Source organism: Nonomuraea montanisoli, assembly GCF_013363975.1.
GTDB classification, from domain to species: domain Bacteria; phylum Actinomycetota; class Actinomycetes; order Streptosporangiales; family Streptosporangiaceae; genus Nonomuraea; species Nonomuraea montanisoli.
In genome coordinates, this window is record NZ_JABWGN010000017.1 from 1 (window position 1) to 226,943 (window position 226,943).

General features: G+C 72.6%; 209 protein-coding genes and 5 pseudogenes (1 of these 214 running past the window's edge). 115 read left to right on the forward strand and 99 right to left on the reverse strand.

The window, feature by feature from the left end; genetic code table 11:
* The 3 genes from HTZ77_RS35825 to HTZ77_RS35835 form a co-directional block, all read right to left on the reverse strand.
* The coding region (locus tag HTZ77_RS35825) for a helix-turn-helix domain-containing protein (RefSeq protein WP_175588630.1) at positions 1-211 on the reverse strand (211 nt) is incomplete at its 3' end.
* Between the two features lie 98 nt (positions 212-309).
* A complete protein-coding gene (locus HTZ77_RS35830; protein ID WP_175594198.1) occupies positions 310-1,836 on the reverse strand; it encodes an MFS transporter in 1,527 nt (508 codons plus the stop codon).
* A complete protein-coding gene (locus tag HTZ77_RS35835) occupies positions 1,833-2,861 on the reverse strand; it encodes a fatty acid desaturase family protein (RefSeq protein ID WP_175594199.1) in 1,029 nt (342 codons plus the stop codon). Before HTZ77_RS35835 ends, HTZ77_RS35830 begins: the two co-directional genes overlap by 4 nt.
* A gap of 59 nt (positions 2,862-2,920) precedes the next feature.
* Between HTZ77_RS35835 and HTZ77_RS35840 the strand changes: the two genes are divergently transcribed.
* Positions 2,921-3,106 carry a hypothetical protein gene (locus HTZ77_RS35840; RefSeq protein WP_175594200.1) on the forward strand — a complete coding sequence of 62 codons (186 nt, stop codon included), beginning with the start codon at positions 2,921-2,923 and terminating at the stop codon, positions 3,104-3,106.
* A 241-nt stretch (positions 3,107-3,347) separates the two neighbouring features.
* Here HTZ77_RS35840 and HTZ77_RS35845 read toward each other — a convergent pair whose 3' ends face one another.
* From HTZ77_RS35845 to HTZ77_RS35855, 3 genes are read right to left on the reverse strand one after another with little or no spacing between them, the layout of a single operon-like run.
* Positions 3,348-3,743 carry a DUF3037 domain-containing protein gene (locus HTZ77_RS35845; protein WP_175594201.1) on the reverse strand — a complete coding sequence of 132 codons (396 nt, stop codon included), beginning with the start codon at positions 3,741-3,743 and terminating at the stop codon, positions 3,348-3,350.
* The gene (locus tag HTZ77_RS35850; RefSeq protein ID WP_175594202.1) at positions 3,740-4,555 is read right to left on the reverse strand and encodes a HipA family kinase; all 816 of its coding nucleotides are present in this window, start codon (positions 4,553-4,555) and stop codon (positions 3,740-3,742) included. Before HTZ77_RS35850 ends, HTZ77_RS35845 begins: the two co-directional genes overlap by 4 nt.
* Positions 4,556-4,602: 47 nt before the next feature.
* Positions 4,603-5,223 carry a CGNR zinc finger domain-containing protein gene (locus HTZ77_RS35855; protein ID WP_175594203.1) on the reverse strand — a complete coding sequence of 207 codons (621 nt, stop codon included), beginning with the start codon at positions 5,221-5,223 and terminating at the stop codon, positions 4,603-4,605.
* A gap of 86 nt (positions 5,224-5,309) precedes the next feature.
* Between HTZ77_RS35855 and HTZ77_RS35860 the strand changes: the two genes are divergently transcribed.
* Both HTZ77_RS35860 and HTZ77_RS35865 read left to right on the forward strand, forming a co-directional pair.
* A complete protein-coding gene (locus tag HTZ77_RS35860; RefSeq protein ID WP_175594204.1) occupies positions 5,310-5,732 on the forward strand; it encodes a carboxymuconolactone decarboxylase family protein in 423 nt (140 codons plus the stop codon).
* On the forward strand, positions 5,729-6,637 hold the full coding sequence (locus tag HTZ77_RS35865) for a phosphotriesterase family protein (RefSeq protein WP_175594205.1): 909 nt from the start codon (positions 5,729-5,731) through the stop codon (positions 6,635-6,637). Before HTZ77_RS35860 ends, HTZ77_RS35865 begins: the two co-directional genes overlap by 4 nt.
* Positions 6,638-6,643: 6 nt before the next feature.
* Here the strand turns inward: HTZ77_RS35865 and HTZ77_RS35870 are convergent, their stop codons facing one another.
* Together HTZ77_RS35870 and HTZ77_RS35875 are read right to left on the reverse strand one after the other, a co-directional pair.
* Entirely contained in the window at positions 6,644-7,516 is an 873-nt protein-coding gene (locus HTZ77_RS35870) for a TIGR03619 family F420-dependent LLM class oxidoreductase (RefSeq protein ID WP_175594206.1), read from the reverse strand.
* On the reverse strand, positions 7,513-8,760 hold the full coding sequence (locus HTZ77_RS35875; RefSeq protein ID WP_175594207.1) for an LLM class flavin-dependent oxidoreductase: 1,248 nt from the start codon (positions 8,758-8,760) through the stop codon (positions 7,513-7,515). The genes HTZ77_RS35870 and HTZ77_RS35875 overlap by 4 nt, the downstream gene beginning before the upstream one ends.
* Positions 8,761-8,872: 112 nt before the next feature.
* On the opposite strand from HTZ77_RS35875, the gene HTZ77_RS35880 reads away from it, so the two are divergent.
* Together HTZ77_RS35880 and HTZ77_RS35885 are read left to right on the forward strand one after the other, a co-directional pair.
* Positions 8,873-9,706, forward strand: a complete 834-nt coding sequence (locus HTZ77_RS35880; RefSeq protein WP_175594208.1) for an LLM class F420-dependent oxidoreductase — start codon at positions 8,873-8,875, stop codon at positions 9,704-9,706.
* Between the two features lie 195 nt (positions 9,707-9,901).
* Positions 9,902-12,091 carry a serine/threonine-protein kinase gene (locus HTZ77_RS35885; RefSeq protein ID WP_328808962.1) on the forward strand — a complete coding sequence of 730 codons (2,190 nt, stop codon included), beginning with the start codon at positions 9,902-9,904 and terminating at the stop codon, positions 12,089-12,091.
* Positions 12,092-12,106: 15 nt separating this feature from the next.
* On the opposite strand, the gene HTZ77_RS35890 is transcribed toward HTZ77_RS35885, so the two are convergent.
* Positions 12,107-13,228, reverse strand: coding sequence for an MFS transporter (locus tag HTZ77_RS35890; RefSeq protein ID WP_328808963.1), 1,122 nt, complete (start codon positions 13,226-13,228; stop codon positions 12,107-12,109).
* Between the two features lie 162 nt (positions 13,229-13,390).
* On the opposite strand from HTZ77_RS35890, the gene HTZ77_RS35895 reads away from it, so the two are divergent.
* The 3 genes from HTZ77_RS35895 (at position 13,391) to HTZ77_RS35905 (ending at position 16,323) form a co-directional block, all read left to right on the forward strand.
* Positions 13,391-13,969 (forward strand): TetR/AcrR family transcriptional regulator, encoded by a 579-nt coding sequence (locus HTZ77_RS35895; protein ID WP_175594211.1) that lies wholly within the window; start codon positions 13,391-13,393, stop codon positions 13,967-13,969.
* 487 nt (positions 13,970-14,456) lie between these two features.
* Positions 14,457-15,308 carry an aminoglycoside 3-N-acetyltransferase gene (aac(3), locus tag HTZ77_RS35900; protein ID WP_175594212.1) on the forward strand — a complete coding sequence of 284 codons (852 nt, stop codon included), beginning with the start codon at positions 14,457-14,459 and terminating at the stop codon, positions 15,306-15,308.
* A 103-nt stretch (positions 15,309-15,411) separates the two neighbouring features.
* The gene (locus HTZ77_RS35905) at positions 15,412-16,323 is read left to right on the forward strand and encodes an aminoglycoside phosphotransferase family protein (RefSeq protein ID WP_175594382.1); all 912 of its coding nucleotides are present in this window, start codon (positions 15,412-15,414) and stop codon (positions 16,321-16,323) included.
* Positions 16,324-16,332: 9 nt separating this feature from the next.
* Here HTZ77_RS35905 and HTZ77_RS35910 read toward each other — a convergent pair whose 3' ends face one another.
* Positions 16,333-16,689 carry a hypothetical protein gene (locus HTZ77_RS35910; protein WP_175594213.1) on the reverse strand — a complete coding sequence of 119 codons (357 nt, stop codon included), beginning with the start codon at positions 16,687-16,689 and terminating at the stop codon, positions 16,333-16,335.
* Positions 16,690-16,735: 46 nt separating this feature from the next.
* On the opposite strand from HTZ77_RS35910, the gene HTZ77_RS35915 reads away from it, so the two are divergent.
* Together HTZ77_RS35915 and HTZ77_RS48490 are read left to right on the forward strand one after the other, a co-directional pair.
* Positions 16,736-17,101: a hypothetical protein gene (locus tag HTZ77_RS35915; RefSeq protein ID WP_175594214.1), complete on the forward strand. Its 366-nt coding sequence runs from the start codon at positions 16,736-16,738 to the stop codon at positions 17,099-17,101.
* Positions 17,102-17,138: 37 nt separating this feature from the next.
* Positions 17,139-17,225 (forward strand): annotated as a pseudogene (locus tag HTZ77_RS48490) (type II toxin-antitoxin system death-on-curing family toxin); the annotation flags it as partial.
* 59 nt (positions 17,226-17,284) lie between these two features.
* Here HTZ77_RS48490 and HTZ77_RS48495 read toward each other — a convergent pair.
* Positions 17,285-17,452 (reverse strand): hypothetical protein, encoded by a 168-nt coding sequence (locus HTZ77_RS48495; RefSeq protein WP_328808989.1) that lies wholly within the window; start codon positions 17,450-17,452, stop codon positions 17,285-17,287.
* A 113-nt stretch (positions 17,453-17,565) separates the two neighbouring features.
* Between HTZ77_RS48495 and HTZ77_RS35925 the strand changes: the two genes are divergently transcribed.
* Entirely contained in the window at positions 17,566-17,973 is a 408-nt protein-coding gene (locus HTZ77_RS35925) for a hypothetical protein (RefSeq protein ID WP_175594216.1), read from the forward strand.
* A gap of 318 nt (positions 17,974-18,291) precedes the next feature.
* Here HTZ77_RS35925 and HTZ77_RS35930 read toward each other — a convergent pair whose 3' ends face one another.
* Positions 18,292-19,509 (reverse strand): Gfo/Idh/MocA family protein, encoded by a 1,218-nt coding sequence (locus tag HTZ77_RS35930; RefSeq protein WP_175594217.1) that lies wholly within the window; start codon positions 19,507-19,509, stop codon positions 18,292-18,294.
* Positions 19,510-19,608: 99 nt separating this feature from the next.
* Here HTZ77_RS35930 and HTZ77_RS35935 point away from each other — a divergent pair, with 99 nt between their 5' ends.
* The gene (locus tag HTZ77_RS35935; RefSeq protein WP_328808964.1) at positions 19,609-20,706 is read left to right on the forward strand and encodes an ROK family protein; all 1,098 of its coding nucleotides are present in this window, start codon (positions 19,609-19,611) and stop codon (positions 20,704-20,706) included.
* Between the two features lie 24 nt (positions 20,707-20,730).
* Here HTZ77_RS35935 and HTZ77_RS35940 read toward each other — a convergent pair whose 3' ends face one another.
* Positions 20,731-21,252, reverse strand: coding sequence for a TetR/AcrR family transcriptional regulator (locus tag HTZ77_RS35940; RefSeq protein WP_175594219.1), 522 nt, complete (start codon positions 21,250-21,252; stop codon positions 20,731-20,733).
* Positions 21,253-21,350: 98 nt separating this feature from the next.
* On the opposite strand from HTZ77_RS35940, the gene HTZ77_RS35945 reads away from it, so the two are divergent.
* Entirely contained in the window at positions 21,351-23,603 is a 2,253-nt protein-coding gene (locus tag HTZ77_RS35945) for an MMPL family transporter (protein ID WP_175594220.1), read from the forward strand.
* Positions 23,604-23,693: 90 nt separating this feature from the next.
* Here the strand turns inward: HTZ77_RS35945 and HTZ77_RS35950 are convergent, their stop codons facing one another.
* From HTZ77_RS35950 to HTZ77_RS35970, 5 genes are all read right to left on the reverse strand, one after another.
* A complete protein-coding gene (locus tag HTZ77_RS35950; RefSeq protein ID WP_175594221.1) occupies positions 23,694-24,029 on the reverse strand; it encodes a hypothetical protein in 336 nt (111 codons plus the stop codon).
* Between the two features lie 131 nt (positions 24,030-24,160).
* Entirely contained in the window at positions 24,161-24,877 is a 717-nt protein-coding gene (locus HTZ77_RS35955) for an AfsR/SARP family transcriptional regulator (protein WP_175594222.1), read from the reverse strand.
* A 108-nt stretch (positions 24,878-24,985) separates the two neighbouring features.
* On the reverse strand, positions 24,986-25,636 hold the full coding sequence (locus HTZ77_RS35960; protein WP_175594223.1) for an ArsR/SmtB family transcription factor: 651 nt from the start codon (positions 25,634-25,636) through the stop codon (positions 24,986-24,988).
* Positions 25,636-26,151, reverse strand: a complete 516-nt coding sequence (locus tag HTZ77_RS35965) for a cupin domain-containing protein (RefSeq protein ID WP_175594224.1) — start codon at positions 26,149-26,151, stop codon at positions 25,636-25,638. Before HTZ77_RS35965 ends, HTZ77_RS35960 begins: the two co-directional genes overlap by 1 nt.
* Positions 26,152-26,205: 54 nt before the next feature.
* Positions 26,206-27,294: an alcohol dehydrogenase catalytic domain-containing protein gene (locus HTZ77_RS35970; RefSeq protein WP_175594225.1), complete on the reverse strand. Its 1,089-nt coding sequence runs from the start codon at positions 27,292-27,294 to the stop codon at positions 26,206-26,208.
* A 171-nt stretch (positions 27,295-27,465) separates the two neighbouring features.
* Here HTZ77_RS35970 and HTZ77_RS35975 point away from each other — a divergent pair, with 171 nt between their 5' ends.
* The 3 genes from HTZ77_RS35975 to HTZ77_RS35985 are packed head-to-tail and all read left to right on the forward strand — an operon-like array spanning position 27,466 to position 32,182.
* Positions 27,466-28,737: an ABC transporter substrate-binding protein gene (locus HTZ77_RS35975; protein ID WP_175594226.1), complete on the forward strand. Its 1,272-nt coding sequence runs from the start codon at positions 27,466-27,468 to the stop codon at positions 28,735-28,737.
* The gene (locus tag HTZ77_RS35980) at positions 28,734-31,442 is read left to right on the forward strand and encodes an ABC transporter permease subunit (RefSeq protein WP_175594227.1); all 2,709 of its coding nucleotides are present in this window, start codon (positions 28,734-28,736) and stop codon (positions 31,440-31,442) included. The genes HTZ77_RS35975 and HTZ77_RS35980 overlap by 4 nt, the downstream gene beginning before the upstream one ends.
* Complete coding sequence (locus HTZ77_RS35985; protein WP_175594228.1) at positions 31,442-32,182, forward strand: ABC transporter ATP-binding protein; 741 nt, start codon at positions 31,442-31,444, stop codon at positions 32,180-32,182. The genes HTZ77_RS35980 and HTZ77_RS35985 overlap by 1 nt, the downstream gene beginning before the upstream one ends.
* 30 nt (positions 32,183-32,212) lie before the next feature.
* Here the strand turns inward: HTZ77_RS35985 and HTZ77_RS35990 are convergent, their stop codons facing one another.
* Complete coding sequence (locus HTZ77_RS35990) at positions 32,213-33,076, reverse strand: LysR family transcriptional regulator (RefSeq protein ID WP_175594229.1); 864 nt, start codon at positions 33,074-33,076, stop codon at positions 32,213-32,215.
* A 71-nt stretch (positions 33,077-33,147) separates the two neighbouring features.
* Here HTZ77_RS35990 and HTZ77_RS35995 point away from each other — a divergent pair, with 71 nt between their 5' ends.
* The 5 genes from HTZ77_RS35995 to HTZ77_RS36015 all read left to right on the forward strand — a co-directional run bounded on the left by HTZ77_RS35995 (position 33,148) and on the right by HTZ77_RS36015 (position 37,973).
* Positions 33,148-33,804: a type 1 glutamine amidotransferase domain-containing protein gene (locus HTZ77_RS35995; protein WP_175594230.1), complete on the forward strand. Its 657-nt coding sequence runs from the start codon at positions 33,148-33,150 to the stop codon at positions 33,802-33,804.
* Positions 33,805-33,860: 56 nt separating this feature from the next.
* Positions 33,861-34,874 carry an alpha/beta hydrolase gene (locus tag HTZ77_RS36000; protein ID WP_175594231.1) on the forward strand — a complete coding sequence of 338 codons (1,014 nt, stop codon included), beginning with the start codon at positions 33,861-33,863 and terminating at the stop codon, positions 34,872-34,874.
* Positions 34,875-34,899: 25 nt separating this feature from the next.
* Entirely contained in the window at positions 34,900-36,000 is a 1,101-nt protein-coding gene (locus HTZ77_RS36005) for an acyl-CoA dehydrogenase family protein (RefSeq protein WP_175594232.1), read from the forward strand.
* 96 nt (positions 36,001-36,096) lie between these two features.
* On the forward strand, positions 36,097-37,137 hold the full coding sequence (locus HTZ77_RS36010; protein WP_328808965.1) for an acyl-CoA dehydrogenase family protein: 1,041 nt from the start codon (positions 36,097-36,099) through the stop codon (positions 37,135-37,137).
* Positions 37,138-37,145: 8 nt separating this feature from the next.
* Positions 37,146-37,973: a TIGR03619 family F420-dependent LLM class oxidoreductase gene (locus HTZ77_RS36015; protein ID WP_328808966.1), complete on the forward strand. Its 828-nt coding sequence runs from the start codon at positions 37,146-37,148 to the stop codon at positions 37,971-37,973.
* A 59-nt stretch (positions 37,974-38,032) separates the two neighbouring features.
* Here HTZ77_RS36015 and HTZ77_RS36020 read toward each other — a convergent pair whose 3' ends face one another.
* Positions 38,033-41,068, reverse strand: a complete 3,036-nt coding sequence (locus tag HTZ77_RS36020; protein ID WP_175594234.1) for a CHAP domain-containing protein — start codon at positions 41,066-41,068, stop codon at positions 38,033-38,035.
* A 363-nt stretch (positions 41,069-41,431) separates the two neighbouring features.
* Positions 41,432-45,433 (reverse strand): DNRLRE domain-containing protein, encoded by a 4,002-nt coding sequence (locus HTZ77_RS36025; RefSeq protein ID WP_175594235.1) that lies wholly within the window; start codon positions 45,431-45,433, stop codon positions 41,432-41,434.
* A 339-nt stretch (positions 45,434-45,772) separates the two neighbouring features.
* Between HTZ77_RS36025 and HTZ77_RS36030 the strand changes: the two genes are divergently transcribed.
* Positions 45,773-46,396: a PaaI family thioesterase gene (locus HTZ77_RS36030; protein WP_175594236.1), complete on the forward strand. Its 624-nt coding sequence runs from the start codon at positions 45,773-45,775 to the stop codon at positions 46,394-46,396.
* Between the two features lie 15 nt (positions 46,397-46,411).
* Here HTZ77_RS36030 and HTZ77_RS36035 read toward each other — a convergent pair whose 3' ends face one another.
* From HTZ77_RS36035 to HTZ77_RS36055, 5 genes are all read right to left on the reverse strand, one after another.
* Entirely contained in the window at positions 46,412-47,161 is a 750-nt protein-coding gene (locus tag HTZ77_RS36035) for a glucose 1-dehydrogenase (RefSeq protein ID WP_175594237.1), read from the reverse strand.
* 51 nt (positions 47,162-47,212) lie between these two features.
* Complete coding sequence (locus HTZ77_RS36040; RefSeq protein WP_205304403.1) at positions 47,213-49,426, reverse strand: acetate--CoA ligase family protein; 2,214 nt, start codon at positions 49,424-49,426, stop codon at positions 47,213-47,215.
* Between the two features lie 3 nt (positions 49,427-49,429).
* Entirely contained in the window at positions 49,430-50,989 is a 1,560-nt protein-coding gene (locus HTZ77_RS36045) for a class I adenylate-forming enzyme family protein (RefSeq protein ID WP_175594238.1), read from the reverse strand.
* A gap of 108 nt (positions 50,990-51,097) precedes the next feature.
* A complete protein-coding gene (locus HTZ77_RS36050) occupies positions 51,098-51,433 on the reverse strand; it encodes a VOC family protein (RefSeq protein ID WP_328808967.1) in 336 nt (111 codons plus the stop codon).
* The gene (locus HTZ77_RS36055) at positions 51,430-51,792 is read right to left on the reverse strand and encodes a Zn-ribbon domain-containing OB-fold protein (RefSeq protein ID WP_175594239.1); all 363 of its coding nucleotides are present in this window, start codon (positions 51,790-51,792) and stop codon (positions 51,430-51,432) included. The genes HTZ77_RS36050 and HTZ77_RS36055 overlap by 4 nt, the downstream gene beginning before the upstream one ends.
* A gap of 353 nt (positions 51,793-52,145) precedes the next feature.
* On the opposite strand from HTZ77_RS36055, the gene HTZ77_RS36060 reads away from it, so the two are divergent.
* Genes HTZ77_RS36060 through HTZ77_RS36130 form a run of 15 tightly spaced genes read left to right on the forward strand, consistent with a single transcriptional unit; the run spans position 52,146 to position 69,134 of the window.
* On the forward strand, positions 52,146-54,044 hold the full coding sequence (locus HTZ77_RS36060) for a glycoside hydrolase family 127 protein (RefSeq protein ID WP_175594240.1): 1,899 nt from the start codon (positions 52,146-52,148) through the stop codon (positions 54,042-54,044).
* A 52-nt stretch (positions 54,045-54,096) separates the two neighbouring features.
* Positions 54,097-55,782: an ABC transporter substrate-binding protein gene (locus tag HTZ77_RS36065; RefSeq protein WP_175594241.1), complete on the forward strand. Its 1,686-nt coding sequence runs from the start codon at positions 54,097-54,099 to the stop codon at positions 55,780-55,782.
* Positions 55,783-55,819: 37 nt separating this feature from the next.
* The gene (locus HTZ77_RS36070; RefSeq protein ID WP_205304405.1) at positions 55,820-56,746 is read left to right on the forward strand and encodes an ABC transporter permease; all 927 of its coding nucleotides are present in this window, start codon (positions 55,820-55,822) and stop codon (positions 56,744-56,746) included.
* A complete protein-coding gene (locus tag HTZ77_RS36075; RefSeq protein ID WP_175594243.1) occupies positions 56,746-57,735 on the forward strand; it encodes an ABC transporter permease in 990 nt (329 codons plus the stop codon). The genes HTZ77_RS36070 and HTZ77_RS36075 overlap by 1 nt, the downstream gene beginning before the upstream one ends.
* Positions 57,732-58,532 (forward strand): ABC transporter ATP-binding protein, encoded by an 801-nt coding sequence (locus tag HTZ77_RS36080; RefSeq protein ID WP_175594244.1) that lies wholly within the window; start codon positions 57,732-57,734, stop codon positions 58,530-58,532. The genes HTZ77_RS36075 and HTZ77_RS36080 overlap by 4 nt, the downstream gene beginning before the upstream one ends.
* Positions 58,529-59,347, forward strand: a complete 819-nt coding sequence (locus HTZ77_RS36085; protein WP_175594245.1) for an ABC transporter ATP-binding protein — start codon at positions 58,529-58,531, stop codon at positions 59,345-59,347. Before HTZ77_RS36080 ends, HTZ77_RS36085 begins: the two co-directional genes overlap by 4 nt.
* Positions 59,344-60,636, forward strand: coding sequence for an alpha/beta fold hydrolase (locus tag HTZ77_RS36090; RefSeq protein ID WP_328808968.1), 1,293 nt, complete (start codon positions 59,344-59,346; stop codon positions 60,634-60,636). Before HTZ77_RS36085 ends, HTZ77_RS36090 begins: the two co-directional genes overlap by 4 nt.
* Positions 60,629-61,960 carry an aminopeptidase P family protein gene (locus HTZ77_RS36095; protein WP_328808969.1) on the forward strand — a complete coding sequence of 444 codons (1,332 nt, stop codon included), beginning with the start codon at positions 60,629-60,631 and terminating at the stop codon, positions 61,958-61,960. Before HTZ77_RS36090 ends, HTZ77_RS36095 begins: the two co-directional genes overlap by 8 nt.
* A gap of 56 nt (positions 61,961-62,016) precedes the next feature.
* The gene (locus HTZ77_RS36100) at positions 62,017-62,922 is read left to right on the forward strand and encodes a dihydrodipicolinate synthase family protein (protein ID WP_175594247.1); all 906 of its coding nucleotides are present in this window, start codon (positions 62,017-62,019) and stop codon (positions 62,920-62,922) included.
* Between the two features lie 44 nt (positions 62,923-62,966).
* Positions 62,967-63,920, forward strand: coding sequence for a proline racemase family protein (locus HTZ77_RS36105; RefSeq protein WP_205304427.1), 954 nt, complete (start codon positions 62,967-62,969; stop codon positions 63,918-63,920).
* Positions 63,917-64,600 carry a GntR family transcriptional regulator gene (locus tag HTZ77_RS36110; protein ID WP_328808970.1) on the forward strand — a complete coding sequence of 228 codons (684 nt, stop codon included), beginning with the start codon at positions 63,917-63,919 and terminating at the stop codon, positions 64,598-64,600. Before HTZ77_RS36105 ends, HTZ77_RS36110 begins: the two co-directional genes overlap by 4 nt.
* Entirely contained in the window at positions 64,597-65,808 is a 1,212-nt protein-coding gene (locus HTZ77_RS36115) for an NAD(P)/FAD-dependent oxidoreductase (RefSeq protein WP_175594249.1), read from the forward strand. The genes HTZ77_RS36110 and HTZ77_RS36115 overlap by 4 nt, the downstream gene beginning before the upstream one ends.
* Positions 65,805-66,128, forward strand: a complete 324-nt coding sequence (locus tag HTZ77_RS36120) for a (2Fe-2S)-binding protein (RefSeq protein ID WP_328808971.1) — start codon at positions 65,805-65,807, stop codon at positions 66,126-66,128. Before HTZ77_RS36115 ends, HTZ77_RS36120 begins: the two co-directional genes overlap by 4 nt.
* Positions 66,112-67,572, forward strand: coding sequence for an FAD/NAD(P)-dependent oxidoreductase (locus tag HTZ77_RS48500; protein WP_175594250.1), 1,461 nt, complete (start codon positions 66,112-66,114; stop codon positions 67,570-67,572). Before HTZ77_RS36120 ends, HTZ77_RS48500 begins: the two co-directional genes overlap by 17 nt.
* Before the next feature lie 23 nt (positions 67,573-67,595).
* Positions 67,596-69,134, forward strand: coding sequence for an aldehyde dehydrogenase family protein (locus HTZ77_RS36130; protein ID WP_175594251.1), 1,539 nt, complete (start codon positions 67,596-67,598; stop codon positions 69,132-69,134).
* Positions 69,135-69,204: 70 nt separating this feature from the next.
* Here HTZ77_RS36130 and HTZ77_RS36135 read toward each other — a convergent pair whose 3' ends face one another.
* Positions 69,205-71,097 carry a protein kinase domain-containing protein gene (locus HTZ77_RS36135; protein ID WP_175594252.1) on the reverse strand — a complete coding sequence of 631 codons (1,893 nt, stop codon included), beginning with the start codon at positions 71,095-71,097 and terminating at the stop codon, positions 69,205-69,207.
* A 252-nt stretch (positions 71,098-71,349) separates the two neighbouring features.
* Here HTZ77_RS36135 and HTZ77_RS36140 point away from each other — a divergent pair, with 252 nt between their 5' ends.
* Positions 71,350-71,964, forward strand: coding sequence for a cysteine hydrolase family protein (locus tag HTZ77_RS36140; protein ID WP_328808972.1), 615 nt, complete (start codon positions 71,350-71,352; stop codon positions 71,962-71,964).
* Positions 71,965-72,105: 141 nt separating this feature from the next.
* Positions 72,106-72,855: an SDR family NAD(P)-dependent oxidoreductase gene (locus tag HTZ77_RS36145; RefSeq protein ID WP_175594389.1), complete on the forward strand. Its 750-nt coding sequence runs from the start codon at positions 72,106-72,108 to the stop codon at positions 72,853-72,855.
* Between the two features lie 8 nt (positions 72,856-72,863).
* Here the strand turns inward: HTZ77_RS36145 and HTZ77_RS36150 are convergent, their stop codons facing one another.
* Positions 72,864-74,084, reverse strand: a complete 1,221-nt coding sequence (locus tag HTZ77_RS36150; RefSeq protein WP_175594253.1) for a serine hydrolase domain-containing protein — start codon at positions 74,082-74,084, stop codon at positions 72,864-72,866.
* 49 nt (positions 74,085-74,133) lie between these two features.
* Between HTZ77_RS36150 and HTZ77_RS36155 the strand changes: the two genes are divergently transcribed.
* Entirely contained in the window at positions 74,134-75,045 is a 912-nt protein-coding gene (locus tag HTZ77_RS36155; RefSeq protein WP_175594254.1) for a cyclase family protein, read from the forward strand.
* A gap of 101 nt (positions 75,046-75,146) precedes the next feature.
* Here HTZ77_RS36155 and HTZ77_RS36160 read toward each other — a convergent pair whose 3' ends face one another.
* Entirely contained in the window at positions 75,147-75,500 is a 354-nt protein-coding gene (locus HTZ77_RS36160; RefSeq protein ID WP_175594255.1) for a cupin domain-containing protein, read from the reverse strand.
* Positions 75,501-75,550: 50 nt separating this feature from the next.
* Between HTZ77_RS36160 and HTZ77_RS36165 the strand changes: the two genes are divergently transcribed.
* Entirely contained in the window at positions 75,551-76,168 is a 618-nt protein-coding gene (locus HTZ77_RS36165) for a TetR/AcrR family transcriptional regulator (RefSeq protein WP_175594256.1), read from the forward strand.
* Between the two features lie 30 nt (positions 76,169-76,198).
* Here HTZ77_RS36165 and HTZ77_RS36170 read toward each other — a convergent pair whose 3' ends face one another.
* The 3 genes from HTZ77_RS36170 to HTZ77_RS36180 all read right to left on the reverse strand — a co-directional run bounded on the left by HTZ77_RS36170 (position 76,199) and on the right by HTZ77_RS36180 (position 80,080).
* Positions 76,199-77,701 carry an AMP-binding protein gene (locus HTZ77_RS36170; RefSeq protein WP_175594257.1) on the reverse strand — a complete coding sequence of 501 codons (1,503 nt, stop codon included), beginning with the start codon at positions 77,699-77,701 and terminating at the stop codon, positions 76,199-76,201.
* Between the two features lie 58 nt (positions 77,702-77,759).
* Positions 77,760-78,815, reverse strand: a complete 1,056-nt coding sequence (locus tag HTZ77_RS36175; protein ID WP_175594258.1) for an LLM class flavin-dependent oxidoreductase — start codon at positions 78,813-78,815, stop codon at positions 77,760-77,762.
* Positions 78,816-78,985: 170 nt separating this feature from the next.
* A complete protein-coding gene (locus HTZ77_RS36180) occupies positions 78,986-80,080 on the reverse strand; it encodes a M20 family metallopeptidase (protein ID WP_175594390.1) in 1,095 nt (364 codons plus the stop codon).
* A 432-nt stretch (positions 80,081-80,512) separates the two neighbouring features.
* On the opposite strand from HTZ77_RS36180, the gene HTZ77_RS36185 reads away from it, so the two are divergent.
* Positions 80,513-80,746, forward strand: a complete 234-nt coding sequence (locus HTZ77_RS36185) for a transposase (protein WP_268960213.1) — start codon at positions 80,513-80,515, stop codon at positions 80,744-80,746.
* 285 nt (positions 80,747-81,031) lie between these two features.
* Here HTZ77_RS36185 and HTZ77_RS36190 read toward each other — a convergent pair whose 3' ends face one another.
* The 3 genes from HTZ77_RS36190 to HTZ77_RS36200 all read right to left on the reverse strand — a co-directional run bounded on the left by HTZ77_RS36190 (position 81,032) and on the right by HTZ77_RS36200 (position 84,972).
* Positions 81,032-82,471 carry an ATP-binding protein gene (locus HTZ77_RS36190; RefSeq protein WP_175594259.1) on the reverse strand — a complete coding sequence of 480 codons (1,440 nt, stop codon included), beginning with the start codon at positions 82,469-82,471 and terminating at the stop codon, positions 81,032-81,034.
* Positions 82,468-84,132 carry an FAD-dependent oxidoreductase gene (locus HTZ77_RS36195; protein ID WP_235995659.1) on the reverse strand — a complete coding sequence of 555 codons (1,665 nt, stop codon included), beginning with the start codon at positions 84,130-84,132 and terminating at the stop codon, positions 82,468-82,470. The genes HTZ77_RS36190 and HTZ77_RS36195 overlap by 4 nt, the downstream gene beginning before the upstream one ends.
* Before the next feature lie 78 nt (positions 84,133-84,210).
* A complete protein-coding gene (locus tag HTZ77_RS36200; protein WP_175594260.1) occupies positions 84,211-84,972 on the reverse strand; it encodes an SDR family NAD(P)-dependent oxidoreductase in 762 nt (253 codons plus the stop codon).
* 109 nt (positions 84,973-85,081) lie between these two features.
* Here HTZ77_RS36200 and HTZ77_RS36205 point away from each other — a divergent pair, with 109 nt between their 5' ends.
* The gene (locus tag HTZ77_RS36205; protein ID WP_175594261.1) at positions 85,082-85,756 is read left to right on the forward strand and encodes a ThuA domain-containing protein; all 675 of its coding nucleotides are present in this window, start codon (positions 85,082-85,084) and stop codon (positions 85,754-85,756) included.
* On the opposite strand, the gene HTZ77_RS36210 is transcribed toward HTZ77_RS36205, so the two are convergent.
* The 3 genes from HTZ77_RS36210 to HTZ77_RS36220 are packed head-to-tail and all read right to left on the reverse strand — an operon-like array spanning position 85,724 to position 88,166.
* Positions 85,724-86,611 carry an alpha/beta fold hydrolase gene (locus tag HTZ77_RS36210; RefSeq protein WP_175594262.1) on the reverse strand — a complete coding sequence of 296 codons (888 nt, stop codon included), beginning with the start codon at positions 86,609-86,611 and terminating at the stop codon, positions 85,724-85,726. The genes HTZ77_RS36205 and HTZ77_RS36210 overlap by 33 nt on opposite strands.
* A 10-nt stretch (positions 86,612-86,621) precedes the next feature.
* Positions 86,622-87,302 (reverse strand): MerR family transcriptional regulator, encoded by a 681-nt coding sequence (locus HTZ77_RS36215; protein WP_175594263.1) that lies wholly within the window; start codon positions 87,300-87,302, stop codon positions 86,622-86,624.
* A gap of 15 nt (positions 87,303-87,317) precedes the next feature.
* The gene (locus HTZ77_RS36220; protein WP_175594264.1) at positions 87,318-88,166 is read right to left on the reverse strand and encodes a LysR family transcriptional regulator; all 849 of its coding nucleotides are present in this window, start codon (positions 88,164-88,166) and stop codon (positions 87,318-87,320) included.
* Between the two features lie 229 nt (positions 88,167-88,395).
* Here HTZ77_RS36220 and HTZ77_RS36225 point away from each other — a divergent pair, with 229 nt between their 5' ends.
* The 3 genes from HTZ77_RS36225 (at position 88,396) to HTZ77_RS36235 (ending at position 91,010) form a co-directional block, all read left to right on the forward strand.
* Positions 88,396-89,466 carry a thiolase C-terminal domain-containing protein gene (locus HTZ77_RS36225; RefSeq protein ID WP_175594265.1) on the forward strand — a complete coding sequence of 357 codons (1,071 nt, stop codon included), beginning with the start codon at positions 88,396-88,398 and terminating at the stop codon, positions 89,464-89,466.
* An 87-nt stretch (positions 89,467-89,553) separates the two neighbouring features.
* Positions 89,554-90,081 (forward strand): RNA polymerase sigma factor, encoded by a 528-nt coding sequence (locus HTZ77_RS36230; RefSeq protein ID WP_175594266.1) that lies wholly within the window; start codon positions 89,554-89,556, stop codon positions 90,079-90,081.
* On the forward strand, positions 90,078-91,010 hold the full coding sequence (locus HTZ77_RS36235; RefSeq protein WP_175594267.1) for a hypothetical protein: 933 nt from the start codon (positions 90,078-90,080) through the stop codon (positions 91,008-91,010). The genes HTZ77_RS36230 and HTZ77_RS36235 overlap by 4 nt, the downstream gene beginning before the upstream one ends.
* On the opposite strand, the gene HTZ77_RS36240 is transcribed toward HTZ77_RS36235, so the two are convergent.
* Entirely contained in the window at positions 91,011-91,955 is a 945-nt protein-coding gene (locus HTZ77_RS36240) for an N-acetylglucosamine kinase (RefSeq protein ID WP_175594268.1), read from the reverse strand.
* Between the two features lie 79 nt (positions 91,956-92,034).
* Between HTZ77_RS36240 and HTZ77_RS36245 the strand changes: the two genes are divergently transcribed.
* From HTZ77_RS36245 to HTZ77_RS36270, 6 genes are all read left to right on the forward strand, one after another.
* A complete protein-coding gene (locus HTZ77_RS36245; protein WP_175594269.1) occupies positions 92,035-92,904 on the forward strand; it encodes a MurR/RpiR family transcriptional regulator in 870 nt (289 codons plus the stop codon).
* Entirely contained in the window at positions 92,905-93,639 is a 735-nt protein-coding gene (locus HTZ77_RS36250; RefSeq protein WP_175594270.1) for a sugar isomerase domain-containing protein, read from the forward strand. It begins immediately after the preceding gene.
* A 19-nt stretch (positions 93,640-93,658) separates the two neighbouring features.
* Positions 93,659-95,074, forward strand: a complete 1,416-nt coding sequence (gene ngcE, locus HTZ77_RS36255) for an N-acetylglucosamine/diacetylchitobiose ABC transporter substrate-binding protein (protein ID WP_175594271.1) — start codon at positions 93,659-93,661, stop codon at positions 95,072-95,074.
* Positions 95,074-95,988 carry a carbohydrate ABC transporter permease gene (locus HTZ77_RS36260; protein WP_175594272.1) on the forward strand — a complete coding sequence of 305 codons (915 nt, stop codon included), beginning with the start codon at positions 95,074-95,076 and terminating at the stop codon, positions 95,986-95,988. The genes ngcE and HTZ77_RS36260 overlap by 1 nt, the downstream gene beginning before the upstream one ends.
* Positions 95,988-96,908 carry a carbohydrate ABC transporter permease gene (locus HTZ77_RS36265; protein WP_235995662.1) on the forward strand — a complete coding sequence of 307 codons (921 nt, stop codon included), beginning with the start codon at positions 95,988-95,990 and terminating at the stop codon, positions 96,906-96,908. Before HTZ77_RS36260 ends, HTZ77_RS36265 begins: the two co-directional genes overlap by 1 nt.
* 64 nt (positions 96,909-96,972) lie before the next feature.
* Positions 96,973-97,818, forward strand: a complete 846-nt coding sequence (locus tag HTZ77_RS36270; protein WP_175594273.1) for a phosphotransferase family protein — start codon at positions 96,973-96,975, stop codon at positions 97,816-97,818.
* Here HTZ77_RS36270 and metE read toward each other — a convergent pair.
* The gene (gene metE / locus HTZ77_RS36275; RefSeq protein WP_175594274.1) at positions 97,811-99,991 is read right to left on the reverse strand and encodes a 5-methyltetrahydropteroyltriglutamate--homocysteine S-methyltransferase; all 2,181 of its coding nucleotides are present in this window, start codon (positions 99,989-99,991) and stop codon (positions 97,811-97,813) included. The genes HTZ77_RS36270 and metE overlap by 8 nt on opposite strands.
* Before the next feature lie 123 nt (positions 99,992-100,114).
* On the opposite strand from metE, the gene HTZ77_RS36280 reads away from it, so the two are divergent.
* Complete coding sequence (locus HTZ77_RS36280) at positions 100,115-100,954, forward strand: LysR family transcriptional regulator (RefSeq protein ID WP_235995679.1); 840 nt, start codon at positions 100,115-100,117, stop codon at positions 100,952-100,954.
* Between the two features lie 40 nt (positions 100,955-100,994).
* Here HTZ77_RS36280 and HTZ77_RS36285 read toward each other — a convergent pair whose 3' ends face one another.
* Entirely contained in the window at positions 100,995-101,699 is a 705-nt protein-coding gene (locus HTZ77_RS36285) for a DNA alkylation repair protein (RefSeq protein ID WP_175594276.1), read from the reverse strand.
* Positions 101,696-102,376 (reverse strand): TetR/AcrR family transcriptional regulator, encoded by a 681-nt coding sequence (locus HTZ77_RS36290; protein ID WP_205304408.1) that lies wholly within the window; start codon positions 102,374-102,376, stop codon positions 101,696-101,698. The genes HTZ77_RS36285 and HTZ77_RS36290 overlap by 4 nt, the downstream gene beginning before the upstream one ends.
* A gap of 89 nt (positions 102,377-102,465) precedes the next feature.
* Between HTZ77_RS36290 and HTZ77_RS36295 the strand changes: the two genes are divergently transcribed.
* The 3 genes from HTZ77_RS36295 (at position 102,466) to HTZ77_RS36305 (ending at position 105,983) form a co-directional block, all read left to right on the forward strand.
* Positions 102,466-103,617 (forward strand): acetyl-CoA C-acetyltransferase, encoded by a 1,152-nt coding sequence (locus HTZ77_RS36295; protein WP_175594278.1) that lies wholly within the window; start codon positions 102,466-102,468, stop codon positions 103,615-103,617.
* 61 nt (positions 103,618-103,678) lie between these two features.
* A complete protein-coding gene (locus tag HTZ77_RS36300; RefSeq protein WP_175594279.1) occupies positions 103,679-105,247 on the forward strand; it encodes a glycoside hydrolase family 3 protein in 1,569 nt (522 codons plus the stop codon).
* A 64-nt stretch (positions 105,248-105,311) separates the two neighbouring features.
* Positions 105,312-105,983 (forward strand): pentapeptide repeat-containing protein, encoded by a 672-nt coding sequence (locus HTZ77_RS36305; protein ID WP_175594280.1) that lies wholly within the window; start codon positions 105,312-105,314, stop codon positions 105,981-105,983.
* Positions 105,984-105,995: 12 nt separating this feature from the next.
* Here the strand turns inward: HTZ77_RS36305 and HTZ77_RS36310 are convergent, their stop codons facing one another.
* The 6 genes from HTZ77_RS36310 to HTZ77_RS36335 form a co-directional block, all read right to left on the reverse strand.
* Positions 105,996-107,195, reverse strand: a complete 1,200-nt coding sequence (locus HTZ77_RS36310) for a TolB-like translocation protein (RefSeq protein ID WP_175594281.1) — start codon at positions 107,193-107,195, stop codon at positions 105,996-105,998.
* Positions 107,192-107,719 (reverse strand): RNA polymerase sigma factor, encoded by a 528-nt coding sequence (locus tag HTZ77_RS36315; protein ID WP_175594282.1) that lies wholly within the window; start codon positions 107,717-107,719, stop codon positions 107,192-107,194. Before HTZ77_RS36315 ends, HTZ77_RS36310 begins: the two co-directional genes overlap by 4 nt.
* Before the next feature lie 89 nt (positions 107,720-107,808).
* Positions 107,809-108,837, reverse strand: a complete 1,029-nt coding sequence (locus tag HTZ77_RS36320) for an NAD(P)H-dependent flavin oxidoreductase (protein WP_175594283.1) — start codon at positions 108,835-108,837, stop codon at positions 107,809-107,811.
* Positions 108,834-109,658 (reverse strand): CoA-transferase subunit beta, encoded by an 825-nt coding sequence (locus tag HTZ77_RS36325; protein WP_175594284.1) that lies wholly within the window; start codon positions 109,656-109,658, stop codon positions 108,834-108,836. The genes HTZ77_RS36320 and HTZ77_RS36325 overlap by 4 nt, the downstream gene beginning before the upstream one ends.
* On the reverse strand, positions 109,645-110,436 hold the full coding sequence (locus HTZ77_RS36330; RefSeq protein ID WP_235995663.1) for a CoA transferase subunit A: 792 nt from the start codon (positions 110,434-110,436) through the stop codon (positions 109,645-109,647). Before HTZ77_RS36330 ends, HTZ77_RS36325 begins: the two co-directional genes overlap by 14 nt.
* Positions 110,437-110,480: 44 nt before the next feature.
* Complete coding sequence (locus tag HTZ77_RS36335) at positions 110,481-111,218, reverse strand: enoyl-CoA hydratase family protein (RefSeq protein ID WP_175594285.1); 738 nt, start codon at positions 111,216-111,218, stop codon at positions 110,481-110,483.
* A 79-nt stretch (positions 111,219-111,297) separates the two neighbouring features.
* Between HTZ77_RS36335 and HTZ77_RS36340 the strand changes: the two genes are divergently transcribed.
* Positions 111,298-112,032: an SDR family oxidoreductase gene (locus HTZ77_RS36340; RefSeq protein ID WP_175594286.1), complete on the forward strand. Its 735-nt coding sequence runs from the start codon at positions 111,298-111,300 to the stop codon at positions 112,030-112,032.
* A 41-nt stretch (positions 112,033-112,073) separates the two neighbouring features.
* On the opposite strand, the gene HTZ77_RS36345 is transcribed toward HTZ77_RS36340, so the two are convergent.
* Positions 112,074-112,859 (reverse strand): NIPSNAP family protein, encoded by a 786-nt coding sequence (locus HTZ77_RS36345; protein WP_175594287.1) that lies wholly within the window; start codon positions 112,857-112,859, stop codon positions 112,074-112,076.
* 159 nt (positions 112,860-113,018) lie between these two features.
* Here HTZ77_RS36345 and HTZ77_RS36350 point away from each other — a divergent pair, with 159 nt between their 5' ends.
* The 3 genes from HTZ77_RS36350 to HTZ77_RS36360 all read left to right on the forward strand — a co-directional run bounded on the left by HTZ77_RS36350 (position 113,019) and on the right by HTZ77_RS36360 (position 115,149).
* Positions 113,019-113,273, forward strand: a complete 255-nt coding sequence (locus HTZ77_RS36350; RefSeq protein WP_175594288.1) for a hypothetical protein — start codon at positions 113,019-113,021, stop codon at positions 113,271-113,273.
* A gap of 595 nt (positions 113,274-113,868) precedes the next feature.
* Positions 113,869-114,141: a hypothetical protein gene (locus HTZ77_RS36355; protein WP_175594289.1), complete on the forward strand. Its 273-nt coding sequence runs from the start codon at positions 113,869-113,871 to the stop codon at positions 114,139-114,141.
* 210 nt (positions 114,142-114,351) lie between these two features.
* Positions 114,352-115,149, forward strand: a complete 798-nt coding sequence (locus HTZ77_RS36360) for an ATP-grasp domain-containing protein (RefSeq protein WP_205304410.1) — start codon at positions 114,352-114,354, stop codon at positions 115,147-115,149.
* A 13-nt stretch (positions 115,150-115,162) separates the two neighbouring features.
* On the opposite strand, the gene HTZ77_RS36365 is transcribed toward HTZ77_RS36360, so the two are convergent.
* The gene (locus HTZ77_RS36365; RefSeq protein ID WP_175594291.1) at positions 115,163-116,458 is read right to left on the reverse strand and encodes a DUF2252 domain-containing protein; all 1,296 of its coding nucleotides are present in this window, start codon (positions 116,456-116,458) and stop codon (positions 115,163-115,165) included.
* Positions 116,459-116,634: 176 nt separating this feature from the next.
* Between HTZ77_RS36365 and HTZ77_RS46915 the strand changes: the two genes are divergently transcribed.
* The gene (locus HTZ77_RS46915; protein WP_328808974.1) at positions 116,635-116,862 is read left to right on the forward strand and encodes a helix-turn-helix domain-containing protein; all 228 of its coding nucleotides are present in this window, start codon (positions 116,635-116,637) and stop codon (positions 116,860-116,862) included.
* A 9-nt stretch (positions 116,863-116,871) separates the two neighbouring features.
* Complete coding sequence (locus HTZ77_RS36370; protein WP_268960216.1) at positions 116,872-117,816, forward strand: RNA-guided endonuclease InsQ/TnpB family protein; 945 nt, start codon at positions 116,872-116,874, stop codon at positions 117,814-117,816.
* 136 nt (positions 117,817-117,952) lie between these two features.
* Here the strand turns inward: HTZ77_RS36370 and HTZ77_RS36375 are convergent, their stop codons facing one another.
* From HTZ77_RS36375 to HTZ77_RS36395, 5 genes are read right to left on the reverse strand one after another with little or no spacing between them, the layout of a single operon-like run.
* Entirely contained in the window at positions 117,953-118,990 is a 1,038-nt protein-coding gene (locus HTZ77_RS36375; RefSeq protein WP_175594292.1) for a hypothetical protein, read from the reverse strand.
* The gene (locus HTZ77_RS36380; protein ID WP_328808975.1) at positions 118,987-119,331 is read right to left on the reverse strand and encodes a PadR family transcriptional regulator; all 345 of its coding nucleotides are present in this window, start codon (positions 119,329-119,331) and stop codon (positions 118,987-118,989) included. Before HTZ77_RS36380 ends, HTZ77_RS36375 begins: the two co-directional genes overlap by 4 nt.
* Before the next feature lie 38 nt (positions 119,332-119,369).
* Complete coding sequence (locus HTZ77_RS36385) at positions 119,370-120,143, reverse strand: SDR family oxidoreductase (protein WP_175594293.1); 774 nt, start codon at positions 120,141-120,143, stop codon at positions 119,370-119,372.
* 24 nt (positions 120,144-120,167) lie between these two features.
* Complete coding sequence (locus HTZ77_RS36390) at positions 120,168-121,298, reverse strand: acyl-CoA dehydrogenase family protein (protein WP_175594294.1); 1,131 nt, start codon at positions 121,296-121,298, stop codon at positions 120,168-120,170.
* Complete coding sequence (locus tag HTZ77_RS36395) at positions 121,285-121,896, reverse strand: flavin reductase family protein (protein ID WP_407940629.1); 612 nt, start codon at positions 121,894-121,896, stop codon at positions 121,285-121,287. The genes HTZ77_RS36390 and HTZ77_RS36395 overlap by 14 nt, the downstream gene beginning before the upstream one ends.
* Positions 121,897-122,040: 144 nt before the next feature.
* Here HTZ77_RS36395 and HTZ77_RS36400 point away from each other — a divergent pair, with 144 nt between their 5' ends.
* The 5 genes from HTZ77_RS36400 to HTZ77_RS36420 all read left to right on the forward strand — a co-directional run bounded on the left by HTZ77_RS36400 (position 122,041) and on the right by HTZ77_RS36420 (position 126,542).
* A complete protein-coding gene (locus HTZ77_RS36400) occupies positions 122,041-123,210 on the forward strand; it encodes a thiolase C-terminal domain-containing protein (protein WP_175594295.1) in 1,170 nt (389 codons plus the stop codon).
* Between the two features lie 4 nt (positions 123,211-123,214).
* Positions 123,215-123,616, forward strand: coding sequence for a Zn-ribbon domain-containing OB-fold protein (locus HTZ77_RS36405; RefSeq protein WP_175594296.1), 402 nt, complete (start codon positions 123,215-123,217; stop codon positions 123,614-123,616).
* Positions 123,617-124,147: 531 nt separating this feature from the next.
* Complete coding sequence (locus HTZ77_RS36410) at positions 124,148-124,885, forward strand: GntR family transcriptional regulator (RefSeq protein WP_328808976.1); 738 nt, start codon at positions 124,148-124,150, stop codon at positions 124,883-124,885.
* A 208-nt stretch (positions 124,886-125,093) separates the two neighbouring features.
* Complete coding sequence (locus HTZ77_RS36415; RefSeq protein ID WP_205304411.1) at positions 125,094-125,741, forward strand: GNAT family N-acetyltransferase; 648 nt, start codon at positions 125,094-125,096, stop codon at positions 125,739-125,741.
* A gap of 120 nt (positions 125,742-125,861) precedes the next feature.
* The gene (locus tag HTZ77_RS36420; protein ID WP_175594298.1) at positions 125,862-126,542 is read left to right on the forward strand and encodes a copper homeostasis protein CutC; all 681 of its coding nucleotides are present in this window, start codon (positions 125,862-125,864) and stop codon (positions 126,540-126,542) included.
* Between the two features lie 60 nt (positions 126,543-126,602).
* Here HTZ77_RS36420 and HTZ77_RS36425 read toward each other — a convergent pair whose 3' ends face one another.
* The 5 genes from HTZ77_RS36425 to HTZ77_RS36445 all read right to left on the reverse strand — a co-directional run bounded on the left by HTZ77_RS36425 (position 126,603) and on the right by HTZ77_RS36445 (position 133,180).
* Positions 126,603-127,796 carry a DUF6986 family protein gene (locus HTZ77_RS36425; protein ID WP_175594299.1) on the reverse strand — a complete coding sequence of 398 codons (1,194 nt, stop codon included), beginning with the start codon at positions 127,794-127,796 and terminating at the stop codon, positions 126,603-126,605.
* Between the two features lie 34 nt (positions 127,797-127,830).
* Positions 127,831-129,186: an FAD-dependent oxidoreductase gene (locus tag HTZ77_RS36430; RefSeq protein ID WP_175594300.1), complete on the reverse strand. Its 1,356-nt coding sequence runs from the start codon at positions 129,184-129,186 to the stop codon at positions 127,831-127,833.
* 35 nt (positions 129,187-129,221) lie between these two features.
* A complete protein-coding gene (locus tag HTZ77_RS36435) occupies positions 129,222-130,820 on the reverse strand; it encodes an AMP-binding protein (protein WP_328808978.1) in 1,599 nt (532 codons plus the stop codon).
* A gap of 66 nt (positions 130,821-130,886) precedes the next feature.
* Positions 130,887-132,116, reverse strand: a complete 1,230-nt coding sequence (locus HTZ77_RS36440) for a hypothetical protein (RefSeq protein ID WP_235995664.1) — start codon at positions 132,114-132,116, stop codon at positions 130,887-130,889.
* Entirely contained in the window at positions 132,113-133,180 is a 1,068-nt protein-coding gene (locus tag HTZ77_RS36445; RefSeq protein ID WP_175594301.1) for an LLM class flavin-dependent oxidoreductase, read from the reverse strand. The genes HTZ77_RS36440 and HTZ77_RS36445 overlap by 4 nt, the downstream gene beginning before the upstream one ends.
* Positions 133,181-133,275: 95 nt before the next feature.
* Between HTZ77_RS36445 and HTZ77_RS36450 the strand changes: the two genes are divergently transcribed.
* Positions 133,276-133,728, forward strand: a complete 453-nt coding sequence (locus HTZ77_RS36450; protein WP_175594302.1) for a hypothetical protein — start codon at positions 133,276-133,278, stop codon at positions 133,726-133,728.
* Between the two features lie 50 nt (positions 133,729-133,778).
* On the opposite strand, the gene HTZ77_RS36455 is transcribed toward HTZ77_RS36450, so the two are convergent.
* Complete coding sequence (locus tag HTZ77_RS36455; RefSeq protein ID WP_328808979.1) at positions 133,779-134,741, reverse strand: acyl-CoA dehydrogenase family protein; 963 nt, start codon at positions 134,739-134,741, stop codon at positions 133,779-133,781.
* Positions 134,742-134,865: 124 nt separating this feature from the next.
* Here HTZ77_RS36455 and HTZ77_RS36460 point away from each other — a divergent pair, with 124 nt between their 5' ends.
* Together HTZ77_RS36460 and HTZ77_RS36465 are read left to right on the forward strand one after the other, a co-directional pair.
* Positions 134,866-135,546 (forward strand): hypothetical protein, encoded by a 681-nt coding sequence (locus HTZ77_RS36460; protein ID WP_175594303.1) that lies wholly within the window; start codon positions 134,866-134,868, stop codon positions 135,544-135,546.
* Positions 135,547-135,681: 135 nt separating this feature from the next.
* On the forward strand, positions 135,682-137,427 hold the full coding sequence (locus HTZ77_RS36465; RefSeq protein ID WP_175594304.1) for a proline--tRNA ligase: 1,746 nt from the start codon (positions 135,682-135,684) through the stop codon (positions 137,425-137,427).
* A gap of 627 nt (positions 137,428-138,054) precedes the next feature.
* Here HTZ77_RS36465 and HTZ77_RS36470 read toward each other — a convergent pair.
* Both HTZ77_RS36470 and HTZ77_RS36475 read right to left on the reverse strand, forming a co-directional pair.
* Positions 138,055-138,522, reverse strand: a complete 468-nt coding sequence (locus HTZ77_RS36470; RefSeq protein WP_175594305.1) for a ferritin-like domain-containing protein — start codon at positions 138,520-138,522, stop codon at positions 138,055-138,057.
* Positions 138,523-139,054: 532 nt separating this feature from the next.
* A complete protein-coding gene (locus tag HTZ77_RS36475; protein ID WP_175594306.1) occupies positions 139,055-139,573 on the reverse strand; it encodes a hypothetical protein in 519 nt (172 codons plus the stop codon).
* A gap of 570 nt (positions 139,574-140,143) precedes the next feature.
* Here HTZ77_RS36475 and rimP point away from each other — a divergent pair.
* The 7 genes from rimP to HTZ77_RS36510 all read left to right on the forward strand — a co-directional run bounded on the left by rimP (position 140,144) and on the right by HTZ77_RS36510 (position 147,638).
* Complete coding sequence (rimP, locus tag HTZ77_RS36480) at positions 140,144-140,662, forward strand: ribosome maturation factor RimP (protein WP_175594307.1); 519 nt, start codon at positions 140,144-140,146, stop codon at positions 140,660-140,662.
* A 12-nt stretch (positions 140,663-140,674) separates the two neighbouring features.
* Positions 140,675-141,679, forward strand: coding sequence for a transcription termination factor NusA (gene nusA, locus HTZ77_RS36485; protein ID WP_328808980.1), 1,005 nt, complete (start codon positions 140,675-140,677; stop codon positions 141,677-141,679).
* Positions 141,663-141,977, forward strand: a complete 315-nt coding sequence (locus HTZ77_RS36490; RefSeq protein ID WP_175594308.1) for a YlxR family protein — start codon at positions 141,663-141,665, stop codon at positions 141,975-141,977. Before nusA ends, HTZ77_RS36490 begins: the two co-directional genes overlap by 17 nt.
* 113 nt (positions 141,978-142,090) lie before the next feature.
* Positions 142,091-145,168, forward strand: a complete 3,078-nt coding sequence (gene infB, locus HTZ77_RS36495; RefSeq protein ID WP_175594309.1) for a translation initiation factor IF-2 — start codon at positions 142,091-142,093, stop codon at positions 145,166-145,168.
* Positions 145,169-145,289: 121 nt separating this feature from the next.
* On the forward strand, positions 145,290-145,586 hold the full coding sequence (locus HTZ77_RS36500) for a DUF503 domain-containing protein (protein WP_175594401.1): 297 nt from the start codon (positions 145,290-145,292) through the stop codon (positions 145,584-145,586).
* Positions 145,587-145,626: 40 nt separating this feature from the next.
* A complete protein-coding gene (gene rbfA, locus HTZ77_RS36505; RefSeq protein ID WP_175594310.1) occupies positions 145,627-146,082 on the forward strand; it encodes a 30S ribosome-binding factor RbfA in 456 nt (151 codons plus the stop codon).
* A 578-nt stretch (positions 146,083-146,660) separates the two neighbouring features.
* Positions 146,661-147,638: a DHH family phosphoesterase gene (locus HTZ77_RS36510; RefSeq protein ID WP_328808981.1), complete on the forward strand. Its 978-nt coding sequence runs from the start codon at positions 146,661-146,663 to the stop codon at positions 147,636-147,638.
* Between the two features lie 36 nt (positions 147,639-147,674).
* On the opposite strand, the gene HTZ77_RS36515 is transcribed toward HTZ77_RS36510, so the two are convergent.
* On the reverse strand, positions 147,675-148,892 hold the full coding sequence (locus HTZ77_RS36515; protein ID WP_328808982.1) for an RNA-guided endonuclease InsQ/TnpB family protein: 1,218 nt from the start codon (positions 148,890-148,892) through the stop codon (positions 147,675-147,677).
* A 179-nt stretch (positions 148,893-149,071) separates the two neighbouring features.
* Between HTZ77_RS36515 and truB the strand changes: the two genes are divergently transcribed.
* Positions 149,072-149,944 carry a tRNA pseudouridine(55) synthase TruB gene (truB, locus tag HTZ77_RS36520; RefSeq protein ID WP_175594311.1) on the forward strand — a complete coding sequence of 291 codons (873 nt, stop codon included), beginning with the start codon at positions 149,072-149,074 and terminating at the stop codon, positions 149,942-149,944.
* 39 nt (positions 149,945-149,983) lie between these two features.
* Here truB and HTZ77_RS36525 read toward each other — a convergent pair whose 3' ends face one another.
* The gene (locus tag HTZ77_RS36525) at positions 149,984-151,009 is read right to left on the reverse strand and encodes a TRM11 family SAM-dependent methyltransferase (protein ID WP_175594312.1); all 1,026 of its coding nucleotides are present in this window, start codon (positions 151,007-151,009) and stop codon (positions 149,984-149,986) included.
* Positions 151,010-151,160: 151 nt separating this feature from the next.
* On the opposite strand from HTZ77_RS36525, the gene HTZ77_RS36530 reads away from it, so the two are divergent.
* From HTZ77_RS36530 to HTZ77_RS36555, 6 genes are all read left to right on the forward strand, one after another.
* A complete protein-coding gene (locus tag HTZ77_RS36530) occupies positions 151,161-152,054 on the forward strand; it encodes a bifunctional riboflavin kinase/FAD synthetase (protein ID WP_328808983.1) in 894 nt (297 codons plus the stop codon).
* Positions 152,055-152,245: 191 nt separating this feature from the next.
* The gene (gene rpsO, locus HTZ77_RS36535; RefSeq protein WP_175594314.1) at positions 152,246-152,515 is read left to right on the forward strand and encodes a 30S ribosomal protein S15; all 270 of its coding nucleotides are present in this window, start codon (positions 152,246-152,248) and stop codon (positions 152,513-152,515) included.
* A gap of 283 nt (positions 152,516-152,798) precedes the next feature.
* On the forward strand, positions 152,799-155,126 hold the full coding sequence (locus HTZ77_RS36540) for a polyribonucleotide nucleotidyltransferase (protein ID WP_175594315.1): 2,328 nt from the start codon (positions 152,799-152,801) through the stop codon (positions 155,124-155,126).
* Complete coding sequence (locus HTZ77_RS36545; RefSeq protein WP_175594316.1) at positions 155,123-156,436, forward strand: M16 family metallopeptidase; 1,314 nt, start codon at positions 155,123-155,125, stop codon at positions 156,434-156,436. Before HTZ77_RS36540 ends, HTZ77_RS36545 begins: the two co-directional genes overlap by 4 nt.
* 114 nt (positions 156,437-156,550) lie before the next feature.
* Positions 156,551-157,288 carry a 4-hydroxy-tetrahydrodipicolinate reductase gene (gene dapB, locus HTZ77_RS36550; RefSeq protein WP_175594317.1) on the forward strand — a complete coding sequence of 246 codons (738 nt, stop codon included), beginning with the start codon at positions 156,551-156,553 and terminating at the stop codon, positions 157,286-157,288.
* Between the two features lie 154 nt (positions 157,289-157,442).
* Positions 157,443-157,925 (forward strand): GNAT family N-acetyltransferase, encoded by a 483-nt coding sequence (locus HTZ77_RS36555; RefSeq protein WP_175594318.1) that lies wholly within the window; start codon positions 157,443-157,445, stop codon positions 157,923-157,925.
* A 46-nt stretch (positions 157,926-157,971) separates the two neighbouring features.
* Here HTZ77_RS36555 and HTZ77_RS36560 read toward each other — a convergent pair whose 3' ends face one another.
* Positions 157,972-159,366 carry a serine hydrolase domain-containing protein gene (locus tag HTZ77_RS36560; RefSeq protein ID WP_175594319.1) on the reverse strand — a complete coding sequence of 465 codons (1,395 nt, stop codon included), beginning with the start codon at positions 159,364-159,366 and terminating at the stop codon, positions 157,972-157,974.
* 146 nt (positions 159,367-159,512) lie between these two features.
* Here HTZ77_RS36560 and HTZ77_RS36565 point away from each other — a divergent pair, with 146 nt between their 5' ends.
* Together HTZ77_RS36565 and HTZ77_RS45570 are read left to right on the forward strand one after the other, a co-directional pair.
* Entirely contained in the window at positions 159,513-160,445 is a 933-nt protein-coding gene (locus HTZ77_RS36565) for a quinone oxidoreductase family protein (protein ID WP_175594320.1), read from the forward strand.
* Positions 160,446-160,528: 83 nt separating this feature from the next.
* Positions 160,529-160,861, forward strand: coding sequence for a hypothetical protein (locus HTZ77_RS45570; RefSeq protein WP_205304412.1), 333 nt, complete (start codon positions 160,529-160,531; stop codon positions 160,859-160,861).
* Positions 160,862-161,261: 400 nt separating this feature from the next.
* On the opposite strand, the gene HTZ77_RS36575 is transcribed toward HTZ77_RS45570, so the two are convergent.
* From HTZ77_RS36575 to HTZ77_RS36590, 4 genes are all read right to left on the reverse strand, one after another.
* A complete protein-coding gene (locus HTZ77_RS36575) occupies positions 161,262-162,137 on the reverse strand; it encodes a 1,4-dihydroxy-2-naphthoate polyprenyltransferase (RefSeq protein WP_175594321.1) in 876 nt (291 codons plus the stop codon).
* 15 nt (positions 162,138-162,152) lie between these two features.
* A complete protein-coding gene (locus tag HTZ77_RS36580; RefSeq protein WP_175594322.1) occupies positions 162,153-162,761 on the reverse strand; it encodes a GNAT family N-acetyltransferase in 609 nt (202 codons plus the stop codon).
* A 44-nt stretch (positions 162,762-162,805) separates the two neighbouring features.
* Complete coding sequence (locus HTZ77_RS36585) at positions 162,806-163,324, reverse strand: CGNR zinc finger domain-containing protein (RefSeq protein WP_175594323.1); 519 nt, start codon at positions 163,322-163,324, stop codon at positions 162,806-162,808.
* A gap of 65 nt (positions 163,325-163,389) precedes the next feature.
* Entirely contained in the window at positions 163,390-164,787 is a 1,398-nt protein-coding gene (locus tag HTZ77_RS36590; protein WP_175594324.1) for an aminotransferase-like domain-containing protein, read from the reverse strand.
* Between HTZ77_RS36590 and HTZ77_RS36595 the strand changes: the two genes are divergently transcribed.
* The 4 genes from HTZ77_RS36595 (at position 164,786) to HTZ77_RS36610 (ending at position 168,058) form a co-directional block, all read left to right on the forward strand.
* Entirely contained in the window at positions 164,786-165,712 is a 927-nt protein-coding gene (locus tag HTZ77_RS36595) for a DMT family transporter (RefSeq protein WP_175594325.1), read from the forward strand. The two genes, HTZ77_RS36590 and HTZ77_RS36595, sit on opposite strands and share 2 nt — an antisense overlap.
* Before the next feature lie 50 nt (positions 165,713-165,762).
* The gene (locus HTZ77_RS36600; RefSeq protein ID WP_175594326.1) at positions 165,763-166,785 is read left to right on the forward strand and encodes a hypothetical protein; all 1,023 of its coding nucleotides are present in this window, start codon (positions 165,763-165,765) and stop codon (positions 166,783-166,785) included.
* Positions 166,786-166,930: 145 nt separating this feature from the next.
* A complete protein-coding gene (locus HTZ77_RS36605) occupies positions 166,931-167,104 on the forward strand; it encodes a hypothetical protein (protein WP_175594327.1) in 174 nt (57 codons plus the stop codon).
* A gap of 153 nt (positions 167,105-167,257) precedes the next feature.
* Positions 167,258-168,058 carry a hypothetical protein gene (locus HTZ77_RS36610; protein ID WP_175594328.1) on the forward strand — a complete coding sequence of 267 codons (801 nt, stop codon included), beginning with the start codon at positions 167,258-167,260 and terminating at the stop codon, positions 168,056-168,058.
* Positions 168,059-168,501: 443 nt separating this feature from the next.
* On the opposite strand, the gene HTZ77_RS46920 is transcribed toward HTZ77_RS36610, so the two are convergent.
* Entirely contained in the window at positions 168,502-168,762 is a 261-nt protein-coding gene (locus tag HTZ77_RS46920; RefSeq protein ID WP_235995665.1) for a hypothetical protein, read from the reverse strand.
* A gap of 319 nt (positions 168,763-169,081) precedes the next feature.
* On the opposite strand from HTZ77_RS46920, the gene HTZ77_RS48505 reads away from it, so the two are divergent.
* From HTZ77_RS48505 to HTZ77_RS36630, 3 genes are all read left to right on the forward strand, one after another.
* On the forward strand, positions 169,082-170,986 hold the full coding sequence (locus tag HTZ77_RS48505; protein WP_175594329.1) for an ATP-binding cassette domain-containing protein: 1,905 nt from the start codon (positions 169,082-169,084) through the stop codon (positions 170,984-170,986).
* 127 nt (positions 170,987-171,113) lie between these two features.
* Complete coding sequence (locus tag HTZ77_RS36625) at positions 171,114-171,434, forward strand: hypothetical protein (protein ID WP_175594330.1); 321 nt, start codon at positions 171,114-171,116, stop codon at positions 171,432-171,434.
* A gap of 65 nt (positions 171,435-171,499) precedes the next feature.
* Positions 171,500-171,841, forward strand: coding sequence for an ASCH domain-containing protein (locus tag HTZ77_RS36630; RefSeq protein ID WP_205304413.1), 342 nt, complete (start codon positions 171,500-171,502; stop codon positions 171,839-171,841).
* A 13-nt stretch (positions 171,842-171,854) separates the two neighbouring features.
* Here HTZ77_RS36630 and HTZ77_RS36635 read toward each other — a convergent pair whose 3' ends face one another.
* The 7 genes and pseudogenes from HTZ77_RS36635 to HTZ77_RS36660 all read right to left on the reverse strand — a co-directional run bounded on the left by HTZ77_RS36635 (position 171,855) and on the right by HTZ77_RS36660 (position 177,336).
* The gene (locus tag HTZ77_RS36635; protein WP_175594332.1) at positions 171,855-172,298 is read right to left on the reverse strand and encodes a GNAT family N-acetyltransferase; all 444 of its coding nucleotides are present in this window, start codon (positions 172,296-172,298) and stop codon (positions 171,855-171,857) included.
* Positions 172,299-172,370: 72 nt separating this feature from the next.
* Positions 172,371-172,643, reverse strand: a complete 273-nt coding sequence (locus tag HTZ77_RS36640; protein ID WP_328808987.1) for a GntR family transcriptional regulator — start codon at positions 172,641-172,643, stop codon at positions 172,371-172,373.
* 9 nt (positions 172,644-172,652) lie between these two features.
* Positions 172,653-172,832 (reverse strand): annotated as a pseudogene (locus tag HTZ77_RS48875) (winged helix-turn-helix domain-containing protein); the annotation flags it as partial.
* Between the two features lie 136 nt (positions 172,833-172,968).
* Entirely contained in the window at positions 172,969-173,445 is a 477-nt protein-coding gene (locus HTZ77_RS36645) for a GntR family transcriptional regulator (protein ID WP_175594333.1), read from the reverse strand.
* A 637-nt stretch (positions 173,446-174,082) separates the two neighbouring features.
* Positions 174,083-175,258: pseudogene (locus HTZ77_RS36650) on the reverse strand (IS256 family transposase); the annotation flags it as partial.
* A gap of 497 nt (positions 175,259-175,755) precedes the next feature.
* Positions 175,756-176,490: a JAB domain-containing protein gene (locus tag HTZ77_RS36655; RefSeq protein WP_175594334.1), complete on the reverse strand. Its 735-nt coding sequence runs from the start codon at positions 176,488-176,490 to the stop codon at positions 175,756-175,758.
* Between the two features lie 126 nt (positions 176,491-176,616).
* On the reverse strand, positions 176,617-177,336 hold the full coding sequence (locus HTZ77_RS36660) for a GntR family transcriptional regulator (protein WP_175594335.1): 720 nt from the start codon (positions 177,334-177,336) through the stop codon (positions 176,617-176,619).
* 329 nt (positions 177,337-177,665) lie between these two features.
* Here HTZ77_RS36660 and dapA point away from each other — a divergent pair, with 329 nt between their 5' ends.
* From dapA to HTZ77_RS36685, 5 genes are all read left to right on the forward strand, one after another.
* Positions 177,666-178,583 carry a 4-hydroxy-tetrahydrodipicolinate synthase gene (gene dapA, locus HTZ77_RS36665; RefSeq protein WP_175594336.1) on the forward strand — a complete coding sequence of 306 codons (918 nt, stop codon included), beginning with the start codon at positions 177,666-177,668 and terminating at the stop codon, positions 178,581-178,583.
* Between the two features lie 54 nt (positions 178,584-178,637).
* Entirely contained in the window at positions 178,638-180,323 is a 1,686-nt protein-coding gene (locus HTZ77_RS36670; RefSeq protein ID WP_175594337.1) for a ribonuclease J, read from the forward strand.
* A 116-nt stretch (positions 180,324-180,439) separates the two neighbouring features.
* Positions 180,440-180,934 carry a GNAT family N-acetyltransferase gene (locus tag HTZ77_RS36675; RefSeq protein WP_175594338.1) on the forward strand — a complete coding sequence of 165 codons (495 nt, stop codon included), beginning with the start codon at positions 180,440-180,442 and terminating at the stop codon, positions 180,932-180,934.
* Positions 180,935-181,027: 93 nt separating this feature from the next.
* Positions 181,028-181,639, forward strand: a complete 612-nt coding sequence (locus HTZ77_RS36680; RefSeq protein WP_175594339.1) for a DUF1989 domain-containing protein — start codon at positions 181,028-181,030, stop codon at positions 181,637-181,639.
* Positions 181,640-181,751: 112 nt separating this feature from the next.
* The gene (locus tag HTZ77_RS36685) at positions 181,752-182,879 is read left to right on the forward strand and encodes an oxidoreductase (protein WP_175594340.1); all 1,128 of its coding nucleotides are present in this window, start codon (positions 181,752-181,754) and stop codon (positions 182,877-182,879) included.
* Positions 182,880-182,900: 21 nt separating this feature from the next.
* On the opposite strand, the gene HTZ77_RS36690 is transcribed toward HTZ77_RS36685, so the two are convergent.
* The 5 genes and pseudogenes from HTZ77_RS36690 to HTZ77_RS36710 form a co-directional block, all read right to left on the reverse strand.
* Positions 182,901-184,568: a PucR family transcriptional regulator gene (locus HTZ77_RS36690; RefSeq protein WP_175594341.1), complete on the reverse strand. Its 1,668-nt coding sequence runs from the start codon at positions 184,566-184,568 to the stop codon at positions 182,901-182,903.
* A 537-nt stretch (positions 184,569-185,105) separates the two neighbouring features.
* Positions 185,106-186,959 carry a serine hydrolase domain-containing protein gene (locus HTZ77_RS36695; RefSeq protein ID WP_175594342.1) on the reverse strand — a complete coding sequence of 618 codons (1,854 nt, stop codon included), beginning with the start codon at positions 186,957-186,959 and terminating at the stop codon, positions 185,106-185,108.
* 959 nt (positions 186,960-187,918) lie between these two features.
* Positions 187,919-188,695 carry an ABC transporter permease subunit gene (locus HTZ77_RS36700; protein ID WP_175594343.1) on the reverse strand — a complete coding sequence of 259 codons (777 nt, stop codon included), beginning with the start codon at positions 188,693-188,695 and terminating at the stop codon, positions 187,919-187,921.
* A 411-nt stretch (positions 188,696-189,106) separates the two neighbouring features.
* A complete protein-coding gene (locus tag HTZ77_RS36705) occupies positions 189,107-189,871 on the reverse strand; it encodes an ABC transporter permease (RefSeq protein ID WP_175594344.1) in 765 nt (254 codons plus the stop codon).
* 26 nt (positions 189,872-189,897) lie between these two features.
* Positions 189,898-190,587 (reverse strand): annotated as a pseudogene (locus tag HTZ77_RS36710) (ABC transporter ATP-binding protein); the annotation flags it as partial.
* A 166-nt stretch (positions 190,588-190,753) separates the two neighbouring features.
* Here HTZ77_RS36710 and HTZ77_RS48880 point away from each other — a divergent pair.
* Together HTZ77_RS48880 and HTZ77_RS36720 are read left to right on the forward strand one after the other, a co-directional pair.
* Positions 190,754-192,736 (forward strand): sensor histidine kinase, encoded by a 1,983-nt coding sequence (locus tag HTZ77_RS48880; RefSeq protein WP_175594346.1) that lies wholly within the window; start codon positions 190,754-190,756, stop codon positions 192,734-192,736.
* Positions 192,733-193,374, forward strand: a complete 642-nt coding sequence (locus HTZ77_RS36720) for a response regulator (protein ID WP_175594347.1) — start codon at positions 192,733-192,735, stop codon at positions 193,372-193,374. Before HTZ77_RS48880 ends, HTZ77_RS36720 begins: the two co-directional genes overlap by 4 nt.
* A 91-nt stretch (positions 193,375-193,465) precedes the next feature.
* Here the strand turns inward: HTZ77_RS36720 and HTZ77_RS36725 are convergent, their stop codons facing one another.
* Both HTZ77_RS36725 and HTZ77_RS36730 read right to left on the reverse strand, forming a co-directional pair.
* Entirely contained in the window at positions 193,466-194,776 is a 1,311-nt protein-coding gene (locus tag HTZ77_RS36725) for an alpha-amylase family protein (RefSeq protein ID WP_175594348.1), read from the reverse strand.
* A gap of 657 nt (positions 194,777-195,433) precedes the next feature.
* Positions 195,434-196,696, reverse strand: a complete 1,263-nt coding sequence (locus HTZ77_RS36730) for a glucarate dehydratase family protein (protein ID WP_175594349.1) — start codon at positions 196,694-196,696, stop codon at positions 195,434-195,436.
* A 102-nt stretch (positions 196,697-196,798) separates the two neighbouring features.
* Here HTZ77_RS36730 and HTZ77_RS36735 point away from each other — a divergent pair, with 102 nt between their 5' ends.
* Entirely contained in the window at positions 196,799-198,271 is a 1,473-nt protein-coding gene (locus HTZ77_RS36735; protein ID WP_175594350.1) for an aldehyde dehydrogenase (NADP(+)), read from the forward strand.
* 171 nt (positions 198,272-198,442) lie between these two features.
* Here HTZ77_RS36735 and HTZ77_RS36740 read toward each other — a convergent pair whose 3' ends face one another.
* The 10 genes and pseudogenes from HTZ77_RS36740 to HTZ77_RS36770 form a co-directional block, all read right to left on the reverse strand.
* Positions 198,443-199,855 (reverse strand): GH1 family beta-glucosidase, encoded by a 1,413-nt coding sequence (locus tag HTZ77_RS36740; protein WP_175594351.1) that lies wholly within the window; start codon positions 199,853-199,855, stop codon positions 198,443-198,445.
* A gap of 242 nt (positions 199,856-200,097) precedes the next feature.
* Positions 200,098-200,496: a beta-galactosidase trimerization domain-containing protein gene (locus HTZ77_RS46935; RefSeq protein WP_328808988.1), complete on the reverse strand. Its 399-nt coding sequence runs from the start codon at positions 200,494-200,496 to the stop codon at positions 200,098-200,100.
* Positions 200,466-201,290: a beta-galactosidase gene (locus tag HTZ77_RS46940; protein ID WP_328808984.1), complete on the reverse strand. Its 825-nt coding sequence runs from the start codon at positions 201,288-201,290 to the stop codon at positions 200,466-200,468. Before HTZ77_RS46940 ends, HTZ77_RS46935 begins: the two co-directional genes overlap by 31 nt.
* A gap of 85 nt (positions 201,291-201,375) precedes the next feature.
* Positions 201,376-201,630 (reverse strand): annotated as a pseudogene (locus HTZ77_RS48515) (hypothetical protein); the annotation flags it as partial.
* Positions 201,631-201,809: 179 nt separating this feature from the next.
* Positions 201,810-202,715 carry a 5-dehydro-4-deoxyglucarate dehydratase gene (locus tag HTZ77_RS36750; RefSeq protein WP_175594352.1) on the reverse strand — a complete coding sequence of 302 codons (906 nt, stop codon included), beginning with the start codon at positions 202,713-202,715 and terminating at the stop codon, positions 201,810-201,812.
* A gap of 12 nt (positions 202,716-202,727) precedes the next feature.
* Positions 202,728-203,516, reverse strand: a complete 789-nt coding sequence (locus tag HTZ77_RS36755; RefSeq protein WP_328808985.1) for an IclR family transcriptional regulator — start codon at positions 203,514-203,516, stop codon at positions 202,728-202,730.
* Between the two features lie 39 nt (positions 203,517-203,555).
* On the reverse strand, positions 203,556-204,419 hold the full coding sequence (locus HTZ77_RS36760; protein WP_235995668.1) for a carbohydrate ABC transporter permease: 864 nt from the start codon (positions 204,417-204,419) through the stop codon (positions 203,556-203,558).
* Positions 204,416-205,348: a carbohydrate ABC transporter permease gene (locus HTZ77_RS36765; protein WP_175594353.1), complete on the reverse strand. Its 933-nt coding sequence runs from the start codon at positions 205,346-205,348 to the stop codon at positions 204,416-204,418. Before HTZ77_RS36765 ends, HTZ77_RS36760 begins: the two co-directional genes overlap by 4 nt.
* A 2-nt stretch (positions 205,349-205,350) precedes the next feature.
* Positions 205,351-205,587 (reverse strand): hypothetical protein, encoded by a 237-nt coding sequence (locus HTZ77_RS45585; RefSeq protein WP_205304416.1) that lies wholly within the window; start codon positions 205,585-205,587, stop codon positions 205,351-205,353.
* A complete protein-coding gene (locus HTZ77_RS36770; RefSeq protein WP_205304417.1) occupies positions 205,584-206,660 on the reverse strand; it encodes an ABC transporter substrate-binding protein in 1,077 nt (358 codons plus the stop codon). Before HTZ77_RS36770 ends, HTZ77_RS45585 begins: the two co-directional genes overlap by 4 nt.
* A 135-nt stretch (positions 206,661-206,795) precedes the next feature.
* Here HTZ77_RS36770 and HTZ77_RS36775 point away from each other — a divergent pair, with 135 nt between their 5' ends.
* The 6 genes from HTZ77_RS36775 (at position 206,796) to HTZ77_RS36800 (ending at position 213,466) form a co-directional block, all read left to right on the forward strand.
* On the forward strand, positions 206,796-207,596 hold the full coding sequence (locus HTZ77_RS36775) for an NAD-dependent epimerase/dehydratase family protein (RefSeq protein ID WP_235995669.1): 801 nt from the start codon (positions 206,796-206,798) through the stop codon (positions 207,594-207,596).
* A gap of 298 nt (positions 207,597-207,894) precedes the next feature.
* Entirely contained in the window at positions 207,895-208,824 is a 930-nt protein-coding gene (locus tag HTZ77_RS36780; RefSeq protein WP_175594354.1) for a carbohydrate ABC transporter permease, read from the forward strand.
* Positions 208,808-209,674: a carbohydrate ABC transporter permease gene (locus HTZ77_RS36785; protein WP_175594355.1), complete on the forward strand. Its 867-nt coding sequence runs from the start codon at positions 208,808-208,810 to the stop codon at positions 209,672-209,674. The genes HTZ77_RS36780 and HTZ77_RS36785 overlap by 17 nt, the downstream gene beginning before the upstream one ends.
* A 39-nt stretch (positions 209,675-209,713) precedes the next feature.
* On the forward strand, positions 209,714-211,003 hold the full coding sequence (locus HTZ77_RS36790; RefSeq protein ID WP_175594356.1) for an ABC transporter substrate-binding protein: 1,290 nt from the start codon (positions 209,714-209,716) through the stop codon (positions 211,001-211,003).
* A 74-nt stretch (positions 211,004-211,077) separates the two neighbouring features.
* Positions 211,078-212,358, forward strand: a complete 1,281-nt coding sequence (locus HTZ77_RS36795; protein ID WP_175594357.1) for a Gfo/Idh/MocA family protein — start codon at positions 211,078-211,080, stop codon at positions 212,356-212,358.
* Positions 212,359-212,362: 4 nt separating this feature from the next.
* Entirely contained in the window at positions 212,363-213,466 is a 1,104-nt protein-coding gene (locus HTZ77_RS36800) for a dienelactone hydrolase family protein (protein ID WP_175594358.1), read from the forward strand.
* Between the two features lie 25 nt (positions 213,467-213,491).
* Here HTZ77_RS36800 and HTZ77_RS36805 read toward each other — a convergent pair whose 3' ends face one another.
* Genes HTZ77_RS36805 through HTZ77_RS36820 form a run of 4 tightly spaced genes read right to left on the reverse strand, consistent with a single transcriptional unit; the run spans position 213,492 to position 218,222 of the window.
* Positions 213,492-215,381: a DUF6807 family protein gene (locus tag HTZ77_RS36805; RefSeq protein ID WP_175594359.1), complete on the reverse strand. Its 1,890-nt coding sequence runs from the start codon at positions 215,379-215,381 to the stop codon at positions 213,492-213,494.
* A gap of 2 nt (positions 215,382-215,383) precedes the next feature.
* Positions 215,384-216,430 (reverse strand): mandelate racemase/muconate lactonizing enzyme family protein, encoded by a 1,047-nt coding sequence (locus HTZ77_RS36810; protein ID WP_407940631.1) that lies wholly within the window; start codon positions 216,428-216,430, stop codon positions 215,384-215,386.
* Positions 216,430-217,338, reverse strand: a complete 909-nt coding sequence (locus tag HTZ77_RS36815; protein WP_175594361.1) for a 5-dehydro-4-deoxyglucarate dehydratase — start codon at positions 217,336-217,338, stop codon at positions 216,430-216,432. Before HTZ77_RS36815 ends, HTZ77_RS36810 begins: the two co-directional genes overlap by 1 nt.
* Positions 217,335-218,222 (reverse strand): NAD-dependent epimerase/dehydratase family protein, encoded by an 888-nt coding sequence (locus tag HTZ77_RS36820; RefSeq protein ID WP_175594362.1) that lies wholly within the window; start codon positions 218,220-218,222, stop codon positions 217,335-217,337. Before HTZ77_RS36820 ends, HTZ77_RS36815 begins: the two co-directional genes overlap by 4 nt.
* Positions 218,223-218,446: 224 nt before the next feature.
* On the opposite strand from HTZ77_RS36820, the gene HTZ77_RS36825 reads away from it, so the two are divergent.
* The 8 genes from HTZ77_RS36825 to HTZ77_RS36860 all read left to right on the forward strand — a co-directional run.
* Positions 218,447-219,418 carry a LacI family DNA-binding transcriptional regulator gene (locus tag HTZ77_RS36825; RefSeq protein ID WP_175594363.1) on the forward strand — a complete coding sequence of 324 codons (972 nt, stop codon included), beginning with the start codon at positions 218,447-218,449 and terminating at the stop codon, positions 219,416-219,418.
* Positions 219,415-220,362, forward strand: coding sequence for an aldose epimerase family protein (locus HTZ77_RS36830; RefSeq protein ID WP_175594364.1), 948 nt, complete (start codon positions 219,415-219,417; stop codon positions 220,360-220,362). The genes HTZ77_RS36825 and HTZ77_RS36830 overlap by 4 nt, the downstream gene beginning before the upstream one ends.
* Positions 220,363-220,458: 96 nt before the next feature.
* Positions 220,459-222,993: a DNA translocase FtsK gene (locus HTZ77_RS36835; protein ID WP_175594365.1), complete on the forward strand. Its 2,535-nt coding sequence runs from the start codon at positions 220,459-220,461 to the stop codon at positions 222,991-222,993.
* Positions 222,994-223,072: 79 nt separating this feature from the next.
* Positions 223,073-223,894: a helix-turn-helix domain-containing protein gene (locus HTZ77_RS36840; RefSeq protein ID WP_175594366.1), complete on the forward strand. Its 822-nt coding sequence runs from the start codon at positions 223,073-223,075 to the stop codon at positions 223,892-223,894.
* Between the two features lie 46 nt (positions 223,895-223,940).
* Positions 223,941-225,350 (forward strand): 30S ribosomal protein S12 methylthiotransferase RimO, encoded by a 1,410-nt coding sequence (gene rimO, locus HTZ77_RS36845; RefSeq protein ID WP_175594367.1) that lies wholly within the window; start codon positions 223,941-223,943, stop codon positions 225,348-225,350.
* Complete coding sequence (gene pgsA / locus HTZ77_RS36850; RefSeq protein ID WP_175594368.1) at positions 225,347-225,919, forward strand: CDP-diacylglycerol--glycerol-3-phosphate 3-phosphatidyltransferase; 573 nt, start codon at positions 225,347-225,349, stop codon at positions 225,917-225,919. The genes rimO and pgsA overlap by 4 nt, the downstream gene beginning before the upstream one ends.
* 2 nt (positions 225,920-225,921) lie before the next feature.
* Positions 225,922-226,413, forward strand: coding sequence for a CinA family protein (locus HTZ77_RS36855; protein WP_235995670.1), 492 nt, complete (start codon positions 225,922-225,924; stop codon positions 226,411-226,413).
* 286 nt (positions 226,414-226,699) lie between these two features.
* A protein-coding gene (locus tag HTZ77_RS36860; RefSeq protein ID WP_175594370.1) for a helix-turn-helix domain-containing protein crosses the window boundary here: on the forward strand, positions 226,700-226,943 show its 5' portion. 113 nt of this gene lie beyond the right edge of the window; only the first 244 of its 357 coding nucleotides appear in the window; it begins with the start codon at positions 226,700-226,702; its stop codon lies beyond the right edge, outside the window.

Sequence of the window (226,943 nt, forward strand, 5' to 3'; positions counted from 1 at the left end):
CCGCGGTGCGGTGCGGGGTCGTATGGGGCCGGCTGGAGCGGTCGTGCAAGCCCGCTTCGCCATGGTCGCGCCATCGACGTACCCACTTGTAGGCCGTGGGCCGGGAGATGCCCATCTCGGCGGCCACATGCGCGACCGGGCGGCCGGACAGGACGCGGTGAACGAGCAGACGGCGACCATGAACGGTCAGCCGGGCGTTACGGTGGGACACGAGGCCTCCGCGTGTGCTGCAGATTCGACACCTACACCACACCGGAGGCCTCTCCTATGATCAACCCCCACTGTTAACAACGTCCGTGATCAATACAGCTAGCGCATCACGTGCCGTCCGGAGTGATCCGGGCTGGGTCGCGGACGGTTCGCTCGCCGTACGGAACGCAGCAGGACGGGCACGAGCAGTGCCATCAGGCACAGGCCGGCAGCGGCGGCGATCATGGCGTAGTGCTGGCCTTGCGTGAAGGCCTCGCGGGCGGCGGCGGCGAGCGTGGCCGCAGCCGGTTCCGGCAGGTGCCGTGCGGACTCCAGAGCGCCGCCGAGGGTGTCCAGCGCCGCTGACGGAGCGTCCATCCCGCCGAGTCGCCCCCTGTAGACGGCGGTGCCGATGCTGCCCAGCAGCGAGATGCCGAGCGCGCCGCCGAACTCGGTGGCCACCTGCGACAGCCCGGCGACCGAGCCCGCGCGCTCCGGTGGTGCGGTGGCGATGATCAGGTCGGAGGAGACGGTCAGGACGAGGGTGACGCCGCCGGCCATCAGCATGATCCCGGCGATCAGCAGGCCGCCCTGGCCGGTCACGTCCAACTGGGACAGCAGCGCGAAGCCGCTCGCGCCGATGAGCAGCCCGGCGCAGACCACCAGCCCGGGACGGATCTTGCGCACCAGCACCGGGGCCAGCCCGGCGGCGAGCATCGCCGTCCCCGCCGAGGGCAGCGCGTACAGGCCGGCGATCAGCGGCCGAGCACCCATGACCATCTGCAGGTACTGAGTGGTGAAGAGGCTGGAACCGACCATGGCGAAGACGCCGAGGGTGTTGGCGCCGATGGCGGTGGTGAAGGCGCGGCTGCCGAACAGGTGCACGTCCAGCATCGGAGGGGTCATCGAGCGCTGGCGGCGGACGAAGGCGACGCCCAGGCAGAGGCCGGCGACGATGCCCAGGACGGGCGGCCCGCCGAGGCCGTCCTGGGCGATGTGCTGGATGCCGTAGATCGTGGGGAGGATCGCGCCCAGCGACAGGATGACGCTGAGCAGGTCGAACCGGCTCGGGTGCGGATCACGCGATTCAGGCAGCAGCAGCGGCGCCAGAATCAGCAGCAGCGCCATCACCGGCAGGTTGGCCAGGAACACGGAGCCCCACCAGAAGTGTTCCAGCAGCGCGCCGCCCATCAGCGGGCCCAACATGGCGCCGCCGGCGAACGCGCCGGTCCAGATGGAGATGGCGATCCGGCGCTGGCCGTCGTCGTGGAACATGTTGCGGATCAGCGACAACGTCGAGGGCATCAAGGTGGCGCCGCCCACCCCGAGCAAGGCCCGGGTGGCGATCAGCAGGTCGGCGCTGGGCGAGAACGCGGCGACCGCGGAGGCCGCGCCGAACGCGGCGGCGCCGGCCATCAGCAGCCGTCGCCGTCCGACCCGGTCGCCCAGCGCGCCCATCGGCAACAGGAGCCCGGCCAGCATGAACGGGTAGATGTCGATGATCCACAGCAGTTGGGAGCCGCTCGGCGCCAGGCCGGCGCTGATGAACGGCAGTGCGTACGACAACACGTGCAGGTCGACGGAGATCAGAAGTACGGGCAGGACCAGGACGGCCAGCCCGATCCATGGCTTGCGTCCGGCTCTCAAGAGCGGCCTTTCTCGCGAAGGGGGGCACCCGCGTGGTGCAGGTGACGGAGGGCCTCGCCGTGCGAGGCCAGGAAACCGACTTCGTGGTACGGCAGGCCGAGCCGGCGGCAGTAGGCCCGCACGATGGGTTGCGCCTTACGCAGGTTGGGCGTGGGCATATGGGGAAACAGATGGTGTTCGATCTGGTAGTTGAGTCCACCCATGGCGATGTCGACGAAGTGGCCACCGCGCACGTTTCGGGTGGTGAGCACCTGCTTGCGCAGGAAGTCCAGGCCGGCCTTCCCGGTCAGCGTCGGCATGCCCTTGTGGCCGGGGGCGAAGACGCAGCCCATGTAGAGGCCGAAGAGTCCCTGATGTACGGCGAAGAAGACCAGTGCCTTGCCCGGTGACAGGACCCAGGCCAGCGCGCCCAGGTAGAGAGCGACATGGGCGAGCAGCAACGCGCCCTCCACGGCGCGGTGCATCATCCAGGGCCGACACAGCGCGCGGATGCCGCCCACGTGCAGGTTGAGTCCCTCCAGCAGGAGCAGCGGATAGAACAGGAACGCCTGCCTGCCGCCGATGAGCCGGGCCAGGCCGCGGCTGTCGCGTGCCTGCTCCTGTGACCACACCAGGACGTCGGGCACCACGTCCGGATCGAGGTCCTCGTGGTTGGGGTTGGCGTGGTGGCGGGTGTGCTTGTCCATCCACCAGCCGTAGCTGAGCCCGATGGCGAGGTTGCCGCCCAGGAGTCCGAGGATCTTGCTCGGCTTTCGGCTGAGGAAGATCTGCCGGTGCGCCAGGTCGTGGAGGACGAGGGCGACTTGGGCGAAGACGATCGCGAAGAGGGCGGCCAGCGGTATCTGGAGCCAGGAGTCGCCGAGCAGGAAGAACGCCGCCAAGCCTGCCAGATGGAGACCTGCCACCGCGCTGAGCCGTATCAGGTAGTAGCGGGGGCGGCGGTCGAGGAGCCCGGCTTGTCTTATGCGTCCGGACAGACGGCTGAAGTCGCTCGCAGCCGTGGCTGTTGCGGTTGCTTGTGCCATGCCGCCGACCATACACACGTTTGGCACAACTGTACAAAACATATGTATGTGACGCTTGTTTGGATCCGTCGGTCACCGGCGCGCCGGCCCGGGGCAACGGCCTGTCAGGCCGCCGGGTGGACACGGTGCTGTGGGACGGGGGGCTGGAGAGCGCGGCGCGCCGCCGGGGGTGCGCTGGGTGCGCGGCCTGGCCGCCGGCCGCCGCCGTCCTGGCCTTCGCCGTCGTGCATCGCCGCGACGTCTGACCGCACCGCGAAAGGAACCCGATGATCTCGCCTCTGCCGGCCGTTCCCCTGACGGCATGCCTGGCCGGGAACGTTCGGCTCGTCAGGCGCGAGCGCGTCACGGGGGTGCGGGGGTGGGAGGAATGCGCGGCGGAGACCCCGCAGGATGCTCAGGCCCTTGCTGGTCAGGGACGGCGGATCTCGCCGAAGGCGCGCTCGATGGCCGACGGCGCGCTCGATGAAGGGGGAAAACCGCGCGCGCTTAGAGGCGCACCAGCTTGTCGAACAGGCGGGCCAGCTCGGTGCCGGGGTCGGCGGTGAGCCCCGCGTGGACCGGGCCCGTCTGCACGATCGTGCTGCGCGGCGCCGTGAGCCAGCGGAACCTGCCGCCCAGCGGTTCGCGGGCCAGCGGCCCCGCCTCCTCGCCGCAGGCCAGCTCGTACGCGCCGAGGGCCCGCCGGACGCCGTCGATGTCGGCGTCCGGGTCGAGGGCGCGCAGCCGTACGGTGTCGAGGTGGACCCGCGCGCACAGGTAGCCGCGCGGCTGGCAGTACAGGACCACGCCCGCGTTGATCAGCTCACCGCGCTCGACCCGGGGCACGACTCGGATCACCGCGTACTCGTAGACGTCCCTCACCGGGGCCTCCGTGGCGCTCATCGGCCGTCTCCCCGCCAGAACTCGCCGACCGATCCCGGAGCGCCGGGCCCCCGCGCGGGCGCCGGCGGCTCATGGGTGAGCCACGCGCGCGGGCCGTGCGCGCGGCTCAGCAGGTGCTCGACGTAGGCGTCGCGGACGTCCTGCGCCGAGGCGAAGCCCGGCTCGTCGTCGAGCCACTCGTCGGGCACCAGCGCCGTGACCGCGCGCAGCAGCTCGGGCGTGATCCGCGCGGCCAGCTCGGCCCCGGCCGCCTCGACGCCCGTGGCGAACGGGGCCAGCACGTGGTCTCCCGCGTCGAAGGGACGCTGCGGGTCGGCGGTGCGCCAGTTGTGGTGGAACCACAGCGCCGCGCCGTGGTCGATCAGCCAGATGTCGCCGTGCCAGAGCAGCAGGTTGGGGTTGCGCCAGCTCCGGTCGACGTTGTGGATCAACGCGTCGAACCAGACGACCTTCGACGCGAACCCGGGGTCGGGCGTCCAGGCGAGCGGGTCGAAGCCGAGCGCCCCGGGCAGGAAGTCGACCGCCAGGTTGCGGCCGGAGCTGGCCTTGAGCAGGTCCTGGACCTCCTCGTCCGGCTCCCGGACGCCGATCTGCGGGTCGAGGTCGATGATCTTGAGGTCGGGCGTGCGCAGGCCGAGCCGCCGGGCCAGCTCCGCGCAGATGATCTCGGCTACGAGGACCCGCCGGCCCTGGCCGGCCTCGCGGAACTTCACCACGTACGTGCCCAGGTCGTCGGCCTCCACGACCCCCGGCAGCGATCCGCCCTCCCGCAGCGGCGTCACGTAACGCGTGGCCGCGATGGATTCCAGCACGGCACGAGGGTATCGGACCAGGGGCGCCGCCCCGATCTCAGCGTCCCCTACCGATCTTCACCGTGTTCCGGCCGGTCCAGCGCGGATGGAGCTCCCCCGCCCCCGCCGTCGGCGGCGCTGCGGCGCGCGCGGAGCGCGCGGACCCTGCCCCGGCTCGCGCACGCCGGGGACGGGCACCAGCGCCGGCGCCCGGGCGGGTCGACGAAGACGCCCCGGCAGTCCTGTTCCGGGCAGCTCCTCAGGGCGAACCGGTCGGCGCCGGTCATCTGGTCCACCGCCTGGCGGGCGATCCGGGCGAGGGCGTCGGCGGTCCGCTGCGGTGGTTCCCGGCGCAGGTGCCCGTCCGCGGTCAGCCGGATCGGATCGTCGTGTTCGGCCAGGAACGCGACCAGATCCGCCACGGCGGCCGCGGGCGGTGGCCGCCGGTCGACCGTGGCCAGCGCGAGGAGGCGCAGGGTCTCCCGCAGAGCCCGCGCCCGGTGCAGGTCGTCATCGTCGGGCGGGCGAGCCGGGGTGAGCTCGCAGCGTTCGAGCCACTCGGCGAGCCTGCCCGGCGTGGCGAGCCGTTCGACCGGGCTCGCGCTGAAGGTGCGCCCCTGGGTCGCGAGCAGGTTCAGCCAGATGGCGCCGCAGTCGAAGCGGAAGGCGAGCGGGTCCTCCTTGACCATGACCCGAGTGTAACGCCTTGAGCGTTACCAAGCGTGCTACGGTGACGTAACGCCTAGAGCGTTACATCCCCTGAGGAGGATCGACCATGACGACGAGCCGAGCGCTGCAGGAGCGGCTGACGCCCGCGCGACTGGACCGCGACGAGGGATACCGGCTGCTGGACCTGCTCCAGGACGAGCAGACCCGGGAGGCGGCGCTGCCCGGCCTCGAACACCTCGCCCCCGGCTTCGCGGACTGGATCGTCACCGCCCTGTTCGGCGGCACCTACCTGCGCGAGGGGTTGTCCCCGCGGGACCGGCAACTGGTCAACCTGGCGGCGCTGACCGCGCTGGGCGCCGTGGAACCGCAACTGGCCGGCCACGTCACGACCTCCCTGCGGGTCGGCATGACGCGCCAGGAGATCGTGGAGGTCTTCGTCCACCTGGCGCCCTACATCGGCGTGCCCAGGGCGCTGGCCGGGCTGCGCGTCGCTGCGGCGGCGCTCGACGCCGAGCGGGAGGAGGCGTGACGGGGGCGGCGGTCCGGACCGTCCTCGGGGACATCGCTCCCGAGGAGCTCGGTGTCTGCGACGCGCACGACCACCTGTTCATCGGCTCTCCGGCGTTGCCGGGGCAGGAGCTCGACGACACCGGGGCCGCGCTGTCCGAACTGCAGGCTTTCGCCGCGCTCGGCGGTCGTGCGGTCGTGCAATGGACACCGTGGGGGATGCGGCGGCGCACCGAGGAGCTGCCCGGCCTGTCCCGGCGAACGGGCGTGCACCTCGTCTCCGCCACCGGGATGCACCAGGCGAAGCACTACGACGAGCGCGTGCTGGAGCGGGTGTACGGCGGGCTGCCCGGGCTGTTCGTGCGCGAGCTGACCGGCGGCCCGGTGAGAGCCGGGATGATCAAAGTGGCCGGGGCGTACCACCGCCTCGACGACCACGCCCGCCACGTCCTGGCCGCCGCGGCCGAGGCGCACCACGCCACCGACGCCCCCATCGGCGTCCACCTGGAGGCCGGCACCGCCGCGCTCGACGTGCTCCACCTGCTGTGCGACACGCACGGCGTTCCCGCGCGACGGGTGATCCTCGGGCACCTGCACCGCTTCCCCGACGCGAGAATCCACCGGCAGGCCGCCGAGACCGGCTGCTTCCTGGCGTTCGACGGCCCTTCCCGCCCGCACCACGGCACTGACTGGCGCCTTCTGGACAGCCTCGCCGTCCTGGCCGAAGCCGGCCACGCCCGGCAGATCCTGCTCGGTGGTGACACGGTCACGCCGGCGGCCAGGGCCGGCGCGGACGGGCCGGGCATGCCGTTCCTGCTCGGCGGCCTGCGCCCGCGGATCGAACGCGAACTGGGTCCCGACGTCGCGTCCGCGATCTTCACCGGCAACCCGGCCCGTGCCTTCGCGGCGCGCTGGCGGCAGCCATGACCCGCCTCACATCTTGGCGATGACCTCCTCGGCGAAGCGCTCCATCGTGGCGATCTTGAGTTCCAGGGTGTCCTCGCCGTACCGGGCCTTCTCCTCGGGCGTGGCGAGCCACCACGGCGCCGCCATCGTCCCCGTGACGCCCTTGGCGGCGAAGCGGCGGTAGGTCGCGGCGTCCGGCATGACGGCCAGCGGCGCGACGATCTCGAAGCCGTCGTCGTCGCGGCCGTGCTCGCGCAGCGACGCCCGCAGGTCGGCCAGGACGCCCTCGAACTGCTCCTCGGTGTAGACCCGGTTGCCGATCCAGCCGTCGCCGAGCCGGGCGGCGCGGCGCAGCGCGGCCTCGCTGTCCCCGCCGACGATCACGGGGACGGGCCGGTCCGGCACGGGCGCGATCGACAGCTCGGGCAGGCCGTCCACCGTCATGGCACGGCCGGTCCACAGCTCGCGCAGCGCCGGGATCATCGCGTCGAGTCGGCGGCCCCGCGTGTGGAAGTCCTGCCCGGTGGCCAGGAACTCCTCCTTGCACCAGCCGACGCCCACCCCGAAGCTCACCCGGCCGCCGGACAGCACCGCCGCCGTCGAGACCTGCTTGGCCACGGTGAACAGGTCGCGGGCCGGGGCGATGTAGACGTTCGGCGCGAAGCGCAGCGTGCTCGTCACGGCGGCCATCGCGCCGATCGTCACCCACACGTCCGGCCAGTGCGTACGCGCGTCCCAGCGCGGCCGGCCCGAGCGCGAGTAGGGGTACGGCGAGGCGAAGTCGGCGTAGAACAGGTGGTCCGACAGCGTCAGCGTGTCGAACCCGCACCGCTCGGCCGCTCGGGCCAGCTCCAGGTACTGGCCGGTGTCCGTGAACGAGGCCCCCAGCCAGAATCTCACTGGAACTCCGGGATGACCTTGGTGGCGAACAGCTCCAGGTTGCGCTTGACCGTGTCGAGCGGCAGCACGCCCTGCTGTCCCTGCATGTACAGGCCGAACCACTCCAGGTCCGGCATCCGGTCGAGCATCCGCTGGATGCCGCGCTTGACGTCGTCCGGGGTGCCGAACAGCGCCATCTCGACGTCGTTCATCCGCTTGGCGTCGCCCTTCTCCGGCGAGATGGGCTTGTGCTTCTCGTCCTCCTTCTTGCGCAGCACCTCCAGGTAGCCGAACGGGCCGAAGAAGGCGGCGAAGTCCTTGGGGATGCTCCGGCCGAAGGTGTTGATGGCCTCCTCGGTCGTGTCGGCGATGCCCACGATCTTGAGGATGCCGGTGTGCTCGCCCAGCTTGTACTCGCGGCCCTGCCGGGCCGACTCCTCCTGGTAGAGCTTGGCCTTGGCGGCGTGGTCGTCGGGGTTGGGGGTGAACATCCACGGCAGGATGTCCTCCTGCGCCGCCCTGATGACCGAGCGGTCGGAGATGGTGAACGGCTGCCACAGCTCCGGGTAGGGGTTCTGGTACGGCCGCGGGCAGACCGAGACGGCCTGCACCCTGCCCTCGTCGTCGAGCTCGCCCGGGGCGCCGAAGGTCCGGGTCCAGTCCTGGGCGGGCCAGCCCTCGATCCCGTCGAACGGGTAGGGCACCTCGTACTCCAGCACGTCCGACTTGTAGCGGAGGGTCTCCTGCGTCCACGCCATCTTCATGATCTTCAGGACCTCGCCGAAGACGTCGAAGTTGCGCGTGTCGGAGGCCGAGCCGTCGGAACGGGCGGCCGCCGCGTGCCAGCGCTGCCCGAGCACGTTCATCCACCGGTTCTGGTAGCCGCGCGCCACGCCCAGCCGCAGCCGGCCCTTGCAGAACTGGTCGAGCAGGGCCACGTCCTCGGCCGCCCTGATCGGGTCCCAGGCGGGCAGCACCATGCCGAGCGGCGCGAGCAGGATCCGTTCGGTCCTGGCCGCCAGGTCGGTCAGGAACATGAGCGGGTTGACCGAGAACTCCATGCCCTCCGAGTGGAAGTGGTGCTCGGTCATCATCAGCGCGTCGAAGCCGATCCGGTCGGCGTGGACGGCGATCTCCCGCACCTCGTGCAGCAGCCGCTGATACGACTCCGTGTCGCGCCCGATGGGGCGCTTGGCCTTGGCGTTCTCCTCAGCCGCGTATCCGGAGCCTGGGATCTGCGGATTCAGGAAGATGGAAAACTTCACCGGGAGACCTCTTTCCACGGGGCGTTTCTCTGTGCGGCAAGCTACTCTAGAAATCTTAGCCGAGCAATCGCTTGGTTGACTTGCTTGGTCGCTTCCTGAGGAGGGCGGGCGCATGCGGCTCGGGGTCACGATGTTCACCACCGACCGGGCCATGCCGGTCCACGAGCTCGCCAGGGCGGCGGAGGAGCGCGGCTTCGCCTCCCTCTACGTGCCCGAGCACACCCACATCCCGGTCTCGCGCCGCACGCCGCCGCCCAACGGCGAGGCCGAACTGCCGGAGCCGTACCGGCGCACCCTCGACCCGCTGGTCGCGCTGTCCTACGCCGCCGCCGTCACCGAGCGGCTGCATGTCGGCACCGGCATCCTGCTCGCCGCCCAGCGCGACCCGGTCGTCACCGCCAAGGCCGTCGCCACCCTCGACCACCTGTCGGGCGGGCGCGTGGTGCTCGGCGTCGGCTTCGGCTGGAACGTCGAGGAGATGGCCGACCACGGCGTCCCGTACGGGGCGCGGCGCGAGATGGCGCGCGAGAACGTGCTGGCCATGCGGGCGCTGTGGCGCGACGAGGTGGCCTCCTACGACGGCCGTTTCGCGCGTTTCGCGCCCTCCTGGTCCTGGCCCAAGCCGGTCTCCGGCCCGCCCGTCTACATCGGCGGCGCGGCGGGACCGAAGATGTTCGCCCACGTCGCCGAGTACGCCGACGGGTGGATGCCCATCGGCGGCAAGGGGATCAAGGCCGCCCTGCCGGCGCTGCGCGAGGCGTGCGAGAAGGCCGGGCGGCCGATGGCCCGGGTGATCCCGTTCGGCACCATTCCGACCCGCGAGAAGCTCGCCTACTACGCGGAGCTCGGGATCGAGGAGACGGTGGCGAACCTGCCGAGCGGACCGGCCGACGTGGTGCTGCCCGTCCTGGACGAGTACGCCCGGCTCGTCCAGCGGCCCGTCTGACAGCCGGGCTTACCTGGGTGGGGAGCATCGTGCCGCCCTGGGGTTCCAAGGATGTCACCACTTCGCGAAATGTCCGGCGGTTTTCTGACCTTGAGTGTCACGGTCCGGTGGCGATGCGGGCAGGACCGTTGACTCTCCGGCGCCGGTTGCCTTCAGTGGAAGGTGATGTGGGGTGGCGGCGAGGGGAGGCGCCCCGTGCCAACGGCGCAGCCGCTCAGGACGGGGGACCCGCGGCGGCTCGGCTCGTACGAGCTGACCGGACGCCTGGGCGAGGGCGGACAGGGCGTGGTGTTCCTCGGTTCGAGGGGCGAGGAGACCTACGCGGTCAAGCTGCTGCACGGACCCGTCGGGGACGAGCGGGCGGCGTTCCTGCGGGAGGTGGAGCTGGCCAAGCACGTGGCCAGGTTCTGCACCGCGCAGGTGATCGAGGCCGGCTTCGACGAGGGCCGGCCGTACATCGTGAGCGAGTACGTCGACGGGCCGTCGCTGCAACGGCACGTCGTGCTCACCGGGCCGCGCGGCGGCGCCGCGCTGGAACGCCTCGCGGTCAGCACCGCGACGGCGCTCGCGGCGATCCACCGGGCCGGCATCGTGCACCGCGACTTCAAGCCGCAGAACGTGCTGCTCGGCGTCGACGGGCCGCGCGTCATCGACTTCGGCCTGGCCCGGGCGCTCGACGCGGCCGCCACGGTCAGCGGCAGGGGAGTGGGCACCCCGGCGTACATGGCGCCCGAGCAGATCACCGCCTCGGCGGTCACCGGGGCCGCGGACGTGTTCTCCTGGGGCGCCACGATGTGCTTCGCGGCCAACGCGGTGGCGCCGTTCGGCCAGGACTCCGTGGCGCCGGTGCTGCACCGCATCCTCACCGCGCCGCCCGAGCTGGGACGGCTGGACGGGCGGCTGCGGGACATCGTGGCGGCGTGCCTCGACAAGGACGCCCGCAACCGGCCGAGCAGCAGGGAGCTGCTGCTGGAGCTGCTGGGGGACGCGGAGGGCGTGCCGGCGGAGGTGCTGCGCTCGCCTCCGCCCCACATTCTGCGCACCCCGCCGCCGGCACCGGATCCGGCCGTCCCGGCCGGCGAGGGCTTCCCGTCCGGGGAGGGCGAGGACTTCCCGTCGTCCCCTGTGGCGTACGCGCTGGCGGGATCCTCCCCGCTCGGCCCCGCGCCCCTCACCCCCGGATCCGTCTCCCCCGGGTTGTCCGCCGGCGCGCCGCTCGCCCAGCCCGAGGCGACCGGCGCCCCGTACGGCTACGTCCTCCCCGAGGCGACCGGCGCTCCGCACGGCTACGCCCTCCCCGAGGACGGGTCCTTCCGCGCCGGGCGTCCCCCCGAGGGAGGGCCGTGGGCGAGCGGCGCCGTCCATCCCGCGACGTACGGCTCCCCGCTCGGCACCGGCCCCGTACCGGGTGAGACCGAGCAGACCCGGCACGTCGGGCAGGCGTTCAACCGGGCCGGCCTGGCCGTCTCCGCCGCTCTCCTGGTGAGCGCGGCGGTGCTGGTGACGGTCGTGGTGCCGGCGTTCCGGCACGGGGGCTCGGACCCGGCCGCGGCCCGTCCCACCGTCATCACCAGCGCCCCGGCCGGCACGATGCCCGACGCGGCACACGCCACCCCCCACCGTGAACGCCACAGCACCGGGGCGCAGCAGCCCGCCGGCGACCCGGCCACGGCTCCGGCCGCCGACCCGCCGGCGCGGGTCCCCGCGGGCATCCAGGTCCCGTCGCTGACCGGTCTCGACCGCGGGGTGGCGGTCAAGGCGCTCGAACGCGCCGGTCTCGTGCCCGGCACGGTCACCCAGGTGGACTCCCCCCGCAAGGTCGGGCAGGTGCTCGGCACGCAGCCCCAGGCCGGGGCGGCCGTGCCCAAGGGGACGGCGGTCGCGCTGCGGGTCTCGGCCGGGCTGGTCGTGCCCGCCGTCACCGGCATGCGCCGCGGCGCCGCCGAGACCGCCGTGACCAGCGCCGGGCTCGCGCTGGGGGCGGTGACCACGTCCTGCTCCGCCCGCCCGGACGGGCAGGTCCTGTCCTCCAGCCCGCAGGCGGGCACGCGGGTGGCCGGCGGCGGCAGGGTGGCGCTCGTGGTGTCCAGGCACGGGACGAAGATGCCGGGCGTGCTCGGCCGTACGGGCGAGGGCGCGAGCGGCACGCTGCGTACCGCCGGGTTCACGGTGACGCAGGAAACGCGGCTGGTGACGGACGAGGCGCGGGCCGGCACGGTCCTCGCGCAGAGCGTCGCGGCCGGCGCCTGCGCGAAGCCGGGCACGGGCGTGGTGCTCACGGTCGGCGTCCTGGCCCAGAGCGACCCCGACCCCACGGAACCCTCCGAACCCCCGGCCACGGAGAGCCCGACCCCGACCTCCACCACCACCGAAAGGCCCGCCTGAGATCCGGAGGCCGGGTCACCTGAGGCTCGCGTTCCGGCGTGCGCCCCACACCGCCAGCCCGGCCACCAGGAAGAGGGCGCCGGCGAGCCACAGGATGCCCTGGAGCGGCAGGGTCTCGACGACCGCCCCGCCCGCCAGCGCGCCCAGACCGATCGAGAGGTTGAACACCGCCACCCACAAGGCGGACGCCTCCTCGACGGCGTGGGGCGCCGCCTTGATCATCCACGTCTGGAGGCTCGTGGAGACCCCGCCGTACACCAGACCCCAGACGACGAGCAGCGTCACCCCGCCCGCGCGGGTGAGCCCCACCACGGGGTAGGCGAGCATGGTCAGCGCCAGGGCGGCGGCGATGGCGAGGACCGTCCGATGCAGCCGCTTCGCCACCGCGGCCCCCGCGACGAAGTTCCCCGCGACGCCGGCCACGCCGAACCCGAACAGCAGCGGCCCCACGAGCCGCTCGTCGAGGCCCGACAGGTCCCGCAGCACGGGACCGATGAACGTGTAGGCCGTGAAGTGGCCGGTCACGATCAGGAACGTCGCCACGATGCCGACCCGCACCCCCCGGTCGCGAAGCCGCCCGCCCAGCCGCCCCAGGCTGACGGGCCGGGCGGCGGTCAACGGCGGCAGCACCGCCAGCAGGGTGAACAGCACGGCGAGCGCCAGCGCGCCCAGCGCGCCGAACGCGATCCGCCAGCTCGCCAGCCCGCCGATCAACGTGCCGACGGGGACGCCGAAGACGTTCGCGGCCCCGACGCCGCCGAAGATGATCGCAGTGGCCCGCGGCACGTGCGCGGCCGGGACGAGCCGGACCGCCAGGCCGCCGGCGACGGCCCAGAATCCGCCGATCGCCACCCCGACCAGCACGCGGGCGGCGATCAGCAGCGGGTAGCTCGGCGCCAGGGCGGAGGCCGCGTTGGCGAGCGTCATGAGCGCCATCAGGGCGACGAGCAGCAGCCTGCGATCCAGCCTGCCGACGAGCACCGGCACGACCGGCGCGGCGACGGCGGCGACGACGCTGGGGACCGTGACCATCAGCCCCGCCGCGCCCTCGGAGACCGACAGCGCCGAGCCGACCGGAGCGAGCAGCCCGATGGGCAGCTGCTCGGCCGTCACCAGGAGGAACGTGCCGAAAGCCACCGCGGACACCGCGAGCCAATGGCTCCGCGCCGGCGCGGCCGATAGGGGATGGGTCGCCGTCATGTGGGAGGTCCCTTCTCTCATTCGGGAGCGATCGCTCCCATATGGCGGCACACCCTAATACGGGAGCGAACGCTCCACAACACGGGTAGAGTGGCGGCCATGGCACGACCCCGGGAGTTCGACGAGCAGGACGTGGTCGCCAGGGCGACCCGGCTGTTCTGGCGTCGCGGCTACAACGCCACGTCCGTCCGCGACCTGGGCGCCGAGCTCGGTCTCAAGCAGAGCAGCCTGTACCGCACCTTCACCGACAAGCACACCCTGTTCCTGCGCGCGCTCGACCACTACCGGGCGACCGACTCCACGCAGGCAGAGGAGCAGCTCAACGCCCCGGGCGCCAGCCTCGACATCCTGCGGGCGTGGCTGATCTGGATGGTCGGCCACGACGCCGGCCTCGGCTGCTTCGTGGTCAACACGGCCGCCGAACTCGGCACCACCGACCCCGAGGTCCAGGAGAGGACCGAGGCCGCGTTCGAGGTCACCCGGACGACCCTGGCGTCGCTGCTGCGCCGCGGCATCCGCGACGGCGACCTGCCCGCCGCGCTGGACGTCGACGCCGCGGTGGAATCGCTGTTCACGACGGTGCTCGGACTGCGCGTGCGCGAACGCGCCGGGCACGACCCCCGGCGGCTCGCCACGGCGATCGACTTCGCGGTCAGGGCGCTCGCGACATCGGCCTGAACGCGCCGGGACTCCCGGAACGACAAAAGGACCTCCCCGCGCCGCAAAGCCAGGCTGGAGGTAGCCGGCCTGGATCCCACCAAGGGCTCAGGTCATCAAAAACCAGGTCACAACCCCCGCTGCGGGGAAGGTCCGGGGCAGTCCCGGGACAGTCGCGGTGTTGTCGCGGTGGAGGGCGGGGGGAGGTACCAGGCCCCGCCAGGAATCCCACTACGGAGAAGACCATGTCTATCTTGAACTACCTGGGCCTGAGCTACCTGCCGCTGCTCGACCCTCGGCGCTCGCCGAGTGACGACAGCTCCGGTGCGTCACTCGCGCGTCGTCGTCTCCGCAACCGTCACTGAGCACGACGCCGGACCCGGAGAGACGCTCGGCGGGGAACTCCCTCGCCGGGCGTTTCGATGCCGCCGGACCTCAGGCCGTCTCGCGCGGGGCGGGCGCGGAAATCCGCTGTCCACGGCGTCCGCGCCGCCGATATCTTCCGATCATGGACGAGATGGCGCTGCTCAAGCATTCCGACGGCCCGGTGACCCGCGACCGGATCGCCCGCGACCTCGCCGCTCTCGGCCTCGCCGAGGGGGACGTCGTCATGTTCCACACCCGCATGTCGGCCATCGGCTACGTGGCCGGCGGCACGCGAACCGTCATCGACGCCCTGTCCGACGTCGTGGGGGAGCGCGGCACCCTCATGGTCACCTGCGGCTGGAACGACGCCCCGCCGTACGACTTCACCGACTGGCCCCGGCCGTGGCAGGACGCCCTGCGCGAGGGGCATCCCGCGTACGACCCGGAGCTGAGCGAGGCCGACCACAACAACGGCCGCCTGCCGGAGGCGCTGCGGCGCCGGCCCGGCGCGGTCCGCAGCCGGCATCCGGACGCGAGCTTCGCCGCCCTCGGCGCGTCGGCGGCCGAGCTGATGGCCGACCACCCCTGGGACGACCCGCACGGCCCGGGCAGCCCGCTGGCCAAGCTGGTCGCCGCCGGGGGCCGGGTGCTGCTGCTGGGCGCCCCGCTGGACACCCTCACGCTGCTGCACCACGCCGAGGCGCTGGCGGACGCGCCCGGCAAGCGGTTCGTGGAGTACGAGCAGCCGATCCTGGTGGACGGGGAACGGGTCTGGCGCCGCTTCCGCGACATCGACTCGGAGGACGGAGCCTTCGACTACGCGTCCGTGGTGCCCGAGGGCCGGTGGCCGTTCGCCGTCATCGCCGAGGAGATGATCGCCGCCGGGACGGGGCGGCGCGGCATGGTGGGCGCGGCCGAGAGTCACCTGTTCGAGGCCGGGGACGTGGTGCGCTTCGGCGTCGCCTGGATGGAGGAGAAGCTGGGGAAGGCGTGACCCCAGAATGCCTCCTGGGGCGTCCTGATCGGGCTGACCCATCAGGCGGACGAAAACGGGTTGCGGTGGCGGATCGGGCCGCGGGACGCTCACCGGCGTGAAGATGCACGCCGACCAGCTGACGGTGACGCCCGAGACGGTGCGGGCGCTGGTGGAGGAGCAGTTCCCGCAGTGGCGCGGACTGCCCGTCAGGAGCGTGGCCTCCCAGGGGACGGTCAACGCCATCTTCCGCGTCGGCGACGACCTGGCGGCCCGCTTCCCGCTGCAGCCCGCGAACACCGAGTCGATCCGGCGCCGGCTGGAGACCGAGGCGGAGGCGGCCCGGGAACTGGCCGGCCGCACGCGGTATCCCACGCCCGAGCCGGTGGCGCTCGGCGAACCCGGGGCGGGCTACCCGCTTCCGTGGTCGGTGCAGACGTGGCTGCCCGGTGTCGTGGCGTTCGACGAGGACCCGGGGGAGTCGGTCGCGTTCGCCCACGATCTCGCCGACCTCATCGGCGACCTGCGCGCGATCGGCACGCGTGGCCGCACCTTCTCCGGCGACGGCCGAGGGGGCGAGCTGCGCACTCACGACGCGTGGGTGGAGACCTGCCTCGGGCACACCGAGGACCTGCTGCGGGCCGGCCGGCTGCACCTGGACGTGGGCCGGCTTCGCGACCTGTGGGCGAAGCTGCGAAGCCTGCCCCGCGACGCGGCGGGGGACGTGATGACCCACGGTGACCTGATTCCCGGCAACGTGCTCGTGTCCGCGGGCCGGCTGAGCGGGATCCTCGACGTCGGCGGCTTCGGCCCGGCCGACCCCGCCCTCGATCTCGTGAGCGCGTGGCACCTGCTGGAGACCGGGCCTCGGCAGGCGCTCCGGGAACGGCTCGGCTGCGACGACGTCGAATGGGAACGGGGCAAGGCGTGGGCGTTGCAGCAGGCGATGGGGGCGGTCTGGTACTACCTCGACAGCAACCCGGCGATGAGCCGCATGGGCCGGCGCACCCTGGAACGCATCCTGGCCGACGGGTAGCGGCTCGCTTCAGAGGAGGCGGTCGTAGGTGCCCTTGCCGGACGTGTCGAACGCCGCGTCACCCCGCCAGCGGGCCGGCACGTCCGCCATCTCCTCCGGCGTCGAGGAGAAGAACTCGTGCCATCGCCGCTCGTATCCGTGGGGATGGCCGAGGAGATTGTTCAGCGCGTTGTTGACCGCGAGGTGTCGCTTGTCGGGGTCGTCCGCGTGCGGCCATGACCTGGCGACCACGGCGAGCTCGTCCCGTGTGAGGCCCATGAGGGTGTGGAACTCCCAGTCCTCGAAGAACGGGCCGTGAACGGCGGCGTCCAGGCACTCCTGGATGATCTGCAGATCCCGCGCGGACATCGCTCGCATCGCGTCCATGGATGATCACGCCAGAGGTCCGTCGGACGCATGTGAAGATGAGCGCATGATCGGGACGATTCGCGGGAGCAGGCCCACGTCACGCAGAGCCGCGTACTGGGTCGCCGGGCTCTCGGCCGCCATCCTCCTCGTGGCCCTGATCTGGGGCGAGGAGCTGCGCTTCCTCCACTCGTCGGCGAACATGGCGGCGGTCGCCCGCACGCTGCGGGACGGCGTCGAGCTCAGGGACCAGAGCATCGGGAGCCTCTCGTTCGCGTTCGTCCGCCGGGAGAGCGACCAGGTCTACTTCTACCGGGGCAAGACCGGCGGAGGGGACGGCTACGGCTACATCTGGAGCCCCGCGCGCCGGCCGAGCGACGTCCGGCACCTGATGGGGCCCTGGTACGGGTTCCGGGACGACGCGCACCAGTGAGGTGGGACGCGGCTCCGGCGGCCAGTTGCACGGGGCGGTGCTGCCTCCGCAGATGACCGTGTTCGGTGACGACGCCTGTCCGGGGCCGTGGAGGAAGGCGGCGGCTGTGATGCAGAGCATCCTGATCGGGCACCCACTGGTGGACGGCAACAAGCGGCTCGCCTGGACGGTCGCCGTCGCCTTCTACGGAGCTTCGTCGCCGAGCAAGTCGTCAAGGAACTCTGCGAGGATGATGTTCGCGCGGTCCTTCGCTTCATCTGCGCCAGGGGCGTCTTCTTCTCGATAGAGGAGGCCTTTTTCGTCGGGCAGGTGGGGGCGCAGCGCGAAGATTCTGTGCGCTTTCTCGACCACCGAGAAAGCCTTGGTCTGTGCAACAAACCCGTATCCGTTCCTTGGACGCATGTCAAAATCGAGCAGGGGCGACGGGGCCGAACAGTGCGACGAAGGGGCGAGCGACGTTGAGCGTGAGCGGCCAGGATCAACGGCAGAGCATCCAAGAGCGCATCACCGATCGACTGGGCGCGCAGGGCTGGTTTCGCGAGGCCGCCGCGGAGAAGTTCGATTGGCCTGACTTTGCGTTCGACAACGGACGGGCGCGCATGGAGTTCTTCTACTCCGCGGCCGACGACTGGGTGCGCCTAGGGATTCTCACTGACAGCCAGGAAGGCTACCTGCAGGTCCGCTTCGGAGAGCATCTCGAAGCGCTCCTCGACGCGGTGATCGCAGTGCAGCAAGAGCTGGCCCCTGACTGCTGGGATGCGTTCATTGAAATCTTGCTCGCCGTCCCGCTCGAGGTGTACGCGATCACCGGCGAGGACGAGAGCGATCTGGTTAAGCTGCACAGCAGTGGGTCATTTCGTGCAATGGGTTGATTACTGGTGGAGACGGTGGTCCGGTTGGTCGCGGCTGCGTGGCCTACGGATGAGATCTTGGCAGTATCCTCCGGGTGACGAGTTCTCCTGTGGCATCAGGGTGATCTCTCCTGCCCTGGAACAGGTCGCCGAGGACCGGGGGTGTGGGGGCCGGTAGGCCCCCACACAGGGGCGCAGCCCCCGGCAGGGCGTCCGAGCGGAGCGAGGGCCATGCCCTTGGCGGGGGTCGAAGGGGGCGGGAGCCCCCTGGGAGGCGCTGCCCGAGCGCCGCTCCGCGCGAAGCGCGCCCCCCGTGAGGACCTTGCTTTTCCGTAAGCGTCAGCCGAGGCTGACGATCTCGCCGTTCAGGCGTGATCTCTCCGCCGCCCAGGCGATCAGATGGCTGTGCAGGCTCTCGCTCGGGGAGGAGAGGATGGAGGCGCGGTCGCGGGTGCGGACCGCGGTGACGAACGCGTCGACCAGGCCCGCGTCGCCGCCGCCGTGGCCGCCGCCGGCCGTGGCGTCTCCCGGGGGACGCGTGTCGACGGTCTCCGAGCGGCCCGTGAGGAAGTCGTGGACGGTCAGGCGCTCGCCGTCGCCGTCGATCGAGCCGCGGGTGCCGAAGATCCGCGTCTGGCGGTGGACGGCGGGGGTGAAGCCGGTCATCGTGAACACGGCGGTGGCGCCGCCCTCGAACTCCATGTTCACCACCTGGTGGTCGACCACGTCGTTGTCGCAGTCGTACACGCACCTGCCGTACGGGCCGGTGCGCAGCGCGTCGAGGACGCCGGCCTCGGAGACGTCGTCGGTGAGCACCGACAGCGGCCACTCGTCGCGGCCGGCCAGCGGCAGGTAGATGCGTCTGGCGGAGTACGGGCAGCTCTCCTCGACCGCGCAGTCGAGGCAGCGGGCGGCCGCGCCGGCGGGCCGGTTCTCCGGCCGGAAGTGGTGCAGCCCGCCGAACGACGACACCCGCGTGACGTTCCTGCCGGTGAGGTGGAGCAGCCAGTCGAGGTCGTGGCACGACTTGGCGAGCAGCATGAACGACGACTCGTCGGCGCGCCGCCAGTTGCCGCGCACGTAGGAGTGGGCCTGGTGCCACCAGCCGACCGGCTCCAGGTGCTGCACGCTGACGATCTCGCCGATCCGCCCGGCGTCGAGCATCGCCTTGAGCGCCCGGGTGTAGGGGGTGTAGCGCATGACGTGGCAGACCGCGAAGATCGCGCCGGAGCCGTCGGCGGCGGCCACGATGCGCCGGCAGTCCTCCTCGGAGACCGCCATGGGCTTCTCCAGCAGGACGTCGTAGCCGAGCTCGGCGAAGCGCACGGCCGGCTCGACGTGGTCCCGGTCCTGCGTCGCGATGATCACCGCGTCCGCCTGCCGGGGGAGCGCCGCCAGCTCGCGCCAGTCGCCGTACGGCACCGCGCCGGGGAACCGGTCGCGGCGGCCGGGGACCGGGTCGGCCACCGCCACCACCCGTGCCTGGCCGGTCCCCACGGCGTGCCTCGCGTACGAGGTGCCGCGCGAACCCGCTCCGACGACGGCCAGCGTCACCATCGCGCCTCCACTTATGTAACCAACTGCCGTATGTCGGCCGATGTTAGGATCCTGGCTGGTGGACGTCAACAGCGGAGTTATGAGGAGAGGTCTCGTAAGGTGACCGAGCTGCGGCCGGGAGACGCTTCGCTGCTGCGCAAGGTCAACACCCAGGTCACCCTGCGCGCGTTGCGTCGCGAGGGTGTCGCCACCCTGACCCGGCTGGGCCGGATCACCGGCCTGTCCCGGCAGACGGTCGAGGCGGTGCTCGACGAGCTGGGCGGCCGGGGTTGGGTGCGCGAGGTGCCGCCCGACGAGGGCGTCATGGGCCGGCCGGCCCGCCGGTTCGGCTTCCGCGCCGACGCCGGGCACGTGGTGGGCGTGGACGTCGGCGGCGACCGGATCCTGGCCTGCCTGGCCGACCTCAACGGCGACGTGGTCGCCTGGGAACGGGCCGGGGTTCCCGACGACGCCCCGGCCCCGGAGCGGCTGGAGGCGGCCCGCCGTACGAGCCTGGCCTGCGTCGACGCCGCGGGCGTGCCGCGGACCCGGGTGCTGACCGTGGCGGCCGGCACCTCCGGCATCGTGGACCGCACGGGGCGGGTCTCGCTGTCGACGGTGCTGCCCGGGTGGACCGGCGTGGACCTCGCGGGACTGGCGGGGCGGTGGTTCGGCTGCACGGGGCTGGCGGCCAACGACGCCAACCTGGCCGCCCTGGCCGAGCACTGGCGGGGCAGCGCCCAGCACGCCTCCGACGTGGTGTACGTGCTGGCCGGGCACCGGCTCGGCGCCGGCATCCTCATCGGCGGGAGGCTGCACGCGGGCCGTTCGGGCGCCGCCGGGGAGATCGGCGCGCTGCGCCAGGTCGGCTGGGACGACGCGGCGCGCGAGCTGGTCAAGGAGGCGGGCGCCGAGGAGGTGTTCGCCGCGGCGGGCGCCGGCGACCCGGAGGCGCTGCGCCGCGTCGACCACTACGCCGAGGGGCTGGCGATCGGCGCCTCGGCGCTCGTGCTGACCGTCGACCCCGACCTGCTGGTGATCGGCGGCGGCAAGGCGCGGGCGGGCGAGGTGCTGCTCGCGCCGCTCCGCCGCCACCTGGCCGAGCTGTGCCTGCGGGCGCCGGAGGTGGTCACCTCCACCTTCGGCGAGGAGAGCGTGGCGCTCGGCGCCGTACGCCTGGCCCTCGACCACGTCGAACGCGAGGTCCTGAACCTCTAAGGGCCTGGCCCCCTGGTCCGGGCGTCAGATGGCTCGGGCGGCGCGCAGCAGCTCGGCCCTCACCAGCTCCTCCGGCAGGTCGGTCGTGTGCACCACGGCCCACTGCAACGCCCCCAGCACCGCCCAGCCGCGCACCTGCGCCACGGCGTCCGGCTCCGGCCCCACCAGCCGGGCCAGCAGCTCGTCGCGGAACGTCCTGATGGCCTCGCCCGTCGATCCCGGCGGGGCGTCGTCGGCCCCGCCGACGTCCTCCATGATCAGGCGCAGCACGGTGCGGTGCCGGACGACGAAGGCGACCAGCGCCTCCAGGAGCGCGTCGCGGTCGGCGAACTCGGCGCCGAGCAGCGTGATCATGTCGTCGGCGCAGGGTGCGAGCAGCTCGGCCGCCAGCCGGTCCTTGGGGTGGAAGTGGTAGGCGACGGCGGTCTTGGTCAGGCCGACGGCCGTCGCGATGTCGGCCAGGGACGTCCCCGCGTAGCCGCGCTCGGCGAACAGCCGGCGGGCGGCGGCGAGGATCCTGCTGCGGGTGTCGTCGGCTGTGGTCATCGTCTCATTTCCGTGCTCGCCTCAGCCTTCGGGGATATCTCGATCTATCGTAGGCCCTGTACGACCGTACAGGACGGCCGTCGAGGAGGGGGCCTGCGATGACGCGGTTCTTGGGACGGCTGGGCGCCTGGTGCGCCCGGCACGGGTTGGTGGTACTGACCTTATGGGTGGTCGCGGCGGCCGGCCTGATGGGCGCCAGCCTCGTGCTCGGCAGTCCCGTCAGCAACGACGCGACGATCCCCGGCACGGACGCGCAACGCGCCCACGACCTGATGCGCTCGGGCTTCGGCCCCGGCTACGAGACGGGCGGCACCGTGCAGCTCGTCCTCTACGCGCCTCAGGGGCAGCTCATCGACAAGGCCCGCAAGGAGGCCGTCGAACGGGCGATCACCGACATCCGCGCGGTCCCGCACGTGAAGCAGGTCGACACGCCGTTCCGCCGCGGCGGCATCGCCTCCAACCTGCAGATCGGCCTCATCACCGTCCGGATGGAGGGCCACGACCCCGCCAAGCCCGCCGAGGCCGCCCAGGCCGTCTCGCGCGCCGCGCAGCCGGCCCGGGCCGCCGGTCTGGAGGTCGTCGCCGCCGACAGCTCCACCCCGGCCGACAAGGAGATCAAGACCGGGCCGAGCGAGATCATCGGCGTGGCGTGCGCGCTGCTGGTGCTCGTCCTCGCGTTCGGCACGCTGACGGCGGCGCTGGTGCCGATCTTCACCGCGCTGGTCAGCGTGGCCGCCGGGCTGGGCGTCATCGGCCTGCTCGGCCACGTCGCGGACGTGCCGAAGCAGGCGGGCATCATGGCCACGATGATCGGGCTCGGCGTGGGCATCGACTACGCGCTGTTCCTGCTGTCGCGGCACCGCAAGCTGCTGGCCGACGGCGTGCCCGTCCAGGAGTCGGTGCGCCGCACGGTGGCGAGCTCGGGCGGGGCCGTGGTGTTCGCGGGCGGCACGGTCATCGTCGCGCTGAGCGCGCTCGTGCTCGGCGGCTTCCCGCTGCTGCGGACGCTGGGCCTGGTCACCGGCGTCTCGGTGGTCACCGCCGTGCTCACCTCCGTCACGCTGGTCCCGGCCCTGCTCGGGTTGCTCGGCCATCGCGTGAACGCGCTCAGGCTGCCCTTCCTCGGCCGGCGCCGAGGCGGCGACTCCTCCGGCTGGGCCGGGCTCGGCGCGTGGGTGGCCCGCCGTCCGTGGCGGGTGCTGATCGGCAGCGTCGTCGTGCTGGCCGCGATCACCGCGCCCGCGCTGGCGCTCAAGCTCGGGCCGCTCGACGACGGGTACGCCGCGCAGGGCTCCGAGCCGCGCCGCGCGTACGAGCTGATGGCCTCCGGCTTCGGCCCCGGCGTCAACGGGCCGCTGCTGGTCGTCGCCGAGCTCGACGAGAAGGCGGCCGGCGCCCAGGCGCCCGTGGTGAAGCGGCTCAGCGACGCGATCGAGCACGTGGACGGCGTCGCGCACGTCGCGCCCGCCAAGGTCGGCGACACGGGCCGGACGGTGATGATCCAGGCGATCCCCGACTACGCGCCCAGCGACAGCCGCTCCGCCGACGTCGTGCACGACGTCCGCGCCCTGTCGGTCCCCGGGGCGAAGCTGCACGTCGGCGGCAAGGTCGCCGCGCTGACGGACGCCGGTGACCGCATGGCCGAGCGGACCCCGCTGGTCATCGGCGTGGTCGTGCTGCTCAGCGCGCTCCTGCTGCTGCTGGCCTTCCGCGCCCCGGTCGTCGCGCTGAAGGCCGCGGTCATGAACCTCATCTCGCTCGGCGCCGCGTTCGGCACGCTCGCGATGGTCTTCTCCGTCGGGCTCGGCAGCCGGCTCGTCGGCATGGACCCGCCGCTGGAGGCGTCCTCGCTCCAGACGTTCTTCTTCACGGTGCCGATCGAGAGCTACGTGCCGCTCATGCTGTTCGCGGTGCTGTTCGGGCTGTCGATGGACTACGAGGTGTTCCTGCTGACGGCCGTGCGGCAGGCGTACCTGCGGCACCGGGACAACACCCGCGCGGTCGCCGAGGGGCTGGGCTCGACCGGCCGGGTGATCACCTCGGCGGCGCTCATCATGGTGTCGGTGTTCGTGGCGTTCATCGCCTATCCGGATCCCATGGTCAAGACGTTCGGCGTGGGCCTGGCGGCGGCCATCGCCGTGGACGCCACGATCATCCGGGGCTTCCTCGTGCCGGCCACGATGGTGCTGCTGGGCCGGGCGAACTGGTGGTGCCCGCGCTGGCTGGACCGGCTGCTGCCCAACCTGTCGGTCGAAGGGCACGAGGAGGACGACCACGAGGTCCGTCCCGGCGGCGACGCCGGTCACGGGCAGCGCGAGGACCTGCCCGAGCCCGTGGGCGCCCGGGGCTGAGCCCGGCTTCGCCTCCGCAGGGGAAGGACCCCGTACCGCCCAGGCGGTGCGGGGTCCTTCGTCCATCGGGGAAGGTGTCCAGGTCGCCGGTTACGGCTTCTTCGGCGGCGTGCAGCTGTGGAAGCCGTTGATGTAACCGTTGCGGTAGCCCATGCTGAACGGGTCCGAGCCGGTGAAGTTGAGGTCGAACGGCGTGCCGGCCTTGCAGTCGAACCGGCCGTCGGAGAAGCCCTTGCTGTAGCCCTTGTTGTAGCGCTTCTTGCCGGGCGGCTTGACGGCGACGGTGGTCACGGTGGTGGCCGTCCGGACGACCGGGGCCTTGGCGGTGCCCGCGGAGGCGGACGCGGGAGAGGCCGCGGCCGGGCCGAACGCGAGCGCGCCGAGGAGTGCCGGAGCGGCCAGCATCATCACTCGCCTGGTACGCATTCCTGTCTCCTTGATCCCGCCGGCCCGCGGTGACGACCACCTGCGGGTGTTCCGGCGCTCACCAGAAAGCATGGCCGGGTTCCAGTCACCGCTCCGTGATGCCGGCGTGACGGCGGCATCACCGGCGTCGTTCAGCGCTCCTGCGACGGGCGCAGACCGGCGACCAGGCCGCGCAGCCGGGGCGTGGGCGACAGGCTGAGCTCGTCGCGCAGGCCGCGCACGTAGAGCTGGTACTGGCGCAGCGCCTCGGCCTGGTTGCCCTCGGCCAGGTGCGCCTCGACCAGGGCGGCGCAGGCGCTCTCCCGCAGCGGCTCGGCGTGCAGGGCCACGCTCGCCGCGGTCACCGCGTCGGCGTACCTGCCCGCCCGGACGAACCGGGCCGACAGCGCCTCCAGGGCGTGCAGCCGCTGCTGGTGCCACTGCTCGGCCTCGCCGAGGACCCAGTCGTCGTACCAGCCGGGCAGCAGGCCGTGCGACAGCACCTCGATGGCGCGGCGGTCGAGGTCGGGGCAGGCCGCGGCCGGGTCGAGGATCCGTTCGGCCAGGGCCCGGGCCTCGTGGAGGTCGACGCGCGTGTCCGGGGCCAGGCCCACCTCGGTGGAGCCGATGTGCAGCATCCGGCGTCCGGTGGCGTCCAGGCGGGCCAGTGCCGAGCGCAGGCTCGCGTACGCGCGGTGCTCCGGCGCGTCGGGCCACAGCGTGACCGCCGCCAGGTTGCGGGAGACGGCCCGGCAGCCCAGCCCGATGAAGGCGAGCAGGCGTTCGGAGCCGTTGGAGACGTTGATCTGGTCGTCGCCGGCGAGAAGCCGGAAACCGCCGAGGAGCGCGAGACGGAGACTGCTGCCCATGGCCTTCGGTCCCTTCACTGTCCCGGATCGGAAACCCTTGGTCAACGCTCGGTGCCCGTGTGCTTCACGCCCGTACCGTCCCGATATATACCCCTTTATGGCGGTTTGTCAGCCTGGCGTGGTGGATCGCCCCGAACGGCGCCAGCCGGTGATGCCTCCCTCCAGCGACAGCGCCCGGAAGCCGTTGCGCCGCAGCAGCCGCACCGCCTCGGGCGACACGACGCAGTACGGCCCGCCGCAGTAGGCGACGATCTCCGCGTCGCGCGGCAGCTCCTCCAGGCGGTCGCGCAGCTCGGCCAGCGGCAGCGACACCGCGCCCGGCAGGTGGGCCGTGGCGAAGGCCGCCGGCGAGCGCACGTCCACGACGATCGTGCCCGGATCCGCCAGCCGGGCGGCCAGCTCGGCGGCCGTCACGCCCTCGGGCGAGCCCAGGTGGCGGGCCACCGCCTCGCGCAGGTCGGCCAGCCGCCCGTGCGCGAACATCTGCATCTCCCCGAGGAAGCGCGACACCCCCTCGTCGGCCAGCCGGTAGAAGACCTTGGTGCCCTCCTTCCGGCTGGTGACCAGGTGGGCGGCGCGGAGCTGCTGGAGCTGCGCCGAGGTGTTCTTCAGCGCGATGCCCGCCTCCTCGGCGAGCTCCTCCACCGTGCGCTCCTGCTGGTCGAGCACGTCGAGCAGCCGCAGCCGCACCGGGCTGGACAGCACCTTGCCGACGCGGGCGAGCTGCTCGTAGATCGGCTCTTCCGGGAAACCGGCCATCAGACCATGTACTGGTCGTGCCGGAGGTAGAGGTCGGTCCACTCCTCCTCGGTGAGCTCCCGGCCGGTCGTGGCGATCTCGGCCAGCTCCTCGAAGTAGCCCTCCCTGGGGGCGCCGGGGGTGAACAGGATGAGCATGGTCGCCGGGGCGCCCGACTCGTTGCGGAAGCCGTGGATGCCGCCTTCGGGGACGAACAGGAAGTCGCCCGGGTTGCCGTCGATCCACTTGTCGCCGTTGAACAGGCGCACCGAGCCGTCGAGGACGTAGAAGGACTCGGTGATGGTGCGGTGGAAGTGCGCGCCGGCGCCGCCCGGGCGGGGGCCCATCTCCCACCGGTAGAGCCCGAACGCGCCGTTGGTGGTGGCGCCGGTGCCCAGGTGGTGGACGTGGGTGCGCCGCTGGGCCGGGTCGTCGGTGTGGGGGCCCATCACCAGGTCGGCGGGCTGCCCGGCGGTGCGGAGGCGGGCGCTGACCTCGCCCTTCTCGGCGAGGTAACGGGGCTCGGGGTACGACATGGTTAGCTCCTCTGCTGTTCTAAGGATCGTTAGAATAGCAGAGGAGTCGGGGGATCAGAAGACGATGACCGTGCGGGCGACCGTGCCCTGCCGTACGTGGGCGACCGCGTCGTTGATCTGGTCCAGCGGCAGCCGCTCCGTGATCAGCCCGCCCAGGTCCAGGCGGCCGCGCTGGTACTGGGCGGCCAGCATGGGCAGGTCGCGGTGCGGCGCCGCGTCCCCGCCCTGGGTGCCCATGAGGCGGCGCGAGGAGAACAGCAGCGAGGGGTCCACCTCCACCGGCCGGCCCGCCGGCGGGCTGCCGACCATGACCGTGGCGCCGCCCGGGGCCGTGGCGGCGAACGCCTGGGCGAGCACGCCCGGCACCCCCGTCACGTCGAAGGCGTAGTCCACGCCGCCCCGCACCACCTCGCCGACCTGCGCGGGCAGGTCACCGGGGATGAGCGTGTGCGTGGCGCCGAAGCGCTCGGCGAGCTTGAGCTTCGCCTCCGCCACGTCGGCGGCGATGATCGTGGCCGCGCCGGCGAGCACCGCGCCCTGGATGACGTTGAGGCCGACGCCGCCGCAGCCCACGACGAGGACGCTGGAGCCCGGGGCCACCCGCGCCACGTTGAGCACGGCGCCGACCCCCGTGACGACGCCGCAGGCCAGCAGGGACATCGCGTCGAACGGCGCCTCCGGGGCGACCCGCACGCACATGGGCTCGTTGACCACCGTGTACTCGGCGAACGAGCCGATGCCGATGAAGCGGCGGGTCTCCGCGCCGTCCAGCGTGACGCGTGGCTCGCCGCCCATGATGGCCCGCATCCGGGCCGGGCCGGAGCACAGGTGGAAGCGGCCGGCGCCGCAGTGACGGCACTTGCCGCAGGGGCCGCTCATCGAGACGATGACGTGGTCGCCGGGCCGGACCGTGGTCACGCCCGGCCCGACGCTCTCGACGACGCCCGCGCTCTCGTGGCCGAGGATGTACGGCAGCCGCGCGACGACCGGGCTCTTGCCGTCGATGGCCTTGAGGTCGGAGCCGCACACCCCCGACGCCTTGATCTGGACCCGTACCTCGCCGGGGCCCGGATCGGCGATCTCGACCTCGCGGATCTCCATCGGCCGGTCGAAGGCGGTCAGCACGGCGGCGCGCATGAGCATGCGCCCACGCTAGCCCGGCCTCACGACATGAGCAAGCGATTGCTCGGCAAGATCCTTCTTGCCCCCCGGTCCGTTGACACCCCCTGGGGGCGAATTTACGCTGGCCGAAACCAAGCGAGCGCTAGGCCAAGACGGGGGTGTGGCGCACGCCGTACCCAGAAGGTGAAGGCGATGGTGCGACGACATCACGAGGTGCGGCGGGGCGCGGCGGGCCTGGCGGGCGCGCTGGCCGTGGCGCTGCTGCTGGCCGGCTGCGCCGCCGAGCGCAGGACGCCGGCCGCGACCGGCGGCGGCGCGCCCGGCGTCACCGCGACCACCGTCAAGGTCGGCGGCGTGCTGACCAAGACCAGCGCCAGCGGGTACTCCACCAAGGACGCCGAGATCGGCGCCAAGGCCCGGTTCGAACGGGCCAACGCCGAGGGCGGCGTCCACGGACGGAAGATCGAGTTCGTCGGCGCCGAGGACGACGGCCAGGACGCGGCCAAGGGCGACGCGGCGGCCAGGAAGCTCGTGCAGAAGGACCAGGTGTTCGCCCTGGTGCCCGTGCACGCGCCCAACTTCGGCGGCGCGGCGTTCCTGGAGCAGCAGGGCGTGCCGTGGTTCGGCTGGGCCACCGGGCCGCAGTGGTGCGGGACGCGGACCGGCTTCGGCTACAACGGCTGCCTGGCGCCGAAGAAGGGGGCCGGCTCGCAGACCTGGTGGGGCAGGCAGATGGCCGACCTGCTCGGCGGCGCGCGGGGCAGGAGCGTCTACGTCCAGACCACCGACTCCAGCGGTAGCAAGTACGGCGGGACGACGATCTCCCAGTCGTTCGCCGCGGCCGGGTTCGAGCTGGTCGGCGTCAACTCCGGCCTGCCCGCCGCCGCGCCGCCCCCCGACTGGCTCCCGTACGTCAACAAGATCATGACCTCGGACGGCGGCAAGGCCCCCGACGTCGTCGTGTCGGTCATCGCCGGCACCAAGTTCAACGTCGGCCTCTACTCCGCGCTCAAGCGGGCCGGCTACCGGGGCGTGCTCACCGACGCCACCAGCTACGACGCCGCCATCCTCAAGGACCCGGCCAGCGCGCAGGCGCTGGAGGGCGTCGTCGCCGCGCCGATGTTCGAGCCGTTCGAGTCGACCGCCCCCGAGATCGCCACGTTCAAGGCGGACGTCGAGAAGGTCGCCCCCGGCGCCACGCTCACCCAGCACATGGCGATCGGCTACTGGGCCGCCGACATCTTCCTCGACATGCTCACCAAGACCGGCAAGGACCTCACCCGCGCGAGGTTCCTGGCCACCGCCGACGGCGACTACTCCTATGAGAACGCCGGATTCGGCCGGATCCGCTTCCCCCAGGACCACACCGAGCCGAACGGCTGCGGCGCCCTGGTCAGGCTGGAGGGCGGCGCGTTCAAGGTGGCCAAGAGCCTCAAGTGCTTCGACAACGTGCCGCTGAAATGATCATCGGCTACGTCCTCAGCGGGCTCGTCACCGGCGCCGTCTTCGCCGTCATGGGGGCGGGGCTCACCCTGTCGTACGCGGCGACCGGCGTGTTCAACTTCGCCCACGGCGCCGTCGGCTTCACGGCGGCCCTGCTGTTCTACCAGTGCGACCGGGCCGGGCTGCCCCCGTGGCTGTCGGCGCTGCTCGCGGTCGGCCTCTTCGCGCCCGCGCTCGGCTACCTGCTGCACCGCGCCATGTTCCGCGGCCTGGCCCGCGCCGGGGAGACCGCGCAGATCGTCGCCACCATCGGGCTGACGATCGCGCTGCCCGCCCTCGGCCTGCTCGCCGTGGACCTGCTCGGCCTGCCGCCCGCCGACGCCACCGCCCTGCCGCGCGGCGTCGGCCCGCACCCGGCCGTCGCCCTCGACGTGCTCGGCGTCCGCCTCGACACCGACCAGCTCATCACCTTCGCCCTCTCCGCGCTCACCGCCGCGGGCCTGTGGGCGTTCCTCCGGCACACCCCGTACGGGCTGCGCATGCGCGCCTCCGTGGACCGGCGGCGCCTGGCCACGCTGCGCGGCGTGGACGTGGACGCCACCTCCGCCCTGGCCTGGATGCTCGGCTCCGGCCTGGCCGGGCTCGCCGGGGTGCTGGCCGTGCCGGTGATCGGGCTCGACGCCACCGCGTACACGGTGCTGCTGTTCGCCTCGGCCACGGCGGCGGTGTTCGGGCGGCTGCGGTCGGTGCCGTGGACGTTCGCCGCCGGGCTCGGGCTGGGCGTCGTGCAGAACCTGGTCGCCGGGTACACCGACTTCCTGGAGGAGGTCACCGGGCTGCGCACCGCCGTGCCGGTGATCCTGCTGTTCGCGGGGCTCGTGCTGCTGAACCGCTCGCGCGAGCGGGTGGCGGGCAGCGCGGCCGAGGACGCGCCGCCGCCCGACCACCTGGCCGGGATCCCGCCCTGGCGGCGGCGCCTGCCGTGGGCGCTGGCCGCGGCCGGGCTGCTCGCCTTCACCGCCGCGGGCCCGGAGTACTACGTGGGCGTCGCGGCCAACGGGCTGGTGCTGGCGCTGATCTTCTGTTCGTTCGTGGTGGTCACCGGGATCGGCGGCATGGTCAACCTGGCCCAGGCGTCGTTCGCCGCGATGGCGGCGCTGACCTGCGGGTGGGCGTACGCGTCGGGGCTGCCGTTCTTCGCCGCGATCCTGCTCGGGGTGCTCGCCGCGTGCGCGGTGGGCCTGCTGGTGGCGCTGCCCGCGCTGCGACTCGGCGGACGGGTGCTGGCGCTGGCCACGCTGGCCCTCGCGCTGCTCGCCGACCAGGTGCTGTTCCAGGTGGACGCCTTCAGCAACGGCACGATCGGCTGGCCGCTGCCCGCGCTCTCCCTCGGGTTCGCCGACACCTCCGACCCCCGGGTGCGGGTGGTGCTGCTGCTCGCGCTCGTCGGGCTGGCCGGCCTGCTGGTGCGCAACCTCGAACGCTCGGCCTCCGGGCGGGCCGTCCTCGCGGTCCGCTCCGCGCCGGCCGCCGCCGTCACGTCGGGGCTGTCCGCGCCCCGCGCCAAGATCACGCTGTTCGTGCTGGCGTCGGGGATCGCCGGGCTGGGCGGGGTGCTGTTCGCCGTCTCCAAGGAGTCGATCACCGCGACCGACCTGCCGGCCTTCTCCGGGTTCGTGTGGCTGGCCGTGGTGGTGCTCCAGGGGGTGCGCCGGGTCGGCGGCGCGGTGCTCGGCGGGCTGGTCGCCGCCGCCATGCCCGAGCTGCTGTCCGCGTGGGGGCTGTCGGCGCACGTGGGGGCCATCCTGTTCGGCGCGGGCGGCGTGGTGCTGGCCCGGCATCCGGACGGGGTGCTGGCGCAGTTCGCCGAGTCGCGCCACCGGCGCCGGCTGCGCCGCCAGGAGCGGGAGCGCGCCGCCGGGCTGCGGCGCGAGCCCGCCGGCGTCCCGTCCGGCGGCGTCTCTCCCGCCGCTGCCGCCACCTCCGCCGCCGTCACCTCCGCCGTCGCCCCTTCCGCCGCGGCCGCCGCCGTCGAGTGGGAGGAGCCCGCGCTGTTCCGGCTGGAGCACGTGGTGGCGGGCTACGCCGACTGCACGGTGCTACGCGGCGTCGAGCTGTCCGTACGGCCCGGCGAGGTCGTCGCGCTGCTCGGCGCGAACGGCGCCGGCAAGTCCACCGCGTGCGCCGTCGCCGCCGGGGACCTGCCCGTGGCCGCCGGCCGGGTGCTGCTCGACGGCCAGGACGTCACGGCGTGGCCCGCCCACCGCAGGGCCAGGGCCGGGGTGCTGCTGGCGCCCGAGGGCCGGGGCGTCTTCCCCGGCCTCACGGTGGACGAGAACCTGCGCACCTGGCTCGACGATCCTGCCGCCGCGTACGAGCGGATGCCGCAGCTCGCCGCCCGCCGCACCGTGCTCGCCGGGGCGCTGTCCGGCGGTGAGCAGCAGCTCCTCACCCTGGCTCCCGCGCTCGTCAGGCCGCCCCGGGTGCTCATCGCCGACGAGCCGTCGCTGGGGCTGGCCCCGCTCGTGGTCCGGCAGGTGTTCGAGGTGTTCGCCGAGCTGCGCGAGCGCGGCGTGGCCCTGCTGCTGGTCGAGGAGAAGGCCACCGAGGCGCTGGCCGTGGCCGACCGCGTGGCGTTCATGCGGCTCGGCCGGATCACCTGGGCCGGGCCGAGCTCCGAGGTGGACGCCGACCGCCTGACCGCCGCCTACCTGGGAGTGTCCTGATGCTGCGGGTGAGCGACGTGTCCGTGTCCTTCGGCGGCGTCAGGGCCCTGGACGGAGTGTCGTTCGAGGTGCCGGAGGGACAGGTGTGCGGGGTCATCGGGCCGAACGGCGCGGGCAAGACGACGCTGTTCGACGTGGTGTCGGGGCTGCGCCGGCCGAACGCGGGACGGGTGAGCGTGGCCGGGGAGGACCTGACCCGGGCGTCCGCGCTCCGGCGCGCCCGGCGCGGGCTGCGCCGCACGTTCCAGCGCACCCAGGTGTTCGGGCGGCTCACGGTGGCCGGCAACGTGCTGGCGGCCCTCGACTGGCACGGCGGCGGGGGCGGCCTGGTCGCCGACCTGGTGGGCCGGCCCGCGCGCCGGCGGCTGGAGCGCGAGCGGCGGGCGCGCGTGGACGAGGTGCTGGAGCTGTGCGGGCTGACCGCGCTGCGCGACGCGTACGCCGCGGCGCTGCCGGTGGGACAGCGGCGGCTGGTGGAGCTGGCCCGCGCCCTGGCCGACCGGCCGAGGCTGCTGCTGCTCGACGAGCCCACCTCCGGGCTCGACGCCGAGCAGACCGCCCGGCTGCGCGCGGTCGTCGCGGCGCAGGAGACCACGGTGCTGCTCGTCGAGCACGACATGGGCTTCGTCATGGACGCCTGCGACCGGCTGGTGGTGCTCGACCTCGGCCGGGTCATCGCCACGGGCCCGCCGGACGAGGTCCGGGAGGACCCGGTGGTACGGGCGGCGTACCTGGGCTGACCGCGCTTCCGGCCGGCCACACATGGCCGCTCAGAAGGACGGGACGGCGCGGATCGCCGCGAGCAGGTGGGCGTGGACGCGGGCGACCGGCTCGGCCGACAGGCCGCCCGAGCGGACCGCGAGGTAGCCGGTGTTGATGGGCGGCACCTCCGGCTCGGCCAGCGCCACCAGCGCACCGGACGCCAGGTGCGCGCGGCACAGGTACGAGGGCAGCACCGAGCACCCCATCCCGGCCAGCACCGCGTTCAGGACGCCCCGCAGGTCGGGGATCACGAGCTGGGCGGCCGTGGAGGGGCGGCGGCCGAAGACCGTGCGCCAGTAGCGCCGCACGATCGGCAGGTCCTCCGCGTACGCGATCAGCGGCAGCTCGCCCGGCCACCGTCCGGCCGCGTCCGGGGCGGCGACCAGCACGAACTCCTCGTCGTACACCGGCTCGGCCTGGATGCCGCGATGGCGCGGCCGGATGGTGGAGACGACCAGGTCGAGCCGCCCGGCGGCGAGGCCGGAGAGCAGGTCGTCGGACAGGCCGAACGTGAGGCGCACCCGCAGCCCGTCGCGCACCAGCGGCGCCAGCATCGGCACCACCTGCTCCGACAGGAACTCCGCCGGCCCGCCCAGGTGCACCGCGCGTTCGACCGGCAGCCGCGTACCCACGACGGCGTCCAGCGTGTCGAGGGACGCGGCCACCCGGCGGGCCAGCTCGTCCGCGGCGGCCGTGGGCGTCACCCCTCGCGGCATGCGGTCGAACAGCGGCCGTTCCAGGGCCGCCTCCAGGGACTTGACCTGGGCGGTGACGGCGGGCTGCGACAGCCGCAGCGTCTGCGCCGCCGCCGTGATCGACCCCGTGCGGTAGACCGCGAGGAAGGTCCTGAGCAGATCCAGCGATACCGGCATATCAGTATTCTGATGGCTGGACGGGCCTTGCGCTATTTGTGGCTGATGGCGGCCGGAGCCATCCTGGAGGCATGACCAAGCGCATTCTCATCGCACTGACCAGCCACGACGACCTCGGCGGCGTACGCCGGACCGGCTACTACGTGTCCGAGGCGGCCCACCCGTGGGAGGTGTTCCGCGCGGCCGGGTTCGAGGTGGACGTGGCCAGCGTGCGCGGCGGCGAGCCGCCCCAGGACGGCCACGACCCGTCCGACGAGGTGCAGAACGCCTTCCTCGCGACGGAGGCGGCCCATGACACCGCCAGGCTGGCCGACGTGGACGGCTCCGCCTACGACGCCGTCTTCTACGCGGGCGGCCACGGCACCATGTGGGACTTCCCGGCCGACCCCGACGTCGCCCGCGTCGGCAGGGAGGTCCACGAGCGCGGCGGCGTGGTGGCCGCCGTCTGCCACGGGCCGTCCGCGCTGGTGAACCTCACGCTGTCCGACGGCACCCACCTGGTGGACGGCAAGCGGGTCGCCGCGTTCACCAACAGCGAGGAGAAGGCCGCGGGCGTGGACGCCGTCGTGCCGTTCCTGCTGGCGGACGCGCTGACGGAGCGGGGCGCGCGGCACGAGGGGGCGCCGGACTGGCAGGCCCAGGTGGTCGTCGACGGCCGCCTGGCCACCGGCCAGAACCCGGCCAGCGCCGCCCCGCTGGCCGAGCGCGTCGTCGAACTCCTCGCGTAGGCGCAGGCCCGGGTCTTCGGGAGTACGGGGCCCCGTACCGAGGAAGGACATGGGGCATGACGCTGCACCCCAACCTGGACCCGGAGCTGCGCGAGGCCCTGGAGCGGACGCCGCCGCACACGCTGGAGGCGGCGACGCTCACGCCCGAGGTCGTCGCGCGGCAGCGGGCCGAGCTGGACGCCCTGCTGGCGCTCATGCCGCCGCCGGGGCCGGGGGTGGTGGTCGAGGACAGGCGCGTGCCCGGCCCCGGCGGCGACGTGCGCCTGCGCGTCCACGCCCCGGCGGCCCCGCCCGACCCCTCCCGGCCGGCCGGGAGGCCGTGCCTGTACTGGATCCACGGCGGCGGCATGGTCTTCGGCCGGCCCGAGATGGACGACGGCCTGCTCGCCGGGTACGTGGAGCGGCTCGGCTGCGTCGCCGTCTCCGTCGACTACCGGCTCGCCCCCGAGCACCCGCACCCCGCGCCCGTCGAGGACTGCTACGCCGGCCTGGTCTGGACCGCCGCGAACGCCGCCGGGCTCGGCGCCGACCCGTCCCGGCTGGCCGTCGCCGGGATGAGCGCGGGCGGCGGCCTGGCCGCGGCCACGGCGCTGCTGGCCCGCGACCGGGGCGGCCCGGCCGTGGCCTTCCAGCTCCTGGCCTGCCCGATGCTCGACGACCGCGGCCTCACCCCGTCCAGCCGCCGCCTCGCCGATGCCCCGCTGTGGGACGGCGCGGCCAACGCCTTCGGCTGGCGGGCCCTGCTCGGCGACCGGGCGGGCGGCGAGGACGTGTCCCCGTACGCGGCGCCGGCCCGGGCGGCGGACCTGAGCGGGCTGCCTCCGGCGTTCGTGGACGTGACGGAGCTGGAGATCTTCCGGGACGAGGCGCTCGACTACGCCCGGCGGCTCGCCGAGGCGGGGGTCTCGACGGAGTTCCACCTCTATCCGGGCGGCTTCCACGGGTTCGACGTGCTGCTGCCGGACACCGAGCTGGGCCGGGCCGTCTCCGCGACCCGGCTCGCCGCCCTGAGGCGCGCCTTCCGCACCGGGACGCCCGCACCGGAACGCTCGCCCGCACCTGGCCAGTGAACCAAGCGTGCGCTAGGTTGGTCTCGTGGATCTCGACTTCACCAGGGCCGAACGCGACTTCCGCGCCGAGGTCCGCGACTGGCTGGCCGGGCACGTCCCCGAGCGGCTGCCGTCGATGGACACCCCCGAGGGCTTCGAGGCGCACCGCGCCTGGGAGGCGCTGCTGGCCTCCGCCCGCCTGTCCGCCGTCTCCTGGCCCGAGGAGTACGGCGGGCGCGGCGCGTCGCTCGTCGAATGGCTGATCTTCGAGGAGGAGTACTGGGCCGCCGGCGCTCCCGGCAGGGTCAGCCAGAACGGCGTCTTCCTGCTCGCCCCGACCCTGATGGCGTTCGGCACCGAGGAGCAGCGGCACGCCTGGCTGCCCGGCATGGCCCGCGCCGACCAGGTCTGGGCGCAGGCGTGGTCCGAGCCCGAGGCGGGCAGCGACCTGGCCGCGCTCACCTCCCGCGCCGAGCGGGCCGACGGCGGCTGGCGGCTGTACGGGCAGAAGACGTGGAGCTCCCGGGCCGCGTACGCCTCGCACGGGTTCGGCCTGTTCCGCACCTCCGGGACGCGGCACAAGGGGCTGACCTACGTCATGTTCCCGCTGGAGGACGTCGGCGTGCGGCCCGTCGCCCAGCTCGACGGGCTGCCCGGGTTCGCGGAGCTGTTCTTCGACGGCGTGTACGTGCCCGACGCGATGGTGATCGGCGAACCCGGCGACGGGTGGCGCATCGCCATGGCCGCCACCTCCTCCGAACGCGGCCTCACCCTGCGCAGCCCCGGCCGCTTCCTGGCCACCGCCGACCGGCTCGTCGCCCTGGCCCGCGACGCCGACCCGGCGCTCGCCGACCGGGCCGCCCGCTGCTGGAGCGACGCCGAGGCGTACCGGCTGCACACCTTCCACACCGCGCGCCGCATCGCGGCCGGGGAGGAGATCGGGTCCGCGTCGAGCATGGGCAAGGTCTTCTGGTCCGAGCTGGACCTGCGGATGCACGGCCTGGCCATGGAACTGCTGGGGGAGCGGGCGGGGGCGACGCCGTGGCTCGACGGGTTCCTGTTCGCCCTGGCCGGGCCCATCTACGCGGGCACCAACGAGATCCAGCGCACGATCATCGCCGAGCGCGTCCTGGGGCTGCCCCGGTGACGCCGCGTCCCCGCGTGTGCCTTGTTCTCTCCGCGGTCCTCTCCGCGGTCCTCTCCGCGGTCTTCTCCGCGGTTCTCTCCGTGCCGAGTCCTGTCCGTGCCGAGCCGGGAGGCCCCCTCGATGGACTTCGCCTTCACCCCGGACCAGCTCGCGCTGGCCGAGACCGTACGAGACGTCCTGACGGAGCACTGCCCGCCCTCGGCGTTGCGCGCCGGGCGGCTGCCCGGGTGGGACCGGCTCGCCGCCGTGGGGTTCTTCGGGCTGCTCGTGCCCCCCGAGGCCGACGGGCTGGGACTCCGCCTGGTGGACGCCCTGCCCGCCCTTGAGGAGACCGGCCGGGCCTGCCTGCCGGGGCCGGTCGTGGAGACGGCCGTCGTCGCGCCGTACCTGCTGCCGGGGGTGCCCAAGCTGGCCTCCGGGTCCGTACGGGTGAGCGTGGTGCCGCCGGGCGGCGCCGGCGCGCCGGACGCGGACCTGGCCGACCTCATCGTGGTCGCCGCGCCGGGCGCGGGCACGAGCGGAAGCGGCGGCGGTGCGGTGGTGGTGGGACGCGAGGCGGCGCGGCTGCGGCCCCTGCCGGGACCGGACCCGTGCCGCCGCCTCTCCGAGGTGTCGTACGCGGACTCCGCGCCACTGGACCGGCCGCTCGCCCCGGCGCTGCGCGCGGCCACCGTGGCGACCGCCGCCCAGCTCATCGGGGTGGCCCGGAGGCTGCTGGACGTCTCCGTGGCCTACGCGCGGACCAGGAGGCAGTTCGGGGCGCCGATCGGGTCGTTCCAGGCGGTCAAGCACCGGCTGGCCGACGTGGCGGTCGGCATCGCCTTCGCCGCGCCGCTGGTCCACCGGGCCGCGCTGGCGGTGGAGGCGGCCGTACCGGATGCGGCGCGGGACGCGGGAGGTGTGCCGGATGTGGAGCGGGACGTGAGCGCCGCCAAGGCGGCGGCGAGTGAGGCCGCCGACCTCGCCGCCCGCGCCGCGCTCCAGACGCACGGCGCGATCGGCTACACCGAGGAGCTCGACCTGAGGTTCTGGCTGGCCCGCGCGTGGTCGCTGTCGGCCGCGTACGGCGGCGCGGCCGAGCACCGGGCCAGGATCCGCGAGGCCCTCGCGGGCGGCGACCTTCGGCGGTACCCGTGAAGTACGGCGTGCCCCTGGGCCTCATCCACCCGGCCGCGTGGAAGGACGTCGCGGTGGCGGCCGACCGGCTCGGGTTCGAGTCGGTGTGGCTGCCCGAGCATCTGGTGTTCACCACCGACCTGTCGGCGGCCGCCTACCCGGGCACCTCGAACCCGGGCATCAAGCCGTCCACGCCCCTCTTCGACGCCCCGGCGTACCTGTGCTGGCTGGCCGCGCTCACCACCCGCGTCCGGCTGGGCACGGCCGTGCACCTGCTCGCGCTGCGGCACCCGTTCGTGTCGGCGCGCGCCTTCGCCACGCTCGACGTGGTGTCGACCGGCCGGGCGATCTGCGGGGTGGGCGCCGGGTGGTACCGGGGCGAGTGGGACGCGGCCGGGGTGCCGTTCGCGGACCGGGGCGCCCGGCTGGACGAGGTCATCGAGGTGACCCGGCGGCTCTGGACCGAGCCCGTGGTGGCGCACTCCGGGACGTTCTACTCGTTTCCGGAGGTGGCCTTCGAGCCGAAGCCCGTACAGCACCGGCTGCCGATCCTGTGCGGCGGCGAGTCGCCGGCCGCGCTGCGCCGGGCCGCGCGGCTGTGCGACGGCTGGATCAGCATGCCGCACACGCTGGAGTCGATCCGGCCCCAGCTCGACCGCCTCGCGGCGCTCGGGGGGACGGGGTCGGTGACGGTTCACGCGTACGAGCTGGGGTCGCCGGACGAGGTGCCGTCCTGGGCGGCGCTGGGGGTGAACCGGCTCATCGTCCGTCCGTGGAGGCGGAGCAGGGACGCGGTGTCGAGCCTGGAGTCCTTCGCGGCCCGGTACGGCATCACGCCCGCGCCGGTCTTGGGGTGAGCGTGGCGGCCGGGGCGCGGCCGTCTGACTGGACTCCGCCTGGTTGGCCGGGCGGTGTGTCAGGCGCGGTGGCGGCCCCTTCTGCGGCGGCTCTGGCGTGCGGGGGAGTCCGTGACCGGCGTGCCCGGGGAACGGTCGCCGGCTTCCGGAGCGGTCGTCGAGGAGGCGGCCGGGCCCGTCGGCGACGCGCCTGAGAGGGACGGCTCCGAGGAAGACGCACCTGAGAAGGACCGCACTGAGGAAGACGCTCCCGAGAGGGACGCACCTGAGAAGGACGGCCCCAGGAGAGACGCGCCTGAGGGGGACGCGCCTGAGAAGGACGGCCCCGGAAGAGACGTGCCCGAGAGAGACGCTTCCGAGAGGGCTGGGGCCGAGAGGGGCGGGGCCGAGAGGGGCGGCGTGGCGGTGGACGCGACGCGGTGGGGAGCGGACTCGGCGGCGGCGTGGGCGGGGGAGCGGTGGCGGCGGCCCCGGAGCGGTCCGTCCTGGGCGAACTGGTCGGACCAGCGCGGCTCCAGTTGGCGCACGTCCCAGCGGCCACCGGCCCGGTGGGCGTCGCCGCGATGGGCGTCCGACCCGTGGGTGCCGCCTCGGTGGGAGCCGGGCAGGCCGTCGCCGGGCTGGGCCTCGCCCGAGTGCGCGTCCGGGCGGTGCGACGGCGCGGGCTGCGGGTGGACCCAGTAGGGGTCGATCCGGCGGGCGTCCATGTGGTGCGGCTGCTCGGTGCGGTGCTGCGCCATCCCGCGGTGACGGCGGCCGCGCGGGGCGGCGTCGGGCGAGAACGTGGCGGGCTCCTCGACGGGGTGCCCGCTGAGGCGCCGCCGCCCCCGGTAGCCGCCGGTGGAGGCGTCCTGCCGCCCGGACCGCCCGGCGAACTCCTGACGTCCGGACCGGCTCGGGAGGTCCTGCCGTCCGGAGCGGCCCGCGACGTCCTGTCGCCCGGGACGGCCCTGGGGGCCGGTCATGCGGGCGGACCCCGACCGGGCGCCTTCCGCGCGCGCCGAGCGGTCCCCGAGACCGTCGTCCGCCCGGGCGTAGCCCCCCTGAACGCCCTCCAGGGCGCGAGAACCGCCCTGGAGGCCGCCCAGACGGGCGTACGAGCCGTACGACGGCTCGACCGAGCTCATGGGGCGAGGACGGCGGCCGAAGGCGTCCCACGGCTCCTCCTCGCGCGGCAGGCCCTGGGCGTCGCGCAGGAGGGTCTGGGCGTCACGCACCAGGAGCGCGACGTCCGGCGGCAGGGACTCGGCGGCCGGCCACGGCTCCGAGGGCGCGTACCGCGTGGCGCGGGCGGCGACTGGCGCGTGAGGCGTCTCCGGCGTCCGGGCGCCCGGCCGGTCGGCGGCGGCGGCCGTGCGGGGGCCGAACGCGTCGAACCGGCTCGTCGCCTCCGGGATCGCGAACGTGCCCGGCGGCAGCGCCAGGCGCGCGGCGATCGTCTCCAGGGACATCCCCCACTGCGCGGCTGCCGTCTCCAGCGGTACGAACCTGCCGCGGGCGGCCGCCGGGTCCGGCGAGGTGTCGACCGGGACGATGCGGCGGGCGCCGAGCGCCTCCAGCGGCGTCCCCTGGTGGATGGCGGTGGGCTCCAGCGGAGCGGCGGAGGCGTCCTCCGAGAGGGAGGCGAGGATGTCCGGGTGCAGGGGCATGGGGCCCGTGGCGGCCGGGTCCACCGGGAAGAAGTCCGCGGAGGACGCGGCCCCGGCGCCGTACCCGGAACCGGAGCGGGACGCGGCGGCGGAACCGCCGAGGGCCGCCGGGCGCGACGCGCTGACCGGCTCCACCGTCTCCAGCAGGGCGTCCGCGGCCGGGTGAGCGGAACGCCCACCCCCGGTGCCGCCCGCGAACGCCGCCTCACGGCCGTTCGCCGTGGTGCCGCTCGCGAGGGCCGCAGCGCCGCGGGCCGTGGTGCTCGCGACGAGGGTCGCGGCCGCCGTGGCCGTGGCGCCCGCCGCCAGAGCCGCTCCCGCCGTGGCGCGGGCCGCGGCGGTGGTGCGGGTCGTCAGCGTGGCGTCCGCCGTCGTACGGCGCACCATCGTGGCCTTGACCGGGACGCTCTCGGCGGCCGAGGCGAAGGCCGGGCGGCGGGGACGGCGGTGGCGGCGGCGGCCGGGAGCGGCCGGGGCGGCGGCGGCCAGAGCGGGCCGGGCGCGCATGTGCCGGGTCTTGGCCACCGCGAGCAGCGCGAGCGCGGCCACCAGCGCGGAGCCGACCAGCGTCGGCGACTCCAGCGCCGGGGACGGGTGCGCGGCCGAGGCGTCCCCGAGCGGCGCCAGCGGCTCGCTGGTGACGGCCTTGGTGTCGGCCGTGGCGGGCTTGGCGTGCTTGCCCTTCTTGGCGGCCTTGTCGGTGTTCGTGGCGGCCGAGCTGGTGGCCTGAGGCTGAGCCTGGGCCTGGATCTGGGTCTGCGGCTGGGCCGGCTGCGTCTGCGGGGTGGGCGTGGGCCCGGCCGCCTGCTGGGCGCCGTCGGCGGGCTTCGCGGTGGGCTGGGCGCGGGCGGCCAGCGGCGGCTGGACGATGGTGACCTCGGAGGACGGGATCAGCGCCCCGAGCGTGCTGTCGGTCTGCTGGAGGAGCCCGGTGTCGGTGTTGGCCGGCGGCAGGACGGGATCGACCTGGTTCTCGCGGGCCTCGCGGTCGAGCCGTTCCTTGATCCGCCACGGGTAGCCGTAGCCGACGACCTTGCTCGTGTCACGTTCCTTGCGCTTGAGGACGCCGCCGTCGATGTTGCCCTCGATCGTGTGGATCGTGTTGCCCTCGACCCGGGTCACGATGCCCACGTGGTCGATCCGGTCGAGGTCGTGGGAGCCGCTCCAGTCGAAGAAGACGAAGGCTCCGGGCTCGGGCTTGCGCCCCCAGGCGTCGTGCTTGCGGAACCACTTGGCGTGACTGACGGTCCAGGCGAACTGGCCCATCCACTCCCCATAGCCGAGCTTGTGCGCGGCCCAGGAGAGCATCATGTCGCACCACGGCGCGGAGGTGTAGTCGGCGTCGAACTCGACGTTCTTGCCGTACCAGTCGCCGAACTTGGTGTACGCACCGCCCCTCTCCGAGTAGCCGAGCTGGCTCTCGAGAAGGTCGATGAACTTCCGCATCTCTGGCGTCATGTAGTGCAGAGAAACCTTCCGGGCAAGACCGGATTCATCCGCACAGCCTGGGGTACACGGGGTACCCGGGACACGTGTGACAGATCCGGAGGCCTGTAGTTTTCGTGACGATCGGAGGCTACCGTGACAAAAAGGCAGGTAAAGCACCCGTCAAGCGCGTGTCGCGCTGGTGGCGGACGTGAAGGTGCAGGTCAAGAGCTTGCCAGATTTGTCCAAAGAACGTGTCGTTTATAGGTAAAAGATCTAGCTCGTTGCGCCGGACGGCTCGTTGCGCATGGCCCCGGGAGGCGGGCACGCGCCAGGGCGAGGGCCCGGTCCTCGGCCGGGCGCCCCGCCCCGTTGTCTCACCTGCTAGTCGGCGACGGGGATGAACCCGGCGACGATGTTCCGGTTCTGCGCCAGAGCGTTGTAGACCGAGTAGTTCTTCCGGTCGCTGGTGTGCCCGGTGTAGCGGATGTCCATCTTCGAGCCCTGACCGACGATCTGGGTGACGATCGTGATGTGGTAGTAGCCGGTCTGGTTCTTGTAGCGCCAGAAGATGAGGTCACCGACGCGGACGTCCCAGTCGTGCCTGCGCCAGGCGCCCAGGCGCTTGCGGTGCGTCTTCAGGTTCCAGTACAGGGCGTCGACCAGCCGCCACGAGAGCGTCGATCCGTTGTTCATGTAGCAGCAGGTCTGCAGGCGGTACCAGTTCCGCTTGTCGTACCAGCTCCCGTGGGAGAAGCCCCTGATGTAGGTCAGCCCTCCTCCGTGGTACATGACCTTGGACAGGAAGTTCTCGCAGTCGTGGCCCTCGTAGTCGTGCGGGATCGTGAAGTGGCTGACCGCCCAGCGCGCCGCGGCGGTCTCGTTGTACGCCTTGCGCCGCTGGGCGCTCACGTCGCTCGCCGCCACACGAGGAGCGGCGGCCGCCGGTGTCGCCGGATCCGGGGTCTCCGTGGGAAGGCCGTTGTCGTCGCGCGGGATGACGGGCATGTCGTCGGCTTCGGGCTCCTCGCCCGTCGGGACCGCGTTCGCGGCCACCGGCGCCCCGGCGGCCAGGTCGACGTCGGCCGCCTCCGCGACGCGGGCCAGTCCGTCGTCCTCCGACGGCTCCGTGCGGCTGGTGGCGTCGACGGCCAGGCTGTTCACGCGGAAGGAGTAGTCGGTGGTCTCCTGCTCCTCCGAGGGCTCCGGAGCCTGGTCGCCCGGCTGGGGATCGGTCGCCTCGCTCGTGGCGACGGTGTCGACGGTCGCCCGGACGGTCAGGGTGTTGCCGTCCGGGGAGTAGGTCGCCAGGGTGTCCGAGAGCGTGACGGTCGACGACTTCTGCGGGTATCCGCGGGCCCGCATCGCCTGTCCGTACTCGTACAGGCCCTCCCCGGAGACGCGGAGCGCGGAGGCGTACAGATCGCTCCGGGACGTCGCCGCGAGGGCCGCGTCGACGTCGCCGTAGCGGCCCTCGACGAGCGCCTGCCGGTTCTGGTGGTACTGCCGGATGGCGTCGAGGTACTTCTGGGCCCCTCCGGGCACGGCCACCGGAGTGGCCGCCGAGGACGACCGCCACGGCCCGGTCCCGAACGCGGTCTTCGCGCGGACCCGCACGTGGTACGCCGTCCCGTCGGTGAGCCCCTTGACGACGGCGCTGGTGCCCTGGGCGGTCACGGTCGACACGACCCGCTCGGACCCGTCGAGGACCTGGACGTCGTACTGGTCGATCGGGGCGTCGGCGCCGACCGTGGCCGGCGGGGCCCAGACGGCCAGGACGCCGCCGTCTCCGGGGCGGATCGTCACGGAGCCGACCTCCGAGGGGGCGGCGGCGGGCACGTAGCCGACCTCCACCTTGATCGAGGCGCCCGAGTCGGCGCTCCCGTACCGGGCCTCCGCCGAGGCGTCGCCGGTCAGGCGGAGCAGGAAACCCTGGTCGTCGGAGCTGCCGCGCCCCTGGACCAGGCCGGTGACGTCGATGGCCGGCGAGGCCGCGGCCACCTCCGCGAAGGGTTCCGCGAGCAGGTTCCCGGCGACGTCCGCGCCGGTCGGCCGGTCGGGCAGCCCGCTCTCGAACTCGTACGCGGCCACCTTGGCGCCCGCCGGGCAGGTCGCCGGGCAGGTCGGCGCCCCGAGGGACAGCACCGCCGAGGTGATCACCGCTCCGGCCGGCACCGCGCCGAGGTCGAGCTTGACCCGGGCCACCTTCTCCTGGTCGCCGGAGCCGCCGAGGGCGAGGTCGGTCGTGCCGGGGGTCAGCGCGCACTCGCCGCCGTCACACGCCGTCGTCCCCACCATGGCGCCGGTGGTGACGATCTTGTCGCGGCCGATCGTCGCGGCGGACGTCGCCGGCGGGGCCGACGGCCGCGGGGCGGTGAAGGTGATCAGCGGGCTTCGCGCCGAGCACACGCCGTCGGCGCAGCCGTCCATCTGCCACTTGTACGTCTTCCCCGGCTCGACCAGGCCGTCGGGGACACGCAGGGCGATGCGCTGCCCGGCCGGTTCCGTGCCGGCGCCGAGGGGGCTCTTGCCGACGGGCTGCCCGGCGGCGTCGAAGAGGTAGAAGCGCCCGGTCGCCATGCCGGCGCCGGCCCTCGTCACCAGACCGGAGAGGACGGGGTTCGCCGGCTCCTGGAGGCTCGTCACCAGGCCGGTGGGCGTGTTGGCGGCGTCGGTGGTGAAGCGGTACCACGACGACCAGGCGCTCGCCCCCGCCGTCCCGGCGGCCTTGACCCGGAAGGCGTACGTGCGCGCGTTGAGCAGCTTCCCGGCCGGGACCTGCCAGGTGGCTGCGGCGCCCGGGGCGACGTCGCCGACCGTGCCGCCGGCCACGACGTCGCCGCCGTCGCGCGCCACCTCGAAGGCGTAGTTCAGCGGCGAGCCGGCGTCGGCCACCTTCGCACTCAGCGAAGGGGTCGTGCTGACGACGGTCCGGGACGAGCTGTTGTCGCTCGCGGCCGGCGCGGCCGACAGCGCGCCCGGGGTGCCGACCTTGTAGGTGAAGGTGACGCTGAGCGCCGGTTCCTTGTCGCCCTGGGAGCCGGAGACGTAGTTGGAGGAGTAGTAGCGCCGCCAGGTCGAGGCGTCCTTCTCGTCCGCGCCGCGTAACTGGATGCCGTAGTCGGGCTGGCCGTCGGCCCACGCCTTGACGATGGCGTCGGTGTCCCAGTGCATGAAGTCCTGCGGGCAGTTGGCGGCGCCGTGGGCGGTCTTCGTGGTGACGGCGCCCGCGGTGGTGGTGGCCGGCTCGGAGCCGTACCTGACGGTGTCCGGGTCCCAGTCCGAGGTGATGCGGCGTGCCTGCACACCGGCGCTGGGGTCGACGCAGACCGACGACCAGAACGTCCACAGCCGGAGGTCGCTGTCCACGATCCGGGTGCCGCGCAGGTCCTCGATGTGGCGGAACTTCAGGTAGGAGCGGGCGACGTGGCTGCCGTCGTAGGTTCCGGCCTTCAGCTCGGTGGAGCCGCGCTGCGAGTCGGGGATGTCGCTCTGCACCCAGGTGTCCGTCTCGACCGTGAGGGTGCTGGTCGGGTCCACCGTGACGGGGTACCTGACCGCCGGGTCCGCCAGGAATTCCGCGTCGGGCTTCAGGACCAGGACGGCGCCGCGGCCGGTCCGCTTGATCGTCGTGTCGATCGCGGCCTGGTGGACGGGCTCGCCCGAACGCGGGTCCGTGGTCGAGTCCCACATGCGCGGGGCCGGAGCGGACGCCAGCAGGGCGCCGGAGGAGTCGTGCAGGTCCAGCCCGTCGCCGGCGGCCCCCGACAGCCTCAGACCCTTGGTGGCCACCGGCAGGGTGATCTCCAGGGGCCGGGTCGGGGGTTCGCGGAGGACGATCGCGTGGCTGAAGCCGTTCGGCAGCGCCTTCACCGTGAGGTCGCCCCCGGGCACGACGTCCTGGTAGGTCGCCGTGTCCCCCTTGATCCGCGGCGCGGGCAGGGCCCTGTCCCAGGAGACGGCGAAGGAGCGATCCGCCCGCCCGACCTCGGCGAACGGCTCACCACCTCCGTCGGACATCCGCAGGCGCGAGGTGGTGAGCTTCGGCCGCAGGCCCGTCCGGCCGTCGCGGACCAGTGAGGTGTCGATCGGACGCCACGTGCCGCCGTCCTTGACCCGCACCGGCCCGGGGAAGGTCTCCAGGGTGAACGTGCCGTCGGGGTTGGCCCAGAGCGAGGAGCTGTCGGTCTTCTCGCTGTCCACCTCCACCCGCGTCCCCCGCGCCTTGGCCGTCCGGGCGGCGGCCACACGGTCGGGTTCGGGCGCCTTCGCGGTCCCGGTCGCCATGGCGGCCCGCGGAACCGCGGCAGGCCCGGCCAGCGACGCGGCGACGATCAGCGCCGCCAGACCGGCCAGGAGAGGTGATCTCCGCCGAGTTCTCGTCAAATCTGCACTCCTTGCAGCCGTCGCAGACGGTCGGCCGAGCACCGTTGTCATCGTCGAGCCGTGCCCGGCGCGGGAGCGCGGCCGGAGGCGCGGACGGATGCCACTCTCGCTGGTGAGAGCTGCGGGTGGTCAGAATCGATCACCATTGTGAGAACCGGCACGGGCCAGGAGTAATGGGTTGCAGCTGGGTGCAAAGGCCCTGCTGACGACATCGGCGACGCGCACGCCCCGGCCACGCCGCGTCGCCGCGACAGTTTGTCCGGCGATGTGTCCGGCGATGTGTACGGCGATGTGTCCCAAAGATCCGAATTTGCTAGAACATGTTCTAGGATGCGTTCCATGACGATCGACGTCGCCGCCCACGACGCCCGCCTCGAAGCCCTCTGCGCCCTCGCCCAGGAGACCAGGGACTTCATGGACGCCGTCGCCCTCACCGAGGTGGGCGGGAGCGAGATCGCCGCCGTCGCCGCCGAGCTGGCCGCCCTGACCGCACGCCTGCGCCTGGCCGCGCGGGAGACGCCGCAGCCGCTGGAGATCGGCGCGGACGGCACCGTGCGCCACCTCGGCAACGCCGTCACGGGCGCGGCCAACCCGCACGCGCTCCCTCTCGTGGTCGAGCGCGACCCCGAGCGCGGCGTGCGGGCCGACATCGCCTTCCGGCCCCTGCACGAGGGGCCGCCCTCCGCCGTCCATGGCGGCATCAGCGCGATGATCCTCGACCACGTGCTCGGCCAGGCGGTCGCCGCCGCCGGGGTGGCCGGGCTCACGGGAACGCTGACCGTCCGTTACCGGGCGACCGTCCCGTACGGCCGGCCGCTCGTCGCCACGGCCGAGCACACCCGGTCGGAGGGCCGCAAGTCGTGGGCCGACGGACGCATCGCCCTGCCGGACGGCACCGTGCTGGTGGAGGCGACCGGGCTGTTCGTCACCCCGGCCGAGTGGGTGGGCCTCAAGGTCACCTGAGGCGAGGAGGCGGCCTCAGTAGCCGGCGCCGGTGGTCAGGCCGCCGTCCACCGTGAACTCGCCGCCCGTGCAGTAGCTCGCCCGGTCCGAGGCCAGGAACGCCACCACGTGCGACACCTCCACCGGCTTGGCGAACCGCTTGATCACCATGGCCCGCACGAACGCCTCGGCGTCGACCTCGCCCATCATGTCCGGGTTCATGGCCATGGAGGTGTTGATGGCGCCAGGGTGCACCGAGTTGACGCGGATCTTGAAGGGCGCCAGCTCCCGCGCCGCCGACTTGGTCACCCCGCGCACCGCGAACTTCGAGGCCGCGTACGCCGACAGCCCCTCGGCGCCGACGAAGCCCTCGATCGAGGAGATGTTCACGATCGAGCCGCGCCCGGCCGCCTTCATGGGCTCGATGACCGACTTGACGCCGAGCCAGGTGCCCTTGAGGTTGACCTCGATCACGCGGTCGAACTCCTCCGGCTCCATATCGGCGATACGCCGAAATTTCAGGATCCCGGCGTTGTTGACCAGGATGTTCAGGCGGCCGTGCAGCGACACCGCGGTCCCCACGGCGCGCGCCCACTCGTCGGGGTCCGTCACGTCGTGATGCACGTACGTCGCGCCCGTCTCCTCCGCCAGCGCCTTGCCCTCCTCGTCGAGCACGTCGCCGAAGACCACCTCGGCGCCCTCCTCGCGGAACAGCCGCACGTGCGCCTCGCCCATGCCCCGCGCGCCGCCCGTGATCAGCGCCACCTTGCCGTCAAGCAGTCCCACCGCGACCTCCCGCCGCTCGCACGCCCATGCCGCCCGCTCCCGCGCCGGCCTTCACGATCCCGCCCGCCCGAAATCCCGCCCGCCCACGGAGCGTCCGTCCGAGGCCCGTCCGTCCGAGGCCCGTCCGTCCGAGGCCCGTCCGTCCGAGGCCCGTCCGTCCGAGGCCCGTCCGTCCGTGGCCAGGCGGTCGAGGGTGCGGGCGGCGGCGACCGCCACCGCGGCCGCCTCCATCGACCGGTACACCGGGACGCCCGCCCGCGCGGCGATCCGCCGCACCTCGTCCTCCACGCCCGCCGGCGCGCATTCGCCGTTGCGCGTGACCAGCGTGAACCTGGTCCCGGCCAGCTCCTCCTGCGCCCCGCCGAGGGCCCGGGCGTACTCCAGCAGCGGCTCGGCCGTCGTGCCGTAGGTGAAGAAGCTCTGCACGTTGACGTGCGCCACGACGTCCCGGTACGGCCGGCGCCGCAGGATCGCGGCGACGGCGGCGCGCACCAGATCGGGGCGGCTACGCGGGCCGACGGGCACCTCCAGGGGGTTGGCCAGCGTGCTGCCCGCCCCGAGGCCGAGCGCCCGCAGGTCGGTCAGGGCCTCGCCGGGCAGCGGCTCCAGCCGTACCCCGGCCTGGTCGAACGCGTCGGCCGCGAGGACGCTCGCCCCGCCGCTCGGCCCGATCACCAGCACCCCGTCACCGGACGCGGGCCGCGCCCCGTGCGCCTGGAAGAACGACAGCACGCCGATCAGGTCGTCCTGGCTGCCCACCAGCGCGGCGCCGGTCTGCTCGGCCAGCGCCCGCCAGATCCGCCCGTCGCCGACCAGCCCGCCGGTGTGGGAGGCCGCCGCCCGGCGGCCCTGCGCGCTGCGCCCGCCGACCAGCAGCGCCACGGGCAGCGTCGTCGTGGCCAGCGCCTCGTACAGGGCCCGCCCCTCGCGCGGATCCTCCAGGTACAGGCCCACGGCCCGCGTCCCGGGGTCGTGCGACAGCCAGCGCAGCAGCTCGGCGGGCGTGACGTCGGCGGCGTTGCCCACGGTGGCGACCCGGCTGAAGGCGAGCCCGCGCCGCTCACCGACCTTGATCACCTCGCCGGCGAGGCCGCCGCTCTGCGAGATCAGCGCCACCGTCCCGGGCGGGCCGAGGCCGCCGCCGGTGAACGTCTGGCGTCCCCGCGGGCAGTACACGCCCATGCAGTTGGGCCCGAGCAGCCGCGTGCCGGCCGCGCGCGCCGCCTCCACCAGGTCCGCCTCCAGCTCGGGGCGGCCCGCCTCGCCGAACCCTCCGCTCATGACCTGCGTGTACGGCACGCCGGCCGCCTGCCGCACGACGTCGGCGCAGCGTTCGGCGGGGACCGCGACGAGCGCGTAGTCCACGCCCGCCTCCGCCAGTGATCGCACCGCCGGGACGCCGGCGACCTCGGCGGCGTCGGGGTGCACGGCCACCACGGGCATCCCCGCGGCCCGGTAGAACTCCAGGAACATGTTGCCGAAGTTCGGGCGGGTGGTGGAGGCGCCGACCACGGCCACGGAGCGCGGCTCGAACAGCCTCCGGAAGTCACCGTCCCCGCCGCCGGTCACGCGTTCCGGCGGGGACGCGGACGGCAGGTAGCGGGCGTCCACGGCGACCACGCCCGACGGCGCGGCGATCACCGGGTTGGCCTCGAACTCGCCCAGCTCCAGCCGTTCCCACAGCCCGCCGGGCCCGCCCAGCGTCATGAGGAGCTTGACCACCGCGCCGACGTCCGCCCCGGCCCCGCCCCGGTAGCCGTGGAGCAGCGCCGACCCGCGCAGCGAGGCGAGCATGCGGCGGACGTCGTCCTCCGAGACCGGGCACAGGGCGAGGGCGGTGTCGCGCAGCGCCTCGGCCCACACCCCGCCCAGCCCCGCCAGCAGCACCGGCCCGAACCCGGGATCGCGCACCAGCCCGGCGATCAGCTCCACCCCGGCCTCGGCCTGCTCCTCCACGAGGAACCCGCTCGACGTGATCCCGCGCGCGGCCAGCGCCTCACGCATGCGCCCGGCCGCGTCCGCCACCTCGGCGAGCCGCAGCCCGAGCCGCACCGCGCCGGACTCGGACTTGTGGACGAGCCCGGGCCCGAACGCCTTGAGCACCACCGGCTCGGCCAGCCCGGCGACCGCCCCGAAATCCCGCGCGGGCTCGGTGATCACGACGCCGCGCGGCACCGGCACCCCGGCCTCCCGCAGCAGCGCCTTGGCCTCGTGCTCGAAGACGGCCCCGGAGACGGGCTCCGGCACGTCGCCGCCGACCGCCATCCCTCAGCGCTCCAGCAGCCGGTGCAGCTCCCGCCGCAGCAGCTTGCCCGGCCCGCCCGAGGCGTCCTGGAAGTGCGGCAGCTCCTCCGCCACCACGATGTGGTCGGGCCGCTGGTGGGCCGGGAGCGTGTCGGCCAGGGCCAGCGCCAGCTTGGAGGAGTCGAGGGTGTGACCGGCGCGGGGCACCACGGCCAGCAGGATCTCCTGCTCCGCGGCCTCCTGGCCCTCGACGTGCGCCGGGACGCCCACCGCGCCCGCCTCGGCGACGCCGTCCAGCGCCGCGGCCGCCTCCTCGACGGCCACCGGTTGGCTCCACACGCCGCCCTTGAGTATCGCGTCCTCGCGCCGGCCGAGCACCCGCAGCACCCCGTCCTCGGACACCGTGCCGAGGTCCCCGCCGACGTACCAGCCGCCGCGCAGCACCTCGGCCGTCCGGTCCGGCAGGCCGTCGTACCCGGCCATCACGTGCGGGCCGGCCAGGTTGATCTCGCCGGTCTCGCCGACCACCCGCCGGCCGGTGGGGCCGGTCACGCGGACCGCGTTGCCGGTGCGGGCCCGTCCCGACGAGCCCAGGGGGATCGAGCCGTCGTCGACGCGGCCCATGCAGGTGTACGGGGCCTCGGTCTGGCCGTAGTAGGAGTAGACGGCGGCGCCGGGCAGGCGCTGCCTGATGCGGTCGAGCATGGTGGCGGTCAGCGGCTCGCCGCCCAGCATGATGACCTCGACGGACGACAGGTCCACGCCCTCGTGCCCGGCCGAGCCGAGCAGCGCCGCGTAGAACGACGGGATCTGCGACACGTGGGTGACCCGTTCGCGCGGGACGACGCGCAGGAAGTTCTCCGGCCCCCAGTCCTGCTCCAGCACCAGCCGCATGCCCGCGTATAGGGCCGGGCCCACGATGGCCGGGAACCCGATGCCCCAGATGATCGCGCCGGTGCCGAACACCGACTCGGGCCCGCGCGGCACGTCCAGCCAGATCTGGGCCGTGGCCAGCGACGAGGCGTGCGTGTGGACGACCGCCTTCGGCAGCCCGGTCGTTCCGGAGGTGTAGTAGAGGGCGAGCGGGTCGTCGTGGCCGCCCTCGATCGGCGGCTCCTCCTCGGACGCCTCGGCGGCCAGCGCGTCGAGGTCCACCGCGCCGTCGCCGGGCCCGCCCACCTTCATCCACGTGGTCACGGCCGGCAGCGCAGGCCGGATCCCGGCCACGGCCGCCTCCACCGTCGCGTCGTACACGAACGCCGTGCAGCCCGACTGCTCGACGACCGCGCGCAGCGTGTCCACCGGCCAGTACGGGTTCAGCGCGGCGGTGACGACGCCCGTCTTGGCCTGGGCGAGGTAGACCTCGGCGACGTGCAGGGTCTCGTTGAGCAGCGCGCCGACCCGCTGCCCGGGAGTGATCCCGGCGGCGAGGAGGGCGTGGGCGCGGCGGTTGACGAGCCGGTTGAGCCGGTCGTAGGTGAAGCGGCGCTCGCCGCAGTAGGTGAGCGCCTCGCGGTCCGGGGTGCGCATCGCTCCGGCGGTCAGGATCGCGTGGCCGTAGTTGCCGTAGGGGGATCGCGCCATGGGGGCCTCCGGATCAGGCGGTCGGGCTGGAGGAGCAGGGCCGGCGGGCGGCCGGGTTCGGGTGCGGCGGGTCGGCGGGGCGCGTACGGGGACGGAAGCGCCGGAGCGTCAGAGCGGCGCGTACAGGACGAAGACGTTGCCCGACGGGTCGCGCAGGACGGCGCGCGTCTCGTGCGGCCCCTCCTCGGGGGCGCGCACCACCTCGCCGCCGCGCGCCGACAGCTCGCGCACGGCCCGCGCCACGTCGTCCACCTTGTACGAGGGCGCGGCCGTGTCGGTGACGTGCTCGGCGGGGCCGGCCAGCGCCACGGTCACGCCGCCGCCGTCCAGGGCCGCGAACCTGTCGCCGTCGCGGAACTTCACCGGCAGCCCGTAGAAGGCGATCGCCTGGTCGAGGTCGGCGACGGGGATGAGCACGTTGCCGAGCTTGCCGAGCACGCTCACAAGGGTCTCCAATGCGGTAGGTCGTCCACGAACGTCACCCGCACCGGCATCCCGATGCGGACCTCATCCGGCGCGCAGCCCACGACCTGCCCGAACACGCGGGCTCCTTCCGGCAGGTCCACCCAGGCCAGCACGTACGGCTCGCGTCCCCGGTAGCCGGGCGCGAAGGACCGGTGCACGACGGTGTACGTGTGCACCAGGCCGTCGCCGGAGACCGGCTCGAAGACGAGCCCGCCTCCGCCGCACCAGGGGCAGACCGCCTCGGGGAGGTGGACCCGCCGGCCGCAGTCCGTACAGCGCTGGACGACCAGCTCGCCGCGCCTGCAGGCCGCCCAGTAGGCGGAGGTGTCACCGGTCATCGCTTGCCAAGCTAGCGCACGCTTGGTTAGTGGACAAGGGCGCACGTGTGGCGTCCGGGGCGTGCGCTCCCGCGGGTCTGCTATGTGAAATTGCTCTGCCGGACGGCGCTGCTCACGGCGTGGGGACGGCTCCGGGCGCAGCTCATCGGCCGGTGGCCCCGAAAGCCGCCGGCTGTCCGCCGCACCCGGCTCAGCCAGGAGAAATGCGACGAAAAATCATGATCTGTGTGGATTTATAACGAATTGTTCACTTTGCCGAAGCCCTCTTGGCGGCCAACCGCCACGGCCCTAGGGTCGCAGTGCAATGGCACACAGCACAAGTGCAATGGCACGCATCCGGAGGAGCCGTCCGCATGTCACCGACGTCCAAGCCGCCGGCCGGAGCCGTACGGACCGAGGCCGGGGCCGTCTCCCCGGTCGCGGGCGTCCGCATCACCGGTGGCCTGCTTCGTGAGTGGCAGGAGCGCAACCGGCGCGCGACGATCCCGCACACCGTCGAGCAGCTTCGCGCCGCCGGCAACGTCGCCAACCTGCGCCGGCTGGTCGAGGACGACGCGCCGCCCTACCGGGGCCGCTACCCGTTCCTCGACACCGACCTCTACAAGACCCTCGAGGGTCTGGCCTACGAGATCGGCCGGGGCGAGGCGGGCGAGGCCGAGCGGGCGTTCTTCGACGAGGTCGTGGACCTGCTGGAGCGGGTCCAGGCCGAGGACGGCTACCTCAACTCGTTCTTCCAGGACCCCGGCGCGGCCAAGAAGCCGTGGGAGGACCTGGCCTGGGGCCACGAGATGTACAACCTGGGTCACCTCGTCCAGGCCGCCGTCGCCGCCTCGCGCCGGATGGGCGACGACCGGCTGCTCGCCGTGGCGGTCAGGTTCGCCGACCTCGTCGTACGGCGCTTCGGCGAGGGCCGGGAGGAGGCCGTCTGCGGTCACCCCGAGGTGGAGATGGCGCTCGTCGAGCTCTACCGGGAGACCGGCGAGCGCGACTACCTGACGCAGGCGGGGCTGTTCGTCGAGCGGCGCGGCCGGGGAAGGCTCAGGCACAGCATCTTCCCGCCGGAGTACTTCCAGGACCACGTGCCGCTGCGCGAGCTGCCGTCGGTGACCGGGCACGCGGTGCGCATGGCCTACCTCGCCGCGGGGGCGGCCGACGTCGCCGTCGAGACCGGCGACCGGACGCTCCTCGACGCGCTGGAGCGCCTCTGGGACGACATGGTCGCCGCCAAGCTCTACATCACCGGCGGGCTCGGCAGCCGGCACTCCGACGAGGCCGTCGGCGACCGCTACGAGCTGCCGTCCGAGCGCTCCTACAGCGAGACCTGCGCCGCCATCGCCACGATGCAGTGGGGCTGGCGGATGTTCCTGGCCACGGGGAGCGCCCGCTACCTCGACGTCTTCGAGCGCGTGCTCTACAACGCCTACGCGGTGGGCCTGTCCGCCGACGGCAGGGCGTTCTTCTACGACAACCCGCTCCAGCGCCGTCCCGACCACCAGCAGCGCAGCGGCGCCGAGACCGGCGGCGAGGAGCTGCGCCGCTCCTGGTTCGGCTGCCCGTGCTGCCCGCCGAACATCGTCCGGTGGATGGCCCAGCTCGGCGACTACGCGGCGGCCGAACGCGACGGCGCGCTCTACCTCGCCCAGTACGCCGAGTCTCGCGTCGAGACGGACGCCGTCGCGCTGACCGTCGAGACGGCCTACCCCTGGGACGGCGACGTCCGCGTCACGATCGAGCGCGCCCCCGAGGGTCCGTACGCCCTGAAGCTGCGGATCCCCGCCTGGGCGCACGGCGCGACGCTGGACGGCGAGCCCGTCGCCGCGCGGGACGGCTGGCTGACCGTCGAGCGCCGCTGGGTCGCGGGTGACGTCCTGCGGCTGCGCCTGCCGATGCCGGTGCGCGCCCACGTGCCGCACCCGTACGTGGACGCCGCCCGTGGCGCGGTCGCCGTCGCCCGCGGGCCGCTGGTCTACTGCGTCGAGCAGCAGGACGCGCCGGCCGCCGTGGACGACCTCGTGCTGTCGCCGGCCGATGTTGTTAACGCGAACATCGCCGCGTCCGAGGAACTGCCGGGAGCCGTCGTCCTCCGGGTGCCGGCGGGCGTCGCCGCGCCGCCGCCGGCGGAGCTGTACCCGGAGTTCGGCGCGCGGCCTCCCTCCAGCCCGGCGGCGGACGTCTCCGCCACCCTCGTCCCCTACTTCCTGTGGGGCAACCGCAGGCCCGAGGCCATGCGCGTGTGGGTCAGGTCGCAGTGACGGCAGCCCCCGGCCGCCGCTGCAACTGCAACAACAGAGGAAAGAAGGCGAAATGAGGAGATCGGCCGCCCTCGCCGGCGTCTCGATATTCACCACGTTGGCGCTCGCGGCGTGCGGCGGCGGTGGGAGCGCTGGGAAGGGCACCACGGCCTCGGGTTCCGCGGCCAAGGCCGCCGCCTCCGGCGGCACCGTCCACTACCTGCTGACCGCCGACTACTCCCACCTCGACCCGGTCCGTGGCTGGGACGGCGGCGTCAACAACTTCTACCGGCTCATCTACCGGGGCCTGACCACGTTCGGCGCGGGCCCCGGCAAGGAGGGCACCAAGGTCGTCCCCGACCTCGCCACCAGCACCGGCACCCCCTCCGACGGCAACAAGACCTGGACGTTCACCCTCAAGGACGACATCTTCTTCGAGGACGGAACGCCGATCACCAGCGAGGCGATGAAGTTCGGCGTCGAGCGCGCGTGGGACCCGGAGGCCGGCATCGGCTCGCCCTACGCCAAGCTGCTCATCGACGCGCCCAAGGACTACAAGGGGCCGTACGTCACGGGCGACCTCGACACGATCGAGACCCCGGACCCCAAGACGATCGTCTTCCACCTGAAGAAGCCGTTCGCCGACTTCGCCAGCGCGCTCGTGCAGCCCAACTTCGTGCCGTTCCCCAAGGGTACGGGCGCGGCCGGCGCCTTCGACGCCAAGCCGATCGCGTCCGGCCCGTACAAGGTGGAGAGCTACCAGCGCGGCGCGAAGCTGAAGCTGGTGCGCAACCCGCACTGGAAGGCCGCGACCGACACCGTCCGCGCCGCCAAGCCGGACTCCTACGAGATCACCTTCGGGATCGACGGCGCGACCATCGACGAGCGCATGCTCGCCGGGCAGGGCGCCGACGCCAACGCGATCGCGGGCGCGATCCAGCCGGCCACCGTGGCCCGCATCCAGGACCCGCGCTACAAGGCGCGCACGCTGTCCGGCTACATGGGCTGCACCACGTACATGAGCCTGAACACCACCAAGAAGCCGCTCGACGACCTGAAGGTCCGCCAGGCGATCAACTACGCGATCAACAAGGACAACGTGGTCGCCGGCGACGGCGGCACGACGCTGGCCACCAAGGGCGGCGCGATCCAGCCGCCGACCATCGTCGGCCGGCTGGACTACGACCCGTACCCGACGGACCCGGCCAAGGCCAAGCAGCTGCTCGCCGAGGCGGGCCAGGACAAGGGCTTCGACCTGACCCTCGACGTGCGCCCGGTGCCCCGCCAGCAGGGCATGGCGGTCGCCATCCAGGAGTCGCTGAAGCCGCTGGGCATCAACGTCAAGATCAACAACATGGACACGTCCACCTTCTACGAGGTGATCGGCACGCCCGCCCGGCAGCACGACGCGGCCCTCACCGGCTGGTGCCCGGACTGGTCGTCCGGCGCCACCTTCCTGCCGCCGCTGTTCGACGGCCGCAACATCTTCGAGAAGGGCAACAGCAACCTCGCCCAGATCAACGACGAGGCCATCAACGAGCGGATCGACGAGATCGCCGAGATGACCGACGTCAACGCCGCCAACGCCGCCTACGGCGAGCTCGACAAGCAGATCATGGAGAAGGCCCCCATCGTGCCCCTGCTCTACGAGAAGAACGTGACGATCATGGGCGAGAACATCGCCGGCGCCTACCTCAGCGACTCGTACTCCGGCGGGATCGACCTGGTCTCGGTCGGGCTCAAGGACCCGAGCAAGTAGGACACCCATGACCACCGCCGCACCCTCGCACGAAGCGATGGCGGACCCTCTGGCGGGCGCGGGACACGCGCCCGCCACGGAGGGGCGCCGGATCGCGCGCGCCCTGCTGCGCGACCGGGGCGCCGTCCTCAGCACGGTGTTCCTCGGCCTGGTCGTGCTGATGGCGATCTGCGCGCCGCTGATCTCCGCCATCACCGGGCACGGGCCGAACGACTTCGACCCCGCCGCCGTCGACACCAACCTCGGCGGCCTGCCGCGCGGCTCGCTCGGCGGCGTCAGCGCCGACCACCTGTTCGGGGTGGAGCCGCAGAACGGCCGCGACATCCTGGCCCGCATCGCCTACGGCGCCCGCGTGTCGTTCCTGATCGCGATCTCGGCGACCGTGCTGACCACCCTGCTCGGCGTGGTGCTCGGCCTGCTCGCCGGGTTCTACCAGGGCTGGGTCGACCAGGTCATCTCCCGGATCATGGACTTCCTCATGGCCTTCCCCGCGCTGATCTTCATGATCGCGATCCTGTCGTCCCTGCCGACGGGTGACCGCTCGGTCCTGCTGGTCACGGTGATCACCGTGTTCGGGTGGCCGTACCTCGCCCGCGTGGTGCGCGGGCAGACGCTCACGCTGGTCAACCGCGAGTTCGTCGAGGCCGCCCGCGCCTCCGGCGCCTCCACCGGCGCCATCGTGTTCAAGGAGATCCTGCCCAACCTGCGCAACTCGCTGATCGTCATGACGACGCTGGCCGTGCCCGGCTACATCGGCACCGAGGCCGGCCTGTCGTTCCTCGGGGTGGGCGTCACCCCGCCGACACCCTCGTGGGGACAGATGATCTCCAGCGCGGTGAGCTGGTACGCCACCGACCCGATGTACTTCGCGGTGCCCGGACTGTTCCTGTTCCTCACGGTGCTGTCGCTGACCGTGCTCGGGGACCGGATCCGGGCCGCATCGGACGCGGGGGAGGCGTCCTGATGGCGCGCTACGTCGCCGGCCGGCTCGCCGGGCTCGTCGTCCTGCTGCTCCTCGTCTGCGTCTTCACGTACCTGATCTTCTTCAAGCTGTCGCCGGACCCGGCGCTGATGATCTGCGGCAAGACCTGCACCCCCGACCGCGTCGCGCAGATCCGCGCCTCCCTGGGGCTCGACAAGCCGTTCCTCACGCAGTTGGGGGACTACCTGAGCGGGCTCGTCGTCGGCCGCGACTACGGCAGTGGCCCGAACCTCGTGCGCTGCCCGGCGCCCTGCCTCGGCTACTCGTTCCAGAGCAGCCAGTCGGTGACGCAGATGATCGTGGATCGGCTGCCCGTCAGCGCCACGGTCGCGGTGGGCGCGGCGGTCCTGTGGCTGATCATCGGCATCGCCGCCGGGCTGCTGAGCGCGGTCAAGGAGGGCTCCTGGTGGGACCGGACCGCCATGGGCCTCGCCCTCGGCGGCGCCAGCATCCCCAACTACGTGCTCGCGCTGACCCTGCAGTACGTGCTCGTGGTCAAGCTGCAGATCCTGCCGTTCCCCTCGGCCGTGCCCTTCTCCGAGGACCCGCTCCTGTGGTTCCAGTCGTACCTGATGCCGTGGCTGGTGCTCGCCACCGGCTACGCCTGCCTGTACGCCCGCCTGACCAGGGCGAACGTGATCGACACGCTGGCGCAGAACTTCATGCGCACCGCGCGGTCCAAGGGCCTGAGCCCGGCGCTCACGATGCGCCGCCACGCGCTGCGGCCCGCGCTGACCCCGATCGTCACCATCTTCGGCATGGACTTCGCCGCGCTCCTCGGCGGCGCGCTGATCACCGAGACCGTCTTCGGGCTCAACGGCATCGGCAAGATGGCGGCCGACTCGATCGCGAAGAACGACCAGCCGGTCATCATGGCGGTGACCCTGCTGGCCGCGTTCTTCGTGATGGCCGGCAACGTCGTCGTGGACCTCCTCTACACCGGCCTCGACCCGAGAGTGAGGGTGTCATGAGCGAGCTGCTCGTCGTGGAGGACCTCACGGTCACCTTCCCGACCAGCCGCGGTCCCGTGGACGTGGTCAAGGACGTGTCGTTCGCGGTGGGACGCAACGAGACCGTGGGCATCGTCGGCGAGTCCGGCTCCGGCAAGTCGATGACCAGCCTGGCCGTCATGGGCCTGCTGCCGCCCGGCGCCACGACGCGGGGCAGCATCCGGCTGGACGGCGCCGAGCTGCTCGGCCGTCCGGACCGGGAGATGCGCCGCGTCCGCGGCGAGCAGGCTTCGATGATCTTCCAGGACCCGCTGTCGTCCCTGAACCCGTACTACACGGTCGGCCTGCAGATCGAGGAGATGTACCGGGCCCACCGCAGGTGCTCGCGCAAGGAGGCCCGCGCGGTCGTCGTCGAGGCCCTGACGCAGGTGGGCATCCCCGAGCCCGAGCGGCGGGCCGGGTACTACCCCCACCAGTTCTCCGGCGGCCAGCGGCAGCGCGTCATGATCGCGATGGCGCTGGTGTGCTCGCCGGCGCTGCTCATCGCCGACGAGCCGACCACCGCCCTGGACGTGACCGTGCAGGCGCAGATCCTCGGCCTGCTGGCCGGCCTGCAGCGGGAGACCGGCACCGGCATGGTGTTCGTCACCCACGACCTGGCCGTGATCAGCTCGATCGCCACCCGCGTGCTCGTCATGTGCCGCGGCGAGCAGGTCGAGTACGGCGACGCCGAGCAGGTCTTCGCCGCCCCGCGCCACGACTACACGCGGATGCTGCTGGAGAGCATCCCGCGCATCGACGACGAGGTGGTCCTGTGAGTGACGTCCTGCTCCGCGTCCGCGACCTGACCAAGCGGTTCACCACGCGCGGGCCGTACCGGCGCAAGAACGAGTTCACCGCGGTGGACGGCGTCAGCTTCGACGTGCGGCTCGGCGAGACGCTGGCCGTCGTGGGCGAGTCCGGGTGCGGCAAGTCCACCAGCGCGCGGATCGTCGCCAAGCTCATGGAGCCCACCTCCGGCACCCTGGAGTTCGACGGCGAGGACATCACCCACGCCGCCGGGGCCCGGCTCGCCCGCTACCGCGCCAAGGTGCAGGTCGTCTTCCAGGACCCGTTCTCCTCGCTCAACCCGCGGCACACCGTCGAGCGCATCCTCATGGCGCCCCTGGACTACCAGGGCATCGCGCCGAAGGGCGGCCGCCGGGCGCACACCCGCGAGCTGATGGAGCGGGTCGGCCTCGACCCCGACCACGCGCACCGCTACCCGGCGCAGTTCTCCGGCGGGCAGGCGCAGCGGATCGGCATCGCCCGCGCCCTGGCCGTCAACCCCAAGCTGGTGATCTGCGACGAGGCGGTCTCGGCGCTCGACGTCTCCGTCCAGGCGCAGATCATCGAGCTGCTGCGCAGGCTCCAGCGGGAGAGCGGCTTCAGCTACATCTTCATCGCCCACGACCTGGCCGTGGTCCGGCAGCTCGCCCAGCGGGTCGCCGTCATGAACAAGGGCAGGATCGTGGAGCAGGGGCCGTGCGAGGAGGTCTTCAGGGCCCCGGGCGACCCCTACACCAAGACGCTGCTGGCCGCGATCCCCCGGATCAACCCCGCATGGGACCGCAGAAGGAGAGCCGCCCGGTGAGCATCACCGCGACCTACACCATCCCCGGCATGCACGTGCGCGAGCACGTCGTCCCCGTGCCGCTCGACTGGTCCGACCCGGGACGCGGCGAGATCGAGGTCTTCTTCCGCGAGATCACCGATCCCGGGCGCGCCCACGAGGACCTGCCCTGCCTGGTCTACCTGCAGGGCGGCCCGGGCGGGAAGGGCCCGCGCCCGCTGGCCCCGGACGGGTGGATCGGCCAGGCGCTGAAGACGCACCGCGTCGTCGTGATGGACCAGCGCGGCACCGGCCGCAGCACCCGGGTCGACGGCCGCCGCATGAGCGCGTTCGCCACCGCCGAGCAGGGCGCACACTTCCTCGCCTGCTTCCGCGCCGACTCCATCGTGGCCGACCACGAGCACGTGCGCAGGACCGTCTACGGCGGCCGGCGCTGGGCCACGATCGGCCAGTCGTACGGCGGCTTCCTCACGCTGACGTACCTGTCGGCCGCGCCGGAGGCCCTCCGCTCCTGCCGCGTCACGGGCGGCCTGCCCGGCCTCGACCCGTCGGCGGCCGAGGTGTACCGGCGGACCTATCCCCGGGTCGAGGCCAAGAACAGGGAGTTCTACCGGCGCTACCCGCAGCACGTCGAGTCGGCCGGCCGCGTCGCCGACCGGCTCGCGGCCGGCGACGTGCGGCTCCCCGACGGCGACGCGCTCACCGTGCGGCGCTTCCAGTCGCTCGGCATCGACCTCGGCATGAAGCCCGGCTACGAGCGCATGCACTACCTGCTCGACGAGGCGTTCAACGGTGACGAGCTGTCCGCGACGTTCCTGCACCAGGTGCTGGCGCGCACCTCCTACAGCGACAACCCGCTGTTCGCGGCGCTGCAGGAGAGCATCTACGGGCACGGCCCGGGCGCGACCGCGTGGGCCGCGCAGGCCGAGCGGCCCCGGCACCCGGCCTTCGCCGAGGACGCCAGGCCGCTGCTGTTCACCGGCGAGATGATCTACCCCTGGATGTTCGAGGAGATCGCCGAACTGCGGCCGTTCCGGGGCGCCGTCGAGCTGATGGCCGCCCGCGAGGAGTGGCCGCCGCTGTACGACCCCGACCGGCTGGCCGCCAACGAGGTGCCGGTCGCCGCGGCCGTCTACCACGACGACATGTTCGTGGACGCAGGCCTGCAACTGGACACGGCCTCCCGGGCCGGCAACGTCCGCTGCTGGATCACCAACGAGTACGAACACGACGGCATCTCCGACCCCCGCGTCTTCGACCGGCTGGGCGAGATGATCCGCGACATGGGAGGAGAGATCACCGGTGCGTGACGGCAGGCCCCCGAAGCTTTCCGAGATCCCCGCGTTCACCGCGTACATGGACACCGGCTGGGGCACCCCCGACCGGACCCCGCCGGTCGTCCCGGGCGCCGCCCGGGCCGCGGCCGACCACCGGGCCAGGCTGGCCGAGGCGCTGCCCGGCCGGACCCTCGTGCTGGCCGCGGGGGAGGCCCCCGTGCGCAGCAACGACACGGCCTACGACTTCCGGCCCGACAGCGACTTCTTCTGGCTGACCGGCTGCCCGGTCGAGAACGCCGTCGTCGTGCTGCGCGGCGCCGACGCCACCCTCTACCTGCCGCCGCCCGCCTACCCGGGCGACCCGGCGTTCTGGACCGACGCCAGGTACGGCGAGCTGTGGGTCGGAGCGGCGCCCGGGCTCGACGACTGGGCGCGGGCCCTGGGCGTCCCGGTCCGGCCGCTGGCCGAGCTCGGCGAGCTCGGCCTGGATCCGGCGGGCCTGGACGAGGAGACCGGCCGCACGCTGGCCGAGCTGCGGATGTTCAAGGACGCGTGGGAGGTCGGGCAGCTCCGGGAGGCGGTGGACCGCACGGTCGAGGGCTTCGCCGCCGTCATCCGCGAGATCCCGGCGGCGGTGGTGGGACCCGGCGAGCGATGGCTCCAGGGCACCTTCGACCGCTACGCCCGCGCCTACGGCAACGGCCCCGGCTACGCCACCATCGTCGGCGGCGGCCGGCACGCGCCCACCCTGCACTGGGTGCGCTGCGACGGACCCGTGGTGCCCGACGAGCTGGTGCTGCTCGACATGGGCGTGGAGACCCGCTCCTACTACACCGCCGACGTCACCCGGACCTTCCCGGTCTCCGGGACGTTCTCCCCGGTCCAGCGGCAGGTGCACGACCTCGTCGAGCGGGCGCACCGCGCCGGGCTCGCGGCGGTGGCCCCGGGCCGCCGCTTCACCGACTTCCACCACGCCGCCATGGAGGTCATCGCGCACGGCCTGGCCGACTGGGGACTGCTGCCCGTCTCGGTGGACGAGGCGCTGTCCGACACCGGCCAGCAGCACCGCCGCTACCTGGTGTGCGGCATCGGCCACCATCTCGGCCTCGACGTCCACGACTGCGCCCGCTCCACGCCCGAGGCGTACCAGGACGCGACCATGGCCCCCGGTATGGTCCTCACCGTCGAGCCCGGGCTCTACTTCCACGCCCACGACCTGACCGTGCCGCCCGAGCTGCGCGGCATCGGCGTGCGCATCGAGGACGACCTCCTGGTGACGGAGACGGGCGCGGAGGTGCTGTCCGGCGCGCTGCCCCTCGGCGCCGGTGAGCTGGAGAAATGGATGGCGTCGGTGTAGACAATGTGACATTGCACCGGTAATCTCGGACACCCTGACAGAGGAGAGACTTCAGCATGACCACCGTCGCCACGCCCTGGCGCGGCATCCACGTCGCGTCGGCCCTGCCCTTCACCGACGACCTGTCGGTCGACCACGACGCGTTCGCCGACCACGTGCGCTTCCTCGCCGCCGGAGGCTGCGACGGCGTGACGCCCAACGGGTCGCTCGGCGAGTACCAGACGCTCACCGACGAGGAGCGGGCCCGCGTCGTCGAGACCGCCGTCCAGGCCGCCCCCTCCGGGTTCGGCGTCATGCCGGGCGTCGCCGCGTACGGCGCGCTGGAGGCCCGCCGCTGGGCCGAGCAGGCGGCCGAGGCCGGGGCCACGTCCGTGCTCCTGCTCCCGCCGAACGCCTTCCGGGCCGAGCGCGAGGCCGTGGTCCACCACTACCGCGAGGTCGCCAAGGCCGGGCTGCCCGTCGTCGCCTACAACAACCCCATCGACACCAAGGTCGACCTGACCCCCGACCTGCTCGCCGAGCTGTTCCACGAGGGCCTGATCGTCGCGGTCAAGGAGTTCACCGGCGACGTGCGCAGGGCCTACCAGATCGCCGAGCTCGCGCCCGGCCTGGACCTGCTCGTCGGCGCCGACGACGTGCTGCTCGAACTGGGCATCGCCGGGGCGGTCGGCTGGATCGCCGGCTACCCGAACATGATCCCGGAGGCCACGGTCCGCCTCTACCGGCTGGCCACCTCGGGCGACCCCGCCGACCTGGCCGAGGCGGTGCGGATCTACCGCGACCTGCACCCGCTGCTGCGCTGGGACTCCAAGACCGAGTTCGTCCAGTCGATCAAGCTGTCGATGGACATCGCCGGGCTCAAGGGCGGCGCCTGCCGGCCGCCGCGCCTGCCCCTGTCGCCCGAGCTGACCGCCCGCATCACCGCCGACACCGAGGCGGTCATCCGCAAGGGCTACAAGTGAGATCACGCCGCACCTTCCACGCCGTCGACTCCCACACGGAGGGCATGCCCACCCGTGTGATCGTCGGCGGCGTGGGCGTGATCCCCGGCGCCACCATGGCCGAGCGCCGGCAGTGGTTCATGGACAACAGCGACGACGTGCGCACGCTGCTCATGTACGAGCCGCGCGGCCACGGCGCAATGAGCGGCGCGATCCTGCAGCCGCCCACCCGTCCCGACGCCGACTACGGCGTGCTGTTCATCGAAGTCTCCGGGCTGCTGCCGATGTGCGGGCACGGCACGATCGGCGTCGCCACCGTCCTCGTCGAGACCGGCATGGTGCCCGTGGTCGAGCCGGTCACCACGATCAGGCTGGACACCCCGGCCGGGCTCGTGGTCGCGTCCGTGGCGGTCGAGGACGGCGCGGCGACCTCGGTCACCATCGAGAACGTGCCGTCGTTCTCGTACGCGCTGGACCGCGAGGTCGAGGTCCCCGGCTTCGGCGCGGTGGGCTACGACCTGGCCTTCGGCGGCAACTTCTACGCCGTCGTCGAGCTGGCGGACCTGGGCCTGCCGTTCGACCGCTCGCGCGCCGGCGACCTGCTGGCCGCCGGGCTCGCCGTCATGGAGGCCGTCAACGAGCAGGACCGCCCGGTCCACCCCGAGCGCGCCGACATCAACGGGTGCCACCACGTCTACCTCAAGGCGCCCGGCTCCACGGCGAAGCTGTCCCGCCACGCCATGGCGATCCACCCCGGCTGGTTCGACCGCTCGCCGTGCGGCACCGGCACGAGCGCCCGGATGGCGCAGCTCCACGCGCGGGGCGAGCTGGCGATCGGGGAGGACTTCGTCAACGAGTCGTTCATCGGCACCCGCTTCACCGGTCGGCTGCTCGGCGAGACCACGGTCGCCGGGCTGCCCGCGGTGCTGCCGTCGATCACCGGCCGTGCCTGGGTCACCGGCACCTCGCAGTTCCACCTCGACCCCACCGATCCGTTCCCCGCGGGGTTCCTGCTGTGAGCCTGTCCCCGGTCCCGGAGCTGCCCGGCATCGGTCCCCGAGAGAACCTCCGGGACCGGATCCGGGCGGCGCTGCGCGCCGCGATCATCTCCGGCGAGCTGGAGCCCGGCGTCGTCTACTCGGCGCCGGTGCTCGGCACCCAGTTCGGCGTCTCGGCCACCCCCGTGCGGGAGGCCATGCTCGACCTGGTGAAGGAGGGGCTGGTCGTCCCGCAGCCGAACAAGGGCTTCCGGGTCACGGAGGTCTCGGAGGAGGACCTCGACAACCTGGCCGCCGTGCGGCTGCTGATCGAGCCGCGCGCCGTGCGGGAGAGCGTCTGCGCCATCCCGGAGGACGACTTCCCCGGGCTGCGCAGGCTCGCCCAGGACATCGTGGACGCCGCCGAGCGCGGCGACCTGGTCGGCTACGTCGAGGCGGACCACGTCTTCCACCTCACCCTGCTCGGCTACAGCCGCAACCCGGTGCTGGTGGACGTCGTGTCCGGCCTGCGCGCGCGGACCCGGCTGCTCGGCCTGACCCCGCTGCTGCAGAGCGGCCGGCTGGGCCGCTCGGCCGCCGAGCACCACGAGCTGCTCGACTTCATCCAGGCCCGCGACCCGGTCGGGGCCGAGCTGATGATGCACCGCCACATCGGCCACGTCCGCGGGCTGTGGGCGGGCGGCGCCGAGGGGGCGACATGACGCCGCAGTGGTTCGGGCGGTCGGCGGCCCGGCGCCGCGGCGGCGCCGACCTCGTCGTCGTCGGCGCCGGCGTGGTGGGGGCGGCGAGCGCGTACTTCGCCTCGCTCGCCGGGCTGCGGGTGGTCGTCGTCGAGCGCGGCGCCATCGCCGGGGGCACCTCCAGCGCCGGCGAGGGCAACCTGCTCGTCTCCGACAAGGAGGCCGGCCCCGAGCTCGACCTGGCCCTGTACTCCCAGCGGGTGTGGCGCGAGGACCTCGCCGAGCACGCCGCGCTGTGGGAGTTCGAGGCCAAGGGCGGCCTGGTCGTCGCGGCCTCGGAGCCGAGCGTGGCGGCGCTGCGCGAGCTCGGCGACCACCAGCGCCGGCACGGCGTCGAGGTCCGCGACGTCGCGCGGGAGGAGCTGCGCGACTACGAACCGCACCTGTCGCCGGAGCTCGCCGGGGCGGCCTTCTACCCGCAGGACGCCCAGGTCCAGCCCATGCTGGTGGTGGCCCACCTGCTCCGCCTGGCCCGGGGGCTGGGGACGGAGGTGCGCACCGGTACCGAGGTGACGGGGTTCCTGCGCGACGGCGAGCGGGTGACGGGCGTGCGCACCACCGGCGGCGACATCCCCGCCGGGGCGGTGCTCAACGCGGCGGGCACGTGGGCCGGCGCCGTGGCCGGCCTGGCCGGGGTGCGCGTCCCCGTGCTGCCCCGGCGCGGGTTCATCCTGGTCACCCAGCCCATGCCGCCTCGCACGGTCCGGCACAAGGTCTACGCCGCCGAGTACGTGGGCGACGTGGCCAGCTCCGACGCCGCCCTGCAGACCTCGCCCGTGGTCGAGGGCACCGACAGCGGCACGATCCTCATCGGCGCCTCCCGGGAGCGCGTCGGCTTCGACCGCACGGTGTCCGTCGAGGCGATCAGCGCCCTCGCCGCCAAGGCGATCGCGCTGTTCCCGATGCTGCGCGAGGTCCGCGCCATGCGCACCTACCTCGGCTTCCGGCCGTACTGCCCGGACCACCTGCCCGTCATCGGGCCCGACCCGCGCGCGCCCGGCCTGTGGCACGCCTGCGGCCACGAGGGCGCCGGCATCGGGCTGTCCACCGGCACCGGCAAGCTCGTCGCGCAGGCCCTCACGGGACGCGCCCCCGACCTCGACCTCAAGCCGTTCGCCCCCGACCGCTTCCCGGACACCGAGCCGGACACCGAGGAGGTGCCCCAGTGACCCACCGGATGACCTTCCGCGGGGCCGCCGTCCCCGCCGAGCCCGGCCAGAGCGTCGGCGCCGCCCTGGTCGCGGCGGGGATCCTCGACTGGCGCACCACGCGCAGGGCGGGCCGGCCCCGCGGCCTGTTCTGCGGCATCGGCGTCTGCTTCGACTGCCTGATCACGATCGACGGCGTGCCGGACCGCCGCGCCTGCCTGGTCCCGGCCGCCGACGGCATGCGGCTCGGCGACTCCCCGCAGGACCACTTGGCGGAGGACGGCTCCGCGCGGGACTCGCGTGACGCTTCTCAAGGAGGTGGCCGTGGCGAGGACGCATGACGTCGCCGTGGTCGGCGCCGGCCCGGCCGGTCTGGCCGCCGCCGTCGAGGCGGCCGAGGCCGGGCTCGACGTGGCGCTGGTCGACGGCGCCGCACAGCCCGGCGGCCAGTACTGGCGGCACTACGACGAGCGGCACGCCCGGCCGGACGACCGGGACGGCCACCACGGCTGGCCCGTCTTCACCGGGCTCCGCGAGCGCCTGCGCGCCGAGCGCTCCGCCGGCCGCGTCCGCTACCTGCCCGGCCGCCAGGTCTACCTCGTCACCCGGGACGAGGCCGGCGCGTTCACCCTCCGCACCACCGCCTCGCTCGGGGAGCCCGAGGCGGACGCGGCCGGGGAGGTCACGGCCCGGACGCTGATCCTCTGCACCGGGGGATACGACCGGCAACTGCCCGTGCCCGGCTGGGACCTGCCCGGGGTGATGACCGCCGGGGGAGTGCAGGCCCTGCTCAAGGGACATCGCGTGCTCGCGGGCAGGCGCGCCGTGGTCGCCGGCACCGGGCCGTTCCTGCTGCCGGTCGCCACCGGTCTCGCGCGGGCCGGGGCGTCCGTCGAGGCCGTAGCCGAGGCCAACGGCACGCTCGGCTGGCTGCGCGACCCCGTGGGGGCCGCCTCCGTCCCGGGCAAGGCCGTCGAGGCGGCGCAGTACGCGGCGCTGATGGCCCGCCATCGCATCCCGTACCGCACCAGGACCGTGGTCACCCGGATCCTCGGCCAGGACAGGGTCGAGGCGGTGCGGATCAGCCGCGTCGACCGGGACGGCCGCCCGGCCGGACCGGTCAAGGAGATCGCGGCCGACCTCGTCGCCCTCGGCTGGGGCTTCACCCCGTCGCTGGAACTCGCGCTCATGCTCGGCGCCGACACCAGGAAGGACGTCGACGGCTCCCTCGTCGTGGCCGTGGACGGCTTCCAGCGCAGCAGCGTCGAAGGCGTGTACGTCGCCGGCGAGGCGACCGGGGTGGGCGGGGCCGTCCTGGCCACGCAGGAGGGCCGCCTCAGCGCCCTCGCCCTCGCGCGCTCGCTCGGCCGCCCGGCCGTCCCGGGCCGGATGGGCCGGCTGCGGGCGGCGATCGGCCGCGGGCGCAGGTTCGCGGCGGCCATGCACCGGACGTACGCCGTGCCGAGCGCCTGGACGGAATGGCTGGAGGAGCGCACGCTCGTCTGCCGGTGCGAGGAGGTCTCCTACGGCGACCTCCGCCGGGCGCACGACGACCTCGGCGCCCACGACCCCCGCACCCTGAAGATGCTGGCCAGGCCGGGCATGGGCTGGTGCCAGGGACGGGTGTGCGGCTTCGCCACCGCGGGCATCGCGGCCTGCCTGAACCGCCGCGAGACCACCGCCGAGGACCTGCGCCCGCTGTCCACCCGCAGCCTGGCGGCCCCGGTGACCCTGGGCGAGCTAGCCGCGCTCGACCGCTCGCGCGATGCGCAAGACGATCAGTGATACGACCGACGAAAGAGGACGAGATGGGCAACGCCGTGCTGAGCGTGGACCCGCGTACCGGGGAGCCCCGCAAGCGCGTCGCGACGGAGTCGACACCCCAGGACGTCGACCGGGCGGTGCGCGCGGCGGCCGCCGCGACGGAGGCCCTCGCGGACCGCGCCGCGCGCGCCGAGCTGCTCCGCGCCGCCGCCGCGCTCCTGGAGGACGCCGCCGACGAGATCATCACGACCGCCGACGCGGAGTCCGCGCTCGGCCGGCCGCGCCTGACCGGCGAGCTCGCGCGCACCTGCTACCAGTTGCGCGCCTTCGCGGACGTGGCCGAGTCCGGCGCCCACCTCGACGTGATCATCGACCACGCCGACCCGGACGCCACACCCGCGCCCCGGCCGGACCTGCGCCGCTACAAGGTGCCCCTGGGCGTCGTCGCGGTCTTCGCCGCGAGCAACTTCCCGCTGGCCTTCAGCGTGCCCGGCGGCGACACCGCGAGCGCGCTGGCCGCGGGCTGCCCCGTCGTGGTCAAGGCGCACCCGGACCACCCGGCCACCAGCGTCCTGTGCGCCCGCCTCCTGCGCGCGGCGGCGGTCAAGGCCGGGCTGCCGGAGGACGTGGTGGGCCTGGTCCACGGCTTCGACGCGGGGCCCGAGCTGGTCCGCCACCCGCTGACGGCGGCGGTGGGCTTCACCGGGTCGGTGCGCGGCGGCCGGGCCCTGTACGACATCGCCTGCTCCCGGCCCCGGCCGATCCCGTTCCACGGCGAGCTGGGCAGCCTCAACCCGGTGGTGGTGACGGAGCGCGCGGCCGAGACCCGGGCCGCCGAGATCGGGGCCGGCCTGGCCGCCTCCTACACCCAGGGGCTCGGCCAGTTCTGCGTCAAGCCCGGCCTCGTGCTGCTCCCGGAGGGCCCGGCGGGCGACGCCGTCGTCCAGGCGGCCGTGTCGGCCGCGGTGCCCTCGGGGCCGCTGCTCGACCCGCGCATGCGGCAGGCGTTCCTGGCCGGGGTCCGCGAACGGGCCGCGCTGCCCGGCGTACGGGAGGTACTGGCGGCCGGTGAGGCGGACGGCGACGGAGAGGCGCCGCTCGCGGTGCGGCCCGGCATGCTGACCGTGGCGGCGGCGCGGCTCGCCGGCGGCGGGGAGCACGAGGAGCTGCTGGAGGAGTGCTTCGGGCCCGTCACCGTCCTGGCCCGCTACGGCTCGCCCGAGGAGCGTGACGCGGTGCTGGACGCCCTGCCCGGCAACCTCACGGCGACCGCGCACCTCGCGGCGGACGAGGGCGCGGACGGGGACGCGGCCGGCCTGGTGGCCAGATTGAGCGGGCTGGCCGGGCGCGTCGTCGTGGACGGCTGGCCCACCGGCGTGACGGTCGCCCCGGCCATGCAGCACGGCGGCCCCTACCCGGCCTCCACCAGCGGCTCCACCTCCGTGGGCAGCACCGCGATCGAGCGCTGGCTGCGACCGGTCTGCTTCCAGAACACCCCGGACGCCCTGCTTCCCCCGGAGCTGCGCGAGGCCAACCCGCTGGGCGTGCCGCGCACGGTCGACGGCGTTCACCTGCCGTCGTAGCCGGTCCGTCGAGTCGTCTAGCGCCCGCCTGATCGAGAGCGGCGGGCACCTCGCGTGACGGCTGGAGGCATCAGGGCCGGGGGATCGCCGGCGAGGAGCCCCCGACATCAGCGGAGTCGTCGGGGTCGCCGGTGTTGTCGATGAGGAGGTGGGGCGGCTCGGTCGGTCGGCCCGCGTCCTCGGTGGCGAGGCCGTCCGGGTCGGTCGGGGCGCCGGTGCGCGGGCTCGGTGGCGCGGCGGCCCGGCCGGATGTTGGCGTGGGGGCTCCCGTCGCGGTGGCCGTGGCGGGCGGGGTGGGCGTCGGCGGCAGGCAGGGGCCGCCGTCCACCTCCACCTCGCTGATCTGCGGCCCGTTGTCGGCCGCGGGCTCGGTCGCCACCATGAGGCCGAAGTGCGCCCGCGTGCCGCACGGCACGTCGCCGAGGTCGCGCAGCACCCCGCTGGTGTACACGGTGCCGCCGGTCAGCGTGCGCGTCTCCCGGGCGACCGTACGGGCCGGCCCGTCCCCGTCGCGCCGCGTGTATGCGATGCGCAGCCGTACCGGGCCCGTGCCGTCGGCGGAGACCCGCACCGACCCCGCCGACCCGCTCCACCGCACGATGCCGGCCGAGCGGACCACGGGCGCGCCCGCGCCCTGGCGGCCCGTCGGCGCGGTGACGGCGGACGACGAGGTGGGCGCGGCCGGCCCCGAGGAGACGTGTCCGGAGGGTAGGGGCCGCGACGAGGCCGGGACGGGCGCGACGGGGCCCGAGGTGGCCGGGCGCGAGGAGACGGGCGCGGACGGGCGGCGCGTGGCGGTCGCGCCCCCGCGCGCCGGGTCATCGGTCGCGGACCGTCCCGGGTTCGCGGGGTCACGGGTCCCGGACCGTCCTGGGTTGGTGGGGTCGCCGGCCGCGGACCGTCCCGGCTCCTGCGGCTGGGGCATCAGCACCGTGCCCGGATCGCGGGCCAGCCGGTCGCCCGACGCCGCGATCGCGATGGCCATGACGGTCACGGCCGCACCCGCGATCCACAGGTGGGGCGGCAGCTTCGGCACCCTCAGCAGCCGGTCGCGGAGCAGCCGGTCCCGCAGCGACGTCCGGGACCCCGCCGTGGCGGCGCCGGAGGGGGCCAGCGGGAAGCGGAGCGCGAGCAGCGTGGCCAGCTCCGCCAGGTGGCGGCGGCCCCGCTGCTCCCAGTCGGGGCCGTAGCCCGCGACCGCGTCCTCCTCCAGCTCGGCAGCGAACCGCCGCGCCGAGGCGTACCTCTCGGCCGGGTCCTTGGCCAGGCCGCACCGCAGCAGGTCGCGCAGCGCGTCGGGCACCACCTCCAGCGGCACCGGCTCGTCCAGGTGCAGGCGGCGCAGCTCCGCCACGCCGCCGGCCCGGAACGGCGGCCGTCCCTTCACGGTCTCGAACAGCAGGCACGCCGCCGCGTACAGGTCGGCGGGCGGCCCGGCGGCGCCGCGCGTCCACAGCTCCGGCGACATGTACGGCGGGCTCCCGGCGGGCACGCCCGGCTCCTCGGCGTGGACCACGACGCCGAAGTCGCCCAGCATGACCGTGCCGTCGGCCTGGACCATGACGTTCTCGGGCTTGACGTCGCGGTGCGCCACCCCGCCCTCGTGCGCCGCCGCGAGGGCCAGCAGGGCGCCCTTGAGCACGACCAGCGCCGCCTCCGGGCTCGCGTGGCCGTGCTCGGCCAGCAGAGCGCGCAGCGAGAGGCCGTCCACCAGCTCCATCACCACGGCCGCCCGGCCGGGCGTCTCGACGTACTCGTGCAGCCTGACCACGTGCGGGTCGTCGATCTCGACGAGGGACGCGGCGTCGGTCCGGAAGCGCTCCATGAACTCGGCGTCCCTGCGCAGGGTGGCGTTCAGGTACTTGATCGCCACGTAGGCGCCGGTGGTCTCGTAGGTGGCGAGGAACACGCGACCGGTGTGACCGGCGCCGAGCTGGCGCACTTCCCGGTACCCAGGGACCACGTTCAACCCCCATCACGTGAGCCGTCCCGGGCCCGCCGCCGCCGTCGCGTGAGCATGCTCCCGCCTTTTCGGCCGGCTCCGGGCCTTTCCGGCTGCTCCGGTCCTACCGGTTCGACGGTCTCATCCGGGGTGCGGGTTGTCACGACTGGCGATATTTCGCCCATGGTTGTGCTGACGTCACTCGGGGTGGCGGGGGTGGCTCGTGTACGCTTGACATACTCCCAAGCAAGCGCTCGGCTAACTGGAGGCCAGGTGGACCGCGAGGCCGTGCTCGTCATGGAGATGCAGAGAGGCGTCATCGGCGATCTCACGAAATTTCCGGACCTCGTGACGGCGTGCCGGGTCCGCGACGTCGTCCCCAACGCCGCGACGGTCGTCGCCGCCGCCCGGGCCGCCGGGATCCCCGTCGTCCACTGCACCGCCGCTTTCCGCGTCGACCGGGCCGGCTCCCACACCCGCAACTGCCCGTTCATCGTGTCGCTGCTCGACGACCCCGCGCACATGCTGGAGGGCACGCCGGCCGTCGAGGTGCTGCCCGAGCTGCGCGACCCGGGAGACCTGGAGAACCGGCGGTACCACGGCTTCTCGCCGTTCACCGGCACGTCCCTGGACATGACGCTGCGCTCGCTGGGGGTCTCGTCGGTGGTGGCCGTCGGCGTGTCGCTGAACCTGGGCATCCCGGGGCTGGCGCTGGAGGCGGTGAACCTCGGCTACCGGGTCACGGTGGTCACGGACGCGGTCGCCGGGATCCCGGAGGAGTACGCGCGGGCCGTGCTCAGGCACACGGTCAGCCTCCTCGCGACCCGCGTGACGACGTCCCGGCTGGTGGAGCGCTGGAAGGCGGGCGAGCAGGAGGAGACGCGGTGAGGCCCTCCCCGCCAGCCGCGCCTGAGACGGGCCCGCGGCGAGGAAGGGCTTGTGACGGGGGGCTTGTGGCGGAGGGGCTTGTGACGCGGAGGGGCTTGTGCCGAGGAGACGGTTGTGTGTGACGAGGAAGCGGTCGTGACGATGGAGGGGCTGCGGCTCGAGGGGCGGACCGCCGTGGTGACCGGCGCGGCGGGCGCCATCGGCGCCGCCGTGGCGGCCGACCTGACCGCCCTGGGCGCCCGCGTGGTCATCGCCGACGTGGACGCGGACGGCGCCGACGCGGTCGCCGCCGGGCTGGCCGGCGCCGTACCGCTGCCCGTGGATCTCTCCGCACCGGAGTCGGTGGAGCGGTTCTGCCACGAGCTCGCCGAACGGGGCCTGGAGCCGGACATCGTCGTCCACAACGCCGGCCTGTCGATCGTCGAGCCGTTCGCCGAGAGCGACCCGGCGGGCTGGGACCTCATGTGGCAGGTCAACCTGCGCGGCCCCATGCTCATGACCAAGCTCCTCCTGCCCGGGATGACGGCGCGGGGCTGGGGCCGGCTGGTGTTCGTCTCCTCCGACGGGGCGCGGGCCGGCTCGGGCGGCGAGGGCGCGTACGCGGCCACCAAGGCGGGACTGTTCGGACTGGCCAAGACCCTCGCCAGGGAGGCCGCCAGGGCGAACGTCACCTCCAACGTGGTCTGCCCCGGCCCCACGGACACCCCGATGCTGCGCCGCGTGTCCGCCGCCGAGCCCGGGCTGGTCGAGAAGATCTCCCGGGGCATCCCGCTGCGCCGCCTCGGCACGCCCGCCGACGTGGCCGGCCTCGTCGCCTACCTGTGCACCGACCGCGCCGCCTACATCACCGGCCAGACCCTGTCGGTGAGCGGCGGGGTCACCATGCAGTGACCGTGCGGTCAGAGGGACCGGTAGACGGCCTCGGTGAGCCGGTACCCGCGCAGGCTGCCGGAGACGGCGCCGGCCATGCGGTTCATGACGTAGCCGATGGCCAGGCCGTGCTCGGGGTCGCCGAGACCGACGAAGCCGCCGAGCCCCGTGTGGCCGAACGCGGTGGCCGACGGGACGAAGAACGTCATCGCCGGGCGCATGTAGCCGAGGCCGAAGGAACTGTCCACGTACAGGACCCGGTCGGGCCCGGAGACCCGGGGACGCAGGGCGTCGCGCAGCGTCTCGGGCCGCAGGACGTCACCCGCGAGCAGCGACCGGTAGAACCCGGCCAGGGCGCGGGCCGTGGTGACGGCGCCGGCGGCGGGCCAGCCGGCGCGCATGACGACGGGGTGGTTGGCGCCGCCCTTGAGCCGCTGCATGGAGGGGTTGCCGAGGGCGCGGTTCATGAGGCTGTCCGGATCGCGCACGGCCCTGGCCATCATCCCGAACGCGCCGCCCTCACCGCCGCCCGGGTCCGTGACCGGCGTGTCCGCGGCGGGAGCCCCCGACCGCCCTGCCGTGCCCTCCTCGGGCGCGCCGCCGTCCTGGCGCACCTCGGACGTGCCGGTGGCGGTGGTCAGGCGGGCGGCGCGGGCGATCACCGGGTCGGGGGCGCCCACCCACAGGTCCAGCCCGAGCGGCCCGGCGATCTCGGCCGCGACCAGCTCGCCCACCGTCTTGCCGGTCACCCGCCGCACCACCTCGCCCACCAGGAACCCGTACGACAGGGCGTGGTAGCCGTGCGCCGAGCCGGGCTCCCACAGCGGGCGCTGCCCGGCCAGGCGGGCCGCGACGGCCGCGTGGTCGCCGAACTCCTCCACGGGCACCGGGTCCTCGACCACCGGCAGCCCCGCCGCGTGCGTCAGCAGGTGCGCGACGGTGACGTCCGCCTTGCCCTCGGCGGCGAACTCCGGCCACACGTCCGCGACCGGCGCGGACACGTCCACCAGCCCCCGTTCGGCGAGCTGGAGCAGGACGGTCGCGGTGATCGCCTTCGTGCAGGAGTACGCGAAGGCGGGCGTGTCCTCGGCCCAGGGGCGCCCGGTGTGGCGGTCGGCCTCGCCGCCCCACAGGTCCACCACCGGCTCGCCGTCCAGGAACACCGCGAACGCGGCGCCCAGCTCCTCCCCGTCCGCCAGGTGCCGCTCGAACACCTCCCGCACCCGCGAGAACCGGGGTTCGCATCGCATGGGGGACCTCCAGACACCGTCGTGAACCGTCATGAAAGGAAGCGCTTACTTGGTTGCCGAGCCTAACAACTGGGGCCGCTTCGGCCCAGCCGACCAACGCGGCACGCTCAACCTCCTCACCCCCGGGGCCGTCCTGGACGCGCTGCGCTCCGCCGTCACGGGCGAGGTCCTCAGCCTCGCCCTGCCGATCAGGGGCTCCACCTCCTCGCCCGCGCCCGGCACCGTGCCGCACCTGAAGGGCCGGCCGTTGCCGCAGCACTTCATGTCGGTGGACGGCGGCGACTACGCGGCCGGCGCGCGGCCGGTCGGCGCGGGACTGCGCGTGGCCGACGACGCGCTGATCGTCTCCCACCACGGCACGACCACCCACATGGACGCGCTGTGCCACATGTGGTCCGGCGACGAGCTCTACAACGGCCACCCGGCCGCCCGGGTGCGCTCCTACGGGGCCACCCGGTGCGGGATCGAGCAGGTGGGCGGGGTGGTGGGACGGGGTGTCCTGTTCGACGTGCCCCGTCGCCTGGGCCTGGACCACCTGCCGGCCGGGCACCGGATCACCCCGGAGGAGCTGGAGGCGTGCGGCCCGGAGCCGCGGCCGGGAGACGTCGCGGTGGTCCGTACCGGCTGGCCGGCGGTGTGGCGGCGGTCGCGCGAGGAGTACTGGTCGGGCCAGCCCGGCCTGTCGGCGGAGGCCGGCCGGTGGCTGGCGGCGCGGGACGTCGCCGTGGTCGCCTCGGACAACGCGGCGATCGGCGGCCTGGACGAACGCCAGCTCGCGGGGGAGGGGCTGGAGGACGACCTGCACCTCATCCTGCTGCACCGGCACGGCGTCCACCTGGTGGAGATGCTGTGGCTGGAGGAGCTGAGCGCGCGGGAGCGGACGGAGTTCGTGTTCGTCGTGGCGCCGCTCGGGATCGAGGGCGGCACCGGCAGCCCCGTCAACCCGCTCGCCGTCCTCTGAGGCGTCCGGACGTCGCGTGGTACGCGCTTGACGGCGTCGTCCGGCGAGCTCCCCGGTGCGTGCCGAGACGGTCCCTCACCCGATGAGGGGAGGGGCCGGCGTCACTCCTCGGGCCGGTCGGGCCCGAGGTGGGGCGAGGAGGGGACGGCACGCACCGGCGGCTCCTTGAGCTCGATGAAGATCGCGTGCGTCTCGGTGTCGCCGATGTTGCGCCCCGCGTGCTCCTGCGCGCCGAGCCACCGCACCTGCCCCGCCTCCAGGGCGACCTCGACCTGCTGCGTCCCCGCGGTGAGGCGGCGGGTGAAGGAGGACAGCGTCACCATCACGCTGTCGGGATGCCCGTGCGGGCTGGTCGCGTCGCCCGGCCGGTCGCGGTAGCGCAGCACCCGGACGCGTTCGTTCTCGAAGACCACCGTGTACAGGTCGGGATTCGTCACCGCGGGATCGACGCTCATGGACACCTCACAGGCGGACCGCTACATGGGATCACAGTACCATGATGGGTATGTCGGTACCATATGAGCTGACCGGCCGCCGGCAGCAGAAGGCCCGCACCCGGCAGGCCCTGGTCGAGGCGGCCCGCCGCCTGCTGGCCGACGGCGAGGATCCCACCGTCGAGGACGCCGCCGCCGCGGCCGGCATCTCCCGCACCACCGCCTACCGCTACTTCCCGAACCAGTACGCCCTGCTCGCCGCGGCCCATCCCCAGATCGAGCAGACCTCGCTGCTCCCGCCGGACCCGCCCGCCGACCCGGTCGCCCGGCTGGACCTGGTGATGGCCGCCTTCACCCGGCTCACCCTCGACTGGGAGCCGCAGCTACGCGCCTCGCTGCGCCTGTCCCTGCAGCCCGGGGCGGGCCGGCAGCCCCTGCGCGGCGGGCGGGCCATCGGCTGGATCGAAGACGCCCTGGCCCCGCTCCGCGACACCCACCCGGGCCTGGACGTGCACGGGCTGGCCGTGACGATCCGCTCGGCCACCGGCATCGAGTCGCTGATCTGGCTCACCGACATCGCGGGACTCACCCGGCGGCAGGCGGCCGACACCATGCGCTGGTCGGCGCGGGCCCTGCTCGCGGCCGCCCTCGACCAGCACGCCCCAGGCCAGGAGAACCCTCGGCCGTAGCCCCGCGGCGCCGCACCACCCGCGTGCGGGTCAGGTGCCCGGGTAGTTGCCGCCGCCGTGGGTCTGGTCGAGGGCGTCGTAGTCGGGCGTGAAACCGCGCTTCGGGATGGCGTCGGCGAACACCACGTCACGAGGCTTCTTGTACGAGGCCAGCAGGCCCTTGACGTGGCCGATCAGCTCCTCGGCCGTCGCGGTGGCGTCCGGGGCGAGCACCACCACGGCCCGGACCGCCTGGTGCCAGCGCTCGTCCGGGACGCCGATGACGGCCGCGTCGGCCACCGCGGGGTGGGACTTGAGCGCCCGCTCGACCTCGGCCGGGTAGACGTTCTCGGCGCCCGACTTGATCATGCGGAGGCGGGGGCCGATGAAGGTGATCGTGCCGTCGGGCTCGCGGCGCCCGAGGTCGCCCGTGTGATGCCACCCATGGGCGAACTTCGCCGTATTTAACTCCGGTCGGGCGAAATATCCGGAAAAAAGGGTCTTGCCGCGCGCACAGATCTCGCCCACCTCCCCGGCCGGCACCTCGCTGCCGTCCGGCGCCAGGATCCGCACCTGGACGAGCGGCGACGGCCGCCCCGCGAACCCCGCCGCCCCCGGCGCCAGCCCCAGGAACGTGAGCATGCCGCCCACCTCGGTCTGGCCGTACCCGCCCATCTTGGACCGGCACCACGGCGAGTCGTCCACGGTGATCAGCTCGTCCCACTCCGCCGAGTGCGAGACGAACCGCAGCGACGACAGGTCGTACTTGCCCTGCGGCCGCACCGCCACCACGGCGTCGATCATCTGCCCGAACAGGAACGCCTGCGTGACCCGCTCGGCGTCGATCAGCCGGCAGACCTCCTCGGGGTCGAACGCGGGAGTGAACACGTTCGTCCCGCCGATCTGCAGCGTGGCCAGGCAGAACATCATCGTGCCCACGTGGAACAGCGGCCCGCTGCCGAGGAACGTGAACCCCGGCTCCATCTGCCGGACCACCAGCAGCGACGCGCTGTGCGCGACCAGGGCGGCACTGCTGAGCAGGGCCGCGTTCGGCCGGCCGTCGAAGGCGGCGGTGTAGAGGGCGAGCGCCGGCTCGGTGTCGGCGACCTGCGGGAAGTCGCGCACCGAGCCGCCCGCCACCAGCTCCTCGTACGCCTGCCCCACCCGCACCCACACGGCGGCGGACGCGCCCAGCACCTCCTGCACGGCCGTCGTCGCCTCCGACGGCTCCCAGACCACCACGCGCGGCGTCAGGTCCTCGACCACGAAGCGCAGCTCGTCGGCGGACTGCCGCCAGTTGGCGGGGCAGAAGACCGCCCCGAGCCGCGAGCAGGCCAGCAGCAGCTCCAGCACGGCGTGGGAGTTCTGCCCGAGCCAGAGCACGCGCTCGCCGGGCGCGACCCCGTGCGCCGCCAGGGCGTCCGCCAGGCGCGAGACGCGCTCGTCCAGGGCGGGATAGCTGAGCCGGACCTCGCCGTCCACGACCGCCGTCGTCTCCGGGCGGCTGCGGGCGTGCTCGGCGAGGACGTCCGAGAGGGTCAGGCTGTGGATCATCGCGCCTCCAGGGGGTGAACGCCGCGGGTCGAACGAGGGCGAGGACGAGGACGGAGAGTCAGGCGAAGGCGGGCATGACCTCGGCGGCGAAGAAGCGCATGACCTTCTTCATCTCCTCCAGCGGCATGGGCCGCGTGCTGCCGAAGTCGCAGAGCAGGTTGGCGAAGCCGGCGTCGCGCAGCAGCGTGATCTGCTCGACGACCCGCTCCGGGTCGCCGATCACGTCGAGCTGCTCCCACCGGAAGTCGGGCGACAGGCTGCCGCCCTTGAGGTAGCGGTCCTGGTAGTACTCGAAACCCTGCGCGGCCTTGCCCGTGCGCGGGTCGATGGGCGCGCTGCGCTCGTTGAAGATGCGCGAGCGGTCGAAGGCCGCCTCGAACCGGGCCTGGTCCTCGCGCGCCTGCTCGGCGGTCGGCGCCACGTAGACGCTGCGCGCCACGACCAGCTCGGCGTCCGGCTGGTGCCCGGCGCGGGCCGCGGTGTCCCGCCACGTCTCGGCCGCCTTGACGACCTTGCGGAACGTCGCCACCGGGTCGGCCAGGATGGGCAGGCCGCGCTCGGCGTACATGGTGACGGTCTCGGGCGACACGGCGGCCACGTGCAGCGGCGGGTGCGGGGCCTGGAGAGGGCGGGGGACCAGCGACACCTCGGTGCCGGTCCGGTAGAACTTTCCCTCGTGCTGGAACGACTCGCGCGTCCAGAGGCCCAGGATCACCTCCAGCGCCTCGTTGAAGCGGTCGCGGGCCTCGGCCAGGTCCACGCCGAAGCCCTCGAACTCGTAGCTCTGGTAGCCGCGGCCGATGCCGAGGTCCAGGCGCCCGCCGGAGAGCACGTCCACCTGGGCGGCCTCCTCGGCCACGTGGATGGGGTTGTGCAGCGGCAGCACCACGATGCCGGTGCCGAGCCGCAGGCGTGAGGTGCGGGCGGCGGCGTGGGCCAGCATGGTGAACAGGTTGGGCGCCACGCCGTAGTCGCGGAAGTGGTGCTCGGCCAGCCTCACCCCGTCGAATCCCAGCTCCTCGGCCAGTTGGATGAGCTCCAGATGGTAGGCGTAGACGTCCTCGAAGCTCTGCCCGTCGAAGCGGTGGAAGAGGTGGAAGGTTGAGAACTTCATGCGGCGGCCTCTCGGAGGGGTAAACCAAGCGCTCGCTTGGGAGCGTATCAGGTCTGTCCCCGCTTGAGACCCCCGCCGCGCGAAGCTTTGGCCCGCGCCGCCGCCCCTGCCGCCCGCGCCGCCGCCCGCCCGCCGCCCGCCCGCCGCCCGCCCGGCGCCCGCCCGGCGCCTCAGGCGAGGGCGGTGATCAGCCCCATCGTCAGCGCCGTCCGCTCCGGGATGTCGCCGACGACCACATGCTCGTGCCGTGCGTGCGCGCCGCCGCCCACCGCGCCCAGGCCGTCCAGCACCGGCCGGCCCAGCGCCGAGACGAAGTTCGCGTCGCTGGCGCCGCCCACCGAGATCTCCTCCAGCGGCATCCCGAAGCCCGCCGCCACCGCCTGGGCCTCCTTGAACAGCCGCTGCGAGGCGGGGTTCTGCGTCATCGGCGGCCGGTTCCACACGCCCGACACGGTGACCGTGACCCGCGGGTCGGCGGCCTTCACGGCGGCGAACGCCTCCTCGACCCGGGCCATCTCCGACGGCTCGCTGACCCGCACGTCGATGCCCGCCGTGGCGTGTCCCGCCGCGACGTTGCGGCCGGTGCCGCCGCTGACCAGGCCGACGTTGACCGTGGTGCCGCGCTCGGGGGCGGCCGCCCCGGTGATCTGGGTGATGATCTCGGCCAGCGCGTGGATGGCGCTCGCTCCCGCCTCGGGGTCGAGGCCCGCGTGCGCCTCGATCCCGGTGACGGTCACGTCGAACAGGCCGACGCCCTTGCGCGCCGTCTTCAGCGCGCCGCCGCCCGACGCCTCGAACACCAGCGTCGCCAGGGCGTCCTCGCTGGCGGCCTCGATGTACGGCCGGGAGAACGGGCTGCCGATCTCCTCGTCGCCGTTGAACAGCAGCCGCACAGACGGGTGGGGCAGACCCAGCTCGCGCAGCCCGCGCACCGCCCAGATCGACTGCACCAGGCCCGTCTTCATGTCGAACACGCCCGGCCCGGTCGCCTTGCCCCCGGACACGGTGAACGGCCACTCGGCCAGCGTGCCCGTCGGCCACACGGTGTCGTAGTGGCTGGCCATGAGCACGGTGCCGGGAGCGGTGCCCCGGTAGGTCAGCTCCAGCACGTCGCCGAGCTCGCCGCCGTCGTGCACGGCGACCAGGTCGGGCGGGCCCAGCCGCTCGGCGGTCAGGGCGCGCACGCCGCCGAGCCCGACGGTCAGCATGGCCTTGTCGGAGCTGTGGGTCTCCAGCTCGACGACCGCGCGGATGTCGTCGAGCATGGCGGGCAGGGCCCCCCGGGTCCAGTCGGTGATCGACACGGGTTTCCTTCCTGGGGCCGGCGGACGGCCGCCCCGGCTCTGAGGCTGGCGGACGGGTGCTCGTGGGTCAGCGGACGGGTGCGCCGGGGCCCAGCGGGACGCCGAGCCACCAGAACACCGAGAGCAGTACTGTCCACCACAATCTCCCCAGGGGACACCGTCACCTTCAGGCGACGGGGGGAATCGGGAGCGGGAGGACAGTCAGGTCTGAGCGTGCCCTGACCTGTCTGGCCTACGCATCAAAGATCCCTATTCACCGTGTACCAGATGCGTGACACTGTGATAATGATCGCGTGACTCGCCAGGTGCGCACCTTCCCCGGCGCGGCGTACGACCTCAGGTACCACGTCGGGGCTGAACAAGAGCATTCAGGATGCGGGTTGGTCCGCGTTCCTGACGATCCTGTCGCACAAGGCTGAAAGCGCCGGTCGCAAGCTGATCGCAGTGAACCCCGCCAACACCTCCCGCACGTGCGCCGAATGCGGGCACTGCGCGAAGGAGAACCGCACCACCCAGGCCGAGTTCCGATGTACGGCGTGCGGACACACCGCGCACGCCGACCTGAACGCGGCTGTCAACATCTTGAGGGCAGGGCTTGCCCTTCGCGACGCTGCGGAAGCGGCCTAGCGAGAAGCCGCTCTCTTAGAGAGGGGAGGAGTCACACCACGAGCAGCGTGAGTGACCGCGCTGGCCGAGCTGTCCGAGGGTCAGCTCGCTCTCGTTACGAGCTAGTCGACCGCCTACCGGGCGATCCAGTCGCTGCTGCGGCGCGGCGTCGTCCGGCCGCGGGTGGAGGTCGTGCCCGCCCTGCTGGGCTACGCGCTGGATCCACCGCGAGGACGGCCGCCTGGTCGGCTGAGCCCGTGCCGCCGTCCCCGCGTTCGGATCACTCCGCCGCGTCACTTCGCTGCGTCACTCCGCGGCGGCGGAGGCGGGCTCCCGCAGCGGAAGACGCACCTCGAACCACGTCTCGCCGGGCACCGACCGCACCTTGATCTCGCCGCCGTGCCGCCCGGCGACGATCCGGTACGAGATGTCCAGCCCGAGCCCGGTGCCCTGGCCGACGCTCTTGGTGGTGAAGAACGGCTCGAAGATCCGGTCCTTGATCGCGTCGGCCACGCCGGGGCCGGTGTCGCCGATCTCGACGATCGCCTCGTCCTCGTCGTGCGCGGTGCGGATCGTCAGCGTGCCGTCCGCGCCCATGGCGTCGAGGGCGTTGTGGATGAGGTTGGTCCACACCTGGTTCAGCTCGCCGCCGTAGGCCGGGATCGGGGGGAGCGTCCGGTCGTAGTCGGTGACCACGCTGATGCCCGGCGGGATCTTCCCGCGGAAGATCGCGATCGTGCTGTCCAGCAGGTCGTGCACGTCCACGATCTGGAACGGCGCCCGGTCCATCTGGGAGTACTGCTTGGCCGAGCGGATCAGCGACGAGATGCGCTCGGTGGCCTCGGTCACCTCGCCCAGCATCTGCGAGATCTCGACCGCCTCCGACAGCCAGCGCAGCGCGGCCGGGGCGTGCTCGTCGCCCACCTTGCTGCGCACCTTGTCCAGGTGGGCCTGGCCGAAGCCGGCCTGGACCAGCGCCGGGGCCAGGTCCCAGGCGCCGTCCAGGCCCAGCTCCTCCAGCGCCTCGCCCAGCTCGTCCTCGGCGTCGGAGATCTCCAGCGGGGAGCGCGGCGGCAGCTTGCCCAGGGCCGCGGTGCAGTTCTCCTGCATCTCGACCAGCGCGCGCAGCCGCTCCGGCGGTATGCCGTTCTCGGCGAGCTGCGCCAGCTCCATCCGGGACGACCTGATCAGCGTGCGCAGCTCGCCCACGGCGCGGACCGCCGCGGCGGCCGGGTTGTTCAGCTCGTGGGTGAGCCCGGCGGTGATCGTGCCGAGCGCCGTCAGCCGCTGCCTGCGGTCGATGACCTCCCGCTGCATCCGGCCGCCCGACAGCATGCCGTCGAGCAGGTGCATCGCCATCGGGAACCACTCGGCCACGATGTGCGCGAACTTCCTGGCCGGCAGCAGGAACATCCGGCTCGGCGCGGTGACCCGCAGCGAGTGCTGGTAGGTCTGCGGCGCCCGGTCGCCCAGGTAGGCGGAGGTGGCCCCGCCGTACACGCCGGGCTGGGAGGTGCGGGGCATCGCGACGGTGCCGGCGCTGACCGTCTCCTGGACCATCTGGATCTCGCCCTCGATGAGCACCGCGAAGCACTCGGCGGGGTCGCCCTGCCGGATGACCAGGTCGTCGGCCTGGTACGACTGGACCTGGCCGCTCATGGCCAGCTTGGTGAGCTGCTCGTCGGTGAGCCGCTCGAACAGGAACAGTTTGCGCAGCTCGTCGATGTCGATCGTGGTGGTGGTCACTGCTTCTCCAGGTAGCGGTGCACGAGCGCGACGGCCATCGCGCCCTCCCCGACGGCCGAGGCGACCCGCTTGATCGACTCGGCGCGCACGTCGCCCGCGGCCAGCACGCCGGGGACGTTGGTCTCCAGGTAGTACGGCTCGCGGCGCAGCGGCCAGTTGCGCGGCCGCCGGCCGCCCTGCAGCAGGTCGGGCCCCGTCAGCACGAAGCCCTTGGAGTCGCGCTCGACCGTGTCGCCCAGCCAGGAGGTGTACGGCTCGGCGCCGATGAACACGAACAGCCACTGCGCGTCCACGGTGCGCTCCTCGCCCTTCGTGCTGAGCGTGAGCCGTTCCAGATGCCCGTCGCCCGCGCCGCCGGTGACCTGGGTCTGGGTGTGGACCTCGATGTTGGGGATGGCGTCGATCTGCTCGATGAGGTAGTGGGACATGGACCTCTCCAATCCATCACCTCTCACCAACAGATGGACCTTGCTCGCGAATCCCGACAGGTAGACCGCGGCCTGGCCGGCCGAGTTGGCCGCGCCCACGATGTAGACCTCCAGGCCGCGGCACGACGGCGCCTCGGTGAGCGCGGCGCCGTAGAAGACGCCCCGGCCGGTGAACTCGTCCAGGCCCGGCGCCTCCAGACGCCGGTAGGTGACGCCGGTGGCCAGGATCACCGCGTGCGCCGCGATCTCGCCGCCGTCCTTGAAGCCGACCACGCGGGCCTGGCCGCGCGGCTCCAGGTGGGTGACCTTGCGCGCGCTCAGCAGCTCGGCGCCGAACTTCAGCGCCTGCCGGCGGGCCCGGTCGGCGAGCTGCTGGCCCGAGACGCCGTCGGGGAAGCCCAGGTAGTTCTCGATCCGCGAGCTCTGACCGGCCTGGCCGCCGGACGCCTGCGCCTCCACCAGGACCGTGTTGAGCCCCTCGGAGGCGCCGTAGACCGCCGCCCCCAGCCCGGCCGGGCCGCCGCCGACCACGATGAGGTCGTAGAAGTCGGTGGCCGGCGTCGTGGACAGCCCCACGGCCGAGGCCAGCGTGGACGGGTCGGGCGCCTGCAGGGACGTGCCGTCGGCCGTGACCACCAGCGGCAGGTGGCACTGCTCGCCGACCGCCGCGACGAGCTGGGCGCCCTCGGGGTCCTCCGACAGCATCCACTGGTACGGGACGTGGTTGCGGGCCAGGAAGTCGCGCACCCGGTACGACGGGGCCGACCAGCGGTCGCCCACCACGCGCAGCTCCGCCACCTCCACCCGGTCGGTGCGGTGCCAGGCGTCGAGCTGGCCGTCGATCACCGGGTAGAACTTCTCCTCCGGCGGGTCCCAGGGCTTGAGCAGGTAGTGGTCGAGGTCCACCACGTTGATCGCCTGGATCGCGGCGTCGGTGTCGGCGTAGGCCGTCAGCAGCACCCGGCGCGCGTACGGGTACATGTCCATGGCCGCTTCGAGGAACTCCACGCCGTTCATCTGCGGCATGCGGTAGTCGGCGAGGATCGCCGCCACCTCGTCGCCGCGCAGGCGCATCTCCTTGACGGCCTCGATGCCCTGGTCCGCCGCTTCGGCGCGGACGATCCGGTAGGTCTGCCCGTAACGGCGGCGCAGGTCACGGGCGACCGCCCGCGACACACCCGGATCGTCGTCCACCGTCACGATGACCGGCTTGTCCATGGCCCTGCCTTCCATGAGGTTCTCATTCGAAGCATGTCACGCCAAACGGGCCTACCAGCAAGTCGGCGCCGGCAGGCCGTCCAGCGGCCGGGGTCAGGCGATGACCCGGCTCTCGCCGCCGTCCACCAGCAGCGAGACGCCGTTGACGTACGAGGCGCGCTCGCTGGCGAGGAACGCCACCACGTCGCCCACCTCCTCCGGCTCGCCGATCCGGCCCACCGGCACCCGCGCGGCCCGGCCGGCCAGGCCCTCGTCGCCGCCCGCCAGCTCGCGCAGCCGGTCGGTCGCGATCGGGCCCGGCATCACGTTGTTGACCAGCACGCCCTCGCCGCCGACCTCCCGGGCGAGGGTCCGGACGATGCCGGCCACGCCCGAGCGGGTGGCGTTGGACAGGGCCAGGCCGTCGAGCGCCTCGCGCGCCGAGCGGCTGGTGACCGTGACGATCCGTCCCCAGCCCCGCGAGCGCATCTCGGGCAGCACCGCGTGGATGAGGCGGACCGTGCCCAGCAGGTTGCGCTGGATCGCCACTTCCCACTCCTCCAGGCTCTTGTCGGTGAACCGCCCGGCGGGCGGGCCGCCGGCGTTGGCCACGAGGATGTCCACCGGTCCCAGCACGTCGCGCGTCTCGGCCGCGACGCGGGCGGCCGAGGCCGGGTCCTCCACGTCGGCCAGCACGGCGTGGACCACGCCGCCGAACTCCTGGAGCCCCACCACGGCGTCGGCCAGCCGCTCGGGGTCACGGGCCGTCACGCAGACGTCGCAGCCCTCCCGCGCCAGGCTCCGGGCGGCGGCCAGGCCGATGCCCGCGCTGCCTCCCGTGACGAGTGCGACCTTGCCCGCGATACCGAGATCCATGAGGCGACTATAGGAGCCCGTCCGGGGCCGCCCGCCGCCGGGCACGCGGGCGGCCGATCCGCGCGGCTGTTCGGTGGAAAAGCCGCGGCGGGCATGATGAGGTGGGGCGATGGCGAGAAATCTGATCCTGTCAGGAGGCCCGTTCCACGACTTCGACGCCACCTCCGCCGCACTCGCCGAGGTGCTGGCCGAGGTCGGGATCGAGTCGGAGATCACCGAGGACATCGCCGGCGCGCTCAGCGAGCCCTCCGAGCACCAGCTCATCACCGTCAACGCCCTGCGCTGGCGGATGGGCCAGGACCGCTTCGCCGATCTGCGCGCGCAGTGGCGCTTCGAGCTGCCCGCCCAGGCCCGCACCACGTTGCTGGACCACCTGGAGCGCGGCGGCGGCGTGCTGGCCATGCACGCCGCCTCCATCTGCTTCGACGACTGGCAGGGGTGGCCGCGCGTGCTGGGCGGGTGCTGGACCTGGCCCAAATCGCACCATCCGCCGCTCGGCTGGACCGGGGTGCGCGTCCACGGCGAGCACCCGATCGTGGAGGGACTGCGCGACTTCGACGTGGTGGACGAGGTCTACAGCGACCTGGAGGTGCTGCCCGACGTGCGGCCTCTCGCCTCCTCCAACGGGCAGCCCCTCATCTGGGCCCGGCCGGTGCGGCGCGGGCGCGTGGTCTACGACGCGCTCGGCCACGACACCCGCTCCTACGACAACGAGATCCACCGCACGCTGCTGCGGCGCGCCGCGCTGTGGTTACTGAAGCGTCCCGTCACCGTGGGGGACTGACGCCAGGAACTCCCGGATCTCCCGCGCCAGCTCGCCGGGGATCTCCTCGGCCATGTGGTGGCCGCTGTCGACGGCGTGCCCGCGCACGTCGTCGGCCCAGGAGTGCCAGAGCGCGAGCGGGTCGCCGTACAGGTCCTCCATGTCGTCCTTGGAGCCCCACAGGAACAGCGCCGGGCAGCGGACCCGGCGGCCCGCCGCCCGCGCGGCCTCGTCGGCCTCCCGGTCGACGCCGAGGCCGGCCCGGTAGTCCTCGCACATCGCGTGCACGACCTCCGGGTCGTGCAGGGCCGCGCGCAGGTCCTCGTACGCCTCCCGTCCCATGTGCTCGTCGGTGTACTGATACCAGGCGTCGGGGTCGGCGTTGATGACCCGCTCGGCGGGCTTGGCGGTCTGGCCGAGGAAGAACCAGTGCCACCAGCTCGCGGCGAACCGCGCGTCGCAGCGGGCCAGCGCCTCGCCGATCGGGACGGCGTCGAGCACGACCAGCCGGCTGACCGTGTCGGGATGGTCCACGGCCAGCCGGTGGGCGACGTACGCGCCCCGGTCGTGGCCCACGACGGCGAACCGGTCGTGACCGAGCGCGCGCATCAGCGCGACCATGTCGCGGGCCATCGCCCGCTTCGAGTACGGCTGGTGGTGGGGGGTGGGGGGGGGCTTGGAGGAGCGGCCGTAGCCGCGTAGGTCGGGGCAGACCACGGTGTGGTGGGGGGCCAGCCGGGCGGCCACCTGGTGCCAGGTGGCGTGGGTGCGCGGGTGGCCGTGGAGCAGGAGCACGGGGGCGCCGGCGCCGCCGTGGCGGACGAACAGCTCGGCCTCGCCCACGTCGATCCGGTCCGCCGCGAAGTTCTCGAACATGGGAGCGCGCCTACCCGGTGGGCCCGCTTTGATCCGTCCCGGTGGCGCGGGCTTCCGGCGCCTCGGGGGCCGGGACGAGGCCGAGGCGGTGGGCGGACTCCGACTCGTGGGCCATGCGGCGCAGCGTGTCGAGCGCCCGGCCGTACAGGACCGTGCCCAGCACCAGCGCCTCCACGGCGCTCTCCCGGGGCGCGTCGATCGGGATCTTGTCCATGTCGTCGCGGGCGATCCGCCGCGCGGTCTCGGCGTAGCGGGTCAGGTCGACGGACATGCCGAGCCGGCGCAGCGTGAGCAGCGTCTGGGCCAGCTCGGCCCGGGTCGGAGCCTGCGGCGTGATCGTCCAGCCCTGGCCGGCGACGACCCGGTCGGCCTCGGCCAGGGCCGCGTCCCACGCCTCGCCGGGCTCGGGCTCGACCGTGGGGCCGAGGGCGTAGTGGGCGGTGCCGAGGACCTGGTGGATGGGCAGCGTCTCGTCCTCCACGGCCTCGACCACCTGCTTGATGGCGGCCACGGGCAGCCTGCCGACCTCCAGCAGGGCCCGGATCAGCCGCAGCCGGCGCAGGTGGGAGTCGTCGTACTCGGCGCGGGTGGCGGCGACCTGCTCGCCCTGGTGCAGCAGGCCCTCGCGCAGGTAGTACTTGATGGTCGCGATCGCCACGCCGGACCGGGCGCTCAGCTCCGAGATGCGCATCACTGGATAATAACGCTATCCAGTACGGGCGAGGTGTCGCGCCGCGTGCGCCAGGTCGTCCACCTCGGCCTGGCGGTTCCACAGGAAGACCACCTCGATCGGCGGCACGTCCTCCGCCAGCGGCACGAACACCAGGCCGTCCGGCACCGCGACTTCCTCGCGGACGCTCAGCGAGTACCCGGCGCCCGCCTCGACCATGGTGATCACCGCGTCGTGCCCGGCCGCGGACGGGCCGAGCCGCGGGTGTAAGCCCACCCGGACGAACCCCTCCAGGAAACGCCGGGCCCCCGCGACCGCGTCGGAGTCGGGCATCACCAGGGGGAGGGCGGCGAGATCGGCCAGCGACAGGGGATCGCCCGCGGCCAGCTCGTGCCCGCGGGGCAGCAGGGCGCGCACCCGGCAGCGGCGCACCGTCATGCGGGCCACGCCGCGCGGCAGCGAGCCCGGGGCGTACCCGAGTCCGGCCTGGAGGGTGCCGTCGGCGATGGAGACGAGCTGCTCGGCCGTGCTCATCGGCGCCACCCGCAGCCTGGTCCCCTCGACGCGGGCGAGCATGCGCGCCACGACGTCACCGAGGCCGTCGGCCACGCCGAGCCGGATCGCGCGCCCCCTGCCCCGGGCGGCGGTGACGGCACGCTCGAAGGCGTCCACCGCGACCGTCGCCTGCGCCAGGAACGCCTCGCCCGCCTCGGTCAGCCGCACGCCGCTGGGCGAGCGCGTGAAGAGCTCGACCCCGATCTCCTTCTCCAGGGCGCGCAACTGCTCCGACAGGGTCGGCTGGGGAACCTGGAGCACCGCGGAGGCCCGCCGGAGGCTGCCCGCGCGGGCGATCGCGATCGCGTGCCGTACGTGCCGTAGATCCATCGCTCACCTCTTGGTGATGGGGATCGGGTATCGCTTGATCACCTTCCCGTATTACAGCCGGAGATTGCCGAGCAAGCGCTTGTCTAAAGAACGGCGGCGCGTTAGCGTGACGGCGAGCACCGCAGACGTCGCCCGCCGGGACGGATCGCGCCCCGTCCCGGCGGGCGACCGCGACCGCGACCGCGACCGGAGCCGGCCCGTCCGCGCGCCTGGCCAGGGGAGGACGTCCATGCAGCCGTTCGCCGGGCGCGCGGCCGTGGCCGGGGTCGGGATGACCGCCCTGACCCGCGAGTCCGGCCGCACGGTGCTGGACCAGGCGCTGGAGGCGTGCCGCGCCGCCTGCGCCGACGCGGGCCTCCTGCCCGCCGAGGTGGACGCCGTCCTCAGCTACCACATGAACGACTCGGTGCCCGTCGTGCAGGTGGCCCGCGCGCTCGGGATCGAGCGCCTCGGCTGGCACAACGACATCGCCGGCGGCGGCACGCAGGCCGCCTCGATCCTCGGCGACGCCGCGATGCTCGTCCACGCCGGGCTGGCCCGCAACGTCCTCGTCTACCGGGCGCTCAACGGCCGCTCCGGGCGGCGCATGAACACCGTCTCCACCGGCCCGCAGGAGCGCTTCACCTACGGCATGGCCGGGCCGATCCCGATGTTCGCGCTGGCCGCCACCCGCTACCTGTACGACACCGGCCTCACCGAGGAGCACCTGCACGCGGTCGTCGCCCAGTCGCGCGCCAACGCCAAGACCAACCCCCGGGCGCTGCGGCGGGGGCCGATGGAGCTCGACGACTACCTGGCCAGGCCGTACGTCTGCACGCCGCTGCGCACCGCCGACTGCTGCCAGGAGACCGACGGCGCGTGCGCGCTGCTGGTCAGCGGCGTGCTCGATGGTCCGCGCGTGCGGGCCGTGGTGCGCGGGGGCGGGCCCGGCTGCTCGGCGATGGACCGGGCGCCCGACGTCACCGACGTCTTCTCGGCGTACGTGGCGCCCATGCTGTGGGAGGCGTCGGGCATGCGCCCCTCGGACGTGGACGCGGCCCTGCCCTACGACGCGTACTCGTGGCTGGTGCCCAGGCAACTGGAGGACTTCGGCCTCGTGGAGCGGGCCGACCTCGGCGCGTACCTGCTGGAGCGCCGCCACGCGTGGGTCAACCCGCACGGCGGCCTGCTGTCGGAGGGGTACGTGCACGGCCTCAACAACGTGGCGCAGGCCGTGCGGGAGCTGCGCGCGGGCCGCGAGGCGGCGCTCGTCACGGGCTTCGGCGGCAGCTACGGAAGCGCCGCGATCCTCACCTCATGAAAAATCCTGAAATGCTCGGGGGCCTTCAGACATGAAGGGGATGTTCCACCATCCCCTGACACAGGAGGCCGACCATGGGGACCGCCCGTGGATGACGACCGGAGGACCCGGTTCGAGGCCGTTTACGAGCAGACGTACGAGCAGATCCTCGGATACGCGGCGCGCCGCTGCGACTCGCCGGAGGACGCCGCCGACGTGGTGTCCGAGACGTTCGCCATCGCCTGGCGCCGCACCGACGCGCTGCCGCCCGGCGACGAGGCCCGGCTGTGGCTGTACGGCGTCGCCCGCAACGTCCTGGCCAACCACCGCCGCGGCGCGGCCCGGTGGCGCCTGGTCGCGCTCGACGCCGACGTGGCCGACCTCTACGCCCCTTCGCCCGAGGGCAGCGTCGAGCTGAGCTCGATCGCCCGGGCCTTCAAGGAACTGCCCGACGGCGACCGGGAGCTGCTGTCGCTGGTCGCCTGGGAGGGGCTCGACCCCGGCCAGATCGCCAAGGTCCTGGACTGCTCCCGCAATGCCGTGCGCATCCGTCTCTACCGCGCCCGCAAGCGCTTCGCCAAGGCTCTGGCCGGCGCGGGCGTGTCCGCCAACCGCTTCGCCTTGGAGTCCGTATGAACGAGCTGACCGACCTCGCCCGCGTCCGTGACGACGAGCTGGCGGGCCGGGCGTCCGGCGCGGGGGCGCGGGCGCTGCTGGCCTCCGTCACGGCCGTGGACCCGGACGAGATCCCGCACGCGGTGCCCGCGCCGGGGAACCCGCGCAGGCGCCGCACCCGCCGCCTGCTCGCAGGGGCTCTCGCGACGGCCGCGCTCGCCGCCGCGGTCGTGCTCGGGCCCAGCTTCCTGGAGGACGGCTCGGGTCCGGCGACCTCCTACGCCAACTCGGCCATCGAGATCCGGCGGGAGGGCGACCAGTGGGTCGCCCGGATCCGCGACCCGCTCGCCGACCACGCCCTCTACACCGAGGGGTTCCGGGCGGTGGGGCTGGACGTGGAGCTCACGCTGGTGCCGGTCGCCCCCGACTCCGTGGGCACGCTCGTCAAGGCCGGCATGCGCGAAACAAAGCCGCCCGCCCCCGACGACGTCGTCGGCATCGGCGGTGAACTCGAACCCGCCGGCTGCACGCTCGGTCACGAGGACTGCGCGCTCACGATCCAGGTGGGCAAGGACTTGGCCGGCAAGGCCCAGCTCAGCCTGGGCCGTCCGGCCCGACCGGGGGAGCACTACGAGTCGTTCAGCGTGGCCACCCGCAAGGGGGGGATGCTGGCCGGGGTCCGCGTGGACGAGCGGCCGGTGCGCGAGGTCCTGGCGGAGGTGCACCGGCGCGGCCTCAAGGCGGTCTTCCAGATCATCGAGCCGAACCCGGGCGGCAATGGCTACGGCATGGATCCCAAGCGGCAGTCCGACCCCGTGGGCGGCGACTGGACCGTCTGGGAGGCGGTGGCGGACCAGCCGGGTGTCGTGCGCCTCCTGGTGTCCGAGAAGCGGATCGCCAATAACCCGCTCTACGGCGGCCCCAAGCCCCCGGAGGACACGAGCGAGTGATCAGGAGGCGGCGGTGAAGAGCGGGTGCAGCTCGCGCGCCCGCTCGGGCGACAGCAGGTCGCGGGCCGCCAGCCACGCCGCCGCCCCGGCCGCGTCGCCCGCCGTGGTCACCTCCCGGCCCGCCAGCAGTGCGCCCACCGCCTGCCGGACAGGCCCGTCGCTGGTGAGCACGCTCCCGGCCAGCACGGTCGGCCCGGACACGTGGACCCGCCCGACCGTGGCCACCAGGTGGCCGGCCGCCTCGCGGACGATCTCCACGGCCATCGGGTCGCCCGCCGCGGCGGCCCGGCTCACCAGCGCCGCCAGCGACGCGAGCCGCATGTGGTCGGCCTGGGCGAGCCGCACGACGCGGTCGGCGTCGGCGCGCGTCGTGGCGCCCCGCCGGTCGCCCAGGAAGTCGTTCAGGACCAGCTCGACCAGCGCTCCCTCGCGCGTGCCGCGGTCGAGGGCCGCGACCACGGCCTTGGCGGCGGCGCGGCCGATCCAGAAGCCGGAGCCCGCGTCGCCCAGCAGCCAGCCGAGCCCGTCGGCGATGACCTCCAGCTCGTGGTCGGTGACGCGGGCGGCCACCGCGCCGGTGCCGGACAGCAGCAGCGAGCCGGACGGCTCCGGCGTGCCCGCCACGTACGCGATCACCACGTCGCCGGCGACCCGGGGCCCGGCGGCGACGCCGTGGTCGGCCCAGACCTTGGCCAGCTCGCCGGTCAGCTCCTCGACCTGACCGGCCACGCCGGCCAGGGAGGCCACCACGCGGGACGGGTCGATGCCGTCGAGCGCCTCGGCCAGGGCCTCGCCGATCGCCGCGACCGCCTTGCCGAGGCCGTGGGCGCTCGGATTGCCGGCTCCGGCCCGGCCGTAGCCGGCGCGGGACCCGTCCAGCGCGTGGACCGCCACCCGGGTGGAGGTGGCGCCGGCGTCGACCCCGATCACGAACGACTTGGTCACGGTCCGATTCTGGGGCTTGACTCGACCAGCAAGCAAGAATAATTTTCGCCAGAAGACCGGGTATTCGGAAGGAATATTCGTGACTTCAGGGGCCCTTGGGCGCGTCGAAACAGAACTACCCGGTTTGCCGGAGGCATTGCGCCGGGTCGGCGAGGTGATCCTGGGCGATCCCGCCGAGGCCGCGCGCTCGACGATCATCGCGCTCGCCGAGCGGGCGGGCAGCTCGCCCGCCACCGTGACGCGCTTCTGCCGCGCGTTCGGCTTCTCCGGCTACGCCGAGCTGCGGGTGGCGCTGGCCACCGAGACCGGCCGGGCCGCGCAGGCCGGATGGGGCGCGGGCGTGGGCCACGAGATCGGCCCGGACGACCCGCTCGACTCCGCCATCGAGGTCATGGCCGCCGCCGACGCCCGGCTCATCCAGGACACCGCCGCCCAGCTCGACTCCGAGACGGTCGCCCGTGTGGCCGACGCCGTGGTGGCCGCCCGCCGCGTGCTGCTCGTCGGCGTCTCCACCAGCGGCAACGTCGCCACCATGCTCGAAGGCCGGCTGCGCCGCATCGGCCTGCCGTGCTGGAGCGCGGGCGACGCGCACGTCGCGCTGTCCGACGCCGCGCTGCTCGGCGCGGGCGACGTCGCGATCGGCATCAGCCACCGGGGCCGCACGCGCGAGGTGATGGAGGCGCTGGCCGAGGCCGGCAGCCACGGCGCGACGACGGTCGCCGTCACCTCCTTCGCCCGCTCGCCGCTGGCCGAGCTGGCCGACCTCGTGCTCACGACGGCCAGCCGCGAGACCACGTTCCGGCTCGGCGGGCTGGCGGCCGTCCACTCACAGCTGTTCGTGCTGGACGCCGTGTACGTGGCGGTCGCCCAGCGCACCTACGAGCGCACCAACGAGGCGTTCGAGCGCACGATCAGCGCCGTGGAGAGCCACCGGGTGGAGAGAGGCTGAATGACGTACGCGACCAAGGCCCTGGAGCTCGCGCACCGGGTCGCCGAGAGCCAGGCGGAGCCCGTGGACCGGGCGGCGGGGCTGATCGTCGACGCGCTGTGGGCCGGCGGGGTGGTGAACGCCTTCGGGTCCGGGCACTCCGAGGCGATCGCCATGGAGATCGCCGGGCGCGCCGGCGGGCTGGTGCCCAGCAACCGGCTCTCGCCGCGCGACCTCGTCCTGTACGGCGGGGAGCCGCCCGGCGTCCTGACCTCCGAGCTGGAGCGCGACCCCGCGATCGCCCGGCGGATCTACGACCTCGCCCCGGTGGACCCGCGTGACGTGTTCGTGCTCGTCTCCAGCTCCGGCGTGAACGGCACGGTGGTGGAGCTGGCCACGATCGTCAAGGAGCGCGGCCACCCCCTGATCGCCATCACCTCGGTCGAGCACAGCACCCGGATGACCTCGCGCCACCCCTCCGGCCGCCGGCTGCTGGACCTGGCCGACGTCGTCCTCGACAACGGCTCGCCGTACGGCGACGCCGTCCTCGAACTGCCCGGCGGCGGCACGTACGGCGCCGTCTCCACGATCACCTCGGCGCTGCTCGCGCAGATGGTCGTCACCGAGGCGGTGGAGCGCCTGGCGGCCCTCGGCGAGACGCCGCCCATCTACCTGTCGGTCAACGTGACCGGCGGCGACGAGCACAACAAGGCCCTGGAGAGCCGCTACGCGGGGCGCATCAGACGCGGAGCCTGAAAGTCAGGAGAGCACCATCATGACCAACACCCCCCAGAACATCACCCGGCGCCAGCTCCTCCGGGGCGCCGCGCTGGTCCCCGTGGCCGGCGCGCTCGCCGCCTGCGCCACGCCGGCGTCCAAGGCGCCGGCCTCGTCCTCGGCCGCGCCGGTGGCCACCAGCGCCGCCAACCCCTTCGGCGTCGCGGCCGACAAGCCGCTGGAGGTCTGGATCTTCGACGGCGGCTTCGGCACCGCCTACGCCAAGGACATCCACCAGCCGCTGTTCAAAGCCAAGTACCCCAAGGCGCAGATCAAGATCGAGTCCACCAAGGAGATCACCAAGGTCCTGCAGCCGCGCTTCGCCGGCGGCAACCCGCCGGACGTCATCGACAACTCCGGCGCCAACGCCATGGACTTCGGCGCGCTCGCCCAGGACGGCCAGCTCCAGGACCTCGCCCCGCTGCTCGACGCGCCGAGCTGGGACGACCCCAACGTCAAGGTGCGCGACCTGCTCGACCCGGCCGTCGTCGAGATCGGCACCTACGACGGCAAGTTCGCGGTGCTCGGGTACGTCAACTACATCTTCGGCGTCTGGTACTCGCAGAAGGTCTTCCGCGACAACGGCTGGCAGGTGCCGAAGACCTGGGACGAGTTCCTCAAGCTCTGCGAGACGATCAAGAAGTCCGGCAAGATGGCGCCCTTCACCTACGCCGGCAAGTTCCCGCAGTACCTGTACGAGCCGCTGCTGACCATGGCCGCGAAGATCGGCGGGCCGGAGGTGCTCGTCAACATCGACAACCTGGAGGACGGCGCCTGGACCGCCGAGCCGATGAAGCAGTCGGCCGCCGCCTGGGCCGAGATCGGCGCGAAGTACCTCATGGAGGGCACCGCCGGCCTCGACCACGTCCAGACCCAGACCGCGCAGAACAAGTACAAGGTGGCCATGCTGCCCGCCGGGTCGTGGCTGGAGAACGAGCAGAAGACCACCACGCCCGCCGACTTCGAGTACGGCATGTTCCCGCTGCCCGACTTCACCGGCTCCGACAAGATGCCGTACGGCACCCTGCACACCTCGCCCGGCGAGAACTTCATCGTCCCGGCCAAGGGCGCCAACCCCCAGGCCGGCATGGAGTACCTGCGCGCCATGCTGTCGAAGAAGGCGGCCGGCGACTTCAGCGAGCTCGTCCGCACCGTCTCGGTCGTCAAGGGCGCGGGCGAGGGCCGGCAGCTGTCCCCGGGCGCGGCCAGCGCGTCCAAGGCCGTCACCGCCGCGGGCGCCAACACCGTCACCTACCGCTGGCAGACCTGGTACGGCCAGCTCAAGGACGAGGCCATCGCCGCCACCGGCGAGCTGATGACCGGCGGCCTCACCCCTGACAAGTACCTGGAGCGGCTGCAGAAGAAGGCCGACGAGATCAAGGGCGACTCCTCGATCAAGAAGTTCAAGCGCTGATGCTGTTCCAGCGCTACCGCCGCGGGCTGTTCATCACCGCCTTCCTCGCGGCCCCGGTGACGCTCTACCTGGTGTACGTCATCTCCCCGTACATCCAGGCGTTCTACATCGCGACGACCGACTGGCGCGGTGTGAGCGCCACGCCGAGCTTCATCGGGTTCGAGAACTTCACGAGGCTGTTCTCCGACGGGATCTTCTGGAAGGCGGTGCGGCACAACGCGGCGCTGCTCGTGCTGCTGCCGCTGCTGACGATCGTCATCGCGCTGTTCTTCGCCTTCCTGCTCAACGTGGGCGGCGGCAGCGGCGGCCGGGAAGGCGTCAGGGGCTCCAAGCTCTACCGGGTGATCTTCTTCTTCCCGCAGGTGCTGGCCGTCGCGGTGGTCGCGGTGCTGTTCCAGCAGGTGTTCCGGCCCGACGGCAGCGGCATGCTCAACGGGCCGCTCATGGCGCTCGGGATCGAGCCGATCGGGTTCCTGTCGAACCCGGGCGTCGCCTTCTGGTCGGTCCTCGGCGTCATGGTCTGGCAGGCCGTCGGGTTCTACGTGGTGCTCTTCTCCGCCGGCCTCGCCTCGATCCCGCGCGACATGTTCGAGGCGGCGCAGATCGACGGGGCCGGGCGGGGGAGCCTGTTCTTCCGCATCACGCTGCCGCTGCTGTGGGACACCGTGCAGGTGGCGTGGGTGTACCTCGGCATCCTGGCGCTCGACGTGTTCGCGATCGTGTGGGTCATGACCGACCAGCACGGCGGCCCGGACTTCTCGACGACCGTCATGGCGGCCGAGATCTACCGCAACGCGTTCTCGTACTTCCGCTTCGGCTACGCCTCCGCGCTCGGCGTCGTGATGTTCTTCTTCACCGTCGGCTTCGCGATCATCTCGCTGCGCCTGTCGAGGCGCGAACGAATCGAGTACTGATGACGACGACCATGACCTCGGGGACGGTCGCGACCTCGCGCGGGGAGGAGCGGCGCGAGCGCCGGCGGCGCCTCGGGCCGCTGGGCGTGCTGTCGCACATGGCGCTGCTGGTGTGGACCGTGCTCGTCGTGGTGCCGATCCTGTGGACGTTCCTCGCCTCGGTCAAGAGCGAGGACGAGATCTTCGGCGACGCCTGGTCGCTGCCGGAGACCCTGCACTGGGACAACTTCGCCCGGGCCTGGGAGCAGGCGCACATCGGGCAGTACACGCTCAACAGCGTCATCGTGGTGTCGTTCAGCACCCTCGGTACCATGCTGGTCGGCTCCATGGCCGCGTACGTGCTGGCCCGCTATCCGTTCCGTGGGAACCGGGCCTTCTACCTGCTGTTCGTCTCCGGTCTGGCCCTCCCCGTCTACCTGGCGCTGAGCCCGCTGTTCTTCGTGGTGCAGAACATGGGCAACGTGCCGGTGCTCGGGCCGTTCATCGGGCTCAACACCCACGCCGGGCTGATCCTCGTCTACATCGCGCACTCGATGCCGTTCACCGTGTTCTTCCTGGCGGCCTTCTTCCGCACCCTGCCCACGGCGGTCGGCGAGGCGGCCATGGTGGACGGCGCCTCGCACACGCGCGTGTTCTTCCAGATCATGCTGCCGATGGCCCGGCCCGGCATCGTGAGCGTCACCATCTTCAACGTGCTCGGCCAGTGGAACCAGTACCAGCTCCCGCTGGTGCTGCTCCAGGAGCGCGACAAGTGGGTGCTCACCCAGGGCATCGCCGACATCTCCACCGCCGCCGGCTACGACCAGGACTGGTCGGCGCTGTTCGCCGCCCTGACCCTGGCCATCCTGCCCATGCTGGTCGTCTACACGATCTTCCAGCGGCAGATCCAGGCCGGACTGACCGCCGGGGCGCTGAAGTGACCGGGTGACGCGGACGGGCCCGGGGCCCTCGCACGGCGGGCCCGGCGGGCCTAGGCTGCGCAGTGTGATCGCCGACATCCGCGCGCTCCTGGCCCGCCATCTGCCCGGCCACGAGATCCACTCCATCGTCCGGCTCGGCGAGGGCCTGGACAACGTCGTGTACGAGATCGACGGCGAGCTGATCGTCCGCGGCGCGAGGGTCGCCGACGGCGACGAGACCCGGCGCGAGACCGCCCTGCTCGCCGCCGTGCGCGCCATCTCCCCGCTGCCGGTGCCCGAGGTGGTCTTCAGCGACCCGGAGGCCGCCGTCATCGCCTACCGCAAGCTGCCCGGCCGGCCGGTCAACCTGCACCCGCTGCCCGACCCGATGCGGCTGGCCGAGCCGCTGGGCGCGTTCCTCAGCGCCCTGCACGCCGCCCCCGCCGACGGGCTGCGCGAGCTGGCGCCGCCCGACCTCTACCCCGCGCCCACGCTGCTCCAGGACGCCGGCCAGAACTACCGCGACGTCGAGGAGCACGTGCCGGAGGAGCAGCGCCCGCTGGTCGAGGCGTTCCTGCGCGCCGCGGTGCCCGCCGACACCGCCGTGCTGCGGTTCTGCCACAACGACCTCGGCGCCGAGCACCTGCTGGCCGACCCGGAGACCGGCCTGCTGACGGGCGTCCTCGACTGGACCGACGCGGCGTTCACCGACCCGGCCCACGACTTCGCCCGCGTCTACCGCGACTTCGGCCCCGAGGTGTTCGAGGCCACCGCCGCGCACTACGACGGCGGCCTCGGCGAGGACGACCGGGCGCGGGTGCGCTTCTACGCCCGGTGCGCCCTCATCGAGGACCTGGCCTACGGCCTGAGCACGGGCCCCCGCCACTACGCGGACGCCGCCCTGGCCAACCTGGTCCGCACGTTCAGCTGAGGGCCAGCTCCTCGCGCAGGCGGCGCGTGGCCGCCACCACGTTCGTCAGCGCCGCCTCGACCTGCTCGTACGTGCGCGTCTTCAGCCCGCAGTCCGGGTTCACCCAGAGCCGCCCGGCCGGCAGGGCCTTCAGCGCCTCACGCAGCAGCCGCTCGACCTCCTCGCCGCCCGGCACGCGCGGCGAGTGGATGTCGTACACCCCCGGCCCGAGCCCGCGCCCGAACCCGCCGACCGCCCCCAGGATCCGCCCGCCCGAGCGGGCCGACTCGACGGTGGTGACGTCGGCGTCCAGGCCGTCGATCGCGGCCAGGATCTGGTCGGCGTCCGAGTAGCACAGGTGCGTGTGGATCTGGGTGGCGGTGTCCGCGCCCGAGGTGGCCCGGCGGTACGCGGCGACGGACCACTCCAGGTAGTCGGCCTGCGCGGCGCGGCGCAGCGGCAGCAGCTCACGCAGCGCCGGCTCGTCCACCTGGATCACCGGCACCCCGGCCGCCTCCAGGTCGGACACCTCCTCCCGGATCGCCTCCGCCACCTGGAACACCACGTCGCGCAGCGGGAGGTCGTCCCGGACGAACGACCAGGCGACGATCGTGACCGGCCCCGTGAGCATGCCCTTGACCGGGCGGTCCGTCAGCGACTGGGCGTGGCGGGCCCACCGCACGGTGATCGGCCCGGGCCGGGAGACGTCGCCGTGCAGGATCGGCGGGCGCGTGCAGCGGCTGCCGTACGACTGGACCCAGCCGTCGCGGGTGACCGCGAAGCCGTCCAGGTGCTCGGCGAAGTACTGCACCATGTCGTTGCGCTCCGGCTCGCCGTGGACGAGCACGTCGAGGCCGAGCCGCTCCTGGGCGCGGACGGCCCGCTCGATCTCCGCCTCCACCAGCCGGTCGTACTCCCGCTCGGGCAGCGTCCCGGCCGCCACGGCCGCGCGGGCGGCGCGCAGCTCGCCGGTCTGCGGGAACGAGCCGATCGTGGTGACGGGCAGCGGCGGCAGCCCCAGCCGCTCGGCCTGGGCGGCGGCGCGCACCGCGTACGGCGCCCGCTCACCGGCCGGGACGGGCGCGGCCAGAGGCACCGACGCCGCCGCCGGTTCCGGGCCGTCCCAGGACGAGCGCGCCAGCTCCACCACCTCGGCGACCTTCTGCTCGGCGAAGGCCAGCCGCGCCCGCAGCGCCGGGTCGAGGTCCGGCTCGGCCGCCACGTCGTACGGGACGTGCAGCAGCGAGCACGACGTGCCGACCACCACGTGCGCGGCGTGCGCGCGGACCGTCCGCAGCGCGTGCGCGGCCCGCTCCGGCTCGGTGCGCCACACGTCGCGCCCGGACACCACGCCCGCCACCACGGTCTTGCCCGCCAGCGCCGCGACCCCGTCCAGGCCGCCGCGCACCAGGTCCACGCCGATCGCCTCCACGGGCGTGGCGGCCAGCACCGGCAGCGCCTCGCCCAGGTCGCCGTAGGGTGCGGCGACGAGCAGGCCGGGCCGCTCGGCGGCGCCGCCGAGCCGCTCGTACGCCTCCCGGACCGCGGCGAGCTCGGCCGGCCCGAGGTCGGTCACCAGCGCGGGCTCGTCGAGCTGCGCCCAGGCGACGCCCTCGGCGGCCAGCTCCGCGAGCAGCCGCTCGTAGCAGGCCAGCACGTCGCCGAGCCGGTCCAGCGCCGCCGCGCCGCGCTCCGACAGCAGCAGGAACGTCACCGGTCCGAGCACCACGGGGCGGGTCTCCAGACCCAGCGCGCGCGCCTGCCGCACCTCGCCGAGGGGCTTGGCGGCGTCGAGGGCGAAGGCCGTGTCGGGCCCGACCTCGGGCACGATGTAGTGGTAGTTCGTGTCGAACCACTTGGTCATCCGCAGCGGCGCGAGGCCGTCGGTGCCGCGGGCCATGGCGAAGTAGGGGTCCTCGGCGTCCAGGTACCTCTTTGGCACCGCCCCCAGCATCACGGCCGTGTCCAGCACGTGGTCGTAGAGGGAGAAGGTGTTGGACGGCAGCGCCTCCAGCCCCAGCTCGGCGAGCCGGAGCCAGGTCCGCTCCCGCAGCTCGGCCCCGGCGCGGTCCAGTTCCTCGCGGGTCGAGCGGCCGTCCCAGTACGCCTCCAGGGCGCGCTTCAGCTCCCGGCGCGGGCCGATCCGGGGATAGCCCAGCACGGTGGAGGCGGGGAAGGCGGGCGGCGTGGACATGCGTGCTCCCTGTGTGGTCGTGGCGCGATCGACGTGTGGCGTGGCGATCGGCGCGCGGCTTGATCAATGCCGGGAATCGTGCCCACTGCTCCGGGGTGGGTGCACCATGGATTCGTGACGCTTATGCTCCGGGAGATTCAGTGCTTCGCCCGCGTGGCGGACCGGCTCAGCTTCTCGCGGGCCGCCGCCGACCTCGGGATGTCGCAGCCCGCCATGAGTCAGGCGATCACCCGGCTGGAGCGGTCGTCCGGCCTCCGGCTCTTCGAGCGCAGCGCGCGGGCCGTCCGGCTCACGGCCGAGGGCAGGGCCCTGCTGCCGTACGCGGAGCAGGTGCTGGAGTCGGCGTCGGCCTTCTCCACGGAGGCTTCCCGGCTGGCCCGGCCGAGCATTCACCTGGCTTATCCACCGCTCGTCGGTTCGCTCGTCGCCCGGGTCGCCAGGAGGCTGGCCGCCCGCACCCCGCCTGTCGGCGTGGAGCTGCGCGTCGCCGACCGCGCCGAGGCGTCGGCCGCGCTGGCCCGGGGCGAGGTGTCGGCGGCGGTCCTCGTCGTCCCCGCGCCCGCGCCCCTGGTCACCGGGGCCCGCTTCCACGTGTCCGTGGACCATCTGGCCGTGCCCGCCGGGCACCCGCTCGCCGCCCGGCCCCGCGTCGAGCCGCGGGACCTGGCGGGCCGCACGGTGCTCGCGCCGGGCGGCCGGCCGTGGCCGGGGCTGCCGGGCCGCACCCGGGCGGCGCCCGGCGACGACTTCGCCGCGGCCCTCGACCTGGTCGCGGCCGGCGCGGGGCTGCTGCCGGCCCCGCAGCTCCTGGTGCGGGCCGTGCGCCGCGACGACGTGACGTTCGTCCCGCTGGCGGCCGGCGACCTGCGGATCACCTACGGGCTGGCCTGGTCGCGCGAGCGGGTCACGCCGGAGCTGATGGCGCTGGTGCAGGCGGTGCAGGACGCCCTGTGGACCCGCTGACCCCTTCGCGGCCCCCGGCGCACCCCGCGAGACGCCGGGGTCAGGCCACGGGCAGGTTCTTCAGCGCCTCGCGGCGGCTGAGCCCGCTGATGCCCTTGGCCCGCACGTAGCGCACGACCTCGTCCGGGTTGGTCTTGGCGTACTCGCGCAGCGCCCACCCGATCGCCTTGCGGGCGAAGAAGTCGTTGTCGGACAGGCTGGGCTCGATGCAGGCGTAGAGCAGGGCGGTGTCGGTGCGCTGCCTGAACCGGTTCTGGCACAGGATGGCCGTGCGCCGCTTCCACAGGTCGCCGTCGTGCGCCCACTCCAGCAGCAGGGGCCGCATCACGTCGGGGAAGGCGGCCAGCAGCCCGCCGACGCGGTGCGTGGCCAGCTCGTCCACGTAGTCCCACCAGGCGCCGCTGACGATCATCTCCTCGTACATCGGCAGCGTGTAGAGCGTCTGGAACGCACGGTAGTGCGCGTAACCGGTCAGCTCGACGGCCGCGTAGCGCTCCTCGCGGTACTCGGCCTCGCGCCACAGCGCGAGCACGGCCTGCCGCCACTCGGGCGCGGTGGCGATGCGGTGGCCCGCGAAGACCCGCTTGAGCGCGGCCCGGCGCGGCGCCGCCTGGACGCCCAGGAAGGGCATCGAGGACTTCATGTACGCCTGCATGAGCGGGGCCTTGGCGGGCTCGGCCGCCGCGCGCAGGGCCGCGCGCACCGCGTCGCGCACGGCCGCGGGTGCCGCCTCGGGCGCGCTCATCCCTTCTGGGTGGTGCGCTCGCCGGTGGCCACGCCGTCGAAGAGCACCGTGATGTAGTGCTCGGCCAGGCCGGTCGTGTTGAGCCGGCCGCCGGGCCGGAACCAGCGCACGGCCACCCAGATGGTGTCGCGGATCATGCGGTAGGTGAGCTTGGGGTCGATGTCGGCCCGGAACTGCCCGGCCGTCTGACCGGCCTTGATCTGCGCCACCCACATCTGCTCGACCTCGTCCTCGGCCTTGACGAGGTAGTTGAACCGCTCGAACTGGCGCAGGTAGTTCCAGTCGTTCTGCATGACGGTGATCGCGGCGCGGTGCGGCTCCAGCGTGCCGAAGCCGATGCGCACCATTTCCGACAGCACCGTGCGCGGGTCGGAACCGGACTCCAGGGCGGCGCGGTAGCGGGCGATGAGGTCGTCGAGGAAGGTGGACAGCACCTCGTCGACGATCGTCTCCTTGGAGTCGAAGTGGTGATAGAGACTTCCGGAGAGAATGCCCGCCTCTGTGGCGATCTCACGCACGGTCGTGGCCTGGAAGCCCTTGCGTGCGAAGATCTCCGCGGCGAGCTTGACCAGATGGTCGCGGCGCTCCGAGGCCGAACCCGAGGAACCCGCGCGCTGGCGCTTGGCGGGGGCGGCCGTGGTGGAGCCGGAGCTCTTACGCGTTGTCACGCTCTCCATTATGAGCCCTGGGGCAATCGCTTGTTCACGGAAGTGTGCCTGCTCATCCGCCATTCTCGATGTGACCAAGCGCTTGCTACCATACGATGATGAACGAGGCCTACATCGTCGGCGCGGTCAGGACCCCGGTCGGGCGCAGGAACGGCGGCCTGTCCCGCGCCCACCCCGCCGACCTCGGCGCCCACGTGCTGAAGGAGCTGATGGCGCGCACCGGGGCCGACCCGGCCGCCGTCGAGGACGTGGTCTTCGGCTGCGTCGACACCATCGGGCCGCAGGCCGGCGACGTCGCCCGCACCTGCTGGCTGGCCGCCGGGCTGCCGGAGGAGGTGCCGGGCGTCACGGTCGACCGCCAGTGCGGCTCCTCGCAGCAGGCGCTGCACTTCGCCGCGCAGGCCGTCCTGTCCGGCACCGCCGACCTGGTCGTGGCGGGCGGGGTGCAGAACATGAGCATGGTCCCGATCTCCTCGGCCATGCACGCGGGCGTGCCGCTCGGCCACGAGACGCCGTTCTCCGGCTCCAAGGGCTGGAGCGAGCGGTACGGCACGCGGGAGGTCTCGCAGTTCGCCGGGGCCGAGCAGATCGCCGCCACCTGGGACGTCTCCCGCGAGGACATGGAGGCGTACGCCTACGCCTCGCACCGCCGGGCGATCGCCGCGATCGACGGGGGCCGCTTCGCCCGCGAGATCACCCCGTACGAGGGCGTCGGCGACGACGAGGGGCCGCGCCGTGACACGAGCCCCGAGCGGATGGCCGCGCTGAAGACGCTCGTGGACGGCGGCCGGCTCACCGCCGCGCTGGCCTCGCAGATCTCCGACGGCGCCGCCGCCCTCCTCGTCGCCTCCGAGCGGGCCGTGAAGGCGCACGGGCTGACCCCGCGGGCCAGGATCCACCACCTGTCCGTACGGGCCGCCGACCCCATCATGATGTTGTCGGCGCCGATCCCCGCCACCGCGTACGCGCTGCGCAAGGCCGGCATGTCCATCGGCGACATGGACGTCGTGGAGATCAACGAGGCGTTCGCCTCGGTCGTGCTGGCCTGGCTCAAGGAGACCGGCGCCGACCCCGAGCGGGTCAACCCGAACGGCGGCGCCATCGCGCTCGGCCACCCGCTCGGCGCGACCGGCGCCGTGCTGGCCGTCAAGCTGCTGCACGAGCTGGAGCGGACCGGCGGCCGGTACGGCCTGCAGACCATGTGCGAGGGAGGGGGCCAGGCCAACGTCACCGTCCTGGAACGGCTCTGACGGCTCCCACGGCCGAAAATGCCACTAGCAAATAGGAAACTTTCCTATTAGATTGCGAGGCATGCCCAACAGCGCCAACCTGCTACGCCTGGCCGACGCCGTCCTCATGCCGGGATTCGAGGGGACGACCCCTCCCGACTGGCTCCGGCGCCGGCTCGGCGAGGGACTCGGCGGCGTGGTGCTGTTCACCCGCAACCTGGCCGGGCCCGAGCAGGTGGCCGCGCTGACGGCCGCCCTGCGCGCCGAGAACCCCGCCGTCCTCGTCGGCGTCGACGAGGAGTCGGGCGAGGTGACGCGGCTGGAGGTGAGCACCGGCAGCAGCCGGCCCGGCGGCTACGCGCTCGGCGTCGTGGACGACGTGGAGCTGACCGAGACGCTCGCCCGCGACCTCGGCGCCCAGCTCGCCGCCGCCGGGATCACCATCGACTTCGCCCCGTCCGCCGACGTCAACTCCAACCCCGACAACCCCGTCATCGGGCTGCGGTCCTTCGGCGCCGACCCGGCGCTGGTGGCCCGGCACGCCCGGGCGTTCGTCCGCGGGATCCAGTCGGCGGGCGTGGCGGCCTGCGCCAAGCACTTCCCCGGCCACGGCGACACCTCGGTCGACTCCCACCACGGTGTGCCCGTGGTGGAGGCCGGCGGGATCGAGGACGCGCTGCGCCCCTTCCGCGAGGTGATCGACGAAGGGGTCAAGGCCGTCATGACCGGGCACCTGCTCGTCCCGTCGTTCGACGGCGTGCTCCCGGCCACCCTCAGCCCCAAGATCCTCACCGGCCTCCTCCGGGAGGAGCTGGGCTTCGACGGGCTGATCGTCACCGACGGCATCGAGATGGCCGCCGTCGCCGGCACGTACGGGATCGGCGGCGCGGCGGCGCGCGCCATCGCGGCCGGCGCCGACGCGATCTGCGTCGGCGGCGAGCACGCCGACGAGGCGACCGCCGTCGAGGTGCGCGACGCCGTCGCCGCCGCCGTCACCTCGGGCGTGCTGCCCGAGGAGCGCCTGGCCGACGCCGCTCGCAGGGTCCGCGAGCTCGGCGCCTGGACCGCCTCCTCGGGCAGCGCCACCACCCCGCCGTCGCCCTCGCCCGACGGGCGTGCGCTCGACGGGCGCGCGCTCGGCGGGACCGCGCTTGACGGGACCGCGCTTGACGGGCCCGCGCTTGACGGGCCCGCCGGGCTCGTCGCCGCCCGGCGGGCGGTCCGCGTCACCCGCAGGTCAGCGGAGCCCGTGCTGCCGCTCACCGCCGCGCCCGTCGTGATCGAGCTGGCCCCCGAGATGAACCTGGCCATCGACAGGTCCACCCCCTGGGGCGTGGGGGAGCCGCTGGCCCGGCTGCTGCCCGGCACCTCCGTGACCCGGCTCACCGCCGTGCTCACCACGGGCCCGGCGCTGGAGGAGCTCCTGCGCGGGGCCGCCGGGCGGCCGCTGGTCGTGGCCGTCCGCGACGCGCACCGCCACCCGTGGCAGACCCAGGCCCTGCGCCACCTGCTCAGCGCCCGGCCCGACACCGTGGTGGTCGAGATGGGCCTGCCCCTGCGCGCCGACGTCGGCGCCGTGCACATCGCCACGTACGGCTCCGCGCCCGTCTGCGGCCAGGCCGCGGCCGAGGTGATCACCGGTAGGCTCTGACGGCACGGAGGTCTGCGGCGAGGAGATCTCGGGATGGACGTTCGCGGCGAGGAGATCTGACGGCATGGACGTCGAGGGCGAGGACCTGTCCCACGCCGCGCTGGGCGAGCGGCTCGCGCCCGGCGAGGTCCACGTCTTCCGCGGCTGCGACCTGACCGGCGCCGACCTGCGCGGCGCGGCCCTCGGCGGGGCGCGTTTCGAGTCGTGCGTGCTGGAGCGGACCGACTTCCGCGCGGCCGACCTCGACGGGGCCGTCTTCAGCGGGGGCGGCGGCATGGGCCTGCGCTTCGACGACGCCGACCTCGTCGACGCGAGCTTCACGGACGTCGACCTGGCCTCCGCCCGGTTCGGCGGGGCGCTGCTGAGCGACGCCGCGTTCACCGGGTGCCGCATGATCGGCGCGTCGCTGACCGCCACGCGCGGCACCGGCTTCACGCTCACCCGCTCCAACCTCACGCTGGCCAACCTGGGCGGCTGCTCCCTGCGCGGGCAGGTCATCGAGGGCGTGCGCTTCGACGACGCCGACCTGTCCGGCTGCGACTTCACCGGGTCGACGTTCAGCGACTGCCGTCTGCGCGGCACCAAGCTGATCAGGACCGTCTTCGCCAAGGCCGACCTGCGCGGCGCCGACCTCGGCGAGCCCGACGACGCCAAGCTGAGGGCGTTCGCGGGCGCGATCGTCAACCGGGCGCAGGCGGCCGCCATCCTGGCCGCCCGCGGCATCACCGTGCTCTGACCCTCCTGACGGTCATCGGGCGGCGTGGGCCAGGTCGACGAGCACCTGCGTGCCGCGTCCCGTCTGGTACCACACCATGCCGTCCTGCAGATGGAGGGTCGGCGGGGCCTTGTCGCCCTTGCGGGTCGAGGTCGTGAACAGCAGGCCGGTGCGTCCCGTGGCGATGTCGTGGACCGCCGCGGCGCCCCTGCCCTCGGCGTCCCTCTGATGGAGCGTGACGAAGCGGCCCGAGAGGAGCACGTCCGTGGTCCTCCGCCCCGGGAACGCGCGCAGGCCCGTGCCGTCGCGCCGCCACGCCTCGACGTCGTTGAAGCACCACGTCAGCCCGCAGTCGTTCCAGGACGTCCGCCCGGAGGGGGCTCTCACGTCGCGGGTCTCGCCCGTGACCACGTTCTTCAGGTGCTCCATGGGACGGGTGACGGGGCGGTCCAGCCCCCACTCCTTCCGCGGCCAGCCGGCCCACGGCCACTCGACCAGGTGGAAGCCCCTCGACCCGAGGACCAGATACCACTCGGCGCCCTTCGAGTTCAGCCGGACCCGGTAGACCCCGCCGTCCGACGCCGACCACACGGCCATGCCATCCGATATGGCCAGATTCTGCGCGCCGAAGATCTTGTTCTCGCTGGAGGTCGGGGCCGTGACCGAGGCGAGGCGGCGCGGGACCCCTCCGCCGACGGGGACGGCCCAGATCTCCATGCTGCCGTCGTGGATCGCCGACCACGCCAGGTAGCCGTCGCCGAAGACCACCGGACTGTTGTCCATGTCCACGCCTGCCACGACCGGGGCGATCCTGGTGAAGTGCCGCCTGTCCACGTCGTACGCGTAGATGGTGTCGGGCCGGTTCCTGGTGAGTCCCCGTCCCACCACGACCCGGTCGCTGACGAACACGTCCGGCTTGAACGCCCGGCCGCCGGGCGCCGTGGTCGGGATCTCGTGCACCGCGCCCGGCCACACCTGCCGGACCGGCGGCGCGAAGCCGCCAGGGGAGGGGGTGGGCCGCGCGGCGGGGACGGGCGGGGCGACCGTACGCGTGCCCACCACGGTGGCCGCCACCACGACGACGATCGCGGCCGCCACCGCCACCGGCGCCCACCACCTGCCGCCGGACCGCGTCGCGCGCGGCACGGGCAGGGCCGGCGGCATCCCGTCGTCCCGCACGGTCGCGGCCCTGGCGGCCAGCGCGTCCCTGAGTCGTTCCTCGACACCGGTCATGACGTGGCCTCCAGCTCTCCCAGTTCGCGCTTGAGCCGCTCCAGGGCCCTGGAGGCGGTGGACCGCACGGTGCTCTCCCGCACGCGCGTCGCCCGCGCGATGTCGGGGTCGGACAGATCGAGGTAGTAGCGCAGGACGAGGATCTCGCGCTGGCGCCTGGGCAGCCGGCCCAGCGCGGTCAGCATCTCCTGCCGCGCCTCGCCGAGCAGCGCGGCCGTCTCCGCTGAGCCCACCGGCTCCTCCCGCCGTCCTGGCAGCACCCGCGCGGCGACGCCGCGCCGGCGCAGGAGCGAGCGTGAGGCGTTCAGCACGCCGACGCGCACGTACGCCAGGCTCAGCGCCTCGGGACGCCTGCCGTGCAGCCTGGAGAAGACGTCCTGGACGATGTCCTCGGCGCTCTCCCGGTCGCCGACGAGCAGCAGCGCCAGGCGCACCAGCGCGAGCCGGTGCTCGCGGTACAGGCCTGCCAGCGCCGTCTCGGCGCCCGGCGGGGCGGGCGCGCGAGCGGCTGTCTCACTGTTCATGACCTATGAACGCGCGTGGCCCCCGATCCGCTGCTCACCCGGGACGCGTCTCAAGATGCGGGCAGGAGCTCGGACACCGCCTCCCCGCCTCAGGGGCCGGGCAGGCGCTTCAGCGCCGCCTCCGCCTCTTCCATGATCCGCCCGATCAGTTCCTCGCACGACGGCAGGTCGCCGATCACGCCCACCACCTGGCCCGAGGCCATCACCCCCAGGTCGTCGCGGCCCTCCACCATGGCCGCCCGCAGCAGCACCGGCGTGTTCGCCGCCTGGAGCACCTGCGCCCACGTCAGGTCGCGGCCGTGCCGCATGCGCCGTCCCTCACGGATCATCGCCGCCCACGACAGCCCGGACAGCCGCTTGAACCGCGCCCCGTTGACCACCGCGCGCAGCAGCCGCGAGCGCTCCAGCGACTCCACGAACGGCGTGCGCAGCACCCGGTGCGGCACGCCGTCCACCTTCGTGGTGACCAGCGTCTCGGCCGCCTCCACGTACAGCCGCTTGACCGCGTCGGGCACCGGCGAGTCGCTGGTCAGCAGGAACCGCGTGCCCATGGCGATCCCGCACGCCCCGTACGCCAGCGCCGCCACCAGCCCCCGCCCGTCGAAGAAGCCGCCGGCGGCGACCACCGGGATGTCCACGGCGTCCACCACCTGCGGCAGCAGCAGGGTCGTGGCCAGCGGCCCGGTGTGCCCGCCGCCCTCGCCGCCCTGCACGATCACCGCGTCGGCGCCCCAGGCGGCCACCTTCTCGGCGTGCCGCCGCGCCCCGACCGACGGGATCGTCACCACGCCCGCGTCCTTCAGCCGGGCGATCAGCTCCCTGCGCGGCGCCAGCGCGAACGAGGCCACCCGCACCCCCTCGCGGATCATCACCTCGACCCGCTCGGCGGCGTCGTCGGCGTCGGAGCGGATGTTCACCCCGAACGGGGCGTCCGTGCGCTCCTTGACCGCCCTGATCGCGCTCGTCATCTCGGCCACCGACATCGTGGCGGCGGCGATGATGCCGAGGCCGCCCGCGCGGGAGGTGGCCGCGGCCAGCCGGGCGCCCGCCACGTACCCCATGCCGGTCTGCACGACGGGGTGGCGGCAGCCGACGAGCTCGGTCAGCGCGGTCCTCACCCCGGGCTCCCGCCTTCTCGGGCAGGTCCGCCTTCTCGGGCAGGTCCGCCTTCTCCCGCGCTCCCGCCTCCTCGGGCACGTCCGGCTTCACCGGCGCGCGGTTCGGGGACCTCGCGGTGGCGCAGGCCGCGCGGGTCCAGCACCTCGTCCAGCAGCCGCAGCTCCTCGGCCGTCGGCGTCCGGGTCTCGGGCACGGCGGCGGGCACCTCCAGCTCGAACCCGGTGGCCGCCACCACCTCCTCCACGCTCACCCCGGGATGCGCCGAGACCAGCCGCATCGTGCCCCCCGGCCCGCCGAGGTCCAGCACCGCGAGGTCCGTCACCACCCGCCGCAGCCCGTACGCGCCCCTGTCGGTGCCGACGCCGCTGACCACGTCCACCTCCGGCACGAACACCCGGGGCGAGTGACGCGGGATCCAGTAGCTCGTCGGGTCGCAGCGGGTGTTGCCGGGAGCGCCGCGCACGCCGAGGAGCTGCGCCCTGGGCCGGCTCCAGTCGCCGATGCACGAGATGTTCGTGTTGCCGTGCCGGTCGATCTGGCTCGCGCCCAGCATCACGTGCCGCCGGCCGTTCAGCACCAGCCACAGGTGGTCCCGGAACGGCAGCCAGCCCTCGACCACCTCCGGCGCCTCGCCCAGCGCCGGCACGTCGCCGGTGAGCAGGCAGGCGCCGTCACTGGTCAGCAGGTCCGGCTCGAACGTCAGCCGCGCCAGCCGCGCCCCCAGCACCGTGACCGCCCCGCCGATCCCGGCCGCCAGGATCTCGCCGTCGCCCCTGAACGCCTCCGCGCACGCCACCACACAGACGTCAGCTCTGCTCACTGCGCACGTACTCCTCCCACGGGGTCTCGGCGTAACGCCGCTGCGCCTCCTCGTCGCGCCCGTAGTCGGGCTCGCACGCGGTGAACCCGGCCCCGCCGGGCGCCTCCACCACGCCGGTCACCATCGACCGGCTGACCAGCAGCGAGTGCACCGGCCCCTCCTTGAGCAGGTCCGCGGTGTCCACCAGCCGCTCGCACGAGACGTAGGCGGCGGCCGCCGCCTTGACGTACAGGTCGTCGAGGTACGGGTCCGGGCCGAGGTACTGGGCGTTGCCGCGCCGGTCGGCCCGGTTGAGATGGACCAGCGCCGCGTCAAGGGTGAGCGCGGGCACGGCCACCAGCTCCTCGCCGTCCTCGTACGGCGAGCTGACCGTCCGCAGGTGCGGGTTGACCCGCATCACGTCCGAGCCGAGCCCGGCCCGCGTCGGCAGGAACGGCAGCCGGTGCGCCGCCGCCAGCAGGCCGAACATGAACATGCCCTCGTCGTACTCGGTGAACTCGACGGCTCCGTCCTGCCGGGCCCGGCGGAAGTGCGGTTCGAGCGGGATCGAGTCGAGCGTCACGAACGGGGCGACGACCCGGCGTACCTTGCCCGCGGCGCAGAGCATGCCCACGTCGGGCCCGCCGTACGAGACGATCGTGAGGTCCCGCAGCGGCGAGCGGAGCAGGCCCCGCACCAGGGCCATCGGCTTGCGCCGCGACCCCCAGCCGCCGATCCCGATCGTCATGCCGCTCTCCAGCCGCCCGACGACCTCCTCGACGGTCATGACCTTGCCCATGCGGCCTCCTCGCCCAGGACCCGCCTCCTCGCCAAGGACCTCGCTCATGAACCCGCCACGAAGCGGTGGCGGTGCTCGTCGCCCTTGCCGAGGAGGTTCAGCTCGAAGGTGAACCCCTGCTCGAACCGGTAGCTCCGCTTGACGTCGACGGGGTCGATGCCGTTCAGCGACTCCTTGGCCAGCCGGATCACGTACGGGTCCTTGTCGGCGATGCGCCCGGCCACCTCCATCGCGGCGTCCGGCAGCGCCTGGCGCGGCACCACGTCGAGCACCGAGCCGAACGCCAGCAGCTCGGCGGCCGTCACGTTGCGGCAGGTGTAGACCATGGCCCGCATGAGGTGCGCCGGGACGAGCCGGGCGAGGTGCGTCGCCGCGCCGAGCGCCCCGCGGTCCACCTCGGGCAGCCCGAAGTAGGCGTCGTCGGAGGCCACGACGACGTCCGCGTTGCCGACCAGCCCGATGCCGCCGCCGAGGCAGAAGCCGTGGACCGCGGCCACCACCGGCACGGGACAGTCGTAGACGGCGGCGAAGGCGGCGTGACAGCCCCGGTTGGCCCCGACGAGCGCCTGGTGGCCGTCGGCGGCCTGCATCTCCTTGATGTCCACGCCCGCGTTGAACCCGCGGCCCTCGGCGCGCAGGACGACGACCCTGGTCGCGGGATCCCGCCCGGCGTCGTGGAGGGCGTCCGCCAGGTCGTGCCAGTGCCGTACGGCGAGGGCGTTGACCGGCGGGACGTCCATGACGACCTCGGCGATCGGGCCGGCGCGCAGCGTGATTCCCATCCCACTCCCGGAGTGCTCGCCTCACTTGCCATGTCCCGCGCTTGCTTTGTCCTAGCGCTTGCTTGGTACGGTAGCACCCGTGACCGTGACTTACGACTACGCGGGCAAGGTCGTCCTCGTGACGGGAGGGACCAAGGGGATCGGCGCGGGCATCGCCCGCGCCTTCCAGGAGGCGGGCGCCACGGTCGTGATCTGCGCCCGCACCCCGCCGGCCGGGGAGACGGGGGCCGCGTTCGTCCAGGCGGACGTGCGCGATCCCGAGGACGTGGCCCGCCTGATCTCCGGGTTCGACCGGCTGGACGTCGTCGTCAACAACGCGGGCGGCTCGCCCCACGCGCCCCTGGACGGCACCTCGCCCCGCCTGCACGCCCGCGTCATCGAACTCAACCTGACGGCGCCCCTGCTGGTGTCGCAGCGGGCGTACCCGCTGCTGAAGGCGTCGGGCGGGGCCGTCATCATGATCGGCAGCGCGAGCGGCACGCGCCCCTCGCCCGGCACCTCCGCGTACGGGGCCGCGAAGGCCGGCCTGCACCACCTGGCGCGCTGCCTCGCGGCGGAGTGGGCGCCGGAGGTGCGGGTCAACTCGGTGGTGGTCGGCCTCGCGGCCACGGAGAACGCGGAAGAACACTACGAGGGGGGACGTGCGGCGGTGGAGGCCGCGATCCCGGCGGGCCGCATGGCGACGCCGGAGGACGTGGCGCGGGTGTGCCTGTGGCTCGGCGGTCCCGGATACGTGACCGGGGCGGAGGTCCAGGTCCACGGGGGAGGGGAGACGCCGGCGTGGCGTTGGGCCGGGCGTCCCGCCGCGCCGTGACGCCCGCCCGGCGGGAGCCGAGGGGCGGTCGGGGCTTCCGGTCAGCGCAGGGCGGATCGGGCGGTGGGGGAGAGGCGGAACCGCTGCGGCGGACCCGCCACACGTCCTTCGAGCAGGGACACCTCCTCGTCCAGAGCCTCACGGACCTTCCCCAGGTCCTCCTCTCGCTCGAACCGGGCGAGCCAGACGAAGACGTCCTCGCCGGTCCGTACGGGGAGGGCCGGAAAGGTGTTGGGGGAGCGCTCGGTCTCGAAGCACGCGACCGGTGACGCGCCGGCCCCCGAGAGCACGGGGGCGACGCGCTCGGCGAAGAAGGCGGGGAACCCGGCCACGTCTCCCACGACGTGGTGAACGGTCGCGAGGTAGACGGACGGCGAGAGGTCGACGGCCCCCACGGGAGGCGGGGTCGCGGCGGGGAACGGATCGCCGGTGACGCCGGAGCGGTCGGCCGGGACCGGCTCGTCCGCCGCTCCGGGACGGCCGGGGGAGTCCTGTGCGCGCCCGGGGGACTCGCCGTGGGCGGCGGACGCGGCCACGGGGCGGAGGAGCAGGACGTCGTCCGAGTCGATCATCGTCGCGTTGGCCGCATCGCGGTGGGCCTTCCAGATGGGGCCGCCGTAGAAGGCGGCCAGCGCGACCCGGCGAGCCTCCATATCCGGAAATTTCCTCATCCAGCAGAAGATGTCCGGTGCATCCAGGTCGCGGAACTGGCCCGCGAGCTTGATGCCCGCCGCCTCCTGCGACTCGACGAACTCGCGCTCGAACAACTCGATCAGTGTGTCGCGCCGCCCAGGGTGCAGGGTGTAGCGCCGAAGCTCGTAGATCACGCGGGTGACGTTAGGGGCGGTCGACTGACACCTTGTGTCAGTGAGCGGAAGACCCGAGCAAAGTTCTGATCACTCTATGCTATGGATCAGTAACGCAACGTTATAGGATCGGTCCCGTCAGACAGCCCGCCCGCTCACCGGCGAAGGAGCCGTACCCCCGTGATCAAGAGTCTGAGCGCCGCCTGCGCCATGGCGGCGACCGCCGCGCTCACCCTGTCGGCGGCCCCGGCGAGCGCCGACACCTGGACCGACAACTGGAGTCGCAACCTCGACTCCTCGCAGTCCGGCAACACCTTCGGCGACGTCGGCGCGTCCAACCGCGGCTGGGGCCGATCCACCAACGTCAACAACGTCAACGGTGTCGCGACGACAGCCACCCAGGGCAGCACCGTCATCACCTACGTCTTCTACTGACCCCGGCACGGCCTGTCCGCTGCCTCCCGGCTCGACCCCTGTCGCCCGGTCCCGACCCGGTCAACGCTGCCGGTCTCTCAGCGCCGCCGTCCATCAGTCGACCCCGTCTCCGCCGACCCCGTCTCCGCCGACCCCGTCTCCGCCGACCCCGTCTCCGCCGACCCCGTCTCCGCCGAGCCTGCTCCACCCGGGGCCTGATCGTCACCTGAGCCGTCGTTCGCCCGCCCCTCGACCGAAGTGACGGTCCGGTTCCACGCCCGAGTCCATGTCGTAGCAGTCCCGCCCCCCGTCCCGGCGCACGACGCAGCCTGCCGCTCCCTTCCCGGCAGGCCGCCCATGCCTGCCATTCCCTCCCGGGCAGGCAGCCCCTTCCGGGAGCTCCTCCGCCGGAGAGGCTCTCCCCCGGTGGGCCTCACTCTCCCTGGGCCCTCATCCCCCGGGGGGTTCTTCTCCGGCGGACGGCTCCACCTCGGCTTCGTCTCGGCCCTGCCGAGCTCGGGGCCGGCAGCCATCCGGCTCCGGCCGGCCTCTGTCCAGACGTCCGCCCCACCACCCCTACCGACCTTTCCAGTACTGACCTTTCCAGGAGATCCGCATGAAGAAGCTCTGCGCCACCGGGCTCGCCCTGGTCGCCACCGGCGCCACCCTCGCCACGGCCGCGAGCCTGGCCGCCGTCCCCGCCAACGCCGACACGGCCGTCTCCGACTCCAGCTCCAACCGCGAGTCCTCCCAGTCGGGCAACATCTTCGGCACCATCGCGGTCCAGAACAGAGGCACCGGCGCCTCCACCAACGTCACCTCGATCAACGCCAACACCTCCACCGCCGCCCGCCGCAGCGGCGCGGCCGTGAGCAACCGCGTCGACTAGGGCGCCGCATCGGTCTTCCGCGCTCCCCACATCACGGCAGGCCGCCCAAGGATCGCGGCGCACCGCGACGGCCGACGCCTGGCAAGAGGCGGCGAGCCGCGTCCGGCCCTCCGTGAGCGGCGAGCCGGTCCGGGAGGTGGGCCCCTCCCCGCCTCCCGGGTCGCCCAGGCGGTGGGTCGTACCATCGTCCCCGTGACTACCTGTGCATATGTGACATTTGACGATAAGGACGACCACGACGACGAGCGCGAGATCGTCCTGGCCGCCTGGAGGGAGGAGGGCATCGACGGGCGTGCCGAGCGCTGGGACGACCCCGCCGCCGACTGGGCGGCCTACGACGCCGTGGTCGTGCGCTCCGTGTGGGACTACGTCTCCCGGCGCGAGGAGTTCCTCGCCTGGGCCCGGCGGGTCGAGGAAGGCGCGAAGCTGCTCAACCCCGCGTCCGTGCTGGCGGACAACACCGACAAGACGTACCTCCGCCGCCTGGGGCTGCCCATCGTGCCGACGCACTGGTCGGCGCAGGACCTCCCCGACTGGCAGGAGTACGTCGTCAAGCCGGCGATCTCGGCGGGCGCCCGCGACACCATCAGGACCACCGACCGCGCCGAGGCCGCCGCGCACGCCGCCCGGCTGGAGGCGTCCGGGCGCACGCCCATGGTCCAGCCCTACCTCGACATGGTCGAGTCCGAGGGCGAGACCTCGCTCCTGTACTTCAACCGCCGCTTCAGCCACGCCGTCCGCCGCACTCCCATGCTCTCCCCGGGCAAGTCGGGCGCCGACCACGTGCGGGCGCAGCTCCGCACCCCGGACCCGGACCAGGTCGAACTCGCCGAGAAGGTGCTTGCCGCCATCCCCCAAGCCCTTCTGTACGCGCGGATCGACCTGGTCCGGCTGCCCGACGGCACCCCGGTGGTGATCGAGCTGGAGCTCACCGAGCCGTACCTGTTCCTGCGCTACGAGCCGCAGGCGCCCCGCAACCTGGCCAGGGCGCTGCGCGAGCTGCTCTGACGCGGGAGGGCGGTCACACGCCGGGCAGCCGGCCGTTGCGGAAGAGGTCGACGAAGGTCTGGTGGTCGGCCCGCGCCTGGGTTCCGTACCGGTGCGCGAAGTCCACCAGCATGCCGACGAACCCGGCGCTGTCACCGCCCACCACCGCCACGATCGACTCCTCGGTCGAGAAGTCCACGAGGTCGTGGCTGGACTCGTCGTCGGCGACGGCGTGCATGCGCGCCACCGCCCGGCCCAGGTCGCGCACGATCGAGTCCAGCTCGGCCGGCTCGTTGACGTCGTCCCAGTCGAGGTCGGCGGAGTACGGCGAGACCTCGGCCACCATCTGCCCCACGCCGCCGAGCGTGGTGTAGCCGAGCCACGGGTCGGCGTACGCCTGCAGCGCCCGCTGCGACTCGGCGGTCCGGTGCCCCTGGTGCAGGAAGTAGCCGGTCACCTTCTCGTCGGTGATGTACCTCGCCACGGCAGGCACCTGGGCCTGCTTCATGTAGAGGATGACGTCGTTCTCCAGCGCCTGCGAGCGCCCCTCCAGCAGCAGGTTGTACGAGGGCAGCCCGGCCGACCCGATGCCGACCCCCTTGCGCAGCGCCACGTCCTTGATGACGTGCTCGACGGAGGTCGTCTGCGCGGGCAACGTGGTCAGGTAGTCCTCGAACGCGGCGAGCACGGCCGAGCGCACGTCCGGGTCGACGGGCTCCCGCCCCTCCATGATCGCGAAGCGCCGGTCGTAGTCGTCGATGACGGTCTCGACGTCGAGCATCGCCACCCGGGTCCGCAGCCGCGCCGTCTGGAGCACCCGGTGCAGCACGCCGGTCGTGCTGCCGAGCGTGAGCGATCCGATCGCGTCGTCCCCGCCCCGGGCGATGGCGGTCAACTCGTCCAGGTACGAGAGGGCGAAGCCACGCACGAGCGCGGTGATCACCTCGTCCGACAGCGCCTTGGCGTACCCGATGAGCGCCACGCTCGCCGCGAAGCGCTTGAGGTCCCAGGTGTACGGCCCGACGTACGCCTCGTCGAAGTCGTTGACGTTGAAGACGAGCACGCCGGAGGCGTTCATGTACGTGCCGAAGTTCTCGGCGTGCAGGTCGCCGTGGATCCAGACCCGGCTGGTGGGACCGTCCAGATAGGAGTCGTCGGCGAAGTCGCCGGTGAGGTCGGCGTAGAACAGGCTCGCGCTGCCACGGTAGAACGCGAAGGGTGAGGCGGCCATCTTGCGGAACTTGCGCCGGAACGCGGCCGGTTCGCGCTTGATCGACTCGCCGAACTCGGCCGTGAGAACGTCGAGCAGGAAGGAGGGGCGAGTTGTCATCAGAACCTCGCGAGGGGACCGGCGGCTTCAGCCGTCGGGGGAATCGGGAGCGGGAGGGTCATCAAGGCCCGAGCGTGTCCTGACGTGCCTGATCTGTGCATCACAGATGTCCTTCCGAGTTTTGTCGGCGCCGACCGATATCGTGGCCGTCTGGTTACCGAACGTGGGGGGTGGGTGTGCGCAGGTCGTTCAAGTTCCTGCTGCGCCCCACCGGCAAGCAGGCCGCCGCGCTCACGCAGTGCCTGGAGGACCATCGGGAGCTGTACAACGCCGCGCTGGAGCATCGCCGCACCGCCTACCGCAAGGCCGGTGTCACGATCGGCTACGGCGAGCAGTCGGCGGAGCTGAAGGAGATCCGCAAGGCCGACCCTGACGGGCAGGGCCGCTGGTCGGCGGGCTCCTAGCAGCAGACTCTGCGCCGGCTGGACAGGGCGTTCGCGGCGTTCTTCCGCAGGGCGAAGGCTGGGCGGAAGGCCGGGTACCCGCGTTTCAAGGGCCGGGGCCGGTTCGACACCGTGCAGTGGCCCGCCGTCAAGAACGGCGCGACCTGGGACTCCCAGCCGCATGATCCGGTGACGCGCCTCTACCTGCTCGGCATCGGGCATGTGCGGGTCCACCAGCACCGTGGCGTGTTCGGCAAGGTCAAGACGATCAGTGTGAAGCGGGAAGGCGCCCGCTGGTTCGTCGTGCTCTCCTGCGACGACGTGCCCGCCGAGCCGCTGCCCGCGACAGGCGTCGCGGCCGGGATCGACATGGGTGTCGCATCGCTGGCCACCACCAGCGACGGCGAGCACATCGACAATCAACGCCACCTGGCCGCGTCCGCCGACCGGCTCGCGGCGGCCCAACGCGACCTGGCCCGCAAGCAACGCGGGTCCACGCGGCGCCGCAAGGCCGTCGCCCGGGTCGCCGCGCTGCACGCCAGAGTGCGGCGCCAGCGCCTCGACAGCGCGCACAAGGCCGCGCTGGTGCTGGTCCGCGCCTACGACGTGATCGCGCACGAGGACCTGCGGATCACCGGCATGACCCGCTCGGCGTCCGGCACGGCCGAGATGCCCGGTCGCAACCTCGCGCAGAAGGCCGGGCTGAACCGCAGCATCCTGGACGCGGGTTGGGCGGTGTTCCTGACGATCCTCGCGAACAAGGCTGAAAGCGCCGGTCGAGAGCTGATCGCAGTCGATCCCCGCAACACCTCCCGCACCTGCTCGCGATGCGGGCACTGCGCGAAGGACAACCGCCTCACCCAAGCCGCGTTCCAGTGCGTGGCGTGCGGGCATGCCGCGCACGCCGACGTCAACGCCGCCAGGAACATTCTCAGGGCAGGGCTTGCCCTTCGTAAGGCTGCACGAGCGGCTTAGCGAGAAGCCGTTCCCTTCAGGGAGCGGAGGAGTCACACACCGGACAGTAGGGCGTCCCCGCCCCTGCCGCCTAGCTTGTCAGGGCGGATGTGATGGCCGGTCAGCCGGCCGGGTCGGGCCCGCGCATGGCGGCCGGTCAGGAGGCCGGTCCGGGCTTCGCCCGCCGCGCAGGGGGCAGCAGCCGCGTCCCGGTGACGGCCAGCGGCACGATCACCACCGCCAGCACCCCGCACAGGATCGCGGCGGGCACCCACAGGAGCGCGGCGCCCGGCTCCGGCACCGCCGAGGGGAGACGCCACGCGAGCAGCAGCGTGGCCGCCACCGCCAGGGCCAGGCGTGCCGAGGGGGCCCAGCCGCGGCGAAGGGCGACGGCGCCGGTCACGGCGCACGCCACGGTCGCGGTCGCGTCGGGCTGGATCAGGACCGACATGGCGTAGACCGGTTCGGGCGCGATGGCCCACGGCAGCAGCGACAGCGGCAGGGTGGCGGCCATCACCAGCAGGGTGGCGGCCACCGGCAGCAGGATGTGGCGCCACGGGCGGACGGTCACCGGCGCCTCGTCGTGGAAGCCGGCCAGCAGGGCGAGGACGGGCGCCGACACCATGAGCGCGGCGGGCGTCGCGGTCCAGGTGAGCTGGACGGACGGAGCGAGCAGCACGAGCGAGACCGCTGCCGCCGCGACGGCGACGGGCTTGGCCGGACCGGTGAACCCCCGCATGGCGGCCGCGAACGCGACGAGCCACAGCACATCCGCCACCGCCAGGAAGCGGGTGGTGGAGATCCCCGGGGCGGACAGGTACCCGGTCGCCTCGGCCGCCAGCCACACGAGGCTGTGAAGGCCCATCATCGCCTGGAAGGCCAGGCCGAGCAGCGCCACGAGCCGGACCGTCTCACCCCAGGCGGCGGCCCGCGCGCCGGCGCCGCCGAGCCGCACCCGCACCGCGAGGGCGGCCACGCTGGCGATTTCGCCCCACCTCGGCCGCGGCCCACCCTCGTCGGAGACGTCACCGGACATCTCCAGGAACGCCGCCACCATCTCCTCCTCCCGTTCGGCCCGGTAGGAGGCGGGCAGGAGCCGCAATGCGGCACGGTAACGACGCTCCAGCAGCACGGGCTCGGGATCGTTCACGCATTCCTCCGGATGCTCGGTCGGCGGCGGTTCGGGGGCGGTCACGTCGTGCCTCCCGCCGGGCGGGGGGACAGTCCTCGCGCCCGCAGGCGGGAACGCGCGGCGGCGGCGTTGGCGGCCAGCCGGGCGGCCTCCTCCTCCAGGACCCGCGCGCCGTCGTCGGTGAGCCGGTAGTAGCGCCGCAGGCGCCCCCGCCAGACCTCCTCGCGGTCGAGCTCGACCAGCCCGTCGCCGGCCAGCCGGTCCAGCACGCCGTACAGACTGCCGATCTTGAGCTGCACCCGCCCGCCGGACAGGCGCTCGACCTCCTGGACGATGCCGTAACCATGCCGGGGCTCGTCCACCAGCGCGGTGAGGGCGAGGAACATGGGCTCCGTGACGTTCACGCACCCACTATATCTTGTGAGCCAAGATATGGTGAGAGTCAGGGATGCTGGGAGGACACCGACACGACCTCGCCCGTCATGTACGACGCGTAGTCGCTGGCCAGGAAGACGATGACGTTGGCCACCTCCCACGGCTCCGCCGAGCGCCCGAACGCCTCGCGCGCCGTCAGCTCCGCCAGCACGTCCTCGCTGGTCACCTTCGCCAGGAACGGGTGGACGGCCAGCGACGGCGCCACCGCGTTGACCCGCACGCCGTGCCCGGCCGCCTCCAGCGCGACGCACCGGGTCAGCGCCATGACGCCGGCCTTGGCCGCCGCGTAGTGCGCCTGCCCGCGCTGCGCCCGCCAGCCGACGACCGAGGCGTTGTTGACGATGACGCCGGTGCCCTGGGCGGTCATCCGGCGCAGGGCGGCCCTCGTGCAGCGCATGGTGCCGTTCAGGGTCACGTCGATGACCGCGTGCCACTGCTCGTCCGTCATCGCGGCCAGCTCGGCCGTCCCGCCCAGCCCGGCGTTGTTGACGAGCACGTCCAGCCGTCCGTGCCGCCGCTCCACGGCCTCGAACAGCGCCTCCACCTGCTCCTGCGACGTCACGTCGCACGGCACGGCGAGCGGCTTGACGCCGGTCAGGTCGGCCAGCGCCTCGGCGGCCTCGCCCAGGCGCCGCTCGTGCCGGTCGGACACGACGACGACGGCGCCCTCCTCGGCGCAGCGCCGGGCGGTCGCGTAGCCGATGCCGGCCCCCGCCGCGGCCGTCACGAGCGTGACCTTGCCGTCGAGCAGGCCGTGCGCCCGCGGGTAGAGTGGTCCCATCGTGCTCCCGTCTCCGGAGGATCTCTATCGGGGCAGGCCCAGCGTCCGCTCGGCGATGATCGTGCGCTGGATCTCGCTGGACCCGGCGTAGATGGTGTCGGCGCGGCTGAACAGGTAGAGCCGCTGCAGGTCGTTCAGCTCGCCGTCGCCGTCGCGGGCGACGAGCCCGGCCCGGCCCTGGACGGCCTGGGCCAGCTCGCCGAGCCTGCGGTGCCACTCCGACCAGTAGAGCTTGCCGATCGACGCCTCGGGCCCCGGGTCGGGCCGCATCGTCCGCAGCGCGTTCAGCCGCATGATCCGCAGCTCCAGCCAGGACTGGACCAGCCGGTCGCGCAGCACCGGGTCCTCGGCCGCGCCCGTGCGCCGCGCCGTCTCGATGACCTTGTCCAGCTCCCGCCGGAACCCGATCTGCTGCCCCAGCGTGGACGCGCCGCGCTCGTGGGCGAGCGTCGCCATGGCCACCCGCCAGCCGTCGCCGGGCGCGCCGACGACGTTCGCGGCGTCGGTGGTCGCGCCGTCGAAGAACACCTCGTTGAACTCCGACGTGCCGGTCATCTGCACGATCGGCCGCACCTCGACGCCGGGCTGCCGCATCGGGACCAGCAGGTACGAGAGGCCGCGGTGCCGCTGGGAGCCCGGCTCGGTACGGCAGAGCACGAAGCACCAGTCGGCCACGTGGGCCAGCGACGTCCACACCTTCTGCCCGTCGATCACCCACCGGCCGCCCTCCAGGCTCGCGCGGGTGCGCACGCCGGCCAGGTCGGAGCCCGCGTCCGGCTCGGAGTATCCCTGGCACCACAGCTCCTCGCCGCGCTGGACGGGCGGAAGGAACCGGGCCTTCTGCTCGTCCGTGCCGAACCGCAGGAGGGTGGGGCCGAGCAGCCCTTCGCCGATGTGGCCCACGCGGGCCGGGGCGTCGGCCCGGGCGTACTCCTCGTGGAAGGCCACCTGGTCGGTCAGGGACGCCTCCCGCCCGCCGTACCGCTCGGGCCAGGCCAGGCAGGTCCAGCCCGCCTTGCCGAGGTGGCGCTCCCAGGCCAGCCGGAGCTCGTGCCCCTCGTGCTCGCGGCCGGGGCCGCCGAGGCCCCGCGCGCCGGCGAACGGGCCGGTCAGGTTCTCCTCCAGCCAGGCCCGCGCCTCCTCACGCAGGCTCAACGAAGCCCCCGTACCCGCCGCGGAAGAACACCAGGGGGCCGCCGTCGGCGTGGAGGTCGAGCTGGAGCACCCGGGCGACCACGATCACGTGGTCCCCGGCCGGGTGCTCGGCCTCGACCACGCAGTCGATCCAGGCCAGCGCTCCGTCCAGCACGGGATTGCCGCCGGGGGAGCCGGTCCACTTCAGCCCGGCGAACTTGTCGCCGCCCCTGGCCGCCATCTGCGCGCACACCGGCTGCTGGTGCTCGGCCAGCACGTTCACGGTCACCACCTCGGCGTCCCGCACGCGCGGCCAGCTCGTGCTGGTGTGCGCCACGCAGAACGCGACGAGCGGCGGCTCCAGCGACACGGACGTGAACGAGTTGGCCGCCAGCCCGCACGGGCCGCCCGTCGCCGGGTCGAGTGCGGTGATCGCCACCACGCCGGTGGCGAAGCGTCCGAGCACCTGCCGGAACCGTAAGGCGTCGAGGTGGCCGTTCGCGCTCTGGGGGATAGGGCCGTTGGGCATGGCGGCTCCGTGGAGGGTCCTGCGCTGGTAGGGCGTGGGACGGCCGGCACAGCCGTCCGGCGTGACCAGCCGGGCAGCGTGTGTGCTCATCGTGTGGCCTCCTTAGTCCGCCTGACAGACGTTATCTTACCAAGCGCTTGCTTGGACGGTAGGCGCGAGGCGGAAAACCTGTCAAGCCGTCCCGGCTCCCGGGGCGCGTTGACATGCCCGCGACGGGCGGCCTAGCGTGGACTGATGGCCAAGCGCTTGCTTGATTTCCGGGACCGTACGGCCGTCGCGGGCGTGGGCTACACGCCGTTCACCAAGAACTCGGGCGTCAGCACCCTCACGCTGGCCTGCCGCGCCGTGATGGCAGCCCTGGACGACGCCGGGCTCGGCCCCGGCGACGTCGACGGCCTGGCCACCCACCGCGTCGGCGACTCGGCGCCGCCCACGCTGGTCGGGCCCGCGCTCGGCATCCGCGACCTGAGCTGGCACCTCGACCAGTTCGGCGGGGGCAGCGTCTCCCACGCCGTCGTCGGCCAGGCCGCGCTGGCCGTGGCCGCCGGCGTGGCCGAGACCGTGGTCTGCTACCGCGCGATCAACGCCCGCTCGGAGTTCCGCATGGGCGGCACCGGCCGCGGCCTTCCCGCGAGCCCCGAGGTGCAGTACCAGGCGCCGTACGGCTTCTTCGCGCCGCCCCAGCAGTACGCGATGTACGCCCGCGCCCACATGCTGAAGTACGGCACCACGGCCGAGCACTTCGGCCGGCTGGCCGTCACCCAGCGCGCCAACGCCGTCAAGAACCCCCGCGCCCTCATGCGCGCGCCCATCACGCTCGACGACTACCTCGCCAGCCGGTGGATCGCCGAGCCGTTCCGGCTGCTCGACTGCTGCCTGGAGACCGACGGCGCCTGCGCGCTGGTCGTCACCACCGCCGAGCGGGCGCGCGACCTGCGCCGCCCGCCCGTGCTCGTCTCGGCCGCCGCCTGGGGCGGCGGGGAGAGCCACCTGTCGGGCGGGCCCGCCGACCCCGCCACCACGGCCGCCGCCGCCCTCGCGCCCCGCCTGTACGGCCAGGCCGGCCTCGGCCCGCGGGACGTGGACGTGGCCCAGATCTACGACTGCTTCACGTACTCGGTGATCGTCCAGTTGGAGGACTACGGGTTCTGCCCGAAGGGGGAGGGCGGGCCGTACGTGGCCTCGGGCGCCACGGCCCTGGACGGGGAGCTGCCGGTCAACACCCACGGCGGCTTCCTGTCGGAGGGCTACGTCCACGGCATGAACCACGTCGCCGAGGCCGTCTCGCAACTGCGCGGCGACGCGGGCGACCGGCAGGTGCCGGGCGCGGAGGTGGCCCTGTCGACGGCCCAGCCGGGGTACGTCCTGCCGGCGACGTCGGCGCTGATCCTCAGGAGGGACTGATCGCATGCGCCCGGTGTTCCAGGTGACGACGGACCGCGACTCGGCCGCGTGGTGGGAGCGGACCGGGCGGGGGGAGTTCGCGGTGCAGCGGTGCGAGGCCTGCGGCCGCGCGCGCTTCCCGGCCAGGACGTTCTGCGCGGCATGTCAGGCGGAGCGGTGGCACTGGGAGGCGGCCGAGCCCGAGGGGACCGTGGAGAGCTGGATCGTCAACCACCAGGCGTTCGGCACGGGCGACGGCGAGCCGTACGTGGTGGTCATGGTGCGGCCGGCCGCCGTGCCGGACTGCCTGCTGCACGGCGGGTGGCTGGCGGCCCGGGAGCCGGTGGGCGGCGAGCGGGTCAGGGGAGTGTTCACGCCGGGGGCCGGCGGGCTCACGCTCGTCGACTGGGAACCCGCCGGGGAGTGAGGGCCGCCCGCGGGGCCGTGGAGGCCGCGCAGAGGCCGCGGGACGGTCCGCGGGGGAAAGCGTGGGCAGGGAACGGAACGCGCGCCCTGGCGGGCGTGGGGGACCCGCCAGGACGCGCTTCCAGCCCCATGCGCGGCGACGCCAGGACTCCGGCGAGGGTTGGAGTCCTAGATCGATGGTTCGCGCACGGAGTCGGTGGGGGAGTGCGAGGACTCCGGATGCCGGCAACGCTCGGTCGACCTGGTCGGTACGGGACTGCCATTCCGGGTGTCCGTGCAGGTAAGACCGAACGTATGGCGGCGCACCGCGTAACGCAGTAAACGTGGTGCATCGTCTGGGTCTTGCCAGGGCAGGTATGGCGTACCCGCGTGGACCGGCAACACGGCCCTCACCCCCTCCCGGCCTTTCGATGGATTTGTACCAACGAATGGATGATGCGGCTGTCGAGGCCCTTTGGTCAAGGGGTTGTGGCCTGCTAGAACCAGATCGTCTAAATTGTTGGCACAATAAGGGGTGAAAGTGGCAAGGTCGGTGCTGTACCAGCAGGTGGCTTCCGAACTACGGAAGGCCATCTACTCCGGCGCACTCGGTCCCGGAGCGCAGCTGCCGACCGAGGCTCAGCTCATGGAGGACCATGGGGTGAGCCGCAACACCGTCCGGCTGGCTCTCGGTGAGCTGGTCAACGAGGGGCTGGTCACCCGCACCCCGCGCCGCGGCACGATCGTCCGGGATCGCCGGCCGCTGCTCATCTATCCGCAGCGAGAGCTGGAGCCACAGCCCAGCGGCGAACTGCGTGAGGCTTTCGCCTACGCCGTCACCCAGGAGGGCCGCGAGCCCAGCCAGCTCATCGAGGTGCTGACCGTCACGCCCGTCGAGGAGATCGCCAGCCGCCTGGAGCTGGCCGACGGGGAGCTCGCCGTGGTGCGCCGGCGGCTCCGCTTCGTGGACGGGCAGCCGTACAACACCAACGACTCCTACTTCCCCCGGGATTTGGTGGCCAACTCGGAAATCGCCAGGCCAGGCGACATCGCGCGAGGGGCGAACCGTGTTCTGGAGGAGCTCGGCCACGAACAAGTTCGCGTGATTGACGACATTTGGGCGCGAATGCCCAACCAAGAGGAAGCTGAACGGCTTCAATTGGAACTGGGCACGCCAGTTGTCGTGTATGTCCGAGTTGGTTACGACAGGGCTGATATGCCGGTGCGTGTCGCGGTCTCGGTGCTACCCGCCGACAAGCACTTGATCAGATACGAGCTCGATCGCCGCTAGACGAGCTCCGTTGGGGGTGATCCCGCCGGCGGCCCGCCGCGAGTAATCCGGCCTCGCAGGGCTAGGGGAGCTGCGCGTACTCCCCGAAACCTATTTATGCGCATATATGCGTACATATCGCCTTTAATCACCTATGCCGAGCTTGTGCGCCGCACCGTCATCACTGTGCGCTGCCGCTCGGACACTCACCGCATCGAAAGGGCGAACCATGCAGTCCATCACCGGCACCACGGCCCCCTTCTCCACCTCCTCCTTCGCCTCGGCCACCCTCCTGCACCCGCTGGCACTGCGCCGGGCCGACCGCTCCGACCTGCAGGGCGTGCTCACCCTCCTCGCCGACACCGCCGAGTGGCTGCACTCCAAGGGGGTGAGCCAGTGGCCCCGCGGCGGCTTCGGCCCCGAGCGCATCGAGCCGCTGATCGAGGAGCGCGTGCTGTACCTGCTGGACGACGAGCTGCGCTACCTCGACCCGGACGAGGACGTCCCCCCGGTCGCCACCATCGCCCTGGACGACCACGCCGACCCCGAGTTCTGGACGCCCGCCGACGACCCCGGCGCCGCGCTGTACGTCCACAAGCTCGCGGTGGCCCGGCCCTGGGCCGGGACCGGCCTGGGTGACGCCCTGCTGGACTGGGCGGGCGCCACGGCGTGGGCCTCCGGGCGCCGCTGGCTGCGGCTCGACTGCGCCAAGCGCAATCCGGGCCTGCAGGACTACTACCGGCGGCGCGGCTTCCACCACGTCCGCACCGCGGACCTCCCGCACCGCGCCTCGGGCGCCCTCTTCCAGCGGCCGGCGGAGGACACTCTGGTCACCGCCTTCCGCGACCTCACCCTCCCCGAGCTCATCGGCGCCTGAGGGTCTCCTCGGGCGAGCTCCGGGGCCGGGGGAGGTGTTCCGGGCGAGGTCGAATGGGGCGTAGCGGGCTTTTGGGGCTTCGCCTGCTGAAAGGGGTAGAGCACCCGATAACCTCTCCTCATGACCGGATCCCTCCTTGAGGTGATCGCGCTGGACGTGCGCGACGCCGTGGCCGCCGAGCGAGGCGGCGCCGACCGCGTCGAGGTCGTCGCCGACATGGCGGCCGACGGCCTCACCCCGGCGCCGGAGACCGTCGCCGCCATCGCGGCCGAGTGCCCGCTGCCCCAGATGGTCATGCTGCGCCTCGACGCGACGTTCACGGCCGGGCCCGAGACGCTCGACCGGCTGCGGCGCGCCGCCAAGGAACTGGCCCAGGCGGGCGCGGCCGGCTTCGTCTTCGGGTTCCTCGACGGGGACGGCGCCGTGGACCTGGCCGCCACGGAGGCGCTCATCCACGCCGTCTCGCCGCTGCCCTGGACGTTCCACCGGGCGGTGGACCACGCGGCCGACGTGCAGGCCGCCTGGCGGGCCGTGCGCCTCCTGCCGAACCTCGCGACCGTCCTCACCTCGGGCGCGCCCACCGGCGTGGCCGACGGGCTGCCGGTGCTCAAGAGCCGCGCCGAGGCGGGCGACGGCTCGATCATCCTCGCCGGGGGCGGGCTCAAGGCGCCGCACGTGCCGGCCCTGCTCGACTACGGCGTGCGCGCCTTCCACGTCGGCTCGGCCGTACGGGAGAGCTGGTCGGAGCCCGTCGACTGGCGGCTCGTCCAGCGGTGGCGCGCCCTCGTCGACCGCGACTGACCAGGCCGGAGGGACCGCGACCGGCCAGGCCGGGGGTACCGCGACCGGCCGGGCCGAGGGTCAGGACAGGGCGGAGTCCGCGCGGGCCAGGGCCGTCGCGAGCGTCCTGATCGTGGCGGGCTCGTCCATGACCCCGCCACCGGCCGCGCGCCGCTCCTCCCAGGCCCGCACCCGCTCCCGGTACGCGTCGTACGTCGCCAGATGGAAGGCGTACACCGTCGCGAACCGGCTCACCAGGTGCGAGGGGTGCATGTCCCACCCCTGGTGGAACCCGTGGGCCAGCGAGTGCCGCACCAGCTCCGCGTGCCGCCGCCACAGCGCCCGCACGTCCGCCGCCGACTCCGAGGCGGGCGAGGCCGCCAGCGACCCGTCCGACAGCTCCACCGCCGTCCCCGCGAACGCCGTCTGCATGACGTGCCGCGCGTGATCGCACGCCGGGTGGTCGAGCCGCTGCTCGCGCGGGGGCAGGCCGATCGCCGCCGTGTAGTCGAACACCCCGAAGTGCGCGGCCGCCAGCCTGCCGTCCAGCCGCTCCGCGAGGTCGCCCCGCAGGAACGGCAGCGTCTGCGGCGCCTCCACCTGCGCCTCGAAGCGCAGCCGCACCTCGGCCCCGCCGCCGAGCCCGCGCTCCAGCCCGCGTTCGAGCCGGGCCAGCAGGTCGGCGAACTCCACCAGGTACTCCTCCATCAGCACCTTGGGAAAAGTCACCACGAACCCGGGCGGAAGCTCGCCGCACCGCTCCGCCACCTCGGTGAGGAAGCCGTCCAGCGTGCGCGCCGCCCGCGCCGGGTCGCCGTCGGCGAACGACCTGACCCGCAGCCCCCAGCGCCGCGGCAGCGTCCCCGCCGCCCGCATCCGCGCGACCGCCTCGGCGGCCCGCACGGCGTCCGCGTCCTCCTCCTCGCCGGGCCGCGCGCCGTAGCCGTCCTCGAAGTCGATCCGCAGGTCCTCGACCGGCTCGCGGCCGAGCTTGCGCAGCACCCGCTCATGTACGGCCGGCGCCAGCGCCTCCGGCACCCCGAACACGTCCGCGACCTCGGCTGGACCGGCCAGGTGCGCCCGCGCCAGGGCCAGGGCGCGCCCGCCCCAGTCCGCGACCGTGCCGGCGTCGAACCGGTCGGCCGGCACGTACACCGTGTGCACCGGCTGCCACCCCGGCCGCCAGGCCGGGTCGGCGCCGGGATAGCGCGCCCGCTGGGTCCGCAGGGCCTCCTCGAATCCGGACAGCGGCACGTCTCCCATGGTCACCCGCATGTCCTGCACCCTAGCCGCACCCGGCCGGCGCCGATCAGGGACGGCAGGCGCGCAGCATGGCCTCCAGCCCGGGCAGCTTGACCCGCTCGCCGCGGCCGAGCGTGCGGCCCAGCTCGGCCTCGGCCGCCTCGATGGCCAGCCACTCCTCGTAGGTGACCGGCCGCACCCCGCGCTCGGACAGCAGCGTGTCGAGGTCGGTCTTCAGCTCGTGCTCGTGGCCCGCGAGGTCGGCCAGCAGCGTGCGGACGGTCTCGGCGGCGTCGGACTTGTTCGTGCCGATCACCCCGGTCGGCCCGCGCTTGAGCCAGCCCGCCACGTACTCCCGTTCGCGGACCCGCCCGGCCTCGTTCGGCACGGTCATGGTCTCCATCGAGAACGGCACGTCCGCCAGCGGCACGCTCTGGTAGCCGACGGAGCGCAGCACCATCCCGACCGGCAGCGTCTCGAACTCGCCGGTGCCCCGCACGCGCCCCTCCGGCGTCAGGCGGGTGCGTTCGAGCCGCAGCCCCTCGACCCGGCCGGTGCCGAGGATCTCCACCGGCCGCAGCCAGAAGCGCACGTCCAGGCGGCGCGGGCGCCCTTGGGGGGCCCGTTCCGACCACGACCGCAGCACCTCGATGTTGCCCCGCACCTGGCGCGGGTGGTCGCCGCCGAGCACGACCGCCTCCTCCGGGCGCACGCACACGTCGGCGTTGGCCAGCTCCCCCAGCTCGCGCAGCTCCTTGAGGGTGAACTTGGCGTGCTCCGGCCCGCGCCGGCCGATCATGTGGATGGCCTTGACCTGGCTGGCCCGCAGGCGTTCGAGCACCTCGTGCGGCACGTCCGTCGCGCTCAGCTCGGCGGACGTCTTGGCCAGGATCCGCACCACGTCCACGGCCACGTTGCCGACGCCGATGACCGCCACCTCGGAGCTGTCGAGGGAGAACCGGCCGGCGTCCACGTCGGGGTGGCCGCAGTACCAGTTCACGAAGTCGGTGGCCGCGACGCTGCCCGGCAGGTCCTCGCCGGGGATGCCGAGCCGCCGGTCCACCATGGCGCCCGTGGCGTACACGACGGCGTCGTAGGCGCTCAGCAGGTCGCTCACGGACACGTCGGCGCCGAGCGTGACGCCGCCGAGGAAGCGCACCTGCGGCAGCTCCAGCACCCGCCGCAGGTAGCCGGCGATGGACTTGATCGAGGTGTGGTCGGGCGCGACGCCGTACCTGACCAGCCCGTACGGCGTGGGCAGCCGTTCGAGCACGTCGATCTCGACCGGCTCCGACGACTGCTTGACCAGGGCTTCGGCCGTGTAGATCCCGGCGGGACCCGATCCGATGACCGCCACGCGCAACGCCACGTCGCCTCCCTGCGACGGCGACTGCGCGGCACGGGCACGTCGTCCGGCCGGCATCGCCGCCTCGTGGCGATTGTTACCCGGCCGGGCGCCTATGACAGCCTCTTTTCGGGCTCGGAGTCCTCCCGTGTCGCGCGGGCCCGCAGGGCCAGCTTGTCGATCTTGCCGTTGGCGTTGGCGGGAAGGGCGTCCACCACGACGATCCGCTTCGGCACCTTGTAGTTGGACATGTTCTCCCTCGCCCAGGCCAGCAGCGCCGCCGCGTCCACGTCGGCGCCGGGGCGCGGCACGACGTACGCGCGGCCCGCCTCGCCGGAGACGGGGTCCGGCACCCCGACCACGGCGGCCTGCGCCAGCGATCCCTCGCGCAGCAGCAGCGACTCGACCTCGGCGGGCGAGACGTTGAAGCCGTTGACGATGTAGAGCTCCTTCTTGCGGTCCACGATCGCGAGGTTGCCCGCCTCGTCGAGCACGCCGACGTCGCCCGTGTGCAGCCACCCGTCCCCGTCGACCACCTCGGCGGTCCGCTCCGGCTCGTCCCAGTAGCCGCGCATCACGCCGTAGCCGCGTTGCAGGATCTCCCCCCGCTCGCCGGCCGCGACGTCCTTGCCCGCGTCGTCCACGATCCTGACCTCGATGCCGGGCACCGTCCGCCCGGTGGTGGCGGCGACCACCTCGACCGGGTCGCCGGCCCGCGTCATGGAGACGACCGTGCCCTCCATCAGTCCGTACGCGTTGATCACGCGTTCCACGCCGACCTGCTCGACCAGCCGGGTGATGAGCGGCGGCGGCACGGCCGCGGCCCCGCAGATGGCCACGCGCAGCGACGAGACGTCCCACGCGCCCCGGTCCAGCTCGTCCAGCAGCCGGTGGAACAGCGTGGGCGGGCCGGCCAGGACGCTGATCCGGCCGGAGGAGACCAGCTCCATCAGCCCGTCGGGCGTGAACACCGGGATCGGCAGCATCGTGGCGCGCCGCAGCACGCAGGCGAGCAGCCCGGCGTTCAGCCCGAAGCCGTGGCTGAACGGCGCGATGACCGGGTAGCGGTCGTCCTCGCGCAGGGTGACGATCTCGGCCCAGTCCCAGTAGCCGCGCAGCACCTGGGCGTGGTCCAGCATGACGCCCTTCGGCGTGCCGGTGGTGCCGGAGGTGGACATGATCTCGCACAGGTCGTCCGGGCGTACGGCCAGCGCCCGCTCCCAGGCGGCGTCCGGCGCGACCTCCTCGCCCCGTTCCCGCAGCTCGGCTGCCGTGAGCCGCCCGGGACCCGAGAGGGAGGGGGCGGGGACCACCGCGTGGAGCAGGCCGGTCCCCGGCGGCAGGAGGTCCGCCAGGACCGTGCGCCCCGCCCCCTCGCCCGTGATCAGCACCCGGGCGCCGGTCTTGCGGATCATCGCCGCCGCCTCCAGCCCCTTGGCCCGGGAGGACAGCGGCACGACCACCGCGCCGGCACACCAGACGCCGAAGGCGTGGACCACCCACGACGGGTCGTTCACGCCCCACAGCGCGACCCGGTCGCCCGGCCCGACGCCGAGGGCCATCAGGCCCCGCGCCACCCGCGTGGCCTCGCCGAGCAGGTCCGCCATGCTCAGGCGCGTCGCCTCGCCGGCCACGACGATCGCGTCCGGGTGGCGGGCGGCCTGGTCGCGCAGCATGCGGGGGATCGTCCCCCAGCCGGGCACCGGTTCCACGGCTCTCGCGCCTCCAAGAGGGGTCGGGTCACGAGCTGCTGAGGTGCTGCTGAGGGGCCGCGGGGTTCAGGTCACGAGGGCCCTGTCGCGGCCGAGGTGGTGACCGCGCAGGTCGTTCACCATGCCGGGGGCGGACGTCTCGGCGACCTCGGGCGCGATCTCCACCTGGAGCGCGATCGGCGTCAGGGCCCGCATGGACTCCTGGAGGCGCGAGCGCCACATCGGGTTGCCCACGAGGCTCGGCCGGTTGAAGGTCACGGTCAGCACCGCCGCGTCGAGGGTGCCCTGCCTGCTGACGCCGAGCTCCCAGCGCGCCACCCCGTCGATCTTGGCGAGGGTGCGGCCGATGCGCGGCAGCGACAGCCACACCCCGCGTACCAGGACGTGATCGCCCACGGTGTGCGCCGGCGCGGGGATCGCGCCCGCGGGGGAGACCGCGGCGGCGCCGTCCGGGCGTCCCGGCGCTGGTGACCCGTCCGCCGGGCCGCGTACCACCTGCCCGGTGCGCAGCACGGCGTCGCCGAGCGAGGAGTGGCCGGCCGGTGTGATCACCAGCTCGGCCGGGCCGGCGGCCTCCGGCGTCAGGTCGTCCTTGCCGAGCGAGGCGAGCCGCAGCAGGCCGTCGGCGAGCGGCGTGAGCGGCGCGTCCTCCGACGCCCGCCAGGCCAGGGCGCCGCCGCTGAACGGGCTGGAGTACACCTCGTGGACCTCGGCGTCGAACTCGCCCGCGAGGTGGCCGAGGGTCCGCTTCGAGGCGATCTCGCCGGTGAGCACGATGTGGCGCAGCCCGAGGTCGAGCGGGTCGAGCAGGAACTCCAGGTGGAGGCGGGCCAGGAAGTCCATGGCGCCGGTGGGGGTGGCGACCAGCGTGGTGGCCCCGAGCGCCGACAGGGCGTGGTGCAGGCGCATCCGGCCGCGCGGTCCCACCGCGGCCGCGGCGGCGGCCACCCGGGCGGCGGCCGAGGCCCACAGCGCGCCCGCCGGCTCGGCCAGCGCGACCACGACCCGGTCACGCCCGCCCACCCCGGCCGCGCGCAGCGCGGCGGCGGTCCGCTCCTCCTCCGCCGCGCGGTCGGCGGGGGTGAGGGGGTACGCGGCGGAGACGTCGGGGGAGACGTGGAGCAGCCCGCCCGCGGAGGCCGCCGCCGCGCCGAGGTCGTCGCGCGTCAGCCACCGGTACGGCCCCGCGCCCGGGTCCTGGGCCGCGCCGGGGTCCTGGGCCGCGCCGGGGTCCTGGGCCGCGCCCGGTTCCTGCGTCGCGCCCGGTTCCTGCGTCGCGCCCGGGGTGGCCGTCATGACGCCACCTCGGTCATGAAGCGCCGCATGGACGCGCACACGTGCTCGTGGGCGAGGCCGCCGACCTGGCACTGGAGGATGAGATCCGTGGCGCCCGCCTCCGCGATGCGGGCCAGCGCCTTGCGCGACCCCTCCACGTCGTCCACCACGACCATCAGGTGCTCCCGCAACGTCGCCATCGCCTCCTCCGGCGGCATCCCGGCGGCGAGCTGGCCGAGCACCCGGTGGGTGGCGTGCCGGGCGTCGTAGTAGTCGGGCGGGGTGACCAGGTTGACCTGGCGGCGGATGTACCAGAGCACGGCGTCGGCGGCCGTGGCCGCGGCCTCGTCCCGGGTGGCGCCGACGAACCAGGGGATCATCAGGGCCACCCGCCGCGTCGCCGGGTCGAAGCCGGCCTCCTCCAGCGCCTCGCGGTAGCGCGCGATGTCGGTGGCCACGTCGTCGATGCCCTTGAGCATGGTCATGCCGAGCAGGTTGTAGCCGTGCCGGGCCGCGGCGAGGTAGCCCTCCAGCGACGTGGAGGCCACCCAGACCGGCGGGTGCGGCACCTGCGCGGGACGCGGGTAGACGGCCACGTCGGGGATCTCGAAGAACTCGTTGGAGCGGCTGACCGGCTCGCCGTCGGCCTGCCAGATGGCCAGTGTCGCCTCCAGGCAGTCCTCCCAGATCTGGCGCGACTTCTCGAACGGCCGCTGGAACGCCTGGTACTCCAGAGGGGAGGCGCCCCGGCCGGTGCCGAACTCCACCCGGCCACCGCTGAGCACGTCCAGCGTGGCGACCCGTTCGGCCGTCCGGATGGGCGACTGGAACGGCAGCAGCACGACGCCGAGCCCGAGGTGGATGCGCTCGGTCCGCTGCGAGGCGGCCGCGAGCACGAGATCGGGGGCCGAGGAGTGCGAGAAGCCGCGGGTGAAGTGGTGCTCCACGAACCACGCGGTGTCGAATCCCAGCCGGTCGCCGAGCACGACCTGCTCGATCACGTTCTGGAACGCCTGCTGCTCGACCTCGCGGGTGCGCCCGCGGACCTCCAGTTCGTACCCCAGGCTGATCCGTAGGGACGTCATCGCGCCTCCGGCGAAAGTAGTAAACCAAGCGCTCGCTTGGTAGAGACTATCAGCGGGAAACCCTTGCGGGAAGGGCGCCGTCGCGATCAAAGTGGATGCTCGTGAGGCGAAAGCACGCGCTGCGGCGGGCGAAGGACGAGGACGACCTCACCTCCGCCGGGGCGCGCCGCTACGAAGCCCTGGGCCGCGTCATGGCGGCTCTCGCGACGGAGGCCGACTTCATCGAGTCCTGCCGCGACCTCACCTGGTGGCGGGGCTCCGACGAGAGCTGGCACCTCGAATGGCGCGACGGGCCGTTCGCGTCCGAGGCGGCCGCCCTGCTCGCCGAGCGGCTGGCCGCGCCGGGCGCCGTCACCGCCGCCGGTCCGGGCAGCGGGGGGTCGGCCGTGCTCGACGTCATGGGCGTCCGGTTCGAGCTGCACGCCATCGACCCCATGGGGGCCGACCGCGTACGCGCCAGGCCGGGCTTCTGGCGGCTGGCCGAGGCGCTCGACACCACGCGCCGCACCAACACCCGCCACCCCTGGGAGGAGCTCCTGGGCGGCTGAGCGGCCCCGCCGCCGCGCGGTTCCGCCCGCGCGGTTCCACCCGCGCGGTTCTATCCGAGGACGCGGGCGGCCAGGCGCGCGCGGTGCGCCTGCGGGGGCCCGAAGAGCTGCGCGTCCGACGTGGCCCGCTTGAAGTAGCGGTGCGCGGGGTGCTCCCACGTGACGCCGATGCCGCCGTGGATCTGGATGTTCTCGCCGGCGGCCGTCAGGTACGCCTCCGAGCAGTACGAGCCGGCGATCGCGGCCGCGTCCTCCAGGTCCGCCGCCTCGGCCCCGGCCGCGCCGAGGGCCGCCGACCGGGCCGACTCCACCAGCAGCAGCAGGTCGGCGAGCTTGTGCTTGACGGCCTGGAAGGAGCCGATCGGCCGGCCGAACTGGTGGCGCGCCCCGGCGTGGGCCGTGGCCATCTCCAGGCAGCGCGCCGCCCCGCCCGTCTGCTCGGCCGCCAGGGCGGCGACGCCGAGGTCGCGCACCCGGGTCCAGCCCGAGCCGTCGCCGGCCGGGCGTACCGGGACGCGTTCGAAGGTCAGCTCCTCCAGCGGACGGCTCTCGTCCATGGTCCGGTGCGGCGCGCGGCGCGTCGGCTCCGCCTCCACGAGCAGCCCGCCGGCGTACACGAGCACCAGGTCGCCCGCCGGCGCGTACGGCACGACGCCTGACAGCAGCCCGTCCTCCAGGAGCAGGTCGCCGTCGCCGGGCAGCGCCACGGTCGCGCTGCGCTCCCCGCCCGCCAGGACGGGCAGCAGCCGGGCCGTCGCGGCCGCGTCGCCGCCCGCCTTGACCGCCTCGACGGCGAGCACCGCGGTCTGCAGGAACGGATGCGGCGACAGCGCCCTGCCCAGTTCCTCTGCCACCGCCGCGACCTCGGCCGGTCCGCACCCGGCCCCGCCGTACTCCTCCGGGACGGCGAGCCCCGCGACGCCCAGCTCCCCGGCGAACATCCCCCAGGAGGCGCCGGGCCGGTCGGCCAGGTAGGAGCGGACCACGTCGCGGAGCTCGTCGGTGACCGTCACGCCGGAGAGCCTACCAAGCGATTGCTTGATATGCCCGGACTTGGGAAGCTTTGCGCTTTTTGTACATCCGCATCACCGGATTGTGGTCGTCCCTCCCGAAGGTCCCGGGGAGGTATGAGCGGGGATGGACATGAAGAAACCGGCGATCGAGTACGCGGACTTCGCCGAGTACGACCGGCGGCAGCGCGGCATCGAGCGGCACGTGCTGACGGCCTTCATCGGGGGACTGGTCGTCGGCCTCGTCGGCATGTTCGTGTCCGGCAGCGGGCCGGCCTGGTGCGTGCGCCTCTACGACCCCTACGCCTACCTGGCCCTGGCCATCGCGCTGGGCGTGACCGCGCAGGGATTCGGCTGGGCGGCGCTGAGCACGTTCCTCGCCGCCGTGTCCACGCTGGTCGCGGCCATGGGGGCGAGCGCGGTCCACGGCCGCGACTTCACCTTCGACGTCGTCGGCGGCAGCCTGGCCGGGCTCAACTGGATCCTGTTCATGCTGGTCGGCCTCGGCCTGCTCGGCTACGTCGCGCGCCGGCGGGACCACTGGGGCGACCTCGCGGCGGGCGCCGTCGGCGCGGCGCTGCTCGCCGACGTGATAGACCGCTCCACGCCCGGCTTCATCGCCACCGAGCAGGCGTTCTGGCCGGTCACCGCCATCGTGGTGGGCGGCCTGACCATCGGGCTGGTGCTCGGGCTGCGCCGGACCCTCGCCGGGCGGCTGCGCGCGCTCGCGGTCTCGGCCGTGCTCGCGACCCTGGTCGCCCTCGCCCTCGTGAACACGATGTGGGGCGGCCTCTGGATCGGCACCTGATGGGCGCCTGATGGGCGCCTGATCGTCTCCTGATCGGCGCCTGTATGCGCCGACGAGCGCGAATATGCTGAGCGACCCCCTCCCCCGAGTCGATAGCCTGTAATCCTCCACATCCGGCCCGAGCAAGGAGTAGCCGTGTCGCTGCGCATGTCGTCGTTGTTTCTTCGCACCCTGCGGGACGACCCGGCAGACGCGGAAGTGCCGAGCCACAAGCTCCTCGTCCGCGCCGGCTACGTCCGCCGCGTGGCGCCCGGCATCTACTCGTGGCTGCCCCTCGGCAAGCTGGTCCTGGAGAACGTCACCCGGATCGTCCGCGAGGAGATGAACCGGATGGGCGGCCAGGAGGTGCTGTTCCCCGCCCTGCTGCCCCGCGAGTACTACGAGTCCACCGGCCGCTGGACCGAGTACGGCGACCTGCTGTTCCGGCTGCAGGACCGCAAGGGCGCCGACTACCTCCTGGGTCCCACCCACGAGGAGCTCTTCACCGACATGGTGAAGGGCGAGTACAGCTCCTACAAGGACTACCCGGTCACGCTGTACCAGATCCAGACCAAGTACCGTGACGAGGCCCGTCCCCGCGCCGGCATCCTGCGCGGCCGCGAGTTCCTCATGAAGGACTCCTACTCCTTCGACCTCGACGACGACGGTCTCAAGCACTCCTACGAGCAGCACCGCGAGACCTACATCCGGACCTTCGACCGGCTCGGCATCAGCTACAAGATCGTGTTCGCCACGTCGGGCGCGATGGGCGGCTCGGCCTCCGAGGAGTTCCTGGCCCCCACCCCCACGGGCGAGGACACCTTCGTCGCCTGCCACTCCTGCGGCTACGCCGCCAACGCCGAGGCCGTCACCACCACGGCGCCCGCCGCCCGCCCGATCGAGGACAACGAGCCGCTGCGGGTCCTCGACACCCCCGACACCCCGACCATCGAGACCCTGGTCTCGTACGTCAACGAGCACCACGGCCTGTCCGTCACCGCCGCCGACACGCTCAAGAACGTCGTCGTCAAGGTGACCACCCCCGGCTCCGACAAGGTCGAGACCCTGATCATCGGCGTGCCCGGCGACCGCGAGGTCGACTTCAAGCGCCTGGAGGCGGCGCTCGCGCCCGGCGAGCCGGCGATCTTCGAGGCCGAGGACTTCGCCAGGCACCCCGGCCTCGTCCGCGGCTACATCGGCCCGCAGGTCCTGCGCGACCTCGGCATCCGCTACCTCGTCGACCCGCGCGTCGTCACCGGCAGCGCCTGGGTGACCGGCGCCAACGAGCCCGGCCGGCACGCCGCCCACGTCGTGGCGGGCCGCGACTTCGTGCCCGACGGCACCATCGAGGCCGCCGAGGTGCGCGCCGGCGACGCCTGCCCCCGGTGCGGCTCCGCGCTGTCCATCGACCGCGGCATCGAGATCGGCCACATCTTCCAGCTCGGCCGAAAGTACGCCGACGCCGCCGGGCTCGACGCGCTCGGCCCCGACGGCAAGCCCATCCGCATCACCATGGGCTCCTACGGCATCGGCGTCTCCCGCGCGGTCGCCGTCCTGGCCGAGCAGCTCCACGACGGGCTCGGCCTGGTGTGGCCGCGCGAGGTCGCGCCCGCCGACGTGCACATCGTCGGCACGGGCAAGGAGAACCAGATCGAGGCCGCCCTGGAGCTGGCCGCCGAGCTGGAGTCCCGCGGCCTGCGCGTCCTCGTGGACGACCGGGCCGGGGTGTCGCCCGGCGTGAAGTTCAAGGACGCGGAGCTGCTGGGCATGCCGACCATCGTCGTGGTGGGCCGCGGGCTCACCCAGGGCGTGGTGGAGCTGCGCGACCGGGTCTCGGGCGAGAAGGCGGAGATCCCGCTCGCCGAGGCCGCCGACCGCATCACCGCGGCCTGCCGCGCCTGACGGACCGCTCACCCGGCCTCCACGGCCGCCGTGAGACCCTCCGGGCGTCTCGGGACGCATAGGGGCTCCGGCGCCGCCGTACGCCGTCTCAGGCCCTCTGGCGCTCGTTCAGAGGGCCTGAGCACGTTCAGAGGGCCCGAGTACATCCGGAGGGCGGACCACGCCCAGAGCGCCGGACCACGCCCAGAGCGCCGGACCACGCCCAGAAGCCGGATCACGGCGCCGGAGCCTCCCGCGGGCCCCGGCGCCGTCGCGTGCCGGCCCGGGCGCGCCGCGTTCGCGCGTTCTCGCCGGGACCGGGCGCGGCAGGAGGCGGCTCCCGAAGTGCCGAGTGGGACACACCTGCGAGTCCGGAGCGAGGCGACCCCACAGGCGGGCACCACAGAGCCGGGAGCAGGGCGACCTCGGGCCGGGAGCGGGGCGACTTCAGTGGGCGTCGGCATCACGAGGGCGGAAGTGAGGCGACCGCGAGGAGTGAAGCTCCGGCACGATCCAGCGCCCGCCGTGATCCCGAGGGGGGCGGCACCACGTGGTCGGGCGCGGGGAGACGTCAGCTCGGCAGGAGGGCGCATCCGCGGGCGGGAGGGCGCATCCGCGCCGTCCGCGCCCCGGACGGGCGCTCGCGACCTAGCCGCCCGTGGGCGCTGACGGCGACGCGGGCGAGGACGCGGGGGACGCGGCGCCCGGCATCCCGGGGAAGGCCGTCCCGACGGCCGGCCGGAACGCGTACGAGCGAGCCACCGCCTCCTGCATGGCCAGCGCCGCGTACTTGCGCAGCGCCGCGTCGTCGGCGGCGACCAGTTCCAGGTAGGCGGCCGTCATGCCGGTCTCGATCTGCACCGCGAGGCGCACGGCGTCGGCGGGCGCGGACGGGACGAGGGGCAGGGAGTAGGACGCCTCGGCCTCGGCGGGCCGCCCGCCCCGGGCGATGATGAGCGTACGGAGCTGGTCGCGGCGGGCGCGATGCGCGTCGAACGCCCGCGCGGCCTTGGAACGCAGCGTCCCGGTGGTGCGCGCGCCGATCAGCCCGTACGCGAAGACGGCGGCGTGCTCGGCGGCCAGCGCCTTGCCGAGCCTCTCGACGTCACCGCTCACGACGACCTCCTCGTCTCACAGGCACCTCGGCGAGGACATCCGGCAGGAACGGCCGCAGGCCTTCTCACAGTGACGGCTACAGGGCGCCCTGCAGCGACGACTCCGGAGCGCCCCACAGCGACAACTCCGGGGGGCCCGGCAGCGACGACTCCAGAGCGTCCGACGGTTACGACGGGGCGCCCGGCAGCGACGACTCCAGGGCGTCCCAAGGCGACGACAGGGGGTCCTGCGGCGACGACGGGGCGCCTTACGGCGACGACTACGGGGCGTCCCACGGCGACGACTACGGGGCGTCCCACGGCGACGACTACGGGGCGTCCCACGGCGACGGCTGGGCGCCTCAGGGCGACGGCTAGAGGAAGACCCGCAGCGACGACCGCGAAGCGGCTCGCGGCGATCGCCACAGGGCGGCTCGCGGAAACAGCCGCAGCGCGGCTCGCGGCGGGTGCTGGAGGACGTCCGGCAGCGACAAGCGCAGACCGTCTCGCGCGGCCCCCGCCGCAAGGCCGGGCGTGGATCTCGGCGGCGCGGCTCACAGGGACCTCGGCAGGGCCAGGGCGTGGGCCGCCTCGCAGGCGCCGATGCTGGCGACGAGCTGCGCCATCGAGGGCGCGATCCCCGACAGCCGGCGGACGCGCTGGGCGGCCGCCCTGCGCTCCGTCTCGCGCAGCGACGACAGCGACACCTTGGCCGCCCCGGCCGTGGGAGCGCCCGGCGACGCGGCGCCGGAGGAGGGGGTGCCCGAGGGCGGTGCGGTGCCGGTGCCGGGCGCGGGGGAGGCCGCGGCCGGGAAGCGGCGGCGCAGCTCCGCCAGGTGCGCCTGGTGCCGGTCGCGGAACGGCGCCAGTTCGCCGGCCCCCTTGCCGATCAGCACGCCGTACAGGCCGATGACGCGTTCCTTGTCGGCGATCAGCTCTCGCGCGAGCACCAGCTCCGGCGGCTCGGCCGGCGCAGCCGCCGGCCGGTCGCCGTCCTCGCCGCTGCACCCGGTGAGCGCCACCACGGCCGTTCCGCCCGCCAGCACGGCTCGCCGGGAGAGGGAAGGGCCCACGGAAAGGAACCTCCAGGACGCGGACGTACGCAGCCCCATGGGCCACGGCTGGACGTGAGGAGCCCGCCGGGCGGGACGGGACCAGGCCGGTCCTGCGCGCCGCGGACGGGACGCGAGTAGCCCTCCGGACTACGGACGCACGTAGCATCGTACGGGCTCGCGACCCTGCCCGCCGTCAAGCGAGGCCCACGGTCGGTCATCGGCGGGGCCCACGATCCCTCCTCGGTGACGCTCACGGTGCGGTATCGGTGACGCCCGCGGTATCGGTGACGCCCGCGGTATCGGCGACGCCCGCGGTCTGTGATCGGCGACGCCCGCGGTCCGTCCTGGCCGCGTCCTCACGCCGCCGCTCCGGCCGCGCCTTCCCGGGGGCCCGTGACGGCGCCGCCGCCCCCGGCTCGTACGCTCGGCCGTGCGCAGGGTGCGTCCACGCCGACTGGCGCTCTTTGGACGCCCTCCTACAGATAGGGTGTCAACTGTCGTCGCTGGCTGAGCGGCCAGGCGACGGAGAGCCACGAGAGCCAGAGGCGAGGTCCGCCCGGCTGAGACATGACAATAGGGGAGGTCGATATGGGCAGCGCGTCACCCCGCGACCACCTGATGAAGCTCCTTGAGCCCGTCGTCAGCGCGGAGGGCCTCGATCTGGAGGACGTCACGGTCACACAGGCGGGCAGGCGCCGCCTGCTGCGCGTGATCGTCGACCGCGACGGAGGGGTGAGCCTCGACGACGTCGCCGACGTCAGCCAGGCCGTCTCCGCGGCTCTCGACGACGCCGACGTGATGGGGCAGTCGGCCTACACGCTGGAGGTCTCCTCGCCGGGCGTCGACCGCCCGCTGACCGAGCCGCGCCACTGGCGGCGCGCCGCGAAGCGGCTGGTGAAGGCGGAGCTGCGTGACGGGACCGTGGTGGAGGGCAGAGTGCGCTCCGCCGACGACGGCGGAGTCGACCTCGAGGTCGACGGCACGGTCCGCCGGCTCGACTATCAGGACCTGGCCCGCGGACGGGTGCAGGTGGAGTTCCGCCGGTTCGACGACGACGACGCGGACGACGCGTACGCGGACGTCGACGATGACGGCGACGAGGGCTAAGGGGGGAGCCTCGTGGACATCGACATGAGCGTCCTGCGCAGCCTGGAGAGGGAGAAGGACATCTCCTTCGACCTGGTCGTCAAGGCCATCGAGGACGCGCTGCTGATCGCGTACTTCCGTACGGAGGGCGCGGCGCCCAAGGCGCGCGCCGAGCTCGACCGCACGAGCGGGCACGTCACGATCTGGGCGGCCGAGCTGGACGAGGACGGCGAGATCGTCCGCGAGTTCGACGACACTCCGGGCAACTTCAGCCGGATCGCGGCGACGACCGCCAAGCAGGTCATCCTGCAGCAGCTGCGCGACGCCGAGGACGAGATCAATTTCGGCGAGTTCGCCAGCCGCGAGGGCGAGCTGGTCTCGGGCGTGATCCAGCAGGGCAAGGACCCGCGCGTGGTGCTGGTCGACCTCGGCAAGATCGAGGCCGTCCTGCCGCACAACGAGCAGGTGCCCGGCGAGGACTACGTGCACGGCGAGCGCATCCGCGCCTACGTGGTGCAGGTGAAGAAGGGTCACAAGGGCCCCTCGGTCACGCTGTCGCGCACGCATCCTGGCCTGGTCAAGAAGCTGTTCGCGCTGGAGGTGCCGGAGATCGCCGACGGCACCGTGGAGATCGCCGCGGTCGCCCGCGAGGCCGGGCACCGCACCAAGATCGCCGTCAGGTCGCGCAAGCCCGGCGTCAACGCCAAGGGCGCCTGCATCGGCCCCATGGGGTCACGGGTGCGCAACGTGATGACCGAGCTGCACGGCGAGAAGATCGACATCATCGACTGGTCGGAAGATCCCGGGGAGTTCGTCGGGAATGCCCTGTCGCCCGCGCGTGTTTCCCACGTCGAGGTCCTCGATCTCGACGGGCGGGTGGCCCGGGTGACCGTGCCTGACTACCAGCTTTCGCTGGCGATCGGCAAAGAGGGGCAGAACGCCCGGCTTGCCGCCAGGCTCACGGGATGGCGGATTGACATCCGTCCTGACACCCAGGCCGAGGATGCCGCCGGTTCCGTAGATGCGTCGACACGGTAAGCTGGAATATGGTGGCCAGGCGGGTCCGCAGCGCACCTGTGTGGGTTGCAGGGTTCGCACGGCCAAGTCCGAGCTGCTCCGCTTGGTGCGGGTCGAGGATCATGTGGTCCCTGACCTGCGAGGACGGCTTCCTGGCCGGGGGGCTTCACTGCACCCGGCCATGAGTTGTCTCGAGCTTGCCGAGCGTCGCCGAGCGTTTCCGCGCGCGTTCCGCGTGCCGGGGCCGCTCGACGCATCGCGCGTGCGAGCGCACCTGGACAGGGAGGACCACGACATGTCATGTAGGACGCCGAGTTGATGGGGCGGAGTCAGATTGCTATGAGCGCCTGATGAGCACGCGGCGATGAAGACGTCAAGGTAGCGACGGTCCGGACGGCACAGCCAGCCTCCCGGGCCGAGTAAGGGAGTGCAGTGGCGAAGGTCCGGGTATACGAGCTCGCTAAGGAGTTCGGAGTCGAGAGCAAGGTCGTCATGGCCAAGCTCCAGGAGATGGGGGAGTTCGTCCGTTCGGCGTCCTCCACCATCGAGGCGCCGGTGGTCCGGCGGCTCACCGAAGCTTTGGGCGCATCCAAGGGTGGGTCCTCCAGGGGCGGCGGTTCGTCGTCCAAGCCGCAGCCGCCAAGGGCTGCTCCCCGGCCGGCCGAAGGCCAGGCCGGCAACGGCGTCGCCGAGGCGCCGGCCCCCACGGCCCCGCGTCCGGGTCCTGGCCCCAGGCCGGGTCCGCGTCCGGGTCCCGCGGGCGGCACGCCTCGCCCGCCGGTTCCCATGCCTCACCAGCAGCAGCAGCCGGAGGCTGCGCGCGGCGAGACGTCCGGCGCTCCGCAGGCGCGCTTCGAGTCGGGCACGCGCCCGACCCCGGGCCCGCGTCCGGGCCCCGCGGCCCGTCCCGGTCCCAAGCCGGGTCCGGCGCCGCGTCCCGGCGCCTCGGGCGGCGGCGCCCCGGGCGCCCCGCGTCCCGGCGCTCCGGCCGGCTCCGCCGGTGGCGGTCCGCGTCCCGGCCCCGGTCCCAAGCCGGGTCCGCGTGGTCCCCGTCCGGGCAACAACCCGTTCTCGTCCAACGCCAGCGGCATGGGTCAGGCCCGTCCGCCGCGTCCGGGCGGCCCGCGTGAGGGCGGCACCGGTCCGCGTGAGCGTCGTGACGGGCCGCCGCGTGACGGCGCGATGCCGCGTCCGCCGCAGAGCCGCGGCGAGGGCAGGCCGGCTCCCGGTCCGCGTCCGGGTCCGCCCGGCGCCGCCGGTCCGCGTCCGGGCCCCGGTGCGGGTGGTCCGCGTCCCGGTGGTCCGCGTCCCAACCCGATGATGATGCCGCAGGGCCGTCCCGCCGGTCCCGGTGGCGGCGGTGGCGGCGGTGGCCGTCCCGGTGGTCCCGGGGGTCGTCCCGGCGGTGGCGGCGGTGGCCGTCCCGGCGGCGGTGGCGGTCGTCCTGGTGGCGGCGGCGGTGGTTTCGCCGGTCGTCCTGGTGGCGGCGGTGGCCGTCCCGGCACGACCACGGGTGGTCCCGGCGGTGGCGGCGGCGGTTTCGCCGGTCGTCCCGGTGGCGGTGGCCGCGGTCGCGGTGGCGGCACGGCCGGTGCCTTCGGGCGTCCCGGTGGCCGTCCGGCGCGTGGCCGCAAGTCCAAGCGTCAGAGGCGCCAGGAGTTCGACAACATGTCGGCGCCGGCGATCGGCGGCGTGCAGGTCGCTCGTGGCAACGGCGCGACGATCCGCCTTCCGCGCGGCGCGTCGCTGTCCGACTTCGCCGACCGCATCGGCGCCAACCCCGCCTCGCTCGTGCAGATCATGCTGCACCTCGGCGAGATGGTGACGGCGACGCAGTCGGTCAACGAGGAGACCCTGCAGGCGCTCGGCGTCGAGCTCGACTACAACATCCAGATCGTCAGCCCGGAGGAGGAGGACCGCGAGCTTCTCGAGGCCTTCGACATCGAGTTCGGCGAGGACGAGGGCGACGAGGCCGACCTGGCCGCCCGTCCGCCGGTCGTGACCGTCATGGGTCACGTCGACCACGGTAAGACGAAGCTGCTCGACGCCATCCGCAAGACCAACGTGGTGGCGCGCGAGGCGGGTGGCATCACCCAGCACATCGGCGCCTACCAGGTCGCGACGGAGCACGAGGGCCAGGAGCGCAAGGTCACCTTCATCGACACCCCGGGTCACGAGGCGTTCACCGCCATGCGTGCCCGAGGCGCGAAGTCCACGGACATCGCGGTGCTGGTGGTCGCGGCCGACGACGGCGTGAAGCCGCAGACGATCGAGGCGCTCAACCACGCCCAGGCGGCCGACGTGCCGATCGTGGTCGCGGTCAACAAGGTCGACAAGGAGGGCGCCGACCCCAACAAGGTCCGGGCCCAGCTCACCGAGTACGGCCTGGTGGCCGAGGAGTACGGTGGCTCGACGCTGTTCGTCGACATCTCGGCGAAGAACGGCACGGGCATCGAGAACCTCCTCGAGGCGATCCTGCTGACCGCGGACGCCGAGCTCGACCTGCGGGCCAACCCGACGATGGACGCCCAGGGCATCGCGATCGAGGCGCACCTCGACAAGGGCCGCGGCCCTGTCGCGACCGTCCTGGTCCAGCGCGGCACGCTGCGCGTCGGCGACTCGATCGTCTGTGGCGAGGCCTTCGGCCGCGTCCGGGCGATGCTCGACGACAACGGCGACGCGGTCGAGGAGGCCACGCCGTCCCGTCCGGTCCTGGTGATGGGTCTGACGGCCGTGCCGAGCGCCGGTGACAACTTCATCGTCGTCACCGACGACCGGATGGCCCGCCAGATCGCCCAGCAGCGCGCGGCGCGCAAGCGCAGCGCCGACATGGCGAAGTCGAGCCGTCGCCGTACCCTCGAGGAGCTGTTCAGCGACCTCGAGAAGGGCCGCGTCGACGAGCTCAAGCTCATCATCAAGGGTGACGTGTCCGGCTCGGTGGAGGCCCTGGAAGACGCCCTGCTCAAGATCGACGTCGGCGACGAGGTCAGGCTCCGTGTCCTGCACCGCGCCGTCGGCGCCATCACCGAGTACGACGTCAACCTGGCCGTCGCCGACGACAACGCGGTCATCATCGGCTTCAACGTCCGGCCTGAGCCCCGGGCGCGCGACCTGGCCGAGCGCGAGGGCGTCGACATCCGCTACTACTCGGTCATCTACCAGGCGATCGAGGAGATCGAGGCGGCGCTCAAGGGCATGCTCAAGCCCGAGTTCGAAGAGGTCCAGATGGGCACGGCGGAGGTCCGCGAGGTCTTCAAGGTGCCGAAGATCGGCAACGTCGCCGGTTCGCTGGTCCGCTCCGGTCTGATCGTGCGCAACAGCAAGGCCCGGATCATCCGCGACGGCGTCGTCGTGGCGGACAACCTCACCGTCTCGTCGCTGCGTCGCTTCAAGGACGACGCGACCGAGGTCCGCGAGGGCTTCGAGTGCGGTATCGGTGTCGGCTACAACGACATCAGGATCGACGACGTCATCGAGACGTTCGAGATGCGGGAGAAGCCGCGCGCGTAGACACGCGGCCGGGCGCTCGGCGGACCATCCGCCGAGCGCCTCTCGCACGCCCGGGCCTGGTCCCCACCGCAGCAGGCCCGGGGTGCGCTTCACTCACCAGCACAAGCGGTGGCTGCGAACGATGTATGTGGGTGCTCTTACCCTGGACATCCTGCTCGGCGACGTCCACTCGCTGAAGCAGAAGCGCTCCGTCGTGCGTCCCCTGGTCGCCGAGGTGCAACGACGCTTTCCCGCCGTGGCCGTGGCCGAGACCGGCCATCTCGACCTGCATCGGCGGGCGGAGGTCGGCATCGCGGTGGTCTCCGCCTCGGCGGGCAACTGCAAAGAGGTCATGGACGCCTGCGAGCGGCTGGTGGCGTTCCGGCCTGAGATCGAGCTGTTGTCGGCACGGCAGCGGCTCTACAACGACGAAGACTGATCGACTGCACGACGGACGTCGTGCGTGAGAGGGAGCGAACATGGTGGACGCAGCGCGAGCGCGCAAGCTCGCCGACCGCATCCAGCAGATCGTCGCCGAGATGCTGGAGCGGCGGATCAAGGACCCGCGCCTCGGCTTCGTCACCGTGACCGACACGCGCATCACCGCTGACCTGCGCGAGGCCACGGTCTTCTACACGGTGTTCGGCTCCGACGCCGAGCGCGCCGACAGCGCCGCGGCCCTGGAGAGCGCCACGGGCATCATCCGGTCCGAGGTGGGCAGGCAGACGGGCGTGCGGTTCACCCCGACGCTGACGTTCAAGCACGACCCGCTGCCCGACAGCGCGCGGCAGCTCGACACCCTCATCAACGCGGCCCGGGCGAAGGACGCCGAGGTGGCGCGCAGGGCCGAGGGAGCCTCCTACGCGGGCGAGGCCGACCCCTACAAGAAGGCCGACGAGGAGGAGGACGACCAGGCGGGACACCCGGCGCCGTGAGGCCCGACGTGCACGCTCGCACGGAGCCTTCCGAACGCGCGGAGGCTCCGGTCCGCACGGAGCCTCCTGATCGGAGTGGGCCTCCTGATCGGAGTGGATCTCCTGGCCGGGCCGTGCCTCCCGACCCGGGAGGGCTTTCCGCCTCGATGCCGCGTCCGGGCCTCGCGGCCCGCGCCGACCGCCTCGACCCTCCGCCCGTCCCGCCCGTCCCGCCCACGTCCGGCACCCGAACGGTCCCGGATGGGACGGCGTCCCCTCCGAGAGCCGGTACCGCCGCGGGCGGCAGTTCTCCGAACGGCACGGCGATGGACGATGGTTCGCCGCGCGGCACGACGGCGGGTGCTGGTTCGCCGGACGACACCGGCGCGGGCGGTGAACCGGCCGGCCCCACTGCGGCGGGCGGTGAATCGGCCGGCGCCACTGAGGTGGGTGGCGCATCGAGCGGCACCGAGGCGTTCGGTGGTGGATCGAGCGGCTCCGCGGCGGGCGGTGTCGTGGCGGGCGGCCGAGCTGTAGCGGGTGGTGGTCCGGCGAGTGGTGGAGACTCGCCGGACGGACATCCGCTGGGGGGAGACCCCGTGAGCGAAGGCGTCCCCGAGGCGACCTGGCAACGCGCGGTCGAGCTGATCGCCCGTGCGGACGAGGTCGCGCTGGCCTGCCACGTGTCGCCCGACGGCGACGCGCTCGGCTCGATGCTCGCGACCGCCTTCGTGCTGCGCTCGCTGGGCAAGCGGGTCGTCGCGTCGTTCGGCGACCGCACGTTCGAGGTGCCGCGCCTGCTCGGGTTCCTGCCCGGCCAGGAGATGCTGAGCCCGCCCCAGGACTACCCGGCCGCCCCCGAGCTCATGATCACCTTCGACTCGGCGTCGGCGAGCCGGCTCGGCCTGCTCGGCGCGAACGCCGCCGCCGCCCGCGAGCTCGTCGTGGTGGACCACCACCCCTCCTGCCAGGGGTTCGGCACGCTCGGCCTCGTCGCCCCCAAGGCCGCGGCCACGGCCATGATCGTCGAGCAGCTCATCTACCGCCTCGGCGGCGCCCTGGACCGTGACATCGCCACCTGCCTGTACGCGGGGCTGGTGACCGACACCGGCTCCTTCCGCCACTCCTCGACCTCGCCGGCCGCCCACGAGATGGCCGCCCGCCTGGTGGCCACCGGGCTGCGCACCGACGAGATCGCCCGCGAGCTGTGGGACCGGTCACCGTTCGGCTACCTCAAGGTGCTCGCCGCCGCCCTCGACCGGGTGACGCTGGAGGACGACCTGGTCTGGACGTACGTGAGCCGGGTGGACCGGGCGGCGTACGGCCTGCCGTACAGCGAGCTGGAGGGCGTCATCGACATCGTGCGCCGCGCCGACGAGGCGGAGGTCGCCGTCGTCTGCAAGGAGGACGACGAGGGCGCCTGGCAGGTGTCCACCCGGTCAAAGGGCGCTGTCGACGTCGGGGCGGTGTGCACGGCGATGGGCGGCGGCGGCCACCACAACGCCGCAGGCTTCACCTCGCACGACGGTGTCGAGGAGACCATGGCGAGGTTCCGCGAACTCCTGAGGAAGGTCTGAGTGACTCCTCCGCTCCGCACGGGGAGCGGCTTCTCGCTAAGCCGCTCGCGCGGCATCGCGAAGGGCAAGCCCTGCCCTCAGGATGTTGGTCGCCGCGTTGACGTCGGCGTGCGCGACATGTCCGCACGCCGTGCATCGGAACACGGCCTGGGTGAGGCGGTTCTCCTTCGCGCGGTGCCCGCATGGGGCACAGGTGCGGGAGGTGTTGGCGGGGTTCACCGCGATCAGCTCTCGACCGGCGCTTTCAGCCTTGTGCGACAGGATCGTCAGGAACACCCCCCAACCCGCGTCGAGGATCGAACGGTTGAGGCCGGACTTGGCGGCGGCGCCGTTGGGCAGGTAGCCGCCGTGGCCGTCCGGCTGGGGGGTCGCGCGTCGGGTCATGTTGGTGACCTCGAGCGCTTCATGCACGATCACGTCGTAGGTGCGGATGAGGACGAGCGCGGCCTTGTGCGCGGCGTCCAGCCGCTGCCGCCGCACCTTGGCGTGCAGCGCGGACAGGCGGGCCGCGACCTTGCGGTGGCGCCTGGACCCGCGCGCAGCGCGGGCCAGTTCCCGCTGCGCCACCGCGAGGCGAGCGGCGGAGGCGGCGAGATGTCGCCGGTTCTCCAGACGATCGCCGTCGGAGGTGGTGGTCAGCGATGCCACGCCCATGTCGATCCCGGCCATCGCTCCCGTCGGGGGGAGTGTCTCGGCGGGCACATCGTCACACGACAGGACGACGAACCAGCGGTGGCCTGCACGTCTCACGCTGATCGTCTTCACGGTGCCGAGCACACGCCGGTGCTGGTGGACCCGCACGTGGCCGATGCCCTGCAGGCGGACGAACGTCATGGTCGGGTGGTGCGGCCCGGAGTCCCAACGGCAGCCGTCACCGTCCTTCTGCCAGGTGACCGTGTCGAACCGGCCCCGTCCCTTAAATCGGGGATAGCCGGGCTTGTGACCTGTCTTGACGCGGCGGAAGAACGCGGCGAACGCCTTGTCCAGGCGCCGCAGGGTGGCCTGCTGCGAGGAGAACGACCATCGGCCCTGGCCTTCGGGGTCGTCGGCCCGGATGTGCTTCAGCTCCGCCGACTGCTCGCCATAGCGCACGGTCGCGCCCGCCACGCGGTATGCCGTGCGGCGGTGCTCAAGCGCCGCGTTGTACAGCTGCCGGTGATCTTCCAGGCACTGCGCGAGCGCGATCTCCTGGTGGCGGGTGGGCCGCAGCGGGAACGTGAACGATCTACGCACGGCCGACCGCCTTGCCCGCACGCTCGGTGCGCACCCGGCGAGTCACTCGATCAGTATCACAGTGCCGCACATGTCATGCGTGACGAACGGAGATCTTCGATGTGCGGACCGGGCAGGTCACCACACGCCCGGGTATTCGCCGCCCTCCCGTTCTCGATTCCACCGGCCCTTCCAGGCGACGGTTCCCTCAGGAGGATTTGATGGCCGACAGTGGCCTGATCATCGTCGACAAGCCCGCCGACTGGACGTCGCACGACGTCGTGGCCCGGATGCGCCGCCTCGCGGGCACGCGCCGGGTCGGCCACGCGGGCACGCTCGACCCCATGGCGACGGGCGTGCTGGTGGTGGGCGTGGAGAAGGCCACCCGCCTGCTCGGCCACCTGGCGCTGACCGAGAAGGTCTACACGGCGACCATGCGGCTCGGCGTCTCGACCAACACCGACGACGCCGAGGGCGAGGTGACCGCCACGGCCTCGGCCGCCGGCGTCGCCGCGGCCGAGGTCCACAAGGGCGTCGCCGCGCTCACCGGCGCGATCATGCAGATCCCGCCGCAGGTCAGCGCGATCAAGGTGGACGGGCGGCGCGCCTACAAGCGGGCCCGCGCCGGCGAGGAGGTGGAGCTGGCCGCCCGCCCGGTCACCGTGTACGGATTCGAGGTGCTCGACGTGCGCGCCCACGACGACGTGGTGGACGTGGACGCCGTCGTCACCTGCTCCAGCGGCACCTACATCCGCGCCCTGGCCCGTGACCTGGGAGCCGGCCTCGGCGTCGGCGGCCACCTGACGCGGCTGCGCCGCACCCGGGTCGGCCCGTACGACCTGTCGATGGCGCGCACCCTGGACGAGCTGGCGGAGGAGTGCGTCGTGCTGCCCATCGGCGAGGCGGTCGCGGCGGCCTTCCCCCGGCGCGACGTGACGGCGGAGCAGGCCACCCTGGTACGGCACGGCGGGCGGCTGCCCGCGGCCGGGCTCGGCGCCGGGCCGATCGGCGTGTTCGGCCCGGAGGGCGAGTTGCTGGCGCTGGTGGAGGAGCAGGGCCGCACGGCCCGCCCCCTGGCGGTCTTCGCCTCCTAGGATCCGCTTCCCGGGAAGCCTCCTGAGGAGCAGAGCTGCTCAGGGCTTGCGGGCCACCATGAGGTCGCGCACGATGGCCTGGTCGACCCAGTGCTCGAAGTCGGGCAGGTCGGCCACCTCCAGCCCCGCCGAGGCGAGGATCGCGGCCAGCTCGTCCCGGCCGCCGCCGTAGGTGTTCCACGAGACGCCCAGCGCCCCGCCGGGACGCAGCAGCTCCGCCCACACCGGCACCGCCTTGGCGATCAGCTCCAGCGGGCTGCGCGACAGCCCCTTGCCGGCCCGCCCGCCGTGGCTGCCGTGCTGCACGCCGTACGGGGCGTCGGTCACGATCACGTCGAACGAGCGGGGCTTGAAGAACTCCCGGCCGCGCAGGGTGTCGGCGTTGACCACGGAGACGTGCTGCGTGTCGCCCGCCTTGTACGCCTCCTTCGACAGCGCGAACTCGACGTTGAGCCGCCGCCCGACCAGCGCCCGCTCGCGGCGCACCGGCACGGTCTCGGCCGTGTGCTTGAGCCGCTTGTTGCGCAGCCACGTCTTGATGAAGCCGGTGTACGCCTCGACGTCCTTGCCGTCCACGTCGATCCCGTAGGCGTCGTAGCCGTACATGAGCGCCTGGTTGAGCGTCGTGCCGCGCCCGCACATCGGGTCGAACACCGACAACTTGCCGCCGAGCGGAAAGTCGGAGGCCAGCACGGTCACGTTGAGCAGCAGCTTGGTGAAGTGCTCGTTGGTCTTGCCCGCGTACTTCAGGATCGTGACGAGGTCGCTGCTCAGCCGGTCGAGCGGCCGCATGTCCTGCGGGCGCAGCAGCTCGCCCTCGACCGCGAACAGGGCGTAGACGGAGGAGAGGTTGGACAGCAGGGCGACGTCGTCGCCGTCCAGCGGCCCGGGCGTCTCGAACGTGACGTAGGGCAGGCCGCCGATGCGCGTCTCGCCGATGTCGGTCACCGCGCCCTGGAGCGCCCGTTCGCTGAAGACGGCCAGCTCGGCCCGGGTCAGCCGGACGGAGCTCTCGCCGTAGACGCGGTTGTGGGAGGGCAGGATCAGGAGCGCGTATCGAGCCATGGTGCGACCGATGCTACCCCGCCTCGATCGCCCCTCGGTCGACCCCCGACCGCCCCCTCGATTGGAGTGGAGGCCCGGCCGCATGGCAGGCTTGGGGAGGAGTGATCCGCCACGAGCGAATGGGGCCGGTGTGCAGGGTTCGGAGAGGTCCGTGGTCGCGATCGGCGTCTTCGACGGGGTCCACCTCGGCCACCAGCGGGTGATCGAGCGGGCCGTCGCCGCCGCCCGCGAGCGGGGTGCCCGCTGTGTGGCCGTCACGTTCGAGCCGCACCCGGACGACGTCGTCGTGCCGGGCTCGCGGACGCCGCGGCTGACCACGCCGCGGCGCCGGGCGGAACTGCTGACCGCGCTGGGCGTGGACGAGGTGTGCGTGCTGGACTTCACGCTGGAGCTGTCGCGCACGAGCGCCGGCGACTTCGCCGAGTCCGTGCTGGCCGACCGGCTGCGCGCGGCGACGGTCGTCGTGGGCGAGGACTTCACGTTCGGTCACCGGGCGGCCGGTGACACCGACGCGCTGCGCGCGCTGGGGGACAAGCACGACTTCACGGTCGAGACCGTTCCGCTGCTCGCCGCGGTCTCCAGCGGCGGGATCCGGGAGCGGCTGGCGGCCGGCGACGTCGAGGGCGCCGGCGCGGCGCTGGGGCGCCCGCACCGGGTCGAGGGCGTGGTGGTGCGCGGCTACCAGCGCGGTCGCCAGCTCGGCTTCCCCACGGCCAACGTCGAGACGCCGCCGAACACCGCCATCCCGGCCGACGGGGTCTACGCGGGGTGGCTGGAGTGCGTGCCCGTCGCCAACCTGCCGGTCGTCTACGCGGGCGAGCGCTGGCCCGCCGCCATCTCGGTCGGCACCAACCCGACGTTCGAGGGCGTGCCGCGCACCGTCGAGGCGTACGCGCTCGACCGCGACGACCTGGAGCTGTACGGCGTGCACGTCGCGGTGGAGTTCGCCGCCCGGTTGCGCGGCAACACCCGGTTCGACTCGATCGAGGCGCTGATCGAGCAGATCAACGACGACGTCGCCGAGACCCGCCGCCTGACCTCCTGACGGGGCCGGAACGAGCACGGGGAGTCACGTCGGTACGCGAGGATGCCACGCTTGGTGGTACTCTTGCATGTCGGCTCTGTGACGGCGCCGCAGCGCGCTGCCCTGAAGGCCTTCGCTGCGGCGACTGTAGGCACGCACGGTTGCTCGCTTTCCTGTACGCCAGGCGTGCCCGTAGATTCGATAGGAGAGCCGTGTCCCTCGACACCGCTGCCAAGAAGACCATCATCACCGAGTACGCGACGGCCGAGGGCGACACCGGTTCGCCCGAGGTGCAGATCGCGCTGCTCAGCAAGCGCATCAGCGAGCTGACCGAGCACCTGAAGACGCACAAGCACGACCACCACAGCCGTCGTGGTCTGCTGCTGCTCGTCGGTCGCCGGCGCCGCCTGCTGAAGTACCTGCAGAAGGTCGACATCGCGCGTTACCGGTCGCTCATCGAGCGGCTCGGCCTGCGGCGATAGCATGAGAAGGGAGCGGCGTCCGCGTCGCTCCCTTCGCATATGCCGTGCGAAGCCGGTGTGTCGCCGCTGCGGCGGCGGGCATCTGGCATACAACTGAAGATCCGAGACACTACAGCCCCCGCGTCCGCTCAGCACCATGCGACCCGCGACGCCTGCGGGCCGGTCCTCGGTAGTGGCTTCCGGTAATCAAGACCGGGCGCTTCGATCGAAGACCGGCGCTGCACCTAACGAGGGTGCCGGTGAGAAAAGAGGGCGCGGGTGACCGACCAAAAGGAGGTCCCCCGTGGAGGGTGTCCACACCGCCGAAGCCGTCATTGACAACGGCACGTTCGGCTCGCGCACGATCCGGTTCGAGACCGGGCGCCTCGCGCGTCAGGCGGCGGGTTCGGCCGTCGCGTATCTCGACAACGACACGATGGTGCTGTCCGCGACCACCGCGTCCAGGCAGCCCAAGGAGAACCTCGACTTCTTCCCCCTCACGGTGGACGTCGAGGAGCGCATGTACGCCGCGGGCCGCATCCCCGGCTCGTTCTTCCGGCGTGAGGGCCGTCCCTCCGAGGACGCCATCCTCACCTGCCGCCTGATCGACCGGCCGCTGCGCCCGTCGTTCGTCAAGGGCCTGCGCAACGAGGTCCAGGTCGTCGCCACCGTCATGGCGCTCAACCCCGACCACCTGTACGACGTGGTCGCCATCAACGCCGCGTCGCTGTCCACGCAGCTCGCCGGCCTGCCGTTCTCCGGCCCGATCGGCGGCGTGCGCGTCGCGCTGATCGACGGCCAGTGGGTGGCCTTCCCCACCCACACCGAGCTGGAGCGGGCCACGTTCGACATGGTCGTGGCCGGCCGGGTGCTGGCCGACGGCGACGTCGCCATCATGATGGTCGAGGCCGAGTCCACCAAGGACACGCTGAAGCTGGTCGCCGACGGCGCCGTCGCCCCGACCGAGGAGACGGTCGCGCAGGGCCTGGAGGCCGCCAAGCCGTTCATCAAGGTGCTGTGCGAGGCGCAGGCGCGCATCGCGCAGGTCGCCGCGAAGGAGACCCAGGAGTACGCGGTCTTCCTCGACTACCAGGAGGACGTCTACGCCGCGGTCGAGAACGCGGTGAAGACCGAGCTGGCCGCCGCGCTGACCATCGCCGGCAAGCAGGAGCGCGAGACCGAGCTGGAGAAGGTCAAGGCGCTGGCCGGCGAGAAGCTGCTGCCCGAGTTCGAGGGGCGCGAGAAGGAGATCAGCGCCGCCTTCCGCTCGGTGATGAAGAAGCTCATGCGCGAGCGGGTCATCAACGAGGGCGTCCGCATCGACGGCCGCGGCACCAAGGACATCCGGGCCCTGTCGGCCGAGGTCCACGTGGTGCCCCGGGTGCACGGCTCGGCCCTGTTCGAGCGCGGCGAGACCCAGATCATGGGTATTACGACGCTCAACATGCTGCGCATGGAGCAGGTCATCGACACGCTCAACCCCGAGCGGACCAAGCGCTACATGCACAACTACAACTTCCCGCCCTACTCCACCGGTGAGACCGGCCGGGTGGGCTCGCCCAAGCGGCGCGAGATCGGCCACGGCGCGCTGGCCGAGCGGGCGCTGATCCCGGTCCTGCCCACGCGCGAGGAGTTCCCGTACGCGATCCGGCAGGTGTCCGAGGCTCTCGGCTCCAACGGCTCCACCTCGATGGGCTCGGTCTGCGCCTCCACGATGGCGCTGCTGGACGCGGGTGTGCCGCTGAAGGAGATGGTCGCGGGCATCGCGATGGGCCTGATCGGCGAGGGCGACACCTACGTGACGCTGACCGACATCCTCGGCGCCGAGGACGCCATGGGCGACATGGACTTCAAGGTCGCCGGCACCAAGGACGTCATCACCGCGCTCCAGCTCGACACCAAGCTCGACGGCATCCCGGCCTCGGTGCTGGCCGCCGCGCTGAAGCAGGCCAAGGGCGCGCGCCTGGCGATCCTCGAGGTGATGCAGGAGGCGATCGACTCCCCGGCGGAGATGAACCCGACCGCGCCGCGCATCATCACCATCAAGGTCCCGGTCGACAAGATCGGCGAGGTCATCGGCCCGAAGGGCAAGATGATCAACCAGATCCAGGACGACACGGGCGCCGAGATCACCATCGAGGACGACGGCACGATCTACATCGGCGCCACCGACGGCCCGGCCGCCGAGGCGGCCCGTTCGGCGATCAACGCCATCGCCAACCCGCACATGCCCGAGGTGGGCGAGCGCTACCTGGGCACGGTCGTCAAGATCGCCGCCTTCGGCGCGTTCGTCTCGCTCATGCCGGGCAAGGACGGCCTGCTGCACGTCTCGCAGATCCGCAAGCTGCACGGCGGCAAGCGCATCGAGAACGTCGAGGACGTCATGAGCGTCGGCGAGAAGATCCAGGTGGAGATCGCCGAGATCGACCAGCGCGGCAAGCTCTCCCTGGTGCCCGTCGAGGTCATCGAGAAGGAGGCCGCGGAGAAGGAGGCCAAGGGCACGGCCGACGGCGAGCAGGCCCCGGCCGACGAGGCTCCGGCCGCCGACGACAAGCCCCGTGAGGAGCGGCCCCGCCGCACCCGCACGCGGGTGCGCGCCCCCCGCAACGACGCCGACGACCGCAACTCGTGACCCTCACCACCACGCTGCACCCCGGCCGCGAAGGGGCCGGGGTGGTCAGGCGGACCGTGCTCCCCGGCGGACTGCGCGTGGTGACCGAGACCATGCCGACCGTGCGCAGCGTCGCGGTCGGCATGTGGGTCGGCATCGGTTCCCGGGACGAGGCCTCCGAGCACATGGGGGCCACCCACTTCCTCGAACACCTGCTGTTCAAGGGCACCCCCACGCGTGACGCGATGGAGATCTCGGCCTCCATCGAGGGGATCGGCGGTGAGATCAACGCCTTCACCGCCAAGGAGTACACCTGCTACTACGCGCGGGTGCTCGACGAGGACCTCGCCGTGGCGGTCGACGTGCTCGCCGACGTGGTGACCAGCTCGCTGATCACCGAGGACGACGTGGAGTCGGAGCGGGGCGTGATCCTGGAGGAGATCGCCATGCACGACGACGACCCGTCCGACGTCGTGCACGAGCAGTTCGCGGCGGCGCTGTACGGCGACTCGCCGATCGGGCGGCCCATCCTCGGCACGGTCGACTCGATCAACGCGCTCGGCCGTGACGGCATCGCCGAGTACTACGGCCGTTACTACGAGCCGCGCCGCACGGTCGTCTCGGTCGCCGGCAACGTCCGGCACGAGGAGGTCGTGGAGCTGGTCGCGCGGGCGTACGAGCGGGCGGGCGCCCTCGGCGGCCCCCTCGACTGCGATCCGCCGCGCACGAGCGGCCCGGGCGCCGCGACCCATTCCGCGGTCACCGTGCTCGACCGTCCGACCGAGCAGGCCAACCTGGTGCTCGGCACCACGGGCATGGCCCGCACCGACGACCGGCGCTTCGCGCTCGGCGTGCTCAACGCCGCGCTCGGCGGCGGCATGTCGTCCCGGCTCTTCCAGGAGATCCGGGAGAAGCGCGGCCTGGCCTACTCCGCCTACAGCTACACCTCGGCCTACGCCGACACCGGGCAGTTCGGCATCTACGTCGGCTGCCTCCCGTCCAAGATCGACGATGTGCTGAAGATCTGCCGGGACGAGGTGGCCCGCGTGGTCTCCGACGGGCTGAGCGCCGACGAGATCATGCGCGGCAAGGGCCAGATGCGCGGCGGGCTGGTCCTCGGCCTGGAGGACACCGGCTCGCGCATGTCGCGGATCGGCAAGAACGAGCTGGTCTACGACGAGCTGCTGTCGGTGGACGAGGTGCTGGCGCGCATCGACGCGGTCACGCCGGACGAGATCACCGAGGTGTCCGCCGACGTCCTGACCCGGCCGCTCACGCTCGCCGTGATCGGCCCGTACGGTGACAAGGACTTCTCCTTCGCCATCGCGTGACGACGCCGGCCCGAGATCGCGCGTGCCTGTGGCACCTGTGCCACGGCACGCGCGTGACGGCTGCGCGCGGGTCCTCCTGTGGCCCGCGCGGACGCGCCGTATAGGGTTGAGCGTGTGATCAAGGTAGGTGTGCTCGGCGCCCGCGGTCGTGTCGGCGTCGAGGTGTGCAAGGCGGTCGAGGCGGCTCCCGACATGGAGCTGGCGGCCGCGCTCGACAAGGACGACGCCGTCGAGGGCCTGCGGGGCGCCGAGGTGGTGGTCGACTTCACCCATCCCGACGTGGTCATGGGCAACCTGGAGTGGGCGATCGCGCACGGGATCCACCCGGTGGTCGGCACCACCGGTTTCGACGCCGCGCGGCTCGACACCGTGCGCGGCTGGCTGGCGGCCTCGCCGGGCACCAGCGCCCTGATCGCGCCCAACTTCGGCATCGCCGCCGTGCTGATGATGCACTTCGCGCAGCAGGCCGCCCGCCACTTCGAGTCGGTCGAGATCGTCGAGCTGCACCATCCGAACAAGGCCGACGCCCCCTCCGGCACCGCCCGCCGTACCGCGGAGCTGGTGTCCGAGGCGCGGGCCAAGGCCGGGCTGGGCGCCATGCCCGACGCCACCAGCACCGAGCTCGACGGGGCGCGCGGCGCCGACGTGGGCGGCGTCCACGTCCACGCCGTACGACTGGCGGGGCTCATCGCGCACCAGGAGGTGCTGCTCGGCGGCGACGGCGAGATCCTCACGATCCGGCACGACACGATGAGCCGGTCCGCGTTCACCCCGGGCGTGCTGCTCGGCGTGCGGCGGGTGCGGGAGCTGCCCGGCCTGACCGTGGGCCTGGAACCGCTGCTCGACCTCTGAGGTCGAGCGTTCCCCAGACACGGCGTGCCCACCGCCTGCGAACAGGCGAGTGGGCACGGGGTGCGGAAGGGGTCTCGGCGCCGCACCGCCGAGCCACACGCTCTGAACCCTAATACAGAGGCGCCGTCGGGCCCGAACATGAGACCGTGTCGCCATGGTGCGATGGGCCGAAGCCGGGGAACTGCCCGGCCTGGCGGCGATAGAGCTGGCCGCCGACACGATGTTCGAGCAGGTGGGGATCACGTTCCCGCCGGGGACCACGCAGATCGAGGAGGTCGAGGACACCTCCGTGGTGCTGGTCGAGGGCGACCCTCCGCACGGGTTCGCGCTCATGGGCCAGGTGGACGGCAACCTGCACCTGGAGCAGCTCGCCGTACACCCCTCGCACATGCGGCGCGGCATCGGCGGGCGGCTGGTCGCGGCGGTGCGCGACCACGCGCTGGCCTGCGGCGTGCCGGCGGTGACGCTGACGACGTTCCGTGACGTGCCGTGGAACGCTCCCTGGTACGAACGCCACGGGTTCGCCGTGCTGCCCGAGGGGGAGTGGGGGCCCGAGCTGCGGGCGCTGGTGCAGCACGAGCGCGAGCTGGGCATCGAGGTGGCGCCGCGGGTCGTCATGAGCGCCGCCGTCCGCTGACGCCGCCCAGCCGTTCACTGACGTCGCCCAGCCGTCCGCTGAAGCGTCAGTGCTGCCGCAGCCGCGCCGCTCCCCAGAGGCGGGCGGCCACCACCGCCAGACCGGCGACCGCGGCCGTCACCAGCCACACCATGAACGTCGGGTAGAGGTAGGCGAGCTGGATCCACATGGCGTCGCGGCCGTGGGCCAGCACGCGGTGGATCGGGGCGAGCGTCGCACACAGCCCGACCGGCACCAGGTACGGCGCCAGCCGCCACAACCGCCGGCGGGTGAGGCGCGCGGCCCACCGCCGGGCACGGACGGCGCCCAGGACGGCCAGCCCGGCGGTCACCGGGGTCAGCAGCGCGAAGACCAGGTCGGTGAGGAACGTGGGGTTGCCGGGCGGCGGCTCCGGGGTGCCGCCCTCGATGAGGGCGACCAGCCCTTTCATGAGGGTGTGCGCGTCGGAGAAGGCCATGCCGGTGTTGGCCATCACGGCGACGCCGTAGCCGGAGCCGGGGATCAGCAGCTCGTGGGCGGTGGAGGTGAACAGGTCGCCGCCGTGCTCCAGCACGGGGGTGCCGCGCTCGGTCCTGCCGACCATCCAGCCGAGGGCGTAGTCCTCGCTCCGCGGGGAGGGGGTGCGCATCTCCTCGACGCTCCGCGGCGACAGGATGCCGGTGTTCTGCGCGATCAGCCACCTGGCCATGTCGCCGGCGGTGCTGACGACACCTCCGGAGCCGTTGCCGAACCCGGGAGGCTCCGGCAGGGCGACGGCCCGGCCGAGGATGTACAGGTGGCCGCGGGCGCTCGCGGGCAGGTCGCGGTCGGTGTCGATCGTCGTGCTGTGGCGCATGCCGAGGGGCCCGAAGACGTACGTGCCGAGGTAGGCGGCGAACGGCCGGCCGCTGACCACCTCGACGAGCCGCGCGGCGACCTGGTAGTTGGTGTTGTGGTAGCTGAAGGCGGTCCCGGGCTCCGTGGCGAGCCGCGCCGTCCTCAGCCGCGCCACGGCGCCCTGGAGCGTGTCCGGCTGGGGCAGGCTCTTCTCGGGGAAGGCCGAGTCGGCCATGCCCGAGGTCTGGTTGAGGAGCTGCCGTACGGTGATCCTCGCGGCCCGCGGGTCCGCCATCGTGAACTCGGGCAGGTGGCGGCGCACCGGCTGGTCGAGGGCGACCTTCCCCTGCTCGGCGAGCTGCATGACGGCCAGGGCGGTGAAGGACTTGCTGACCGAGGCCATCGCCATGGGGGTGTCGGCCGTGACGGGCGCGCCGGTGGCGGTCCGGCCGTATCCGGCGACGTGCACGATCCGGTCCCCCTTGGTGATCGCCACCTCGACCCCCGGCAGTCCGGTGGCCGCGCGGTACTGCTCGACGTAGGCGTCGACCGACGCGGGGATCGACGTGGCGGGGGCCTGGGGGAGGAGGGCGAGGAGGATCGCGGCGAGCGTGGTTCTGAACACCCGCCGACGTTATGACTCCTCCCGGCCCGCCACCATTGCGGAATCCCTCCCTGTCCGTTACGGGAACCCGCCATGGACCCGCTGAGGGCGGTGGGCGCGCCCCCCGCCCTCGGGAGCGCGGAGGGAGTGGTCATAGCCTCGAAGACATGCGAGTCATCCAAGCGACCCGGCTGGGCGGCCCCGAGGTCCTCGCCCTGGCGGACATGCCCGACCCCGTGCCCGGTCCCGACCAGACCCTCGTGGACGTCGAGGCGGCCGGGATCAACTTCGCCGACATCAAGCGCATCGAGGGCAGCTACGGAGCGACCACGACCCCCTTCGTGCCCGGCTCCGAGGTGATCGGCCGGACCGCCGACGGGCGCCGTGTGATGGGCTTCGCCACGAACGCGTACGCCTCCAAGGCGCTCATCGGCGACCCCGTGGACGTGCCGGACGATCTGAAGCCCGGGCAGGCGCTGGCGCTGCTCGTCCAGGGCCTGTCGGCCTGGCACCTGCTCCGCACGGCGGCCCGGCTGAGCCCCGGCGAGACCGTCGTCGTCAACGCGGCGGCCGGCGGCGTCGGCCACCTCGCCGTGCAGCTCGCCCGCGAGTTCGGGGCGGGCCGCGTCATCGGCACCGCCTCCACCGCCGAGAAGCGGGACCTGGTCCTGGAGCTGGGCGCGGACGCGGCCGTGGACGGCGACGCCGACGGTTACGCCGAGCGGGTCGTCGAGGCCGGCCAGGGCCGCCCGGCCGACATCGTGCTCGACGCGGTCGGCGGACGGGTCTTCGAGGCCGCCCTCGACGCGCTCGCCCCGTTCGGCCGCCTGGTCACCTACGGATCCTCCGGCGGCGAACCTCTGCCCGCCGTGGACCCCGGGCTGCTGACCCAGCGCAACATCTCGGTGACCGGCTACTGGCTCGGCGGCTCCCTGCACCTGCCGGGCATGACGACACCGCTGCGCGAGCTCATGGAGCTCACCGCGATCGGCCGGCTGCGCCCCCTCGCCGGAGGCGAATACCCCCTCGCGGACGCCCGCCGGGCCCTGGAGGACCTGGCCGGCCGCCGCACCACGGGCAAGCTCGTCCTGATCCCGTGACGGGCCCCGAAGGGACTCCCGCGAGTGGTCCCCTTCGGACTCCTGCGGCGGGCGCCGGGCGGAACAGGGTCACGTTCGCCGTCATGTGCGCGGGCATGTTCCTCGTGCTGCTCGACGTGACCATCGTCAACATCGCCCTGCCGTCCGTCGGCGCCCGGATGGGCGGCGGCCAGGTCGCCGACCTCCAGTGGGTGGTGGACGGCTACCAGCTCACGCTCGCCGGCCTCCTGCTCGCCGGCACGCCGGCGGTGATCAGCCGCCTCCATCCCGACCGGGAGAGCCGGGCGCGGGTGATCGGCGCCTGGGCCGCCATCGGCAGCCTCGCCCTGCCCACCGGGCCGCTCCTCGGGGGACGCTCGTCCAGTTCCTCGGCTGGCCCTGGGTGTTCTGGATCAACGTGCCGGCGATCGCGGTGATCATCCCGGTGATGCTCGTCGTGGTCGGGGAGAGCGAGCCGCTGGACCGCCCGCTCGACGTGCCGGGCTTCGGCGGCGGGGGGTTCGCGGTGGCCGAGCGGCGCGCCGAGCACCCGATGCTGCCGCCCGCGCTGCTGCGGCGCCGTCCCATCGCGGTCAGCACCGTCGCCGCCGCGGCCATGAACTTCGGGCTGAACGGCGTCATGCTGCTGTTCACGCTCTACCTGCAGATCGTCCGGCACCTCACGGCCGTCGTCGCCGGGGTGTCGCTGCTGCCGTTGTTCCTGCCCCTGGTGCTGCTGCCCGGTCATCGCCGCGGTGATGTACCTGGCGGTCATCGCCCTGACCCTGACCGCCCGCGCGAAGCCGGCGCCCGCGTAGCGCCGGTCCAAACCGCGGTTCAGAGGCTGACGGCCAGGCCGATCGAGAACAGCAGGCCGTACGCCATCTGCAGCTTGCCCGTCTGCTGGAGCACGCCGATCAGCGCCGGCCCCACCGCGCCGTGCAGCACCGTCTTGACCGGCATGACCGCCAGCGGCGCGGCCAGCACCGCGAGCGGCGCCAGCCAGGCGAGGGGGAACATCGCCACCGCCACCACGAACGGCGCGATCAGGCACACCGCGTACAGGGTGCGGGTGCGCTCGGCGCCCAGCACCACCGCGAGCGTGCGCTTGCCGACCGGCCCGTCGGTGTGGACGTCGCGCAGGTTGTTGACCACGAGCATCGAGCACGACAGCAACCCGACCGGGATCGAGGCGATCAGCGCCGCCCACGAGAGGTGCTCGGTCTGCACGTACGCCGTGCCCATCACCGGCACCAGACCGAAGAACACGAACACGGCCGCCTCGCCCAGCGCCCGGTAGCCGTACGGGCTCTTGCCGCCCGTGTAGAACCACGCGGCGGCGATGCAGGCGGCGCCCACGAGCAGGATCCACCACGCCCGGGTCGCGATCACGAGGATCAGCCCGAGCACCGCCGCGGCGGCGAAGCAGCCGAACGCGGCGGCGAGCACCTGCGGCGGCGTCGCGGCCCGCGAGCCGACGAGCCGCATCGGGCCCACCCGCTCGTCGTCCGTGCCGCGCACGCCGTCGCTGTAGTCGTTGGCGTAGTTGACGCCGATCTGCAGCAGCAGCGCCACGAGGAGGGCGAGGACCGCACGCCACCAGATCGGGTGGCCTTCACCGATCGCCACGCCGGTGCCGACCACGACGGGCACGACGGCGTTGGGGAGGGTGCGGGGACGCGCTCCGGCGATCCACTGGCCGGGGGTTGCCATATCTCTGGAGATCCCTTAGCTGATGTCGGTGGTGAGCCTGACCATGCGGATGGGGCGGCCCATGTCGAGAACGCGCTCGGCCATGTCCTCGCCCCAGCCGGCCGACTCCAGGAAGCCCAGCACCGCGTAGTTGTCGGCGAACACCCATGTGGCGATCTGCCGGTAACCGTCCTGGCGCAGGTGGTCGACCGTCGCGTTGAGCAGGCGGCTGCCGTGGCCGCGCCGTACGAAGTCGGGGTCCACCAGCAGCGTCAGCATCTCGGCCACCTCGGTCGGATCGAGATCCGGATCCTCGGCGGGGGCGTGCGAGGCCAGGCCCACCACACGCTCACCGCCCCGCGGGGTGGCGGGCACGCCGCTGCCTCCGACGCCCAGCGCGGGGAACCCCTCGGTGTCGAGAATGGTCTCCACCGCGACCAGCACCCGGTGCCTCGACGTGGGCGGGGCGACGATCGCCTCGTCCCACTGGCGCAGCCACATCTTCTCGGCCGCCGGGCCGGTCATCTGCTCCAAAGGGCCCTCGGGAAGGAAATCCCGATAGCCGTAGCGCCAGGCGCGGATCTGAACATTCGCCACCTGGAGCACATCCTCGCGCCGGGCCGCCCGGACGCCTACGTCTGCCATCTCGGCCCGCTCCTTCGCCTGCCGTTCATGCCACAAGGCACGAGTTACACCGTATCGGTGTTTGAGGCTTGGAGACGACGCGAACCCTGCTTCCTCGCCCGGTAGGCGCGCGTTTTGGTGCGGTTGCCGCAGACCCGCATGGAACACCACGAGCGAGATCGATTTTTCGAGACGTCGATGAACGCCCACTGACAGGTGATCTCCGAGCACACCTTGAGCCGGTCCCAGGAGGCGTCGGCGACCGCGCCGGCGATCACGGCGAGGGCGCCCCGGACCCCGGTGTCGACCGGCACGAGTCGGGGGAGAGGATCGACCACCAGACGCAGCGGCAACACCGGCAGCACCGTGTGAGGTGTCGTCTCCCGTCTCAGGGCCGCGCGTAACCCCTCGCGCAGGGCCAGCGCGGTGGCCAGGTCGTCGTCCGTGGCGCGGTCGAGAGGGCCCGCCAGGCCGCGCTCGCGCAGCCACAGCGCCAGCTCCGCCGGGCAGGCCAGCTCGTCCGTGCCGCACTCCACGTCCAGGGTGTTCACGAAGTCGCGCACGAGCTCCGCGGGTGCCGGCATGCTCTTACTGTACGGCGGCTCGCACGGCCCTTCGGGGCGGCCCCCGGTGCGGGCGATCATGCCGGTCAGGAGACGCGGTCGAGGGCCTCGGCCAGGCGGCGCACCCCCTCGGCCAGCTCCGCGAGGTGCGTCGCCGAGATGTGGGTGACCCGCACCCGCGGCCCCGGCGGCTCCGACGGGTAGTACATCCGCCCCGGGCTCACCAGCACGCCGCCCCGCCGGGCCTCCTCCACCAGGGCCGTCTCGTCCACCTCCGGCGGCAGCCGCAGCCACAGGTGCATGCCGCCCCGGGGCAGCAGGTGCAGCTCGGCCCGCGGCATGCGCAGGGCCAGCTCGGCCGCCAGCGCGTCGCGGCGCGTGGCGATCTCGGCGTGCAGCGCCGACAGGTGCCGCCCCCACGCTCCCGAGCCGAGGAACTCCACCGCCGTCTCCTGCAGCGGCCGGGCCACGAAGAACGACTCCACGAGCTGGTTCGCGCGCAGCCGGTGCGCCGCGGGACCGCGGGCGATCACGGCCGCCACCCGCATGCTCGGCGACAGCACCTTGGTCAGGGACGCGATGTAGACCACGATGCCGTGCTCGTCCATGGAGACCATCGGCGGCGGCGCCTGGTCGGTCAGGTAGCGGGCGAAGTCGTCCTCGATGACGAACGCGCCCGCCGCCCGGGCGACCTGCAGCACCTGCTCGCGGCGCTCGCGCGGCAGCGTGGCGCCCGTGGGGTTGTGCAGCGTCGGCTGGGTGCAGAACACCCGCGCGCCCGTCACGGCGAACGCCTCGGCCAGCAGGTCCGGCCGTACGCCGTCGCGGTCCATCGGCACGGCGGTCGCCCGCAGCCCCGCCGCCTTGGCCGCCGCCAGGGCGCCCGGATAGGTCGGCGTCTCCACCAGCACCTGCGTGCCGGGGGCGGCCAGCGCCCGGAAGGCGTGCGTCAGGGCCGACTGCCCGCCGCTGACGATCAGCGCGTCGGCGGCCGTGACGTCGCCGCCCGCCTCGGCCGCGAACCAGCGGCGCAGCTCCGCGAGGCCGTTCAGCGGCGGCATGGCCCAGGCGTCGGGCCGGCGCACCGCCCGCGTCGCCGCGGCGGCGAGCTGCCGGTCCGGCCGCAGCCCCGGGTGGGGATAGCCGCCGGTCAGCGGCACCACGCCCTCGGGCGGCGGGCTGAGCAGCGTGACTACGGCCGACTCGTCGACCACCCGGTCGCCCAGCGCGACGGTCTGCCAGGACAGGTCGGGCGCGGCGGCGGGCCGCTCGGTGCGGTGGGCGACGAACGCGCCGCTGCCCGGCCGCGTGACCACCACGCCCTCGGCGGCCAGCAGGCCCAGAGCCCGGGACACGGTCACGGGGCTGACGTTGTGGCGGCGCATGACCTCACGGCTGGAGGGCAGCCGGTCGCCGGGCCGGAGCCGGGCGGCCTCGTCGCGCAGTATCGCGGCGATCTGGGCGATACTGCTATCGTTGTTCATGAAAGACCAGAATAGCGCTATCGTCGAGCCGCTGGTAGCGGTCCCCCCGGTCACCAGGAAGAGCGGCGGGACGGGGCTCGCCTTCCTCGGCGTGCTGGCCTTCTCGGGCTCCATGCCGGCCACGGTGTTCGCGATGCGCGGCTTCGACCCGTGGCTCGTCGCCATCGGCCGGGCCCTCGTCGCGGCCGTGATCGCGCTCGTCTGCCTGCGGGCCGCCCGGCTCCCGCTGCTCCCGCCCCGGCGCCACTGGGGTTCGTACACCCTGATCTCCCTCGGGGTCGTGTTCGGGTTCCCCGTCTTCAGCGGCCTCGCCCTCGACCTGGGGGCGACCACCGCGCACTCGGCCGTCGTGATCGGCCTGCTCCCCGCCGCCACGGCCGCCTGCGCCGTGCTGCGCGCCGGTGAGCGTCCCCGGCCGCTGTTCTGGGTCGCCTGCGCGGCCGGCGCCGCCGCCATCACCGCGTTCACCGTCACCCGGCACGGCTCCGGACCGGAGGGCGCCTGGGCCGACCTGCTGCTGGTGGGAGCCCTCCTGTCGGCCGCCGTCGGTTACACCGAGGGCGGGCGGCTCGCCCGCGAGACGCCCGGCTGGCAGGTCATCTCGTACGCGCTCGTGGTGTCCCTGCCGCTCACCGCGCCCGTGACCGCCGTGCTGGCCGCGACGACGCCGATCCACCCGTCCGCCGAGGCGCTCGCCGGGTTCGCGTACGTGGCGGCGGTGTCGATGTTTCTCGGCTTCATCCCGTGGTACGCGGGCCTGGCCAGGGGCGGGATCGCCCGCGCCGGGCAGACGCAGCTCACGCAGCCGCTGCTCACGCTGGTGTGGGCGTGGGTCCTCATGGGGGAGCGGTTCGGGGTGGTGACGGTGCTGGGGGCGCTGGCCGTCCTGGTGTGCGTGGCGGTGACGCAGCGCACCCGTACGTGACGCTTGAAAGAGATGACGGCGCCGCGCAGGATGAGGGATGGAGGTGTCACATGGCAGACCTCACCATCCCGGAAGGCGGCTTCTGGCCGGCCCCGGAGATCCCGCAGCCGAACATCTACCCGATGGAGTGGCGGGTCGAGACCGCCAAGCTCGCGGCCATCTACGAGAAGTCCAAGCGCATGGTCTGGAACCCCGCCGACCTGCCCTGGGACGGCCTCGACCCGGCCGACTTCACCCGCGAGCAGCGGCTCGGCGTCATGTACTGGTTCGCCGTGCTGGCGAACTTCGACGCCTCGGGCCCGGCCGTGTTCGCCCGGGCCACCATTCAGGCGTTCGAGAAGCACGAAGAGGACCCGGTCAGGAAGTGCTTCTTCTCCATCACCCGTGACGAGATGAACCACGAGGAGTGCTGCCAGCGCACGATCGCCAAGCTCTGGCCCGGCGGCCCCCTGAACTGGACCCCGTCAGACGACCTCGAACGCGCCGCCCACAACAACATCGGCTGGCTGTACCACAACGGGGGCCGCTACTGGAACGGCTACACCAGCGCGGTCGGCAAGTACAGCCTGCCCGTGCTGTTCACCAGCTTCATGATGGGCGAGATGGCCGCGTCCACCCTGTTCAGGGGGATGGCGTCGGAGACCCGGCATCCGGTGTTCGGCGAGATGTTCCACCGCATCGGCCGCGACGAGTCCCGGCATCTCCAGATCTGCATGACCATCCTGGAGAACGAGTGGCCGGGCCTCACCGACGACACGCGCACCCTCATCACCCGGCAGCTCCGGGCCGGGTTCGTGTTCCTGTCCATGATCCTCTGGGAGCCGCCCGAGGGCTTCTGGGACCTGCCCCCGTACTTCCTCGCCAACCACCGCGTCCTCATGGACCACGCCCGGCAGGCGGGTCTGGGGGTGCTGTCGTACGAGGAGCAGGCGGAGAACTGGCGGGTGGCGATGGCCCGCGTCCGGGCCATCGTGGAACGGTGGGGGATCGACTTCCCGGCGATCCCGGAGCTCGACCTGGAGGGCGTGAAGGTCGACTTCATCGACCCGGAGGACATCATCCCGGTGTTCTGAGCGTTCCTTTCGCCTGTTGGAGGTTCGGTGGCCCCCATTGGCGTACCGGTCAGGCATGCGGGACCTGGGGCCGTACTACTGCTCCTCCTGGAATGTGAGCCTGATACGTGGGGAACTCTGGTGATCACGCGCCCGTTCTGCCGACGTGACCACACCTCAGCTCGCATGCCCTCTCTGCCGGCACACCGAGTTCCTCCAGCAGCAGGGCCGCATCAGCAGCAAGCACAACTTCGTCCAGAACCCGGTGACACTGATGATCTGCAAGCAATGCAACTACGTCCTGCCGTTCTGGGAAGGGAAGTCCATCTACCTGAGCTGACTGACGCAGAGCCGGTACCCATCGGCGTGGCATTGTCACTGATGGACGCTGCACTGCGCCGCCTGCGCGTGATCATGTTGAGACCGGAGCCTGCCAAGATCGCTGCGGAAGTATGGGCGGCGCCGGAAAGAGACCGCGAGCATGAGGCGAACCATGGCAGTGACGGTCGTCGCGCTGGCGACGGCGGGCCTGTCCGCCGCGCCGGCGAACGCTGCCAGGATCGGCGTCGATCCGGTGACCGCGATCCAGCGGCAGCTCATCGACGGACGCGGTGTGAAACTCACCCTGCGCTCTTCCTCCAACGTGTTCCGCAAGTGGGACAAGCACAAGCCTGAGATCGGGACGGCCGCGTTCGGGGACGGCCGTGTCGTGGCGACCGACGTGACCGATCACGACTTCAGGGGCCCTGGCATCCGGACCATCTGCGTCGGCGGCCACCGCTATGACACCGAGGAAGTCGGTGATCCCGGCCCTCGCTTCCCCTCGGGCAAGACCTGGATCGACCTCGGCAGGTCCCAGTGCGGGCGGCATCTGGAAGTGGGCCGTATCCGGCTCGACGAGCCGGGCATGCTCACAGCAGTTCTCGCCACAACGACGAGTAAGCGACCTGCGGGCGTCTACGACGGCACCCACACCATGCTCCACCAGGGCACCATCACTTTTGGACAGCTGTTCAAGGCCAGCCCCCGGATGCGGGCCGACTTCGGTGGCCAGGCGGTGCGCCAGTTCACACCCTGGACGATCTCGTGGCGCCTCTGGATCGGGGATGACCAGCTCGTGCGCAGAGCGTGGAGCTCATGGCGAGAGCCGGACGCGATGGACGACAACCCGCGCGGATACATCGCCTTCATCCGCGACCTCCGCCTGTCCGGCTGGGGGATCAAGGTCCGCATCAAAGCGCCCGCCCGCAGCGTGACCACGACGTTGGAAGAAATCCACGGCTACGGCTCGTAGATGGATGCGTGAGGGGAGCCTCGCGCAGTGCGCGCGCTCTTCGGATACGCCGTTCCTCGGATGCTCGCCGGGCAGCTCCCACGAGCCCGGCATGACGCTGTTCCGCGCTTGACGCAGCAGAAGATGCGCCCTTGGCCGTCGCCTCGCCAGTAGAGCCGGTGATCTGTGAGCGGCGCGTCATGGTGGAGCGTCCTTCGCGGGCTGCGGCGTTCCTCACCCGGGCCTGCGGCTCGCGTTGCAGGTTCGACCGCGTGAGAACGGATGGTCATCCATGGTGGACAAGCCGAATCGTCAGGTCGCTGTGTTCGGCGCCGGGGACCGACGACCTGCGCGAAGCTCCGAGCACGGTGCCGGCGGCCCGGCTGCTTGCCGAGGGCGCTGAGGTGAGCTGCTGGGATCCCATGGCCGCCCGGCGAGACGGAGCCTTGGACGTCGACGAGTCGTCACGCGAGTCCAGGAGCAGCCGTCGAGGGGGCGGACGCGGCGATCGTGGTGACGGAATGGCCCCAGCGTCGGCAGGTCGATTGGGCGCAGGCCGCCGCGGTGATGCGGCCGGTGATGTTCGGCGGCCGTAACGTGTTCGACCCGGCCGCGATGCGCGCCGGCTTCGCCCGCTGCTGGACGCCACCCTCAAGGTGCGCGGCATGCGCGGCCGCCGCCGCCAGCGTCCCGAGGTTGTGCTCGTCGACCGTGGCTACGACCACGACACGTACCGCCGCCTGATGCGTGAGCCACAGATCCGCCTCATGCCACCACCCGCCTCCTGTCGATCTTGATCCGGCGGATCAGGTGGGCGGCGGAATTGTCGGTGGCATCTGAGACCGTCACAGGCAGCGCTCACATGACTGCTGTCCGTCACTGCGATGGGAGGGGATGCGTTCATGCACGCCCGCAGAGCCGACACCCGGAACGCCCGCAGCCGTTCTGCCGCATCAGGGTCCAATGGAGAGTCCTTCACCGGGGCGCACCATGCTTTCCGCCCTGCGGGCAGGCCGCTCCGGACCGGGAACAGGAGCCGCCGACGTGGCTGAGGAGACCGCTGTCACCGACACCGACGCCGATCGTCACCCGCACACCGAGCAGCTGACGTTCAACTTCAAGGGCGGAGACAGCGCCGAGCTGGCGCAGCACCTGACCGGGCGCAGCTTGAGCAGGCGCCTGCCGGCGCTGGTGGGCCGCTCCCTGGCCCTTGCCTGGGCCGTGGAGCGAGGCTCGACGATCGCCCTGCTGACCTGCCAGGTGGTCTCCGGGCTCCTGGAGGCGCTCGGCCTGTTCGCCACCACCTCGGCGCTCAGCGCGCTGATCCAGTCCGCGCGCGACCCTGCGCACCTGCGCGCGGCCATACCGTCGATCGCGGTACTGGCCGGGGCGGCCGGTCTGCGCGCGATTCTCGCCATCGCGATCCAGGGCCTGTCGAACCGGCTGGGGCCGCGGATCGCCCGGGAAGCGGAGTTCCGCATGCTGGAAGCGGCCACCAACGCCGAGATGGCCGCATACGACCACCCGGGGTTCAACGACCGCTACGACCAGGCCTCCCGCGGCGTCGAAGTCAGCCGGGACATGATCGGCCAGTCGCAGAACCTGGTCTCCTCGCTGGCCACGCTGATCGCCGCGGCCCTGGTGATCGGTGCGCTGGCGCCCGTCCTGCTGCCGCTGCTCGCGCTGACCGCGGTTCCGCGGGCGTTGGCGTCGGTCGCGGGCGAGCGGGTCGCCTACCTGGCGACTCTGCGGACCTTCCACGACCGGCGGATGCTGAGCATGCTGCGCTGGCACCTGTCCCACAAGGACCAGGCCGACCAGGTACGCACCGACACCCTGGCCCCGTACCTGCTGGACAAGTACCGCTCCAGTGGCGCGCGGGTCGACCGCACCAACGATGAAGCCGCCTGGCAACAGGCCAGGATCAGTCTGCTGGGGTCGGCCGTCGGCGGTCTGGCCGCGATGTTGCTGTGGGCCGGGGTGATGGTGCTGCTCGGCACTGGCTACATCAGCGCGGCCGCCGCCGGCACGCTGGTGTTCGCTCTGCGCTCGGCCGCCGGCGGGCTGCACGGCATCGTCGGCTACGGAGCCGACCTCATGCGCACCGGCCGATACATGGACGACTGGGAAGCGTTCATCGCCGAGGCAGCCGGCCAGCGCCTGGATCGCGGGAACATCGTGCCCGGACGTCCTCGGTACGTAGCGTTGGACCGCGTCACCTACCGCTATCCCGAGGCCGACAAGGACACCCTCCACGAGGTGGACTTCGAAGTACGCCAAGGGGAGATCGTCGCCGTCGTGGGCGAGAACGGCTCCGGCAAGACCACGCTGATGAAGCTGCTGTCCGGGCTCAACCTGCCCACCAGCGGTGTGGTCACCTGGGACGGCGTCAGCACCCGAGACCTGGACCCGCACACCCTGTGGCGGCAGTGCGCGGTCGTCCCGCAGGAGTTCGCCCGCTGGCCCATGACCGCCCGCGAGAACATCCAACTCGGCCAGCCGCAGCCTGGGGCGGACGACGCCGTGCAGCACGCGGCGGCCGCCAGCGGCGCCGACGCGGTGATCGCGGTGCTGCGCAACGGCCTGGACACGCTGCTGGCCCGCGAATGGTGGGGCGGCCAGGCCCTGTCGTCAGGTCAGTGGCAGCGCATCGCGGGAGCACGGGCGATCCACCGGGACGCCGGCCTGCTGGTGATGGACGAGCCCACCTCCGACCTGGACGCGCGCGCCGAGCACCGGATCTTCAGCGGGCTGCGGGAACTCGCCAAGGAGCGGGCGATCGTCCTGGTCACCCACAACCTCGCCAACACCGCCGTCGCGGACCGGATCGTGGTCATGCAAGCCGGCCGCGTCAGCGACGCGGGCACCTTTACCGAACTGACGTCTCGGCCTGGGCTCTTTCGCGAGTTGTGGCTCCTGCAGCACGATCGCGCGCACCCGGCCACGTAGGAGGGGCACGACCTCATGACGGCGCCCGGGTAGGGATACGAAAGGCGTGAGGCCGCTACGGCACCCACAATGGCTGCCGTGGTCGTTGCGGAGCTGGCTGCGCAGTCCTCGGCCCTACCCCCCGGCCATGGGTGACACGGCGAGCTGGGCGACCCGGCAGGCGACCTTCATCATCCGGGGCCACGACCTGGCGGAGCGCGCCCGTGGAGAGGTGAAGCGGGCGAGCGAGATCGCCGCGTTCGGCACCGGCTGGGTGGCCACCGTACGGCACCTGGAGATCTCCTCGGTCGACGGCGCCCCTTGGGGGCCGGATCTGCTGATCGCCACGAACGTGCCGGCCAAGGCGGAACGAGCGGGCAAGACCGAGCAGCTACGGACTCTCCCCAAGGCGCGCAAGGCGGTTGCCCGCGCCGGCGCACACATCGTCCTCGTCCCGCTGACGGTCTAAGATCGACTTTCGTGTGGGAACGGATCGACGGACTACGCGTACTTGAGTTGGGCACGCCGGGTGAGATGCGCCGGCGCCTGACGGATCTCACCCTGGCCGGCGAGAAGAGGGCCACGGCCGGCCTGCTGGAGCTCGACTACCACGCGGAGGGCGAGCCGCTGGAGCAGGTCGGCGAGCGCTTGGCGCTCGTGGACGACTCGGGCGCCAAGGCGGCGGAGGTGGAGGTCGTGGACGTCCAGGTGGTGCCCTTCGGTGAGGTCACCTGGGAGTTCGCCCAGGCGGAGGGCGAGGGCTTCCGCTCGGTCGAGCACTGGCGCGAGGGCCACCGCCGCTTCTGGGAGAGCGAGGGGTACGAGGTGGACGACTCCTCACAGGTCGTCTGCGTCCACTACCGGCTGGCCGATTGACTGCGACAGCTCCCTACAGCGCGTAGTCGTATCGGATGAAGCCGTTGAAGCGGGCGACCTTGTCGTAGAGAAGACGCGCGGAGGCGTTGTCCTCCTTGGTCGTCCAGTAGAGCCGACCCGCTCCGCGCTCACGCGCCTTCTCGGCGACCCGCTCGATCAGCGCCCGCGCGGCCCCTTGCCCGCGCGCCGCCTCGCCGACGAACAGGTCCTGGAGGTAGCAGGAGTCGGGCATCCAGAAAGTGACGTGGAAGAGGTAGTGCGCGATGCCGACGAGCTGCCCGTCCAGGCGCGCGCCGATGCCGTGCACCTCGGTGCCGTCCATCAGCCGCCGCCAGGCGTCCTCGTAGCCCTGGTCGGGGACGTCGGTGTTGTAGAAGGTCTTGTAGCCGCGGGCGAGCACTTCCCACGCGGCACGATCCTGGGGGCGCAGGGGGCCGATCTCGATCACGCGACTCATGGTGGCACACGTCCCTCTGTGGCCTACCGCAGGCTGCCGCAATGTGGACGTTGCGCTCTCTCGCCCAGGTGCTTAGCAGTGCGGCACATCCGGCCAGTCCTCGGGGTCGGCCACGTACGTCCCGCGATGCGCGATCGTGAACACCCAGCCCTGCTCCCTGAGGCGTGCCACCGCCTGCCGAGCAGTCACCTTGGCGACGCTGAACTCGCGCATCACCACTTTCTCGCTGGGAATCGCCCACTGCGGCGCGAACTCGCCGCTTCGGATGCGTCCCGCGAGAGTGCTGGCGATGTTGACGTACAGCGGGACCTTTCTGGCCACGCGCGGGACGTCGGGATGGCCCACGAAGGTGCCTTCTCCTTGGAGCGTGTAGGCCACTCCACGGTCCCGTAGCTCGCGGGCGACTCTTCTGGCCGTCGTACGGGCGACGCCGAACTCTTTGGCCAGCTGTGCCTCACTCAGGACTGGAGCGCCTGGCGGCAACTCACCATGCAGGATCCGCTCCTCGATGATCTGAGCGATCTGCTGATACAGGGGGACGGGACCTTCACGGGTCTAGCACGCTCGCATCCTAGACGTGTCGATACAAGCAGTCGACTTTTCCGAGAAGTTTTGACCAGGCGACTTTGCAGGTCCTCCACCCCGGACATCCGAAGGTGTGCCGAGTGGACTAGGTGCTCGGCCATTCCTCCTTGGGGGACACGTAGCTTCCGCGTTGGGCCACCGTGTAGATCCATCCCTGTTCGCGCAGCAGGGCCATCGCCCGCCGTACCGTCTCGCGGGCCACGTCGTACTCCTGCAGCAGAGCCGTTTCCCCGGGGATGGGGCGGCGTGGCTGGAACCGCCCAGCCTTGATCTGTTCGGCGATGTCGCTGGCGATCTGCCGGTACATCGGCGTCTTGCGCTGCTTTCGCGGCGCGGCGTCCGGGGCGCCGACGAATGTGCCCTCGCCCTGGACGGTGTAGATGAGCCCTTCCTCGCGGAGCACGTGGATGGCCCTCCGGGCCGTCGTCCTGGCCACGCCGAACTCCGCTTGGATGTCTGCCTCGCTGGGGACTGGATGTCCGGAGGTCAGGTCGGAGACCCTGTGCCGCAGAATGTCCGCGATCTGCAGGTATAGGTGGGTATCGCCATTGTAGTCGAGCACGTACGCAAGATAGGCGAAGGGGTACGTGGTCTCACATAACGCTCTGCCTGTTTAGGCGTGTGTCTACTTGCGACTAGTCATCGAGATACAACTAGACGTAGAGTGCTGACATGGCTGATCTCGACCTGCGAGCGGAACTCGGGGAGTGTTCGGGGTGCCATGTGCGGACGAAGAGTGCCGGTGGGCTGGCCATCGACTGGGAGCCGGAGGTCCCGTGGGAGAAGCGGGTGCGCGTGAGGGCGCACACTTGCTCCTGCGAGCCTGTGGTGTACGAGTTATGCCAGGTCGGAGGTGTCTGCTTCATCCGCCGGACAAGTACGCACGGCAGACGGAGGATCATGAAGGTCACCTCACGGATGAGCGCCGAGGATGCGGACAGAATCTGGCAGCTGGTGCTCGCGGGGGTGGCCCGATGATTTCTTGGTTCTCTTTCTGCCGCTGATCCGGCACCACAGTTTTCAGTGCCGCTGTCCGGCGATTCGTGAGCGCTCCGCCGCGGAGAAGAGGCGTGCCCGCGGGTCACGTCCACGGACGTGGTGTATGAATCGATCTTCGCGTGATCTTTCTGCAGGTTACGCGGTAAGTGTCTGCGGGAGTGGATTCTGTGTGGGGGTGTCGCCGGGCAGCACCCGAAGGCGGCCTTGGCGAGGGCTTCCAGGCCCAAGTAGCGGCGGGCTTCGACCCACTCGTCGGTCTGCTCGGCCAGCACCGCCCCGACCAGGCGGATGATGGCCGGCCGGTCGGGGAAGATGCCGACCACGTCGGTGCGGCGGCGGATCTCCTTGTTCAGCCGTTCCTGCGGGTTGTTCGACCAGATCTGGGTCCAGATCTCTCTGGGGAAGGCGGCGAAGGCGATCAGCTCCTCGCGGGCGGCGTCCAGATGCTCGGCCGCGGCCGGATGCTTGGCCTCCAAGGTTTGGACGACCCAGACGTGTTGAGCTTTGACGGCGGCCGTGTCGGGTTGGTCGAAGATGGTGCGCACCAAGGTGGCGACGAACGGCTGGGCCGTTTTGGGCACGACGGTGAGCAGGTTGCGCAGGTAGTGGGTGCGGCAGCGCTGCCAGGACGCGCCGGCCAAGGCGGCGCCGATGGCGGCCACCAGGCCGGTGTGGGCGTCGGAGATGACCAGCTGGACGCCGGACAGGCCGCGGGCGAGAAGGCCACGCAGGAACGCCAGCCGGCCTGCGCCGTCCTCGGCGGAGGTGACCTCCAGGCCGAGAATCTCACGCCGGCCGTCGGCGTTGACCGCGGTGGCCACCAGAACGTGGACGTTGATGATGCGCCCGCCCTCGCGCACCATCTGCGTCAGCGCGTCCAGCCACACGAACGTATACGGGCCGCTGTCGAGCGTCCGCGTGCGGAACGCTTCGACCTGCTCATCCAGGATCTTGGCCATCTGCGAGACCTGGCTTTTGGAGATGTTCTTGATGCCGAGCTGCTCGATCAGCTTGTCCACCCGCCGGGTCGACACGCCCAGCAGGTACGAGGTGGCGACCACGCTGATCAGCGCCTGCTCGGCCCGCCGCCTGCGTTCCAGCAGCCACTCCGGGAAGTACGAGCCTTGACGCAGCTTCGGAAGTGCCAGCTCGATCGTGCCGGCGCGGGTGTCCCATTCCCGCGCTCGGTAGCCGTTGCGGCTGTTGGTCCGCTCCCGGTTGCGTTCGCCGTAGGCGGCTCCGCACAAGCTGTCGGCCTCGGCCGACATCAACGCCTCGGCCATGGTCTTCACCATGGATCGCAACACATCGGGGTTGCTTGTCTCGATCTGCTTCGCCAGCCAGTGACCAGCCGTCACACTGTTGTCTACGGCCATCGCCCTCTCCTTTGATCTTGGATAGCACTCAAAGGATCACGCGATGGCCGTCCCTATTTCACGGCCGCCACATTGTGACCAGGTCAAACTCGTACACCACTTCCAGCGACGCAACCGTGCCCGCGTTCTGCGGCATGGGAAGCGGCGGCTGGATTGGGCTGCCTGATCCCGTTCGGCAAGGGCTCTCGTGGGTCCCAATCGCTCGTTCTCATCGGGCCCCACGAGGCCATATGACTCCGGCCGCCCAGACTGCCGCAAGAGGCGGCCGGACGTGGTTCCCTCGCAGGCCCCGGATCGCTCCCCTGGGGTCTGTGAGGGGACTCGTTGGTGGGACGCGGTCCCGGTGCTTTCCGGGTGGCCCGGGACCGCGTCCTGCGGGCGCCGGCCTGGAACCTCCGCCACGGCCGACCCGCGCCAAAAGGATGGCACGCGCCCTCGGGCCGACGCTGGCGTTCCGCGCTTTCAGCGGGATCATGGCTTTTCGGATGTGGTGTGGGTTAAGGGTGTGGTGTGGCGGCTTTCGGAAGGCGTGCCTTGGGGGCTTGGCGGGGTGCGGGCACGGGTGGGGTGGCCTCGGGAACGGCGACCCGTCTCCAGGCCGCGTCTGTGATGATCAAGTGGTCGAGGAAACGGAGGCCCACCGTGCTCGCGGCCGCCGCCAGCCGGGCCGTCGCCGAGACGTCGTCGTCGCTCGGGTCGAGCGAGCCGCTCGGATGGTTGTGCGCCACGCCGAACGCGGCGCCGCCGGAGGTCAGGACCGTCGTGACGATCTCCCGTACCGGTACGGCCGTGTGGTCGGCGCCGCCCTCCGTGAGGACCGTGCGCCGCAGGACCGCCCCTCGGGGGTCGCAGACCACCACGACCAGCCGCTCGCGCGAGAGTCCCTGAAGGAGGGGAGCCGCCACCGCGGCCAGGTCGGACGTGCTCGTGATCCTCGGGCGTTCGGGGTCGGCCTGCGCCCGGCGTACCAGATGGAAGGCCGCGGCCACGCGCGCCGCCTTGGCGGGGCCGACGCCCTTCACGGCCAGTAACCGGTGCGGCTCGGAGCGAGCCAGCCCGTCGAGGTCGCCGCAGTGCTCGATCACCTGGGAGGCCAGGTCCACCGCGCTCGCTCCGCGGAAGCCGGAGCCCAGCAGCACGGCCAGGAGCTCACGGTCGGCGAGCGCCGCCGGCCCGCTCGTCATGAGTCGCTCCCTGGGGCGCTCCCGCGTGGGCAGGTCTTTGACTCGCACAGGAAGGTTGTATCAACCAGGACCGACAAGCCGGGGTGGGCCATGTCTCGGCGCGGCCTGCCTGCACAGGGGAGGAGGCGTTCCGGGTGAACGGCCTGTGCAGGGTGTCCTTCGCAGGACGGAGGGTCAGCCGACGGGCATGCTGTACGTGACGCGGAACCGGTCGCCCGGGAGCACGATGTCGCTGGTCTCCATCGGGCGCTCGCCGGCCCAGTGGGTGCGTTCGACGTGCAGGACGTGCGTGCCCGCGGGCAGTTGCAGGGCGTCGGCCTCGGCCGGGCGCGGCACCCTGGTGTGCACGGTCTCCCGGATCTCGGTGATCCTGACGCCGTGGGCGGACATCCTGGCCATCACGCCGCGCCGCTCCTCGTCCAGGTGCGCGGCGAACTCCACGGGTTCGTACGAGATCGCGAGCTGGAGCGGACGCCCCTCGCCGCGGTAGAGGTAGCGCGTGCGGGTGAGCTTGGCCGACAGCGGCAGCCGCAGCCGCCGGGCGATCTCGGGGGTGGCCTCGGTGGAGTCGATCTGCCACTCCCAGGTGACGCGGCGGCCCTGCGTCTGCAGGTCGGCGGCGAACGGGGTGGGATGTTCGGGGAAACGCCATCGGTGCAGGGGCATCAGGATCGGGCGTTCCCTGACATAATGCCCCGATCCCACCCGGCCGATGATGAGGCCCTCGGTGACCAGCACGCGCAGCGCGTGGCGGGCCGCGGTCTCGCCGACCTGGTATTTCCGGGTGAGCTGTGCCCGTGAGGGGATGGGCGCGCCCGGGGGAAGGGTGCCGTCGTTGATCTGCCGCCGAATGTCCTCTACGACGCGCAGGTAGACCGGATCTGAGGTGGCCACTAGTTCATCCCTGGGGGTTCGGGTGAGACGCTGCCCTATGTTGCCGTATTCGGCAGGTAACCGACCGTCATCGACGACCCTTGGAGCCCCAACTTTGCGGCAGCGCAAAATTATCGGAGAAACCTTGTAACGCTGGTGTAAGGGCAGGCGATTCTCCGGTAGAGGTCGTCGATGTGTGTACCCCCGAGCACATATCGGCGACCTCTTCCATGAGACCATCTCCTCCCGGCCCGCCGGCACCCGCGTGCCGGCCGGTGAACAGCCCGTGAGGTGGGCGAAGCGGGGTGGCGGCGTCCAAGGGTTTTGGGAATCCAGGTAGCGTTCGCACTATGGCAGCGCCAACCCGAACCACGGACGCACCCTTCGGCCGCATGCTGACCGCCATGGTCACGCCCTTCACCGCCGACGGCGCGGTCGACTATGACGCCGTGCGGCGGCTCGCCGCCTATCTGGTGGACGAGCAGCGCAACGACGGCCTGATCGTGAGCGGCACGACCGGAGAGTCTCCCACCACCTCCGACGACGAGAAGCGGCGCATCCTCGCCGCCGTCCTGGAGACGGTCGGGGACCGGGCGACCGTGGTGGCCGGGGTCGGCACGAACGACACCCGTCACAGCGTCGAGCTGGCGAAGGCGGCGGCCCGTACCGGTGCGCACGGCCTGCTCGTGGTGACGCCGTACTACAGCAAGCCCCCGCAGGAGGGGCTCTACCGACACTTCATCACCGTGGCCGATTCGACGGATCTGCCTGTGATGCTCTATGACATTCCTGGACGTAGTGGTGTGCCGATCCAGACCACGACCCTGATCCGGCTCGCGCAGCACGACCGCATCGTGGCCGTGAAGGACGCCAAGGGCGACCTGTTCGCCGGCGGCCAGGTCATGACGGCGACCGATCTCGTCTACTACTCGGGCGACGACGTGCTCAACCTGCCGTGGCTGTCGGTCGGCGCGGCCGGCTTCGTCAGCGTCGTCGGCCACGTGGTCGGGGCGCACCTGGCCCGCATGATCGAGTTGTACCGCAACGGCGACGTCGCCGAGGCGCTCGCCGTGCACCGCCAGGTGGCGCCCGTGGTCGAGGGGATCATGATGAGCGCCGGTGGCGCGATCATGGCCAAGGCCGCGCTGGGCATGGTCGGCATGCCCGTGGGGCCCGTCCGGCCGCCGCTGGCCGCCGAGACGGACAAGCAGAACGCTGAGCTGCGCGCCTGCCTGGTGGCAGGTGGAGTGAAGTTGACAGATATCTGAGAACGGGGAGGAACCGGCAGTTTTGAGAACACGAGTTAACAAGGGGGCACGGGCATGAGCCATCCCCATCCGGAGCTCGGTCCCCCGCCGCCGCTGGCCGAGGGGGGCCTGCGCATCGTGGCGCTGGGCGGGCTGGGCGAGATCGGCAGGAACATGGCCGTCTTCGAGTACGAGGGCCGCCTGCTGATCGTCGACTGCGGGGTGCTCTTCCCCGAGCCGGACCAGCCGGGCGTCGACCTGATCCTGCCCGACTTCGAGTACATCAGGGACCGGCTCGACGACGTCGAGGCCGTGGTTCTGACCCACGCCCACGAAGACCACATCGGGGCGGTCCCGTACCTTCTGCGCGAGCGGCGCAACATCCCGCTCATCGGGTCCAAGCTGACCCTGGCCCTCATCGAGGCCAAGCTCACCGAGCACCGCATCCAGCCGACCAAGCTTCAGGTGGTCGAGGGGGAGCGGCACAGGTTCGGGCCGTTCGAGTGCGAGTTCTTCGCGGTCAACCACTCGATCCCGGACGCGCTGGCCGTCGCCATCCGGACGCCGGCGGGCATCGTCCTGCACACCGGCGACTTCCGGATGGACCAGCTGCCGAGCGACGGCCGGCTCACCGACCTGGGCGGGTTCGCCCGGCTCGGGGGCGAGGGCGTCGACCTGCTGATGTCCGACTCGACCAACGCCGAGGTGCCCGGGTTCGTCACCAGCGAGCGGGAGATCGGGCCGGTCATCGACGAGGTCATCCGCACCTCCGAGCAGCGGGTCATCGTCGCCAGCTTCGCCTCGCACGTCCACCGCATCCAGCAGGTCATGGACGCCGCCGCCCGGCACGGCCGCAAGGTGGCGCTCGTCGGCCGTTCGATGGTGCGCAACATGGGCGTGGCCCGCGACCTCGGCTACCTCAAGGTGCCGCAGGGGTTGATCGTCGACTCGCGCGACATCGAGGCGTGGCCGCCGGAGGACGTGGTGCTGGTCTGCACCGGCTCCCAGGGCGAGCCCATGGCCGCGCTGTCGCGGATGGCCAACCGTGATCACCCCATCCGCATCGCGGAGGGCGACACCGTGCTGCTGGCCTCGTCGCTGGTGCCCGGCAACGAGACCGCGGTCAACAAGGTGATCAACGGGCTGACCCGCTGGGGCGCCCGCGTCGTGCACAAGGGCAACGCCAAGGTGCACGTCTCCGGGCACGCCGCCGCCGGCGAGCTGCTGTACGTGCTCAACCTGACGCGTCCGTCCAACTTCATGCCCGTGCATGGGGAGTGGCGGCACCTGCGGGCCCACGCGCGGCTCGCGGAGCTCACCGGCGTGCCCGAGGACCACATCGTGATCGCCGAGGACGGCGTCGTGGTGGACCTGGTCGACGGCCGCGCCAAGATCGTCGGTGCCGTCCACGCGGGCTACGTGTACGTCGACGGCTCCTCGGTCGGTGAGATCACCGACACCTCGCTGAAGGACCGCCGGATCCTCGGCGACGAGGGGTTCATCTCGGTCGTGGTCGTGGTCGACTCGGCCACCGGGAAGCTCACCGCCGGGCCGGAGATCCACGCCCGGGGCTCGGGCATCGACCCGGCGCAGTTCCAGGAGTTCATCCCGCAGATCGAGAAGGCCCTGGAGGCCAAGGCGGCCGACGGGGTGATCGACATGCAGGAGATCAGGCGCGTGGTCAGGCGCACGGTCGGCCGCTGGGTGAGCGACACCTACCGCCGCCGCCCGATGATCATCCCTGTGGTGCTGGAGGTCTGACGCCCGCTCCGTCCGTCCGGTGACGGTCGCCCGCCCTCGATCGGGGCGGGCCGCCGGTCACCGGACCTGGAAAATTCGTTTGCCCAGCTCGGGGGGCGTGGATAGCGTCGTCCGCCGTGACACCGACTCTGCACACGAAACGCCTGCTCCTGGAGCCGTACGTCCCCGAGGACGAAGACGACTTCGTCGCCCTGTTCCAGGACGCGAGGGTCTCGCGGTACATGGGGGACGGTCCCTCCCCCGAGGCGGACGACCGGGCGCTGTTCGGGCGGATCTTCACCAAGGTCTACGCGCAGAACCTGTTCGAGGTCTGGGCCGTCCGGCGGGATGGGGAGTATGTCGGGCATGCCGAGATCAAGCCCACCGAGACCGTCGGCGGGCACGAGATCATCTACGCCCTGGCGCCGGCGGCCTGGGGGTCCGGCCTGGGCACCGAGCTGGCGGAGGCGATCGTCGCGTACGGCTTCGAGACCCTGAAGCTGACCGAGGTCTTCGCCACCGTGGCCGCCGAGAACGTGGTCTCCTCCGCCGTGCTGGCCAAGCTCGGTTTCCGGCACGTACGGGACATCGAAGAGGACGACGGCGGCACGACCCGCGTACTGGTCCGCTGAGATTTCCGGAGTGGAGATTTCTCCACCCTCCGCCCTGATCCCTGTGTGATTGTCCATGGTGTGAGCCTGCTGGCGGATGGTTGTCTGGCGGGCATGGAAACCACGACCGCCGAAGGGCGGACCATCCTGCCGGCCCGCACGGGCCATGCGGCGCGGGTGGCCGCCGGGCAGCGGATCAGCGTGATCGACCTCGACGGCGGGCAGGTCGGCGACCTGTTCGCGTTCGCCGCCGACGACCCGGGCGAGCACCTCAGCGCGGGGCACACGCGCGCCGCCACCAGCCGGCTCTTCCCGGCGGCGGGGCAGGACTTCGTCACCGACCGCCGCCGGCCGATCCTCACGCTGCTCTCCGACACCTCGCCCGGCCGGCACGACATGCTGATCCCGGCCTGCGACCCCGCCCGCTACGCGGGGCTGGGCGCGGACCCGGGTCACCCCTCCTGCGCAGGGAACCTGCACGCGGGCCTCGCCGCGCTGGGCCTCACCGCGCCCGTCACGCCGCAGCCGGTCAACGTCTTCATGCGCATCCCCGTCGAAGGGGACGAACTGCGCTGGCTGCCCGCCGTCAGCCGCCCGGGTGACGCGATCACCTTCCGGGCGCTCATGGACTGCGTGGTCGTGCTCTCCGCCTGCCCGCAGGACCTGGTGGGCATCAACGGCGGCCAGCCGACGCGCCTCGCCATCGACCTCCTGCCGGCCGACTGAGACCGCTGAGAACCGGCTGCCTGGGCGACCGGCTTTGGCGCCGGCCACTTGCCGACCGGCTTTGGGACCGGCCGCCTGGACGACCGGCCACATCGAGAAACGGAGACCTGACATGACCACCGCACACCCCGCGTCCCTTCCCGCACGGCTCGGCGGCCTCCACCTGGCCAACCGGTTCGCGGTCGCCCCGATGAGCAGGGTCTCGGCCGCCCCCGACGGCACGCCGACCGCCGAGATGGCCGACTACTACACCGCGTACGCCGAGGGTGGCTTCGGCCTGGTGATCACCGAGGGCACCTACACCGACACCCTCTACAGCCAGGGCTACCTCAACCAGCCCGGCATCGCGTCGGACGCCCACGCCGCCGCCTGGCGCGACATCACCGACCGCGTGCACGCCGCCAGGGCGCGCATCGTGCTGCAGCTCATGCACGCCGGCGCGCTGTCCCAGGGCAACCGCCACCGCGACGACACCGCGGGTCCGTCGGCGGTGCCGCCCGTGGGCGAGAAGATGTCCGAGTACGGCGGGCACGGCTCGTGGCCGACGCCGAGGGCGATGACCCAGGACGACATCGACGCCGCCGTCCGCGGCTTCGCCGACGCCGCCGTACGAGCCCGCGACGCCGGGTTCGACGGCGTCGAGATCCACGGGGCCAACGGCTACCTGCTGGACCAGTTCCTCACCACGTACACCAATACCCGCGACGACTCCTACGGCGGTCCGGTCGCCAACCGGGTGCGGCTGACCGCGGAGGTGGTCGCCGCCGTCCGCGCCGAGGTCGGCCCGGACTTCTGCGTCGGCGTACGGCTGTCGCAGGGCAAGGTCAACGACTTCGTCTACCGCTGGCCCGGCGGCGCGTACGACGCCCGGGTCATCTTCACGGCGCTCGCCGACGCCGGGGCGACGTACCTGCACATCGCCAGCGAGGGACGCGACTGGATCGAGACGGCGCGGCTGGACGACGGGACGACGATCACCGGGCTCGCCCGCCTGGCCACGGGGTTGCCCGTCATCGCGAACGGCGGCATGCACAAGCTGCCGCTGGCCGCGCAGGTGCTGCGGGACGGGCACGCCGACCTGGTGTCCGTCGCCCGGGGCGCGCTGGCGAACCCCGACCTGCCGCGACGCGTCGCCGAGGACCGGCCGGTGGAGGCGTTCGACCACATGATGCTGCAGCCCATGGCGACTCTGGCCAACGCCGGCCTCTGGCGGCAGAGCGCCGCGACCGTCACCGTCTGAGCCCGCCGTCTGAGAAGTGGCTCATTCCATGGCGTCGATGGTCAGGGCGAGGAACAGGTCCACGAGGTCCTCGACGCGTCCGACGTCCCTGCCGGTCAGCTCGGTGACGCGGGTCAGCCGGTTGCGCAGGGTGTTGACGTGGACGTGGAGGGCGGCCGCCGTGGCCGCCCACTGACCGTCATGGTCGAGGAACGCCCGAAGCGTCGGCTCCAGGTCGCTGCGGCGCTGCGCGTCGTGCGCGCGCAGCGGGGCGAGCAGGTCACGCGCGAAGGCGCTCAGCGTGGCCTGATCCACCAGGCCGAGCAGCAGCCGGTGGGTCCCCAGCTCGCGGAACCCGCGCACGGCCGGGCCGCCGGGCGTGCGGCGCAGCACCCGGCAGGCCTCGCGCGACTGGAGCAGCGGCTGCCGCAGATCGCCCGCGTGCGCGGCGACACTCCCGAGACCGGCCACGGGACGCCGCCCGGGGAACCGCCGCGCCACCCGCTCGACCAGGCGTTCCGCCAGGACGGGCAGTTCGTCCTCGGGGTGCCGCCAGGTGAGCAGGGCCACCACGTCGTTCGTGCCGCCGGCGACGACGGCGGGGACCCCCTCGTCCGCGAGGAACTCACCGATCACCTCGGCCAGGCCGTGCTCGGTGGCGGTCTTGGCCAGGTCGCGGTCGCGCTCCGCGGCGGTCTTGGCCGAGTCGTGCACCGTGACAGGCTTGGCCGGGGCGTGGTCGGTGGCGGTCTTGACCAGGCTGTGCGCCGCGGCGGCCTCGTCGGCGAAGGCCAGCGTGCAGACCGCCAGCGCTCCCGCCGGGTCCACGCCGAAAGCCTGCAGCCGGCTGGCCACCTCCGACGCCCGGCGCCCGCCGGACAGCACCATCTCCAGCAACTCGCCGGCGAAACGCATCTCGATCGCCTGTACGGCCTGCTGCCTCGCCACCTCCAGGCTGAGGAACCTGGCGGCCTGCTCCAGCGCGTCACGTTCGGCGGCGGGCAACTCGGCCAGCGGGCGCAGGCAGATGAGCGCCGCGTCGGCGTCCCCGAGCGCGCCCACGGGGAACAGCGCGGCGTGCCCGCCGCCGAGGTCCAGCTCCAGCGCAGGCGGGCGGCGGGAAAGACCCGCCGCCACGATCTGCAACTGCGCGGAGTCCAGTTCGGTGCCGGACGCCGCGAGCAGCCGGCCCATCCGGTCGACCACCGCCAGCGGCAGATCGTGGTCGCGGGTGAGCACGCGCAGAACCCCGGAAGCGCCGGCGCCGCGGGAGATGGCCGTGGCCAGGGCGTCGCCCCGGCGCACCATGCCGATCACTCCCTGCTGGCGCTCATCGGCGTACATCCCGGAGACCGCCTGCGACACCGCGGTGAACGGAATCGCCTGCGAGATCTCCAACAGCGGCAGGCCCGCCGCCCGGCACGCGGCGACGAGCGCGGGCGGGGTGCGCGGCGTCTCGGCGCGCAGCCCGTACACGATCCCGGCCGCCCTGGCGCGCTTGACGTGGGCGACGAACTCCTCCGGGCTCACCTGCTCCTGCCAGAGACCGTTGGTCAGCACCAGCTCCCTTTCCCGGAGGTACGGGGAGGGATCGGGCAGTTCGGTGTTGTGCACCCAGGTCGCGGGCTCGCGCAGGGCGCCGGGCGGACCGGGCTCCAGGATCCGCAGCTCCAGCGACCTGTTGTTGACCAGTGCGTCGAGGGTGAACATCCTTGTGAATATAGACAGTGATAGTGGATATCGCTAGAGATTCATCCACTCATGTGGTGGTGGCGCTGGCGTCGGAGGTGGCTTCACCCCTTCCTGCGTGGCGGTGGAAACGGTGTCGCTGCTGCCCGGCCACCTCCAGGCCAGGAACCTGGCGGCCTGCTCCAGCGCGTCACGTTCGGCGGCGGGCAACCCGGCCAGGGGCCGCAGGCAGATGACCGCCGCGTCGGCGTCCCCGAGCGCGCCCGCAGGGAACAGCGCGGCGTGCCCGCTTCCTGCATGGCGACGAAAGCGGCGTCACCGTTTCCCGAGCGGCGGCGGAGGGCGCGTCACCGCTCGTTGCGTGGCGGCGGAAGGGATGGCACCGCTCGTTGCGCGGCGGTAGAAGTGACTTCCCGCCTCTGCACAGCGGTAGAAGTGACTCCCCGCCTCTTGAGCGGCGGCGGAGTGGACTCGCCGCCGAGGAGACTTGGCGCAGCGCCAAGGGCCGAGCAGTCCCGGCGCCGCACCTTGGGATGACGCGTGCGGAGGAGACGCCCGTCAGACCCAGCCGTAGGCCGACCTGATGGCCGAGGCGATCTCGTTGACCAGGGTCATGTTGTTGCCGTTGGCCAGGACGGCATAGCCGGCGCCGAGCTCGGGATAGCCCTTGAACACCGACTTGAAGCCGTAGTTGGAGCCGTCGTGGGTGTAGGAGAAGTTCCTGGTCCCGGCGCCGGAGAGGAACAGGCCCCGGCCCATGGTCGGCTCGGGGCCCTTGGTGAGCAGCGTGCGGACGGAGGTCCTGGTGAGCGGGCCGGCGATGTCGCTGGTAGCGGTGTACGCCCGGTTGAGGTAGCTGACGAGGCGGCACAGGTCGAGCACCGTCGTGTACAGGCCCGCGGCGGCCGACTCCGGGTAGCGGTTGCGCATGCCGGGGATCACCGCGCCGGAGGCGGTGTGCCCGGCGGCCAGCTCGAATCCGGGTGACAGGGCGTACGAGCTGGACTTCATGCCGAGCGGCGCGAACACCTCCTTGTCCATGTACTGCGCCAGCGGCAGGCCGCTCTTCTGCTCCACCATCCGCTGCAGCAGCACGAAGCCCGCGCCGGAGTAGTGGAACTCGGCGCCCGGGTTGGTGGTGAGCTCGATCTTCGGCGAGTTGCCCTCGCCGTTCATGACCTGCAGCAGGGTCGGGACCGTCGTGTTGGGCCCGTACCCGGCGAACCCGCCGCCCGTGCCGGAGACGAAGCCGGAGCAGACGTCCGCCGGGGAGGTGGAGCCGCGCCCGATGACGCCGGCTCGATGCGAAAGCAGGCGGTCGACCGTCGGTACCGCCGTCGCTGCGACGCAGTCGCGGCGGGGCAGCGTCCAGCCCAGATGGGGACGAATGTCGGTGGTCAGGGGCAGCTTGAGCGTCTGCATCAGGCGCATGACGCCGACCGAGGCCACGGCCTTGCTGATGGAGGCGGCCTGGAAGGCGGTCTCCGGATGCGCGGCCGCGCCGCTGCCCGCCTCCAGCCAGCCGTAGCCCGTGGACCAGGCGATCTTGTTGCCGACGACCACCGCGACCGCCACGCCCGGCGTCTTCCACGCGTTCATCCGCTGCCAGATGGTCCCGCCGCCCACCGCGTTCTCGACCTGCCGCACCCGATCCGCGGGGAGCGCCGGCACCTTGCCGCGCGAGCTCACCGACCAGCCGCCGGTGGGCGAGAACGCCACGTTGTGCAGCTGCCAGCCGTCCGCGGCCAGGTCGTTCAGCTTCTCGAAGCAGGCGTCGTCGATGCCGCGCACGTGAAACTCGTCCTGCGCCACAACCGCCCACCCGCCGGCCTTGGGAAAGGCGACCCGGGTCACGCGGCGGCCGCCCTGCGTCAGGTTGCGCATCATCTGGTAGCACTCGTCGTCGATGCCCTTGGCGTAGAAGCCGCCGGTGTCGGCCACCGTCCAGCGGTTGCCACCCGCGGGCGGGAAAGCGACGTCCACCACTTGCCGGCCGGCGTCATAGCTGGCGGTGATGCGCGCGTGACACTCCTCGGGCAGTCCGCGGGCCGCCATCCCCTTGTCGCCGGTGATCACCCATGTGTCTCCACCCGCGGGAGGGAAGGCCACACAATGGATCTTCGTCCCACCCTTGATCAATCTCTCCAGCTCGGCGAAGCAGGCGTCCGGGATGCCCCGGGCGAAATAGCGGCCGTCCTGGGTGACGACGACCCAGCCGTTCGACGGCGTGAACGCCATCACGGTGATGCCGTACGGCGCCAGCTCGGCCGTCTTCGTGTGCGCCTCCGCGGGAACGCCGCCGTCGGCGAACGGGTAGCTCGCCGCCTGCGCGACCGGGCCGAACCCGGCGGTGGCCAAGCCGGCGCCTACCGCGGCGGTGCCGGTCAGAGCGAGAAAACGTCTGCGGTCCATGGGGGAAGTCTCCTCAGGGCGGGCCCCGGGGACGGGGCACCGATGATCACAATGTGCGAGTGCATCATCGCAGACCGCCGGAGGGGAGGGCTTCCGGACGGGAACGGACGGTCAGGTGAGGACGAAGCCGTGGAGCGGGAACGGAGCCTTGAGGCAGGAATGGAGGAGGGGCCGCCGCACCCGGTGAGGACGAAGCCATGGAGCAGGAACGGAGCCTTGAGGCAGCAATGGAGGCGGGGCCGCCCTGCCTGGTGAGGCAGGAGGACGGGGACGTGAGGTGGTGGGACGTAGATCCGATGCGGTGGCGCGAAGACGTATGAGGGGCTGAGGCGGTGGGCGGGACGAATGGAGAAGCGAGGCGGTGGGATGGAGATGGAGCCGGTGGCGCAGGCGACAGTGACGGGGCGAAGACAAGAGGCGGTGGGCGGGGCGATGGGGCGGGGCGATGGAGACCCGAGGCGGTGGGATGGAGATAGGAGATGGTGGGCGGGGCGATGGAGACGCGAGGCGGTGGCGGAGACGTCAGGCGGTCGGGACGATGCGGTCGGCGGGACGATGAGACGGAGGCGGTGGAATGGAGTCTTGAGGCGCTGCGGACGGCCAGGTCAGCCAGTGGGGCAGAGACGTGAGGCGTTGGGTCGCAGGCATCAGGCGGTGCGATGAAGGCATCAGGCAGTACGGCGGAAGATGTGAGGCGTTCGGGACGCAGACATCAGCCGGTGGGATGGTGACGTCAGGCGGTGCGGAGGGAGACGTCAGGCGGTGAATGTGGAGGCATCAGGCGAAAGGGGCAGACGGAGGGGGAGCGGCGCTCATCGCTAGCGTCGATCTCATCGCGCACTCGTCGCGCAAGGTGTGGCTCTATCTGGATGCCGGTGTTGAGCTGTACCTGGGGGGCAGATGTCCGGGTCGAGGCGGATTGTGGCGGACCGGGAGTAGGCGTTCCGGACTGAATGACGTCAGGTGTCTCGGTGGCGTAAGAGCCAGGTGCCCGCCAGCACCGGCACGAGTGCGTACGCCGTAAGAACGGCGATCGCCGCCGCGGGAGACAGACTCGCGCCGTACACGGAGCTCTTGAAGGGGACCCCGCTGATCTCGCGAGGCAGGGCACTGATCATCATGGAGCCGAGCCAGTCCTTCCAGGGGGAGGGAAGCTTGCCGATGATCATCGGGATGACGTACGCGAGGCCGACGAGCACGGCCACGGCGCCAGCCGTCGACCGCGTCAACGCCCCAAGGCCCAGCCCCAGCAGGGCGAACACGCAGACGGTCAGACCCGTCGCGGCCAGCGTCGGAAGTCTGTCGAGGAATGGCGTCAGATAGGTGCCGGAGAAGCGGTCGCCGATCATCTGACGGGCCAGGAAGTAGGTGCTGAAGATCGTCACGCTGCCCGTGAGCAGGCTGATGGCTCCCACGACGGCGGCCTTCGCCGCGAGCACGGGCCAGCGCTTGGGCACGACGGTCAGACTGGTCCTGATCATGCCGGTCGCGTACTCGGAGGTGACGGCCAGTACGCCGAGGATGCCCATGCAGAGCTGGGGCACGATGATCACGACCTCCTCCAGCTCCGCGATCGAGGCGGTCGCGCGCTTGGCGGCGGTCGCGTCGTCGTACATGCCGGCCGCCATCGAGGCGACCGCGACGCCGAGCAGGATGGCGGCGAGGCTGAGGAGTAGGAGGAGTCCGGTGGAGCGGACCGAGCGGATTTTCAGCCATTCGGCGCTGAGCAGGTGCATGGGAGTCGTCTCCTGGAGCATCCGGCCGTGGTTGCGAGGGCTCGACGGCCGGTGGTGGGGCCCGCAATACGCGGCGTGGGTGCAGGGAGAAGTGCGGCCTTGGTTGAGACAAACGCCGTGGTTGAAGGGGCTCTGGTGGTTGACGGAAGCGATCGCCGCGGTCCTGCGATGCGTACCGGCTCGTAGTCGAGGGGTAGTGGCGGTTTGTTGAAGGGGCTGGTGGTTGGCGGAAGCGATGTCGTTGAGGGAAAGCGCCGGGTTGTGAGGAGCTGTCGTGGTTGACGGGCGGCGATGGCTGGGACGAGCGGCGGAATGAGAGCCGTGACGGCCGGCGCGCCTCCCATGTGCTGAGGCGGCGTCATGAGGCCCGCTCCTTGAGGGGCGTCACGCCTTCCGCTTGCTGGACGTTCGTCATACGTCTCGCTTGTTGAGCATGTGCAGGCCCACCCCGAGTGCCACCGCGGCATAGGCGAGGAGGGCCAGCAGGGCGGCCCAGGGCGGAAGGATCCCGTCACCCAGCCGGCTGGAGAGGCGCTCGCCAGTGAGCTGCGGTGTGAGGTTGGGGAGCATGAAGGCCGCGATCCTGGTGTTCCAGGGCGCGGGGAGATAGTTGGCGATCCCTGGCAGTACGAACAGCAGCGAGACCACCGACACCAGCGCCGCGGCTGTGGAGCGCACGGCGGCGCCGAGACCGAGACCCACGAGCGCCAGCACGGTCACCGACAGCGCCGAGGCCAGCAGCGTCGGCACGTTCCCGGCGAACGATGACTCGTTGAAGCCCAGTCGACGCTCGCCCGCTATCAGCCTGCTCGCCGCGTACGTGGTCATGAGGATGGCGGTCGCCGCCGCGAACGTCATGACCGTGACGATCGCCGCCTTGGCGAACAGCAGGACATCGCGCCGGGGTACGACCGTGAGGCTCGTACGGATCATCCCGGTGGCGTGCTCCGCCGTGATGGCGAGCACTCCGATGACGGCCAGGCTGATCTGCACCAGGGGCAGGAATCCCTCCTCCGGGGCCGCGGCCCGGACAGAGCCGCGCTCGTCCGCCAGCCCGCTCACGTAGAGGCTCCACACCACGCCGAGCACGACCATGAGGGCGGCCGCTCCGAGCGCGTAATGGGTCGAGGCGACGGAGCGGAGCTTCAGCCGCTCCGAGGAGACCACCGCTCTCATCGCGCGGCTCCGAACTGCACGCTGCCGGCCGTGAGCGCGAGGTAGGCGTCCTCGAGGGTGGGATAGCGAGTGGTGAGCTCCTGGACCGTGGCCTCGGCGATCAGCTTGCCGCGGCCCATGATGACGATGCGGTCCGCCGTCAGGGCCATCTCACTCATGAGATGGCTGGACAGCAGGACGGTTCGGCCCTCGGCGGCCAATGAGCGCATGAGATCGCGGATCCAGCGCACGCCGTTGGGATCGAGGCCGTTGACCGGCTCGTCGAACATGAGCACGCGTGGGTCGCCCAGGAGCGCCGCCGCGATCCCGAGCCGCTGTTTCATGCCGAGGGAGAACCCGCCCACGCGTCTTCGCGCCACGCCGGTCAGGCCGACCAGATCGAGAACCTCGGCCACACGCCGCTCGCGTATGTCGTTGGTGCGGGCCAGGCAGAGCAGATGGTGATAGGCGCTACGGCCGCCGTGCACCGCGCCGGCGTCGAGCAGCGCGCCCACCTGCGCCATCGGCCTGCCCAAGGTCGTGTAGGGCCGGCCGTTGACCAGGGCCTCGCCCGAGGTGGGGGTGTCGAGGCCGAGAATCAAACGCATCGTCGTCGACTTCCCGGCTCCGTTCGGCCCGAGGAAGCCGGTCACGTGGCCGGGCTCGACGGTGAAGGACAGGTCGTCGACCGCGAGCGTGTCGCCGTAGCGCTTGGTCAGGTGGTTGAGTCGGATCATGCCGTCGAGGATGGGGTACGGCGGGTCGCCGGCACATCGGACCACGGTCCGAACCTCGATGTCAGACCCTGGGTTGACGTGCGGACGCGGGCCTGTTGGCTACCGTCTACGCGTGCACGAGCCGAACCCTCTCTTCGCCAGGCGCCTCAGCCGAGGCCAGTTGGTCATGCTCGATCTCCTGGCCGGGCTGTGCTTCTCGTTCCTGTTCCTGACGGCGCCCACGCCGATCTTCGATGTGCCATGGGTCCGGCTCGCCGTCTCGCTCGGTCTCGGACTGCCGCTCGCCCTGCGGCGCGTGTGGCCAGTGTCGGTCTTCTGCCTCGTGCTCACGGTGTCCGTGGCCGCCGTGGTGCTGGGAGTCGTGAGCATCGCGTACGTCGCCCCCGCCTACGCGTTGTACATCGTGGCGCTCGACGACGACCGGGGTGCGCTGGCGCCCACCATGGCGATCGCCGTGCTGACCTTGATCACGCTCGTGGGGCTCGTCGCGATGGGCGGATCCCCGCAGCCGGGTGCGCCCTCCTGGATTGTGCATCTCGATGTGCCGCTGCTCGGCATCGCCGCCCTGGGGGGCTCGTGGACGGTCGGGCGCGCCGTACGCGAACGCAGAATGTACGCGGCGCGCGACGCCGAGCGTCTCGCCGAGCAGAAGGTGACGGAGGAACGGCTGCGGATCGCGCGCGAACTGCACGACGTGGTCACGCACAGCGTGGGACTGATCGCGGTGAAGGCGGGCGTGGCCAACCATGTCGTACGCAGCAGGCCGGAAGAGGCGTACGACGCCTTGAAGGTGATCGAGACGGTCAGTCGCAGCGCGCTGGTCGAGATGCGCCATCTGCTTGGGATCCTCCGCTCCAAGGATGACCCGGACCGAGGGCCCCTTCCCAGGCTCACCGGGATTCGCGAGCTGGCCGAACGGGCTCGCCTGGCCGGAGTGGAGGTCGAGTTGGACCTGCGGTTCACCTCCTCGGGGCTGGAGGGCGATGCTGCGCCTGGGAGGAGGCAGCCGGCGCCGGCGGCCGGGGGTCCTGCTTCGGGAGGAGGAGGTTGGGCCTCTGATGGAGCGCCCGTGGGGCCGGGAGCAGGTAGTCCAAGTCCTGACGGGAGTCCTGTGGGGCCAGGGGGTGGGGGATCGGTTTCCGGCGGAGAGGCTGTGGGAGCAGGGGGTGGGAGTCGGGTCTCTGGCGGAGGTCCTGCGGGGCCAAGGGGTGGCGGATCAGTTTCCGGTAAAGGGCCTGTGAGAGCAGCGGGCGCGAGTCGGGCTTCTGGCGGAGGGGGTGTGGGACCAGGGGGTGGAAGTCAGGTTCCTGGCGGAGGGAGCGTGGGACCAGGAGATGGGAGTCGGGCTCCTGGCGGGAGCCTTATGGGGCCAGAGGGCGGAGGATCGGTTTCCGGTAGGGGGCCTGTGAGAGCAGCGGGCGCGAGTCGGGCTTCTGGCGGAGGGGGTGTGGGACCAGGGGGTGGAAGTCAGGTTCCTGGCGGAGGGGCCGTGGGGCCAGGAGGCGAAAGTCAGGTTCCTGGTGGGAGTTCTGAGGGACCGGAAGGAGGAAGTCCGGTTTCTGGCGGGCGTCTTGTGGGGGCTGGGGGTGGGAGTTCGGCTTCTGGTGGAGGGGCCATGGGATCAGGAGGCAGGTATCCGGCACCTCAAGGGTGGGAGGCGGTGGCGCTGGGAGAGCCGGGCGCCGAGGATTCCGTATCTGAGCCCGGCCCGACTGACGGGTGGGAGGAGAGCGGACGCCGACGACGGGGTGCGAGGGAGAGACGTCTGCCCGAAGGGGTGGAGTTGTCGACGTATCGGATCGTCCAGGAGGCGCTCACCAACGTCGCCAGGCATGCAGCGCCGGCTCGCTGCCGGGTCTCCGTGGTGGTCGGCTCCAGCGAGGTACGGATCGAGGTGACGAATGACCGGGCTGCGGGTTGTGGTGTGGCCACGGGAAACCGAGGTGTGTTCGTAGAGAGTGTGCCCACTGGTAGTAGGCCCGGCGGGTCGGGACTGGGCGGTGATGAGCCGGCGATGGAAGGGGCCGGCCATGGGCTGATCGGGATGAGGGAACGGGTGACGATGTTCGGCGGGGTCTTCGAAGCCGGGACGATCCCCGGAGGAGGATTTCGCGTGCTGGCGACCTTGCCCTACGGGAGTGCCTCGTGATCCGGGTGGTGGTGGCCGATGACCAGGCGCTGCTCAGGGGAAGTTTCAAGGTGCTGGTCGACTCGGAGCCGGACCTGACCGTTGTCGGCGAGGCCGCCACCGGGGCCGAAGCGGTGGCCGTCACTCTGGAGCAATGTCCCGACGTGGTGCTGATGGACGTCCGCATGCCGGAGATGGACGGCATCGAGGCCACCAGGCGTATCGGTGACGTCTCCCGCATCCTGATCGTGACGATGTTCGATCTCGACGCGTACGTGTACGACGCGCTCCGGGCAGGGGCGAGCGGGTTTCTGCTGAAGGACACGCCGCCTGCCGACCTGGTGACGGCCATCCGGGTGGTGGCAGGCGGTGAGGCGCTGCTGGCTCCGTCTGTGACGCGTCGGCTGATCGAGGAGTTCAGCCGTACGCCGGTCTTGGTGCGGCCGAAGGGGCTGGACGGGCTGACCGAGCGAGAACGCGATGTGCTCGTGCTCATCGCCCGAGGACTCTCGAACACAGAGATCGCCGGGCACCTGCACGTGACGTTGGCGACGGTCAAGACCCACATCACTCGCCTGCTGGCCAAACTGGAGGCCCGGGATCGTGCTCAGCTGGTCATCGCGGCGTACGAGAGTGGGCTGGTGGGGCCGGTGCGGTGACCGACTGGGGGCCGGTGCGGTGATCGGCTGAGGGCCGGTGCGGTGATCGGCTGGGGCGTCGGCATCTCTTCGGCTTGGTGCATGGCCGGACTCAGTCGATCAGGCGGAGGGCTTGGCGCATGGCTGACAGGCGGTGAGGTGATGCCAGTCCTACGTGGTACAGGTGGAACTCCGAGGCGCCCGCCTTGGCGTACGCCCTCAGGAGTTCCGCCTGGACCTCCGGGTCCGCCGGCCTGGGAGGCAGGCCGAGGACGTAGGCTCCGACGCGCTGACCTGGGCGGCACAGTTCGAGGAGCCTCGCCAGGCGGGCCGTGTCCGTGGCAGGGTCGCCCCAGCAGTTGGCCACCAGCACCTCAGCCCCCGGTTCGCCGTCGGGGAGGGCGGCGAAGGCGCCCGTGGCCCATGGGTGCGGGTTGGCGTGGATGGTGATCGGCACGTCGGGAGCCGCCTCGCGCGCTGCGGAGATGAGGGTCCGGCGGAGGGAGGCCGACAGGTCGACGCGCTGCGCGCGTACGTCGTTGGCCAGAGGGCCCAAGGCGTCCTCCACGGAGCCGAAGGGGATGTCGTGCGGCGTTCCGGGTGCGGAGCCGAAGGTGGTGTTGTGCGGCGTTCCGGGTGTGGGGCCGAAGGTGGTATTGTGCGGCGTTCCGGGTGTGGGGCCGAAGGTGGGCTCGTGTGGGTTTCCGGGCGTGGGGCCGAAGGGGGTGTCGTGCGGCGTTCCGGGTGCGGGCGGGCTCGGTGCGTCGCCGGCGGGGACGCCGTCGATCGCTGCCCTGACCCTCTCCCTCGTCCCCGTCGGGTAGCGAGAGGCGCAGGTCGAGCAGAAACAGAGTGACAGCAGGTCGCCGTCCACGCCTGTCCAGTCGGCGCCGGCCGTCTTCTCGTGGATGCTCTGGTGGCCGTACCCCATGGGGCCGCATGACTCCAGGATCAGCGCGTCCGGCCGGCCCACCTCCAGGATCTCGCGCACCAGCCGCCGGCAGTAGTCCACGACGTCGGCGGAGGACGGGCAGAGCGCATGCGGGTACCGGTCGCCGAAGGCGTTGCGCACCACCACGTCCGGGTGCTCCCGGCCCAGGACGGAGTTGTGCGTGAGCACGGTCCAGGCGTGCACCTGGAGGCCCGCGGCGCGCAGGGCGTCGCTCGCCTGGAGGTACGCGTCGGGGGTCGTCCACGACGGTGATTTGGGCACCAGGCGGCCCCAGGCGGAGGCTCGTACGGGGAGGTAGAAGGCGGCATACGGGACGTCGAGGACGCGGTGCGCGGGGTGGTGCGGTGTGGCGGCGCGGGTGGCGTGGTAGCTCGCGGCCAGCGCCACGGCCTCCACCCCGAGGGAGGCCAGCCGCTCCGGCGCCGCCGGGTCGCCGACGACGTCCCAGGGGTATACGTAGGCGACGTTCACGAGGGAGGCCGTCCTTCCGTGGGGCACGTAAAGGTTCCGCGCAAGGTGGTCGGTCTTGAGGTGTCTTCAGGGATTGCCAGTGGTCCTAGGGCGTTTGCACGTTCTGCGGGTGGTGCCGGTTGCGCCTTTCAGGTTCTGCGGGTGGTGCTGGTGGGGCTTTTCAGGTCCTGCGGGTGGTGGTGAAGGTCTTCGGGTTCCCCTGTGGTGGTCGGTGTGTTCCGGCTTTTTGGGCTCGGCTTGTTTGGGCCGTGGGGGCTGGGGTGTCTTGGGTTCGTAGGGTGGTGGTTGGTTTTGCGGGTCTGTGGGGACTTTTCGGGTTCCTGAGGTGGTGGTGGGGCTTCTTGGGGTGCGCGGGTGGCCGTCGAGATTTCGAGGGCGCCGGTGGGGTGTCTCAACAGAGTGCCGGTAGAAGGGGGCGCTTTGGGGGTCTGCCGGTGGTCGTGGCTCAAGGTCGATCCGGGCGTACCGCGAGGGTGGGGAAGGCGGAGAAAGGCGATGTTCGCGGCCATGCCCCCAGTCCTCGACGCGCGGCCATGCCCCGAGTCCTCGACGTGCCCCCAGTCCTCGACGCGCGGCCATGCCCCGAGTCCTCGACGTGCCCCCAGTCCTCGACGCGTGGCCGTGCCCCGCGGCCTCGGTGCAGGAGAGGGGCGGCGTTCACCACGACGCTCGCCGCGTGCTGAACCCGGGCTCGAAGCGCCGCATGTACCCCTGGTCGTCGCGCGAGGTGATCCCGCACCTCAGGTACTGCTCGTGCATGACCGCCAGCGCGTCGCGGTCGAGTTCCACGCCGAGGCCCGGCCCGGACGGCACCGGCACCGCCCCGTCCACGAAGCGCAGGCTGCCGGGCGCGACCACGTCCTGGCCGTCCTGCCAGGGCGTGTGCGTGTCGCAGGCGTACGTGAGGTTGGGAGTGGCGGCGGCCAGGTGGGTCATGGCGGCCAGGCTGATGCCGAGATGGGAGTTGGAGTGCATGGACAGTCCGAGGCCGAACGTGCCGCAGAGCGATGCGACGTGCGAGGAACGCACCAGCCCGCCCCAGTAGTGGTGGTCGAGGAGGAGCACCTGGACGGCGTCCTGGGCGATGGCGGGCGGCAGGTGCTCGGGGGTGACGACGCACATGTTGGTGGCCAGCGGCATCGACACCTCACGGGCGACGGCCGCCATGCCGGAGATGTCCGGTGCGGGGTCCTCCAGGTACTGGAGCATGCCGTCGAGGGCACGGCCGACGCGGACGGAGGTCTCCACGGTCCAGGCGGCGTTCGGGTCGAGCCGCAGCGGCATGCCGGGGAACGCCGCGTGCAGCGCCTTGATCGCCTCCACCTCCTCCTCGGGCGGCATGACGCCGCCCTTGAGCTTGATGGAGGAGAACCCGTACTCCTTGATGAGGAGCGACGCCTGTGCGACGAGCCCGGCGGGGTCGAGCGCCTCGCCGAAGCGGTCGGGCTCCGCGAGGCCGCCGGGATGGGCGGCCCATTTGTAGAACAGGTACGCGCTGTACGGCACGGCGTCGCGCACGCGCCCGCCGAGCAGGTCCACGACGGGCACCCCGGCGGCCTTGCCCTGGATGTCCAGGCACGCCACCTCGAACGCCGCGAACACCCGGTCGACGCTCTTCTCCTTGGTCGCGACCCCGGTCAGCCCGTGCAGGTCGCTGACCACGTCGCCGACGACAGAGGCGATCCTGGCGTACATCGCGTGGGCGGCGTACACGTCCAGCCCCACGATCGCCTCGGCGCACTCCCGTACCTTGGTCAGGTGGGCGAGGTCGCCGTACGTCTCTCCCAGCCCGCTCAGCCCCTCGTCGGTGATCACCTCGACGACGGTCCGCAGGGCCCACGGTTCGTGGACGCCGGCCGCGTTGAGCAGGGGAGGGTCGCGGAACGCGATCGGTGTGACCTGGACTTCTCTGATGAGCATAGCCGCCCGTCCATATATGTGAACTACTGCCAGGTTTGTGGACGAATGCCGCAACTGTAAGAATCGACCTTCGAGAGTGTCAAGACTGCGAAGGGCCCATCCATGATCAACGGATACGATCCCCGGACCGGCGAGACCACCGGCGACGCCATCCCCGAGACGGACACCGCCGGGGTCGACAAGATCGTCTCCGCCGCCGCGACAGCGGGCACGGCCTGGCGCGCCACCCCCGCGAAGGAGCGGGCACGCGCGCTGGAGGCCGTCGCCGACGCGCTGACCGCCCATGTGGACGAGCTGTGGCGGCTCGCCGACCAGGAGACCGCCCTCGGAGAGGTACGGCTGCGCGGCGAGGTGGCCCGCACCGCCGGCCAGTTCCGGCTCTTCGCCCAGGTCGTCCGGGACGGCGGCCACCTCGACGCCGTCATCGACCACGCCGACCCCACGGCCACCCCGCCCCGGCCCGACGTGCGCCGCGTGAAGCGCCCGCTGCCCGGGGTGGTCGCCGTGTTCGCGGCCAGCAACTTCCCCTTCGCCTTCTCCGTCGCCGGCGGCGACACCGCCTCCGCCCTGGCCGCCGGCTGCCCGGTCGTGGTCAAGGCCCACCCCGGCCACCCCGGCACCTCCGGGCGCGTCGCCGGCATCGTGCGCGAGGCCCTGCCGCACCCCGACCTCCTCGGCCTGGTCCAGGGCATGCGAGCCGGCAAGGACCTCGTCCAGCACCCCCGCGTCGTGGCCGCCGGGTTCACCGGCTCGATCGCGGGCGGCAAGGCCATCCAGGCGCTCATCGACGAGCGTGAGGTCCCGATCCCCTTCTTCGGCGAGCTGGGCAGCGTCAACCCCGTCGTCGTGCTGCCGTCGGCGCCCGCCGCCGAGGTGGCGAGCGGCTTCGCCGCCTCCCTGACCCTGGGCGTGGGACAGTTCTGCACCAACCCCGGCCTGATGTTCGTGCCGGAGGACGACGAGCTGCGCAAGGCCCTGGCCGCCGCCGTCGAGGGCACCACCGGCGGCCCGATGCTGGCCGAGCGCATCCGCGACGGCTACCTGGGCGGCCTGGAGCGGCTCGGCGCGCTGACCCTGCTGGCCGAGGGCAACCCGGGGGAGGGCGCGTGGGCGGTGACGCCGAAGGTCTTTACCACGGACCTGGAGTCGTTCGCCGCGGGCCTGCCGCGCGTCGCCGAGGAGTGCTTCGGCCCCGCCTCGATCGTGGTCACCTACCGCGACCCCGCCGACCTGCGGCCGGTGCTGGAGCGTCTGGAGGGCTCGCTGACGGCCACCATCCACTCCAGCCTGCCGGGTGAGGCGGGCGAGATCGCCGAGGTGCTGTCCCGCAAGGCCGGCCGGCTCATCTGGAACGGCTGGCCCACCGGCGTGGCCGTGTGCTGGGCGATGCACCACGGCGGTCCCTGGCCCGCCACCACCGTCTCGGCGCACACCTCGGTCGGCGCGACGGCCGTCGACCGGTGGCTCGCTCCGACCGCGTACCAGGACTGGCCGGCGAAGCTGCTGCCCGACGAGCTGAAGGACGGCAACCCGCTCGGCATCCCGCGCCGGGTGGACGGCGCCCTGTCGGTCTGACCCCGGCAGGCGCCGTGGCTCCGGTCCTGGTCACAGGCCGGTGGAGCCACGGCGCCTCTCCGGGCATCGAAAGCCGGTGTACTCCGCAGGGCTTCCGGGGGTGATCTCCGATGGCGGGGGCTCCGGGAAGGCCGGAGGTCTCAGGAGACGAGGGTTCGCAAGGAACGGGGGTCACGACGGGTCCGGCACCCTGCCGGTCGCGACCACGTCCCGGTACCAGTGGGCGCTGTCCTTCCACGTCCGGTCCAGCGTCTCCCGGTCCACGTACACGATCCCGAACCGCTTGGCGTACCCGCGCGCCCACTCGAAGTTGTCGATCAGCGACCACACGAAGTACCCCCGCACGTCCGCCCCCGCGTCGATCGCGTCCGCGACCGCCGTCAGGTGGCGGCGCAGGTAGTCGACGCGCCGCTCGTCGCGCACCCGGCCGTCGCCGTCGAGGACGTCGGCGAACGCCGCCCCGTTCTCGGTGACCACCAGCGGCAGCGCCGGGTAGTCGCCGTGCAGCCGCAGCAGCAGCTCGGTCAGTCCCGTCTCGTCGATGTTCCACCCCATCTCCGTGTACGGGCCGGGCTGCTGGACGAACTCGACGTCCTCGCAGGCGATCCACGGCGAGGCCGAGCCGTCGGCGTGCCCGTCGGCCGTCTCCCGGGGCGTCTCCCCGTCCCACCCGCGGACCAGCACCGGGTTGTAGTAGTTGACCCCTAGCAGGTCCAGCGGCTGGCATGCGGTCGACTCGTCGGAGTCGCGGACGAACGCCCAGTCCGTGACCGAGGCCGTGGCCTCGATGAGGTCGCGCGGATAGGCGCCGTCGAGCATCGGCCCGAGGAAGGCCCGGTTGGCCAGCGCGTCGATGCGCCGCACCGCCTCGGCGTCCCGCTCGGAGACGCCCCGTACGTGGTGCAGGTTGAGCGTGACGGCGACCCGCGCCGGCGGCGCGGCGGTGGCGCGCAGCGCCTGGACGGCGAGCCCGTGCCCGAGGTTGAGGTGGTGGACGGCGGCCAGGGCGTCGGCCGGGTCGATACGGCCGGGCGCGTGCACGCCGGAGGCGTAGCCGAGGTAGGCCGAGCACCACGGCTCGTTGAGCGTGATCCAGGTGTGGACGCGGTCGCCGAGCGTCTCGCCCATCCGGTGGGCGTACTCGGCGAAGCGCAGCGCCGTGTCGCGGTGCGGCCAGCCCCCGGCCTCCTCCAGTTCCTGGGGCAGGTCCCAGTGGTAGAGGGTGGCGACCGGGGCGATGCCGCGCTCCAGCAGGCCGTCGACGAGCCGGGAGTAGAAGTCGAGGCCGCGCTGGTTGAGCCGGTCGCCGCCGCCGGGCAGGACCCGGGGCCAGGAGACGGAGAACCGGTAGGCGCCGACGCCCAGCCGGGCCAGGATGCCGAGGTCCTCCTCCAGCCGGTGGTAGTGGTCGCAGGCGACGTCACCGGTGTCGCCGCCGTCGACGCGGCCGGGGGTGTGGGAGAAGGTGTCCCAGATCGAGGGTCCGCGGCCGTCCTCGGCGGCGGCGCCCTCCACCTGGTAGGCGGCGGTGGCCGTGCCCCACAGGAAGTTCTCGGGGAAGGCGCGGGCTGGGGTGGTCGGCATCGAGGGATTCACTCCTAGAGGCGAGGGGGGAGGGCCTGCGTTGATGACGGAGGGGGAGGGATGGCCGGCCTTACGGAGGGCGCAGGGGCGAGAGGGGCGGCGGGGAGGTCGAGGAGGAGGCGGGGAGGGGACGGGGAGGGCGAGGGGGAGGGAGGAGGGAGGGGGAGGGGGAGGGCGAGGAGGAGCTGGGGGTCTTTGGAATGCGGCGTCTGCGGAAGATACGCAGGTGATCCGGAAAGGTCTCAGGGGCGCAGGGCGACGACGGCACGCGCGCCCAGCGTCACCGCGTCCTCGACCCGCGCCCCCGTCAGCAGGTCCTCGCCCGGCGCGGCGAGGGGCACACGGACTTCCCGGTCGCCGTGGTTGAGCAGGAACAGGACGGGCCCGCGGCGCACCGCCTCGACGCCGGGCGGCGGCGGTCCGGGCAGCGCCCCGGACACTCCCGCGTCGGCCAGCGCCCGCCCGGTCAGCTCGGCCAGCGCGTCGTGGTCCGGGAGGGTGGCCACGTACCACGCGACGCCGGCCCCGGCGCGATGGCGCAGCACCGCGGGTGACCCGGCGAGCTCGCCCTCGGTGAAGACGGCCACCGGCTCGGCCCCCTCGGCCCGCATCAGCTCGGTCCACGTGTGGGCCTCGAACACGACACCGACTCCAGCCGGAGCTGCCCGGCGGGCTTGGGCAGGTTGTGCGCGCGCCAGTTGACCGCCGAGGCGGCCTGCTCCAGCAGCAGCCAGGGCCGGCCGCCGCCGAGGGAGCGGGTCAGGTCGTGGGTGAGCGCGGCCCGCACCGGGAACAGCGGGTCGGCGGGGTCGGGGTACCAGTCGTTGGAGACGACGTCCTCCTCGGGCGCCCACCGCCAGGAGTCCACCGGCTTGAACAGGCCCATGAAGTTCGTCGTGACGGGGACGCCGGGGGTGTGCTCGCGCAGGACGTCGCGTTCGGCGCGGTAGTGATCCAGGAGGGCGTCGGAGCAGAAGCGCGCCCAGTCCAGCTTCTGCGTGGGGTTGACGAGGTACGGCGCGCGGCGCGGCGGGATGATCTCGGCCCAGTCGCCGTAGCGCTGGCTCCAGAACGTGGTGCCCCACGCCTCGTTGAGGCCGTCGAGGTCGCCGTGGCGCTCGCGCAGCCAGGCCCGGAACGCCTCGGCCGAGACGTCGCAGTGGCAGATCTGGCCGTACTCGTTGCCGACGTGCCACAGGGCGAGCGCCGGGTGCCCGGCGTAGCGTCCGGCGAGATCGGCGACCAGGGCCAGGGCCCGCTCCCGGTAGACGGGGGAGGAGGGGCAGAACTGGTTGCGCGCGCCGTACCAGAGCCGGTGACCGGACTCGTCGACCGGCAGCGTCTCGGGCCGGCGGTGGCCCAGCCACGGCGGCGGCGAGGCGGTGGGGGTGGCCAGGTCCACGGCGATCCCCGCCTCGGCGAGCCGGCCGAGCACCCGGTCCAGCCAGCCGAAGTCGCGCGCCGGGCCGGGGCTCGATGCGCGCCCAGGCGAAGACGCCGACGGTGACCAGGTTGACCCCGGCGGCCCGCATCAGCTCGACGTCCTCCACCCAGACGTGCTCGGGCCACTGCTCGGGGTTGTAGTCGCCGCCGAAGAGCAGCCCGCGCCCGGCGGTCAGGGTGTGAAGCCCCGGCCGCCCGTCACGGAGGTCCGGCCGCCCGGAGTGGAGGTCCGGTCGCCCGGACCCAAGGCCCGGCCGCCCGGAGTCGAGGCCCGGCCGTCCGGAGTCGAGGCCCGGCCGTCCGTCTCGGGGCGCGGTGGGTCGCCCTGCCATGCTCACGCTCCCGTCTCATCGCCGGTACGGCTGGCGGAGGCGGGCCGTGGGCGGCCCTCCTGCTGGATGTCGAAACGCCTGGATGTCGCAACGCCTGGATGTCGAAACGCTTCGATGAAGAGGAATTGGAAGCGCTCCCAAAACGTACGGGCGGGACAAAGCGGATGTCAATGGCGGAGTCAGGCCCCCGCCACCTTCAGCCCGGCCGCGAGGATCTTCTCCAGCCGCGCCACGTGCTCCGGCGACGGGTCCACCAGCGGCGCCCGCACCCCGCCCACGTCCGTCCCGCGCAGCCGCACCCCGGCCTTGACCAGCGACACCGCGTACCCGGGGACCAGGTCGCGCAGCTCCACCAGCGGCAGGTAGAAGGAGGTCAGCAGGCGCCGGGAGCGCTCCTCGTCGCCCGCCGTCACGGCGTCGTGGAAGGCCAGCGCGATCTCCGGCGCGAACGCGAACACGGCGCTGGAGTACAGCGTCACCCCGATCCCCCGGTAGGCCGGCACGGTCAGCTCCGCCGTGGGCAGGCCGTTGAAGAACGTGAACGGCCGTCCGGTGGACCGGCGCACGGTCAGGATGATGCGCTGGAGCAGGTCGAAGTCGCCCAGCCCGTCCTTGAACCCGATCACCTCCGGGAGCTGCGCCAGCTCGGCCACCGCGGCCGGGGTGAAGCGCGCCGTGCCCCGCTGGTAGACGATGACGGGCAGCCCCGTCTCCCGGGTCACCTCGCGGACGTAGCGCACCAGGCCGCCGGGCGGCCCGCTGACGAGGTACGGCGGCATGACCAGCAGCCCGTCGGCGCCCTCGTCGGCCGCGGCCCGCGCGGTGGCCCTGGCCGAGGCCGGCACGCCGCCCGCGCCCGCGAAGACGGGGACGCGCCCCGCGGCGGCGGCCACGGCGGTGCGCACCACCGCGCGGTGCTCGGCGAGGTCGAGCGCGTTGAACTCGCCTGTGCCGCACGCGGCGAACACTCCTCCCGCCCCGGCCGCGACCCCGCCGGCGACGTGGCCGGCGAGGACGTCCTCGGCGACGCCGCCGTCGGCCCCGAAGGGGGTCACGGGAAAGAAGAGAACACCATCGAGCCGCATGAACGGTCCTTTCTAGCGGATGCCCTCCCGCCGGAGGGTGGCGGACAGCGTGCGGGTGTGCCTGATCACCGCTTCGGTGACCTTGGAGACCTCGGCCGGCGACATCCCCGCCGGCATCGAGCAACTGATCGCGTCCGTGGCGGGGATCCGGTAGTCGACGGCCACCGCCACGCACGCGACGCCGGGCGTGCCCTGCTCGCGCTCGTAGGCGAAGCCCCGGGTGCGGACCTGGTCGAGCTCGCCGGTGAGCTTGGCCAGGTCGGTGATCGTGTGCGAGGTCATCGACGTCAGGGGGGCGGGCAGCAGGGCCGCCACCTCGTCGTCCGTGAGCTGGGCGAGCAGCGCCTGGCCGAGCGCCGTGACGTGGGCGGGCAGCCGCCGGCCCACCCGCGGGATCACGTGGTGCGCCTCGCGCGACTCGCGGGTCGCCAGGTAGATCACGTGGGACTCGTCGCGGCGGGCGAAGTGGGCGGTCTGGCCGATCTCCGCGCGCAGGTCCTCCAGGGTCTGCTGCGCGAACGGCAGCGCCGGGTCCTTGTCGAGGTAGGCGGTGCCGGTCAGCAGCGCGTGCGGCCCGATGCCGAACGCCCCGCGGCCCGAGTCGGTCTCGACCCACTTGAGCTCCACCAGCGTGCGCATGAGCGCGTGCAGGCTGCTGCGCGGGAAGCCGGTGCGTTGCTGGAGCTCCGACAGCGTCAGGGTGTCCGGCGAGGCGGCCAGGGCCTCCAGGATGCGGACGGTCCGTTCGGCGGACTTGACGAGCTGCGGCTCCATGTTCATCCCATCTCGGCGACGCTCCACGGGTTCAGAATATTGGATGCCGTCCACGTACATGAACGCCTAACCCTTGACGGCGCCGCTTGTCAGGCCGCGCATGAACTGCCGCTGGAAGGCCAGGAACGCGATGATCGACGGCAGCAGCGCCAGCAGCGAGGCGGCGAGCAGCACGCCGAGGCCCACCTCGTCGTCGGAGCGCAGCGAGCGTAGCGCGATCGGCAGCGTCCACATGCCGGGTTCCGGCGCGACGATCAGGGGCAGCAGGTACTGGTCCCAGATCATGGTGAAGCCGAAGACGCCGATCACGCCGAGGGCCGGCCGGCACAGCGGCAGGATGATGGTGAAGAACGTCCGCAACTCGCCCGCCCCGTCGATGCGCGCGGCCTCCTCCAGCTCGACCGGCACCTCCTTCATGAACTCGGTCATGACGAGGATGGAGAAGCCCCAGGCGCCGACCGGCAGGATCATCCCCGCGTACGTGCCGATGAGGTCGGCGTGGAGGAGCGGCAGGTCGGCCAGCACCAGCGACAGCGGGATCGCGATGATCTCCTCGGGCAGCATCATCGTGGCCAGCATGATCAGCATGACGACCGCCATGCCGCGGAACTTCTTGCGCGACAGGGAGTAGGCGGCGAAGACGCTGACCAGCATCTGCAGCAGCAGGCCGAACCCGACGACCACGAACGAGTTGAGCAGGTAGCCGTAGACGTTCTTGTCGGCCGCCTCGATGAAGTTGTCGAGGGTGAAACCGTCGGGCCACAGTGAGAAGCTGGTCGGGTCGAGGGTCCGGCTGAACGCGCTGACCAGCAGGCCGATCAGCGGGCCGGTGAAGACGAGGACCATGCCGGTGTAAACGATCACCTTCACAGCGGTCGCGACCGGCCCCCGGCGCGCCTCCAGCCCGAGGGCGCTGTCGAATCGCATCATGCCGCCTGCCTCCTGCGCATGACCTGGACCAGGACGGTGAGCAACAGCGTGGCGACGAACAGCAGGATGCCGCCCGCCGACGCCACGCCCAGCTCGCCCTTCTGGAAGCCGAGCTTGTAGACCAGCGTCATGAGCACCTCGGAGGAGCCGTTCGGCCCGCCGTTGGTCAGGACGTACACCTCGACGAAGACCCGCAGGCCGCGGATCGCCGCCAGCGTGAACAGGATCCAGAACACCGGCCGCAGCGCCGGCAGCGTGATGTGCCGCAGCCGCTTCCAGGTGGTCGCGCCGTCCACGGCGGCGGCCTCGTAGAGCGAGCGGTCCACGCCCACGAGCCCCGCCAGGAAGATCATCATGTCGTACGGCGTGCCGCGCCAGACGCTCATGCCCATGATCGACAGCAGCGAGGAGTGCTCGCTGGCCAGGAACGGCTGCGGGTCGCCGCCGAACCAGCCGAGGATGCTGTTGATCATGCCGGTGTCGCCGGGGTGGTACATGATCCGCCACACCTCGGCCACGACCGCCATCGTGGTCACGACCGGGAGGAACGCGGCGGTCCTGACGAACCACAGGTAGCGGGCCGGCCCCTCGATGAGCAGGGCCAGCGCCAGGCCGAGCACGAGCGAGCCGGCCGTGGTGCCGAGCGCCAGCACCGCGCTGTGCCGGATCGCCGCGATGAACGCCTCGTCGGTGAGGATCGTCCGGTAGTTGTCGAAACCCACCCACGTGCTGTCGAGGTAGCGGATCTCCTGGAAGCTCATCACCAGGCCCTTGGCCATGGGGATGAACTTGAAGTAGAGGAACAGCAGCAGGGCGGGCGCCAGGAACGCCCACGCGACGAGCGTCCCCCGCCGCCGCACCCTCCTGGGGCGGCGGCGGGAGGCGGCCGGGGCGGGCGGCGCCTGCGTCAGCGTCACGCTCGGGCTCATGCTCAGGAGGCCTTCTGCGACTGCAGTTCCTGGTTCAGCTTCGTGTTCAGGGCCTCCATCGCGCTCCTGACGTCGGCGGAGCAGTCGGCCCACACCGTGTTGATCGCGTCGGCCGAGGTCTGCCGGATGGGCGCCCAGTTCGGCACCGGCGGCGCGTAGACGGCGTTGGCGTAGGACTCCTGGAAGACCTTCCAGCGCGGGTCCTGCCGCTCGGCGGCCATGTCGATCTGGGTGTTCACCGGCGGCGGACGATGACGCCGTCGGCGTCCTTGTTCATGCCGATCCGCTGGCCGTCGGCGGAGGCGGCGTACTCGGCGAACGTGCGTTGCCCCTCCTCGTTGTCCGAGCCGGCCATGAGGTAGACGTTCTCGCCCTCGCCCAGGGTGCCGGGGCCGCCGGACGGGCCCTTGGGCACGGGGACGACCTCGATCTTGTCGGTGCCGACGTTCTTGACGAAGCGGGCCAGCACGTACGGACCGACCAGGTAGATGCCGCCCTGGCCCTTCTCGAACACCTCGTGGGTGACGGTCGTGTCGTTGCTGACCGCGCCGGGGTTGACGGTTTTGGTCCTGCAGAACTGGTCCTGGAGGTACTGCACCGCCTCGACCGTCCTCGGGTCGTCGACCGTGGCGGTGAACTTGCCGGGGGCCGTCGCCTTCACGAAGTCGCCGCCGTTGGCGTAGATGAGGGAGGAGGCGTACCAGGAGGCGTAGCCGCGCTTGGTGCCGCCGGGGATGACGAGGCCGGCCGTGTCCTTCTTGCCGTCGCCGTCGGGGTCCTTGTCGGTGAACGCCTGGGCGAGCTTGGTGAGGTCCTCCCACGTCTTCGGCGTGTCGAGGCCGACCTTCTCCCGCCAGTCCTTGCGGATGATGAGCGCGAACGCCTGGGCGGAGAACGGCACGGCGTAGTACTTGCCGTCGCCGGCCTGGGCCGCCTTCCACGCGAGGTCGGACAGCTTGTCGCCGCCGGCCAGCTTGGCCTTGTCCACCTCGCGGATCCAGCCCTGGGTGTGCATGGTGCCGAGCTGCGCGGTGTCGTTGATGACGATGTCCGGCAGCTTGCGCTGCGCCGCCTGCTGCTGGAGCTTCGTCTCGAAGTCGTCGAAGATCGCGACCACCTTGGTCTTGATCCCGCTGGCCTTGGTGAAGGCGTCGGCGAGCTTGACGGCCGTCTTCGCGGAGGCGGAGTCGGGCTGCTGCCTGATCCAGATCTCCAACGCGTCGTCGCCCGAGCCGGATCCCCCGGAGCCGCAGCCTGTCAGCGTGACGGCCAGGGTCGCCGCGAGCGCGACCCCGAGCAGTTGGCGTGACATAAGACCGCCTCCTGTTCACAGATGTGGACGAGTGTCGCCCATGTGAAGCTCGTTCTGGTGACGGTAACGAGTGACCCAGATCACGGTCAAGATTCAAGAATGTGAATTCGAGGCAGAAGTGTGTACAAGGGAGCCATGCGCATTCTCATGACCGGCGCGGCCGGCAAGGTCGGCACGCTGCTCCGCCCCCGCCTGGCCCGCGACGGCCGCGTCCTCCGCCTGTCCGACCTGCGACCGGTCGATCCGCCGCCCGGCGCGGGCGAGGAGGAGGTGCCGGCCGACCTGGCCGATCCCGCCGCGATGGCCGCCGCCATGAAGGGCGTCGACGCCGTGCTCCATCTCGGCGGCCAGAGCCGCGAGCACCCGTGGGCCGACATCGTGCGGGCCAACATGGACGGCACCCACGTGCTGCTGGAGGCCGCCCGGGAGGAGGGCGTGCGGCACGTCGTGATGATGGGCAGCCACCACGCCGCCGGATTCCACACCCGCCCGCCCGGCGGCGCCGACCTGCCCGACTACGCCTTTCCCCGCCCCGACACCTTCTACGGCGTCAGCAAGGTCGTCATGGAGGCGCTCGGCAGCCTCTACCACGACCGCTTCGGCATGAACGTGACCGTGGTCCGGCTGGGCACCTGCAACGAGGCGTCCGCCGACACGCGCGGCCTGGCCACCTGGATCTCGCCCGACGACCTGGCCCGGCTGGTGGAGGCCGCGTTCACCGCGCCGGGCCACCACGTCGTCTGGGGCGTCTCCGACAACACCCGGCGCTGGTGGTCGCTCGACGAGGCCCGCTCCATCGGCTACGTCTCCCGGGACGACTCGGAGTCCCACGCCGCCCCGCTCCTCGCCGAGCAGGGCGAGCCGGACCTCACCGAGCCGCTCCACGACCGGGCGGGCGGCGTCTTCACGCTGAAGGAGCTGGGCGGCACGTGGTGACCGGCGGGGCCTGACCCGGCGAGGGTTCCACGGCTCTCGCCGGCCACGGTCCGTAACCATCCTTCGGCCTTCGCAAACATGCAACCGGTTGTAGTCCAGAGGCGCAGGAGCCCAAAACGTTAACTGATCTCCGTGCTCTGCTTCACCTGCGTGAGCTGGGGTTTTCGAGTTAACGATATATCGGTAACGGGTTTGTAACGCCTGCAAAGGGTTGACGAAACTTTTCGCATCCCTATAGGAAGGCGCTATCCGATCCCGCGGTGCCGGGGAGGCCCTGGAATGAGGGATGCATGAATCCATGTCAATTTCGCTGTCCGTGACCCCGGAACGCGCTGTGAACGCTAACAGAAGGCGGGAGGCCCTGACGGCCTACGTCTTCCTCGCGCCCTGGTTCCTGGGGTTGTTCATCATCACGGTGGGGCCGATCCTGGCCTCGCTGTATCTGTCGTTCACCGACTACAGCCTCCTGGAGGAGGGCTCGTGGGTCGGGGCCGACAACTACGTCAAGATGTTCACGCAGGACGACCGGTTCCTCACCTCGCTGAAGGTGACCACCGTCTACGTCGTCGTGTCGGTGCCCCTGCAGCTCGCCTTCGCGCTCCTCCTCGCCCTCGCGCTCGACCGGGGCCTGCGTGGGCTGTCGTTCTACCGCTCGATCTACTACCTGCCCTCCCTGCTGGGCGGAAGCGTCGCCATCGCGATCCTGTGGCGCAAGCTCTTCGGCGTGGACGGCCTGTTCAACGCGATGCTGAGCGTCTTCGGCATCGAGGGGCCCGGCTGGGTCTCCGACCCCGACACCGCGCTCGGCACGCTGATCCTCCTGCACGTGTGGACGTTCGGCGCGCCCATGGTCATCTTCCTGGCCGGGCTGCGGCAGATCCCCCAGAGCTACTACGAGGCCGCCTCGGTGGACGGCGCGAGCAGGCTGCGCCAGTTCCGGTCGATCACGCTGCCGCTGCTGACGCCGATCATCTTCTTCAACCTCGTCCTGGAGGTCATCAAGTCGTTCCAGTCGTTCACGCAGTCGTTCATCGTGAGCGGCGGCAACGGCGGACCGGTCGACTCCACGCTCTTCTACACGCTCTATCTCTACCTCAAGGGCTTCAAGAGCTACGAGATGGGCTACGCGGCCGCCATGGCCTGGGTTCTCCTGCTGATCATCGCCGGCCTGACCGGCGTGAATTTCCTCGCGTCGAAGTATTGGGTCTTCTATGGCGACACGAAGTAACGCGGTGCCGTTCCTGTTCCGCCCGATGCGGGGCGGCCGCCTGCTCAAGCACCTCATGCTCGCGGGCTTCGGCCTGCTGATGCTCTACCCGCTGCTGTGGATGATCTCCAGCTCGCTCAAGCCGGAGGAGCTGATCTTCCGGGAGCCGGGGCTGCTGCCGAGCACCGTGACGCTGGAGAACTACTCCGAGGGCTGGAACGCGCTCAAGCACTCGTTCGGGTACTACCTGTGGAACTCCGCCGTCATCACCGGCCTGAGCGTGCTGGCCAACCTGGTCGCCTGCTCGCTGGCCGCCTACGCATTCGCCCGGCTGAACTTCCCGCTGAAGAAGCTGTGGTTCGCGGTCATGCTGGGTTCGATCATGCTGCCGCACCACGTCACGGTCGTGCCGCAGTACATCCTGTTCTCGAACCTGGACTGGATCAACACGATCTGGCCGCTGGTCGTGCCGAAGTTCCTGGCGACGGACGCGTTCTTCATCTTCCTGATGGTGCAGTTCATCCGGACCCTGCCCCGGGAGCTCGACGAGGCCGCCGCCATCGACGGCGCCGGGTACTGGCGGGTCTTCCTGCAGGTGATCCTCCCGCTGTGCACGCCCGCCCTCGCCACGACCGGCATATTCACCTTTATCTGGACGTGGAATGACTTCTTTAGCCAGAACCTCTATCTGACGAACAGCGACAACCTCACCGTGGCCGTGGCCCTCCGCCAGTTCCTCGACTCGAGCGGAGAGTCGTCGTGGGGGCCGATGTTCGCGATGTCGATCGTCTCGCTCGGGCCCATCTTCGGGTTCTTCCTGGCCGGTCAGAAGTACCTGATCCGTGGTGTGGCTACCACCGGCCTCAAGTAGCCGATTCACCCCCCGCAATCTCCTAGAGGAGGAAGAGCTGTGAGTCTCGGCTCTCGTAAGAAGATGTGGACGGTCGCCTTCCTGACGGCGGCCGTGATGACGACGGCGAGCGCCTGCGGAGGCGGAAGCGGCGGCGACGGCGGCGGCTCCGGCGACAAGGTGAAGATCGTCTTCTCCTACTGGGGCAGCGACGCCCGGCAGAAGCTGACCGAGCAGGCTCTGAAGAAGTTCGAGGAGAAGAACCCGACGATCGACGTCGAGGGCGACTTCTCCAACTGGGACAGCTACTACGAGAAGCTCGCGACCAAGGTGGCGGCCAACGACGCCCCCGACGTCATGAGCATCGAGATCCGCGGCCTCAGCGAGTACGCCGGTCGCGGCGCCCTGGCGGACCTGGCCGGCAAGGTCCCGAGCGCCGACCTCGACCAGCAGGTGCTGAGCAGCGGCCAGGTGGAGGGCAAGCAATACGCCGTCCCCACGGGCGTCAACGCCTTCTCCATGCTGGCCAACCCCTCCGTGCTGGAGAAGAGCAAGCAGAAGCTGCCCGACGACAAGACCTGGACCTGGGACCAGTGGATCAACCTGGCCAAGCAGATCTCCGCGGGCGGCGGCGGCGCGATGGGCGCCGAGTACAACCCCAACCCGGCCTGGCTGCAGATCTTCGCCGCCCAGCGCGGTGAGAAGTTCTACGACGGCAACAAGATCGGCCTGTCGGTCGACACGATCAAGGCGTGGTGGAACATCAGCCAGCAGCTCATCGCGGCCAAGGCGGCCCCCGAGCCGGCCAAGAGCGCCGAACTGCTGACCGCCGGCCCCGAGCAGTCGCTGCTGGCCACCAACGCCGGCGCGATGGGCATGTGGTGGAGCAACCAGCTCAACGCCCTGTCCAAGGCGTCGGGCCAGGAGCTGGAGCTGCTGCGCATGCCCAGGGAGAAGGGCGCCCCCAGCGCCGGCATGTTCCTCCAGCCGGCCATGTACTACACCGCCTCCGCCAAGTCCGAGCACTCCGCCGAGGCCGCCAAGCTGATCGACTTCCTGGTCAACGACCCGGACGCCGCCTCGATCCTGCTGAGCGACCGCGGCCTGCCCACCAACTCCAAGGTGCTGGCCGCCGTCAAGGACAAGCTGCCCCCGGTCGACCAGCGCACCCTCGCCTTCATCGACGAGATCAAGGGCGAGCTGAGCCCGATCACCGCCCCGCCGAAGGGCGCCCTCCAGATGGAGGACATCCTCAAGCGCAACACCGACGAGGTCCTGTTCGGCAAGACCACGCCGGACGCGGGCGCCCAGAAGTTCCTGTCCGAGGCCAACGCGGCCATCGCCGGCTGACGCCCGGCCACAGCACCACGGGCCGGGGGCCGTGCGCCCCCGGCCGCACCATCTCGAATCTCGGGGAGAGCACGTTGAGCACCAGGTACGCTTTCGTCGGCCTCGGCCACCGCGTCCAGATGTACGTGGACGCGTTGCTGGGCGACTGGAGCGACGCGGGGACCATCGCCGGTCTCTGCGACACCAACCGCACCCGCATGGCCTACTACGTCGAGCGCATCGGCCGGGAGGTGCCCTGCTTCGGCCCCGACGAGTTCGGCAAGCTGCTGGACCTGGCCGACGCGGTGGTCGTCACCACGATCGACGCCACCCACGCCCGCTACGTCTGCGCCGTCCTTGACGCCGGCAAGGACGTCATCGTGGAGAAGCCGCTCACCATCGACGCCGAGAGCTGCGCCGCGATCGCCGAGGCGGCGGAGCGGTCCTCCGGCAAGCTGGTGGTGACGTTCAACTACCGCTACTCCCCGCGCAACTCGGCGGTCAAGCGCCTGCTCGGCGAGGGCGCCATCGGCGAGGTCACCTCCGTCCACTTCGACTGGGCCCTCGACACCATCCACGGGGCCGACTACTTCCGCCGCTGGCACCGCGACCGCGCCCACTCGGGCGGCCTGCTCGTCCACAAGTCCACCCACCACTTCGACCTGGTCAACTGGTGGCTCGGGGCCGCTCCCCGGCTCGTGTTCGCCCAGGCCGACCTGCGCTTCTACGGCACGGCCCTGCCCCGGGGCGAGCGTCCCGCGCGCTCGCACGGCGCGCCGGGACTCGGCACCGACCCGTACCTGCTCGACATCTCGGCCGACCCCCGGCTCAAGCGCCTCTACCTCGACGCCGAGCACGAGGACGGCTACATCCGCGACCAGGACGTCTTCGCCGACGGCGTGACCATCGACGACAACATGGCGGTCCTCGTCCGCTACGCCAACCGGGCGATGCTCACCTACTCGCTGACCGCGCACGCCCCGTTCGAGGGCTACCGCGTCGTGTTCACCGGCACCGAGGGCCGCATCGAGCTGGAGGTGTGCGAGCGGTCCTGGACCCCGCCGCAGGCCGCCATCGACCCGAGCGCCGCGAGCAAGGAGCACGCGGCCGACGCGTGGGAGAAGCTCGTGCTGCACCGCCACTGGCGGCAGCCGGAGGAGATCCCGATCGAGCGCGGCGCGGGCGGCCACGGCGGCGGCGACCGCCTGCTGCTGAACGACGTCTTCCGCGGCCCCGGCGACGACCCGCTCGGCCGCCCGGCCGGCTACCGCGACGGCATCCGCAGCGTGCTGGTGGGCGTCGCCGCCAACCGCTCGGCCGCGACCGGCCTGCCCGTCGCCCTCACCGAGGACGGCACCAGCCTGGCCGATGCCTGAGCCGATGCCTGAGCCGATGATCTCGCGGCATCTCGGGGAGTTCTCCGGCCTCGCCGAGGCGGCCGCGCGCGGGCGCGGCCTGTTCCCCGAGGCCGCCCCGGCCCCGGAGCTGCGCCGGGCGGCCCGCGAGGCGACCGGCGTGCTCGACCTCACGGCCGGCGACGTCCGCGTGGAGCGCTCCTGGACCACCGGCGACCTCGCCGGCGAGGAGCTGTCCTGGTCGGTCGGCTACGGCCCGCGCACCCGGGCGTACCTGCTCAGGCCGCGCGGCGCGGCCGGCCCGCTGCCGGGCGTCGTCGCGCTGCACTGCCACGCCGGCATGAAGTTCGCCGGCAAGGAGAAGATCGCCGACGGCCCCGGGCCGCCGTCCCCCGAGGTGACCCGGCTGCGCGGCCGGATCTACGGCGGCCGCGCGTACGCCGGGGAGCTGGCCCGGCGCGGCTTCGCCGTGCTGGCCCACGACGTCCTCGGCTGGGGGAGCCGCCGCTTCCCGCTGGAGGCCATGCCCGAGGCCGTGGCCGCGGCGGCCGCCGGCGTGTCCGAGGGACTGTCCGAGGCGGACGGCTACGACCGCGCGGCGGCCCTGCACGAGCACCTGCTGGAGAAGTACTGCGTGCTGCTCGGCACGTCGCTGGCCGGGGCGGTGGCGGGGGAGGACCTGGCCGCGGCGGCCTACCTGCGCTCCCGCCCCGACGTGGGCCCCGTGGGCTGCGTGGGACTGTCGGGCGGCGGCCTGCGCGCCGCGCTGCTCGGGGCGTTCGACCCGGCGATCGGCGCGGTCGCCGTCGTGGCCATGATGTCGTCCTACCGCGAGCTGCTCGACCGCCACGTGGCCTCGCACACCTGGATGCTCTACCCGCCCGGCCTGTCGCGGGTGTGCGACTGGCCGTCCCTGGCCGCCTCGGCGGCCCCGAGGCCGCTCCTGGTGCAGTACGGCGAGCGCGACGAGCTGTTCCCCCCGGCCGGGATGCGCCGGGCGCACGCGATCATCTCGCGGGCGTACCCGGACGGCGGTTACGACGGGGTCTTCTTCGACGCGCCGCACGCGTTCACCGTGCCCATGCAGGAGCACGCCTTCGCCTGGCTGGAACGCCGCCTGGGCGTCTGAGCTCGAAGCCCAGGCGCCCGGAGGGTCATCCCGTGGCCTCGGCCACCAGCGCGGGGACGTCCCCGGGCGCCACGCGGCCGTCGGCCACCACCACGGTGACCCGGCGGGCCAGCACGTCGTCGAAGACCAGCGGCGTGTCCCAGGCCAGCGCCGTGCCCACCCCGGGATACTCGGCGACCCGCACGAACCACGGGTCGTCGTCCTGGGCGAACACCAGCGTCCAGTCCTCGGCCGACAGCGCCAGCCACGGCGCGCGCGACCCGTGGACCGCCTGCTCGCCCTCGGCCCCGCCGGTGAAGACCCGCAGCCCCGGCGATCCGGCGGGAGCCCGCCAGAAGAACCCGCCGTACCCGGCGCCGGCCCGGCCCTTGGTGGCCGAGCTCCGGACGGTCAGCGGCGAGCCGGTGAGGTTGCGCAGGGTGAAGGAGAAGCGCAGCGCCCAGCCCCGCGACAGCGGCACCGCCCGCGCCGTCCGCTCCTCGCGCACGACCGGGTCCTCGCCCGGCCGCTCCCACAGCAGCGTCTCGGCGAATCCGGCCGCGTCACGCTCCTCGAACGCCACGTGCCGCTGCACGCCGTGGTCGTCGAGCCAGGTGGGCCCCTGGTCGCGGACGTAGGTGCGCCCGCCCCAGAAGTTGCGCCCGCCCACGTCCGTGACGGCCACGCCGGCGCCCAGATGGTGCGGGTGGTCCGGCGGCCGGACCTCGGTCACGACGGTCCCGCCCAGGGTGCGCACCGGGTGCAGGTACGGCCGGGGCGACTCGGTGAGCGGCAGGTCGGGCCGGGTGACGTACTCCGCGACGACCGTGTCACCGGCCAGCAGCGGCGTCGCCCAGGAGGCGCCCAGCTCGGAGAACAGCGCGAGCCGGTCCGCGCTCGCGTCGACCAGGCCGGCGACGCCCGGCAGCACCACGCCCTCGCCGGAGCGGTCGAGATGGTCCGCGGAGATCGGCAGCGGGTCGGGCGCGAGCCGGATGGCCTCCATGACCTCCATGAACGCCCCGGTCCTGGCGATCGGCACGAGCAGCGGCTCGCCGGAGCCGACGTGCGCCACCAGGTTGCGCAGCAGGTCGGTCCGGCCGAAGCGCCGCACGGGCCCGTCGTTCACCTGGACCTCGTCCAGCGTGTACGTGAGCCGGATCCGCCCCCGCTCCCCGTGGACGACCACGTACGGCTCGTCCCGGCCGGCGGCGCACAGCGTCACCGCGGCCACGATCGGCGGCCCGTCCACGGTCCTGACGCGGATCGCCGAGGTGTCGTCCGACTCGATGGCGTTGGCGTGGAACAGCTCGGTCTCGACCGCCTCGACGGTGCCGCGCTCCTCGGTCCCCGCCACCGCGAGGGCGGTCGCCAGCGCGTGCGCGAACGGGTTGGTCAGCGCCCCGTCCACGACGTCCACGCCGTCGAGCCGGCGCCGCCCCGCCCAGGGGCTGCGCGTGAAGTAGGAGGCGGGCCGCGGCCAGGCGCCGCCCACGCCGATCCCGGTGACCCGGCCGATCACCCCAGAGGCGATCATCTCGCGCACCGCCGGGATCGCCGCCGACCCGAGGCTCTGGAAGCCCACCTGGCAGGCCAGACCGGCCTCGGCGGCGGCCCGCTCCATGCGCTCGAAGTCGGCCAGCGTGGCCGCCGTCGGCTTCTCCACCAGCACGTGCGCCCCCGCCGCCAGCGCGGCCAGGGTGAGCTCGGCGTGCGTGGGGATGGGCGTGGCCAGGATCGCGATCCGCGCCCCGGTCCGCTTGACCAGCTCGGGCAGGTCGGGGGAGAACTCCGGCTCGCCCAGCCCGTCGAGCGCCCCCGGCTCCGGCGGCGCGGTGTCGCAGACGCCGGCCAGCTCGACCACGTCCCGCAGGTGCCGCAGCCGCTCCAGGTAGTGGGCTCCGAACCCCCGCGTGCCCGCGAGTACGACCCGCATGCTCACCTCCAGCGGAGCCCGAGGCCCCGATGCTCGCCGACGCTCAGCTTCCCACCGCTCACCCGGACCGGGTACGGCTCCTCCAGCAGCCCGAGGGCCGCGAACGAGGCCTCCTCGACCTCCTCGGCCATGCACGGCAGCGGCAGCGTGAGCGCGAGCTGCGCCGACAGGTCGGGCAGCAGATGCGGATGGACGGGCACGTCGAACGCCCGGGCCAGCTCCGCGATCCGCAGGAACGGCGTGATTCCGCCGACCCTGACCACGTTGGGCTGGACCACGTCGCAGGCGCCCGCGGTCAGCAGGTCGCGGAAGCCGTAGACGGTGTAGACGTTCTCGCCGACCGCGATCGGCACGTCCACCGACCGGCGCAGCTCCACGTGCGCGGCCACGTCGTCGGCCGGCAGCGGCTCCTCCAGCCAGTGCAGTCCGTACGGCGCCAGCTCTGCCACCGCGCGGCGGGCCCGGTGCAGGTCCCAGCGCTGGTTGGCGTCGATCATCAGCAGCCGGTCCGGCCCGATCACCTCGCGGACCGCCGCCACCCGCTCGACGTCCTCGCGCAGGTCGGGCCGGCCCACCTTGATCTTGACGGCCGGATGGCCGGCGGCCTTCCACCGCTCGGCCTGCGCGACCAGCTCCTCCAGCGTGTAGTGCAGGTTGACGCCGCTGCCGTAGACCGGAACGGTGTCCCTGCGGCGGCCGAGCACGTCCACGATGCCCCGCTCGCCGCACCGCAGGTCCCACAGCGCGAGGTCCACGCCCGCGAGCGCGATGGTGGTGAGGCCGCCGGGGCCCGCCTCGCGCAGGTGCCGCCAGAGCCGGTCCCACACCACCTCCGGGTGCGGGTCGAAGCCGACGAGCGCCTCGCGGACGTCGTGCTCCAGCAGCGCCCGCACGGCCCGCGCGCCGATCTGCGGCGTCCAGGAGAAGCCCGTGCCGACCCGGCCGTCGTCCAGGACCACCTCGACGACCAGCACGTGGTTGACGGGCACGTCCGGCCCCCACGGGCGCGGCAGGGCGGCCGTGCGGGCGCTCACCCGCAGGTCGCGGATCACCGGCCGGCCGCCGTCGCCGCGGTCCTGCCGTGCGCGGCCGCGACGGACCTGCCGTGCCGGACGAGCTCCGCCAGCTCGGCCACGTGCTCGGGCGCGGCGTCCACCAGCGGGGGCCGCACCGGGCCCGGGTCCAGGCCGGTCAGCCGCACCCCGGCCTTGACCAGCGACACGGCGTACCCCGGGACCTTGGAGCGCAGCCGTACGAGTGGCTCGTAGAACTCGGTGAGCAGGCTCTCGGCGCCCGCGAGGTAGGCGGTGGCGATCTCCGGGGCGAACGCGAACACCGCGGAGGAGTACAGCTCGACGCCGATGCCGCGGTAGGCGCCCATGGTCAGCTCGGCCGTCGGCAGCCCGTTGAAGAACGCGAAGCCCGGCCCGATCTCGCGCCGCACGGCCAGGACCACGCGCTGGATGAGGTCGATGTCGCCCAGCCCGTCCTTCAGGCCAACGACGCCGGGGATCCGGGCCAGCTCCACCACCTGCTCGGGGGTGAGCACCACCGAGCCGCGCATGTAGATGATCACGGGGAGCACCTCGGCGACCGCCCGCACGTACGCGGTGAAGCCCTCGCGCGGCCCCATGGCCAAGTACGGCGGCATGAGCAGCAGCCCGTCGGCCCCCGCCTCGCGGGCCGCGCGCGCCTGGCGCAGCGCCGAGCCGAGCGGCCCGCCCGCGCCGGCCAGCACCGGGGTCCCGCCCCTCGCCGCCGTGACGGCCACCCGGACCGCCGCCTCGTGCTCGGCCTCCGACAGGGCGGGGAACTCGCCGGTGCCGCAGGCGACGAAGACGGCGCCCGGCCGGTGTTCGAGGCCGCGCCCGACGTGCTCGGCCAGCACCCCCTCGGCCAGTCGCCCCTCGGCGTCGAACGGCGTGACCGGGAAGAAGAGGATCCCGCTGAGGTTCATCCGATCTCCAGTTCGGTTCGCCAGTCGCGCTTGGGGGTCCAGCCCAGCAGCCGCTCGGCCTTGGCCGAGGAGAAGGCGGGGGCGGTGCCGGTCAGCGCGGCGGCGGCGGCCGCGGTGGCGGGGTTGACGGCGGGCAGCAGCTCCGCCAGGGGCTCTCGGGCGAGGGCGTCGGCCGCGCCGGCGAAGAAGACCTCGCCGCTCGGCACGTCCCCCATGCGGTCGATCAGGACGGAGATCATCTCGGAGGCGTCGCGCGCGTCGATGTAGTTGAACAGCGACGCCCCGGCGATGTCCGGCCGGTCCAGCCGCTCGGCGATCGTGTGGCCGGACTGGGTGGGCGCGCCGGCCCACTCCTCGGGGGCCACCACGAAGCACGGCCGCACGGCCGCGTACCTGGTCGCCGAGGCGCGCGCGAAGGCGGCCATGGTCTGCTCGGCCACCAGCTTCGACAGGCTGTAGGCGTTCCACGGCTCGGCCGGGTGCTCCTCGTCGATCGGCAGGTAGCGCGGCGCCCAGCCGCGGGGCGCGCCGTAGCCGATGACGGTCGGGCTGCTGGCGACGACCACCCGGCCGACTCCGGTGCCGCTCGCCGCCTCGCAGACGTTGAAGGCGAGCTGGGTGTTGGTCCGGTAGATGACGCCCTCGGGCCGGCTGAACGGGGTCGCGATGGCGGCCAGGTGCACCACCACGTCGGGACGGTAGCGGTTGAGCACGTCGTACGCCTGGCCGAGGTCGGTCAGGTCGGCGGGCAGCGTGGAGGCGGCCTCCGGGGGAGTGCCCGGCGCGACGTCGACCCCGATCACCTCGTGGCCGGCCTGCGCCAATGTGGTGACCACGCTGCGCCCGAGCCGGCCGGCGCTCCCGGTCACCAGTGTTCGTGTCATCGGATCTTTCACCACTCCTGGGGGTATGGTTCGGCAACCGGTTGCAAAAAGTATTGAGGTTTCGTTCCGGCAACGTCAAGCGGCGATGGGGTGGCCGCCCCTCCCACTTGGGGGAACATAGGGATAGGGTGGTGCGCCGACAGTGCTGGCCAGGCGGCGACGGCTCATTGACAGCAATACAAACGCTTGCACTAAAGTACAGCTGTGGTCGGAGGAAGCCAGGCGTGGCAGTGACGATTCGCGACGTGGCCCGCGCTTCCGGCGTCCACGTCTCCACGGTGTCGCGCTCCTTCTCCGCGCCGCACCTGGTCAACCCGGAGACCCGCACCCGCGTGCTGGCCGTCGCCGAGGACCTCGGCTACCGGCCCAACCGCGCCGCCCGCGCGCTGACCACCGGGCGCACCCACAACCTCGGCCTCATCGTGGCCGACATCGCCAACCCCTTCTTCCCGCCGCTCATCAAGGCCGCCCAGGCCCAGGCCCGGCTGCGCGACTACCACGTCTTCGTGGCCGACACCGACGAGGACCCGAAGGCCGAGGAGGATCTGATCCAGACCCTCACCAAACAGGTCGACGGCGTCCTGCTGTGCAGTCCGCGCCTGACGAACAGGACGATAGAGCGCCTGCGCGAGGAGATCCCGTTCGTCCTGGTCAACCGCAGGGTCAAGGGCATGCCCACGGTCCTCATGGACGTCGGGCGGGGGGCCCGCCTCGCCGTCGAGCACCTCACCGAACTCGGCCACCGCCGGCTGGCCGTGGTCACCGGCCCGAGCGGGTCGTGGACCAGCAAGGAGATGCAGGAGGCGGCCGCCGCGATGAACGAGGTGGACGTCGTCTTCCTCGGCCCCAACCCGCCGACCGTGGCGGGCGGCCTGGCCGCCGCCGCCGACGTGGTGGCCTCCGGCGCCACCGGCGTCCTCGCCTACAACGACCTCGTCGCCATCGGGCTCATCGAGGGCCTCGCCGAGCGCGGCGTCGAGGTGCCCCGCGACGTGAGCGTGATCGGCGTCGACGACATCGTGGCCGGCCGGCTCAGCCGCCCCAAGCTCACCACCATCGCCATGCCCACCGCCGCGGCCGGTCGCATCGCCGTCGACATGCTGCTGCAGTCGGTCGACGCCGAGGCGGCCACGGGCGTCACGATGCTGGAGACCACCCTGATCGTCCGAGAGTCCACGGGAGAGGCACGCACATGATGTTCGGAACACTGCCGTCGGGGGAGCGCGTCGAACGCTTCGAGCTGACCTCCGGGCGGCTGCGCGCCGCCGTGCTCAGCTACGGCGCCGTGCTCCAGTCGCTGGAGGTGTCGGGCGTCGACGTGGTGCTCGGGCTCGACACGCTGGAGGACTACCTGACCCGCAGCCGCTACTTCGGGGCGGTCGTCGGCAGGTACGGCAACCGCATCGCCGGCGGCACGTTCACCCTCGACGGCGTCACCCACACCCTGCCCGTCAACAACGGGCCCAACAGCCTCCACGGCGGCGTCGAGGGGTTCGACCGCAAGGTCTGGACGGTCGCCGACGCCGGTGACACGTCCGTGACGCTCACCCTGACCAGCCCCGACGGCGACCAGGGCTACCCCGGCGCGCTGACCGCCTCCGTCACCTACACGGTCGACGGCGACGCCCTGCGCATCGACTACACCGCCGAGACCGACGCGCCCACCGTGCTCAACCTGACCAACCACTCCTACTTCAACCTCGCCGGCGGCGGCGACGTGCTCGGCCACGAGCTGCGCATCGGCGCCGAGCACTACCTGCCCGTCGACGACGACAAGATCCCCACCGGCGAGCTCGCCCCGGTCAAGGGCACGCCGTTCGACTTCACCACTGCCCACGCCATCGGCGCCCGCCTCGACGGGGCCTACGACCACTGCTTCGTCCTCGACGGCTCGGGCGACATGCGCGTCGTCGAGCCGGTCAGCGGCCTGACCATGGAGGTCACCACGACCGAGCCGGGCGTGCAGTTCTACGCGGGCGGCATGCTCGACGGCGCCTCCACGCCGTACGGGCCGCACGCCGGCTTCTGCCTGGAGACCCAGCACTTCCCCGACTCGCCCAACCAGCCGGAGTTCCCCTCCACGGTGCTGCGGCCGGGCGAGCGCTTCACCTCCACTACGACCTACCGCTTCCCGGCCTGACACGAGCGGTCCGAGGTGTCCGGCTGATACCGGATCGCGGGGGTCATCGGCGAGCCTGAGTGCGTTCGCCGGTGTCTCCGACGTACCTTTGGCATCATGGCCACCCGTACGCCGAAAAGCGCATCGAAGGGGCCGGCGAAGCGGTCGACCAGCCCGCGCCCGGCCCCCGCGAAGCGCGGATCCACGTCGTCGGGGCGTTCGAGGGCGAGGGGCTCCGCGCCGGCCCGCAAGGCGTCCCTGACCCACCAGGACCCGATCACCTGGGTCTTCACGATGATCGGCAAGCTGGTCGTCGGGTTGTGGATGCTCGTGGCCAACGGCATCGGCGGCGCGGCCCGCGCGCTCGGCAAGAACGCCCGCGAGCTCGACCCGGCCCACCGGCGCGACGGCGTGGGCCTCGCGGTCCTGGCCGGCGCCATCGTGCTGGCCGCGATGACCTGGCGCGCCTCCGAGGGCACGGTCTCCACCGTCGTCAACGTGGTCGTGCGCGCCATGTTCGGCTCGCTGGCGTGGGCGCTGCCGCTGCTGCTCGGCCTGCTGGCCTGGCGCTACCTGCGCCACCCCGACCAGAACGCCGACACGGGCCGCATGGTGATCGGCTGGAGCGCGCTGCTGATCGGCGTGCTCGGCGTCATCCACGTGGCCAACGACGTGCCCTACCCCAACCCCGCGGGCACCGCCAACGACGGCATGGACCGGGTCGCCCAGGCGGGCGGCCTCATCGGGTTCATCGTCTCGGCCCCGCCCATGAGCATCCTGCCCTCGTGGATCACGATCCCGCTGCTGCTCATGCTGTCGGGCTTCGGCGTCCTGGTGATCACCGCCACGCCGGTCCACCGGATCCCCGAGCGGCTGTCGGAGCTGCGTCACCTGCTGTTCGAGCAGAAGGGCGCCACCCCGGCCGGCGCCCCGCGGCCCGAGGCCAGGCGGCCGCGCCGGGTCCGCAAGTCCGCCGACGACGCGCCCGAGCGCGACGGCCAGCCGCCGTACGACACGCCCGTCCTCGCCGACCAGGACAAGCGGCCCGACCACGCGCCCGAGATCGTGCCCGGCCTGGTGGAGGAGGAGCCGCCCGCGCCCGAGCCGGTCCGCCGCCCGGAGCCGTCCGAGCCGCCCGAGCCGACGCCCGCGCCGCGCAAGGTCGAGCAACTCGTCCTGTCGCCGCAGGCCGGCCCGTACGGGCTGCCCGACCTGCAGTTCCTCAAGCAGGGCACCCCGCCCAAGCCGCAGACCAAGGCCAACTCCGTCGTGGTCAACGCGCTCACCAGCGTGCTGGAGCAGTTCGGCATCGACGCCCAGGTGATCGGCTTCACCCGCGGCCCCACGGTGACCCGCTACGAGATCGAGCTCGGCCCCGCCGTCAAGGTGGAGAAGGTCACCGCGCTCACCAAGAACATCGCCTACGCCGTGAAGTCGGCCGACGTGCGCATCCTGTCGCCCATCCCCGGCAAGTCGGCCATCGGCGTGGAGATCCCCAACGCCGACAAGGACCTCGTGGCGCTCGGCGACGTGCTGCGCGCGCAGGTGGCCCAGGCCGACCACCACCCGATGATCGTGGGCCTGGGCAAGGACGTCGAGGGCCGCACGATCGTGGCCAACCTCGCCAAGATGCCCCACCTGCTCATCGCGGGCGCCACCGGCGCGGGCAAGTCCGTCTGCGTCAACGGCCTGATCACCTCGATCCTCATGCGCGCCACGCCCGACGAGGTGCGCATGGTGCTCGTCGACCCCAAGCGGGTGGAGCTCTCGGTGTACGAGGGCATCCCCCACCTGATCACCCCGATCATCACCAACCCGAAGAAGGCCGCCGAGGCCCTCGAATGGGTGGTGGGCGAGATGGACCGCCGCTACGACGACCTGGCCGCCTCCGGGTTCCGGCACGTGGACGAGTTCAACAAGGCGGTGCGGGCCGGCAAGCTCCAGCCGCCGCCGGGCAGCGAGCGGGTCTACCAGCCCTACCCGTACCTGCTGGTGATCGTCGACGAGCTGGCCGACCTCATGATGGTCGCCCCCCGCGACGTCGAGGACTCGGTCGTGCGCATCACCCAGCTCGCCCGCGCCGCCGGCATCCATCTCGTCATCGCCACCCAGCGGCCGTCCGTGGACGTCGTCACCGGCCTCATCAAGGCCAACGTCCCCTCCCGGCTGGCCTTCGCCGTCTCCTCGCTCACCGACTCGCGGGTCATCCTCGACCAGCCCGGCGCCGACAAGCTGGTCGGCCAGGGCGACGCGCTGTTCCTGCCGATGGGCGCGAGCAAGCCCATCCGCATCCAGAACGCGTTCGTCTCGGAGAAGGAGATCGCCGAGATCGTCGCGCACTGCAAGACGCAGATGCAGGCCGAGTACCGCGAGGACGTGGCCGCGGCGCCGGTCAAGCGGGAGATCGACGAGGACATCGGCGACGACCTGGAGCTGCTGATCCAGGCGGCCGAGCTGATCGTGACGACCCAGTTCGGCTCCACCTCGATGCTCCAGCGCAAGCTGCGCGTCGGCTTCGCCAAGGCCGGCCGGCTGATGGACCTGCTGGAGAGCCGCGACGTGGTCGGCCCCAGCGAGGGCTCCAAGGCCCGCGAGGTGCTGGTCAAGCCCGACGACCTGCCCGCCCTGCTGGCCGACCTGCGCGGCGGGTGACCCCCGGTGTGTCCAACCTCGGCGATTACTGGTTGAATAGGACTGACTACGCATCGTCGGGGGCTTGGAGGCGTGCGCCGTGGAGGACCAGAGGACACACGAGCAGGGCGCGCCGGCACCGGGCGCGGAGACGCGGAGCCTCGGGGCCGTGCTCTCCGCCGCCCGGCTGTCGGCGGGCATGACGGTCGAGCAGCTCAGCGCGCTCACGCGCATACGCGAGGCGATCATCCACGCCTTCGAGCGTGACGAGTTCTCGCAGTGCGGCGGCGACTTCTACGAGCGCGGCCACATCAAGGCGCTGTCCAGGGCGCTCGGCCTCGATCCCGAGGCCATGGTCCACCTCTACGACGAGCTGCACGGCGGCGAACCGCCCGCGGTGCGCATGGCCAGCGTCTTCCGCACCGACCGCAGGCTGCGCGCGGCCGAGCGGCGCTCGCCCAACTGGTCGATGGCCCTGGGCGTGGCCCTGAGCCTCGTCGTCGTCTTCGGCATCGTGCGCGTCATGGGCGGCGCCGGCGGCACGCGGGAGGCCGGGGTGGAGCAGATCCCCGCCGTGCCGAGCCTGCCGGCCCCCGGGGTGCACCAGCGGGCCAAGCCGGTCCCGCCGCGGACGGGCGCGAGCGCCAGGCCGACCGTCGCCGCCAACCAGGTCGTGGTCCAGGTCAAGGCCAAGCGCTCGTCCTACGTCAACGTCGCCGACGCCGAGGGGCGCAAGCTCTTCGCCGGGATGATGGAGGCGGGCATGACTTCCACCTGGCGGGCCCCCAACCGGGTCGACCTTGAGGTCAGCGACGCCACCGCGGTGTCGGTGCAGGTCAACGGCAAGAAGGTGGGCAAGCTGGGGTCGCGCGGGCAGACCGTGCGCCGCTCGTTCGGGCCGCCGGCGCCTCCTGCGAGGTAGCCGGTGCATCGGGTGGTGGCCAACTCCCGATACCGTAGTGTTCACCATGTCATCCCGCCGAACCGCATCGCTGATCACCCTGGGCTGCGCGCGCAACGAGGTCGACTCCGAGGAGCTGGCCGCGCGACTCGAGGCTGCCGGCTGGCAGCTCGACGACGACGACCCTGATGTCGTCGTCGTCAACACGTGTGGCTTCATCGACTCGGCGAAGAAGGACTCCGTCGACACGCTGCTGGCCGCGGCAGACTCCGGGGCCAAGGTGGTCGCCGCGGGCTGTATGGCCGAGCGCTACGGCAACGAGCTGGCCGAGGCGCTGCCCGAGGCCAGCGCGGTCATCTCCTTCGACGACTACGCCGACATCGGCGGCCGCCTCGACGACGTGCTCGCCGGGCGGCCGCTCAAGCCGCACACGCCGCGTGATCGCCGCACCCTGCTGCCCATCTCGCCCGTCGACCGGGCGGCGGCCCCCAGGGCCGCCATCCCGGGCCACGGCGACCTGCCCGAGGGGCTGGCCCCCGCCAGCGGCCCCCGCGTGCTGCGCAAGCGGCTCGACGAGAGCCCGGTGGCCTCGCTCAAGCTCGCCTCCGGCTGCGACCGGCGCTGCACGTTCTGCGCCATCCCGGCCTTCCGCGGCGCCTACGTCTCGCGCGACCCCGAGGAGCTGCTGGCCGAGGCCGACTGGCTCGCCCACCGGGGCGTGCGCGAGCTGGTCCTGGTCAGCGAGAACTCCACCTCCTACGGCAAGGACCTCGGCGACCTGAGGGCGCTGGAGAAGCTGCTGCCGCGCCTGGCCGCCGTCGAGGGCATCGACCGGGTGCGGGTGAGCTACCTGCAGCCGGCCGAGCTGCGGCCGGGGCTGCTGGAGGTCATCGCGGGCACCGAGGGGATCGCCCCGTACTTCGACCTGTCCTTCCAGCACGCCAGCGGCACGGTGCTGCGCCGGATGCGCCGCTTCGGCGACCCGGAGCGCTTCCTCGCGCTGCTGGAGAGCATCCGCGAGCACGCCCCCGAGGCCGGTGTGCGCTCCAACTTCATCGTGGGCTTCCCGGGCGAGACCGAGGAGGAGTTCGGCGAGCTGGTCGGCTTCCTGGAGCGGGCCCGGCTCGACGTCATCGGCGTGTTCGGCTACTCCGACGAGGACGGCACCGAGGCGGCCGGCTTCGACGGCAAGCTCGACCAGGACGTCATCGACGAGCGGGTGCGGGTGCTGACCGAGCTGGCCGAGGAGCTGACCGCGCAGCGGGCCGAGGAGCGCATCGGCACCGAGGTCGACGTGCTCATCGACGACGACCTCGGTGACGGCGGCTACGAGGGCCGGGCCGCCCACCAGGGGCCGGAGGTCGACGGGTCCGTGACCGTGCAGGGCATCGGCCTGGTCCGGGGGCAGATCGTGCGCGCGGTCGTGGTCGACGCCGAGGGGGTCGACCTGATCGCCCGCATCAAGGCCGGTCCATGACGAGGGACGAGCGCCGCGTGGTCAGCCCGTGGAACATCGCCAACGTCCTCACGGTCCTGCGGTTGGCGCTCGTCCCCTTCTTCGTCGTCTGCCTCTTCCTGCCGGGCCCGGGCTGGCGCCTGGCGGCGCTGGCGGTGTTCGCCGTGGCGTCCATCACCGACCACCTCGACGGTGAGCTGGCCCGCCGGTACGGGCTGATCACCGACTTCGGCAAGATCGCCGACCCGATCGCCGACAAGGCGCTGACCGGGGCGGCCCTGGTGTGCCTGTCGATCCTCGGCGAGCTGCCCTGGTGGATCACCCTGGTGATCCTCGGCCGCGAGCTGGGCATCACGGTGCTGCGCTTCGTGCTGATCCGCCGGGCGATCATCCCGGCCAGCTACGGCGGCAAGGTCAAGACCGTGCTGCAGATCGCGGCCATCGTCCTGTACATCCTGCCGGGGGTGCCCGACCCGCTGCGCTGGGTGGTCATGGGCGCCGCCCTGGTGGTGACGGTGGCCACGGGCGTCGACTACGTGGTCCGCGCGGTCAAGCTCCGCAAGGTGGCGCGGCGGGCCAGAGGGGAATGAGCATGGCGCCGGCCGCCGAGGCGATCACGCTGCTCGTGGAGCGGGGTGCCACGCTCGCCGTGGCCGAGTCGCTGACCGGGGGGCTCATCGGGGCGACCATCACCGCCGTGCCGGGGGCGTCCAAGGCGTTCCGGGGCGGAGTGGTCTCCTACGCCACGGACCTGAAGCACGCGCTGCTGGGGGTGCCGGACGACCTGCTGGCGCGGGAGGGGGCGGTTCACCCGGACGTCGCGGCGGCGATGGCCGCGGGCGTGGCCCGGGTGTGCGCGGCGACGTACGGGCTGGCGGTGACCGGGGTGGCGGGGCCCGAGCCGCAGGACGGCAAGCCGGTCGGCACCGTGCACGTCGCCGTCAGCGGGCCCGGGGGAGAAATCTGGGCGCGAGAGTTGAGACTCCAGGGGTCCCGCGAACGTATCAGGGTAGAGACGGTGGACGAGGCGGTTGATCTACTTACAGGTGTGCTTAAGCCGAACAAGGGGGAACATTCCGGGTGATTACCGTGTTACGTCCCGAGCGAACATGACAGGCACGGTCTGACGCGGTGTCGGTCGATACAGGTACGGTGGAGCTGTGAGTGAGGTCCGTGAGCCAACGTCAAGCAGCGAGCGCCCGGCAGGCAGGCCGGGTGTGTCGCATGACGGGCCGGGAGCGACGATCCGGGGACGGCAGGGCCCCATGACGACGGCGAGGAGCATGTACCAAGCGAAGAAGAAGGACGGGCGGCCCGATCCGATCGCGCGGGGCGTGGTGAAGACCTCCACCCCGGGGAGGGAGCGACAGATGATTTTGCTGCGTCAGCTGCTCGGCGACGTGCTGAGGCGGTTGCGCGTGCGGCAGGGACGCACTCTCCGAGAGGTGTCCACGTTGGCGCGGGTCTCGCTCGGCTACTTGTCCGAGGTCGAGCGTGGCCAGAAAGAGGCGTCGTCCGAGTTGCTGGCCTCGATCTGCGGCGCCCTGGGCATTCCGCTGTCGCAGGTCCTGCGTGAGGTGTCCGACCAGTTCGCCCTGGCCGAGCTGCAGGCTG

Coding starts and splice junctions, on each gene's coding strand:
- HTZ77_RS36580 (WP_175594322.1), bottom strand. CDS start 162,761: ATGGCAGACGTAGGCGTCCGGGCGGCCCGGCGCGAGGATGTGCTCCAG.
- HTZ77_RS36175 (WP_175594258.1), bottom strand. CDS start 78,815: ATGAAGTTCTCAACCTTCCACCTCTTCCACCGCTTCGACGGGCAGAGC.
- HTZ77_RS36195 (WP_235995659.1), bottom strand. CDS start 84,132: ATGGAAGGCAGGGCCATGGACAAGCCGGTCATCGTGACGGTGGACGAC.
- metE (WP_175594274.1), bottom strand. CDS start 99,991: ATGTCCACGCCGCCCGCCTTCCCCGCCTCCACCGTGCTGGGCTATCCC.
- HTZ77_RS35965 (WP_175594224.1), bottom strand. CDS start 26,151: ATGTCGTACCCCGAGCCCCGTTACCTCGCCGAGAAGGGCGAGGTCAGC.
- HTZ77_RS35845 (WP_175594201.1), bottom strand. CDS start 3,743: ATGAGCGCCACGGAGGCCCCGGTGAGGGACGTCTACGAGTACGCGGTG.
- HTZ77_RS36740 (WP_175594351.1), bottom strand. CDS start 199,855: ATGCCGACCACCCCAGCCCGCGCCTTCCCCGAGAACTTCCTGTGGGGC.
- HTZ77_RS35950 (WP_175594221.1), bottom strand. CDS start 24,029: ATGCGTACCAGGCGAGTGATGATGCTGGCCGCTCCGGCACTCCTCGGC.
- HTZ77_RS36820 (WP_175594362.1), bottom strand. CDS start 218,222: ATGACACGAACACTGGTGACCGGGAGCGCCGGCCGGCTCGGGCGCAGC.
- HTZ77_RS36780 (WP_175594354.1), top strand. CDS start 207,895: ATGTCAATTTCGCTGTCCGTGACCCCGGAACGCGCTGTGAACGCTAAC.
- HTZ77_RS35970 (WP_175594225.1), bottom strand. CDS start 27,294: ATGCTCATGCGCGCCGCCGTGCTGACCGCCTTCGACCGGCCGATGGAG.
- HTZ77_RS36680 (WP_175594339.1), top strand. CDS start 181,028: ATGGAAACCACGACCGCCGAAGGGCGGACCATCCTGCCGGCCCGCACG.
- HTZ77_RS36030 (WP_175594236.1), top strand. CDS start 45,773: ATGACGATCGACGTCGCCGCCCACGACGCCCGCCTCGAAGCCCTCTGC.
- HTZ77_RS36705 (WP_175594344.1), bottom strand. CDS start 189,871: ATGAGAGCGGTGGTCTCCTCGGAGCGGCTGAAGCTCCGCTCCGTCGCC.
- HTZ77_RS36200 (WP_175594260.1), bottom strand. CDS start 84,972: ATGGATCTCGGTATCGCGGGCAAGGTCGCACTCGTCACGGGAGGCAGC.
- ngcE (WP_175594271.1), top strand. CDS start 93,659: ATGACCAACACCCCCCAGAACATCACCCGGCGCCAGCTCCTCCGGGGC.
- HTZ77_RS36250 (WP_175594270.1), top strand. CDS start 92,905: ATGACGTACGCGACCAAGGCCCTGGAGCTCGCGCACCGGGTCGCCGAG.
- HTZ77_RS36315 (WP_175594282.1), bottom strand. CDS start 107,719: ATGAACAGTGAGACAGCCGCTCGCGCGCCCGCCCCGCCGGGCGCCGAG.
- rbfA (WP_175594310.1), top strand. CDS start 145,627: ATGGTGGACGCAGCGCGAGCGCGCAAGCTCGCCGACCGCATCCAGCAG.
- HTZ77_RS36180 (WP_175594390.1), bottom strand. CDS start 80,080: ATGCTCGACGACATCCGCGCGGTCGTCGAGCTGGAGACCCACAGCTCC.
- HTZ77_RS36405 (WP_175594296.1), top strand. CDS start 123,215: ATGCGCCCGGTGTTCCAGGTGACGACGGACCGCGACTCGGCCGCGTGG.
- HTZ77_RS36445 (WP_175594301.1), bottom strand. CDS start 133,180: ATGACGTCCCTACGGATCAGCCTGGGGTACGAACTGGAGGTCCGCGGG.
- HTZ77_RS36065 (WP_175594241.1), top strand. CDS start 54,097: ATGAGGAGATCGGCCGCCCTCGCCGGCGTCTCGATATTCACCACGTTG.
- HTZ77_RS36770 (WP_205304417.1), bottom strand. CDS start 206,660: ATGTCACGCCAACTGCTCGGGGTCGCGCTCGCGGCGACCCTGGCCGTC.
- HTZ77_RS36075 (WP_175594243.1), top strand. CDS start 56,746: ATGGCGCGCTACGTCGCCGGCCGGCTCGCCGGGCTCGTCGTCCTGCTG.
- HTZ77_RS36285 (WP_175594276.1), bottom strand. CDS start 101,699: ATGAGCGCGCCCGAGGCGGCACCCGCGGCCGTGCGCGACGCGGTGCGC.
- HTZ77_RS36310 (WP_175594281.1), bottom strand. CDS start 107,195: ATGACCGGTGTCGAGGAACGACTCAGGGACGCGCTGGCCGCCAGGGCC.
- HTZ77_RS36235 (WP_175594267.1), top strand. CDS start 90,078: ATGAACGAGCTGACCGACCTCGCCCGCGTCCGTGACGACGAGCTGGCG.
- HTZ77_RS35855 (WP_175594203.1), bottom strand. CDS start 5,223: ATGGTCAAGGAGGACCCGCTCGCCTTCCGCTTCGACTGCGGCGCCATC.
- HTZ77_RS36600 (WP_175594326.1), top strand. CDS start 165,763: ATGGCAGACCTCACCATCCCGGAAGGCGGCTTCTGGCCGGCCCCGGAG.
- HTZ77_RS36420 (WP_175594298.1), top strand. CDS start 125,862: ATGACCGGATCCCTCCTTGAGGTGATCGCGCTGGACGTGCGCGACGCC.
- HTZ77_RS35940 (WP_175594219.1), bottom strand. CDS start 21,252: ATGACCACAGCCGACGACACCCGCAGCAGGATCCTCGCCGCCGCCCGC.
- HTZ77_RS36105 (WP_205304427.1), top strand. CDS start 62,967: ATGCCCACCCGTGTGATCGTCGGCGGCGTGGGCGTGATCCCCGGCGCC.
- HTZ77_RS36750 (WP_175594352.1), bottom strand. CDS start 202,715: ATGCGGCTCGATGGTGTTCTCTTCTTTCCCGTGACCCCCTTCGGGGCC.
- HTZ77_RS35945 (WP_175594220.1), top strand. CDS start 21,351: ATGACGCGGTTCTTGGGACGGCTGGGCGCCTGGTGCGCCCGGCACGGG.
- HTZ77_RS36220 (WP_175594264.1), bottom strand. CDS start 88,166: ATGGATCTACGGCACGTACGGCACGCGATCGCGATCGCCCGCGCGGGC.
- HTZ77_RS35910 (WP_175594213.1), bottom strand. CDS start 16,689: ATGGACGCGATGCGAGCGATGTCCGCGCGGGATCTGCAGATCATCCAG.
- HTZ77_RS35955 (WP_175594222.1), bottom strand. CDS start 24,877: ATGGGCAGCAGTCTCCGTCTCGCGCTCCTCGGCGGTTTCCGGCTTCTC.
- HTZ77_RS36575 (WP_175594321.1), bottom strand. CDS start 162,137: ATGGCAACCCCCGGCCAGTGGATCGCCGGAGCGCGTCCCCGCACCCTC.
- HTZ77_RS35860 (WP_175594204.1), top strand. CDS start 5,310: ATGACGACGAGCCGAGCGCTGCAGGAGCGGCTGACGCCCGCGCGACTG.
- rimO (WP_175594367.1), top strand. CDS start 223,941: ATGTCATCCCGCCGAACCGCATCGCTGATCACCCTGGGCTGCGCGCGC.
- HTZ77_RS36365 (WP_175594291.1), bottom strand. CDS start 116,458: ATGACAACTCGCCCCTCCTTCCTGCTCGACGTTCTCACGGCCGAGTTC.
- HTZ77_RS36685 (WP_175594340.1), top strand. CDS start 181,752: ATGACCACCGCACACCCCGCGTCCCTTCCCGCACGGCTCGGCGGCCTC.
- HTZ77_RS36215 (WP_175594263.1), bottom strand. CDS start 87,302: ATGCGCATCTCGGAGCTGAGCGCCCGGTCCGGCGTGGCGATCGCGACC.
- HTZ77_RS36415 (WP_205304411.1), top strand. CDS start 125,094: ATGCAGTCCATCACCGGCACCACGGCCCCCTTCTCCACCTCCTCCTTC.
- HTZ77_RS36260 (WP_175594272.1), top strand. CDS start 95,074: ATGCTGTTCCAGCGCTACCGCCGCGGGCTGTTCATCACCGCCTTCCTC.
- HTZ77_RS36395 (WP_407940629.1), bottom strand. CDS start 121,896: ATGAGCACACACGCTGCCCGGCTGGTCACGCCGGACGGCTGTGCCGGC.
- HTZ77_RS36610 (WP_175594328.1), top strand. CDS start 167,258: ATGGCAGTGACGGTCGTCGCGCTGGCGACGGCGGGCCTGTCCGCCGCG.
- HTZ77_RS36045 (WP_175594238.1), bottom strand. CDS start 50,989: ATGGCGCGATCCCCCTACGGCAACTACGGCCACGCGATCCTGACCGCC.
- pgsA (WP_175594368.1), top strand. CDS start 225,347: ATGACGAGGGACGAGCGCCGCGTGGTCAGCCCGTGGAACATCGCCAAC.
- HTZ77_RS36280 (WP_235995679.1), top strand. CDS start 100,115: ATGCTCCGGGAGATTCAGTGCTTCGCCCGCGTGGCGGACCGGCTCAGC.
- rimP (WP_175594307.1), top strand. CDS start 140,144: ATGGGCAGCGCGTCACCCCGCGACCACCTGATGAAGCTCCTTGAGCCC.
- HTZ77_RS45570 (WP_205304412.1), top strand. CDS start 160,529: ATGTGCGCGGGCATGTTCCTCGTGCTGCTCGACGTGACCATCGTCAAC.
- HTZ77_RS36055 (WP_175594239.1), bottom strand. CDS start 51,792: ATGACCGGTGACACCTCCGCCTACTGGGCGGCCTGCAGGCGCGGCGAG.
- HTZ77_RS35905 (WP_175594382.1), top strand. CDS start 15,412: ATGCACGCCGACCAGCTGACGGTGACGCCCGAGACGGTGCGGGCGCTG.
- HTZ77_RS36450 (WP_175594302.1), top strand. CDS start 133,276: ATGCTCGTGAGGCGAAAGCACGCGCTGCGGCGGGCGAAGGACGAGGAC.
- dapA (WP_175594336.1), top strand. CDS start 177,666: ATGGCAGCGCCAACCCGAACCACGGACGCACCCTTCGGCCGCATGCTG.
- HTZ77_RS36735 (WP_175594350.1), top strand. CDS start 196,799: ATGATCAACGGATACGATCCCCGGACCGGCGAGACCACCGGCGACGCC.
- HTZ77_RS36425 (WP_175594299.1), bottom strand. CDS start 127,796: ATGCGGGTGACCATGGGAGACGTGCCGCTGTCCGGATTCGAGGAGGCC.
- HTZ77_RS35835 (WP_175594199.1), bottom strand. CDS start 2,861: ATGGCACAAGCAACCGCAACAGCCACGGCTGCGAGCGACTTCAGCCGT.
- HTZ77_RS36290 (WP_205304408.1), bottom strand. CDS start 102,376: ATGGAGAGCGTGACAACGCGTAAGAGCTCCGGCTCCACCACGGCCGCC.
- HTZ77_RS36165 (WP_175594256.1), top strand. CDS start 75,551: ATGTCGGTACCATATGAGCTGACCGGCCGCCGGCAGCAGAAGGCCCGC.
- HTZ77_RS48880 (WP_175594346.1), top strand. CDS start 190,754: ATGCTCGATCTCCTGGCCGGGCTGTGCTTCTCGTTCCTGTTCCTGACG.
- HTZ77_RS36595 (WP_175594325.1), top strand. CDS start 164,786: ATGAAAGACCAGAATAGCGCTATCGTCGAGCCGCTGGTAGCGGTCCCC.
- HTZ77_RS36330 (WP_235995663.1), bottom strand. CDS start 110,436: ATGGGCAAGGTCATGACCGTCGAGGAGGTCGTCGGGCGGCTGGAGAGC.
- HTZ77_RS36060 (WP_175594240.1), top strand. CDS start 52,146: ATGTCACCGACGTCCAAGCCGCCGGCCGGAGCCGTACGGACCGAGGCC.
- HTZ77_RS35985 (WP_175594228.1), top strand. CDS start 31,442: ATGCTGCGGGTGAGCGACGTGTCCGTGTCCTTCGGCGGCGTCAGGGCC.
- HTZ77_RS35975 (WP_175594226.1), top strand. CDS start 27,466: ATGGTGCGACGACATCACGAGGTGCGGCGGGGCGCGGCGGGCCTGGCG.
- HTZ77_RS36855 (WP_235995670.1), top strand. CDS start 225,922: ATGGCGCCGGCCGCCGAGGCGATCACGCTGCTCGTGGAGCGGGGTGCC.
- HTZ77_RS35960 (WP_175594223.1), bottom strand. CDS start 25,636: ATGGCCGGTTTCCCGGAAGAGCCGATCTACGAGCAGCTCGCCCGCGTC.
- HTZ77_RS36500 (WP_175594401.1), top strand. CDS start 145,290: ATGTATGTGGGTGCTCTTACCCTGGACATCCTGCTCGGCGACGTCCAC.
- HTZ77_RS36630 (WP_205304413.1), top strand. CDS start 171,500: ATGCGCCGGCGCCTGACGGATCTCACCCTGGCCGGCGAGAAGAGGGCC.
- HTZ77_RS36040 (WP_205304403.1), bottom strand. CDS start 49,426: ATGGCGGTCGGCGGCGACGTGCCGGAGCCCGTCTCCGGGGCCGTCTTC.
- HTZ77_RS36730 (WP_175594349.1), bottom strand. CDS start 196,696: ATGCTCATCAGAGAAGTCCAGGTCACACCGATCGCGTTCCGCGACCCT.
- HTZ77_RS36300 (WP_175594279.1), top strand. CDS start 103,679: ATGCCCAACAGCGCCAACCTGCTACGCCTGGCCGACGCCGTCCTCATG.
- HTZ77_RS36830 (WP_175594364.1), top strand. CDS start 219,415: ATGATGTTCGGAACACTGCCGTCGGGGGAGCGCGTCGAACGCTTCGAG.
- HTZ77_RS35915 (WP_175594214.1), top strand. CDS start 16,736: ATGATCGGGACGATTCGCGGGAGCAGGCCCACGTCACGCAGAGCCGCG.
- HTZ77_RS36785 (WP_175594355.1), top strand. CDS start 208,808: ATGGCGACACGAAGTAACGCGGTGCCGTTCCTGTTCCGCCCGATGCGG.
- HTZ77_RS35990 (WP_175594229.1), bottom strand. CDS start 33,076: ATGCCGGTATCGCTGGATCTGCTCAGGACCTTCCTCGCGGTCTACCGC.
- HTZ77_RS36440 (WP_235995664.1), bottom strand. CDS start 132,116: ATGACGGCCACCCCGGGCGCGACGCAGGAACCGGGCGCGACGCAGGAA.
- HTZ77_RS36305 (WP_175594280.1), top strand. CDS start 105,312: ATGGACGTCGAGGGCGAGGACCTGTCCCACGCCGCGCTGGGCGAGCGG.
- HTZ77_RS35995 (WP_175594230.1), top strand. CDS start 33,148: ATGACCAAGCGCATTCTCATCGCACTGACCAGCCACGACGACCTCGGC.
- HTZ77_RS36815 (WP_175594361.1), bottom strand. CDS start 217,338: ATGAACCTCAGCGGGATCCTCTTCTTCCCGGTCACGCCGTTCGACGCC.
- HTZ77_RS36385 (WP_175594293.1), bottom strand. CDS start 120,143: ATGGGACCACTCTACCCGCGGGCGCACGGCCTGCTCGACGGCAAGGTC.
- HTZ77_RS36400 (WP_175594295.1), top strand. CDS start 122,041: ATGGCCAAGCGCTTGCTTGATTTCCGGGACCGTACGGCCGTCGCGGGC.
- HTZ77_RS36700 (WP_175594343.1), bottom strand. CDS start 188,695: ATGCACCTGCTCAGCGCCGAATGGCTGAAAATCCGCTCGGTCCGCTCC.
- HTZ77_RS36100 (WP_175594247.1), top strand. CDS start 62,017: ATGACCACCGTCGCCACGCCCTGGCGCGGCATCCACGTCGCGTCGGCC.
- HTZ77_RS36775 (WP_235995669.1), top strand. CDS start 206,796: ATGCGCATTCTCATGACCGGCGCGGCCGGCAAGGTCGGCACGCTGCTC.
- HTZ77_RS36555 (WP_175594318.1), top strand. CDS start 157,443: ATGGTGCGATGGGCCGAAGCCGGGGAACTGCCCGGCCTGGCGGCGATA.
- HTZ77_RS36625 (WP_175594330.1), top strand. CDS start 171,114: ATGGGTGACACGGCGAGCTGGGCGACCCGGCAGGCGACCTTCATCATC.
- HTZ77_RS36210 (WP_175594262.1), bottom strand. CDS start 86,611: ATGTTCGAGAACTTCGCGGCGGACCGGATCGACGTGGGCGAGGCCGAG.
- HTZ77_RS36765 (WP_175594353.1), bottom strand. CDS start 205,348: ATGAGCCCGAGCGTGACGCTGACGCAGGCGCCGCCCGCCCCGGCCGCC.
- HTZ77_RS35895 (WP_175594211.1), top strand. CDS start 13,391: ATGGCACGACCCCGGGAGTTCGACGAGCAGGACGTGGTCGCCAGGGCG.
- HTZ77_RS36760 (WP_235995668.1), bottom strand. CDS start 204,419: ATGATGCGATTCGACAGCGCCCTCGGGCTGGAGGCGCGCCGGGGGCCG.
- HTZ77_RS36150 (WP_175594253.1), bottom strand. CDS start 74,084: ATGCGATGCGAACCCCGGTTCTCGCGGGTGCGGGAGGTGTTCGAGCGG.
- HTZ77_RS36265 (WP_235995662.1), top strand. CDS start 95,988: ATGACGACGACCATGACCTCGGGGACGGTCGCGACCTCGCGCGGGGAG.
- HTZ77_RS36070 (WP_205304405.1), top strand. CDS start 55,820: ATGGCGGACCCTCTGGCGGGCGCGGGACACGCGCCCGCCACGGAGGGG.
- HTZ77_RS36430 (WP_175594300.1), bottom strand. CDS start 129,186: ATGCCGGCCGGACGACGTGCCCGTGCCGCGCAGTCGCCGTCGCAGGGA.
- HTZ77_RS36000 (WP_175594231.1), top strand. CDS start 33,861: ATGACGCTGCACCCCAACCTGGACCCGGAGCTGCGCGAGGCCCTGGAG.
- HTZ77_RS35880 (WP_175594208.1), top strand. CDS start 8,873: ATGCGGCTCGGGGTCACGATGTTCACCACCGACCGGGCCATGCCGGTC.
- HTZ77_RS36695 (WP_175594342.1), bottom strand. CDS start 186,959: ATGGACCGCAGACGTTTTCTCGCTCTGACCGGCACCGCCGCGGTAGGC.
- HTZ77_RS36225 (WP_175594265.1), top strand. CDS start 88,396: ATGCAGCCGTTCGCCGGGCGCGCGGCCGTGGCCGGGGTCGGGATGACC.
- HTZ77_RS36490 (WP_175594308.1), top strand. CDS start 141,663: ATGCGTCGACACGGTAAGCTGGAATATGGTGGCCAGGCGGGTCCGCAG.
- HTZ77_RS36565 (WP_175594320.1), top strand. CDS start 159,513: ATGCGAGTCATCCAAGCGACCCGGCTGGGCGGCCCCGAGGTCCTCGCC.
- HTZ77_RS36835 (WP_175594365.1), top strand. CDS start 220,459: ATGGCCACCCGTACGCCGAAAAGCGCATCGAAGGGGCCGGCGAAGCGG.
- truB (WP_175594311.1), top strand. CDS start 149,072: ATGGCCGACAGTGGCCTGATCATCGTCGACAAGCCCGCCGACTGGACG.
- HTZ77_RS36460 (WP_175594303.1), top strand. CDS start 134,866: ATGGACATGAAGAAACCGGCGATCGAGTACGCGGACTTCGCCGAGTAC.
- HTZ77_RS36115 (WP_175594249.1), top strand. CDS start 64,597: ATGACGCCGCAGTGGTTCGGGCGGTCGGCGGCCCGGCGCCGCGGCGGC.
- HTZ77_RS36525 (WP_175594312.1), bottom strand. CDS start 151,009: ATGGCTCGATACGCGCTCCTGATCCTGCCCTCCCACAACCGCGTCTAC.
- HTZ77_RS36800 (WP_175594358.1), top strand. CDS start 212,363: ATGCCTGAGCCGATGATCTCGCGGCATCTCGGGGAGTTCTCCGGCCTC.
- HTZ77_RS36355 (WP_175594289.1), top strand. CDS start 113,869: ATGAAGAAGCTCTGCGCCACCGGGCTCGCCCTGGTCGCCACCGGCGCC.
- HTZ77_RS36585 (WP_175594323.1), bottom strand. CDS start 163,324: ATGCCGGCACCCGCGGAGCTCGTGCGCGACTTCGTGAACACCCTGGAC.
- HTZ77_RS36335 (WP_175594285.1), bottom strand. CDS start 111,218: ATGGGAATCACGCTGCGCGCCGGCCCGATCGCCGAGGTCGTCATGGAC.
- HTZ77_RS36130 (WP_175594251.1), top strand. CDS start 67,596: ATGGGCAACGCCGTGCTGAGCGTGGACCCGCGTACCGGGGAGCCCCGC.
- HTZ77_RS36635 (WP_175594332.1), bottom strand. CDS start 172,298: ATGAGTCGCGTGATCGAGATCGGCCCCCTGCGCCCCCAGGATCGTGCC.
- HTZ77_RS36160 (WP_175594255.1), bottom strand. CDS start 75,500: ATGAGCGTCGATCCCGCGGTGACGAATCCCGACCTGTACACGGTGGTC.
- HTZ77_RS36145 (WP_175594389.1), top strand. CDS start 72,106: ATGGAGGGGCTGCGGCTCGAGGGGCGGACCGCCGTGGTGACCGGCGCG.
- HTZ77_RS36080 (WP_175594244.1), top strand. CDS start 57,732: ATGAGCGAGCTGCTCGTCGTGGAGGACCTCACGGTCACCTTCCCGACC.
- HTZ77_RS36670 (WP_175594337.1), top strand. CDS start 178,638: ATGAGCCATCCCCATCCGGAGCTCGGTCCCCCGCCGCCGCTGGCCGAG.
- HTZ77_RS36170 (WP_175594257.1), bottom strand. CDS start 77,701: ATGATCCACAGCCTGACCCTCTCGGACGTCCTCGCCGAGCACGCCCGC.
- HTZ77_RS36205 (WP_175594261.1), top strand. CDS start 85,082: ATGGCGAGAAATCTGATCCTGTCAGGAGGCCCGTTCCACGACTTCGAC.
- HTZ77_RS35930 (WP_175594217.1), bottom strand. CDS start 19,509: ATGGTGACGCTGGCCGTCGTCGGAGCGGGTTCGCGCGGCACCTCGTAC.
- HTZ77_RS36295 (WP_175594278.1), top strand. CDS start 102,466: ATGAACGAGGCCTACATCGTCGGCGCGGTCAGGACCCCGGTCGGGCGC.
- HTZ77_RS35980 (WP_175594227.1), top strand. CDS start 28,734: ATGATCATCGGCTACGTCCTCAGCGGGCTCGTCACCGGCGCCGTCTTC.
- HTZ77_RS36590 (WP_175594324.1), bottom strand. CDS start 164,787: ATGAACAACGATAGCAGTATCGCCCAGATCGCCGCGATACTGCGCGAC.
- HTZ77_RS36805 (WP_175594359.1), bottom strand. CDS start 215,381: ATGCGGGTCGTACTCGCGGGCACGCGGGGGTTCGGAGCCCACTACCTG.
- HTZ77_RS36690 (WP_175594341.1), bottom strand. CDS start 184,568: ATGTTCACCCTCGACGCACTGGTCAACAACAGGTCGCTGGAGCTGCGG.
- HTZ77_RS36020 (WP_175594234.1), bottom strand. CDS start 41,068: ATGCGGAAGTTCATCGACCTTCTCGAGAGCCAGCTCGGCTACTCGGAG.